Origin of the sequence: Oleiharenicola lentus, assembly GCF_004118375.1 — a bacterium.
Classification (GTDB): Bacteria; Verrucomicrobiota; Verrucomicrobiia; order Opitutales; family Opitutaceae; genus Lacunisphaera; species Lacunisphaera lenta.
Map to the genome: position 1 here is coordinate 541,307 of NZ_SDHX01000002.1, position 230,686 is coordinate 771,992.

Below are 230,686 nucleotides of genomic sequence, written 5' to 3' on the forward strand. Positions count from 1 at the left end.
GGTAGGGCAGGCTGAACTCACCGGCAAGGGAAGACACGTTGACGAGGGCCCCCCGCTGGCGGAGCAGCAGGCCGCGCAACCCGAGATGGGCGAGCCGCGCGGTATTCACCAGCATCACGCGAAACTGCTCCTCCCACGCGTCAAACTCCGTTGGCGCAAAGGCCCCGAAAACGCCAAAGCCGGCGTTGTTGATGACCAGGTCAAATCCGCCCGCCGCCCGTTCCGCCTCACGAAAGGCCGCCTCGGCCCGTTCCCCGTCGGCCAGATCCAGCCGCACGGGATGAAACCCGACGCAGGCCGGCAACCGGCCGGGATCGCGCGCCGTGCCCCACACCTGGACGCCCTCCTGCAGCAGCATGTGGCTGAAAGCCAACCCCAGCCCGGTGCTGGCACCGGTGACAAAGGCGGTGCGGTAGCGGGAGGAAAGCGGACCGGCGCTCATGCGGATCAACCGGCCTTGAACACGAGGCAGACGTTGGCACCGCCGAAGCCGCTGCTGTTGCTGATCACGACATTGGGACGTTGCGGCAGCGTGGCCCGGATGATGTTCAAGCCCGCGCAGGCGGGGTCGAGGTTGCTGATATGCGCGGAACCGGGGATGAACCCCTCCTTCATCGCGAGCGCGCAAAAACCAGCCTCCATCGCACCGGCCAGCGAGAGGCCGTGCCCGGTCAGGGCCTTGGTGCTGCTGATGGCCGGACGCGAGGGGTTGCCCTTGAAGATCGTGCGGAGGGCCTTGGCCTCGGAGATGTCGCCGATCGGGGTCGAGGTGGCGTGAGCGTTGACGTAGTCCACCTCCTCGGGCGCAACCTCGGAAAGTCGCAGGGCGTTTTCGATCGCGGTGCGCAAACCGTCGCCGTCGGGATGGGAGATGGCCACATTGTATCCATCCGAGGCCTGGCCCCAGCCGGCCATCTCGCCATAGACCTTGGCGCCGCGGCGGGCGACCTCGTCTTCGCTTTCCATGACCAGCACCGTGGCTCCGCCGGTGCCAACGAAACCGTCGCGCGCACTGTCGAAAGGGCGGGAGGCGATGGAGGGATCGTTTTGCAGCGACAGGGCGCGCATGCCGGCGAACGGCAGGATGCTCTCCACATTGCCGTCCTCGGCCCCGATCACGAACATGCGTTTCTGCCGGCCCAGCGCGATCTCGTCATGGGCGAAGGCCAGGGCATGGGCCGAGGAAGCGCAGGCCGAGGAGAACCCCGTGGAGGCTCCGCGGATTTTGAAATGCGAAACCAGATTGAAGTTAACCGTGCCCGAAATCGAGGCGACGATCCCCAGCGGCGGACAGCGCATCACGCCCATCTTGCGCATGCGCTCGAGGTGATAGCCGAGCAGGAAGGGCGATCCGGCCGAGGCGGCGTAAAGCCCGGTGTCAGGGTTGGAAACCTCGGCCTCCGTGAGCTTCGCATCCTCAATCGCCTGCTGCATGGCGCAGTAGGCGTAAACCCCGTGCGGGGCCATGCCGCGGAGCAACTCGCGCTTGATGCGGTAGCGGGCGGGAAAGACCCAGTCCTCCTGGTCGATGGAGTCGGTCTGGAAATCCCGGATCGGGGCGGCAACCTTGACCGGCACCTCGGGCTTCTGGAACGGCGGGTATAGCTCCATGCCATGGCGCAATTCGCGCAGGCTTTCCGACACCGAGGCGGCATCGTTGCCGATGCTCGTGATAAATCCCACTCCGGTGATATAGACTTTCGGCATGAAGGAATCAGGCAAACGGGCAGGACTCGGGCCAGACCGCCAAATTTCGACGCATCAAAGTGCTTTTGCGCCGACGGTCAACCACCGCGGCAACGCCACTCAGGCGTTGACCGCAGACTTGGCGGGATTGAGCGCCACCGCCTGCTCCGCCGGCGCAACCTGCGGCGTGGGCGGCTGGGCCACTTCCTCGACGTAGGCAAAGGTCAGCGTGATTTCCTCGGCGATGGCCGCCTTTTCCTGACCAACGCGGATCTGGCCCTCGAAGGTCGCCAGCGGCGACTTCAGCCGCTTGGGCTTGATCGACAGGCTGAGCACATCGCCCGGACGGCACACGCGGTGGCAACGGACACCTTCGCAGGAGGTGAAGAAAATGGTGCGGTGATCAACCGTCTTGCCGGCCTCGCCGACCTGACCTTCGAGCAGGAAAAGGACCGCCAGCTGGCCCAAGGCCTCGAGCATGATGGAAGCCGGCAGCACGGGGTTGTCCTTGAAGTGTCCCTGCAGGAAAAACTCCTGGCCGCTGACCTTGTATTTGGCGTTGGCGCCATGGGCATTGACCGAAGCTTCGCCCAGGAAGAGGAAGGGCGGCTGGATCGGCATGATCGACACAATCTGCTCGATCGGAATGAACTTGGTGGGTTTCGGCAGGGGCAGACCGCGGACCTTGCTCTCGATGAAGGCCTTGACGTTTCCCACGGTGCGCAAGTGGCGCAACTCCTCGTTGTTGATGGACATTTGGAGCACGTCCTCCACGAGGATAACGATTTCCATCATCGTGAGGGAGTCGATGCCCAGATCCTCGATAATGCGGAGATCATCGTCGGCATCCTTCAGCTTCGCCCGCAGATCGGGCTCCACATAGCGCTCAATGATACCCAAGACGATGGCCGGAAGATGTTCCGTGTTGCCCGTTTTGCGAAACTGCGCCGCCGCCTCGTAAGTCGCTGCTGAGCAGCGCTTCAGAGCCTCTCTTAGGTTGGCATCATCCTCGGCGGTGAACGGCTTGAGAGTGACTCCGGACTGGGTGTTAACGGACTGTGCCATTGGCTTCAGGTATGTTACATCCCAAAGACAAGTAAACCCCAAAAACCCTCCGCTGCCCTCGTAGAAATACGCAACGTGAGAGTAAAATTTTAGCTGATTGACTTGGACAAGGTTGCCTTGCGACATGCCGGACCCGACGGCCTCAGGCCCGAGTGCATATCCCATTGAACCCCATGCCGCCCTCGGACTCTGCGCCCACACTGATTCTAGCCACTCACGAGTTCCAACCGCATCGCGGCGGAATCGCGGTTTACTGCGCGGAAATGGCGCGAGCCGCCCAAGAGCTGGGCTATCAGGTGGAAGTCTGGGCTCCCGCGCTGCCCCCGGGAACGGAGGAGCAAGCCTGGCCATTTCTGGTGCGCCGCCTGAACCTGGCCGGCAACCACGGCCTGCTCAGCCAATGGCGCATGGCGCGTGAGCTCTTACGTCAGGGCCAACGCCTGAACCAGGCGACTCTCTACATCCCGGAGCCCGGTCCGCTGCTGGCAATGCTGCTGCTGCAGTATTTCGACACGATCCGCCCTGCCCGGCTGATGCTCACCTTCCACGGTTCGGAAATCCAGCGCCTGGGCTCGCGCCGCCTGCTGCGGTGGAGCACCAACCACCTGCTTTTCCAGACCGACCGCATCAGCGTGGTCAGCGATTACGCCCGCCAGCTGCTGGAACAACACTTCCCCTCCTCCGCCGCGAAGGTCGTCGTCACTCCCGGTGCGTTGCGCCCCGATTTGCGGCTCAAGCAATCCGCCCCCTTGGCCGCCCCCGGGGCTAAAACCGTCATCCTGACCGTTGCCCGGCTCAATCCCCGCAAGGGCCAGCTGGAAGTCCTCCACGCTCTCAAGGCCCTGCCGCCCTCTGCCCGCGCCAACCTCGAATACCGGCTGGTCGGCGCCCACGGTAAGGAGAACTACGACCGCGCGCTCGCGGAGGCCGCCGCCAGTGCCGATTTCCCCGTGAAATTCCTCGGCGACATCCCCGATGAAAAACTGGGCGAGGTCTACGCCCAGGCGGACATCTTTGCCATGACCAGCATGCCCCACCGCCACAGCGTGGAGGGCTTCGGTCTCGTTTATCTGGAAGCCGGGGCCCACGGTCTGCCGATTGTGGCCCATGCCATCGGCGGTGTGCCCGAGGCCGTGGTGCATGAAGAAACCGGCCTGCTTGTGCAACCGGGTGACCGGTCCGCCCTGACTCAGGCCTTCGCCCGCCTGCTCGCCGACCCGGCCCTGCGCCGGAAACTGGGCGAAGCCGGCCGCGCCCGCGCCCTGGCCCGGACCTGGCAGGACTCGGCCGTCGCCTTGTTTGGACAACCGTCGCCCCCGCCTGCAACCTGAAGCCATGATTGAATCCCACACGCTGATCACCGTCCGCTACGCCGAGACCGACATGATGGGCATCGTCTACCACGGCAACTACCTCCCGTGGTTCGAGGTCGGCCGCACCACCCTGCTCAAGGAATGCGGCTTTCCCTACCGCGATCTCGAAGCGCAGGGTTACATGCTGCCGGTGATCGAGGTCGGCGTGAAATACCAGCGCCCCGCCCGCTACGACGACGAACTGACGATCATCACCCGGCTCAAGGAACGCCCCGCTCTCCGGATCCACCTCGAATACGAGGTGCGCCGCGGCGAGGAGCTGCTGGTCACCGGGTTTACCACCCACGCCTTCATCAACAAATCCGGCGAACCGGTCCGCCCGCCCGCAGCCCTCACGGCGCGAATGAAGGAACTCTTCGCGAAGACCTAGTGCGGTTCAGATTGAAGTTTAACCGCGCTGGCGGATGCCCGTTTGTAGGTTCGTCGCTTGCGAAGAACTAGTGTGCGAGGTCGGACCAAGGTCCGGCCCTACAGGTAAACCGCCTCGTTATTGCTTAATCTGTCCTACGCCACGCCCTCGTATTCCGCCAACACCGTCGCGTCGGACTCGTGGCTCCGCGCGGCCTGCAGCAACGTCCCGGCCCCGCCCCCCGCCAGCCGCCGCACGGCCCAGACGGCGTGTGCCCGCACCAAGGGCAATTCGTGCGTGGCCAGGCCGACGAGAGCCGGCAGCAGCGTTCCATCCCCGGAATTGCCAGCCACGACGCAGGCGTTGCGCAAAAGACCGGACAGTTTCAGCCGTTTGACCGCCGTGCCCTTGAAGACCGCCGCGAACCGCACCGGCGTAAGCTCGAGGATTTCCTGGAGCGACAACTCGGCAACCTCCCCGCGCACCGATAGCAGAACGCGCCGCCCCTCCTGCGCAAATCGGTTCCACGGGCAAACCTCCAGGCACACGTCGCACCCGTAGATCCGCGTGCCGATACCCGCGCGCTGTTCGCGCGGGATGAGACCCTTGTTCTCAATCGTCTGGTAGGAGATGCAACGGCGAGCGTCCACCACACCGGGCTCCGGAAAGGCCTGCGTCGGGCACGCGTCGAGACAGCGGGTGCATTTCCCGCACAGCAAGCCCGCCGGCTCCTCGGCGCCCGGCCGCGCGAATTCCGGACGCAGCGGCGTATCGGGCTCGATGGCCAGGCGCGTCAGAATGCACGCGAGGAACAGCCAGTTGCCGTGCTCACGCGAGATCAGCATGGCGTTCTTGCCACGAAACCCAAGCCCGCTGCGTGCCGCCCACCCGCGCTCCAAGACCGGCCCGGTGTCCACGTAATACCGGTAGTCCGCCGCCTCCGCGGCGTATTCCTGCTCCAACAATCGCCCTGCCGCGGCCAGGCCGGCCTTGATCGTGTCGTGGTAGTCCGTGTGCAGGACGTAACGCGCCCACTTCGGACCCTTGGTCTCAATCCCGGACCAATAGTTCACGCCCAGCATGATCACGCTGCGCACGCCCGGCAGCACCAGCTCCGGGTTGCCGCGCTTCTCCGCCCCACGCTCGATCCAGGCCATGTCGGCGTGGTGGCCGGCTTCGAGCCACGAACGCAAAGATTCGCCGCCTGGCCGGGTCGCCGCCGCAAAGCGCACGGCATCAAAACCCAGGGCCCGCAGCTGCTCGCGCAGTTTTTCGCGCTGCGCTCCCGTCACCACCGGGCCTGCCTGCGTGGTCATTTCTTGCCGAACGACGCGGCTTCCTGACGATACACGCGCAGCACATGGGCCGCGATTTCACGCAACGGCCGCTTGTCGGTCAGCACCAGCGTGCCCGACCGGCGGTAAAGAGCCTCGCGCTGGGCGTAGAGGTCGCGCAGGCGCTGCTCGGGATTCTCCACCGCCAGCAAGGGCCGGTGCGTCGCGTGCAGCGTACGCTGGATGATCGTGTCGATCGGGGCATGCATGCAGACCACCACGCCGCGCCCACGCAGCAGCTCCAGCATGCCGGGCGGCACGATCAGGCCGCCGCCGCACGACACCACGCAGCGTTTCGCCGGATGCCCGCGCTCGACAAACCCGCGCTCCATTGCTCGGAACGCCGCTTCGCCCTGCTCCGCGAAGATCTGCGACACGGGTTTGCCCTGCAGCCGCTCGATCTCGTGGTCGCTGTCCACGAAGTCGAAGCCCACCTGCCGCGCCACGAGCCGGCCGACGGTGCTCTTGCCCGTGCCCATGAAACCGACGAGGTAGAGGTTGGTGTCCATCCTTGGCCGCAAGCGAAGGGTCCGCCCCGCCCCGGCGCAAGTCCGCTTCGCAGCGTTGCGCGTCACGGACCGGGCAAAACAAAAACGCCCCCCATGAAGGGAGGCGTTGCGGAAAGCGAAATGCAGAAGGGCGGTTACTTGGCCGCGGGAGCGGGAGGCGCATCCTTGATGCCGACGATTTCGACGTCAAAGACGAGAGTGGCGCCGGGCGGAATGGCGCCGGGGGCGCCGTTGTCGCCATAGGCGAGCGCGGGCGGGATGTGCAGCTTCAGCTTGCTGCCGACCGATCCCTTCTGGAGGCCCTCGAACAGGCCGGGAATGATGCCCTGCGGGCTCTGCGGCGTGGCCGCCTGCAGCAGCAGGTCCGCCGGCTGCGGCGCCTCGACATTCGAATCAAACACCTGGCCGTTCACGAGCGCGCCGGTGTAGCGGATGCTGACAACCTGGCCGGGCTTCGGCGCATTACCTTTGCCGGCCTGCACCACCTCATAAACGAGCCCGCTCGGCAGCACCACGGCGTTCTTGTTCTCCTTCAGCTTGGTGAAATACTCGGTGCCCGCAGCCAGCTGGGCCGCGCGGATCTTGCCAAGGAAAACCTCCTGCTTCTTGCCCATGAATTCCTGCAGCTGCACCTGAACCTGCTGCGGGTCGTAGGGCAGGTCCTTGCCACTGAGCGCGAGGGCGATGCCCCGGAGCATCGATTCGCGGAGGGCCGGGGTGATCTCCAGCGCCTGCAGCTGGGTGGCCATGCGGGTCTCCAGCATGAAAATGTAGCCGTAGGCCTCCATCAGCTGCGCCTCGGTGAACTTCGTCGGCGCGCCGGGGGCGGCAGCCGCCGGAGCCGCGGCGGCGGGAGCCGACGCGGGCGCCGCGGCCTTCGGGGCCGGGGTTGACGCCGCCGGGGCCGGAGCGGGCTTGTTCGGCGAGGTTACGCCGGGAACTTCAAATTTGACCGCGTCCTGAGCGGAAGCGGCGACCAGCAAGCTCAGACCGACGAGGCCTGCAACGATGCGAGAGGTGAATTTCATGTAGGATTGGGGAGCCCGGTTGGGAAACGGCCCGGGTGGATTTGTGCCGTCAAAGAGTCCGAAGTTGCGCAGCCCCCCTGCAAAAATCAACCCCTTAGGCGGCAGCGATTCGCGCGGGAACCGATCCAACCCCGGGCTTGTCTCGCCCCGCCTCCGCTTCCACCCTGCTCAATCCCATGAACGAAAACCAATTCTGGCACAGCACCGACGGCCAGATCCTCACCGTCCGCGCCAAGGGCACCGACCGTCTCACCCTCACCGTCGCCTTCTGGCCGCGCCATCCGGCCGAGATGGAGTTCCTCCGCAGCCACCTTGCCGCCCTCCGTTTCACCGAGCGCAGTTCACTCGCCCGCATCGGCATCGAGATGATCACGAGCGGCGCCCCGACCGTGGATGGCAACCGCCTCCTCCTCACCGCCGAGGCCTTCATTTACGACCACAGTTTCCCCAACGCCCCCTACTGGCAGAAGCTCCTGCGCCCGGGTGCGCCCGTCGGCCGCCTCTTCTACGCGCCCGCCGCCGCCAAGCTCTCCGCCACCGAGATCTGGACCGCCATCCGCGAGAACCACCTCAAGCTGCCCAACACGATCTCGATCGACAGTTCCGGCCGCGTGTTCTTCACGCCGCACCCGGTCAGCTACACGCTCAACCCGCGGCTCATCCGGGTGAACTTCGAGCACATCGTCTCCGGCTACGCGGGCCGCAGCTTCCTCGACAAGGTGCAGGTGCGTCACGACGCCGCGCCGCTCACCATCGCGCCGCACTCGGGCGTGCTCACCAGCTGCTCGATGTATCTGCGCGAACACTTCGTCGTGCTCAGTCCGGGCGAGGGCAACTTCGGCCTGCACACCTCGGCCGTGCTCCTCGACCCGATCAAGACCTCCGGCACCAACATCATGCTGGAGATCTACAACACCGGCGAACAACCCGTCGTTAACCCGATGGTCTCGGTCGAAATCTTCCGCGCGCCGCCCTCCGAGGACGCCGAGGCCAAGACCCTCGCCAAGAAACGCCAGCGTCTCCTGGCCACGACCAAGGGCCTCTACAAGTGCCTCGACTCTGCCCCCGCCATCGAAAGCACGGAGGCCAAGCCGCGCACCAAGATCAGCGTCCGCGGCCAGAGCGCCACGATGGAGAACCGCGCGCTCTTCATCCGCGCCAACGACGAGGACCTCAAGAAGCTCCTCGCCAAGGACGCCTGCCCGATCGGCGCGCGCACCATGATCCAGGCCCTCGACGCCCACGTGCCCGACGCCGACACGCTGATCGTGGACTACTTCCCCGACCTGCTGGAACACACCGAGCTCGTCACCCGCCTCGGCGACTCGCGCCTCAAGCGCGTCATCTTCCGCAAGGCCTCGCGCACCCACGGCTACTTCCTGTCGTCCAACGCGCACGCCCGCCTCGACATGCTCCACTCGCTCGGCATCCCGGTTTACTGGTATGACGAGCAGACGAAGGACCTCTACCTGCACACCTACCGCCGCGACCACGGTTTCTTCGTGCGCGAGGAGATGGCCCGCAAATTCCAGGAGGCGACGATCCTCGCCTTCTACGGCTCGGCCGTTGGCCTCGACCAGGCCGACACCGACCGCATCTCCGCGCTCGTCCACCAGCTCACGACCTTCATGGGCTCCAACCTCGGTGTGCTCACCGGCGGCGGCGGCGGCGTGATGCGCCTCGCCACCGAGCAGGCCCGCGGCAAGGGCGCGCTCACCGGCGCGTGCTTCCTCGAACTCGAGGCTCAGCCGCCCGAGCTCGGTGTCGATTTCTTCAACACCTTCCAGGAAAGCTCGCGCCACTTCCGCCAAAAATGGTTCGAGGCGGCCGACTTTTGCATCTTCAACGTCGGCGGCGTTGGCACGTTGGAGGAGATCGGCATCGAGCTCTGCAACCTCAAGCTCGGCATCCGCCCGCGCGTCCCCTACGTGTTTTTCAACGCCAAGTTCTGGGGCGACCTCCGCCGCCAGGTGAACACGATGATCAAGGACAAGCGCGCCCCCGCCTGGATGAACGACTACATCCTCTTCACCGACGACCCCGCCGAGGTCATCGCCTTCTACCGCCGGACGCTGAAGGTGCTGTGACGCGTCCGCGGCCATGAAACCCCTCCAGCAGGTGATTTTCGCCGCGGGTCTCCTGATCCTCGGCGGCATCACCTGGCTGATCCTCACCCGGCCAAAACCGCAGGCGTTGTGGTTAATGCTGGAGGCACCGTCGCGGATAGCTCCCGGAGAAACCGTAACAATCCGGGCGATGCCCAACGGCATCAGCCGCGACCGGAAGCTGACCCTTGATCTCCACGGCACAACCGCTCGCCACCAGTCGCTGCGCGTGGTCAGCCATGGGCGCTCGCAAGTCATCGGCCCCGCGGGTCAGGTCATCGAGTTCCTCCTGACCGTGCCCGCCCGCCCCGACCTCGCGACGGTGCATGCCATCGTTTACGTCTCGCCCGACGGCGCCTGGGCACATCGCAGCCACGTCGCCAAATCCGAACCGATCCCGGTCGAGGTCGGCCCTGCTACAGACCGGGAACTGCGCCCGCTTCACGTCCATGACCACACGCCCGACCCGGAAGTCCCACGCGTGGAGCTCCCCGCCCTGCGCGGGTTGCTGGTCATGCTTTGGCTCATCGTGGCGGGAGCCCTGGCTGTACGTTTTCTGAATCACTCAGAAAAAAACGGACGCGGACGCTCTCTCGCCCTCATCACCGCCAGCCTGGCCATCGCTGGCTCGGAGATTTTCCGCTTCGAACCCTATGCGAGCGAGCTGGCCCGGCAGTTTGCCCGAAAATACGGCTTCTACGACGGACGCCTCCTGCCCCAGCAGATCGCCATCGTCGTCACCGTCGTCGTCGTGGCCTCGCTCGCCGCGTTCATCCTCTTCAAAGCCCGCAACCGCCGCCTCGTGCTCGGACTCCTCGGCCACGCCGCGATCGCCACCGCCGCCATCCTGTCGTTGCACGAGATGGATGCCCTGCTGTTCGCGACGCTCGGCGGCGCCCCGATAGAGCAGCTCGCCAAGATGTCCACGGTCTCCCTCGCCCTCTGGGGCCTGCGCCCGCTGGTTACTTCGCCGGCGCCCGGTGCTGCCTGATGTAGGCGTCCACGACTTTCTCGGTCAGGACGTATTTCCAGCCCTCGGCGGTCTGTTGATACTCGGTGCCGTCGCGGGGGACGTTGGGCATGCGCAACCGGATGCGACCGACGCTGACTTCCTCGGGTGTCGCGGTGGCCAGGATGTCATGGCGCGGAAAAGGTCGCGACATGACACTCTCGGTGAGCAAGGCCGCCACGGTTTCGTCCACGGACTTCCATTGGGCCCGGACGTTTTCAGGCAAGGCGGCCACGAAGGCCTCGACTTTGGGCCGGGCGGCTTCCTCGACGAACAGCAGGCGCTGCACGGCCTCGATGTCGCCGCGATCGCAGGCCCAGGCGAAGGTCTGCAAGGTGGCCAGCGGCGTGGCGTTGCCCTCGTTGCGGTAATACTCGGCCATCCGCGAAACCGGCGTGGCCGCAGGGGAGGAAGCCGTTCCCGCGGCGACTGAGTCGCTCGAAGTCGGCGGCGGAACGGCCGACTGCCGGGCCATGACGCGCTGATGGGCCTCGAGCAGCATGCGGCTGTTCTGCGAACGCAGATGGCGCGCCTCCCGGGCGCGGCCTTGCTGGAAGTAATGAAGCCCGCCAGCGGTGACCACCGCCGACACCACGGCCACGATCAGGGAGGTTTTCAACGGAGACATGGACGTTATTTTTGAACCAGCTTGGCGAGCGTCTGGCTGTTGAGGTTTTTCGGCATGTGGATGACGCCCACCTCGGGGATGACGTATTTCCAGCCATCAGCAGTCAGCTGATACTCGTGATTGTTGTGGTCGCTGCCCTTGCGGCGCATGGCCACCCGGTCGGGCTTGAGTTCGACTTCCACCATGAACCGCTCGATCAGGTCGGCACCCGGGGGCGGCGCCTCGAGGCAAGTGGCCGCCAGCACCAGACCATAAAAAGCCTCCGGCGTCGGATACTCGGTCCGGATGGCTTCCGGCATCGTGGCCAGAATTTCCAGCGCCTTCGCCCGGGCGGCGGCATCGAAGGTGATAACCTTGGCCAGTTCGTCGGGATCGCAGATGTCGCTGGCCCAGGCAAAAGTGAACGACGCGTCGCGTGCAGTCGCGATGCCGTGATTGCGATGGCCGCGGGGAGTTACGTCGGACGCACCGGCCGAAACGGAACTCGTCCCACCGGCCGTCGCGCCGGCCACCCGAGCGGCGTGGCGTTCCTCCAGCACGCGGGCAATTCCGGTAGCAGTCGTGGCAAATTCCCTGGCCACGGCGTCCACCTTCTCGGCCGGCGCATCGGCTGCCGTGGCCTGCGCGAGGCGCGCGTTCTCGGCGCGGAGCGTGGCCAGCTCCTCGGCGCTGACAGTGGGCACAACGGAGGTCCAGACAAGGGCGGTGACGCCGGCGGCAATCACCGCGCTGAGCGCGGGGGCGGTTATTTTGCTCATAAGAAGGAAAGAAACAACGCCTCCGGTCGCCGGAGCGGCAGCGAGAGCGGCGGAGGTCACGTTCGACGCCAGACCCGCAGGTGCCAGGGCAAACGCCTGGTTGGCTAGTAGTAGACCCAACGCCACCGTGGTCGAAGTGACACCCCGCCGCCCCAAGTGAAACCGAAGCTTTTCCAGCGCCCGATCCGTGCGCATGCGGGCGGCGTTCTCCGACAGGTTCATCCGTGCTCCGACCTCGGCGAAGCTCAGGCCCTCGAAATAGCGCAACAACATGGCCTCGCGGTCCGACTCCTTCAGTTCGTCCAGCGCCTCGTCGAGCACCGGGCGTAAACGCTCCCAATCGATCGAAAAATCCGCGGGGACGGTGTCAGGCATGTTGGCGAAGGCTTGCGCGCTGCGCTGACGGCTTTGCTCCGCGCGCATCACGTCAATCGCCGCATTTCGGGTGCAGCGGTAGAGCCAGCCGACCAGCGCCGGGTGCCGGTCAAGTTGTGTGGCTCTACGCGCCAGTTCGATGAACACTTTTTGCGAGATATCCTCGGCGAGGTGCACACGGCCGCCCGTCCGACGCAAGGCGGCGGCATACACCAGGCCGAGGTGGCGCTGCACAAGTTCAGCAAAGGCCCGTTCGTCGTGTTGCCGGGAATAGCGTCGGAGGAGTTCGGCATCGGGTGACATGCGGTTACACTCCATAAACGGACCTCCAGAAAAAACCGCACAATTTTTCTGCCAAACACCCGCAAAATCCCCCGAATGCCAACAACTCCGAAGTGCGCGCCCCAATGCGTTACAGATCAGCGCTGCGGGGGAGGTTGCGACATTTTTTTGATGTAGTCATCAACGACGTCGCCGATGATCACATATTTCCACCCCTCGGCTGTTTGCCGAAACTGCAGCCCGGAAACGATGGCGCCGGGCAGCTTTAGCGTGACCCTTCCCTTCGTTATCGGCTCGATTTTGGCCAGCGCCAGAACTTCGCTTCCCGGATAAGGCTGTTCGATGCCATTGTGCACGATGATGGCAGCGGCCGCCTCCTCGACGGAACTCCACTCGGCGCGTATCTCGGTCGGCATGGCAGTATAAATTGCGTTGGCCCTGGGTCTGGCCTCATCATCGAAAATGAAAAGTCTCGCCATCGTCCCAACGTCGCCTTGGTCGCAAGCCCAGGCCATGGTTTGCAAGGTGGCTATCGGGGTCGCCTGTCCTGCATTGAAATAGACCCTCACTGGCCAACGTCGGCTCCCACCCGCTGGCGGCGGCCGATCGGTAACGGGTCGGGAGTTCACTTTAGTCGGAGCGCCTGCCTGGTTGCTCGCTGCGCTTTGAACCGCAGGATCAAGTGCCAACGGTCGAGAGGGCTCCCGTTGACTGATGACCCTTCGCATCTGTGCGTTTTCCTTAGTCAAACGCGCTCTCTCGTGGTCGCGTTCCAATCGCGCGTAGTACTGGCTGCAAAGCACGCCGACTAAGGAGACCAAGGTAGAGATCAGGGTTATCTTCAAGAAGGCCATGGCGGTCGTTCAGTTCAGGCCCAGTTTCACCACGATTTCATTATTCAGTAGCTTCATCAGTCCAGCATCACCTCCTGGTCTGATCGAAAACTGTATCTTCCAACCGTCCGCAGTTCGCACCATAGGGGCGCCACTTCCTGTCGAGCCAGCTTTGCGCAACACCACCCGCTCAGGGCTGACGTCCGTCGCGACGTACTTCCTGATCTGCTCGACGCCGGTCGGAGGTTTCAACACAGCGGCAATCAACTGCGCATGAACGAAGAGTTCTTGCGGAGTGTGGTATCGCGCCCGGATCGATTCGGGCGCTCGGGCGTACAGCCCTTCCAACTCCTTCTGCCCTGCTTCGTCGAAGGTGATCAGATTGCCCAAAGCAACGGCGTTGCCCGCATCGAGCGCCCAGGCATAACTCAGCAAGGCATCCTCTGCCGTCGCCTGGCCATGGTCGCTATGCCTTCCTATTACTTCCGCCTGTTTTTCTGTTGTCCGCCCTTCAACCAGGAGCGCGGCGGGCATTGCCGACGCGGCCATCCTGGGTGTTGCCGGGTCAATCACAGGCTGATCTCGCAAAGCCGCCATGGCGACGGAGAGCCGGGAGTTTTCAGCCTGCAGGACAGCCAATTCGCCACGGCTGGCACGTGCTTCCGATAGGGACCAGCCCAAGCTGGTAAATCCTGCCACTAATCCCGCCCCGATCCAAACCGCAGCCACTTTATTCAAAGCCAAAAGGCCCAGTAGCGATGCGAGGGTGCCAGCCGGGGCCGCCGCTATCGCCGCTGCGGTCACGCTGGACGCCAGTCCAGCAGGAGCAGTCGCCAGCGTCTGGTTCGCCAACAACAGGCCCAAGGCCGCCGTCGTGGAGGAGACCCCCCGCTTACCCAACTGCGCGCGAAGTTTGTCGAGAGCCCGCTCTGTGCGCATCCGGGCTGTGTTTTCGGATAGATTCATGCGCTCGCCCACCGCGGCAAAGCTTAGCCCGTCAAAATAGCGCAACAGCATAATCTGACGGTCCGCCTCCTTGAGATCATCCATGGCTTCATCAATCACCGGGCGCAGATTTCCCCAGTCGGCCTGGGGTTCCGCGTCTAAGGAATCATCCGCCATGGCAGTGAACGATTGGGTGAGTTTTTGGTGACGAATCTCGCTTCGGGCGGCATCAATCGCCGCATAGCGGGTGCTGCGATGAAGCCACCCTATCAATGCCGGGTGGTGTTGCAGCGAGGCCGCTTTATGTGCGAGATCAGTGAATACTTTCTGTGCGATTTCCTCCGCCACATGGGTGCGCCCATGGGTCCGTCGCAGGGCCGCGGCATAGACTAGATTGAGATGTCTCCGGACCAATTCGGAAAAGGCCCTTTCATCGTGCGCTTTGACGTAACGGTGGAGGAGTTCGGCATCAGTGGGCATGCGGGCTTAACCCTTATAACCGCGCCCCGCAGAAAAACCGCACAAATATTCCTTTTTTTCCTTTTTTCCGCTCAAACCCATTCCTTTGGTTTCAAGCCCAAGTGCGTATTCCGATGAGTCCCCAGGCCAGGCCAAAACCGGTGATAAAAACAAGACCGAGCGTCACGAGTACGGCATGCCAGTAGGCCACGCGATTCATCGGCGTCTTGCGGTGGCGCCAAAGCCCCGCCACGCAAAAGGTTGCGCTTAGCGGAATCAGTAGGGTGTCGAGCATCAATCCGACCGACCAGATATTCATTGTGCCCACGATGTGGATATGCCCCTCCTGGACTTTGAGGTAGAAGGCGATAAAACCCACGATCCCGACCACACCCACCAAGGGCCATGTCCGCGGTCCAAGCGGGCCGGCATTCTTCAATCGTCCGAACGCCAGACGAAGCCCCCAGACCACCGCGAACAGCACCGAGCTCAGCAAGATACCGAACGAGTAAAGCATTCCGTATTGCACGGACCAAAATCCAAACTTCGAGATGCGCCGGAAGGTGCCCAAATAGCATTGCAGTAGCGTTTCGCCGTTCTCTCCCGTGATCACGGCGAGTTCCGGCTTCGCGCCGTCATGCAGGCGAAAAAGATTACCGGACACCGGCACCCACCTCAATGCCCCCCGCATCATGATCATTTCCTTCTCCTCCACCCGGATTTTTCGAATGCTCCCGAAATACTCCATGAAGTCGCGATATCCTTCATCACGCGGAGCGATATTGGCATAGAGGCCGTTGAAATCCTGATTCACAATTGCCGGCATCGGACCCGCGGGCGGGGACGCCTTCTCCGGGGCATGGCGCATCGCGTACAGCCGCACCAAATTATTTACCCTGGCAAAAGCGCTCACGTTATTTGAGTTGAGCATGACCACCAGGCCGATGCCCAGCTCCGGACAATATTCCATGGTCACGAAGCATGCGTCATGATTGCCATTGTGGCCATGCCACTCGTAACCGCGCGAGAACATCGCGCGGTTATACAAGCCATAGCCAACCGTCACCCCCGCTTGAGCCGACGGTAAAGTGGTCGGCACTTCGAGACGGTCGATCGATGCTTCCCGCAGAATCTGCCGACCATCAAAACTGCCGCGCATCAGATGAAAGCGCACGTAGTTGGCCATGTCTTCGACCGAGGCGTTCACGGCACCCGAGGGACGATAGATGAGGTGGGAATAAGACGCTACTTTGTGGCTTCGGCTCCAATACATCGTGGTCAGGTTCGATTGCACTTCCGGCGTCAGAAAGTAGCTCGCGGTGTGCATCTGGAGTGGGACAAAAAAATTGTCGCGGACATAGTCCTCGAAGCGTTGCCCCGATGCTTTCTCGATCACGGCCGCCACCAAGGCTGGTCCCACGCTACTGTAGGCGTAGCGCGAACCGGGACGCCAGCGGATGACCCGGTATTGCGGGGCAAAATTCAGCGCCTGGGCCAGCGTGACCGGAGTGGAATCATTGTGTGCATACTCGCTGAAACGACAATCGGGGATGCCAGAGGTTTGCTCCAGCAAATGCACGAGGCGCACCGGATCCGTGGATTCCCAAGCGTTCTCCACAGGATATTCCGGCACCCATTGCCGCAACGTATCGGTCAGCTTCAGTTTCCCTTCCTCCTGTAACTTCAGTGCTGCGAGTGCCACAAACTCCTTTGACGTCGAGCCGATGCGAAAAATCGTTTTGGTCGTCACGGGCTGATTAGCCGCCTCGTCCGCCAAGCCCAGTCCGGCCATCCACTCAATCTTGTCTCGGGACACAATCGCGACTGCTGCTCCCGGCGTTTGCCTTTCCTTAAGCACTTTCTCTATCGCCTGCCGCAACTCTTCAACCGTCTGCGGCCCTGTATTTTCGGCAAAGAGGATTGGACCAGCAAGGAACACGAACAGGCTAAGATAGAACTGAGGCTTAAAAAACATGAAGTAATGAGTGGTTCACATTCTAACCGCCCACCGGTTCAAGAATCGCACAAACTTTCCCCTCTCCCCTCTGTATTCCATGTCTTCAGTGCTTAAACCGCTCACCACCTTTGAGACTCAGCTTTACGACTGGCCTCATCCGTGCCCATCTTGGAGTCATCCGTGGTTAAACAACTTCCCTCCACCGTCCTCATCGTCGGTTCCGGCGGGCGCGAGCACGCGCTTGCCCAGGCGCTTGCCCTGTCTCCAGCCAAGCCCCGGCTGCTCTGCGCACCCGGCAACGCCGGTATCGCCGCCGACGCCACCTGTTTTCCTGTCGCCGCCGACAACATCGCCGGCCTCGTCGCCCTTGCACAGCGGGAGAAGGTCGACTTCGTGGTCGTCGGCCCCGAGGTGCCGCTTTCACTTGGCCTCGTGGACGCGCTCACGAAGGCCGGCATTCCCGCCTACGGCCCCAAGGCCGACGGCGCCCGCCTCGAAGCCTCCAAAGTTTTCACCAAGCAGATCCTCCTAAAATACAAGATCCCGACCGCCCCGGCCGGCATCTTCACCGAGATCGAGCCCGCCCTCGCCTACGTCCGCCAGCGCGGCGCGCCGATCGTGATCAAGGCCGACGGTCTCGCGGCCGGCAAAGGTGTGATCGTCGCCCAGACGCTCGTCGAGGCCGAGGCGGCGGTGCGAGACATGCTTGCGGGCAACAAATTCGGTTCCGCTGGCAGCCAGATCCTCGTCGAGGACTGCATGTTCGGTGACGAGACCTCGATCCTCGTCGTCGTGTCGGGCCGCGACTACGTCATTTTGCCCGTCTCGCAGGACCACAAGCGCATCGGCGACGGCGACACCGGTCCCAACACCGGCGGCATGGGCACCTACTCGCCCGCCGAGGTCGTCACGCCCGACCTGCTCGCCCGCATCGACCGCGAGATCGTAAAGCCCTCCGTGGACGCCATCGCGAGCGAGGGCATCGATTTCCGCGGCACGCTGTTCATCGGCATCATGCTGACCAAGGACGGCCCAAGCGTGCTCGAATACAACACGCGCTTCGGCGACCCCGAGACGCAGGTCGTGCTCCCACGCATCAAGAACGACCTGCTCGCGCTCCTGTGGGCCGCCGCCCGCGGTGAACTGCACGGCGCGCAACTCGACGTGCGCCCCGAGGCTGCGATCTGCGTCGTCGTCGCCGCGAAGGGTTATCCCGACGCCTACCCGAAAGGTGATGTCATCACTTTCCCTTCTCCCTCCTCCCTTCCCCCTGCCACCTTCATCTACCACGCCGGCACCGCAAAGAACGCCACCGGCCAGATTGTGATGAACGGCGGCCGCGTGCTCGGCGTCACCGCGCTCGCGCCGACACTGCGTGAAGCCGCCGACCGCGCCTACGCCGCCTGCGAGGCGATCCAGTGTGTCTCGAAATACTACCGCCGCGACATCGGCGCCCGTCAGTTGAACCGCCAATGAGACCGCTGCTGTCCGTCCTGTGTCTCCTGTCCTCCGTGCTCGGCCCGCTGGCCCGCGCCGCCACCCCGGTCGAGCTCGCCGCCGACGTCAGTTACCTGCGCATCCACTCCATCGTCCTGGAGCGCGAGGCCATCGCCAGCGCGTTGCTCAAGTCCCGTGCGCTCGTGCTCGACCTGCGCTACCCGCTCGACGAACGCGATGCCGGCGAAACGCTGCGTCAGGAACTGGCCACCCACCCGGCCAAACCGCGACTCTATGTTCTGGTCAGCCCCGCCACACCCGTGCCGGTCGTCGGCGCGATCGCTTCGAGCCAGACCAAACTCATCACCCTCGGGGTGAAGGGCTCGCGCCCCGAGCCGCAGGTCGTGGTGTTGCAGACCGCCGCGGACGACCGCCGCGCCTTCGATGCACTGACGCAAGGCACGCCTCTCGCCGAACTCATTTCCGGCAAGATGGACAAGGAGCGCTACGACGAGGCGGCGCTCGTGCTGGAGTTCAAGAACGGCCAGACCGAAGTGATTCCGCCCGTGGTCTCGTCCGCCCCGGCCGCCGAAAAACCGGCTCGCCTGACCGACCGCGTGCTCCAGCGCGCCCTGCACCTGCACCGGGCACTGCAGGCCCTGAAGCGGTGATTTGACGTCCCTGCGCGCGCTGGCATGGTCCATTTCCTGCCTTGGCTGTCCTCCGTCCTCAGCCCACTGTCCTCCGCTAAATGCCCACGCCCGGCCACATCCTCGTCGTCTGCACCGGCAACATCTGCCGCAGCCCGATGGGTCAGGGTTTGCTCGCCCACGCGCTCCAAGCCCAGCCCGAGCCGCTCCGCAGCCTGAAGGTCATTTCCGCCGGCGTCGCCGCGCACACCGGCGAACCAATCTCCGAAAACTCCGTGGTGGCGCTCCGCAAGGTGGGCATCGACATCAGCCACCTGCACAGCCAGGGCCTCACCCAGAAGATGCTCGACGATGCCCTCGTGGTCTTCGGCATGACCGAGTCGCACCGCAGCATCATCCGCGCCCGGGCCCGGCCGGTGCCGGAGCATCTTTACCTGTTCCGCGACTTCCTGCCTCCGCCGGCCAGCAAGGAGATCGGCGACCCCTACGGCGGCCCGCTGAAGCTTTACGAATCTGTGCGCGACGAAATGGTCGAGGCTGTGCCGGCCATCGTGGCCTTCCTTAAGACACTCGTGGAGGGCCGGAAGGCCTGATTTTCGATTTTCGATTCTCGATTTTTGATTTCCGGTCCGCTCTGCTTGGACCTTAATCGAAAATCGAGAATCCTAAATCGAAAATCTCTCATGTCCCTGAACGCCGCCCCCCTGTCCCAGCTTGATCCCGAAGTTTACGCCGTCGTCGCCGGCGAGCTCGCCCGCCAGCAGAGCCACATTGAGCTGATCGCCTCGGAGAACTTCACCTACCCGGCCGTGATCGAGGCCATGGGCAGCGTGCTCACCAACAAATACGCCGAAGGCTATCCGGCCAAGCGCTGGTATGGCGGCTGCGAGCAGGTGGACAAGGTCGAGGTCCTCGCCATCGAGCGCGCGAAGAAGCTCTTCAACGCCGAACACGCCAACGTCCAGCCGCACTCCGGCTCGCAGGCCAACTTCGCCGTGTATACCTCCGTCCTCACGCCGGGCGACAAGATCCTCGGCATGAACCTCAGCCACGGCGGACACCTCACCCACGGCAACCCGGCCAACTTCTCCGGCAAACTCTACCAGTTCGTGCAATACGGCGTGCGAGAGGACACCGGCCTGATCGACTACGACGAGCTCGCCGCCGTCGCCCTCCGCGAGAAGCCCAAGATGATCACGGTCGGCGCCTCGGCCTACTCGCGCGTGATCGACTTCGCCCGCATGGGCGAGATCGCCCGCTCGGTCGGCGCCCTGCTCTTCGCCGACATCGCGCACATTGCCGGGCTCGTCGCCACCGGGCACCACCCCTCGCCGTTCCCGCACGCCGACTTCGTCACGACCACCACGCACAAGACCCTGCGCGGCCCCCGCGGCGGCCTCATTCTCTGCAAGGCGGCCCACGCCAAGGCCATCGACTCCGCCGTGTTCCCCGGCGGCCAGGGCGGCCCGCTCATGCACGTCATCGCCGCCAAGGCCGTGTGCTTCGGCGAGTGCCTCAAGCCCGAGTTCAAGACCTACAGCGGCCAGGTTATCGCCAACGCCCGGGCCCTCGCCGCCGCCATGGTGGCCCGCGGCTACAAGATCAACTCCGGCGGCACCGACAACCACCTCATGCTGGTGGACCTCCGCGCCAAGTTCCCCGAACTGACCGGCAAGGTCGCCCAGGAGACGCTCGATAAGGCCAACATCACCTGCAACAAGAACACCGTGCCCTTCGAGACCCGCTCGCCCTTCCAGGCCTCGGGCATCCGCCTCGGCACCCCGGCGATGACCAGCCGCGGCCTGAAGGAGGCCGACATGACCGAGATCGCCGGCCTGATCGACGGCGTGCTCTCCACCATCGGCAAGCCCGAGGAGGCCGCGATCATCGCCGCCACCAAGCAGAAGGTCGTCACCCTGACCTCGCGCTTCCCGCTGCCCTACAAGCTCTGAGCCTGCCGTCCGTCACGGAAACCCGGCCCGGGCCCGGCCAGTTTTCCGTGGCGTAGTTCGCTCCATCCGTTAGCCTCCGCCCCATGGCCCCGTCGAGTTTTCTGACCAAGTATCGCCGCGGCACCGTCGCGCTGGTCCTCTTGCTCGGCGCCTCCCTTTCGGTCCTGATGTGGGACTTGGCCACCCGTCAGGAAAGCGAACGTCTCCGCACCGCGTTCCTGAGCCGGGCCCAGACCCAGGCCGCTGTCGCCCAGCAGCGCCTCAGCGCCTATCAGGAGATGGTTTACAACCTGCGCGACGCCTTCATCGGCCAATCCACGGTCAGCCGCGAGGAATTTGGCCGCGTCAGCCGCTCGCTGTTCGAGCGCCATGCCGGCGTGCAAGCGCTCCAGTGGGTGCAGATCGTGCCTCACGAGCAAAGAACCGCGTTTGAGCAACAGGTTGCCGGCGAGTTGAATCGTCCCTTCCTCATCCGGCAGCGTCAGGCGGATGGCTCGCTCCTGCCCGCGGCTGTCGGAGCGGAATATTTCGTCATCAATTATCTCGAGCCCCTGGCCGGCAACGAGGCCGTGCTCGGCTACGACGTGCTGACCGCGCCGACCGCCCCCATCTTGCAAGCCGCCCGCACGGACCGGCAGTTCAAGGTCACTCCCGTCCTGCGTCTGGCCCAGTCCACCCCCGGCCAGTCCGAGCCCGGAGTGATCTTCATCCTGCCCTACTGGCGCACCAACGGCTCGGACCGCGGCGTGGAGGGCTTCTTGCAGGGGGTCTTCCTCGTGCAGACCATGCTTTCCCAATCCCACCAGCTGACGACGAACGAGGCACTGGACACCTATTATTTCGACGTGAGCGACGGCACCAACCCCCAGGTGCTCTATGCGAACTTCGGCGGCGCAGAGCCCCTGCGCGACAATCCCCGCCTGTCCCTGTCCCTCCCGGCCGATGATCCGGCCGACCTGCAGACGACCTTCATCATGGGCGGACGCACCTGGAAAATGGTCATCCGGCAGAATGCGGAATGGGCCCGGTTGTCCCGGTCAAACCAGCCGCGGATCATCCTCGGCGCCGGCCTGATCATCACAGCGCTGCTCGCGCTGTTCGTGAACAGCCTGCTCCAGCGCACCGCCCAGATCGAGCGCGTCGTGCACGAGCGCACCCGCCAGCTTCGCGCCAGCGAGGCCCGGCTACAGGACATCCTGGACCACAGCCCCGCACTGATCTTCCTGAAGGATCTCGAGGGTCGCTTCCTCCTCTGCAACGAGGCGTTTTGCCGCTACAGCCGCTGCCCACGCGAAAAGATCATCGGCCGGCTCGACGGGGATTTTGTCCCGGGGGAAGATGCCCGCCGGTTTCGCGAGATGGACGCCCAGGTGCTGGCCGCGGGCAAACCGATAGAGTTCGAAATTCGGTCCACCGATCCGGCAGACAAGACCCTCTACCTCACCCACAAGTTCCCGCTGCTGGACGAACGGGGCCGACCCTACGCCCTCTGCGGCATCGCCACCGACATCACCGACCGCCAGGCCGCCGAGGAACACAAGCGCCTGCTGGAGCGCAAGCTGCTCGAGGCCCAGAAATTGGAGAGTCTGGGGGTGCTGGCCGGCGGCGTCGCCCACGACTTCAACAACATCCTCACCTCCATCCTCGGCAACGCCTCGCTCGCCGCGCTCGACCTGCCCGAAAACCACAGGGTCCGCCGCCAGCTCGCGCAGATCGAACGCGCTGCCCAACGCGCCGCCGATCTCTGCTCGCAGATGCTGGCCTACGCAGGCCGCGCCACCGTTCTCACCGCCCCGGTCAACCTCTCCGAACTTATCCGCGACACCGCCGCCCTGCTGGAAATCAGCGTCGGCAAGCGCGTGCGCCTCGACCTGCAGCTCGACGACCAGGCGCCCGCGGTCTTGGGCGACGCCACCCAGCTGCGCCAGATCGTGATGAACCTCGTCATCAACGCCGCCGACGCGATGGATCAGCGCGCCGACGGCGTCGTGATCGTCCGCACCGCCACCCACGACCTTGCCGCCGCGTTCTTCGAGGAGGCCATCCACTCGCCCAAGCGGCCGGCCGGCCGCTACGTCGGCCTGGAGGTGAGCGACAACGGCAGCGGCATGCCCCCGGAGGTGTTGGCCCGCATCTTCGAGCCGTTTTTCACCACCAAATTCTCGGGCCGCGGCCTCGGCCTCGCCGCGGTGCTCGGCATCGTGCAGAGTCACGGCGGAGCGCTGTTCGTCGAGTCGACCCCGGGCAAAGGGACGACTTTCCGACTGTTCCTCCCGGCCACCCAGGTCCAGGCCGCCGGCACCCGCGCCCCCTTTGCGCCCATTCCGGGATCATTGCGCGGAACCGTGCTCGTGGTGGATGATGAGGAATCGGTGCGACTCGTTGGCATGCAGACCCTCACCGTTCTCGGGGTGACCGCCCTCGGAGCCGCCGATGGCGAAGCCGCGATCGAACTGTTGCGCACGCATGCGGGACCGATCGACCTCGTGCTGCTCGATCTGACCATGCCCGGCCTTTCGGGCGACGAGACTCTGCGCCGGTTGCGGGAAATCCGGCCGGACCTGCGGGCCATCATCATGAGCGGCTTCAGCGAAGGGGAGATCATGCAGCGTTGCGCCGATCTCGGCATCGCCGGCTACCTGCCCAAACCCTTCGACGTCGCAACCCTGACCGCCAAGGTCCAGCCGCTGCTCGGCTGAGCCGGAAACAAGCTTTGCGCGCGGGCCGGTTTCGCTCAACTTGGCGGCTTTTGTGACTTCCGCCACGCCAGCTCAACCCGCCAAGCCGCTCTCCCTGGGCGTCATCTTCCTGACACTCTACATCGACCTGATCGGCTTCTCGATCTTCTTCCCGGTCGGCCCGGCCATGCTGGAGTGGTATGTGAACCGCGAGGCTGAGGGCGGCCTGCTGGGCACCCTCATCCGCCATCTGGAGGCGCTGGCCCACGCCGCACACGCCTCCGACCTGGCCACCGGCGCGCTGTTCGCCGGTGCCCTCGGCTCGGTCTATGCGCTGATGCAGTTCGTTTTTTCGCCGGTCTGGGGCGCCCGCTCCGACCGCACCGGACGCCGGCCCGTGCTGCTGATGACCATCGCGGGCAACGCCTTCAGCTACCTGCTGCTGTTCTTCAGCGGCAATTTTCTGCTCTTCTTCGCCGGCCGCATTCTTGGCGGCATCATGGGCGGCAATATCGCCGTGGCCATCGCCGCGGTCTCCGACGTGACCTCGCGCGAGAACCGCGCCAAGGGAATGGGCATTGTCGGCGTGGCCTTCGGCCTCGGTTTCCTGACCGGACCGGCCATCGGCGGCCTCACCGCCGGGTTCAACCTGCTCGACCGCTGGCCGGGCCTCGCGGCGTGGGGCGTCCATCCGTTCAGCGTGCCGGCGGCCATCGCCTTCGCCCTGTGCCTGCTCAACCTCTTCTGGGTTCAGGCCCGTTTCACCGAGACGTTGCCCCCGGAGGCCCGCGGCGGGGCGGCCGCAACCTTGCGCGAGCGCAACCCGCTGCACTCCCTCTTCCAGCAACCCGACGCCGCCATCCGCCGCGTCAACCTCGTGGGCTTCGTGGTGACCTTCGGTTTCAGCTTCTTCGAGTCGGTCATCAGCTTCTTCACGGCCGACGCCCTCCACTACAGCCCGCGCGACCTCACGCTGATTTTCGTCAATATCGGCCTCGTTTCCATCGTCACCCAAGGCGTGCTCGCGCGGCGCTTCGTGCCGAAGCTTGGTGAAAAATTTTCCGCCGTCGCCGGCATGGCGCTCATTGGCGTGGCGTTCGCCGGGCTCGGCTACGCCATTGGCGTCGCGAAATCGGCCCCGCTGATGTATCTGATGCTCACGCTCAGCACCATCGGCTCGGGCTTCGCCAACGTCGCCCTCTCCTCGCTGGTCTCGCTCTATGCCAAGCCCGAGGAACAGGGCAAGGTCCTCGGCATTTACCGGTCGCTCGGCTTCCTTGCCCGGGCGCTCAGCCCGGCCGTTGCCGGCTGGCTTTTCTTCAACTCGGGCGGCACGATCACCTTCGTGATCGCCAGTGTCATCCTGCTCGTCTCCGCCGCCCTTGGCACCGGCCTGCCGCGGCCGCACAAATGACCACGGACCACAGACCACGGACCACCGCCGCGATCCCGGCCGGTCTTCGGCCGGCCAGGCTGTTCTGTCTTCTGACGACCGTCCTCTGTCTTCTGGCCATGACGGGCTGCATCAGCCGTGGCGACCGGTCGCCGGCTGCGACCCGCGTCGTGCCGCAGCCGGTGCGCGTACCGGCCCGCATCCTCTCGAATTTCTTCCTCGTCGAGGCGAAACAGGATGACGGGAAGACCTACCGTTTCATGGTCGATACGGGCTCGTCGGTGATGCTCGTGTCGCCGGCGCTCGGCGACGCCCTCAAGCGCAAGGAACGCAAGGGCACCCCGCCCCGCACGCTCCCGGTGCGCGGCGCCAACGGCCGGGAAGTCACCCTGCCCGCGATCATCCTCCGCCACTTCCAGCTCGGGGACGCCCACTTCGACCGCGTGCCGGCCATCGTCTATGATTTCTCCGACCTCTCGGCGCACCTCGGCGTGACCATTGACGGCGTCGTGGGCTTCCCGCTGTTCCGCGACACGCTGCTCACCCTCGACTACCCGGCCGCCCAGCTCGAGATCGCCCCGCACCCTGTCGTCGCGCCCGCGATCGTGAACAACGCCCGCACCACGGTGCTCGCCTACAATCGCGACCAGACCACCCCGCTCGTGCCGGTGCAGATGGGCAACGAGTCCTTCTTCGCCCTCCTCGACACCGGCAGCGACCTCGGCCTCTCGCTCAATCCCGCCGGTCTGAATCCGCGCTTCGTCCACGGTCCGCGCGTCGGCATGATCGTTTCCTCCCTGCACGGGGACAACCGCCAGCTCGTCGGCCGCCTCCAGCAGAACATCACGCTGGGCAACCTGGTGGTGCACCAGCCGGTGGTGGATCTCACCGACCAGCTCTCCTCGCTCGGCGGGGAACTGCTGCGCAACTTCCGCATCACCTTCGACCAGCAGCGCCACCTGGTGACCTTGGCCCGCGCTGCCGAGGGCCCGGTCGAGATGACGGGCCGCCGGAGCACCGGCCTCTCCTTCCGCCGTTTCCCCAACTATTGGCGCCTGCTCGCGGTGGTGCCGGACACGCCCAACAGCAAACTTCCCGCCCAGCCCGGCGACCTTTGCGTGCGCATCAATGGCGAACTGATCGAGCACTGGACCTTCGAACGCTACGCCGAGCTGGTCCGCACCTCGCCCCGGATCACCTACACTTTCCTTTCCGGTTCGCAGGAATCCGACCACGAGGTGCAGGTCTTCGAGCTGGTGCCGTAGACCGGGTGGAGCCCGCGTTCCGCGCGGGCTGATCGCAACTCACCCGGCAAGCGCACGCGGAGCGCAGGCTGCTGCTTAGCTCACCATCTCGAACAAAAACGCCCCGGCGCCATCATGCCCGTCGGTCCAGGGATAGGCTTGGACGCTGCGCACCAGCTTGGCCCGGCTGCCCACGCGGCTCGCGAGGAAGGCCTTGATGACGCCGTCGTTTTCGTCGGCGTCCACGCTGCAGGTCGAATAAACCAACCGGCCACCGGGACGCACCAGCCGCGCGGCGGCGTGCAGGAGCGAGAGCTGCTGTTGGGCGTGTCGGGCAAAATCGCCGTCCTGCAACCGCCACTTCACGTCGATGCGGTGGCGCATGACCCCGGTGTTGGAGCACGGCGCGTCGAGCAGCACGGCATCGTAGCTCTCGGGGAGACTAAGGTTGCGGTAGAACACGGTGTTCACCTTCGCGAGGTCGGCCTCGACCATCGCCACGTTCACCCCGTGCGGGGCGCGGGACAGATTTTCCTTCAGGCGCTGGAGCCGCGGATCGGGTTTCCCGGGGGCCGCAGGCTCGTCGAGGGCGACGACCTTGCCGGTCTTCATGGTGTCGGCGATGAACAGGCTCTTGCCGCCCGGCGCGGCGCAGGCGTCGAGGATCGATTCGCCGGCCACAGGCGCCAACAAACCGATGCACAGGCGGGTGGAGGGATCCTGCAGGTAGAGCGCCCCTTCGGTCGCGAGCTTGCGGATTTCGTCCCAATGCCCGGCCTTCACTTCATAAAATCCGGCCCACTGGGTCGGGGCCAGAAAGGCGGGCACGGGGGCGTCCGACCGCCAGCGGGCATAAACCGGCGCGGGCTGCTGGTTCCACTCCAGGAGTTTTCGGGTGGTCTCGAGGCCAAACTGCCTCGTCCACCGGTTCACCAGCCATTCTGGATGGGCAAACTCCGTGGCCAGGTCGGCGGGGCTCACGGTCAGCCGGTCGGCCATTTTGCGGGCAACCGCGTTGACCAGGCGGGCCTCCTTGGGGCTGGTGACCGACTTGGCCCGCTCCACGGCGTGATGAATAACCTTGGCCGTGAGGTCCGGCCCGCCTTCCAAAAGTTCGAAACCGGCAATCATCAGCACGGCCTTCACCTTGGTGCGCGGTTGGTGGGCCATCAGGCCGGCCAGGGCGGCCTCCAGCCGGCTGGCCCAGCGGACCACGCCATAAAACAGCTGCTGCGCCCGGGCGCGCTCCTGCGGACTCAGACCCGCCGCAAGTCCTTCCAGCAGCGTATCCACGCGCTCGGACCGCGCCAGCCATCGCTCGACCAGCCCGGCGGCCGCCACCCAGCCGCTCGGCTGGGGCTTGGAGACTTCCGGAGCCGGATTTAAACCCTGTTTGACATCCCTCATCATTGTCGCCTGAACTAATCGGTTCACCGACTCGATACGCAATTATGAATTCTGAAGCCATCTCCGCGATCCTCAGCAAGCAACCCGCCCTCAAGGCGTCCAAAGCCAAGCTGGAGGCGATGGAACCCGGCTCCTACGTTGTCCACCGCAGCTGGGGTTTCGGCCAGATCAAGGACTACGACGACGCCGACCAGAAGCTCGTCATCGACTTCAAGGGCAAGAAAGGCCACCGCATGGATCCGTCCTTCTGCGTCGGCAGCATGGACGTGCTCTCGCCCAAGCACATCCTCGCCCGCAAGGAGACCGAGCCGGCCAAGATCAAGCAGCTCATCGAGGATGACCCGGTCCAGCTCGTGATCGACACCCTCTCCGCCTACCCGAACAATGCCGCCAGCGCGATTGAGCTGGAGATCGTTCTCGCGCAGGTGGTTGGCGACGAGAAATTCAAAAAGTGGTTCACCAGCGTCAAGAAGCAGCTCATCAAGGACCCCCGCGTCGGCGTCCCCGCCAAGAAGACCGAGCTCTACGTGCTCCGGGACGAGCCTGTGACCGCCGAGTCGGAGATCATGGAGGAGTTCTCCAACACCCGCTCCGCGCGCCGCCGCATCTCCCTCGCCGAAGATCTGCTCGCCGCCTCCATCAAGGACGAGGCGAAGCAGTCGCTCGGCACCGTGCTCAACGGCATCACCGAGGCCGTGCGCGACAGCAACCAGCTCGATGCCGCCGAGCGCCTCTACGGCGCCTTTGTGCGCGATGAGCTCGCCAAGATTCTCGGCCACGACGTCGGAGCCAACTCGCCCAACCAGTCCGAGCTGATCAAGGAAGTCCGCGGCCTGCCCGCCATCGCCGAGAAGATCCCCGTACACTTCCAGTCCCGTTTCCTCGATCTCGTGAAGGAAACCCACCCCCTCGAGTGGCGCGAGATCACCTTCGCCCTCCTCAAGACCTCGCAGGGCAAGTTTACCACCGAGTGCATCAACTTCCTCCTGGAGAACGGCCAGGCCGACGAGCTCGCCGCCGTGCTCAAACGCTGGAAGACCGAACAGAATCTCCGCGCCCCGGTCTTGCTCTGGATCATCAAGAACCGCCACTCGAAGAAGTTCGGCAAGCTCCTGCACGACCTCATCAACCCGCGCCTGCTCGGGGCGATCTTCTTCGCCATCGACTACGAAGCCCTGCAGTCCGCCGGCACCCGCCGCATCCCCCTGGCCGAGGCCCTGAGCGACGACGCCGAGCTCATTTCCGACCTGCTCGCCACGGCTGACACCGAGACCGCCCGCGACCTCGGCAACAGCCTGCTGCTCAACCAGGGTTTTGAGGAGCTCACCAAGAAGTCTCTCCTCGCCCGCTTCATCAAGCTGTTCCCCTCCCTCCAGTCGCTCGTCTCCGGCGAGGCCGACTCCAAGGAAGACCAGCTGCTCGTGTCCCGCGACAGCTACGAGAAGAAGCGCGTGGAATACGAGGAGATCGTCTCCAAGCGCATCCCCGACAACTCCAAGGCCATCGCCACGGCCCGCGAGCACGGCGACCTCAAGGAAAACTCCGAGTTCAAGATGGCCAAGCAGGACCAGTCCGTCCTCATGGGCCAGAAGGCCCAGCTCGAGCGTGACCTCGCCCGCGCCCGCATCACCGATTTCGCCGAAGCCACCACCGACCAGGTCTCCGTCGGCACCGTCGTGGACCTCCGCGATGTCGCCAGCGGCAAGGCTGTCCGCTACTCCGTGCTCGGCGCCTGGGACAGCGATCCTGAAACCCACCGCATCGCCTACAAGACCCCGCTCGGACAGGCTCTCCTGGGCCGCAAGGTCGGCGAGCATGTGAAGCTCAAGATCGGTGGCGTGCAGCACGAGTATCAGCTCGCCGGCATCACCCGCTTCGTGGACGCCAAGTCCTGAGCGTTGGCTTAACTTGGAGGCGGGGTGCCCTCACCCCGCTCACCTCACCGGCCGCGCCACATGCGCGGCCTTTTTGTTTTCCGCCGCCGCCGGAACGTCCGGATGTCCTTGTTTTGCCATCCCACCTCACGGGGCCGGACAATCGTAAATCTGAAATCGTAAATCATAAATTGTCATAGGCCTGCTTTCTCCCCATAGGTCTGGGGCCGCATGACCGACTCCTGGGACAGTCTCAAGGTTCTCTCCGACCCCACCCGGCTCCGCCTGCTCGCCCTTCTGCTGAAGGAGGAACTTTCCGTGGCCGAACTTCAGGAAATCCTCGGCATGGGCCAGTCCCGCATCTCCTCCCAGCTCGGCCTGCTCCGTCAGGCTGGCTTTGTCAGCGACCGTCGTGACGGCAAAAAGGCCTTCTATTCCCTGCGCGCCGACCTGAGCCCGAAGCTGCTCACCGTGCTCCGTGCCGCCTGTGACTCCGTGGCCGACCTGCCGGAGTCGGCCGAGGATCGGGGCAGCCTCGAGCGCACGCTGCAGAAACGCCGCCAGCACTCTGAGCAGTATTTCAACCTCATCGCCGGCCGTCTCGGCAAGGGCTACTGCCCCGGGCGTTCGTGGGAAGCCCTTGGCCATCTCGCGCTGCGCCTCGTGCCCGCCATCACCGTGGCCGACCTCGGCGCCGGCGAGGGCCTCGTCTCCCAGCTTCTCGCCCGCCGCGCCGAGAAGGTCTGGTGCATCGACAACTCCCCCAAGATGGTCGAGGTCGGCACCGAACTCGCGAAGAAGAACGGCCTGGCCAACCTCACCTACAAGCTCGGCGACATCGAGCAGGTGCCCCTGCCCGACAAGTCAGTGGACCTCGCCATCCTCTCGCAGGCCCTGCACCACGCCAGCCACCCGCAGACCGCCGTCAACGAAGCCTTCCGCATCCTCAAGCCCGGCGGCCAGCTCCTCGTGCTCGATCTCAAGGAGCACGACTTCGAAAAGGCCCGGGAAGCCTACGGTGATCTCTGGCTCGGCTTCAAGGAGAGCGCCCTGCACGGATTCCTCAAGTCCGCCGGCTTCACCAAGGTCGAGGTCAATATCGTCGCCCGCGAGGAGAACGAGCCGCACTTCGAGACCCTGCTGGCCAGCGGCTTGAAGGGCGGAAAATAACCGCCGCTCGCGCGATTCCGCCGCCCAACCGGTCTGATGCCCCGCCACGGCATCGATCGGGTAAACTGCTCCCCATGTCCGCCGTCTGGGCCTCCCTCGATCGCCTGCACGCCGCCGCCCGGCGCAACCGCTGGCTGGCCCGGCTGGCAATCCTCACGCGCGTCCTGCTGGCCCTCGGTTTTCTGCCGTCGGGCTGGACCAAGCTCGTGGGCCACCGCTTCACCACGCTGCCGCTGGAAAACCCCGTCGGCTTCTTCTTCGAGGGGCTCTACCGCACGGGCTGGTATTGGAACTTCCTCGGCGCGGCCCAGCTGCTGGCCGCCCTCCTTCTCCTGATCCCGCGCACCACCACGCTCGGGGCGGTGCTCTACTTTCCAATCATCGTGAACATCTTCCTCATCACGCTCTCGATGCACTTCAGCGGCACCCCGGTCATCACGGGCCTGATGCTGCTCGGCAGCGGCTTCCTGCTCTGCTGGGACTACGACCGCCTCGCCCCGATCCTGCGTCCGCGGCCCGCGCCTTTGGCGGGCCGATAGGATTGATCATCCGGTCGGGTCCGTGCGCACGGTCCACTGGTTGTCGAGCCGCCGGGTCAGGTCCAGCGGGTCGCCGACTCCGACCGTGCCGCGCGCCACCTGGTAGGCCCAGACCTGGAAGTAGCTCAGTGTCGCTCCGCCAAAAATCGTGGAGAAGGCGCCATCCACGGCGTCCTGCCCGCACGCCACCTTGATCCGGCCGATGCGGGGCGCATGGAAACGCGCATCCGTGGTGAACCACTCGCCGCCGAGATAGACCTCGGCGTAGGCGTGAAAGTCCATGTGCCCCTCCGGGTCGGGCCAGCCGATGTCGGGCAGATGGCCGGTCACGTAGCGTGCCGGGACGTTGAAGCAGCGGTTCAGGGCAATCGCGAGATGGGCGAAATCCCGGCACACGCCGTAACCGCGTTGCAACACATCCCAGGCGGACAGGTCGGGCCGGCCGGACATGTAGCGGTATTCCAGATTGTCGTGGATCCAGCGGCTGATCGCCTGCACGCGCGCCCACCCGTGCTCGACGGTGCCGAATTTCTCCCAGGCGAAATTCGCCAGCTTGTCCGAGTCGCAATACCGGCTCGGCATGGCGTAGCGCAGGACCGCCGGCGGCAGGGCGACCGCGGCCTGCGGCGCCCGGTCCACCAAGTCATGGTTGTCCGGCCGGGAAGAGACCCGCACGATGGCGTCGTGCCGGAAGAAATTGCTCCCCGGCCGCAGCTGCACCCGGCTGACCTGGTTGCCATGGCTGTCGCTGAACTGCTCGGCGGGCAGGTTGTCGCCCAGGGAAAGTGCCTGGAAGACGACCTCATGGTTGCGGTTGCGGCAGGGCTGGAGATTCAGGAGGAGCATGGCCGAGCCGGTCACCTCATAAACCAGGCTGCAGCCCACGCGCACGGTCACATCAAGCACGGGCGATGGGGAGCTGGACGTCGCCATGATGCCCAGCGGGCTGCACAAAGCCGGCCAACGCAACCTCTATCGGTCGGGTGCGGGGAAGACCTGCCTACTCCGCCTTCATCCGTTCGTTGTAGAATGCCTCGACCAGCGCGAAGGTCTTCTTCGCATCGCTCTGCTTGAGCGCCTCGGCGGCAAGCTTCTTTGCGTCGCTCATTTTCATCGCCCGGACCAGGTAGCGCACGGAGGGCACGAGCGTGGGCGTCATGCTCAGCTCGTCCACGCCCAGGCCGAGCAGCAGGGGCGCGTAGAGGGCATCGCCGGCCATCTCGCCGCACACGCTGACCTTCAGGCCGCGGGCATGCCCGGTTTCCACGATCTGCCGGAGCACGCGGATGACCGCGGGGTGCGTGGGATCGTAGAGGTGGGCGATGCGGCTGTTGCCGCGATCGATGGCCAGCAGGTATTGGATGAGATCGTTGGTGCCGATGCTGAAGAATCCGCTGCGCTCGGCCAGCAGGTCGCCCGCGATCGCGGCGCTCGGTATCTCGATCATCGTGCCCACGCTGACGTTGTCGTCGAAGGCGAGATTGCGTTGCCGGAGCTCGGCCTTGGCTTCGGCGAGGAGGCTGTTCGCCCGGTCCAGCTCCTCGACGCCGCTGATCATCGGATACATCACCTCGACCTTGCCGTGGGCACTGGCGCGCAGGATGGCGCGCAGCTGGGTCTTGAACAGCTCGGGATTCTCCAGGCACATGCGGATCGCGCGGAACCCCAGGAAAGGATTGGCTTCGGGCCCGATCAGCGTGGGATCGCCCGGCAACGGCTTGTCGCCTCCGACGTCCAGCGTGCGGATCGTCACCGGCGCCGGAGCCAGGCCGGCCACGATCTCCCGGTAGGCGGCGTATTGCTGGTCCTCGGTCGGCATCCGGTCGGTGCTGAGGAACAGAAACTCTGTGCGGTAAAGTCCCACGCCGGCCGCGCGGTATTGCTTCACGAGCGCGATCTCGTCGGGCTTCTCGATGTTCGCGCGCAGCGAGACCGCCACGCCGTCGAGGGTCTCGGCCGGCAGGTCATTGGCGGCGAGCAGGCGCGACTCGAAGGTCTGCTTGGCTTTCTGGATCTTGCCGTAGCGGAACAGCGTCTGCTCCGACGGATTGATGACCACCACGCCCTCGTAGCCGTCCACGAGCAGCCAATCCGTGTCCTTCAGGCGGGTGGTGAGGCCCTCGGCGCCCACCACCGCGGGAATCTTCATCGAGCGGGCGACAATCACCGCGTGGCTGGTGCGGCTGCCGGCGTCGGTCACGATGCCGAGCGCGGCGCTGCGGTCGATCCCCGCGGCCTCGGAGGGCGAGATGTCGTTCGCCACGATGATCCGCTTGTCCACCAGCTCCGTGAGACTGCCGGCGGTCTGGCCGAGGAGCACATGGAGCACACGCTTGGCCACGTCCTTGATGTCGGCGGCACGTTCGCGGAGATACTCGTCGTCAATCTCGGCAAAGGCCTGGATGTAGCGCTGGGCGACGGCGTTGAAGCAGGTCTCGATGTTCAGGCCGCTCTTCTGGAAATCGCGGATGGTCTCGCCGATCAGCGCCTGGTCCTCCAGCACCATCAGGTGCGCGTCAAAGATCAGCGCCTCCTCCTCGCCGAGGTTCTGGGTGACCTGCTCGCGGATCTTGGCCACCTGCTGGCGCGTGGCGATCAGCGCCTGCTCGAAGCGCGCGATCTCGGCCACCCGCTTGTCGGGGTCCACCGAGTAGCGCGGGATCTCCAGCTCGCTCTGCAGGTAGAGAAACACCTGTCCGTAGGCGATGCCTTTGGAAGCGGCGAGGCCCTGGACGATAATTTCGCTTTTGGCGGGGGTCGGCATGTCGGCGCGCTGCGCAATTAACGAACCGGCGCGCGACCCGGTCAATGCGGAACTAGGCCAGCCGCGCCTCCCGCATGAAAATTTCCGTCCCCCACAACTCGCGGATGCGGGCAATCAGGGCCGATGTAACCTGCCCGTCACGCAACAACGCGTAACAAGTGCTGCCGCTGCCACTCATGGCGGCCGCGACCCCGAACTCCCGACGCAATTTTTCCAGCAGCACCGGCAGCGCGAGGTATTTCTCAAACGCCGCCGGCTCCATGTTGTTGAACAAAAGTTCCTCAGCCGGCGCCGCCCCGCCCAGCCATGCCGCCAGCTTGGTCTCGGCCTCGGGCGCCGGCAGGTAGTCGGTGCCGCGCGCCACCATGCGCCCATAGGCCCACGGCGTGCTGATGCCGAATCCGGGCTTGAACAGCAGCGCGGAACGCCCGCGCAACCGCTCCGTCGCGGCCACCGGCAGCAATTCCACCCGCTCGCCGCGTCCGCGCATCACCACCGGCGCATCACGCAAAAACAGCACGCAGTCCGACCCCAACCCCGCAGCCAGGCGTTCGAGACCGGCGGCCTCAAGCCTGTCGCCGGAGAGCCGGTTCAGTGCCCGCAACGCCGCCACCGCGTTGCTGCTGCCGCCCCCCAGGCCCGCGCCCATCGGGATGCGCTTGGTCAGTTTGAAGCGCACCGTCTCGCGCCACCCCGTGGCATTCGCAAAGGCCTCCGCTGCCTTTAGCACGAGGTTGCTCCCATCCGCCGGCACCTCGGCCTGGTCGCACTCCAACGAAAAAACTCCCCCGGCCTCCGTTCTCCGGCCACCGGTTTCCGCCTTCAGCTCGTCCCCGAAGTCCAGCGGCGCCGCCACCGACACAAGGTCATGGAACCCATCCGCCCGGCGGCCGGTCACGGCCAGGAACAGGTTGATCTTCGCGGGGCTGAAAACGGTCACGTCCATGCGGCGGCACCACTCATGCACGATATTCCCACGCGCTCCTAGCCCAAAAGCCCGACGCATTTCTCTCTTTGATTAGTGTGCATTAGTGTCCATTAGTGGTGCCCCGATGCCCTGCGACCTGATCCTCGCCCTCGATGTCCCCACGCGCGAAGAAGCCGCGCCGATCCTCCGCCAGTTGCGCGGCCAGCTCCGCTGGGTGAAGCTCGGCCTCCAGATGTTCACCGCCTACGGGCCGAACTACGTGCGCGAGGTCGCCGGCATGGGCTTCGACATCTTCCTCGACCTGAAACTGCACGACATCCCCAACACCGTCGGCAAGGCGGTCGAGTCGCTCGGGCCGCTGCCGATCAAGATGCTCACGCTCCACACCTCCGGCGGCGGCGAAATGATGCGTTTCGCCAAGGCCGCCCAGGAAAAAACCAATCCCAACCTCCTGCTCCTCGGCGTGACCGTACTGACCTCGACCGACGCCGCCGGCCTCAACGAAATCGGCGTGGGCGTCTCGCCCGCCGAGCAGGTCGCCCGCCTCGGTAAGCTCGCCACCGTCTCCGGCCTGCGCGGCTTGGTCTGTTCGCCGCTCGAGGTCGAATTGCTCCGCCGTACCCTCCCCGCTTCCACGCAACTGGTCACCCCCGGCATCCGCCCCTCCGGCGAGGCTGGCGGCGACGACCAGAAGCGCGTGATGTCACCTGCCGAGGCCGCCCGCGCCGGCTCCAGTTACATCGTTGTCGGCCGCCCCATCCTCAAGGCCGCCGATCCCGCCGCCGCCGCCCGCGCCATCCTCGCCGAGCTCAACGGCGCCTGATCCCCAAACCCAGATCCTAAACCCCGGACCCCGCACTCCCATGTCCCGCACCGCCGCCATCCTCCTCGCCGCCGGAAGCAGCCGCCGCATGAATGGCGCGGTGGAGGACAAGGTTCTCGCCCCTCTTGGCGGCAAGCCGGTCTTCGCCCATTCTGCCGCCACCTTCGTGCGCAGCGGCGTCGTGGATTTCTTCGTGGTCACCTACCGCGACCAGGCCCAGATGGTCGGCCTCTCCGCCTACGCGCCCACGCCCGCCATCTTCGTGCGCGGCGGAGCGGAACGGCAGGATTCGGTCGCCGCCGCGCTCGCCGAGCTGCCCGACGACATCAGCCATGTCTTCATTCACGACTGCGCCCGCCCGCTGGTGCGCGCCGAGCAGCTGGTCGGCCTCTACAAGATCGTCCGCCGCGAGCACGCCGTCGTCCTCGCCCACCGCGTGACCGACACCATCAAGGACCACCGCGGCGAAGGCCGCCTACGCACCCTCGACCGCAAGCACCTCTGGGCCATGGAAACCCCCCAGGTCTTCGCCCGCGAACTCATCTGCAAGGCCTACGCCAAGGTCGCCGCTCGCAAACTCTCCATCACCGACGACGCCTCCGCCGTGGAACGGCTCAAGCACCCGGTCGCCCTGCTGGAGAACCCGCACCCGAATCCCAAGCTCACCACCCCCGCCGACCTCGCCTATCTGGAGTTCCTGCTCACGCAGAACACCGGCTCACGCCCGCCGTTCGCCGCGCATTGAGTCCGATTTTCTCGTGTGTTTTGTGGGTTTCGGGGTGACCTTCCTCCCATGAATTTTCGCATCGGCCACGGCTACGACATCCACCGCACCATCGCGGGCCGGCCCCTCGTCCTCGGCGGCGTGCAGTTTGACGCCCCTTTCGGCCTCGACGGCCACTCCGACGCCGACGCGCTCACCCACGCCATCTGCGACGCCCTGCTCGGCGCCGCCGGCCTGCCCGACATCGGCCACTTTTTTCCGAACACCGACCCGCAGTGGAAGAATGCCGACTCCCAGGTCCTGCTTCAGCGCGTGGTCGCCGCGTTGCACGAGCGCGGTTGGTCCCCGGTCAACGTGGACGCCACGCTCATCGCCGAGAAACCCAAGATCGCCCCCCGCCTCGCCGAAATGAAGGCCGCCCTCGCCCGCTCCACCGGCCTGCCCGTGGATGCCGTCGGCCTGAAAGCCACGACCAACGAGGGCAGCGACGACATTGGCCGCGGGCTCGCCATCGCCGCCCACGCCGTCGCGCTGATCCGAAAAGCTTAGGGACGGCGCGACGCCGCGATTCGATTCAAGGTGAACTCCCATCCCGTCATCCTGAGCGCAGCGAAGGATCCAGCCGCATGACCGCTAGCGTTTATCATTCTCGATTCCTCGCTTCGCTCAAAATGACCCGCTACGGGATTTTGTGCCTTTCGTGTTTTTTGTGGCCCTTTTTGGCATCCTGCTCGAAGCGTGAGACTGCCGTCGAGCGCGGCCTTCGCGAACAGGTGCTCCACCGCGGCCTCGCCGCCGACCTCTCGGGCCTCGACCCACACCTGATCACCGGGCTGCCCGAGATCAACGTCGCCTCCACGCTCTTCGAAGGGCTCGTCGGCGAACACCCCGAAACCGGCGCACCCGTGCCCGCAGTCGCCGAGCGCTGGGAAATCTCCGCCGACGGCCTGACCTGGACCTTTCACCTCCGCGCCAACGCCAAATGGTCCAACGGCGAGCCCGTCACCGCCCACGATTTCGTGGCTTCCATCCAACGCGTGCTCAACAAATCACTCGGCGCCGACAACGCCGCGATGCTCTTCGTCCTCGCGAACGCCGAGTCCTGGTATCAGGGCGGGGTGACCGACTTCGCCCAAGTGGGCGCCCTCGCCCTCGACGACCGCACCCTCCGCCTCACGCTCGCCCATCCCGCACCCTACCTCCCTTCTCTGCTCTGCCTCCCGGTTTGGTATCCTGTCCCTCTGCGGACCCTCGAACAACACGGCGGCAGCACCGCGCGCGACACCCGCTGGACCGAGCCCGCCAACCTCGTGGGCAACGGTCCCTTCGTGCTCAAGGTCAACCGCCGCAGCGAGGTGATCATCGTCGAGAAATCCCCGACCTATTGGGACGCCGCCACCGTGCGTCTCCGCGCCATCCACTTTCACCCCGCCGCCGATGTGGACGCCGAGGAACGCGCCTTCCGCGCCGGCCAGCTGCACCTCACCGAGGCCCTGCCGGTTGCCAAGGTGGACAGCTACCGGAAGGAAAAATCACCGGCGCTGCGCATCAGCCCTTTTCTCGACACCTACTTCTATCGGCTCAACACCACGCGTCCGGGCCTCGACAACGCCCTCGTGCGCCGCGCCCTCAGTCTCGCGCTCGATCGGGCGGCCATCACCGACAAGATCACCCGTGGCGGCCAGCGTCCCGCCGCGAGCTTCACCCCGCACGGCTTGGATGGCTACACCCCGCCCGCGTCCCTGCGTGAAGACACCGCCGAGGCAAAGCGCCTGCTCGCGGAAGCGGGTTTTCCCGAAGGCCGCGGCCTGCCTCCGCTGGAGATCATGATCAACAGCTCCGGCAATCACCGCGTGATCGCCGAGGCCGTGCAACAGATGTGGCGGCGGCTCGGCGTGACGGTCGAGGTCAACAACATGGAGCAATCCTCCCTCTTCGCGAAACGCCGCGCCCTCGACTATTCCGTGCTCCGCTCGGAGTGGGTGGCGGATTTCGCCGACCCGAAGTCCTTCCTCGATGTCTTCCGCGGCGGCTCGAGCAACAACCACACCGGGTGGAACAACCTCCGCTACGACGCCCTGCTCCACGCCGCTGATCGCACCGCCGAACCGGCGGCACGCCATGAGCTGCTCGCCCAGGCCGAAACCTTGTTGCTGGAGGAACTGCCCATCATTCCGATCTACCATTTCACGACCGTCCGGCTCGTGCATCCCGCCGTGCGCGGCTGGCACCCGCTGCCCCTCGACCGGCACCCTTACAAGCATGTGTGGCTGGAGCAGTAGTCGAAGCAAATGGGCCCTCTACGCCATAGGGACCCTGTTGGGCCTTTGCGGAGGTTGTTCGAAGCGTGAACTGCCGACGCCCACCGAGTCCGTCCTGCGCATCGCCCAGCGCAACGAGCCCGCGACCCTCGACCCGCAGCTCGCCACGCTGCCCGACGAATTCTTCATCCTGCGCGCGGTCAGCGAAGGCCTCGTGACGCCCAATCCCGACGGCGGCACACCCCTGCCCGGCGTGGCCGAGCGCTGGGAATCCTCCGCCGACGGCCTGACCTGGACCTTCCACCTGCGCGCCAACGCGAAGTGGTCCAATGGCGACCCGGTCACGTCGCGGGACTTCGCCTTCACCGTGGCGCGCGCCCACACGCCGGGCTCCCTCTCGCCAAAGACTGCGCTCTTCCAGAATGTGGAGGCGACCGGTTCGCTCGACGCGCACACGTTCATCGTGCGGCTCCGCCGGCCCGATGACGGCTTCCTCGCCCTGGCCGCCAGCGGCCCATGGCTGCCGGTGCATGCGCCGACGGTGACCCGCCACGGTGCACAGTGGACCCGCCCCGGGCACTTCGTGGGCAACGGACCGTTCACCCTCGCCGAGTGGCTGCCCAACCAGCGGATCACCGTGATCAGAAACCCCGCCTACTGGAACGCCGACGCCGTCAAGCTGGAGGCCATGCAATTCCTTGCCTTCGACAGCAGCGATACCGAGGAACGCGCCTTCCGCGCCGGCCAGATCGATGTCAGCATGACCGTCCCCTTCGCCAAGCTGGAGAGTTACCGGCAGAGCAGCCCGACGCTGATGCACACCGTCCCGCTCCATGAGACCCGCTACATCGCCCTCAACGTCACCCGGCCGCCGCTCAACGATGTGCGGGTCCGCCGCGCCCTGAGCCTCGCCCTCGACCGCCGGGTGCTGGTGGAGAAGGTGATGAAGGGCGGGCAGCGGCCCGCCTACGCCTTTGCTTCGCCGGGACTGGGTGGCTACCAACCGGCCGCGCAACTCACCGAGGATGCCACCGAGGCCCGGCGACTCCTCGCCGAGGCAGGGTTCCCCGGCGGCAAGGGGTTTCCCGCCCTCGAACTCACCACCTGGGGCGCCGGTAACCTCGTGCTCGAGGCCATCCAGCAGCGCTGGCGCACCGAGCTTGGGATCACGGTGTCGATCATTCAGCGCGAGGCCCACACGCACCTCGTGAGCCTCGCCAAGGGCGACTACGCCCTCGGCTACGCCACCGCCATTCCCGACTACGACAGCCCGCTCGACGTGCTGCAGCGTCTCGTCTCCGGCGACCCGGGCAACTACCCGCAATGGCGCAACCCGTCCTACGACCGGCTGGTCTCTACCGGCGATCTCACCGGGGCCGAGCAGGTCCTGCTGGATGAACTTCCCCTGATCCCCCTCTACTACAACAACCGCAATTACCTCCTGCGCCCCGGGGTCCGCGGCTGGCGTGAGGACGCCCTTTGGACGCGTTTCTACCAGAACGTCCGCTTCGGGGAAAAATGAGCCGGCCCGGTCTGCGGGCCGCACTTGCGCTGGCGCAGACCGTGCTTTCTGTCGGCGCATGCTAAAACTTCTTCTTTGGCCGACGGCCCTCCTTGCTCTGCTGGCCACCAGTGCCTGCGGACGCAAGGAACCGGCCGCCAATCCCGGCGAAGGTCCGGCCCCCAGGATCCTCCTCTACGGCAACGGCGCCGAGCCGCAGGACCTCGACCCGCAGACCGTGACGGGCGTCCCGGAGAACAAGCTGATCAACGCCTTCTTCGAAGGCCTGGTCTCCTACGGCAACGAGGAGACCGACACCGTGGGCGGCGTCGCCGAGCGCTGGGACATTTCGCCGGACGGGCTGACCTACACGTTCCACCTGCGCGCCAACGCGAAGTGGTCCAATGGTGATCCGGTCACCGCCACGGACTTCGTGCGCTCCTACCAGCGCATCCTCACCCCGGAAATCGCCGCCGAATACGCCTACAAGTTCTACGCCGTCGTCGGCGCCGAGGATTTCCAGAAGGGCACACTGAAGGATTTCAGCCGGGTCGGTTTCCGCGCCATCGACGAGCGCACCCTCGAGGTCCGACTCAAACACCGCGTCCCCTACCTGCTTGAGGCCATGAAGCACTACGCGTGGTTCCCCGTGCACATCCCCACGGTCGGGAAGCACGGCGGCCTCGCCAAGCGCGGCACCGCCTGGACCCGCGAGGAGAACATCGTGGGCAACGGTCCCTTCGTCCTGAAGAGCTGGCGCCCCAACCAGAAGATCGTCGCCACCCGCTCGCCCACCTACTGGGACCGCGCCACCGTCAAGCTCGACGAGATCCATTTCTTTCCGACCGAAAACCTGGAGACGGAGGAGCGCATGTTCCGCACCGGCCAGCTGCACAAAACCTACGAGCTGCCCGCCGCCAAGATCGACGTGTATCAGCGCGACTTTCCGGAATCCTACCGCTCCGACCCCTACTACGGCTCGTATTTCTTCCGCTTCAACGTCACCCGCAAGCCCCTTAACGACGTGCGCGTGCGGCGCGCGCTTTCCCTCGCCATTGACCGCGAGAGCCTCGTGAAGAACGTCGTGCGCGGTGGCATGGTGGCCGCCTATGGTCTCACCCCGCCCTCCACCAAGTTCACCGCTCGCGCCCGGCTGACCGGCGACGTCGCGGAAGCCCGACGCCTGCTCGCCGAGGCCGGTTATCCGGAAGGCCGCGGCTTCCCGCGGATCGAACTGCTCTACAACACCCACGAGAACCACCGCCGCGTCTGCGAGGCCCTGCAGGAAATGTGGCGCCAGAACCTCGGCATCGAGGTCGGCCTGCTGAACCAGGAGTGGAAGGTCTATATCCGCAGCATGGACGTGCTCGACTACGACATGGCCCGGGGCGGCTGGATCGGCGACTACTACGACCCGAACTCCTTCTACGACACCTTCATCACCGGCGGCGGCAACAACCGCACCGGCTGGTCCAACGCGCGCTACGACCAGCTGCTGCGCGACACCGGCACCGCCCCCGACGAAACCGCACGCATGGAGCTCTACCAGCAGATGGAGGAAATCATCGTTCAGGACCTCCCCGTCATGCCGGTTTATTTCTACCGCAAGATATTCGCCCTCTCGCCCAAGGTCTATTGGCCCGCCAATCCAATGGACAACCAGAACTGGAAATTCGTCCGCTTCAAGGAATAGGTTCGCTGATTAAAATTACCTCCCCTCGCCTGTCATCCTGAGTGCAACGAAGGATCCGGCATCATGATCGCCAGCGTCTTTCCCTCTGGATTCTTCTCTTCGTTCCGAATGACCGAATGAGCGTCTGCGCTTTTCCTTCTGGCTTCCACCTTCCGTCCCCTGTCTCCTGAGCCCCGCTTCCCGCACTCATGATCCGCTTTGTTTTCCGTCGCCTCCTCCAGACCCTCCCGGTCCTGTTCGTGATCGTCACGGCGACCTTCTTCATGGTGCGCTTCGTGCCGGGCGGTCCTTTCACCGCCGAGAAGGCCGTCCCGCCCGAGATCATGCGAAACCTCGAGGCGCATTACGGCATGGATAAGCCGCTGTGGCAGCAATACCTCGACTACCTCGGCAAGGTGTTGCGCGGTGACCTCGGACCCTCGTTCAAGTATTCCAACCGCACGGTCAACGAGATCATCGGCGACAAGCTGCCCGTGTCGCTCGAACTCGGCGGTCTGGCCCTCGGCGTCGCGCTCCTGATCGGCCTCCCCTTGGGCGTGCTCGCCGCCGTGCGTCGCAACACCTGGCTCGACTACAGCTGCGGCATGGTGGGCATGGCGGGCATCTGCGTGCCGACCTTCGTGCTCGGCCCGCTGCTCGTGCTGTTCTTCGCCATCCACCTCGGCTGGTTCAACGCCTCGGGCTGGTATGGCCCGGCGGACCGGGTGCTGCCCGCCACGGTGCTGGGGTTTGTCTATGCCGCCTACATCATGCGCCTGACCCGCGGCGGCATGCTCGAGGTGCTCAACCAGGACTTCATCCGCACCGCGCGCGCCAAGGGCGCCTCGGAGGCGCGCATCATTTTCCGCCATGCCTTGCGCGGCGGTCTGCTGCCGGTGGTCGCCTTTCTCGGGCCCGGCATCGCGGGCATCCTCACGGGCTCGTTCGTGATCGAAACCATCTTCCAGATTCCCGGCCTCGGCCGGGAGTTCGTGAACAGCGCCTTCAACCGCGACTACACCCTCGTGCTCGGCACCGTCATCCTCTACGCGAGCCTGATCGTGATCTGCAACCTGATCGTGGACGTCCTCCAGGTCTGGCTCAACCCCCGCCTGAAGTTCGAATGAGCACCCCGGCCGCCAATCCCCCCGCCGCCGAACACGGCTCTTCGCCCTGGCACGACGCCTGGCTCCGCCTGCGCCGCAACCGCCTGGCCGTCACCGGCGGCATCATGCTCATCGTGCTCGCGCTGGCCTGCCTCATCGGCCCCTGGATAAGTCCCTACGACTACGCGGAGCAGGACCTCGACAACACCTTCGCCGCGCCCGGCGCGAAACACTGGCTCGGCACCGACCAGCTCGGCCGCGATCTGCTGGTTCGCATCCTTTACGGCGGGCGCATCTCGCTCGGCGTCGGCCTCTGCGCCACCTTCGTGGCCCTGACGATCGGCGTCATCTACGGCGCCGTCGCCGGCTGGGTCGGCGGCCGCACCGACGCCGTGATGATGCGCATCGTGGACATCATCTACGCCCTGCCCTTCACCATCTTCGTCATCCTGCTGATGGTCTTTTTCGGCCGGAACATCGTGCTGCTCTTCGTGGCCATCGGCGCGGTCGAATGGCTGACGATGGCGCGCATCGTCCGCGGCCAGATCATGTCGCTGAAGAAAATGGAGTTCATCGAGGCCGCCCGCTCCCTGGGCTTCGGCAACCGCCGCATCATCTTCCGCCACCTCCTGCCCAACGCCCTCGGCCCGATCATCGTCTATGCCACGCTCACGATCCCGGCCGTCATGCTGCTCGAGGCCTTCCTCAGCTTCCTCGGCCTCGGCGTGCAGCCGCCGATGAGTTCGTGGGGCACGCTCATCAAGGACGGCGCCGAAAAGATGGAAGAATACTGGTGGCTGCTGGTGTTCCCCGGCGCCCTGTTTTCGCTCACTCTCTTCTCCCTCAATTTCCTCGGCGACGGGTTGCGAGATGCACTGGATGTGAGGGCGGCCAAGGACTGACGGAACCACCGGCGCGGCCGGGTTTCCCAGTATTTCCTTCTGGCTTCTGAATTCCGGATTCTGGATTCTCCGCCCAAGCAATGCTCCGCCGTTTCCGCCCCTATTTTCACTACCTGCGAGAGCACCGTTCCGTCCTGGCGGTCGCCATCCTCTGCGGTGTGATTGCCGGCTTGGCCACCGGCGCCGGGCTGCCGCTGATGGTGAAGTTCGTCTTCCCGGTGATTTTCGGCGAGGATGCCGCGGCCCTGACCACCTGGGAACTCGCCGGCATCGTGATCTGGCTGCCGCTGATCTTCACCATCCGCGGTGTCGCCGGCTACCTGAACGCCTACCTCATCCAGCTCGCCGGCACCCGGGTCTTGGAATCCATCCGCCGCGACTACTTCCGCAAGCTCCAGATCCTCCCGCTGTCCTTCTTCGGCCGCCATTCCTCCGGCGACCTGATTTCCCGCGGCTTGGCCGATACCAACCAGCTGCAGGTCGCGCTGACCACCGTCGCGAATGAGATCATCAAGAGCCCGGCCACCCTCATCGGCAGCGTGGGCGGCATCATCTACCTCGCCTACGACATCGAGGGCCTGACGCTCGTGCTGGTCTGCCTCGCCGCTGTGCCGCTGACCGTGCTGCCCGTCCGCCACATCGGCAAGAAACTTGCCCGCCGCTCCGGTGGCATCCAGAAGGAACTCGGCGCCGTCACCAGCCGCTTCAACGAAAACCTCGCCGCCGCCCGCGAGATCCGCGCCTTCAGCCTGGAGGAGCGCGAAACGGAGCGCTTCAGCCTGGTCACCCGCGCGCTGATCACGGCGCAGATGAAGTTCGTGAAATACGAGAAGGCGCTCGCCCCGCTCATCGAGATCATCTCGGCCGTCGGCATCGCGGGCACCCTGCTCTACGCCTACCGCATCCGGCTCGAGCAGGCCGACTTCGTCGCCCTCGTCACCGCGCTCTACGCCGCCTACGACCCGGTGAAGCGCCTCGGCGCGTTGAACAACGAAACCAAGCGCGGCCTCGGCGCCCTCGAGCGGCTCGAAGCGGTCTTCAACGAACCCGTGAGCATCCAGGATCCGGCGCAACCGGTCGCCGTCGGCCGCCTGCGCGGTGAGATCGCCTTCGAAAACGTCACCTTCGCCTACGGCGACACGCCCGCCCTGCGCGCCATCTCCGCCACGATCTCCGCCGGCACCGTCTGCGCGCTGGTCGGCCCCAGCGGCGCGGGCAAGAGCACCTTCGCCAACCTCGTGCCGCGCTTCTACGAAGTCGGAGCCGGCCGCGTGACGATCGATGGTCTCGACGTGCGCCAGATGAAGCTCGCCGACCTGCGCCGCAACATCGCCCTCGTCTCGCAGGAACCCGTGCTCTTCAACGACACGATCTACCAGAACCTCCTGCTCGGCCGCTCCGACGCCACGCGCGAGGAGGTCTTGGCCGCCGCCCGCGACGCCCACGCCGACGAGTTCATCCAGAAACTCGAGGGCGGACTCGGCTACGACACGGTCGTGGGCGAACGCGGCAACCGCCTCTCGGGCGGACAAAAACAGCGCATCGCCATCGCTCGCGCCTTCCTGCGCAACGCCCCAATCTTGATTCTCGACGAGGCCACCAGCGCGCTCGACTCCGACAGCGAGGCCGCCGTGCAGGATGCGCTGCGCAAGCTCGTGGTCGGCAAAACCGTGCTGATCATCGCCCACCGCTTCAGCACGATCCGCGACGCCTCGCAGATCCTCGTGTTCGACAAGGGGTCGCTTGCCGCCCAGGGCGACCACGCCTCGCTCTACGCCGGCAACGCTCTCTACAAGTCGCTCTACGATCGGCAGGCGGCGGCGCCGTAGCGCCGCTAAGTTTCAAGGGCCAAGGATCAAGTAACAAGGGGCGGACAAGCGGACACACGTCTTGCCACTTGTTACTTGTTACTTGTTACTTCGCGTCGTGCCCCCCGACGAACCCAAGGAGTTTTCAAGAGAGGTGGAGAACCTCATCGCCGGCTTCCGCGGGCTGCCCGTGGACGAAGGCCGCTCCAAGCGCCGCAAGACCCAGGAGCTCGGCCCGCTGATCGACGAGCTGCTCGTCAAATACCGCATCAGCCACGACTCGCTCGAGCACAGCATCCGCGAGAAATGGCCCGAGCTCGTCGGTGTCGCCAATGCCACCTACTCCCATCCGCTCATCGTCGAGCGCAACCTTCTCGTCGTGCTCGTCTCCCACGCCGTGGTGCGCAACGAACTATTCCACCACCGCAGCATGATCCTCGAAAAGCTGCGCAAGCTCCCCGGCTGCGATGGGATCAAGGGGCTGGCGCTGCGATCCAATTGAGATCCATCTATCTTCGCCCCATGCTCCCCAAAACGCTCGCCCGACTTCCCTACTTTCTTCGTTGGTTGTGCCTTCTCTCAGCTGTCGGCCTGATTGCCGCATTGCTTCTTCCTTTTGAAGGTCGAGTTGCCAGCAAAAGCGCCGTCGAACTCAGTCTCGTTCTGCTTCTTGGTGTATGGATGATTTTAAAAATCGGCATGCTGGACATGGCGCGCGCCCGCAACATCGGTTGGTCGCCTTGGATGGCCTTGTTGTGCTTGGTGCCGCTGGTGAGCGGCATCATGCAAATCCTTCTCTTCGTCATGCCGCCCAAGCAAAACGGGGACACCCTGTCTCAGCGGTCCCCTGCAAATTAACGCTTGCGCGGCATGGGGCCGGCTTGGTTAGTTACGGCTTACGTTAGTTGAATCCCGCTGGTCGCGGGGTTCGACCACGGTCAGTCCGGGCAACCGGACACTAACGGTGTCGCCGGCCCTCCACAAGCGGGCGACACGGGGCGAAAGCCCCGCCAAAGACCGCGTCATCAACCACATAAACCATGTCACAACCCGTTAAATCCGAAGTCATCGCCCAGTATAAAACCCACGAGAAGGACACCGGCTCCAGCGACGTCCAGATCGCGCTGCTCACCGCCCGGATCAATCACCTGACCGAGCACCTGCGCACGCATCGCAAGGACTTCCACAGCCGCCGCGGCCTTCTCCAAATGGCGAGCCGCCGTCGCAAGCTCCTTGATTACGTCAAGAGCGAGGACCTCGCCAAATACAACGACCTGCTGCAGAAGCTCAACCTGCGCAAGTAACCCGTTTTCACGAAAGGCGGCCCACCGACGGGCCGCCTTTTGTTCATCCTCCAGAAGCAGAACCACGGGACATTTCCGCTTGCCGCCCCGGCGCCGCCGGGACCGCAATCCGAAATTTCCCGGGAGCTGATTCAGAGGGGAACCGAAACGGCATCATCCGAACCCCGCGCTCCGGCACCGGCAATCCGGCCGGCCGTCGCGCACCCCTGTTAGAGAAATCCGATCATGAATCAGAAACACAATGTTACGGTGCCCGGTCTGGGCATCACGTTCTCCACCGGCACCTACGCCTCCCTCGCCAACGGCGCGGTCAACGTCAATGTCGGCGAGACCAACGTCTTCGTCACCGCCTGCGTCGCGCAGACCATGCGCCCCGGCCAGGACTTCTTCCCGCTCACCGTCGATTACCGCGACAAGTATGCCGCGGCCGGCCGTTTCCCGGGTGGCTACTTCAAGCGCGAGGGCCGTCCCTCCGAGAAGGAAATCCTGACCTCCCGCCTCTGCGACCGCCCCTGCCGCCCGCTCTTCCCCGAGGGCTTCCTCAATGAGGTGCAGATCATCGGCCAGCTCATGTCGGCCGACCAGCTGAACGACTCCGACATCCCGATGGTCAACGGCGCCAGCGCCGCCCTCGCGATCTCCGATATCCCGTGGAACGGGCCGATCGCCGCCGTCCGCGTCGGCCTCATCGACGGCGCCTTCGTCGCCAACCCGAACCTCGACCAGATGCAGTCCTCGTCGCTCGACCTGATCTACGTCGGCAACGAGAAGGACATGCTCATGATCGAGGGTTCCGCCGACCAGCTCCCCGAAGAGGAGTTCATCAAGGCGCTCGAGTTCGGCCACCAGTCCATCCAGCCGATCATCGCCGCGATCAAGGAGCTCGTGAAGCTCGCCGGCAAGCCGAAGGCCACGTTCGCCCTCGTCGGCGCCACCCCCGAGGCCCGCGCCATCATCGAGCGCGTCGTCCCGACCGAGCGCATCGTCACCGCCATCTTCGGCCACGAAAAGGCCGTCCGCTCCGCCAACGTCAAGAAGCTCAAGGAGGAGGCCAAGGCCGCCCTCGTTGCCGAGCTGGGCGCCGACAAGTTCACCGACGTGGACCTGAACGTCGTGTTCGAGGACCTCCAATACAAGGCCTACCGCCAGAACGTCCTCGCCAAGGGCGTGCGCGCCGACGGCCGCGGCGAGAAGGCCCTTCGCCCGCTGAACGCGAGCGTCGGCGTCCTCCCCCGCGTGCACGGCTCCGCCACCTTCCAGCGCGGCGACACCCAGAACATCGCCATCACCACCCTCGGACCGACCAAGGAAGCCCAGGAGATGGACGGCCTCACCGGCGGCGCGACCTCCAAGTCGTTCATCCTCCACTACAACTTCCCCCCGTTCTCCGTGGGCGAGACCGGCCGCTTCACCGGCCCGGGCCGCCGCGAAATCGGCCACGGCGCGCTCGCCGAGCGCTCCCTCGTCCCCGTGCTCCCGCCCGAGGATGTCTTCCCCTACTCGATCCGCGTCGTCTCCGAGATCATGGCCTCCAACGGCTCGACCTCGATGGCCTCGATCTGCGGCGGCTGCCTCGCCCTCATGGACGCCGGCGTGCCGATCATCGCCCCCGTCGCCGGCATCAGCTGCGGTCTCATGACCGAGGCCAACGCCGACGGCTCGATCAAGAAGTGGGTCACGATCACCGACATCCTCGGTGAAGAGGATCACTTCGGCGACATGGACTTCAAGGTCGCCGGCACCACCAAGGGCATCACCGGCTTCCAGCTGGACCTCAAGATCAACGGCCTGCCCTTCGAGATCGCCAAGGCCGCCATCATGCAGTGCCGCGAGGCCCGCATCGAGATCCTCAAGGTCATGCTCGGCTCCCTGCCGGCCCCCCGCAAGGACCTCAGCAAATATGCCCCGCGCATCCAGACGATCCAGATCGATCCCGAGAAGATCGGCCTGCTCATCGGGCCCGGCGGCAAGACCATCCGCCGCATCACCGAGACGACCGGCGCACAGATCGACATCGCCGAGGACGACTCCGGCAAGGTCTTCATCTACTCGAACAACGCCGACGCCATGAACCGCGCCGTGCAGGAAATCGACGCCCTCTGCGGCGGCGGTTCCCAGATCGAGATCGGCAAGATCTACACCGGCCGCGTCACCGGCACCAAGGAGTTCGGCGCCTTCGTCGAGTGCCTCCCGGGCAAGGAAGGCCTCGTGCACATCTCGGAGCTCGCGGACTTCCGCGTGCGCCGCACCGAGGACGTCGTCAAGGTCGGCGACTCCATCACGGTGAAGTGCGTCGGCATCGACGAGCGTTCCGGCAAGGTCCGCCTCAGCCGCAAGGCCGCGATGAAGGAACTCGAGGAGCAGAAGCAGGCCGCCGGCGGTGAAGCCGCCCCGGCCGCCCCCGCCCCCGAGGCCCCCGCCGCCCAATAAGTGGAGCGCGTTGCGCCCCAACGCACATCTCTCCCCTCTTCAAGCCGCGTCTCCGGACGCGGCTTTTTCTTTGCGCGGTGCAGGCGGTCCGGTGCATTTCCGCCCTATTTCTTCGGCCCGGCCTGCGAGGCATCCTGCTCCTTCGCCTCCCCGAGAAACTTCAGGTCGCCGAGCTCCACCGTGCCCTTGCTCTCCTCGCCGCGCTTGAGCCGGCCGCTGTCCTGGCCGAAATACTTCGACGCCCCCTTCAGCATGGCGGCGAAGCTGTCGTCGAAGCGGTTGCCCGGCGCGCGCACGCTGACACGCGTCTGCCAGCGCAGCACCTTCTTCTGGTGGTTCACGAGCTGGTCGAAGTCGTAGGCCGAGACGATGATGTAGTAGCGCGACTCCTCAATATCGGCCATGAGATCGTTGTAACGGTCCCCGCCTCCGGCCCAGCGCCGGATGTCGTCGGAGTCGTTGATGTCGTCGAGATAGCCCAGCAGCCGGGCGTTGGGCAGGTTGATCTGGTCCCGGGCGCGGTTCTCCGCCATCAGCATCAGCATGGCGCTCTCGTCCGTCCCGCCGCCACCACCCGCCCCGTCGGTTGGCACCGCCGACATGTTGCGCTCCATGCTGCCCATCCCCTGCGGTCCGTTGCCCGCCATGGAGGTGGCCACCTGATTCACCGCCTGGCTGTAGTTGCCGCTGTTGAAGGCGATCGTCGTGCCCCAGTGCAGCACGATCATCAGATCCGCCTGCTTGGCACTTTGGGCGTAATGGTAATTTTGCTGCGCGAGCAACCGGGCGGCAATCTGCGCCACCTCCGGGTAGGTTACCCGATCCACCGTGACATCACTGCCCGTGCCGGCGATGCGCCCGCCATTGGCCAGGCCGTAGAACTCCGGCTTGAAGGAGCCGTCCTTCTGCCGCTCGCGCTTATAATCCTTCGCAGCCCGCGCGTAAACCGCCGTGGCCACCGTCTCGTCGGCGGCCAAAACGGTTGATGAAACAACCCCGGCGACCAGCACCGAAAAAATGATCCTGCTGCAAGATATGCGCCTCATTTGCTCTCCTCCTTCTCGGTTGGCTCTGTTTCCTCATCGGCCGGCTCATTCGCGGGCTGCTCTTCTACCTCCTGATTTCTGGCCTCGCCGAGGTACTTCAGCTCGCCCAACTCGACCGTGCCCTTCGTCCCTTCGCCGCGGACGAGCTTGCCGCTGTTCTGTCCGAAATACAGCGAGGCGTTCTTCAACATCGCCAGATAGGTGTCGTTGAAACTGTTGCCCGGCGAACGCACACTCACCCGCGTTTGCCAGAGCAGCTTCTTCTTTTTCTTCTGCTCCAGCTCAGGCAGGTCGTAGGCCGAAACCACAATATAGTAGCGCGACTCCTCGATGTCGCCGATCAGGTCGTTGTAGCGGTCCCCGCCCCCGGCATAGCGGCGGATGTCGTTGGCGTCCGCGAGATCGTCCACATAGCCGAGCACCCGTGCGTTCGCCTCGTTCAACCGGTCGCGCACCCGGTCATCGGACAGCGACTGGACAAAGGAGCTCTCCACCGAGTTGGCGGCGGTAACCACCGCCATCTCCTCATTGGTGGCCCATTGGATGCTGCGGTTTAATCCGTTGGTCGCGTTCTTGGACAGATCCTGGCCTTCGTAAATGGGTCTGGCGGCATACTCATCAAAGGGGGCCGGATTGTTCAGTTTATACTGGTCCATGCCGAGCGAAGCCATCGCGGAACGCAGGGATGCGACATTCTGTTGTTGGTGCATGCCGTTGGGCGCGATTGTGCTGCCCCAGTTCAGGACCAGGAGCAGCTTCGCCTGCTCCTTTGTCTGGGCCAGATGGTAGTTCTGCGTCGTGAGCAACTGCCGGGTGATCCCCGCCACCTCCAGGTAGGTGACCTTTTCCACCGTGATATCGCTCGCGGTGCCCTCGATCCGACCGCCTTCGGTCATGGCATAGAACTCGGGCTTGTAGCTGCCGTCCTTGGCCTTCTCGCGCTTGTAGCCCTTGCTGATGCGCGAATACACGGCCGTGGCGACGGTGTCCGCCGCCGGACAGAGCACCGCTCCAGCCAACACAAACATGATCGCCGTCATTCGGCCTGCCTGGGGGTTCATTTGCTCTCCTTGGTTTGGGATTCTACAGGTTTGTCCTTCACTTCGCCGAGGAACTTCAGATCGCCGAGCTCAACCTTCGCCTTTTCCTGTTCCGTCCGTACGAGCTTGCCGCTGTCGCGGCCAAAGTAGGGCGAAGCGCTCTTCAGCATGGGCACAAAGCTTTGGTCAAAGCTGTTGCCCGGTGAGCGCACGCTCACGCGGGTCTGCCACAACAGCCGCTTCTTGCCGCCCTTCAGCAGCTCGGGAAAATCGTAGGCGGTGATGACAATATAGTAGCGGGGTTCCTCGAGCTCGGCGAGGAGGTCGTTGTAGTTGTCCCCGCCACCCGCCCAGCGCTGGATGCCGTCGGCCTCGTTGATCGCATCGAGATAGCCGAGGATCTTCGCATTGGGCAGGTTGATGTCGTCGCGGACCTTGTTCTCCATCCGCAGCATGAGGAGATACTCGGCCATCGCATCGACTTTGGTCGAGGGCTCGCCCATGGCGATATCCCTCTCAGCTGCCCCCGACTGATTCGCATACATCTTGTCCTTCGCCAACATCTCGGCTGCACGGGACAATTGCTGGACCGCATAGTTGTAGTTCATGCCGTTGAAACTGAGCGTCTCCCCCCAGTTCAGGACGAGCAGCAGCTTCGCCTGCTCCTTGGACTGCGCGTAATGGTAGTTCTGTTGCGCCAGAAAGCGGGCGGTGATTTCCGCGACCTCGGGATAGGTCACCCGGTCGATCGTGTTGTCGCTGGTGGTGCCCGCGATGCGCCCGCCGTTGCTCAGCGCGTAGTATTCCTCTTTGTAGCTACCGTCCTTGGCCTGGGCGCGCTGGTAACCGCTGCCGACACGCGCATAGACCGTCGTGGCCACCGTATCGGCGGCGGCAAGGCCGCTTCCGACGAAAACCAGGGGCGCCAGCACCGCCGCCCGCAGACCAGCCTGGACCCGCTTCATGGCTCCACCTCCTCGTCGGACGCGGCCTCATCTTCCTGGGCCGGCTGCTCCGCGACCGGTTCCTTGGCCTCGCCGAGATACTTCAGCTCGCCCAACTCGACCGTGCCCTTCGTCTCCTCGCCTCGGACAAGCTTGCCGCTGTTCTGTCCGAAATACAGCGAGGCGTTCTTCAACATCGCCAGGTAGGTGTCGTCGAAATTGTTGCCCGGCGAACGCACGCTCACCCGGGTATGCCACAGCAGCTTCCTCTTTTTCTTCTGCTCCAGCTCCTTGAAATCGTAGGCCGAGACCACGATGTAGTAGCGAGACTCCTCGACGTCACCGATGAGGTCGCTGTAACGGTCGCCGCCACCCGCATAGCGGTGGATGCCGTTGGCGGCGGCCAGGTCGTCCACGTAGCCCAGAACGCGCGCATTTGCCTCGTTCAGCCGGTCCCGGACCCGGTCATCCACCAGAGATTGGAGAAAGGAACCCTCGACCGAGCCCGCGGCACTGACCACGGCCATTTCCTCGTTGGTCGCAAACTGCGGGCTCCTGTTGAAACCGGCCGCGGCGTTCTTCGCGACATCCTGGCCGCCATAGGTGGAGGTGACCGTTTGATTCGCGGTGGCCGAGGTTTCGCCGAGCGCCGCCAGCGCGGCCCGGGCGGAGGCGACATTCATCTCCTTGTGCATGCCATTGGGTGCAATCGTGCTGCCCCAATTCAGCACCAAAAGCAGCGTCGCCTGCTCCTTCGTCTCCGCCAGATGATAGCTTTGCGTGGCCAAAACTCGCCGTGCTATCTGCGCCACCTCACCATAACTGACCCGATCCACGGTGATGTCACTCGTTGTGCCATCGATCCGGCCGCCATTGGTCATGGCATAGTATTCCGGCATGAAGCTGCCGTCTTTGGCCTTCTCGCGCTTGTAGCCCTTGCTGACGCGTGAATAAACCGCGGTGGCAACCGTCTCGGCGGCGACAGCAAAGGTGACGGCCAGCAAAAGGCCACCAGCCAGCGCGGCGGTGCGAAAGCGGAGACGCATGGGGATCAGGGGTTCGGCCGGCCGAATTGGCCCCTTCGGCAGCCGGGGGTGTGGGTGTGCAGGGAAACTGTTTCGGTGACTCGTTCAAGCCAAGGCTGTTCCGGGCCATTTGCTCTCCCTATAGAATAGACTAGCCCTACCCATTTCGACCCCGGACGAGGGCGGTCTGGCCCACAGGGGTTACTCCACCTCGACGAGTCTTTGAATGTGATGCTCCGGAATGGCGGCCAAGGATCCATCAGGCCGCGCGATCAGCACCTGACCGCTCGCGTCGATGCCGGCGAAGGCCCCCTCCGTTTCCGGCAGATCGGTCTCTGCCACCGCCTCCAGCCACACGTGGCGTCGCGGCCCCCAGCAGGGGTTCAGCTCCGGCACAAGGCCGGCAAGGCGCGTCGCAGCAAACTCCTCGTGTGCACGGCGGATGCCGTCCAACACGGGCTCGATCAGCTGCCCCGGACCGGTCAGGGCGCGGTCGCAGTGATCGAGCAGTCGCCCGGCGCTGTAACGCAGGGTGTGATCCTCCAGCCAGGGCCGGTTCGTGATGTTGATGCCGATGCCCACCAGCAGCGTGCGCGGGCCGCCCTGTTCCACCAGGATGCCGCCCACCTTGCGCGGGCCGATCATCAGGTCGTTGGGCCACCGCAGCCGCAGGTCCTCCACGCCCAGTTCCGTCAAGGCGAGCAACGCGCCCCGGCCGATCGCGAGCGCAAATCCCCGCCACGCCGCCGCGTTGCCGTCAAAGGGCACGACCGCGGTCAGGTAGAGCCCGCCGACATCGGAGGTGAAGGTCCGCTCGCGCTGTCCGCGTCCCCCGGTCTGATGCGCGGCGACTACGGCCGCCCAGGCCGGCAGATCGGCGGCGATCCGCTGCGTCGAGTCAGCCTGCTCCAGCCGCTGCACCGCCCAGCCGGCTTCCGGGAAGGCGGCAAGGGTGATGGGAGGCGGGGCGATGGCATGAACCGGTTCCACTTCAGATGATGCCGAGACCCTTCAGGATCGAGAGCATGATGGCGGCGGCCATGACCGAACCGATCTGGCCGCCGGTGTTGGCGCCCATGGCGTGCATGAGCAGGTGGTTTTGCTTGTTCCAGCGCTGGCCTTCGTTCTGCACAAGCCGCGCGGCCATCGGGTAGGCCGAGATGCCGGCCGCGCCGACCATGGGGTTCACTTTGCCGCCGGAGAGGTAATACCAGAGCTTGCCCAGCAGCACGCCACCGGCTGTGTCGGTGACAATCGCCAGCAACCCGAGGCCAAATACCATCAACGTCTGGACCTTCAGGAACTCGGGGCCGTTCATCGTGCCGCCGATGGCGAGGCCGAGGAACAGCGTGGAGATGTTGGCGATCTCGTTCTCGCTCGCCTTGGTCAGGCGCGAGACGGCGCCGCTGACCTTCATGAAGTTTCCGAGCATCACCATGCCCATCAGCGGCAGGCCCTTCGGGGCGATGATGCCCGTGATGGCGGTCACGATCAGCGGAAACGCGATGAGCGCGGCCTTGGAAACCTTGCCGCGGCCGCTGGGCATCGGCGTGGCACGCTCCTTCTGCGTCGTGAGCAGGCGCATGATCGGCGGTTGCAGGATCGGCACCAGGGCCATGTAGGAATAGGCCGCCACCGCCAGCGCGCCGACCATCGCGGTCGGGATCTTGTTCAGGCCGGCAAATAGGTTCGAAACGTAGATCACGGTCGGGCCGTCGCAGGCGCCGATGACGGCCACCGACACGGCCTCCTCCTTCGTAAATCCGAGCATCAGCGCCACGATCAGCGTCAGGAAGATGCCGAGCTGCCCGGCCGCGCCGAACAGCAACAGCTTGGGATTCGAGAGCAGCGGCGTGAAATCGGTCATCGAGCCGATCGCGATGAAGATCAGCAGCGGGAACAGCTCGTTGCCGATGCCCATGTTGTAGAGCGAGCGCAGCACCCCCTCGTGGTCCATGACCTCGCTGAGGGGAAGGTTGGCCAGCAGGCAGCCGAAGCCGATGGGCAGCAGCAGCAGCGGTTCCACGTCCTTGGCAATCGCGAGGTAGAACATCGCGAACGCGATGGCGATCATCACGAGGTTGGGCCCGCCGTGCGCGGCGAGGTGGCGGCAGCCCTCGGCGAGGGCCGACAGTCCGGCGAGGATGGCGTCGATCATGTCAGGTGCCCTCCTTGTCGCCGGCGGGCTTTTCGGGACGCACCGGCAGCAGCCGTGTGAGCAGGCCGATCAGCAGGGTGAGCAGGTAGAGGGTCAACATGGTGCCGCCCATGCCGACGAGCAGAAGAGTGAGACCGAAGGTCCAGGTGTCCATGGTGGGAAACGGTTGCGGTTCAGAGGGAGGCGGAGTCCGCGGCGGTCCCCGGCGTGCCCGTTGTCCGGTTGTGCCAGACCGAGAGCACGATCGAGACGGCGAGGATGAGGCCGATCACGAGCAGCGAGACGAAGGTGTGGGCCTTGAACCAGTGCTCCACCGGCGCATACATGCCGGCGATCATCTTGGCTCCGATGAACAGCAGGATGAGGCTCACACCGTGCTTGAGAAACTTGAACATCCCCATGATGCCGCGAATGGCGAAGAACAGGGAGTTCAGGCCGAGCACCGCGAACACGTTGGAAGTGAGCACCACGAACGGGTCCTGGCTGATGCCCATGATCGCGGGAATCGAGTCGAGTGCGAACAGCACGTCGGTGCTGCCGATCACCAGGAACACGAGGAACAGCGGCGTCACGCCCCACTTGCCGTCCTTCACCAGCGCCAGCCGGCGCGAGCCGGGTTCCAGCGGATGCACGGGCAGCAGCTTGGAGGCGAGGCGGTGCAGGAGGTTCTTCTCCGGGTGCACCTGTTCGTCCTCGTCGGCCGTGAGCATCTTCCAGGCGGTCCAGACCAGCAGCGCGCCGAACAGGTAGAGCAGCCAGTGGAACTTCATCACCAGCGCGATGCCGAAAAGGATGAAGAGGATGCGCAACGCGATCGAAAGGAAGATACCGAGCTTGATCAGCTTCGGTTGCGCCTCTTCGCCCACGCCCATCAGCGAAAAGATGAGGATGAACACGAACAGGTTGTCCACCGACAGCGAATATTCCGTCAGGTAACCCGCCAGGTAGAGCATCGCGGTCTCGTGCCCGGTGGGATGAAAGAACCACACCGCCACGCCAAACAGCAGCGCAACCGTGATCCACAACCCCGTCCAGCGCAGGGCCGAGCCGACGCCCACCACCGAGTGGCGGTGGGTCACGACAAACAGATCAATCGCCGAGACGACCACGAAGATCGTCCAAAACGAAATCCAAAGCACGGTTATGGGGTTCATGGGAAAGCACGGCGTCAGCGGATTTGGTGGGACTGAAACACCTCACGGCGGCCCTCACGCGACCAGGCCTGGGCGTGGTCGCTGGGTGGCACGACCGCCACGACCCGGGCGTTCGCACCGAAGAGGCAATGCACCGCGGCCGCGATGACCGCGACCTCGTCGCTTGTGGGTCCTGCCGGAACCGGCAGCGAAGGCGCCGCGACCACCGGTTTCGGCGGGACGGCCAGCGCCTCCTTGAGCGCCGCGACCTCGGTGCGGAGGTTGCTCACCGAGGAGGCCAGCCAGGCCACGGCCACGATCAGCAGGCCGAGGAGAACGGTGCCCGTCTCGAGGCCGCCCGCGGCGGGTGCGGCCACGGCTTCGGCGACAGGCAGGACAAAGAATACAGGCAATGGGTTCACAGGGAGGTTATCTTGTCGGAGCCCGCGCCGCGCCGGTCGTCGATGAGCAGCGCCAGCGCGCCCATGCCGGCGTAGGCCACCAGCTGGCCGAGGGCGTCGAGCGCGGTGCGCTCTAGCGGTGACCAGCCGGGCAGGAAGAAACGCGGGAGATCCAGCCCGAAGAACAGGGCGATGCCCATCAGCACAAGGGCGGCCAGGCGGAGGGTCCGTGGTTTCATCGGGCCGGGTGGATTGGAGTTTCAGGCGAGGGTGAGCAGGGCGGCGCCTTCTTCGACGGCTTCGCCGGGTGAGGTATGCACGGCGGCGACCTTGCCGGCGCGCGGGGCATAGACGAAGGTGTTCATCTTCATGGCCTCGAGGGTCACGAGTTGTGCGCCTTCGGCGACAGCGTCGCCGACCTTGACGTCGATGGAGACGACCTTGCCGGCCAGCGGGCTGGGAATGCCGCCGGTACCGGCGGCGGCGGGCGGCGGAGCGGCGGGGGCGGCGGGGGCGGCGGCGGGAGCCACCGGCACGGGCGCGGCGGCCACGGGTGCGGGCGCGGAAGCCGCCACCGGGGCAACCGGCGCGCGGGTCGGCGCGGAGGCATCGTCGAGCATTTCGACGAGCACGTCATAGACTTTGCCATCCACGGTGACGCGGAGTTTTTTCATGGGAAGGTGCGGTTGGGATTAGAGCGGGATATTTCCGTGCTTCTTGGGCGGACGGGTCTCCCGCTTGGAAAGCGTGTTGCGCAGCGCCATCGCCAGCGTCGCGCGGGTCTGCGCGGGCTCGATCACGTCGGTGATGAAGCCCTTGCGGGCCGCCTCGAACGGGGAGGAGAACTTCTCGCGATACATCGCGACCAGCTCGGCCTCCTTCGCCTTCGGGTCGGTGGCGCCGGCGATGTCCCGCTTGAACAGGATCTTCACCGCGCCCTCGGCGCCCATCACCGCGATTTCGGCCGTGGGCCAGGCATAGACCATGTCCGCGCCCATGTCGGCACTGCACATGGCGAGGTAGGCGCCGCCGTAGGCCTTGCGGAGGATGACCGTGAGCTTCGGTGCCGTGGCCGCCGCGTAGGCGAAAAGCATCTTCGCGCCGTGACGGATGATGCCGCCGCGTTCCTGGGCCAGGCCGGGCATGAAGCCGGGAATGTCCACCAGCGTTACGATCGGGATGCTGTAAACGTTGCAGGTGCGGATGAAGCGCGCACCTTTGTCGGAAGAATCGATGTCGAGGGTGCCGGCCTTCACCAGCGGCTGGTTGGCCACGATGCCGCAGACCACACCCTGGATGCGCCCGAAGCCCACCACGAGGTTCTTGGCCCAGTCCTTCTGCACCTCGAGGAAATCACCGCCGTCCACCAGACGGGCGATGACCTTCAGCACATCAAACGGTGCCTTGGGGTCCGCGGGAATGATCTCGTTGAGCTGCGGGTCCGGCGCAAGGTCGAGCGCGGGCGTCAGCTTGTGCGGGGCGTCGGCGATGTTGTTCGACGGGAGGAACGAGAGCAGCTTGCGCGTGAGTTCGAGCGCCTGCGTGTCGTTCTCTGTCGTGAAGTGGATGTTGCCGCTGATCGAGGCGTGCGCCGTGGCGCTGCCGATCTCGTCCATCGTCACGCTCTGGCCGGTCGCCGCCTTGATGACGTCGGGGCCGCAGATGAACATGTTGGCATTCTGTTTCGTCATGATGACGAAGTCCGTGAGCGCCGGACTGTAGGCGGCGCCGCCGGCACAGGGACCGGCGATGACCGACACCTGCGGCACGAGGCCCGAGGCCTGGACGTTGCGGAAGAACACCTGGCCGTAGCCCGAGAGCGAGTCGTCGCCCTCCTGGATGCGTGCGCCGCCGGAGTCGTTGATGCCGATGATCGGCATGCCAGCCTTCATGGCGTAGTCCATGAGGTCGCTAATCTTCTTCGAGTGGATGCGACCGAGCGAGCCGCCGCAGATCGTGAAGTCCTGGCTGAAGGCCGCCGCGGGCCGGCCGTTGACGTAGCCAACGCCCGTCACGACGCCGTCGCCGGGGAAACTCTTGTCGTCGAGACCGAAGCCGTGGCAGTCGTGGTCGGCGTGCATGCCCCACTCCATGAAGGTGTGCGGGTCAAACAGGGCGACGAGGCGCTCGCGCGCTCCGAGCAGCCCCTTGGCGTGGCGGGCTTCGAGCTTGTCGGCGCCCCCGCCGGTGAGGGCGAGGTGCCGGCGCTCGGCCAGCGTTTCCATCAGCGGTGCGGCGATAGGCATGGGGAAAGTCGGTTAGTGGGCGACGGCCTCGGGCTTCAGGGCGCAGAGCTCGGTGAGCACGCCGCGCGTGGATTTTGGATGCAGGAAGGCGACGAGCTTGCCGGCCGCGCCCTCAAAGGGTTTCTCGTGGATCAGGCGCACGCCGGCATCGGCGGCCTGCTTGAGCTGCGCCCCGATGTCATCGGTGCGGAAAGCGACGTGATGAACGCCTTCGCCCTTTTCCGCGAGGAACTTGGCGATCGGGCTCTCGGGCGCCGTGGGTTCGAGGAGCTCCAGATGCACCCCGCCGGCGTCGAAGAACGCCGTGCGCACTTTCTGCGAGGCAACTTCCTCCCGCCCGAGGCAGGTGAGTCCGAGGGCTTTTTCGTAGAGCGGAATCGCCTCGTCGAGCGAGCGGACCGCGATGCCGAGGTGGTCAATGGCTTGGATCATGGTGTGACGGTTTCGACCGGCAACGTGAGTGTATCCGATGCAAGCCGCGTGCTCTCCGCACATCTTGCCAACTCATGCGCACCGCTACTGGCCGCCCGCCAAATCCCGGGCCATTTGGGAAACTTATCGTGCGTGGGTCCCCTGGAGGGCTCAGCTGGAGCTGAGCCTCCACAAGACGAGTTCGGAGCACCGCCCCGATTTCGCTCCTCACTTCTTCGCGATCTTCGCCAGCAAGCGCCGCGCTCCGGCCGTGGGTGAAAGCGAACCCGCCGCCACCCGGCGCACCACTTCCGCCTGCTCGGCTCGCACCGCCGGATCGGCGAGCATCAGCTCCTTCAGCCCTTCCTCGATCTGTGTCTGCAGCCACGTCAACTGCTGCGTGCCGCGCCGCACCTCAAAGTCTCCCCTCCCCCGCGCCTGCGCAATGAATTGCTCGACCGTGTCCCACACGGCGCCCACGCCCTCTCCGGTTTGCGCAGAACAGGCCAGCACCGGCGGCTGCCATGCCCCCTCCTTGCCCGCAAGGTACTGCAGCGCCCGGGTAAATTCCAGCCGCGCCGCCTCGGCGCGCGCGCGGTTGTCTCCGTCGGCCTTGTTCACCACCAGCAGGTCCGCGAGTTCAATGATGCCCTTCTTCATGCCCTGCAGCTCATCGCCCGCCCCGGCGATCAGGAGCACGAGAAAACAGTCCACCATGTCGCGCACGAGCACCTCGCTCTGCCCCACCCCGACGGTCTCCACCAACACGGTGTCGAAGCCCGCCGCCTCGCACAGCGCAATCGTCTCGCGCGTCCGTCGGGCCACGCCCCCGAGTTCGCAGCCGCTCGGCGAGGGCCGGATGAACGCCGCCGGATGACGCGACAGCCGCTCCATGCGCGTTTTGTCGCCGAGGATGCTGCCGCCTGTCACCGGACTGCTCGGATCCACGCTCAGCACGGCCACCTGCCAGCCGTCTTCACATAGTTGCAGGCCGAGCGCCTCGATGAATGTGCTTTTCCCTGCGCCCGGCACGCCGGTGATGCCGATGCGCAGCGCGGCGCCGGCCCGGTCGTTGACCAACGCGAGCAACTCTTCCGCCGCCTCCCGGTGCGCGGCCGAGCGGCTTTCCACGAGAGTGATGCCACGAGCGAGTGCCACCCGATCCCCGGCCAGAATGCGCTTGGCCAGTTCCGCCAGGCCTATCTCCGGCGCGGCCACCTTCACGCGCGCGACCGAGGCTCCGGCGGGAGTGCCTGGCACGATCCGCGTGGCGAAGCCCTCGCCGCCCTCCGGCGGCACCCAGTCGGGTTGGTAGGAATCAGGTTTCACCGCGAAATTTCCTCGGCGTTACGGTTTTTCCTGTAGCTGCGCTTGAATTCCGGCTGGGCGGGATGAAAGCGTGGCTGAATCCCGACCGCGTGGTCGCGACGCTCCAACGCGGCCACCCCCCGGCCGAGCGGAAGCTTGGCCCTCCAGGACCGGCGGTCCTGTGCGTGGAGAACATCATCGCGACTCAGGTCACCGGGGCCACGCCGAGTCTTTCCAGCACCTGCGCGGCCGATTGGGGAATGGGCGTGCCGGGACCGAAGACGGCCGCGGCGCCGTTATCCTGCAGGAACGCGTAGTCCTGCGCGGGAATGACACCGCCGCACACGACGAGGATGTCGCCGCGGCCCTGTTTCTCCAGCTCGCCCACGAGCTGCGGGAGCAGCGTCTTGTGGCCGGCGGCCAGCGAACTCATGGCGACCACATGCACATCGTTCTCGACCGCCATGCGGGCCGCCTCCTCGGGCGTTTGGAAGAGCGGGCCGATGTCCACGTCGAAACCCATGTCGGCCATGGCGGTGGCGACGACCTTGGCGCCGCGGTCGTGACCGTCCTGACCGAGCTTGGCGATGAGGATGCGCGGGCGCCGGCCCTCGCGTTCGGCAAAGGCATCGGTCTGGGCACGCACCTTGGCGACGTCGTCGCGGCCGGTGTAGGCCGAACGATAGACCCCTGCCACCGAGCGGATCTGCGCCTGATAACGGCCAAAGTGTTTTTCCAGCGCGTCGGAGATTTCGCCGAGCGTGGCGCGGGCCTTGGCGGCCTCGACACTGAGCGCGAGGAGGTTGCCCTCGCCGGTGCGCGCGCTCTCGGCCAGCGCGTCGAGCGTCTGGCGGACCTTGGCGTTGTCGCGGTTGGCCTTGAGCTGCTGCAGCTGCTTGATCTGTGCCTCGCGCACGGCGGTGTTGTCCACTTCCAGGATTTCCATGGGGGCCTCCTTCTCCAGCTGGTATTTGTTCACGCCGACTATCGTCTCGGCGCCGGAATCGATCTGCGCCTGGCGGCGGGCCGCGGCTTCCTCGATGCGGAGCTTGGGCACGCCGGTTTCGATGGCTTTGGCCATGCCGCCGAGTTTCTCGACCTCCTCGATGTGTGCCCAGGCCTTGTGCGCGAGCTCGTGGGTGAGCCGCTCGACGTAGTAGGAACCGCCCCAGGGATCGACCACGGAGCAGATCCCGCTCTCGGCCTGGAGGAAGAGTTGGGTGTTTCGCGCGATGCGGGCGGAGAAATCCGTCGGCAGCGCGATGGCCTCGTCGAGCGAGTTGGTGTGCAGGCTCTGCGTGTGGCCGAGCACGGCGGCCATGGCCTCGACGCAGGTCCGCGCGACGTTGTTGAACGGGTCCTGCTCGGTGAGCGACCAGCCCGAGGTCTGAGAGTGCGTGCGCAGCGCCATGGACTTCGGGTTCTTCGGGTTGAACTGCTTCACAAGCTTCGCCCACAACAGGCGGCCGGCGCGCATCTTGGCGATCTCCATGAACGGGTTCTTGCCTTGCGCCCAGAAGAACGAGAGGCGCGGCGCGAACTCGTCGATCGCCATCCCGGCTTTCAGGCCGGTGCGCAGGTATTCGAGGCCGTCGGCCAGCGTGTAGGCCAGCTCGAGGTCGGCCGTGGCGCCTGCCTCCTGCATGTGATAGCCGGAGATCGAGATTGAATTGAACTTCGGCATGTTCTTCGACGTGAACGCGAAGATGTCTGCGATGATCCGCATCGAGGGCGTGGGCGGATAGATGTAGGTGTTCCGCACCATGTATTCCTTCAGGATGTCGTTCTGGATCGTCCCGGACAGCTGCTCGAGCTTCGCGCCCTGCTCCAGCGCCGCCACGATGTAGAACGCCAGCACCGGCAGCACCGCGCCGTTCATCGTCATCGAGACGCTGATGCGGTCGAGCGGGATGCCGCTGAAGAGCGCCTGCATGTCGAGCACGCTGTCCACGGCCACGCCGGCCTTGCCCACGTCGCCCACCACGCGCGGGTGGTCGCTGTCGTAGCCGCGGTGCGTGGCGAGATCGAAGGCCACCGACAGGCCCATCTGCCCGGCCGCGAGGTTCCGCTTGTAGAAGGCGTTGGACTCGGTCGCGGTCGAGAACCCCGCGTATTGGCGGATCGTCCACGGCTTCTGCACATACATCGTCGCATAGGGCCCGCGCAGGAAAGGCGCGATGCCCGCCGTGTAGTCGAGGTGCGTCGCGTCGGCGAGGTCGGCCGGCCCATAGACGGGCTTCACGCCGATCTGCTCAAGCGTCTGCCACTCGCCGACAGTATCCGGGCCGCCGTGCGCGCTGCGGGCGAGCTTGCGCCAGGCCGAGGCGCTGCCGGGGGCCGGGACGGTTTCGAAGGGAACCTGGGTGTAGTCGGGGAATTTCATGGTGCGTGGGACTCAGAGGCCGAGTTTGTCCTGGAAGCGGCCGAGCAGTTGCGCGCAGTTGGCGCGGAGGTGGATGAACTCGTCCACGCCGGCGGTGCGGAACTGCTCCTGCAACGCGGGCGTCGCGGGCAGACCGGCGAGCACGACGGTCGGCGGGTTGGGACCGGCCTTCAGTTCGCCGGCGAGCGGCGGCACGAGGGCCGGATAGGTGTCGTCGGTCGAGCAGATCACCACGATGGGCGCGCCGGATTCGCGTGCCGCGGCCGCGGCGGCGGCCGGAGTCTCAAAGCCCTTGTTCGACACGACCTCAAAACCGCCGGCGGCGAAGAACCCGGTGGAGAAGTCGGCGCGGCCGGCGTGCTGCTTGCGCGGGCCGAGGTTGGCGAGAAACACCTTGGGCCGGGCGCCCGTGCGCATAAGATGGGCGTCGGCGCGCTGGCGCAGCCGCTCGAAGGGCTCGGCGCGGCGCCGGATGCGCAGACGCGCGACCGGCGGCTCCTCGACGGCCCCGGCGCGGAGGACCTTGCCCACTTCGCCGAGGGTGGCGCCGCAGCCAAAGGCCTCGATCAGACGCTTCATGACGGTCGCGGGGGTGGCGCCAAGCAGATCGGCCAGGCGGCCCATGACCTCGGCGTCGCGCTCCGGCGCGGTCGCCATGCGATAGGCGCAGACCTGCCGGGCGCGGCGCGAGGCCAGTGCGCCGTAGTCGGGCAACTCGGCGGCAGCGGGCTTCTCCTTGAGGTTCGGGTGGAGGTTCGTGCCGATGATGCCATCGCGACGTGACTCGACCGCGGCGAGGCGCTCGGCGGCAACCTGGTCCACGATGCCCTGGGGGAATCCCGTGCGGATGGCCGCGGCCATCCCGCCGCGCTTCTCCACGTCTTGAAACAGCGCCCAGGCCTTGGCGGCGAGCTGACGCGTGAGTGCCTCGACATACCAGGAGCCGCCGGCGGGATCAACCACGCGGCCCAGCCCGCACTCCTCGGCCAGGATCACCTGGATGTTGCGGGCGAGGCGGCGCGAGAAATCGTCGGGCACGCGGAAACACTCGTCGAAGGGCGCCACATGCAGGCTCTCGCAACCGCCGATGACCGCGGCGAATGCCTCGGTGGTCGTGCGGAGAAGGTTCACGTGGGCGTCGAGCACGGTCTTGTTCCAGAGCGAGGTGCGCGCATGGAAGACCAGCCGGCCGGCCTCGGCCGGAGCGCCGGCGGCGGTGACCGCCCGTTCCCAGAGCAGGCGCGCGGCCCGGAACTTGGCGACCTCCATGAAGAAGTTCGAACCGCTCGAGAACGTGAAGAGGAAGGACGGCGCGGCGCGCCCGGGCAGGATGTGCCGGTCGGTCAGCGCGCGCAGGTAATCCACGCCCGTGGCCAGGCCGAAGGCCAGCTCGTGCACGGCGGAACCGCCGGCGTCGGCCCAGTGGTTGGCGGCGACGCCGACCGTGCGCAGCGGCGAACCGGTGCGCGTGGCCCACTCGGTGAGCACGGCCATGTCGTCGTAAGCGGCCTGCAAGCCCGCGGGCAGCGTGCCGCGGCCGAGCCACTCGGAGAACGGGTCGGCGAGCACACCGCCGCGCAGGTCCGTCGGTTTCTTGCCCTGCTCGATCATCGCCGAGGCGAACATCGCCGTGAGCGGGAGTGCAGAAATGCCGGCGGGCACATGGACGGGCACGGCCGAGAGGTCCACGCCACGCAGCGCGCGGGCGAAATCATCGAGCGTCGCGAGCGACAGCCCGCAGCCGCCGACTTCGCCGGCCCGGGCCTCGTCGGGGTCGAGCCCGAGGCGCGTGGCAATGTCGAGGAGCAGGTTGACGGAATTCTGCCCGCGGTTGAGGTCCTGCAACAGTGCGGCGTTGAACTCCGGCGGCGTGCCATAGGGCAGTTCCTGGCAAATCTGCCAGCCGTGCGCCCGGGCGCCGAGGGCGTCGGCCCCGCGACCATAGGGCGGCAGGCCCGGCCATTCGCCGGCGGCGACGCCGGCATCGGCGCGCGTGTAGATCGGCTGAAGGTCGATGCCCTCGGGGGTGCGCGTCACGAGCTTCTTCTCGAACGGCGCGCCCTCCAGCGATTCCTCCGCGACCTTGCGCCAGTCGGTCGGCGCAGGCGGCGGAAACTCGGCAAAGAGATTCGGCGTGGCGGTGGTTTTCATGGGCAAAGCGGTGGTCGGAGGTGGATCTTCGCGCGGGTCGTAGCCGCGGCGGTCACGCCGCTGGCCAGCCGGCTGACCCCGGCTGCGACCGAACGGGACCCCGAGCTGACATGACCCCGGTTCACGACGCGGTCTCCTCCACGAGCACGTCGTGGCGCTGGCCGTTGACGGTGAGCAGGAAGTGATTGGGCGCACCATTGCGCGCGGCCACGGGGGCGGCGGCGCGGACCGTGGTGGGCACGGTGACGGCGGCAGCCGGGACAGGCTCAGCCGGTTTCGCGGCGGCCGGGGCCGGCGCGACGGCGGGCGCGGGCTTGAGCAGCGCCTCGGTCTCGCGCGGGAACATCGCAAAAAGCACGGCGAGGTCGTCGGTGACGGGCAGGCCCTTGTCGGCGAGTTCCTTCTTCAACGCGGGCAGGCGCGGTGACAGCAGATCGGCGGGACGGACGGTAACGGGCTCCTGCCCGGACTTCTTCGCCGCGAGCGCCCGCAGTTCGGCATCAACCGGACCGGGTGTGCGGCCGTAGCGGCCGAGGGCGACGTCGATGGTGTTCTGCGCGAGGTTGGCCCAGCGGCCGAACTTCACGTTGAGCATCGCCTGCGTGCCGACGATCTGCGAGGTGGGCGTGACCAGCGGAATCCAGCCGAGCGCGGCGCGCACGACCGGAACTTCGGCCATGACCTCGGCGAAGCGTGCCTCCATTTTCATTTCCTTCAGCTGATTCCGGAAATTGGAGAGCATGCCGCCGGGCACCTGGTAGCAGAGCGCGTCGCTGTCCACCCGGTCGTTCACCGGGCTCATGAAGGCGGCGAGTTCCTTCGCCACCTGCTCGAAGTGCGTGCGCAGCGCCGCGAGCGGATCAATCGGGAAATGCGGGGCGCGGGGGTTTCCGGCCAGCATCGCGAGCATCCGCACGGTGTCGGGCTGGCCGGTGCCGTTGGCGAAGGGGGCGATGGAAGTCTCGACGGTGTCCACCCCTGCCTCGATGGCGGCGTAGTAGGAGGCGCCGGCGAGGCCGGCGGTGTCGTGGCTGTGCAGCACGACCGGCAGCGCGTGCCGGGCCTTGATGGCCTTCACGAGGTCGTAGGCGATGCGCGGCGGGATCAGGCCGGCCATGTCCTTGATGCAGATCGAATCCACGCCGAGCTCGACGAGTTCGTCGGCGAAGGCCGCGAGGCGCTCCGGCGTGTGGACCGGGCTCGTCGTGTAGCAGATCGCGCCCTGGGCGTGGCGGCCGGCGGCCTTCACGGCGCGGATGGGCGTGCGGAGGTTGCGCGCGTCGTTGAGCGCGTCGAAGATGCGGAACACGTCGAGCCCGTGCGCCGCGGTGCAGCGCACGAAGGCCTCGACCACGTCGTCGGGGAAGCTCGTGTATTGGACGAGGTTCTGGCCGCGCAGGAGCATCATCTGCGGCGTCTTGGGTGCCGCAGCCTTGAGGCGGTCGAGGCGGGTGAAGGGGTTTTCCTTCAGGAAACGCAGGCAGGAGTCGATCGTCGCCCCGCCCCAGGTTTCCAGGGCGCCGAAGCCGAGTGCATCGAGCGTGGGCGCGGCCGGCAGCATCTGCTCGGTGGTCATGCGGGTGGCCGCCAGCGACTGGTGGCCGTCGCGCAGGACCGTGTTGTTGAAAAGGACGGGTTTCATGGGCAGGGGAAATGGATGGCACGCGCGCCCGCCTCTTTTGCCACACAGCCAGACCCGGCCCTTACCCTGGGAACCACGGAACCGGGTCTGCTCTTTTTTACCTGACTAAGCGGACTGACGCGTGCCATGCCGACAGCATACCCGCCCCCGCCTCCGCCAACTCGCCGCATCTTGCCGGGCACTGCGCACGGGTTGTGAGGGGTGGCTTAGCCCGCCCGCACTCGCGCCAAAAATCTGCATCGTTGCCAAGCGCAGGCGCTTGGGCTTGCGTATCGGCAATGGAGACGGTCGAAAAACCCACGAGACCGAATCACAGTGTTGGGCTTAACATTCTAAATGAAGCTTAGCAAGTTGGCCGTCTGTTCGTTTCTCGCTGGTTCGATGCTTAACCAACCGGGATGCACATCTGTCCTCGTCGGAGCCTCGCTGCGCTGGCAAGAGAATCAGAACAGGGCTGCGCGGCCTCATTTCGATGCGATCATCACAAGCAAAGTGAAAATAGGCGATACACTTTCGCATGCCCTGCAAGTGCTCACCGACGCTGGTCTCACATACTCGATCGACCGCTTCGATCACACGCTGGTTTCACTGTTGAGGACAGGCAAAGGCTGCGGCATTCAGTTTCGTGCGAAGCTCGATGATGGCGACCGCATCACGGATATCAAGGTGCAGGAATTACTCACTGGTCTATGATTCAGTAAGATGGAGGCCAAACTCTGAGGGCCTGCTGTGCCGGAGCGCGCAGCGGGTCCCCGGTTGAACAAGCCCTGTGTCGAGTAAGAGCCCCAAAGGAGGCAATACTTTACCTTTTGCCTCAGTAGCCGAGGCAGGCCTCGCGCAAAGTCCGCTGAGGGCGCAAAGTCAGAGCGGAAACCCTGTCGGGCTTGGCCTCCTTGGCGCGAGGCCTTCCGGAGTGCGACAGCGATCAGAGGTGTCAGCCCTTGGTGCCTTCGTCTCTTTGTGGTGAATACGGCCTGAGTCCGGGGTTAGCGACCCCGGCTACAGCGGGGCAAAGCGCGAGCGTCGGTCTGGTCGTCGCAAGCGACGACCCTACAAGATTCATTGAGCCGGGATTACTTCGTCGCGCCTTCCTCGGGCTGCTTCTCCGCCTCGGGCTGGGTCGTCCAGCCGGCGATGCCGAGGAAGCGCAGGTCCTCGAGGTTCACCTTGTATTGCGGGTAGAGCTTCTGTTCGAGGCCGTCGGTGTTCTGCCCGAAGCGGGAGGAGGAATAGGCGATGAGGGACGCGGCCTTCTCGGCAAAACTGTTGCCCGGCGCCCGCATGCTCATGCGTGTGACCCAGCGGAGCTTGCTGGGCTTGCTGGCGCGGACGGTATGCTTGAAGTCGTAGGCCGAGAGAATGATGTAGTAGCGCGCTTCTTCAATGTCGGCAATGAGGTCGTTGAAGCGGTCGCCGCCGCCGGCGTAGCGCTGCGGTCCGTCGGCCTCGTTGATCTCATCCATGTAGCCGAGCAGGTGCGCGGTGCGGGCGTTGGACTGGTTGCGGGAGCGGTTGAGCATGTCCTGGATGATCATGTTGTTTTCCAGGTAGCTCTCGGCGGCCTGGGCCTCCATGTCCTCGACGGAGCCGGTGAGGTTGGCGTTGCCGGTGGGCGTGGCGCTGGCCGCGTTGGTGCGGGCCTGCTCGGCGAGCTGGCCCTTGGTGGACATGGTGTTCATCGAGCCGATCACGTTGTCGAGGCTGTCGCGGTAGGTGGGATCGCCGAAGGGCATCGTGCGGCCCCAGTTCACGACGAGCAGGAAATCCACCTTCTCGGGATCGGTCGCGGGGTAATAGCCCTGCCGCGCGAGGTGTTGGGCGAGGACGGTGGCGATGGCGACGAACTTGATCTTCTCCTGCGAGTTGTCGCGGATGGTGCCGTCGGTGGGGCCGCCGTTGGTCATGGCATAGTATTCGCGCACCCAGCGGCCCTTCTCGTCCTTCACGCGCCGGTAATCCTTGGCGGTGCGGGCAAACACGGAGGTGAGCACGGAGTTCTCGTCGTCCTCGGCGGCAGGACCGGAACCGGTGAGGAGAAACAGGCTGGCGAACAGGCTCGCCGCCAGGGGGCGCAGGGACGTGGGGTGCATGAGACGGCATCTTGTTGAAATTTCATCCCCGGGCAAGCGGGCGGGCGTTCGCCCAATAGAGCGCGGTTTCCCGCTTTCATTCCGGGCGAATCGGGGTTTTCGTGTCCGGAAAGCCATGAAGCTCCTGGTCACCAACGACGACGGCATCAACTCAGTCTTCCTGCACGAGCTGGTCTTCGCGCTCAAAGCCGCGGGGCACGAACTGTTTGTGGTGGCGCCGCTCACCGAGCAGAGCTGGACCGGGGCGTCCAAGACCCGCAACCGCCCCGTGCAATCCGTGCGCGCCGAGCAGGGCTTCGGTTGCCCGACCTGGACGGTGGACGGCACGCCCTCGGACTGCGTGAACATCGCGATCGCCCACCTGCTCCCGGGCAAGGTTGATGCCGTGGTCAGCGGCATGAACGTGGGTTTCAACTGCACGCTGGGCTTCGTGATCGCCAGCGGCACCGTCGCCGGCGCCTGGGAAGGCGCGCTGCACGGCCTGCCCGCGATGGCCGTCTCCCAGGACGTGTCGGAGTCCACCTACTATTACCTGAAGGAACACGGCGGCCAGCCCGACGCCGAGCTGAGCGCCACGCTCAAGTCCTCCGCCGCGCACGCCGCCCGTCTCGCCGGCGAGCTGTTGCCCGCCACCGCGCCCCGCAGCTTCACGGTGCACAACCTGAACATGCCTTTCCCCTGCCGGCCCGACGCCGCGGTGAAGCGCACCGTGCTTTCGCAGTTCTTCGTGCCCGGCCTCTTCTCCCCCCCCGACGCCGACGGCCGCCACAAGCTGATCTGGACGCAGGGCGAGGACGTGTCCCCGCCCGAGCCGCTCACCGACCTGAAGTGCCTCGAGTCCGGCAGCATCAGCCACACGGTGCTGGATTACCGGAAGCTCGGGCGGTGAACCGGCGGTGCCATGTAGGGTCGTCGCTTGCGACGACCTCGTCCCCGACAATCCAAGGTCGGCCCAAGGGCCGACCCAACAGGAACAGGGAGCGCTCCTACATTTCCCGCGCCGCCAGCTGCGTGCGCTCGTGGCGCGTGAGAAACGCGATCTCCAGCGCATGCCGCTGCGCCAGCGCGATCTCGTCCGGCGTGAGGCCGGCGGCGGGCGCGGCGACGGTGAACTCGTGGCGCAGGTCGATGCCGCTGATGACCGGGTCGTCGGTGTTGATCGTCGCGAGCAGGCCGTGGCCGAGGAAGCGTTTCATCGGGTGATCCGCGAAACCGGGCACGGTGTTGGTCTGGACGTTGCTCGTGAGGTTGACCTCGAGGCCGATGCGCCGCTCGCGCAGGTGGTCGAGCAGGCGCGGGTCGTCGATGGCCCGGATGCCATGGCCGATGCGTGTCGCGCCGAGTTTTTCCAGCGCCGCCCACACGCTCGGCGCGCCACCGGCCTCGCCGGCGTGGACCGTGATCGCCCAGCCGGCATCGCGCCCGCGCTTGAAATGCTCCACGAAGAGCTCCGCCGGCCAGTTCTTCTCGTCGCCGGCGAGGTCGAGCGCCACCAGATGCGCCCGCTGTGAGAGCAAAGCCTCCAGCTCGATGCGGCAGGCCTCGGGACCGAAGGTGCGGCTGAGGATGCCGATGAGTTTCACCGGCAGCCCGGTGCGGGCGCGGCCTTCCTCAACGCCGGCCACGACGGCCTCGACCACGCGCACGGGATCGAGCTTGTTCGGGCCGGCCATGAAATACGGGCTGAAGCGCAGCTCGACGTAATCGAGCCCCTCGGCGTGGGCGTCCTCGACGTTCTCGCGCGCTATCCGGCGGCAGGCGTCGTAGTCGCCGAGCACGGCGATCATCCAGTTGAGCTTGGCCAGCCAGGTGACGAGATCGGGCATGACCTCCGTGACCTGCACGTGTGGGCGCAACGTCTCAAGCGTGTCGCCGGGCAGGCGGATGTTGTGCTGGCGTCCGAGGTCGAGGATGGTCTGCAGGCGGACGTTGCCGTCCAGGTGCCGGTGCAGGTCGATGAAGGGCAGGCGAGGGTCCATGGTCAGGCGACTTCGTCTTCAGCCCGGGGCACCGTGATGAACTTGGCCAGCAGAAAAACCAGCGCGGCCAGTGCGTAGCCCAGCGCGGCGCCGCCGGCGGGCAGGAGGTTACGCCCGGGCGTGAGCGTGCCGGTCGCCCAGGCGAGCAACGGCAGGTCAATCACGGTGTCGCGTCCGGTCAGCGCGTAAGCATGCATCAGGCCCGTGAGCGCAAGCAGCGCGCCCAAGGCACACCAGCCCGCCGCGCGCAGCCAGGCGCGGTCAATGATACAGACAATGGTCGCCGACCAGATCATGGCCGAATAGAGAAACCCCTGCTCCAGCGCGAAGCCGCCGCCGAGGTAGGCGCCGGCCGCGTGGGCGGCCGACAGGAGACTGGCGTCGAGCGACGCCCCACCCGCCCCCACGGCCGTCTTCACCACAAGCATCACCCACGCCGCCAGCGCGGGGAACAGGCCGACGATGACGGCCGGATAGTATTTCTTTTCCGTCACTTCAAAGGCCTGCGCCGCGATGATGGAGCCGATCCACAGGATGATCGCGATGCCCGCTTCAGCCGGGATGAGCCAGGTGAGCGCCGCCATCGTGCCCGTCACGCAGACGAGGGTGATGAACACGCCGTTCAGGGCGGAGTAGCCGGCGCGCGCGCCGAGTTTCTTCCACGCCGGGTGCCCGATGTAGATCGAGGTCGGGAACGGCGAGCCGAACGCCGCCGCCGCGAGTGTGCCGAGTCCGCTGACCACGAGGCTCGGCGTCGCCGGGTAACGGTCGCCGGCCGCCGCGGCCGACTCAATGTTCTGCAACGAAGCGAGCACGCCGAGCAGGCCGATGGGGATCACCACCGACAGATAGGCGAGGATGTGCCCGCCGGAAAAGGCCGCCCACAACTCGCCCACCACCGGCCACGGAAAATAGAACCTCACGTGCTCGAGCGGCTGCACCGCCGGCCCGCCGACCGGCGCGAGTCCCGTCGCCCACGCGATGGCCGTGCCCACGGCCAGCAGCACCAACGTCGCGGGCAGCCCGCCGCGAAATTTCACGCGCCCGAAGAACACGACGAACACGAGCACGAGCATCACGATGCCGATGACCGGTTGCGCGTAGGCCTGGAAGAAGAACGCCAGCCCGAGAAACCCAAGCCCCACGCCGCCGAGCGTCGCAAGCATCGCCGCGACCGGCGTGTGGCGCCGGACTTTTTCCGCCACGAACGAGCCGCCGAATTCCAGCAGTCCGCCGAGGAAGCAGGCCACGAGCCCCGCATGCCACGCGAAGCGCTCCGGATCGGACAGGCCCTGCGCAATCGCCAGTTGTTTCGCAGGGAGCATCACCAGGAAGACATGTGCAAACAGTCCCGGTGTGCTGATGCCGTAGGGCAGCGCGGTCACGTCGGTGCGACCCTCGCGTTTTGCCAGCAGCCTCGCCTGCCAGGCATAGAACAGGTTGCCCACGAGAAACGAAATCGCGACGCCCGGCAGAATGCGCCCGTAGATCAGTCCCGGCGAAAACCCCAACACCCCCGTGCAAAGCGGCGCAAGGATGAGCAGCTGCACCAGGTTGTTCACGAACGCCACCACGAACCCCTCCCCGTCGCCACGCGAAAACCACTTCATGGCCCATCCCTCCCAATTGCCACCACCCACCCGACCGCCGGACCAATGTTCGTAATACGAACATTGGCCGCGAGGGCGCCCGCCTGCTCCCGAGGTGATTCGCCGGAGGGGCGAAAGCCCAATGTTCGTATTACGAACATTGGGGGCAGAGGAGCGGGACGGGGATATGGCGCATCAGGCTTGGGCGAGGTGGCCGGTGAAGTGGATGGTCCAGCGGGCGGCGGCCCAGGCGGCTTTCTGGCCGAGGAGGCGGTAGTCGTTGCCGGGGTTGGCCTGGGTGCGGTTGCTGCCGGCGCGGAAGACGATGTGCGGCACGCCGAGCTGCGTGCAGACCTGCGCGATGGCGGCGCTTTCCATCTCCATGATGTCGGGATTCAGCTTCGCGCGCAGGTCGGCGATCTTGGCATCGGAGACGCCGAACAGGTCGCTGGCCGTGACAACGCCGGTGAGCACGCGCGGCACGTAGGTTGCGCCGTTGGCGGTGACGGGCTCGGCCACGTAGCTGGCGACGGCGGCCTTCGCGAGCTTCAGCAGACGAAGATCGGGCCGGTAGAACCAGTGGGTCATCTGCCCGGGCAGCGGGCCGCGGACCTTGCGATAGACCATGCCCTGGTCCGTCAGGCTGCCGGCGGCGTGATGGATGGTCTTGGTCGAAATGACGGTATCGGCGGTGCGAACGCGCGGGTTGAAGCGCGAGCCCGTGCCTGAAACGAGCACCTCGGCCGGATGAAATTTCTCGATGAACAACGCGGTGACCATGGCGGCGTTGGTGACGCCCACGCCGGTGACGGTCGTCACGACCGGCCGCCCGCGCAGCAGGCCCGCGACGTAGGGGAAGCAGGCGAGCCGCCCGGACTTGGCCCGCTTGATCTCCGCCTGGATGAGACGGATCTCCGAGGGCATGGCGCTGAGGATTAGAGTCGGACCGGTCTTGGGCATGCCCGGACCAAGCAAGAGCCTTACCAAACGGGTGGATTTCGCTGCGCCGGAGGCGGCGTCAAACAGCCCCGGAACGAATCCCGCGTCCAAGCGGAGTGGCACACCGAGTCGGCGATTTTCCGTCGAGTCCGTGAACCTGGAGGCGGCTCAATCGCGCCTGGTCGTCTCCACCGCGCGCATCAGGTCGGGGATGTCGTAGGGCTTTGGCAGGCTGGCGCGGAAACCGTAGGCTCGGGGATTGGCCATGATGGGATCGCTGGAGTAACCGCTGGAGGCGACCGCCCGCACTCCGGGATCGATGCGGAGCAGCTCCTGCAAGGCATCCCGCCCGCCCATGCCGCCGGGCACCGTGAGATCGAAGATCACGAGGTCAAAGGGCCGGCCGGATTGCCGGGCGGCAACATAGGCGCGCACAGCCTCAGCCCCATCCACCGCAAACACCGTTTCGTGACCGGCCAGCGCCAGCATGCGACCGACGACCCGGCGGATGACGTCCTCGTCATCCATCACAAGGATGCGGGCGGGCAAATGCGCCGAGGAATCCGGGCCCGACTCCAGTGTCGGCGCCGACCCGGCCCGGGCCGCCGGCAGCCAGAGGCGGAAGGTCGTGCCCTGTCCGACCTTCGACTCCACCGCGATGTGACCGTTGTGTTTGCGGACAATGGAACGGACGGTGGCGAGCCCGAGACCGCTGCTGCCGGTCCCGCTTTTGGTGGAGAAGTAGGGATCGAAAATGCGGGGCAAAACCTCGGGCGGAATCCCCTTGCCCGAGTCGGCCACCGTGAGCCGCAGGTAGGAGCCCGCCGGCAGGGCGTCCACTTCGCCCGCCGGCAGCTCCGCGGCGGCCAAGCCTAGTTTAACCACGCCGCCGCCCGGCATGGCCTGCACGGCGTTGATGACAAGATTGTGGACGACGCGGGAAATTTGTCCTGCGTCCACGTCGCCCGGAGGCAGGTTGGGCGGAAGGTCGAACTCGAACCGCACGTTGGAGCCGTGGCGCGCGAAGTTGGCGGCCTCGGTCACGATGTCGGGCAGCGCCACCGCGGTGCGCACCGGATCACCGCCCTTGGCGAAGGTGAGCAACTGCTGCGTGATGTCCCGGGCGCGGCGTGCGCCGCGCTCGGCCTCGGCGAGGCAGTCGCCGGCGGCCTCCATCACGCGTTTGTCCATGGAGGCCAGACCGAGATTGCCGAGGATGGCCGTAAGCAGGTTGTTGAAATCGTGGGCGATGCCGCCGGCCAGCACGCCGAGCGACTCGAGGCGGGACGAACGCTCCAATTCGGTTTGCAGGCTCGCCTCCTTCTCCAGCTGGAGGCGGATCTGCTCGGTCTGTTCCCGCACCCGCCGTCGCAACGCGACGACCCAGGCCGCCGCCAGCAGCGTCATCACCACCAGTGCGGCGGCGGCGTAGGCGATCCGGCGGATGGTCCACCAGGAGGGTGATTCGCGCAAAACGAGATCCGCCGGCGAACGCAGCTCCAGGCGGAACGAGCGGGGGCGGCGGTATTCATCGAACTCCAACACATAAACCCCGGTGGCCTCCAGCCGGCTCCCCGGCTCCGGCAAAGGCCGGCTGTCCGTGGTGTGCAGCGTGCCGTCGAAGATGACCCCAGCGCCCTGAAACAGCAGACGGGCCGTGTGGCCCTCGGTGATCACCTGGCGCAACATGGCCTCCAGCCGGACCAAACGGGCATCCGCCTCCGGCTGCATCCGTTTGATGTCCGTGAGCACGAGCGGCACCACCTCCGGCTGTCCAGCCACAGTGCGCCAGCGGGCCTCGCGCAACACCGGTCGTCCGCCGAGCCGGCCGATCAAACCGACCACCTCGACGGTAGTGCCGGGCGCAAGACGACCGCTCTCCCGCGAAAGCACGAAGAGTCCGCCGGTGGCATCCTGCAGGTAAAGATAGCGCCCCGGCTCGTGCATCAGCACCGTGCCCTGCAACTTCATGCGCCGGGCGGAGACCTGGGCGGCATGCAGTTGCCGGACCGCGGCGATGTTTTCCAGCGCGAGGCCGAACGGATCGGCCGGACTCGGTTCATCAACCAGCACGCCGCTTTGATCCTGAACCCAGACCCGGATTTCGGCGCCATCCTGGCCGGGATTGGACTGGGCTTCGCAGACGCCCTGCACCCGGACCATGGCGCCGGGTAATTTTTGCAGCCCCTCGGCGGGCGGAACGAAGGCGGAAAACTCGCCCGTCGCCGCCGTGAGCTCCAACCGGATCCAGGGTCCGGAGGGCACCACCTGGCGAACGAATCCGCGCAACTCCACCCAACGCGCCTCCTCCGCCCCGCTCAGTGCCTGTTCGAGACTGATGCGCCGCGGCGGCGGCAGCGTCTGGGCGCCAAGCTGCTCGAGTGAACGGGCCTCGACCTCAGGCAGATGGCGGCCGCGCGTAGTCACGCCGATCACGGACACGGAAGTGCCGAACTCCGGGGCCGGTCCGGCGAGCCGGCGAACCGCCACGCCCCCGCTGATATCCTGCAGATAAAACCGGTCGGAGTGTTCGCTGGACCACGTGACAACACCGCGGAGGGCGACCGGATGGCGGTGGTCGGCTTCTGTCGGCTCAAGTTGGAGGACCTGTTCCGCCAACCGCAGCCGCACCGGCAGGGCGCGGCCGGCAGAGCGGGCCGCCGCGGAATCGTCAGCGGAGACAAACGGACGGAGCAGCGGCTCGCGAAGCGTCCAGCCGAGATCGGCCGCAGCCGCCCGGCCGACCACCTCGACCGTCGTGCCGGGTTGCGGCGCGCCGGGTTGCACCGCCGCCAGTTCGACCTGACCGGTGTCATCCCGCACGGTGAAGCCCGAGCCGTTTTCGGCCCGGCGCAATTCGCCCACGATGCGCACCCACGGCTGGGCCGCGGCGGACTCCAATCTTTCGATGGGAGTGCGGGCGAGCCGGAAGCGCTCGTCGTCAACCAGCCAGTCGAGAACTTCCACCTGCTGGCGGTCCGAGCTCCACAGCTGGATGTTTTGGATTCCCCCGGTGGAATCGGTCGCGACATCGTAAACGCCGCGCACCCGCACGCGGGCCCCGACGAGCTGGGGCACGGGTTCGGTGCCGGTGATCTGCACGGTCAGGTTGATCAGGCGCCCTTCGGACCACAACCGGGCCTCGATGTGCATGGGGTCGGGTTCGTTCTGACCGAGCACATAGCCCTCGAGCGAAACCAGATGCCCGTTGAGCACGCCCAGTTCGCTCAGCCGCCCCGCCGCGGGCACCGGCGCCGGCAGCTGCTCATCGGCGAGGAAGGTCGTCACCACCCGGCTGCCATCAATGCCATAGGCCGGAACCACGGTGCCCTCAATTCGCACGCGCTGGCCGGCCTTGAGCGGCAGCGCCTTGCCGCTGACGGGCAGGTAGGAAGACAACGCGCCGGTCTGGCCGTAAAGCAGCTTCCAGGCGGGGTCGTAGTAATAGACGACGATTTCCATCTGCAAGCGGTGTGGCCGTTGCCGATCCGCCTCGGGCACGGTCCAGAAATCGCCGGCCGTGGTGATCACCTTCTCCGGCTCGATCGGTTCCTGCGCAGATATCCTGCCGCCCGTCAGTCCCATCAAGACCAGCGACAGCACCGCAAAAAAACGGCGCAACCGCACAAGGTTGGCCGGAAATTCTGGGATGGATGCCACGGCAATGGAGGAAGATCGCAGGATGATGCGTCACCCTAGGACCGTTCTCCCCTAACGGTCAGCTGAAATTTTCCCGAGGACCAACCTCACTGCCCGCCGCCGGCTCAGTCGCGGCGCACTTCCTCCACCGCCCGCAGGAGATCGGGAATATCATAGGGCTTGGGCAGGCTGATGCGGAAGCCAAAGGCGCGCGGATTGCCCATGACCGGGTCGCTCGAATAACCGCTGGAAGCGATGGCCCGGACATCGGGATCGAGGGCGATGATTTCCTGCAGAGCATCTTTGCCTCCCATGCCGCCCGGCACGGTAAGGTCGAAGATCACCAAATCAAAGCCCCGGCCGGTTTCCTGCGCGGTCCGGTAAGCGCGGACCGCTTCCGCCCCGTCGGCGGCAAACGTGGCTTCGTGGCCGGCCAGCGAGAGCATGCGGCCGGCGACGCGGCGGATGACATCCTCGTCATCCATGACCAGAACGCGGGCCGGCTGGTTGGTGGCCGAGCGGCTGACGGGACTGCCCCGGGGCACGGGCGCCTTCTGGGCCGCGGCGGGCAGCCAGATGCGGAACGTGGTGCCTTGGCCGACTTGCGACTCCACCTCGATATGGCCGTTATGCTTCCGGATGATCGAGCGCACGGTCGCGAGCCCGAGCCCGCTGTTGCCCGCCTTGGACTTGGTCGAGAAATAGGGATCGAAGATGCGGGGCAAAACCTCGGGCGGAATCCCCTTGCCCGAGTCGGTCACCGTCAGTCGCAGGTAGGAGCCCGCCGGCAGCGCGTCCACCTCATCCGCGCGCAACGTCGCAGCCGCCAGGGCGAGCCGCACCACGCCGCCGCCCGGCATGGCCTGCACGGCGTTGATCACGAGATTGTGGACGACGCGGGAAATCTGCCCCGCGTCCACATCGCCGGGCGGCAGGTTGGGCGGAAAATCGAACTCGAACCGCACGTTGGAGCCATGGCGCGCGAAGTTGGCGGCCTCGGTCACGATGTCGGGCAGCGCCACCGCGGTGCGCACGGGATCGCCGCCCTTGGCAAAGGTGAGCAGCTGCTGCGTAATGTCGCGGGCCCGGCGCGCCCCGCGCTCGGCTTCGCCAATGCATTCGCCGGCAGCCTCCATGACGCGCTTGTCCATCGCGGCGAGCCCGAGGTTGCCCAGGATGGCGGTGAGCAGGTTGTTGAAATCATGCGCGATGCCGCCGGCCAGCACGCCGAGCGACTCGAGGCGGGACGAACGTTCCAGTTCGGTCTGCAGGCGCGCCTCCTTTTCCAGCTGATGGCGGATCTGCTCGGTCTGTTCGTGCACACGGCGACGCAACACGCCCACCCAGATGACCACGGTCAGGATCACCAGCAGCAGCACACCAATGATCGCGAGCGTGCGGCCCGGCGTCCACCACGGCGGAGTGGACAAAACCTTCACGTCCGCCGGGGCCCGCAGTTCCAGCCGAAAACCGTGCGGGCGCCGGTATTCATCGTATTCGAGCACATAGACGCCGGTCACTTCCACGCGACTGCCGACATCCGGCAGCTCCCAGGTTGGGGCATTTTGCAGCGTCGCCTCGACGATGCTGTCACCAGACTGGAGGACCAGGTTCACATTCTGGCCTTCCGGAGCGGCCTGACGCAGCACGCCCTGGATGCGCACCAGCCGGGCGTCCGCCTCGGGCGACGGGCGCGCGGGATTCCCCAAGACAAGTGGCACCACGGCCGGACCGGCCGGGCCCGGCCTCCAGCTCCCCTCGCGCAGGACCAGACGGTTGCCCACCCGACCGGGGAAGCCCACGGCCTCGATCCGGTCGCCAACCGTCAGTCTACCGGTGGCCCGCGAGAGGATGAACAGGCCGCTGTCGCCTTCCTGCAGGTAAAGGTAGCGACCGGGCACATGCTGTAGCACGGTGCCGGTCACCTTCAGGCGGTGGTTGACCAGTTGGGAGACATTGAGCTCGCGCAAGCCGGCGATCGTCTCGCTCGCGACATCAAAGGGGTCGGCGGGACTGGCCTCGTCCACCAGCACACTGTCGCGATCCTGCACCCACAGGCGAATGTCGGTGATCTCGCGATTGGCATTGGTGACGGCAGAACACACCCCGCGCACCCGCACCAGGGCTCCGCGCAAAACCAGCAGGGAATCGTCGGGCGGCAGATAAGCTGAAAATTCACCCGTGAAGGTGGTCAGGTCCAGGCGCGTCCAGCCGTTTTCCCGGGTGACCTGACGGATAAAACCGCGCATCTCCACCCGCTGCCCATCCTCGGCGCCGGACAAAGCTTGTTCCAATGTGACGCCGCGCACCGGCGGGATCGCCTGCGTGCCGAGGTAGACCACCTCCAGCGTCTCCACCTCGGGCAGGTAGTCTCCGCGGGTCGTCACCCCGATCAGGCTCAGCTGGGTCCCGGGGCCAATGCCGCCCACCCGGCGGGGAGGATGACGGACACGCACACCGCCGCTCGCATCCTGCAGATAGAAGAAATCCGCCCGGTCATCCAGCCAGGTGACCACACCACGGAGCGCGACCGGATAGCGTTTCTCCGCGAGGTCCGGGGGCAACTCAAGCACCTGCTCGGCAAGGCGCAACCGCAGGGGGACCTGCCCCGGACCCTGGAGCGCGAGCAACGGACGCGCCAGAGAACCGGTGCGACGGAAAAGCGGATCCTGCAGGGTCCAACCGAAATCCGCCGGCGCCGCGCGGCCAATCACCTCCACGGCCGAACCTTGCTCCAGCATCTGGGGTTGCGCCGTCGCGATCACCACCTGGCCGCTCTCATCGCGCACCGTGATGGATTTGCCCGGCTCCTGCGCCCGCAACTCACCCGCAATCCGCACCCACGGCTGTTTGGTCACCTGATCCAGCCGGTCGATCGTCGTGCGGGGCAGGCTGAACCGCTCGTCATCCGCCAGCCAGCTCACGATCTTGATGTCGTCCTGGCGGGAGGTCCACCCGGCAATATCCTGCAAATTGCCGGAGGGATCGCGGGTGGAGACATAGACGCACCGGAACCGGATGCGTGCACCGACGAGCTGGGGCACGGGATCGGTGCCGTTGTTTTGCAGCCGGAGGTTCACGAGGTGATTTTCGCAAAGCACCAGGAAAAGCACGTGCGTGAAGTCGGCATCATTTTGGGCAAACACATGGCCCTCCATCTCCACCCACTGGGCATCAAGGGCCGCATAATCGCCGACCCGGCCGGCCGTCGGCAAGGGCTCGGGCATGGCGTTGGCCTCCAGCACCGTTGCTTTGAGTCTGCTGCCGTCCAACCCCTCGGCCGGGATTATTTGTCCTTCGAGACGAACGCGCTGCCCGCTGCGAATCGGGAGCGTTTCGCCCCGCATGGGCAGATAGGCCGTCCCCCCGGCACCCTGCCCCCAGATGAGTTTCCAGGCGGGATCATAGTAATAGACCGTCAGCTCCATGTCCAAGGCGTGGAGCCGGTCCCGCTCCGCGGCGGGCACGCTCCAAAATTCTCCGGCAGTCCGGATAACCGGTTCTGGCTGCGCGAACAGCGGCCCGGCGAGCAGCAAGCCGAGCAAGCAGAAACGCGCAGGCAGAAGCCGCGGCATCCGTAAGGAGAGAGCCGGAATCTGAACTAAAAGGGGCAAGAGGTGATGTCGGACGGTGTCCTGACTCCAACTAATCGACTGGCCGGGAGTGACACTTAAATCTACAGCCATGAAATCCTCTTCCACGCAAAATTCAACGGAACAGCACCGGCCATTCTAGGGAATTGCGGCCCTAGAACGGACCTAAAAATGCCCTCGCCGGCGGGTGTGCGGGAAGCGGTCTTCCGGGGTTGAAACCGATAATCCAGCCGAACTTGCCCCGCACACGGACCCGGGACCGTGAATCTGCCGGGGCAGACCACGATTGCCATAACCCGCAAAGCATGCTCAGTCGGCGACCTCCATGATCGAAGTCGAGAACCTCACGCGCGTCTTCCGCACCTACAAGAAACAGCCGGGCTTCTGGGGCGGCGTGAAGGGCCTGTTCAAGCGGGAATTTGAGGAAACCCGCGCCGCCGACGGTGTCAGCTTCTCGATCAAGGAGGGCGAGTTTGTCGGCTTCCTCGGCCCCAACGGCGCGGGCAAGACCACCACGCTGAAAATGCTTTCCGGGCTGATTTACCCGACCAGCGGCACGGCGCGTGTGGCGGGCTTCGACCCCTCCAGGCGCGAGAACGCCTACCGCCGGCTCTTCGCGCTCGTGCTCGGCCAGAAGAACCAGCTGTGGTGGGACCTCCCCGCGCAGGAATCGTTCACCCTGCTTCGCGCGATCTACGGCCTGCCGCCCGACCAGTTCAAGGCCACGCTCGACGAGCTCGTCACCCTGCTCAATGTCGGCCACAAGCTCAACGTGCAGGTCCGCGAGCTGTCGCTCGGCGAGCGCATGAAGATGGAGCTCATCGCCGCCCTGCTCCACCGCCCGCGCGTGCTCTTCCTCGACGAGCCCACCATCGGCCTCGACGTCGTGTCGCAGAAGGCCGTGCGCGAGTTCCTGCGCGACTACAACCGCAAGCACCGCACGACCATCCTGCTCACGAGCCACTACATGGCCGACATCTCCTCGCTGTGCGAGCGCGTGATCGTGATCGACCACGGCAAGAAGATCTACGACGGCGACCTCGACCGCATCGCCGGCGCCGGCAGCGGCAAACGCATCGTGAAGTTCAAGCCCCGCGACGGCGCCTTCCCCGCCGACTGGAAACCCCTCCACGGCGAGGCCAAGGTCTGCGAGGACGGCGAGATCCTGCTCCACGTGCCCAGCGACAAGGTCACCGCCGTGTGCTCGCAGATCCTCGGCGGCGGCGCCGTGGACGACATCACCATCCAGGACGTGCCGCTCGAGGACATCATCAGCGAGCTGTTTACCCGGCAGCAGGGCGCCGCCCGCTGAACGCGGCGGCCAAATCCGGGCCGAATCCGGCACAGACCAAGCTTCGGATTGCCAAACGCGCGGGCACTGTCCAGCCTGCGTGACGCCCATGTCCGACACCGCTTCGCCTGTCCTGCCCGCCCCTGCCAAGGTTCGCCCCAAGGTGCTGGTCGTCGATGACGAGCTCGGCCCGCGCGAGAGCATCAGTTACCTCCTCCAGGAGGAGTTCGAGGTCGTGGCCGTGGACCGCGTGGACCACGGCCTGGAGCAGATCAAGCAGGGCAACTTCGCCTGTGTGATCATGGACATCCGCATGCCGCAGAAAAACGGCATCCAGGGCCTCGAGGCCATGCGCAAGATCGATCCCGAGGTCTCGATCATCATGATGACCGGTTACGGCGCCCTCGCGACGGCGCAAGCCGCCATCAGCCTCGGCGCAAACGAGTATCTCAAGAAACCCTTCGACGTGGACGTGCTGCAACAGGCGGTGCGCCGGCATGTCGCCGAGGGCATCGAGCGCAAGAAGCGCACCGGCATGCTCAGCCAGCTCGAGAGCATGTATGAGTCGGTGATGACCGAGCAGAAAAAGCAGCAGCTTTCCTCCGGTTTCAGCCAGGCCGCCGCCGCCATGGTGCACGACATCTGCAACCCGCTCGTCGTATCCATCGGCTACACCAACATGCTCCTCGACGAGGTGCGCCAGCTGCCGCCCGCCGGCCGCGCCGGCGAACGCATTCTGCAATACGCCGAGACCCTCGAGAAGTGCGCCTCGTTCTGCCTGCACCTGGCCGAGTCCTGGCGCCAGACCACCCGCCACGCCAACGAAGTGGACACGGTGGACCTTTACGAAACGGCGGTTGAAACCAAGGGCGTGCTGTTTTTCGGCACCAACCGCATCGAGGTCACCGGCAGCCGCGGCGGCATCATCAACGGCATCCGCTTCGAACTGGTCCGCCTGCTCCAAAACCTGATCAAGAACGCGCTGGAAGCCGGCGCGTCGCAGGTCACCGTCTCCGTCGAGCGCCGCGACCGCTCGGTCATACTCGCCATCGCCGACAATGGCAGCGGCCTACCTCCGGCGGTGATGGAGAGCATCCTCAAGAAGCCGATCGAGTCGACCAAGGCCCATGGCACCGGCCTGGGCATGACGATTTGCCGCCATATCGTGTCCGTGCACCGCGGCGAAATGAAGGTTGGTCCGCGTCCCGGCGGCGGCACGGTCTTCACCGTGACCTTCCCCGAGGCGACGACGACCGCCTAGGCCGCCAGCGGCGCCAGTCCGGCGCGCAACCACGCGGCGATCGCCGCGTGATCCGGCACCGCAAAGCCGCGGGTCCGGGCCACCGCCGGTGCGACCTCCTCGAAAAGATCCAGCTCGGCGAGCAGCGCGCGGGCCAGAGCCCGCCGGTCCGGCGCCACGGCGAAGTGCGTTTGGGCCAGGCGCCGCGGCTCCAGCCACTGTTCCGCCTTGCGCGCCTCCGGCCGGGCCTTCTTGAGCGCCAGTCATACTGGCCTCTTCCAGCTGCACCTGCTTGAGCAAGCACGTCACGCCTGATACAGAGCTTGCTTCCGCTTTCGCCGGTGAAAGCGCACAATCTGCCACCTACCTTCCGCCGGAACGCATTGAACTCACGTCTACTTTTCAGACCGATTGAAAAATTTGTGCGCGAGGGCGTCCAGCAGACTTGTGGGCAACCAACGCTTCAAGGTAAGCTGCACCCGCGCACTGGAGCCCACCACGTAACGTGATTTCGCGTGCGGATCGGCGATGGCCGAGTGGATGGCTCGCACGACCTGGGCGGGATCCACCCCGTTTTGCGCCGCTTTCTCGGTGATAAGTTGCGCGCTTCCCCAGGCTTTTTGGTAATTTTCAGGAGCGTTGGTGATCTGAGAGATCTGGGCCGCGGCTTTTTGCCAGATGGGCGTTTTCACGGCTCCGGGCACAATCAGGCTCACCTGCACACCGCTGCCTCGAAGCTCCATGCGAAGTGCATCACTCAGACCTTCGAGCGCAAACTTACTGGCCGCATACGCCGATGCAAAGGGCAGGGCGATGTGCGCCGACGTGGAGCTCACGTTCACGATGCGCCCCCGTGTTTTGCGGAGCTGGGGCAGAAATTTTTGAATGAGCGCGACCGGGGCCAGATAATTGACCTCCATCGAGCCGCGGAAAGCCTCCAGCTCACTGGTTTCCACGGGACCAATTTTGAGCATGGCGGCATTGTTCACGAGGGCAAAAAGCCCCTCCGGCTCCGCCGCGTTGATGCGTTCAAAGGCCGCGTGGATCTGTTCTGGCCGGGTAACATCCAGGGCCAATGTCGTCAGGGAACCTCTGGCCTCCCTGCGCAGGGCTTCACCGTCGGAAGGCTTTCTCACGCCCGCGTAAACGCGAAAGCCCTTTTCACTGAGGGCAAGGGCGCAGGCTTTGCCGATGCCGGTGGAAGCACCGGTGACGAGAACCGCCTTCAAGGGCTGACCCCCATCCGGTTTTGGCGCGGGCGGAGCAGCCTTTCCCGAACGCGCCTGGGCAACCTTGCCAAAATAAACGTGAGATACCGGATACCCCGGGGAATCACCACGAGTTCCTTTTTGTCCTCAATGGCCTGAAAGGCCAAACGCGCAGCTTCGACGGGAGCAAGGAGGAAGGGAATACCATCAAGGCCCGGCTGGGTGGCGCGCGCCAGCGGCGTGTCGATGTAACCTGGCGCGATACAGCTCACCGTGATGCCGTCTTTTTTAAGATCCATAGCAAGGGACTCGCAGTAGCGCACGAGTGCCATCTTCGAGGCGCTGTATGCTCCCACTTTCGACAATGGTAAGTAAGCCGCGGCCGAGGCGATCGCCACGATCTGCCCTTTCTTCTCCGGAAGCATCACATCCAGCGCCGCTTCTGCGGTGTGAAGAAAGCCTTTGAGGTTCACATCGAAAATGAGATGCTCGCGATCAAAGTCGACCGAAGCAATTTGCTCTCTGGGACGCCCGTTGTTCACGCCTGCGGAGGCGATGACACAGTCCAGCGTTTGCCCTGCCGAAAAAGCCTTGAGCACCCGCCGGGTGGCGTCCCGGTCCCGCACGTCGAGCTCATAAAACTCAGGCTTCGGCGCGGTCGCCCGCGGGAAAGCTGCCTCGAAATTTTCCAACGTTCCACCGCACACGCCCACCCGTGCACCCTTGGAAAGATAGAGCTCGGCAAGGGCTGCGCCCAAACCGCTAGTGCCCCCGGTGATAAAAATGTTCATGTGTTGCCCTCCCGAAAGAGGATTGGAATGGCGGAATCTTCGGCTCCATACCCGGCTTTGTCCGCTTAGGGCCTGGCCAGGATTTTGTCCAGCTCGGCCCGCAACCAGGCCGCGACCGCAGAGTGATCGGTCTGGGCGAACCCGCCCGACTGCGCAACGCTGCAACTCACTTCCTCGCACAGTTCGATTTCCGCCAGCAGCGCCCGCGCGAGGGCCTTTGCATCCAGACAGGTGGCGATATCCGTCTGTCGCAGCCGCCGGGCATCGAGCCATTGCTCGGCCTTGCGCGCCTCGGGCCGCGCCGGCCGACCGGCCAACCGCGCCTCTTCCGCCAGAAGGGCCAGCAGGTGATCCATGAGCTCCACGTGGTTCCATCGGGCCGCCGCGCGCAGTTCGCCGCGCGCAATTTTCTTCTGCACCCAGACAGAATGACGCCAGAAACCCCGGACATGAAACTCGAAATCCGCGGCGGAGAACGCCTCCTCCGGCCAAGGGTTCGCGGCCGCCGCCAGCCGCTTTTCCCAAGCGGCTCCGCCGAGCATCACCCGGTGGCCCGGACGAACCACGACCCGGGTATTCGCGATCGCACGCCGCAATGTGGCCGGGTAGAGTCCGCGCCACGCCGGCCGGGCCATGGCCCAATAAACCAATTTCATCAACCGGCTGGGCATCAAGACGAGATCCACCTCACACCCACCGGCAAAAACCACGCTGAGCTTGTCTACGCCGCGCTCGGTCCTTTCGAGATGCGTGCTCCAACAGGGCGCGATGGCGGCCAGCCAGCCGGCATCGCGGTAGCGCGCGGGATTCGTGCTAAACAGCTGAAAATCCAAATCGGACCAGGCATCCACCTGCCCGCCGGGCTGGACCCGTGACCCGATCTGGACGAGGGCCGAGACATCGGGCCGTCGCCGCGCCCACTCCACAATACGGTTCTCAATTTCCTCGGCGGTCATGCGGTCGGATATGGGCGACACGCGGCGCATGGCGCAAATCTCTTTTCATCGGCGGGCTTGCCGAATCCATCTTTGTCCGCCTACCTTGCCAGCGTGGTATGGCAACGCGATAGCCTGTCCCTGCTTCAGCTTAGCGCCAAACTCCTTCCCTTTGTGACTTCCAATCTTGTGACCGCCCCCAGCCATGCGCCGACGCGTTAAGATCACCGGCATCGGCCCGGTCACGCCGGCGGGCATCGGGCGCGACGCTTTTTTCCGGGGCATCAACGAACCCGTCAGCCGCATCCGCGCGATCAAGCGCTTTGATCCCGGTGCGGGCCCCTTCGTCGGCGCCGAGGTGCACGACTTCGACCTCGGCGAGTTTGCGCCCGACGAGAATCCGCGCCGGCTCTCCCGGCACACGCAGTTCAGCCTGGTCGCCGCCATGCTCGCCATGCGCGACGCGGGCCTCGCTCCGGCCGACGTCCGCGGTCTCACCCCGCTGGTTGTCACGGGCACCTCGATCATGGATTTCGAGAAGATCGGTCGCGGGATGGAGACGGTGATGAAGAAGGGTGTTCGTTACGCCGCCAGCCAGGGCAGCATCATGTATGAGGCGTCGGTGGCGAATGTCGCCGGCAAGATCGCCCAGTGGCTCGACACGCCCGCACGGATGCTGACAATGCAGACCTCGTGCTGCTCGGGACTCGACGCCGTCGGCCAGGCCTTCGAGCAGATCGCGGCGGGACAAGCCGAGTTCGCCATCGCCGGCGGCAGCGAATGCCCTCTCTCCTATTACCCCTTGCTCGGCTTCAATGCCGCCGAACTCAGCCCCGCCACGGACGAGAACCCGGAGCGGCTCTGCCGGCCCTTCGACCTCTGGCGCACCACCGGCGTGCTCGGTGAGGGCGCGGCCATGTTCGTGCTGGAGCCCGCGAGCAGCCCCCGGCCCGCGCTCGCGTGGATCACCGGTTACGGTTTCGCCAACGACCCCGACAGCCAGACGGCGCTCGGCCTGACGGATGCGCTGCGCATCGCCCTGGCCAACGCGCAGCGACGCATCGAGGAAGTGCAGTTCATCAACGCCTGGGGCACCGGCCACCGCTTCATCGACGCGAACGAGACTTATGCGCTCACGCGCCTCTTCGGGGCCCGCCTCAACGAAATCCCCGTGAGTTCGATCAAGGGAGCCATCGGCACCGCCCTCGGCGCGTCGGGTCCGATCCAGGCCGCAAGCACCGCACTGAGCCTGCACCACGGGATCCTGCCGCCGACGGTGAACTGGGAAACCCCTGACCCGGGCTGCCCGCTCAACCTTTCGCCCCAGCCCCGTCGGATCCAGGCGGAGATCGCCGTGATCAACGCCCACGGCCTGTCGGGCAGCAACTCGGCCCTGGTGTTGGAACGAGCATGACCCCGCTCCTGTTTGCCGTTGCCGTGCTCACCCTGGCCACCGGCGCAGGGATCCTGTGGAACAATCCGGTCCGTTTCACCAACCGGATGTTCGCCCTCGCCTCCGCGGCCGCGGCCGCGTGGCTCTTCTTTGTCTTCCAGTCCTTCCGCATCGGCGCACTGTATCCCGAAGTCCCGGACGCAAACCCCGTGCCGTGGCTGCAGGGCGCCGGCGCGGTCGCCGCTTTTTTCCCCTGGATCATCTGGTTACTGCTGAATTCAGTCACGACGGCGGAAGGGCAGGTCCTGCAGACCCTCCGGCGCTCCTGGCCCTGGTTCGTGATTGGACTCGCCCTGGTTGGGCTGAGCTACTCCAACCTGTTCATCCCGCCCGACTCGACACCCGACGAGCCCAAGCGCGGCGTGGGCTACCTGATCTACGGAGTCGTGTGCGTCGGCCTGTATTCTTTCCTGCTGGTCAGAACCTACCGGCAGATCAAGCAGACAACCGGTGTCCGCAAGATTGAGCTCCAGTTCATCACGTTCAACAGCTCCTTGGCGTGCCTGCTAGCCATCGGCCTCAACCTGGTGGGCGGCTATCTCGACATCCGCTGGATTTCCCGCCTCAGCCCGCTGGTGGTGCTCGGATTCTACGTGCTGACTGTCTGGGCCGTGACCATTCATCGTGTGTTCGACTCGCGGCAGGTCTTCCTCAACGTCGCCCAGCGACTGCTCACGATCAGCACACTCGCCGGTGGCATTCTTTTCGGAACCCAGCTGCTGGGCTTGGTGCTCACCCCGCCGACGGACCTGATTTGCGCAGTCACCCTTTTCAGCACGTTGGCATTCTGGATCGATCGCCGGTCGCGCGGGTGGTTCAATCTCAACACGTGGCAAAACACGATCGTCATCCGCCAGGCCGTGCACGATCTCACGCGGCGCGAGCCCGATCCCAACAAGCTCGTCGCCGAGTTGGAAGCGCTGCTCCGCTCCTGGTGCCAGACGAACTATGCCGCCCTGCTCTTCGACAGCGGCGAGGTCTATGTGTCGGGCAACATCGAGCTGGCCAAAGATCGCTCCGGCTTCCGCGCGCTGTGCAAGCAGGGTTGGAGCACACCCGAAAGCTTGCAGCGCCTGCGGCCCGAGCCCGGGCTGGTCGATCTCCGGCAGTTCCTTACCGAGTTCAACCTCGGCGTCATTGTCACCGCACCCCGCGGCAGCTCCACGCCGTCCTCGATGCTGGCGCTCGGGGTGAAGACCAACGCCCGACCGTTCACCTACCCCGAGGTCCAGCAGTTGCAGGAGCTGGCGGAGTTCATGGACAATATCCTCGCGCGCTCGCGGCTTTCCCAACAGGCGCGCCAGTCCGAACAACTCGCCACCATCGGCCTCATCGGGGCCAGCCTGGCGCACGAGATCCGCAACCCGCTGGTCTCGATCAAGACGTTCTCGCATCTGCTCTCGACGCGGTTTGATGACCCCGAATTCCGCCGCCGTTTCAGCATGCTCATCCCGGCCGAAGTCGAGCGCATCGACAGCCTCACCCAGCAGCTGCTCGATCTTTCCAATCCCCGTCGCCACCAGATGGAACGGATCTCGCTGCACACGATCATGCAGGAAACCACCGACCTCATGCTCGCCCGGGCCCAGGAGGCCAAGGTGTCCCTCACCATGCAACTGGGCGCGGAAAAGGACACCATCCACGCCGATGGCAGCGCGATCCGGCAGGTTCTCATCAATCTCATCATTAATGCCTTCCAAGCCCTCGAAGCCCAGGAAACCGAACGCAGGGTCCAACTTCGCTCGCGTAACTCGCCGAATGGCAGCGTGATAATCGAGGTTTCCGACAATGGCCCGGGCATCGCCCCCGAACAACGCGCCCGACTTTTCCATCCCTTCGTATCCACAAAGACTAAGGGCATGGGCCTGGGCTTGGCCGTTTGCGCAGATATCTTGCATGAACACCGGGCAACCATCATTGTGCCCGACATCGGGAGACCCGGAGCCACCTTCCGCATTACCTTTCCATGCCCGCAACCCTCATCCTGACGACCCCCGATCCCGGCTTGGAGGCTGCATGGAAGAAGCTGCTCCTACCCCGCGAACCCGCTTTCTTTGCGCGCCCGAACGATTTGCAACGCGAGCTCCTGCGTCCCGGGGCGCGTGTGTGGATCTCGGATGTGAATGATCCGCGCGCCCGTCTTTCCGCCAGTGCCGGCACGATGATCATCATCGTCGGTGAGCCGCACAGCCATCCGTTCGAAAACGCCCGGCAGAACCGTTCCGGCCGGCTCTACCTGAGCTATGAGGAAAGCCGCGTGCGGCTCGGGGAATGCGTGAACCTCCTCGAGGAGATCGCCGAGAAAAACTCCCAGCTGCAGTCGGCGCTCGAGCGCACCCGTCGCAGTGAGGCGCCTTTCCCGCGTGAGACCACCTCGCCGTTTCCCGCCCCCGCACCGGAGGCCGCCGAATCGTGGGATTTCCTGGAGAGCGCGCTCGCCCATCTGGACGACCAACCGCGGCTGCTCGACGAGTTCCGGCGCGCCGCGCGCTACATCCTGAAGTCGGGGCGCGTGCATTATTTTTTCCGGCAGGGCGACGCCTTCGTTTCCAACGAGGGCGACCACCGCTGCGACTCGAGCCACCCGCTCGTGCTTTGGCTGGAGGAACATCCCGCCGCACTGGATCTCAACCAATGGGGCGGCATCGACGACCCCTCCCTCGACGCCCCGATCCGCCAGCAGCTCGTGAGCTGGGGCGCGCGTCTGCTGATACCCTTGCACGCCAACGGCCAGCTCTTCGGCTGGATGGCCCTGGGGCCGCGGGCCGATGGTTCGCCCTACCGCGAGTCCGACAAGTTCCGTGCCGTGATGCAGGGCCGTCTGCTCGAGCGCTGCCTGGAGCGGTCGGCCATGCTGCGCGACTACCAGCAGCTGCAGGCGCAGTCCGCGCTGCGGGCCAAATATCTCTCCGGCTCCCGCCTGCTCACGCGGGCGGAGCTTGCCACCGCCGAGCTGCCGGTCGAGGTGCGCGCCGTCGCGAGCGAGGCGCTGCACACCCAGAAGACCGTCACGCAGCCCGCCCGCGTCCCCTACCGTTTCCGCGTGCAGGCCGGCCCGGTCCCGGAAATCGACGGCGTGTGGACCGTGTGGGAGGAGTCGGCCCCCGAGATCGAGCGCATCACCGCCCTGCTCGAGCAGCACCGCCGCGAACTTTTCCGCAACCTCGGCCTCACGCTCAGCCACGAGCTCTCGAACCCGCTGGTGTCGCTCGTGACTTTTGCCCAGCTGCTCGCACGCAGCAGCACACCCCCGATCGGCGGGGTGCCGGCCGAGGGAAGCAACCCGCCCATCAGCGGCGTGGCGCTCGCCCGCGAGGTCGCCCTCACCAACGAGGTCGCCAAGCTCAAGCTGCTCAACGAGCACGCCACGCTCCTGGGCGACATCGCCCAGCCGGCCGCCAAGAGCGTCAATCTCAACCAGCTGCTGGCCGAACTCACCACCGAGCGCGGCATCACCACCCGCCTGGTTGAGGAACCGGTCGTGCTCCAGCTCGACCCGAATCTGGTGAAGTTCGCCTTTGGGGCCCTGCTCGAGGCGATCGCCGCCAACCGGCCCGATGAAGGCCTGCAGCATCTCATCCTGACCATGCGTGCCGTTGGCGCCGGGCCGACCCGCACCGCGGTCATCACCATCGAGGGCAAGCGCCTCGAGCTCGACGGCACGCTCCCGCCCCCCGGCGGCGACGCCACGCCCAACCAGGGCCGCCTCTCCGTTTTCCTCGCCCGCGAGATCCTCCGCCTCCACGGCGGCACCCTCCAGGCCGGCCCCGGTCTCAAGGGCACCGACATCCAGATCTCCCTCGGCTCGCTCCGCGCCTGAGCCACCCCCGCGGGACCAAGCTTGCTCGCGACTGATTCCGGGGCCTAGCCTCGTCGCCCGATGGTCTTCCTCTATCTCCTCCTCGGCCTGGTGATCGGTGCCGCCCTTGGCTGGTTTATCGCCCGTTCGCAGTCCGCGATCCTGGCGGAACGCGCCCGCCTCGGGGGCGAACAGCTCGCGACGGCCCAGTCCGAACTCGCCACCCTGCGCGCGCAACTCGCCGCGCTTCAATCCGACAAATCCCGCCTCGACACGTTGCTCACGGCCGAACGCGAAGCCCTCGCCAGGACGCAGACGCAGTTCACCGACACCTTCAAGGCACTCGCGGCCGATGCCCTGCGCGAGAATCGCACCGAATTCATCAAGCACGCCGGTGACTCGCTCGTGAAGCCGATCAAGGAATCGCTCGAGAAGGTGGACACCAAAATCCTCGCCCTGGAAAAAGCCCGTCAGGAAGCCTACGGCTCGCTCAGCGAACAGCTGAAGGGCCTGGCCAACACCAGTGCCACGCTCCAATCCGAGACCACCAAGCTCTCCCGCTCGCTGCGCTCCACCTCGACCGCCGGCCGCTGGGGCGAAATCCAGCTCCAGCGCGTCGTCGAACTCGCGGGCATGGTCGAAAACGTGGACTTCATCCAGCAGGCCGCCGCCGGCGACATCCGGCCCGACATGATCATCCGTCTGCCCGGCGGAAAATCCATCGCCGTGGATGCCAAGGCCCCGATGCAGGCCTACCTCGAGGCGCTCGAGGCCGCCGACGAAAATGTGCGCAAGGCGAAGTTCACCGAGCACGCCCGCGCGGTGCGCGGCCACATCGACGCCCTCGGCAACAAGGCCTACTGGCGCGCCATCCAGCCGGCCCCGGAATTCGTCGTGCTCTTCATCCCCGGCGAGGCTTTCTACAGCGCCGCCCTCCGTTATGAGCCCGATCTCTTCGAGCGCGGCACCAGCGTGAACGTCATCCTCGCCTCGCCCGCCACGCTCATCGCGCTGCTCAAGGCCGCCGCCTACGGCTGGAAGCAGGAAGCGCTCTCGAAAAATGCCGACGAAATCCGCCGCCTTGGCTTGGAATTGCACGAGCGCGTCGCCTCGGTCGGGGACAATCTCGACACATTGGGCCAGCGCCTGACCCAGGCTGTCATGGCCTACAACAGCACGGTCTCCTCCGTCGAAGGCCGGGTGTTGGTCACGGGGCGCAAGCTCGAAAAACTCGGCGGCGGCTCCGACAAGAAAATCGTCGAACCGCGCCAGATCGAGGAAACACCGAAGGCGCTCACCGCCCCTGAGTTCAAGGGCCCGTCCGTATGAGCGCCGCCCTCCCCGGCCGTTGGGAGATGATCAAGGCCGAGCTCGCGGGCGAAAACGCCCCCGACATGCTCGCCCTGCGCGTCGTGTTGGAGCTGACATCCGTAACGTATGCCGTCAGCTTTGCCGGCCAGGTCGCCGACCGCGGTACCTACGTGCTCGCGGGCGAGACGCTCACCCTCACCGGCACCGCGGGCCCGAACCAGGGCCGCACGATCCCGTGCATCCTGCAACACCGCGGCGATCTCCTCCGGGTTTGCTACGGCCTCGACGGCACGGCGCCGACCGAATTCGCCACGAAACCCGGCACCCAGCACTACCTCGCCACCTACCGCCGGAAGTCTTAGGCCCATTTCGTTTAGGTTCGTTGTTTTCGGCCTCTGTACTCTGTCTTCTGTCCTCCGTCATCAGCATGCACGTCGCCGGCCTCTTCATCTACCCCGTGAAATCCCTGCGCGGCTGCGCGGTGTCTTCCGTTGAACTGGACGCCCTCGGCTTCGCCGGGGACCGCCGGTTCCTCGTCATCGGCGCAGATGGCCAGATGCTGACACAACGCGGCGTCACGCGCATGGCCCTGGTCGGCACCGCGCTGGCCGGGGGCACCCTCACGCTTACTGCCGACGGCGCCGGTCGCGTCTCGGTTCCCACCGTGTCCGATCCGACGGCTCCGCTGCACACTGTGGCGGTGTGGAAACACGCGGGCCTCCAAGCCGAGGACTGCGGCGACGCCGCAGCCGCCTGGCTCGGAGACGTTCTGGGCCTCACCTGCCGCCTCGTGCGCATCGGCGAAAAATTTCTTCGCCCGGTCACCAAGAAGGCAGGTCGCCCCGGCGATGTTTTCTCCTTCGCCGACGGCTCACCCGTGCTCGTCACCAGCGAGGCCTCGCTCGCCGACCTCAACGACCGCATCCAGGAAAACCAGGGCGAGCCCGTGCCGATGGACCGCTTCCGCCCCAACCTCGTGCTCGCCGACTGCGCCGCCTTCGCCGAGGACACGTTTCCTCATCTCCGGATCGGTGACGTGACGCTGCGCGCCGCCGGCAAGAGCGACCGGTGCATCATGACAACGACCGACCAGCGCACCGGCCTCCGCGGCAAGGAGCCGCTCCGCACCCTCGCCACTTTTCGCCGCGATCCGGCGCTCGATCCCACGGCCGTCTGGTTCGGCGCCAACTTCATCAACGAGTCCAAGTCCGGCAAAATTCATGTCGGCGATCGCGTCAGCACGGCTTGAGCGTTGCCGGTGGGTCAGCGCACTTGCGCCCGCCAGCCAATCCGACTCAGCCTGCCTCACTCGTCCCCGCTCACCCGACCGCGGGCGGCCTTGTGGCCGGCGCGGTGGCGTTTGGCGGCGATCATCCGCGCCTTCTGTCCGCGCGATTTTTGGCGTTTCTGCCGCTTCGCCAGCTCGCGCGCGGCCTGGGCGGCGTTGGCGGATTCCTGTTTCCGCCATTCCAGCTTGTTGGCCAGCTCCGTCCACGCCAGCAGGCGGTTGACCGACTGGTTGCGTTCTCGCTGGCATCGCGCCTCAACCCCGGTCGGCAGGTGGCGCAAGCGCACCGTGGAGGAAGTCTTGTTGATTTTCTGGCCGCCGGCCCCGGCACCGCGGATGAAAACCTCCTCCACGTCGTCCGCGGCCACGCCCAAGGAGACAAATCGCGCCCGCAGCGACGCTTCCACGATGTCGGGAAAATCGGCCATTTGCTTGTGTCCGGACGAAACCACTGTCCTTTCACGGAGTCAAACGTCCGCCCACCCCGCCCTGTTGCCGGGACAGGATCAGCTCTTGTCTCCGGCCCACGCCCCCTTTCACTTTCCCTCTCAATTCTTTCCCTCCCCCGCCCATGATCAACGGTCCCACCTGGTCCCAGAAACTCCGCGCAGAAATCGGTCAGGCCGTCATCGGCCAGGATGCCGTCATCGAGCGCCTGCTCGTCGCCCTGCTGGCCAACGGCCACGTCCTCCTCGAGGGCATGCCCGGCCTCGCCAAGACCCTGCTCATCAAGTCCCTCGGCACCGCCCTCGGCGTCCAGTTCGAACGCATCCAGTTCACGCCCGACCTGCTGCCGAGCGACGTGGTCGGCACGATGATTTTCTCGCCCAAGGACGGCGGGTTCACGACCCATCGCGGCCCGATCTTCGCCAACCTCGTGCTGGCCGACGAAATCAACCGCGCGCCCGCCAAGGTCCAGTCCGCCCTCCTCGAGGCCATGCAGGAGCGCCAGGTCACCATCGGCGGCGGCACCCACGCCCTGCCCAGACCCTTCTTCGTGATGGCCACGCAAAACCCGGTGGAACAGGAAGGCACCTACCCGCTTCCCGAGGCGCAGACCGACCGCTTTCTGTTCAAGCTGCTCGTGGACTACCCGACCGCCGACGAGGAGGCGCTGATGATGGAACGTTGGGGCCAGGTCACCAGATCTCCTGAACTGAAACCCGTTTCCAGCGGCGAGGAACTCCTCTCGCTCCGCGCCCAGGTGGACCAGATCCACGTCTCGCCCGCCGTGCAGGCCTACATCCTCGCGCTCGTCCGCAGCTCGCGCGACCTCGCCGCGCAGGCCGAGGGCACCGGCGGTGGCGCCAAGCGCCTGCTCAACTTCGGCGCCTCGCCCCGCGCCTCGCTCGCCCTCTTCCAGGCCGGCCGCGCCCTCGCCTGGCTCCGCGGTGCCGACTACCTCTCGCCCGCCCTCGTGCAGGAAATTTTCCACGACGCCCTGCGCCACCGTGTCGGCCTCACCTACGAAGCCGAGGCCGAGGGCCTGTCCACCGACAAGGTCCTCGACCAGGTCCTCATCCGCACGCCGGTGCCGGCGAAAGCCTGACATTTTCTGTAGCGGCGCTCTATGAGCGCCGTCCGGCGGTCTCAGACCGCCGCTACCAAATGGCCTCCGTCTCAGAGCACACCTCCCTCGTCACCTCCCAGCTTGCGCTGCTCAAGCAGCTCGAGTGGCGCGTGCGCCATGCGGTGGAGAACGTGCTCAGCGGCGAATACCGCTCCGCCTTCCGCGGACGCGGCATGGAGTTCGACCAGGTCGTCAAATACACCTTCGGCGACGACATCCGCGACATCGACTGGAACGTCACGGCCCGGCTCGGCGAGCCCTACCGCAAGAAGTTCATCGAGGAGCGCGAGGTCTCGCTGCTGCTCCTGTTCGAGGACAGCGTGAGCCTGCAGTTCGGCTCCGGTGCCCAGTCCAAGCGGGAAGCCCTGCTCGAGCTCGCCGGCCTCTTGATGATGCTCGGCGCCGTCAACCGCGACCGCGTCGGCTTCCTCCACGCCTCGCCCGCCGGCTACACGCTCAAGGAACCCGTCCGCGGCCGCGGCCAGATCATGCACGCCGCGGCCCAGCTCCTCGGGCAACCGGCGCCGGCAATGGATGATCGAGAATCAAAAATCGAAAATTCCTTCATCCCCTGGCGCCTCCTCGCCAAGGCCGCCCCGCGCCACAGCATCCTGATTTGGCTGGGCGATTTTCCCCCGCGCCTCGAGCCCGAGGGCTGGAGCGTGCTCTCGCGCCGCTACCAGACCATGGGCTTTCGTGTCGAAGACCCGTGGGACCGCGAACTGCCCGCCGCCAGCCGGCTCACCACCTATGACCCCGTCGCGGGCCGGATTGTAAACCTCAACGGCACCTCGTCCGCCCAGCGTGCCGCCCACGCCGAGTGGGTCGCGCAGCGCGAGGCCGCCTTCCGCACGCTCTTCCCCGACCCGCTCGCGCGCCTCTCCGTCCGCACCGATCAGGAACGGCTGGAGGCCCTCGTCCGCTTCTTCCACGCCCGCATGTTCGCCGGTCACCGCCGGTGACCGGCGAAAAGTAACAAGTCACAAGGATCAAGTAACAAGACCCATGCTCATCGCTGCCTTCAGTTCCTGGCACTTGGCACCTGTTACTGGTTACTTCGCCTCCTGATGCCCCTCACCAATTACACGCTCCATTCCCCCTGGTGGCTGCTCGCCCTGCTGGCGCTGCCGTTGCTGGTGTGGGTACGCGGCCGGCGGGGGGCGCCGGTGTTGGTGGTGCCGTTCGCCGCGGCGTGGCATCGGCCGTCGATGATCCCTACTTCTCGCTGGCCGGCCTATTTCGCCACCGTCGGCCTCGTGCTCCTCATCGTCGCGCTGGCCCGTCCGCAGATCGTCGAGGACAAGCGCGAGGTGAAGCAGCAGGGCTACGACCTCATGCTCGCGATCGACCTCTCCGGTTCGATGCTGGCAGAGGACTATGAACGCGGCGGCGAGCGCATCAACCGCCTGCAGGCCGTCAAGCCCATCATCCAGGCCTTCATCAACCAGCGCACCTCCGACCGTATCGGCATGGTCGTTTTCTCCGGCCGCGCCTACACGCTCGCCCCGCTCACCTTCGATCACGAGTGGCTGGAACGCCAGGTGGAGCGACTCAAACTGGGCATGATCGAGGACGGCACCGCCATCGGCGACGGCCTCGGCGTCGCCCTCACCCGCCTTGAGCAGGCCAAGCGTGAGAGCAGCGGCCAGCGCAAGGGCGCCTTCGTCGTCCTCATGACCGACGGCGCCAACAACCGCGGCGTGCTCACTCCGGTCCAGGCCACCGACATCGCCAAGGCCCGCGGCGTGCCCGTTTACACCATCGGTGCCGGCAAGGACGGTCTCGTGCCGATGCCCGTCTTCGACGACAACGGCAACAAGATCGGCTACCGCCGCGCCATCTCCGACCTCGACGAAAGCCAGCTCCGCGCCATGGCTGACGCCACCGGCGGCAAGTTCTTCCGTGCCTTCGACCTCGACACGACCGAAAAGGCCTTCGCCGCCATCGACGCCGCCCAGAAGATCGAGTTCCAAGCCAAGTCCTACCTGCTCACGACCGAGCTGTTCCACTGGCTGGCCATCCCGGGCGCCGCGCTGCTGTTCCTCGGCGCGCTCGCCGCCTTGCCGCCACAGTTGCCTCTTCGTCGCAAACGCGCCGCGGTGACACCATGAGCTTCCACTCCCCCCATCTTCTCTGGCTGCTTGTGCCGCTCGTGCTGCTGTTCTCGTGGGAACTGGCGCGGCACGCCACGCGCGCGGTCACGAACTGGCCCAAGATCGCCCGCGCGTGGGCCGGGGCCTTCGAGGTGTCGCTCGGGGCCAAGCACACGACCGCCGAGAACCGCCCGCGCCTCTGGCTCTGGTTCGGCCTCGCCTGTTGCCTGGTCGCGCTGGCGCGTCCGCAGTGGGGCGTCATCGAGGATCAGGTCTTTGATCAGTCGCGCGAGGTGATCATCGCGGTGGACCTTTCGCGTTCCATGCTCGCGCAGGACGTAAAGCCGTCGCGCCTCGACCGCAGCAAGCTTCTCATCCAGTCGCTGCTCGACGACCTCAAGGGCGAGCGCGTGGGCCTTGTGCTCTTCGCCGGCACCGCATTCCTCCAGAGCCCCCTCAGCTCCGACTATGAAGTCATGCGCGAATTCCTGCCCGCCCTCGATCCCGATTACCTCCCGGAGGGCGGTTCCAACTACCAGGCCATGTTGGATACCTCCATGCAGGCCTTCGGCACCTCCACTGCCGACCGCTATCTCATCGTCCTGAGCGACGGCGAAAGCACGGTGGACGACTGGCGGAAGCACACCGAGGCCCTCAAGAACAAGGGCATCCGGGTCATCGGTCTGGGCGTGGGCACCACGCAGGGCTCGTTCATCCCCGATGCCGCCGGCGGCTTCGTGAAGGACGAACGCGGCGCGGTCGTCATGTCGCGCCTCAACAGCGCCACGCTGCAGGAACTCGCCCAGGTCACGGGCGGCGCCTACACTGACGCCAGCGCCTGGGTGGACCTGCCCGGCCTGCTCCGCACCACCGTCGAGGCCGGCAAGAAGGGCGAATTCTCCGAGAAGAACACCGCCCGCCTCATCGAGCGCTTCCAATGGTTCCTCGCCCCCGGCCTCGTGCTCCTGCTTATCAGCTTCTGGGCCGAGTTCCCCGTCCGCCCGCGGGAGCGGGCGCTGCCGCTGGCGGGCCGGAAAAGGGAGAACGGAGTAAGGAGAAGGGAAACCACGGCAATCGCAGTCATGATCGGATTGTTCCTGCTCCTTTCACCCTGCTCCATTCCTCCCGCCTCGGCTGCCGAGCAGCCGGGCGACACCCTCGCCAAGCCTCTCAGCACCCTCATCGGACGCCTCGCCGATAAACCCGCCCTTGAGGCCAAGGACTGCAGTGAGCTGGCCCAAGCCACCCTCACCTACGCCGAGCGCCTCAAGTCCGCCCAGCAGCAACCGCAGGAACCCGTCGTGCGCGACGCCCTGCAGGCCGTGGATCTCGGAGAGAAGCTCGACCCCAAGGCCGCCGACTGGCCCAAGCTGCGCGCGGATCTCGAAGCCCTGCTCAAGCGCGACGACCAGCAAAAACAGGACGAGCAGAAACAGGATCAGAAGAACGAGGACCAACAAAAGCAGGAGCAACAACCGCAGCAGAAGCAGGATCAGCAACAGCAGGACCAGGATCAGAAAAACAACGACCAGCAGAAGCAGGATGAAAAGCAGCAATCCGAGCAACAGAACCAACCGCAAAACCAGGACGCCTTCGGCGACATGAAGGACCAGCAGGAGCAGAAGGCCGAAGACCAGAAGCCCGCCCAGCCGCCTCCGCCGAAACCCGGCACGCAAAAGGTCGGCGGTCAGAAAGAGGAAAAGTCCCCCGAACGGGCCGACCCCGAGCTCGCCATGCCTCTCCAGAAACTTGAACAGGTCCGCAACCAGGACTCCCCCGCCAAGCTCCAGCAACTCATGCAAGGCCAGCAGCAGAAGCCCAAAGGCACGGGCAAGAATTGGTGATTCTCATGCGACGCAATCCGCCCACGTTCTCTTTCTTTGCAGGAGCCTGCTTGCAGGCGCTCATCCGGTTCATCGCCGGCAAGCCGGCTCCCGCCTGGGGGCTGGTCTTCTTCGCCACCGCCCTCCCTGCGCTCGCCCAATCCATCCGCTGGGACCCGCCCGGCGGCCAGCTCGGCTTCAACCAGGTGAGCCAGCTTTCATTGGTGTTCGAGGATTGCGAACCGGACAACGACCCCAAGCTGCCCACGGTGGACGGTCTCCAGTTCGGCACGCCCGGGCAGAGCAGCCAGACCAGCATCATCAACTTCAAGATGACGCGGACCTTCGCCCTCGTGTTTCCGGTCCGCCCCACCAAGCGCGCCGCGATCATCATCCCGCCATTCGAAGTCCAGACCGACAAGGGAACGCTGAAGGTGGCCGCCGCCCGCTACACCGTCGGAGACGCCCCGGTCGGCAACTCCGGCCTCACGATCAACGACGTCGCCTCGGCCTCTCTCGAGATCCCGAAAAAATCCGTCTGGGCCGGCGAGGTTTTCCCGGTCGCCTACAACCTCGACGTGATCCGCCGCTACTTCCATTCCCTTGGCAGCAGTGTGGCCTGGGAAAGCGCACCGGCCATTGCCGACGACTGGACCAAGCCCGAGCCGAGCGAGGCGCTCATCCGCGGGGAACGGCACGTCATCGCGGCGCAAACCACGCGCGCCTCCATCAAGCAGCCGGGCATCTACACGCTGAAACCCGCCGGCCAGCTGATCAACCTGATGGTCGGAAGTTCCGGCTTCGGTTTGTTCACCCAACCCAACGTCGAGCAGCGCCAGCTCGAATCCAATTCGCTCGAACTCACCGTCAAGGCCCTGCCGGCCGCGCCGCCGGAGTTCACGGGCGCGGTCGGGCAGTTCACTTTTGTTTCCAAAGTCGTTCCGCTCACCGCCGCCGTCGGCGAACCGGTCACCTGGACCCTCGAACTGGCCGGCACGGGCAACTGGCCCGACCTCACCGGGCTGCCGCAGCGCGAGGTCTCCAACGACTTCCAGGTCGTGCAACCGAAGTCGAAGCGCACGATGAAGGACGGCACCCTCTTCGAGGGCACGCTCACCGAGGATGTCGTGCTCGTGCCCACCAAGCCAGGCACCTACCGCCTGCCGCCGGTGCGTTTCAGCTATTTCGATTCCGACAGCGGCACCTACAAGACCGTCGCCAGCGAGCCCGCCACGGTGACCATCACCGCCGGCTCCGCTCCCGTTGTGCCGCCGGCATCCTCCGGTGCGCCGGTGCAATTCTCGCTCGCCCCGCCCACGCCCGCCCCCGCGACCCCGGCCCTGCCCACGGCCGTGGCCCCCGTTCCACCCGAAAACCTGCCGCGGGAACAGCTGGAGCAATCCGCCCGCGGCCATGCGCCCGTGGAACTGTCCAAACTCGTCCGGCTCTGTCTCCTGTCCGCTGTCCTCGGGCCCCTGCTCCTCTGGCTGACCCTCGCCGCCCTGCGCTCCCGCGAACGCGATCCCCAGCGCACCCGCCGCGAAGCCCGCGCCGCCCTGCGCCTGGCACTGGCGGAGCTGCGCAACTCCGGCGCTCAGCCCTCCGCGTTCAGCGCTCCGCTCCGGCGGTGGCAGCAGCACACCGCCACGCTCTGGCAAATCCCCCACGCGGCCCCCGGCGCAAGGCTCGTCCACGCCAGCATCCAGCGCCACTCGCTGAATGCCACCGCCTGGACCAAACTCTGGGAAGAGGCCGACCGCGCCCTCCACGGTCGCGACGCCGCCCTGCCGCAGGACTGGCTCAATCGCGCCGAGGGCGCGCTCCAAGCCGTGAAAATCCCCGGCTGGAACCCGTTCTCACTCTTCGCTGGCCGCAACCTGCTGCCGTTCTTGTCCGGCCTATTCATCCTTTCCGCGCTGTTGGCCCCCTCGGAATCTCGCGCCGACACGGCCAGCGAGGCCTATCGGCGCGGAGACTTCGCCGCCGCCACCACCGCCTGGCAACAATCGGTCAAGACCACGCCCACCGACTGGGCCGCCCGCCACAACCTCGGCCTTGCCCTCGCCCAGCAGGACCGCTGGGCCGAGGCCGCCGCGCACTGGACCGGCGCCTTCCTGCTCAACGCCCGCGCCGATGTCACGCGCTACGATCTGAACCTGGGTATCCAGCGTTCGGGCCTCGCCAACCCGCAGCTCGTCGAGCTCTCCCGTGGCGAGGGACGCTACCAAATCGCCCGCCTCGCCTCACCCGGCGAATGGCAGCTCGCCTTGGTCCTCGCCGCCCTGCTGCTCGCCGCTGCCCTCGTGCTCCTGCTGTTGCAGGGTTACCGCCGGATCGGCGGCTGGGGCAAGCCCACCGCCCTCTCCGCCACGCTGCTCGCCATCATCCTCGCCGGCGCCGCCACCTTCAGCCTCCACGTCTACGGCCAACTCGCGCACCCCGACGCGGTTTTCGTTTGGCGCGCCACCACGCTTCGCAGCATTCCCACCGAGGCCGACACCACGCAAAAGACCTCGCCTTTGTCCGCCGGCTCCGTCGCCGTTGTCGAGAAGACCTTCCTCGGCTGGACCAAGCTGACTTTCCCCGGCGGCCAGTCCGGCTGGGTCCGCAACGAGGAGCTGATCGGATTGTATCGGTAACCAATCCACCACACCCCGGCGCTGCGCGCCCCCCTCGCCAGAGGGGATTTTCTGCCCGCAGGGTTTTTATCCACCTGGAGAGGGGTGCCCGTCAGGGCGGGGTGTGGCGCTCCGTCTTCCGCACCAGCCGCGCCAATGACTCCTCCGGATTCAACCGCGCCACATCCTCCAGCCGCACCCACGCGAGATCCTTGGACTCGCTGCTGATTTGCAGCGGCTCCGCCGGGTCGGCCTCGATCAGGAAGCGCACGTCAAAGTGCCAGTGCTCCGGCTCGGCCCCGCGCGCCGGGATCCGATGACGGTCCACATCAAACACCTCCGGCGATGCCAAGCGCAGCCGCGCAAGCCCGGACTCCTCCTGCGCCTCCCGCATCGCCGCCAATGCCAGGTCAGCCTCGCCGTCCACATGCCCGCCGAGCTGGAGCCAGCGGTCGAGTTTGCGGTGGTGCGTCAACAAAGTGCGGGTGCGCGCCGCGTCCACGATCCAGGCCGACGCCGTGAGATGCCCGTCGAGACAGGTGCGCCCCAGGCAGTCCGGGTGCGCTGCCATGAACGGAAAATATTCCGCCAGCATCGCGGCCTCGTGTCCGGCCTCGGCGCGGATCTCGTACCGGCGCAGCAGCGCGATGGTGTCGGCCAACGTCATTTCGTGTCGAACCACTTTGCCTCCGCCTTCGCCCCGCGCGCGAGTTCGATCTGCGAGAAGATGTCGGGAATGGAGTCCGCCACGCGGAAAAGGTCCATGTTCGATGGCTTGAAGAATTTCTCGGCCAGCATCCGGTCAAATAGCCGGATCAGGTCGTCGTAAAAACCCTCCTGATTGTAGAACACGCAGGGCTTCTTCACGACATCAAGCTGCCGCAGCGTGAGGATCTCCATGATCTCCTCGAGCGTGCCCCACCCGCCGGGCAGCGTCACGAAGGCGTCGGCCCGCGTCTCCATCAGCAGCTTGCGCTCGCGCATGGTGATGACGGTCACCAGTTCGTCGGCCTCGTCGAAGGCCAGCTCGCGAGCTTTCATGAACTCAGGAATCACGCCGACCACGCGGCCGCCCGCAGACTTGGTGCCGCGTGCCACCGCCCCCATCAGGCCGGTCTTGCCGCCGCCATAAACGAGCCCCCAGCCGCGCGCCACGAGCTCGCGGCCCAGCTCCTCGGCGGCCGCCGCATACTTCGGATCAATCCGGTCGCTGGAAGAGCAATAGACACAGAGCAGTTTCTGCATGACCGGAGTCTGAAACCACTCCTCCGCACTAATCAGCACAAATTTGCGGACCGTGATTGTCTGCCCGGAATTAGTGACCCATTAGTGTGGATGAGTGGTTAACTCCTCTTACATCGGCCGGCTGGCTCCTTCACCCACGGGGTTGCTGCACCTCGGTCACGCCCGAACTTTCTGGATCGCCCAGCAGCGCGCCCGGGCCGCCGAGGGCAGGCTCTTCCTGCGCAACGACGACCTCGACCGCGCCCGCTGCCGGCCGGAGTTTGTCACCGCCATGATCGAGGACCTGCGCTGGTTCGGCTTCGCTTGGGAAGAGCCCATGATCACCCAAAGCGAACGCATTCCGCTCTTCCGCGCCGCACTCGCCCGGCTGCACGCCGGCGGCTTCATCTATCCCTGCGCTTGCAGCCGCAAGGACGTCCAGCAGGCCATCGCCGCCCCGCATGAAGGGGCTTTCAACGACGAGCCGCTCTACCCCGGCACGTGTCGCCCGGAAAACCTGCCTCCCGACTCCCGTCTCCGGTCGCCTGCCGCACCCGCACCAGGCGATGGATTCAACTGGCGCTTCCGCGTGCCCGACGGCGAAACGCTCACCTTCCAAGACGGCCACGGTGGCGAACAGCGCGCGACCGCCGGCCACGACTTCGGCGACTTCCTCGTTTGGCGCAAAGACGACGTGCCCAGTTACCAGCTGGCCAGCGTGGTGGACGACGCGGATCTCGGGATCACCGAGGTCGTGCGCGGTGCCGATCTCATCAAATCCACCTTCCGCCAGCTGCTGCTGTTCCGCGCGCTCGGGTTCGCGATCCCGGCCTTTTGCCACTGCCCGCTCGTCACCGACGAATTCGGTGTCCGCCTTGCCAAGCGTCACGACGCCCTCGCGCTCCGCACGCTGCGCGAACACGGGCGCAAACCGGCGGAAATTCGTTCGGCATGGTGAGGCGGAGCCCGATATCCGGTCAAAAGACCGGCGGGCCAGCTTTCCCGCGAGCCTCACCGGAAGCGCTTGCCCCTCACCCGACCGAAGTCAGATTGCGCGGGGTGTGCGCAAGCCGTGAAACCGCAAACCGGGTGAGGATCGCCTCCAGGCGGCATCTGTGCCGGCTTGGATCAGCGAGCTGACAAACGCCCTTCGCCCCACCTCTTAAACCCCTGACCAAACGCTTCCCGAAATGCAGTTCCTGCCCCGATTCCCCCTCGTGTTGAGCGAAAGCAAAAAACTGCGCCTGATCAGCATGACGGCGTTTTATTTCGCGCAAGGCCTGCCGATCGGCCTCTATTTGACCGCGGTCGCGGCCTGGGTTTCCAAAAACGGGGCCTCGGCCTCCGATGTCGCCTTTCTGGTCACCACCACCTATCTGCCGTGGAGTTTCAAGTTTTTCGGCGCGGCCTTGATGGACCGTTACACTTATCTCGCGATGGGACGCCGCCGGATCTGGCTGATCGCCTCCCAATTCCTGATGTTCATCGGCCTGCTGGTGGCTGCGCTGGCCAGCCCGGGCCCCGGGGACATCTCCGTGCTGGCCTATGTGGGCTTTGCGATCTTTGTCGGCAGCGCGATGCAGGATGTCGCGGTGGACGGTCTGGCCGTGGATTTGCTGCCCGATGAAGAACAAGGCACCGCCAGCGCCTTCATGTTTGCCGGGCAGGCCTTCGGCATCGCGATTGGCGCGGCCTTGGGCGGCACCCTGCTGGCGAGATATGGCTCCACGGTCACGTTCCTGGGTTTTGTTCCGCTCGTCGGTCTCACCTGCCTGCTGGCGATAATCTTGCGCGAGCGGACGGGCGAAAAGATCCTGCCGTGGACCACGGGCCAAGCCTCCCCGGCCACGCGCATGGTTGGCTCGATCAACTGGCTGGCGATCCTCAAGATCACCCTGGTTTCGATGGTCAAGCGCGACAGTCTGTTCTTCCTCGCCGCCACGACGGTGGTCCGCACGACGAGCGGCATTTTCGTGGCTTTTTGGCCGGCCTACGCGACCACCAAAGCGAACTGGTCAACCCAGGATTACTCGGCGATGGTCGCGGTTGTCGGCCTGGTCGTTGCCACCAGCGGGATGGGGTTGGGGACCTTGCTCAATGCCAAGCTCGGCCCCCGCCGGGCGTGCATTTTCTCTGCCGGGCTTTACATCGTCCTCGGAGGTCTGCTTATCGCCCTGCCGCAGTTGGGCCTGCTGTGGGCCGGATTGATCGCGCTGTATGCCTTTTCTGACTCGACCAGCCTGCTCTTTACGATTTCCGGCAATCCGCTCCGGATGCGGCTGTCCGACAAGCGGGTGGCGGCCACTCAATTCACGATTTATAATTCGCTCGGCAATTTGCCGGTTCCGGCTGGCGCCTACCTCCTGGCCTGGACGACAGCTCAAGGCGGACAGACCATGACCATGACCACGGTGATCGGCCTGGCGATCATCGGGATGATTTTGATGTCCCTGCTCAGGATTGGCAACGTGGTCGACAACGTCCCCGAGAGCGGCCGGCCCCCACGGATGGACTGAACCCGTCCGGCCGGAGCATACGCGCCGGCCGTCGGGATCAGCCCAAGTAACGCTCCCGCAGATGAGCGATGTGCCACTTGGCGTCCGCCGGCCGGCCCGTCGCCAGCTGCATGATCCTTGCCGGGGTCAGCGCGGCACCGTGCGCATGCACATTTTTGCGCAACCACTGCAAAAGGGGCGCGTAATCGCACCGCTCCAGAGCGGCCGCGACCTGCTTCCGCCGCCGCGCGGCCGCAAATAGCTGCGCGGCGTTGATGTTTCCCAGGGTGTAGGTCGCGAAATAGCCCAGCCCGCCCATGCTCCAATGAATATCCTGCAGGCAGCCGCGACGGTCATCCGGTGGCGTCAGTCCGAAGAGATCGTGATATTCCTCCTTCCACAGCCCCGGCACATCCTTCACCGCCAGTTCACCCCGCACCAGACGGCGCTCGAGACCAAAACGCAGCAGGATGTGCAGATCATACGTCGCCTCGTCGGCCTCCACCCGAATGAAGCTGAACTCCGAACGCAGGATCTCCCGCATGAATTCATCCAGCTTCACCTTCCTCAGGTGCGGGAACAATTCCTGCGCCCGCGGCAGCCACTTTGTCCAAAACAGACGACTGCGGCCCACATGGTTCTCCCACAGCCTGCTCTGCGACTCATGGAGACCCAGCGACGCCGCTGAGCCGCCCGGAAGACCGAATTCGTGGCCGGGCAACCCCTGCTCATACAACCCGTGGCCCGCCTCGTGCATCACCCCGAAGAGCGACGACAGAAATCGAGTCTCGTCATACCGTGTCGTCAGCCGCACATCGGCGGGACCGAGTGTGGTGCAAAAGGGATGGGCCGTGGTGTCGATGCGGCCCGCCCCGAAATCAAAGCCCAGGCTCTCCGCAATCTCACGGTTCAGGATCTGCTGCTGTTTGCAGGGATAATGCCCCTTGAGCACGCCCGGCCTCTGTTGCTTGGATTTCGCCACCGCCGCCCGGGCTAGTTCGGCCAATTGCGGCCTCATTTCCGCAAACAGCGCGGCCACTTCACGTGTCGTCGTGTCGCGCTCATACAAGTCCAGCAACGCGTCATACGGCTCGTCCTTATAACCGAATAATTCCGCTTTGCGCCGCGCAAGGCCGAGGATTTTTTCCAGATGCGGCGCAAACATCGCGAAATCGGACTGCCGCCGCGCCTCGACCCACACGGCCTTCGCCCGGGTTGTGACCTGCTTTTCTTCCTCCACAAACCGCCGCGGCAACTTTGTCGCCCGGTCGATGATGCGCCGCAATCCCTGCACGTTCGCCGCCTGTCTCTCATCTTCCGGCTTCTCCGCCTCCGCCCGCTCCAGCAGCTTCCGCGTCTTGCTTGAGGTTAGCAGTTCATGCGCCTTCCCGGTGAGATAGGACAGCTGCCGCGCGCGGTGCCCCAGCGCCTTCTCCGGCATGTAGGTCTCCTGATCCCAGCCCAGGACAGACTCCGCGGAGGTCAGCAATGCGACTTCAGCAGCAACCTCGCAGAGGGATTGGTAGGTGCTCATGGTAGTGTTCCGTTGCTCCACGCCGCCGGCAAAATCGCCTCCGTGCCGTGGATGTAATTACGATAGTAGAGCCAAAATATCAGTCCGCCGAGGCCAAACAGGAACATGATTTCGCCCAGGCTGCCGGCCGTGGAACGGCTCGTGCGCCGCAGCGACTGCACGGTCCAGATGAGGCCCGGGGCGACGGCAAAGGCCACGAGCGAAGCGCCGAAGAGCACCATGCCCATGATGAAGAGCGTGCGCAGGAAATCGTCGCCGATGAGCTTCGCCTTGTAGGCGATAACCTCGTTGCAGAGGTTGAGCAGCAGCAGGCAGCACGGGAGCACGTAATGGCGTTCGAGGGCGGCGCGGACTTTCATCGGAATCGGTTAGTGACAGTCCCCGGGGGTGCTGGCAAACTCGACCTCGAAAAGGAGGCCGTCATGCCCTACCTGAAAATCCAGACCAACCTGCCCCTGTCCAAGAAAGCTGAGCGCACCGTGCTGCGCACCGCCTCGACCCTCGTGGCCGAGGAACTCGACAAGCCCGAGGACTACGTGATGGTGGCCCTCCAGGCCAACACCCCCATGCTGTTCGCCGGCAGTGACGAACCGGTGGCTTTTCTCGAGCTCAAGGCCATCGGCCTGCCCGCCCGCAAAACCAAACGCCTCAGCGAGGCACTCTGCACCCTGATCGAGAGCCATCTCGGCATCTCGCCCAGCCGCGTCTATGTGAAGTTCATCACCGTGCCCCGCGGCATGTGGGGTTGGAAGGGCGACACGTTCTAGATTTTTGATTTTTGATTCTCGATTTTGGATTGGCCGCGCGTTCGGCCAGTGACGCCTCGTCGCTTGCCTAAATCTAAAATCGAGATTCTAAAATCGAAAATTCCATGGCCACCTACCTCTACGAAACCGTCCCGCAGCGCCCGGATGCGCAGCCACGTCGCTTCGAGGTCGTCCAGAGCATGAAGGATGCCCCGCTGACCAAGCACCCCGACACCGGCGAACCCGTGCGGCGGGTGATCAGCGGCGGCTTCGGCTACATGGAGAAGGCCGGCCCGAAGGCCTCGCCCGCGCTCTCGGCTTCCGCGCCCTGCATGCCGGGTTGCGCCTGTCACAGCGGTCCGCGCCTGCCCGCGCCCTGAATCCTGCCGCCCCATGGTCAACTACCACACCCCGAACCTCACGCAGCACCCGCCGCGCAGCCCGCGCGTGCGCCTCGGCGGCTTTGCCCACCTGCCGCGCCTGATCGACAAGGCCCGCGCCACCATCGCCGGCACCCAGGGAGAATACATCTATGACTGCGCGATGGACGCCCGCTTCTGGGCATTCACCGGCCTCAAGGCCGACGCCTTTCTCGCCGAGGTGAAAACCGGCAAGTGCGATTACGACCTGCTGAACCATGTGCTCGCCGCCATGCAGCCCAAGCGCACGCCCAGTGAGATTGCCGCCTGGTCGGCGTGGCTGGAACAGCTGCCGCCCACCCTGCCTGCCGGCCGCGAATTCTTCAACCAGACCCACACCGCCATCGGCCCGCGTCGCGAGGACATTGCCTCCTGGTGCGACCTGCTCGACCTGGAGGATTTCGTGTCCTTCGGCGGGAAGTCGTGAGGATATTTTCGAGTTTCGATTCTGGATTTTCGATTGCCCCGGCCCGTTTGCAGAAGCCGTTGCCCCTGGGCTTGATCCCGCCGTCATTCAGCACGCTACCGGGAGTCCGGTTCGATCCGTGGGCACGGGGATCGAACCAGCCAATCGAAAATCGAGAATCAAAAATCGAAAATCCTACAGCTCGGTATATTTCTTCGCGCTGCCGCGCGCCTTCTCGACCGGATACTTGGCCGCGTTCTTGGCCAGCTTGGCCTCGATGGCCTTCGCGAGGTCGATACCCCCGATGTTCGCAAACTCCAGCGCGTAGATCACCACGTCGGCGATCTCGTCCTCGATCTGCTCGCGCTTCTTCGCGTCCGCCAGCGGCGCGGCCGAGTCCTTCGCCTCGGTCCACAGGAAATGCTCCATCAATTCGCCGGCCTCGGCGGCGAGCGCCATGCTGAGGTTTTTCGGCGAGTGAAACTGCTCCCAGTCGCGCTCCCGGGCAAAGGCCAGCACCCGCGCCCGGATCTCCCCCACCGTGGTCTGTGCATCGCTCATTGGCTTCATGGTTCGACCCTGCCGCCGAAACTGTTCCGGTGCAAGATTCGCCGCGATGACACGGTTGGCATGCTTCCGGCTTAAGATGTCACTTGAGGAACCGATGCTCCTGTGCATCCTCTTCATCACTCAACCCATGGCACCCGCCACTCCAGTCAAAGCCAACGCCGGCGCTTCGTTCACGAAGGCCGCCATGGGCTTTGACCTGCGCCGACAGGCGCAGCAGCAGTGTGCCCACGTGTCCATTTGGGTTAATAAACACACCGCTGCGGGCTGCCTGGCCTGACGCGATACCCCACCAAGGTAATCGCCCCCATCCAGGAGACCCGCCGGTGAAAACCGACGAGCCCGCCCGCGCGCGCCCATCCCTTTCCCCTCCCCTACCACCCGATTTTCCGTCCCATGCATACGATCATCCACCGCAACCAGCACCTGAGTTTTCCCGGCACCAAGCCTGTGGCCGAGTTCCGCTCGCCGCACTACGAGTGCCTGGATCTGCCGCAGTCCCTCAAGCTCGCCATCTACGTCCCCGGCGTGGACGCGCACGGCGTCGAGGTGACCACGCAGGGCTCGGACCTGATCATCACCGCCCGCAAGGCGCAGCACGTGCGCGCCAACTGGCAGGCCTTGCACCTCGAGAGCGTGCAGCGCGACTACCAGCTCAAGCTGCGCCTGGGCGCGGGTTACGACTTTGATTCGCTGCGTGCCTTTATCGCCAAGGGCGTGCTCACCATCGCGCTGCCGAAGCGCCGGCCGGCTCTGGCCAGCCTTCCCGCCCGGCAGCGCCAGGTGGCATAGTCCCGAGCGACTCCCGCCCGTGCGCCGCGCTCCGGCGCACGGGCTTATTTTCCCCGAAGTTTCCGGAACTATTTCCGCGCTTCCGGGTTCTTAAGTTAAGAACCCCGGCCCTGACCCGGCCGCCCCAAGAAACCATGAACTACTTCCCGCACCCCTCCCCCAAGCGTCCCGCCGCCACGGCCGGCCTGCTTGCGTCCGTGCGGCAGACGCTCACCCGCGACATCAGTTGGGACCGCCCCGTCTTCAAGGCGCCGGCCCTGCCGAATCCGCGCGTCGTGTTCGATCCCCTGCCGTTCACGGCCACCCGGCCCGCCCCGATCCGCGTGCACCGCGGCTGAACCCCGGCGCGGCCCGACCCGCGTTCACTTCTCCGGCACCAGCCACGCGCAGGTCGCGACCGCCCCCGCATCCACGCGCAGGCGTTCGAGCAATGCCGGCAGCACGCTGCGGAACTCCTGTTCGATCTGCCACGGCGGATTGAGCACGAGCAGCCCGCTGCCTTTCATCCGCAGCTGCGAGCCGTCGCCCGCGATGTTGAGTTCCGCAAAGAGCGCCGGCACGGCCAGCGATTTGAGTGCTCCCTGAAAAGCATCCGTCCTGGCCCGCTCGGTAATCGGATACCAGATCGCAATGACCGCGCCCGGCAGGCGGCGCACCGCCTCGGCCACGCCGCGCTCGATGTCGCTGAACTCCCCTTTGCTTTCGAACGGCGGGTCGATGAGCACCAGCGCGCGCTTCTCCGGTGGCGGCAGCTGGGCCTTGAGCCCCGTGTAGCCGTCGAGCGCCAGCACCTTCACGCCCTTCTCCCGGGCAAACTCGAAGTCCAGGGCCTCGGCCTCCTCCGCGCGCAGCTCGCACAGGACCATGCGATCCTGCGGGCGCATCAGCAGGCGCGCCAGCCACGGCGATCCCGGATAAAACTGCAGCGCGTCTGCCGGCCCGCCTTTGCGCTCATTGAACCGATTCACCAGAGCAAGGTAGTCGTTGACCGCCGCCGGCAGTCCGGACGCCCCCCACAGCCGCCCGATGCCGGCCGGATGCTCGGGTTCGCGCTCGCGTCCATCGGGCAGCACCGAGGGCAGCATCAGGTCGTAGCCGCCCCGCCCCGCGTGGGTGTCGAGGTAGAGAAATCCCTTCTCCTTGCGCTGCATCGCCCGGATCAGCTGGAGCAGGAGCACGTGCTTGAACACGTCGGCGTAGTTGCCGGCGTGATAGTGGTGGCGGTAGTTCATCCGACCGGCACCTTCACGACCGTTTTGCGCACGAGTCCGGCCTCGCGCCAGCGCAGTGACGGCATGTGCCCGTCTTCCGGGAAAAACACGGCGAGATCGCCCGCGCGCATCCGCAGCACCGATGCCACGGCGGTATCCGCGTATTTGACCAGATCGCGCTCCGCCTGAAAAGGCTGGCTCACGACCAGGCGGGAAACGTCCTCAACCTCCATCAATTCCTCGCCCGCCACGATCACCTGCACGTCGGCGTATTTGCGGTGCGACTCGAAGAATCCGTCGGGCCGCAATCGGGGCTCGTACACCTGTTCCAAGGCAAAGGCGCCGCCGCTCAATTCCACGCGCTCGGTCACCCCCGCCGCGATCCGGCCGATCCGCGCGTGCGCCTCCGAGCCCGCCTGCAAGACATCCGCCACATAGGTCAGCGCCGCCGCAAAGCGCGCATCGCCCGCCAGTTGGTTTTGCACCGCCGCCAAGGGTCCGAAGATAGCCATGGGGCCTAGCAGATTGCTCCCGCCCGGGGCTGGCAAGTCTTCACCCCGGGCCACCCGCCGGGCGGCACCCGCCCCGAATCCTGTCTTCGTGGGCATACGCTTGCCGGTGTGACGATGGTCGGATTTGGCTGGCGTCGGCGCGCCTCCCGACGCGACGCGCAAGCACTGAGCCGGCGGCAGGGCCGAAAGACCCGGTCCGGCCCTGCGCACGCCGCCTCCAGAGCGGAATGCGCCTTGCTCAGGCAAGTGGGACCAATTATGCTCTATATCGCCATGAGACCACGCCTCCTGCGTATTCTGCTCGTCGCAGGGCTTTGCCTTGCTGTTGGTGATCTGCTGCAAGGCCAGACGATCGTCTGGTCCGGCGCCGGCAACCGCTTTGTCACGGGCTCCAACTGGGTTGGCGGCGTCGCCCCGGGCTCCACCAACACGGCGCAATTCGGCAACCACGCCGGTGCGACCACCATCATGGTCAACTCTGCCACGATCAATCATCTCGAGTTCACCGCCACCCGCCCGGCCACCCACAATTTCTCCTACGACGATGGCACCGCTATCCTTACGCTGAACGGCAATTTCACGGCCCAGGGCACGGGCTCGGCTTCCGCCATTAATTTCTACCTCAACAGCTTCAACCAAGTGGATCTCGCCCTGCCGAATGGCGAACACCTATTCGACATCGGAGCGCTGACAACCGTGACGATCGCCAGCGTCGTCAGCGGCACCGGCCACCTGTCCAAGGTCGGAGCGGGCACTCTCGTGCTCACCGGTACAAACACGCTCAATTACAACGGCGTGGGCGGCTTCAATAACGGTGTGGCCGTGGACGGTGGCACCCTCGAACTCAACGGCGGCTCGATCACCCAGTCCAGCCAGGACATCATCGTGGGTTCCGTGCCCGGTGGCACTGGCACCCTGCTCGTCTCCAACGGTGGCGATGTCACGGCCAATTATGGCGTGGCCGGCAACGACAGCAGCACCAACGGCACCATCACCGTCACCGGCGCCGGCAGCACGTGGACCAACTCCCAGGGCATGGCGCTCGGTTATCTCGGTTCCGGTACCTTGAACGTCCTCGCTGGCGGCACGGTCAACACCACCGGCTCCGGCTCCGACCACAGCTACCTCGGCCTGCAGTCCGGCACCACGGGCACGGCCACCGTGTCCGGCACCGGCAGCGCTTGGACCACGCCGAATGATCAGCTGATCATCGGTGGCGGCGGCACCGGCAACCTGACCGTCAGCGCCGGCGGCCTCGTCACCAACACGTCCGGCTCCGTTGGTTTGAATGCCGGTGGCAACGGTACCGTCACCGTGAACAACGGAACCTGGACCAACTCCGCCGAGCTGCTTGTCGGCAATTCCGGCACCGGCTCGCTGGCCATTTCCAATGGCGGCGACGTCACCAACACTTACAGCTACATCGCCACGCAATCCGGCAGCAACGGCTCCGTCACCGTGGACGGCGCCGGCAGCACCTGGGTCAACTCCGGCCTGCTCGCCGTGGGCCAGGGCGGCACGGGCGGCCTTTCCATCACCAACGGCGGCGTGGTGAGCAACACCTTTGGCGAGATCGGTTACAGCACCGGCAGCACCGGCACGGTCCTCGTGTCCGGCACGGGCAGCATCTGGACCAACTCGAACACGGTGAACGTGGGCAACGCCGGGACCGGCACCCTAACCTTGGCCAGTGGTGGCGTCATCAACGTCAATGCCGGCGCCGGTAACATCAATCTCGGCGCCTCCGGCGGCTCAGGAACGCTTAACCTCGGTGCGCCCGCCGCGAGCGCCGCCGCCGCGGGCGGCATCGCCAATGCGGCCTCCATCACCGGTGGCACCGCCGGCACCCTGCAGTTCAAGACCACCGCCACGAGCGGGACTCCTTACTACCTGACCAAGGACGGGACTTCCGGTGGCACGGCAGTCACCGTTGCAGGTTCAACTTCCGTCGTGAACACCGCCGGCTACACGGTCCTCGGCAGCGCCAACACCTACACCGGAGCCACGACCGTCAATGGCGGCACCCTCGTGGTCACTGCGCTGGCCAACGGCGGCAGCTCGAGCAGCATCGGCTCCTCCTCCAGCGCCGCGGCCAACCTTGTCCTCAACGGCGGCACCCTGCGCTACACCGGCGGCAACGGCAGCACCGACCGCCTGTTCACGCTTGGCGTGAATGGCGGCACGCTGGACATCTCCAACGCCACTGCGGCCGGCGGCTTCACCTTCGGCAATACCGGCAGCGTCGCCCTCACCGGCACCAACACGGCCCGCACCCTCAGCCTCGCCGGCACCCCGGGCTACAGCTCCACAGTCTATTTCAATTCCCAGCTCGGCGACAACGGCACGGGCGCCACCTCGGTTGTCGCCCTCGACGGTTCCTTCTGGCGGTTCTCCGCCGCCAACACCTACTCGGGCGGCACCACCGTCAATAGCGGCGGCTTCCTGATCGCAATCAACACCGCCGGCTCGGCCACCGGCTCGGGGAACATCACGGTCAACAGCGGCGGCCGCCTCGGCCTCGGCTCCAACAGCCCCGATGGCGCCATCAGCGGCAACATCGCGGTTACGGGCACCGGCACGGTCGAATTCAACCGCTCCACCGCCTACACCTATGCCGGGGTCATCTCCGGCACCGGCTCGGTCCTCCACACCGGCACCGCCGGCAACATCACGCTCACCGGCGCCAACACCTACACCGGCGGCACCACCATCAACGGCACCATGCGGATCGGCTCCGGTGGCACCACCGGGTCCATCGTGGGCAATGTCACCAACAACGGCACCCTGATCTTTGACCGCAGCGACGCCAGCGCCTTTAGCGGCAACATTTCCGGCACGGGCAGCCTGTTCAAGCAGAGCGCGGGAGCCATCACTCTCTCCGGCACCCACACCTATGCCGGCGGCACGACAATCACCAACGGCTCCATGAATCTGACCGGTTCAATCAGTCACGGAACCACAGATTTTCTGATCAATGGCAACGGCACCGCTCCCGCTCTAAACATCTCGGGCGGTGGCGATCTGACGGCCGACCGCCTGCGGCTCGGCATCACCAGCAGCAGCTTCACCGGCCTGGCCACGGTGGACGGCGCCGGCAGCACCTTGACCGCCAACACCTACCTCTACGTCGGCGAAGCCGGGCAGGGTTCGCTCTATGCCATCAACGGTGGCAGCATTGGCAGCGCCAACACCTCCATCGGCAACAACACCGGCGGCGATGGTGGAGTTTTCGTCAGCGGCGCAGGCAGCACCCTCAGCAATACCAGCACCCTCTACGTCGGCAGCGCTGGCACGGGTTTTGTCGAAATCTCGGGCGGCGGCCTCGTCAGCAACAACTCCGCCTCCATCGGCAACAACCCCGGCGGCGACGGTTCGGTTTACATGGACACCGGCGGCACCTGGACGACCATCGGCAACATTGTCATTGGCAATGCCGGGACCGGCGACCTGTCGATTTACGGCGGAGCTTCTGCCTCCGCCGCCACCGCCACGATCGCTTCCTTGAACGGTGTGGTCGGCATCCTCAGCGTCAACGATGCTGGCTCCACTTTTACCACCAGCGGCAATCTGGTCGTCGGCGGTTCCGGTGACGGCATCCTCGAGATCGCCAACGGGGCCGATGTCGTCACCGGCGGCAGCAATGCGGTGCTCGCCAACACCACCGGCAGCACCGGCACGCTGGATCTCCGCGGCGCCGGCAGCACCTGGTCCATCGCCGGCAGCAGCCTCTACCTCGGCAACAATGCGGTCGGCGAGGCCTACCTCACCGCCTCGGGCCTTCTGTCCGTGGGCGCCGGCAGCGGCACCGTTTACCTGGCCAACAACCCCGGGAGCAGCGGCTCGCTTTACTTCGGCATCTACAGCGGTGAGGGCGGTGATCTCGCGGGCATCCTCAACGCCGCCGCCATCACGACGCCCGGCGGCACCGGCAAGGTGTATTTCCAATCCTACGGCTCGACCAGCAGCGCTCCCTTTTATCTGACCAAGGACGGTACCGTCGCCGGCGCGGCGGTCACCATCGGCGGTTCCACCTCGGTCGAGCATGACATCGGCTATACGGTGCTCAGCGGCGCCAATACCTACACCGGCGGCACCACGATCTCCGGCGGCACCCTTGTGATGGGCAGCAATTCCGCCCTCGGCACCGGCAGCGTTACGCTGAATGGCGGCACCCTCAGCGTGGCCTCCGGCATCACCTTCGGCAACGCGCTGAACATTGGTGTGAGCGGCGGCCGGATCGGCGGCACGGGCACCTTCTCCAGCCCGCTCACCCTGGGCAACGGCGTGAAGATCGCCCCCGGCAACTCGCCCGGCACCATCAACTTTACCTCCGGCCTCACGCTCAACGACGGCGGCATCCTCGAGATCGAGATCCGCGCCCCCTCCGGCACGCCGGGCACCGACTGGGATTTCGTCAACGTCACCGGCACGCTCAACCTCTCCGGGCTCACCACCGGCGGCTACACCCTCAAGGCGATCTCCCTCGATCTTCTGGACAACCAGGGTCAGCCCGTCAGCGGGCTGGTCGGCCCGACCTCCTGGACGATTGCCACCGCCTCAACCGGCATCACCGGCTTCGAGGCCGCCGACTTTGTGTTCGATCTTTCCCAGTTTCATGGCGGCGGTTTCTTCAACCTCTCCCAGTCCGGCAACAACCTGCTGCTGAACTTCACGCCCGTGCCCGAACCCTCGACCTACGCGCTGATGCTCGGCGGCCTCGCCCTCGCCGGCCTCCAATGGCGCCGCCGGCGCGCGGCCGGGCGGGATCGCTGATCCCGCCCTCCACGTCACTCCAAGGCCTGCGCCTTGCCCACGAGGCCGAGGAACTCGCTCCGGTATCCGCCGGCATCGCCGCCCAGTCCTTCGCGGCCCCAGGCCGAGACCTCCGCCAGCGTGAGCGTGCCCTTGTGCGGCGAATCGCGCAGGGCCATGCCGAAGGCCGCGACCGCGGCGGCGAACTTGAAGTCCTGGCTCGCGTCCGCAAAGCGCGTGCCGGCGTCGCGCAGCGGAAACTCCAGCTTGCTGCTCGTGTCGCCGGCGGGCTCCTTGTAGCGCACCTTCACCGTCAGCAGCTCGCCGCTGACCGCCGTCTTCCGCCCGCTGTCCTCTGTCTTCTGATACTTTAGCTCGTCCACCGCGGGGGTCGCTCCTGCGCCCGGCAGCTCCGCGCCGGCCGGGACCACCTCGTAGAGGGCCGTCACCGTGTGCCCGGCGCCAATCTCGCCTGCATCCACCTGGTCGTTGTTGAAATCCTCCTTGGCCAGCAGGCGGTTCTCGTAGCCGATGAGCCGGTAGGCGGCCACCTGCGCCGGGTTGAACTCCACCTGGATCTTCACGTCCTTGGCGATGGTCACCAGCGTGCCGCCGGCCTGCTCGACCAGCGTCTTCTTCGCCTCGGCCAGCGAATCGATGTAGGCGTAGTTTCCGTTCCCCTTGTCCGCGATCTGCTCGAGCGTGCCGTCCTTCAGGTTGCCCATGCCGAAACCGAGCACGCTCAGGAACACGCCGCTCTTCGCCTTTTCGCCGATGAGCCGCACCAGCTCACCCTCGCTGGTCGTGCCGACGTTGAAGTCGCCGTCCGTGGCGAGGATCACCCGGTTGACGCCGCCGGCGATGAAGTTGGCCTTCGCGATGTCGTAGGCGAGATGAATGCCCAGCGCGCCGTTGGTTGACCCACCGGCGTCGAGCCGGTCGATGGCCTCCAGGATGTCGGCCTTGCGGCTGACCGGTGTGGACGGCAGCACGAGGCCGGAAGAACCGGCATAGACTGCGATGGCCACGCGGTCATCGGCGCGCAGTTTCTCCACCAGCAGCCGCAGGGACTGCTTCACGAGCGGCAGCCTGTTGGGCGACTGCATCGAGCCCGACACATCGAGCAGGAAAACGAGATTCGCCGGCGGGCGTGCCGCATCGCTGACTTCGCGCCCCTTGAGGCCGACGCGCACCAGCCGGTGCTCGGGCGCCCACGGCGCCGAGGCGACCTCCAAACTCGCGGCAAAGGGCACGTTGCCGATCGGCTGCGGATAGTGGTAGGGGAAATAGTTCACCAGCTCCTCGATGCGCACGGCATCCGCCGGCGGACGCTGTCCCTGCGTGAGAAAGCGCCGCACGTTCGCGTAGGACGCCGTGTCCACGTCGATGGAGAAGGTGGAAAGCGGGTGATCCGCCACCCGCTGGTAGTCGTTGTCCTTGCGGTAGCCGTAGGCCTCGGTGCCGAAGTTTTCCAGCGCCGGCGCCGAAGCCGGCATCGCCGCCCAGACCGTATTCCGCGCGGCCCCGACAACGGCAATGTTGCCCCGATTGACCCCAAGGGTGACTCCGTCCGGGCCCGCCTCGCGCTTTTTGTCGGAGAAGGTCATCAACTCCATCCGGCTCTCCTCTTGGCCAATCCTCTCGCGGGGCACATCGTTGGGCGCTTCACTTTGCACCATGGCGGAATGTCGCTGCAAGGTGCCCGATCCCGGGGCCGGCGCCGTTACCCCGGCCTCATCCGCCCCTCTCAGCTTGGTCAGGTCAAACTCCTGGTATTGCCGCTTCTCCACCACCGGCTGCGTGCGCTGCCAATAGACAAAGAAGACCGCAAAACACGCCGCGGCCATGCCGCTGACCAGGTAATAGAACTGCGGAAAGCGGATGATCTTCGACTGCCTGAGGCCGCCGCCATCGAGCTTCCGCAGGTCGCCGCCAGGAAGAATCGCGGCGGGCCGCACGGCGGCAACCTCCACGGGAGCCGGCTCGCCCTCCAAGGCGCCGGTCACCAGAGCACTGGTCGCGCGGATCTCCTCCACGGCCTGCCGGGCGGCGGCGTCCTGCTGCAACAGCTTCTCAAATTCTGCGCTCTCCGCCGGCTCCATCTCGTTCAGGGCATAGGCGGTCAATCGCGGGTCATCGGGTGAAATCGGGTTTGGATGCATTCTGGATTCCTCTGGGTCGGTTGTCTGTGGTCCGTGGTCGGCGGTCTTTTACTCCGGCTGCGCGCTCATCTGGTGGCGCAGGCTCTTGATGGCGGTGTGGAGGATGAAGCCGACATTCGTCACCGACAGCGACGTGATGCGGCTGATCTCCTGGTAGCTGAAGCCGTTCTGGAATTTCAACCGGACGACTTCCTGCTGGTTGGGCGGCAGCTTTTCGATCAGCTGCAGCACGGCGGCGTGTTGCTCGGCCCGTTCCATTTTGGATCCGGGCCGGGGCTCCGCGGCGGTCAGGCGTTCGGCCTGGCCTTCGGCGAAAAGGCTCATGCGTCCCTCCTTCCGCAGCACGTCGGTGACGCGATTGCGGCAAACAGTGAACAGCCATTCCGCCACATGCCCGTCCACCTGTTCGGGTGGCTGGGCCATGAGGCGGACAAACGTGTCCTGCACCACGTCCTGCGCCCGGTCGGCATCGCCGTGGAGCAGGCGGGTGGCGTAGCGGAGCAGCGGCGCCTGATGGCGCGCGACGGCGTCGGATACGAAGGAGCTGGCAGCGGCACTGGCATGGGACTGGCGGGGTTCGTTGTTCACGCGACCTGTGCTCCTTCCACGGATGGTTGCCGGGTTTATTAGGCCCGTCGGCAAAAATATTACGCGGCGGGGGCCGCCGGTTCACCGCCCCGGCCTGTGACCTTCGTCTGCGATGGAGCGGACACAAACAGGACCTCCACCACGTTGCGCACAAATTGCTCGTCGGAAATACCTTCCTCCAGCTCCGGAGGGAGATGCGCGACGCGCCGGAAGTGTCCGGCCAGATCCCGGAAGAGCGCCAATCTGGCCTCGGGCTCGAATTCCTCCCGTCGGAGCAGCGCCTGCCTGGCCGCGTTGGCCAAGGCCGGCGGGGTGACCGTTCGCAACCTCGCGGCCACATGCTGCTGCCCCCGCAGGGAATTGTATTTCGAAACCTCCAGCCCGGCGAGTCCGGCCGTCTGCACCGGCGCCTCATGCACCACGATCGTGGCGGCGGCCACATCGCCCAGCCGCTGGGACTTCCGGCCGAGCAGAGCGGCCACGCCTCCAACCAGATAGGCCACCGGCAGTGCGTCCACGGCGCGCAGGCAGTTGCGGACCACCACCTGCGAAAAACGCAGCGGCAAACCGCGTTCATCCATCACCCGCAGGTGCATGACCCGCTTGCCGAGCGTTTGTCCCTCCCATCTCCATTCCAACGCGATGCCGTAGCCGGTCGAGACCACAAAGAAGCCCACCAACATGATGCCACGGGCCAGATCCTCGCTGAAAATGCCCAGCAGCGCGATAAGCGACGACACCACCGACCACGCCGCCATGACCGTCGCCTTGTCGATCGCCCAGGCGGCCAGGCGGGTGACCGGCGTGGCCAGATGAAACGAGAAACTCACCCCCTCCGGAGTGCGCACCCACAGCGTATCCCGGGAGCCGCTCCTCATATCCGTCCTCCCGACGCCGTCCGCTTGCGTCCGGCCAGACCGAGGTAGCACACCAGCAGCGCACCCTCGAGGCAGCCGAACAGGATTTTCGCCCAATACGGAATGGCCGGCTCATGGTATTGGGAAAGGTAGGATTCGACGAAGCCCGCCCACACCAGCATGAGTGCCGCGGCGCCGGCCAGGGTCGCCACATCGTCCACCACCGCCCGCAGGCGCACGCCCAGCGCGCGGCCGTCCGCCCGGCTCACCACCGCGCGCGCCAGCACCAGTCCGGCCTGCGCGCCGACAAAAATGGCCGGAATCTCGATCACGCCGTGCGGCAGCAGCCACCCGAAGAGAAAGGTCGTTTCGCCGGCCAGCATGTAATCCACCGCCACCGCGCCGAGGATCACGCCGTTGTAGAAGAGCAGGATGATCGTGCCCACGCCCCAGGTCATGCCCAGCGCGAGCGCAAACAGCGTGACCTTCGTGTTGTGCGTCATGAGTTGTCCGGCAAAACCCGCCTTGTGCCCCTGCAAACGGTCGCTCATCGCGGCCTCCTCCTCCGCCACCCGCTCGCTCGGGTCGCCGAGCAGGTGCGGGAACGGCATGATGGCGTGCTTCGCCTCGGGGTCCACCGCCACGGCGAAGCCGCCGAAGATCATGCCCAGGATGGTCACGATCACCGTCAGCGCCGCCGCCCGCCACTGCCGGCGGAAAGTCTGTGGCAGCACGGTGGTCAGCCAATGCCAGGGATGGAACCGCACCGTGCCCGCGCCGCGCGTGCCGTGAATCTCCGCATAGGCCCGGGCCACGAGCCGTTCCAGCCGCTGCCGCAGCTCCGGCTCGGCCGCGCTGGCGGTCACCCGCGCCAGGTCGGCCGCCACGCGCCGGTAGAGATAGTCGAGCTCCCGGGCCTGCTCCAGCGTGAGCACCGCCCAGGGGTCCCGCTGACGCTTCTGCAGAATCTCCTCCATGCGTCGCCAGTGCGGTTCCTCGGCGGCGGCAAATTTCTCCAGGTTGATGATCACAGCAGCTGCCTCCCTTTCACCTGCAGATACTGGCCGACGACTTCCGCCGCCAGCCGCTCGCTCGCCGACATCGCGGCCGCCACGCCCAGCGGGCGCAACCGGTCGGCCACGTCGTGGGCGTCGCGCCATTGGAAATGCCCTGCGAGGCGGGCATGGATCTCCTCCTCGGCAGCCACCTCGTGGCCGAAGAGCGGTTCCACGCCCGGCGTGCGCACCTGGTTCACCAGCACCAGGTGATGGCGCGAGATCACGCGCACGTTGCGCACGAAGTCTTCCGCCAGCACCGGGTCGCCAAGGTCGGTCAGAAACACCAGCAGCGCGCGCCGCGGGAGCCGGGAGCGGAGCTGCGCGAAGAGCTCGCCGAAATCCGGCGAATCCTCGCCGGGCTCCAGCGCATGCACCGCCTCGCGGCAGGCTCCGTAGTGCATCGTGCCGCTGCGCGCCCGCAGGAACGTGCGCAGCCGGGAATCATGCGTGACGAGCCCGAAACGGTCACCCTGCCGGCCCGCCGCCAGCAACAGCACCAGCGCCGCCGTGATGTGCCGTTCCAGCGTGGTGACCGTGCGCCCGTCGTGCGTCACCGGCCGCGCGCTCAACCGCGAGGAGTCGATGATCACATAGATCTCCTGCGTGCGCTCGACCTGGAAAACCTTGGTGATCGGCCGGCCGCGCTTGGCCGTGCCCTTCCAGTGCATCTCATCAAAGCTGTCGCCGGGCTGGTATTCCCGCAACCGCTCGAAATCACGGCCGCGCCCCACCATCCGCCGCTGCTGCACGCCCGCCGCCCCGCGGTTCAGGAAGAGCGCGGCCAGCTGCTTGCGCTCGGTGAAAAGGTTGGGATAAACCCGCAGTTCCGTCGCCAGCGGCTGCCGGCTGCGCAGTGTCCAGAAACCCCAGTGCGAGGCGGATTCGAGACAGGCCTGGATGGCGGCGAATCGTCCGCGCCGCCGGGCCGTGCAACGCCACTTCAGCGGCACGCGCCCGGCCTCCGCCGGGAGTGCCGGCCGCAGGTCCGGCTGGTCGGAAACGAAGGGCTCGGGCAGCGCGAGCGCCAGCCTGACCGCCCGCGGACCGTCCTTGGCGCCCACGAGCACAAGCGCCAGGTCGGCCGGCCGGTCCTTGGTCAGTCGGTTGATCGCCGGCACCTCGACCCGCGGATGCCGGCCGGTGCGCAGCGTGAGCAGCAGATCCAGTGCGGCCAACACGGCCACGGCCGCCCCCAGCAGCACCAGCGGGCCCTGCGCCGACAACGGCGCCGCCACCACCGCGAGCGGGATGAGCGCGGCGACGCACCAGAGCAGACGCGGGGCGGGGACGGGAGCCATGGCCTCAGCGCGGCACCGCGACCTGCTCGAGCAATCGGTTCAGGACCTCGGCGATCGAGAGGCCCTCAATTTCGAACTCGGGCCGCAGCATGATGCGGTGCGCCAGCACCGGAACCGCCAGCCGCCGGATGTCGTCGGGCGTCACGTAGTCGCGGCCGTCGAGCGCCGCCCGCACGCGGCCACCGGCCAGCAGCGCCTGCGTCGCACGCGGCCCGGCACCGGTGAACACACTCTCGTCCGTGCGCGTGGCCCGCACCAGGTCCACGATGTAGGCCGTGAGTTCTTCGCGGACCAGCACGGTGTCGAGCGCGGCCCGCAACTCCGCCAACCGGCCCCTGGTCAGGACCGGCTGCACGGCGCCGCGCGCGAGCGCCGCCTCCGGCGCGTCCCCCCCGAGCAGGCGCCGCGCGAGGGTGATCTCGTGGTCACGCTCCGGACAGGTCATCTGGATGCGGAACATGAAGCGGTCCTTCTGCGCTTCGGGCAGCGGGTAGGTGCCTTCCGACTCGGCAGGATTCTGCGTGGCGAACACCGTGAAATCCGGATCCAGCGGATGCGTCTCGCGGTCGATGGTCACCAGGCGCTCCTGCATCGCCTGGAGCAGGGCCGCCTGCGTCTTGGCCGGGGCGCGGTTGATTTCGTCGGCCAGGAGGAAGGTGGTGAAGACCGGGCCGCGCACGAGCGTGAACTGGTTGCTCTGGAGGTTGAAGATGTTCGTGCCCGTGATGTCGGCGGGCATGAGGTCGGGCGTGAACTGGATGCGGCCCGTGTCGGCGCCGAGCACGTGCGCGAGCGTGCGCACCAGCAGGGTCTTCGCCACGCCGGGCACGCCCTCGATCAGGGCATGCTGGCGGGCCAGGATGGTGATGAGGGCGAGTTCGACGGCCTGATCCTGGCCGATGATGACCTTGGCGACCTCGGCGCGGGCCGCGGCCAGCACGTCGAGGGTGGTTTTGAGGCTTTCGTTCATAAAGGGTCAGCGCGGTTTGAGCGCCCGCACGAGCGCGTTGTAGGTGGTGGCAAGGGGCTCCCGGGGATCGCGTTGCTTCCAGACGGCCTCCAGCCGGGCGGCCGCGGCGGGCGTGATGCCGACGCGCCGGCCGCGGCGCCACTCGGCCACGCAGGCGGCGAGCAGCGCGGCACGATCCACGGAACGCCGCAACAAGGCCGTGAAACCCGCGGTCGGTTCGTAGGCCAGGGCAACTTCACCGCCCCGCTCGAGGATTTCCACCGGCGGAATGAAGGCCACCGCCTGTCGCCAGGCGTAAAGCAGGCCGAGCAACACGCAGAGCGCAAGGGCCCCGTGCAGTCCGTAACGCCTGGCCAAGTGCCCCACCCCGGTTTCCTCCAACACCCCCAGCGGCCCCTCCAGGAAAACCACCTGCCGCTGGTTCCCGACCAACCAGGCGAGCAGATCGGTGGCACGGCTCAGATGCACGCCCTCGTTGCTCAGGCAGAAAGCATCGCTCAGGAGCACCAGGCTGCCCCGCCCCACCGCCTTTTCCATGAGCACGGGTTCGCCGGCGCGGCGGTAAAGCACCCGCCACCCGGCGGCGTCGGCCGGGGTAAAATACAGGTCGCTCTTCCACGCCACCTCGGCCGGCAGGGTCGTCTCCGCTTCCGGGGTCCGCTGCGCGCCGGGCTGGCGGCTCAGCAGCCAGCGCTGCTGCATCGTCACGCCCCAGGCCTCGGCGAGGGTGGTTCGCTGCCGCGGTTTGACGCCCGGGCGCCGGCGCTGCGCGCGCGCCTCGTCCCGTTTCTCCTGCTTGCGGCGCTCGGCGCGCTCCTCCTCGGTTTCGTCGGGGTCCACCATCCGGCCGCGGTCATCGCGATCTTCCCTCAGCAAGTCGGCGCGAAACGCCAGCACCACGCGCGCGCCGGAAGCCGCCGCGGCGTTCAGCGCGGCCAGCTCCCCGGCGGGAAGCTGCCGCCACGTCTGCCACTCGAGCCCCGCCAGCACCACCAGCCGCGGCCGCGCGGCCAGCCGCTCCAACGGCCGGTGATCGCGCGCGACCTGCAGACCGGGCATCTGCTCCAGCGCCTCGTAGAGCGCCCGGGTGCCGAGCGCGTCGGCCCGCATGGAGGAATACGGCGGATACAGATCCCCTCCCCCCAGCCGAAGACGGAACAGCCAGCCGCAGGCCGCCACCACCAGACCGGCGGCGAGCAACAGCGGGAACCAGCGGCGCAGGAGGTTCACGGGCGGCCCTCCAGCGTCCGCAGCCATTCGCCCACCGCCGTATCGCTCGCCGCGCCCGAGCCATACCAGACTTCCTCAAACTGCCGGCGACGACGGCCGAAGTCCTCGACCACGGCCTGACGGCTGCGCGCCCGGCGCCGCAGCTCGCTTTCATAGTCCAGGTTGGTCTTGAACTTGGCCAGCGAGAGCAATCCCTCCTGCGCATGCCGGGCCAGCGTGGCGAGAAACAGGGCGCGCAGGGCCAGCCGCCACTCACCGGCCGCCGCCTGCTGGCGGGCCAGATCCAACCAGCCCTCGGCGGGCAGCCGCGAGGCTTCCACGGTTTCATCACGCAGGTCGGGCGCGGCGGGCGCGGCCGGCACCGGTGCGCTCCGCAACGGCGCCGTGCGGTTGTGCGAAATCACCTTCCAAATCGTGAAGAGCAGCAGGCCGGCCACGCCGACGATCAGCACATAGGCCGTCCACTGCAGGACGCTCATCCAGTTCGTGGTGGAGCGCACACGCTCCCCCGGCGCCGCGGCATCACCGCCGTCGCCCTCACCCGGCAACAAGCCGCTCACCCAGCGGTGCAACGCCTCGAACCACCGGATCACCGTCTTCACCATCTGGACAATGACATCGAACGTGGAGCGCACGAAACCCTTGATGATGCCCTCTTTCTCGCGATCGGGCGGGATGGGCGCCGGGCGCAGCCGCCAGCGAAACGCCGGCTGTTCCAACACGCGGTCCAGCGCCGGATTCAACAGGCGCGCGGGCGCGGTCTGGGTCGGAACCGGCGCAACCGGGGTCGCCCCGGTTTCGTTGGCCGGCAGCCGGGGTGCGGCCAGGAACACCGCGCCCATGAGAATCAAGGCAGCCAGCGGCGCCACCACCCGCCCTCGCGTGCCCTCCTGCCGGAGCACCAGGCGCAGGTCGTCCCCCGTCTGCCGGGACCGGCCGTAATAAACCCGCAGCACGAAATACGTCTTGATGAGCGGATCGACCAGCAGGTGCGTCAGCACCGCCACCAGCGCGAGAAAGGTCGAGTTGAGCGTGTTCCAGCCCGACAGCGCGAAACCGGTGCGCAGGCCCAGCCAGTTCGTGACCAGCGACGGCACCAGGTAGAAGGCCACGGCCAGATTGAGAAAGACCATAAGCCACAGCCCCGAGAGAATGAGCAGCGCCCAGTGGTTCGGCACCGGCCAGAGCTGGGCCAGCGCCCACGCCTGCTTGGAGCGGGAGGCGCCGGCCTCCTCGTCGCCCCGCGGCAACACGGTCGCGGTCTGGTAGTGGCCGTAGATCCACGCGAAGGGCACGCCGAACAGCGCCGCCAGCGGAACCAGCACGATCCCCGGGGCCTGCGTGCGCAGTTGCGCGGCCGTCTCGGCCAACCAGTCGCGGGTACGCCAAGCCGGCGCCTCCTCGCCCGAGCGCAAAGCCAGCAGGCGTCCCGCAAAACGGTTCTGCCCGGCTTTGCTGAACCCGAACAGCAGCGCGAGCAGCAGGGCCCCCGCCGCCACCTCGCCGTCGGGCGGCGCGAACCACGTCACATAGGCCCAGAAATACACCAGCCCGACCGCGAAGGGTCCGCTGCTGGCATAGTAGCCGGCCAGGCGTTCGGGATGCCGGCGCAACAGGTGGACCGACTCCTCGATCAGATCGACGGCCCGCGGGGCGAGGTCCTTGGAACGCACGGTGGCCATGGGGTTCAGTCGCCCAGCCGCCACACCGTGCCCTCGTGCACCTTGGACGGGATGGTTTTTAAAAACTGCCCGAAGCCATAGAAAACCACCCAAAGCCACACCACCGCCGCCACCAGCCGGGCCGCGCGGCCGGCGCGCCGCCACCGGGCGCGGTCGGCGTTTTTCGGCGTCGCGGTCTGCTTCGCCAGACAGGCCGCGCACAGCAGCTGGCCGGCATGCTCCACCACGCATTCCCGACAGAAATGGCCGTCACAGGAAGGGCAGCGTGCGACCGCCTCGCGCGACGGATGCCGTTCGCATTTTCTCGCGGCCAGCACGCTCATGACGTCGGCAGGGGCGGAGGCAACGGGGGCGGGATCGAAGGAGTCGTGCCCGTGTCCGCAGCCGGTGCAGCCCCCGCCGCAGGCGAATCCACGGCGAGATCCGCTTGCGCGGCCTCGATCAGGGTGCGGACCTCGCCCAGCACCCGGCGGGTCTTGGGCAGGCGGCAAAGCGAAGCGACGTTTTCCTGCTGCACCGCCGTGACCACCACCACCCGGCACCCCGGCCCGAGCAGGTGGTTCCACAGGAAGAGGGGCGCGAAGATGGCGGCAAGGATGCCAAACCCGACCACCCCGGCGCCCATCTGGCTCATGAAGGCCACGATGATCAGCGCAATCGCCGCCAGCGTGATCGCCAGGTAGGTGCGCCGCCCGGTGTGCACCACCAGCATGCACTGGATGTCGCGCAGATAAAAACGGCGGTAGGATTCCGTGTAACCCGTGGACTGCACATGGAGCAGGTGGTCCGAACCGAGCCAGAGCTGCGACATCGCGCCCAGCGTGCGGTGCATGCGGGTGAGCTTGCGATAGGCCGGGGCGGGAGCTGCTACGGGTGCGGCCATGGTCAGAAGCGCAGGAACATGCGGGTGAAGATCAGGAGCCAGCCCACGATCTGGGCCGTGGCCAGCAGGCCCGCCAGGATGAACCGCCAGCGCCGCCGCTTGCCCACCAGGCTGCCGGGCTTGTTCCAGCCCCAGAAGCAAACCCCCAGCGCCGCCGGCGCCGTGATCAGCGTGAAGGGCCACAGGAGCAACGGCAGGAACGCGAGCAGCAGCGCAATATGCTCGTAAAGCACGCGGTGGTTTTCCGGGAGCTTGCGCCGGTCGGTGCGGGCCTCGAGGCAGGACGGACAGAAATGCTGGCCGGACACCGGCACGCGACAGACCGCGCAGACATAGCGGCCGCAGCCGTCACAGGCCGCCTCCGCCCGGTTTTGCGCATGGAAATAGCAGTTGGCCTCGCCCGATCCGGTGGCCGCGGCGCGATCCACGCGGCGCGCCGCCCCGAGCGCCGGAAACCGGAGCTGTTCAAACTCGCTGGAGCAGGTCGGACAACGAACCACATCCACTCCCTGCCAGAAAACCTCCGGCACGGTGCGGCGGCACTTGGGGCAGGCGAGCTTGGCGGCGGTCATCGAATCTTGATCACCCGCGTGTCGCAGATGCGGTCATGCAGGGTGCGCCGCTCCTCGTCGAAGCCGGCCATGATGTAGCCGATGAGCAGGATCAGGCCGCTGAGCATCTCCGCGAAATGCCGCCCGATGATGCGGCCGTTCGTCAGCGCGGAACCGTCGCTGCGCACGACCCTGAGCCCGAAGGCCAGCTTGCCCGGGGTGGCGGCATATTTTTTCAGAAAATACCAGGTGTAGGCCAGGCCGATCGCCGTGCCCACCAGCAGGGATGCGCCTTGGTAGGCGAGAAAACTGGCGGCGATTTCCGGCGTGTTGGGCTTCGGCCGGAAAATGAAATCCCCGAAGAACAGCGCCGACAACCCGAGGTCCGCGCCCAGGCCCACCAGACCCGTGATCAATCCATCCACGATCTTCGCGATCAGGCGCCGGCCAAAGTTTCCATAGACCATCTGGTTGGGCAGTTGCACCCCTTCGCGCAGGCGCTGGAAATACTGCTCCTTGTGCTCGGCGCTGATGAACTTGCCCTCAAACGGCACCATGTCCTTCTGCCAGTGCCGGCCTCCCGAGGCGGCGCATACGGCGGTCTCGGCGGCCACCTGCGCGTAGGGCCGCCACTCGGCCATGCTCTTGCTCCACACCAGCGTCTCTCCCGTTATCGTGCCGCCATTGATCAAAGCCTCGAAGGCCTCTGGGTTCACCGGTCCGACGCGATTCCCGCCATTTGCGTAAAACCATTCCATCCCACTTAGTTGCCGGTCTGACTTTCGCGTCGCAACCGAAAACCGGGTGATAAGACCTTTTTATTCAGGTGATTTTCGCGCTTGATCTGATCCGCGCGCGGCCGCTTCCCGCGCGATGCGCAAGGTCTCCTGCAGCTCCCGGCGATACCCGCCCGCGTCGTCGGGCAGGTGCGCGACGACCCAGCGTTCCAACTGATCCAACGCGGGCGGCGCCTGGGCCGGCTCCGCCTGCAGAATGCGCCCAAGCTCGACCATGGCCACGGCAAAACGGAAACCCGGTGAAGCCTGCGCCCAGTCGCGCGACGGCGCGGCCAGTGTTTGCTGCATCAGCGCCGGACGCCTCTCACCCGCCGGGAGAAAATCCACGCGCACCCTGCCCAGGGTCGCGACGGCCGCTTCGGCCTCCGCCCGCAGGTTCAGTTCGTAAACCGCGGCGAGCCTGCGGCCGGGCAGCAGCTCGCTCGCGACTTCTCCGTCCTGTCCGCCCAGCCGTTGCGCCTCGGCGACCCGCTCCGGGTTGAAACTCACCCGCCAGTCCACCTCGCGCGCCACCGGTTCAAGCAGGCCCGCGACCTGCCCCGCCAGCAACCGCTCGGCCTCCTCCTCGGTGTTCACATAGCAGCTCTGGCCGCCGCCTGCCCGTGCGAGCAGCTCCAGGCGCAGGTCGTTGCGGTCACTGCGCCCAAAACCAAACACGCTGAGCTTGATGCCCTCGGCGGCGAACCGGTTGGCCAGCGCGGCCAGGGCCTGCTCGTCGGTCTCACCGAGGTTGAAATTGCCGTCGGTGCAGAGAATCACGGCGTTGATGCCGGATGCACGGCGCGCCGCGCGCGCCGTGTCGTAAGCCAGCATCAGCCCCTCGTAACCGTTCGTGCGCCCCCCGGCCGACAAACCGGCCAGCGCGGCGCGCAACTCGCGGCCGCCCACCCCGATGGGTTCGCTGCCGCGCACCTCTTGCGCCGCAGCCGCGTAGGTCACCACCGCCACCCGGTCATCCGGCCGCAACCGCTCCGCCAGCAGCCGCACTCCGGCCTGCACCAACGGCAACCGGTTCGGCGCGTTCATCGAGTCGGAAACGTCGATGGCGAACACGATGTTGGCCGGCGGACGCACCGGCGGCGCCGCCGGCTTCGCCTGCACCACCACGCGCATCACCTGCCGCCCCGGCGTGAACGGCGAAGGCGCCATCTCCATCTGCACCGCCAACGGCACCGGTTGCGCGCCGGGCGCCGGCCACTCCGGCGGCACCTGCCGAAGCAGCGCGGCCGGGCTCACCCGCTGCGCAGCCGACCACTCGCCCCGGGCCAGGGCGTGCTGCAGGTCCTTCAAACCCGGTTCCGGCGGACGCGCCGTTCCCTTCGAGGTCGGCAAGTTTACGGACGCCGGCTTCCCGGAAAATACCACGCGTGACTCCGCGTTCGGCGTGCCGGTCGCAGCGCCGGACCCCGCCGCCGGTGCCTTGTCGGGCAAGGCCCCCGAGACCGCGCCCGCCCCACCCGCTCCGCCCGGCAACAACACGGCCGCCGGCTCTTCGCGATCCCGCGCTCCCCGCTCCGGCTCGGGCTCGCCGGGCGAATCGATGCTCGCTTGAGACCCCGTTCCCCCGCCGCTGCTTTCGCGCGGACTCGAATCACCCGCAGACTCCGCCGCTCCGCCTCCGCCGCCCGCGAGCCCTGCGGCCTGTCCGGAGCCGCGTCCAAAGGCCTTGCGCTCCCACTCGGCCTCGCCCGGACGCAGCTCCCGCTTCCGTGTCCGCAGGCTGCCAGCCACGCCGTCGGCCTCCGGCGCGTGCTCCTCCTGCGCTTCACCACCTTCTTGCGCAGCGACGGACGGTGCCGGCTTTGAGTCTTGGACAGGTTCACCGCGTCCCTTCGCCCACCACCAGACGGCACCGGCCACCGCGAGCAGCGCGGCCACGCCGAGGATCACCCGGGTGACCGGGACTCCACCGCTCCGCTTCCGCCGCGGCGGCGGTGCGCCGTTTTGCAAAATCTCGGTGAGCGTGCGCACGGCGCGCCGGATCGTGTCGGCCGTTTCCAGCAGGTCCTTTCCGCCGGAGGCGGCTTCGACAAAAGCTTTCTTCTCCGCCGCGCCCATCTCGTCCAGCGCGTAGCCGATGATCCGCGGGTCCGTGATTCGCACGGCCGCCTTGCCTTGCGTCGCAGGCATCGCCTGCACAATCCGGCTGAGCGCATGCTCCATCAGGCCTTCCGCGCCGCCCAGCGACAAGCCGGTGATCCGCGCCATTTCCTCCGGGTTGAAGCCAAACTGAAACCGCAGGCGTACCGCCTCCTGCTGCTTGGCAGTGAGGCGCGCAAAGGCCCGGTGCACCGCCACGCGGGCATCCTGCCCTTCGTTGCTTTCCTCCTCGTCTGCCGCCCCGGCCGCTTCGCCCAGCAGCACGTCGCCGCGCTGACCTGCCCCGAGCATCTGCCGGCGCACGTGCGCGAACAGCCACACCGCCGGATCGTCATCCAGCTCACCCGCTTTTTCCAATTCGCGCGGCAAGGCCAGCAGCACGGCCTCCGCACGCGCCGCTTCCGCCCCGGGCAGCGTGCCCAGATAGGTGCGCAGCGCCGCGCCGTGCCGCTCCAGCATGGCCGAGGCGGCCGGCGGGGCATTCCGACCGGCGGAAGGTGATGACAATCTGCTCACTAAGCCCCCGTATATCGGCGCAAACCGGCGAAACTTGCCCGCTTCGTCACTTGCGCCGGTCGCGGCAAAGCCCAACGTATCCATCGTGTTACGCCGTCTGACCCTGATTCTTCCGTACCTCGTGCTGCTCGGCGGTTGCGCCAAGCGTGAAACCCCCGCCGAGGCCGGCCTCCGCACCGGCACGCTGCTGGTGGGCAACCTCGCCGAGCCGCAGGAACTCGATCCGCAGCTCATCGCCGCCTACACCGACCAGAATATCGCTGTCGCGCTCTTCGAGGGCCTGTGCGCACTGGACGAACGCTCCTCCCAACCCGTGCCGGGCGTGGCCGAGCGCTGGGTGGCCTCGCCCGACGGCCTGACCTGGACCTTCCACCTGCGCGCCACGGCAAAATGGTCCAACGGCGAATCGCTCACCGCCCATGACTTCGTCGCCTCCTGGCGACGGGTGCTCAACCCCGCCCTCGCCGCCGAATACGCCTACCTCCTCTACCCGCTCAAGAACGCCGCCGCCCTTAACGCCGGCCAAATGACCGACTTTTCCGCGCTCGGTGCCGAAGCCCTCGACGACCGCACGCTGCGCATCACGCTCGAACGTCCCACGCCCTTCCTGCCCGCGCTGACGGCCCAGCCCGTCTGGTTTCCCGTCAACCCCCGCGCCTTGGCGAAATTCGGCGACGCCAACCGCCGCCAGTCCGCGTGGACGCGTCCGGAGAATCTCGTCGGCAACGGCCCCTTCACGCTGGCCGAGTGGACGCCCAGCGCCCGCCTCGTCGTTGCCAAGAACCCGGCCTACTGGGACGCCGCAAGTGTGCGCCTCAGCCAGATCATCTTCTTCCCCACCGAGAGCCCCGACGTCGAGGAACGCAACTTCCGCGCCGGCCAGGTGCATCTTACCTACGGCCTGCCCACCTCGAAGCTCGCAACCTACCAAAGGGAAAACCCCGCCGCGCTGCGCCTCGATCCGTTCCTGCAGGCGATTTTCCTGCGCTTCAACACCACGCGTCCGCCCTTCACCGACGCCCGCGTCCGCCGCGCGCTCTCGCTCGCCGTGGACCGCGACGCCATCGCCGCGAGTGTGCTGCGCGGCGCCGGCACCCCCGCCCGCAGTTTCACTCCTCCCGACTGCGCCGGCTACACCGCACGCGCCTCGGTGCCGACCGACTTCGAGGCCGCCCGCCGCCTGCTTGCTGAGGCCGGTTTTCCCGGCGGCCGCGGCCTGCCCGTGCTCGAACTGCAGGTCCGCAACGACGAACACCAGCCGCGCGTGGCCGAGGTCTTGCAGGCCCAGTGGGCCAAGGAACTCGGCGTCTCGCTCACCCTCGCGCCGCTCGAGCAAAAGACCTGGGTGCAGAACCAGCAGACGCTCAACTACACGCTCTCCGGTGCGGGCTGGATCGGCGACTTCGTGGACCCGGTCACCTTCCTCGACCTCTTCGTCTCCACCGGCGGCAACAACTGGACCGGCTGGGCCTCCGCCGACTACGACCGCTTCATCGCCCAAGCCGCCGCCACACCCGATCCTGCTGCCCGCCGCGAGATCTTCCAGCAGGCCGAGATCCTGCTCCTCGAACAGGCCCCCGTCGCGCCGGTGTTCTTCGGCACCCGTGCCTACCTGATCCACTCTTCCGTGAAAGGTTGGGAACCTTCCCTGCTCGGCCTGCACCAATACAAAAGGGTTTACCTTCAAAAACCCTGAACGCATCTTTCATCCGTGCTTATCCGTGTCATCCGTGGCGGTCTCCTCTTCCTCTTGCTGGGGCTCTGCACCGCGTCCGCAACCGACCTCACCATCGTCCGCGTTTTCACCGGCTGGCGCGACGCCGCGTCCTTCAAGCGCATCTCCGAATACTTCGACGGCAAGGAGAACACCGGCGGCGAAGCCGTGCTCCGCACGCACCCCGAACAGCGCGGCGGCTACTACTTCCTCGTGCGCGTGACCAACCCGGCCGCCGCCCGCCCCGTGACCGCCCGGCTGCAGGTCATCACCCACACCGCCGCCCAGCCGCAGACCTTCACTTTCGCCCCCGCGCTCAAAGCCGGTGCGACCGTCTTCCACCTCGGTCTCACGGGTCCCGACTGGCCGGACGCCAAAGCCGACCCCGTCGCCTGGAAACTCGAGCTGACCGACGCCGACGGCAAAGTCCTCGCCACCGAGAAGAGCTACTTGTGGGAGAAGCCAACGGGCAGGTAACCCTGTCCTGTCATTCTGAGCGGAGCGAAGAATCCAGAGGCAACCGCCCATCGCATCCGCATACGCTGGATTCTTCGCTCCGCTCAGAATGACCCGCTCCGGAAGTTCAAAGGGATTCTCCGACTGGCAGCCGCTGCCCGGCTGGGCTCCGTCACCTGACGTCCTCCGCGAGACCCTCGACGGCGGCCAAGCCTTTCGCTGGAACGAGGCGAACAACATTTGGACCGGCACCTGGTCCACGCATTGCGTCCAACTCCGGCTCGGCGACACCGGGCTGCAATGGCGCGGCACCCCCGGCACCACCGCCGCCGATCTCCGCCGCTACCTTGCCCACGAACTGGATTGGACCGCGCTCACCAACTCCCTCCCGTGGCGGAGCGACACCCATCTCGCCCATTGCATCACCGCCTTCCCGGATCTCCGTATCCTCCGCCAACCTTTCGGCGAAACCCTTCTCGGCTTCCTCTGCAGCGCCACCAAGCAGATCGTCCAGATCAAGCAGATGGTCGCCCTGCTGGCCGAGCGGCACGGCCAATCATTGCCCCCTTGGAGGGCCCAGCTCCCGCTGGGCCGCGGCTCAGCAGGAGCTGAGCCCTCCACCTGCCACCGTCTCCCCACCTGGTCCGAAATCGCCACGATCCCCGAGAAAGATCTCCGCGCCTGCCTGCTGGGCTTCCGGGCCCGCTACATTTCCGAGACGGCGACATTCCTCTCCAAGCATCCCGGCTGGCTCGATGAGACCGAGGCCCTGCCCTACCCCGCCGCCAAGGCCCGGCTGATGGAATTGCCCGGCGTCGGTGAGAAGGTCGCCGACTGCGTGCTGCTCTTCGGCGCCGGCAAACTCGAAGCCTTTCCCGTGGACACGTGGGTGCTGAAGTCCCTCGCCCGCCGCTACGGCCTCGACGGCTGGAAGCCGGCGCAGGTCGCGCATTTTGGCCGCACCCACTTCGGTCCCCTCGCCGGACTGGCCCAGCAATACTTGTTCTCGTGGGAGCGAAAGTTCGGCGGCCGTTAGCCTGACGCGGCCGGTTTCGCGCCGGCCAGCAGACGCCACGGAAAGAAATACACGGCATAAACGACCGCGTAGACGAGGAAGCTGTCCAGCTTCAGGAAATGCGCGCCCGCGAAGAAGAAGATCAGCAGGTGCAGCCGGACCACGTTCTTGTAGGGTCCGGCCACTGAGCTGGCCGGGGAGGAAAGCGCGTTCCGCGCCTTCCGCGCCTCGATGTCGGCCGCCTTCACCGAGGTCGGCGGGGGCGCGGGCGGCAGGGGTGCGAACCGGAAAGCCTGCCGTTCCGCCAGCAGCGCCATCGGCAGGAAATACCAGTAGCGCTGCACCACCTCGGCATACAGCTCGAGGTTGAACAGTCCCGCCACCTTGGGTCCGACCGGGAAGAACATGTTCAGGAACACCGAGTGCACCAAGTGAAACATGCCGAAATGGACGGTGAAGAAGGCGAGCATGAACACCCCACCGATCAGGGCGGCGACCGCGGCTCCGGCACTGCCTTCGCGCTGCAACCGCAGGGCCGGACTGAATACCGACCACACAATCACCGCGTAACCAATGCCCAGGCTCGACAGCCACAAGCTCCAGACCAGATCCGTGGTCTGCCACCCGGCATACCAGGCCAGCGCCAGCCCGCCGACGAAAGCGAGAGCATCGGGCCAGGCCGAAACCCAGCCCGGACGCTCAGCGGCTTCAGCGGCGGCCACGCTCACTTCGCCTTCTGGATCAGCTCCACCTCGTAGCCCTCGGGTGCGTCAATGAAGGCGATCACCGAGCCGCTGCCGGTCTTGGTCGGACCGTCGCTCAGTGCGTAACCTTTCTTCGCGGCCGCGGCGGCAAAGGCTTCAAGGTTTTCCACTTCGAACGCGAGATGCATGAGGTCGGGCTGCACCTTCACCGGCTCGGCGCCCGGCGGCATCTGGCAGAGTTCGATCTCCTCGTCGCTGTTGGGTGTGGCGAGGAACACCAGCTGGGCACCGCGCGGCGAGGTGTGCCGGCGCGAGGCGGTCAGGCCAAGGGCCTCGGTGTAGAACTTCACGGAACGCTCGATGTCGTTCACGCGCATGCGGGTGTGGAGCAGCTTTTTGACGGTCATGTGCGCAGGCTAGAAGGCCGGTCCAGAAATGCAAACATCGTAACCTGTCATCCTGAACGAAGTGAAGGATCCAGCATAACGGCCGTAGCGAATATCGTGCTGGATTCTTCGCTCCGCTCAGAATGACATGCCGGTGATGTCTGAAACACTGACCTTCGCCGACATTCGCGACGCCCACGAACGCATCCGCCCGTTCATCAAGCGCACGCCCGTGCTGACGAGCGAACGGCTCGACGCGGCCGTCGGCGCGTCACTGTTTTTCAAGTGCGAGAACTTCCAGGAGGCCGGTGCGTTCAAATCCCGCGGCGCCTGCAACGCCGTCTTTTCGTTGACCGACGAGGAAGCCGCCACCGGCGTCGTCACCCACTCCTCCGGCAACCACGCCGCCGCCCTCGCCCGCGCCGCCCAGCTGCGCGGCATCACCGCCCACATCGTCATGCCCGCCGGCGCGGCCCAGTCCAAGGTGCAGAACGTCGGCCACTACGGCGGCTGGATCACCTTCTGTGAGCCCAACCTCACCGCCCGCGAGGCCGCCTGCGCGCGCGTGTCGAAGCAAACGGGCGCCACCATCGTTCACCCCTTCGATGATCTGCGCGTCGCCGCCGGTCAGGGCACCGCAACGATCGAGCTGCTCGAAGACATGCCCGACCTCGACCTCATTCTGTGTCCCGTCGGCGGCGGCGGGCTGCTCAGCGGCACCGCCGTGGCCGCCAAGGCCATCCATCCCGGCATCCGCGTGATCGGCGTCGAGCCCGAGCTGGCCAACGACGTCCAACAGTCCTTCCGCGCCGGACGCCGCATCTCAATTCCGACCCCCGCCACGATCGCCGACGGCCTGCGCACCAACTGCACGGGCGAAAAGAATTTCCCGCTGATCCAGCAGCATGTGGACGACATCGTCACTGTCTCCGAGGAAGCCATCGTCGCCGCCATGCGCGCCGTGTGGGACGCGCTGCACATGGTGATCGAGCCGTCCGCCGCCGTGCCCTACGCGGCATTGTTGGAGAAACGCGTGCCGCTCACCGGCCAGCGCATCGGCCTCATCGTGACAGGCGGCAACGCCGACCTCGACAAGCTGCCGTGGCTGAAGGCGTGAATTCGTAGCTGCGCTTGAGGCCCTGGGCCGAAAGCGTGGCCACGTTGTCGCTGCGCTCCAACGCAGCTACTAAATACTCACGCACCGTCGTCGCCGATGGAGCCCGTGGCGCAGTTCATCGCCGCCTGCTGCACCAGCGCAACATCGTCGGCCGTGTCCGGCTGCCGTTTCAGGAAGGACGTGCCCGTGTCCGCATCGCGTTCGAAGAAATCGGGCGCCTCGGTGCGGCATTGGTCGCAATCGATGCAGGACGAATCGACGTAGAAACGTCCGGCGACATTGAGGGGAAGACGATCGGCAAGCGTGGCCATGGTGGGATGGGGTTGGAGGATATGGTTGGCAGCCTCATCCTGCCACATCCGGCACGCGAGCGCTCGGCACGCGTTGACCGGAGCTGCGCATGTTTTGGCGACCGCATCGCCGGCGATTCCTACGCTGGTCTCGGGGCTCATGCCGCGCGACCACAAGAGATGAGCAGCTTCTGGCAAACGGCGGAGCTGCTTCGCCATTGAACCCCGCCGCACTTTTTCAATGCTCGGGGCTCTTCCATGAGCGAGCATCCCCACGCGTTCCTGGCTCTCTTCCTCGGCGTCGCCCTCGCCTTCCCTCTCCTGCTGCTCGCAGTGGCCTGGCTCTGGGTGAAGTTTTTCCAACCGCGCCGCCCCGGTCCGGTCAAGAACGCCACCTACGAATGCGGCCTCCCGGCGACCGGCGACTCGTGGATCCAGTTCAAGGCGCACTATTATCTGTATGCGATTCTCTTTCTCATCTTCGACGTCGAGGTGCTGTTCCTCCTGCCCTTCGCCGTCGCCATGACCGGCCTCCCATCAGGCGCGCTGATTGCGATGCTGGTATTCATCCTCCTTCTCGCCGAGGGCCTCGTCTGGGCCTGGGCGCGCGGCCACCTGGAGTGGAAATGACCATGAGCGACGCCTCCTCACTTCCGTCCTCGGGCGCCGCCCGCCCTGAGCCTGTAGCAGGGTTTCCCGCTGCGGGAAACCTGTCCGATGCCGAACGCGAGGACCTGCGCCGCCACGGCATTCTGCTCACCAGCCTTGAGGAACTTTACAACTGGGGCCGCAGCAATTCCATCTGGCCGCTCCAGTTCGGCCTCGCCTGCTGCGCCATCGAGATGATCGCCGCCGCGACGGCGCGGTTCGACATCGCCCGCTTCGGCGCCGAGATCTTCCGCCCTTCGCCCCGTCAGGCCGACCTCATGATCGTCTCCGGCACCGTCACCAAGAAGATGGCCCCGCTCGTCGTCCGCCTCTGGAACCAGATGCCCGAACCGAAATACTGCATCGCGATGGGCGCCTGCGCCATCTCGGGCGGCCCCTTCAAGCAGGGCTACAACGTCCTGAAGGGCATCGACCGTTTTATCCCGGTGGACATCTACATCCCCGGGTGCCCGCCGCGCCCCGAGGCGCTGCTGCACGGGCTCACCCAACTGCAGGAGAAGATCAAGGCCGAGCGCCTCGCCGGCCCCGACACCGCCCGCCACCTCCGCCCGGAAAACCCCGGCGAATTCCCCATTCCGGACTACGGCGCGCACGACCTCCAGCCGCCGAACAACCCCGCCCTCTTCTCGCCGCCCTCCCTGCCGCGGAAACCCTGACATGGAATCCCTCGAGCAACTCCGCGACCGCCTCCTGACCCGCTTCCCCGCGGCCAAGGTCGAGCTTGTGCTCAATCCCGGCGCTTCGCCCGAGCATTCGCTGCTGCTCGAAGCCGCGTCCGCGCGGGAGATCGCGCTCTTCCTGCGGGACGACCCGTTCGTGAAGCTCGACTACTGCTCCAACGTCACTGGCCTCGACTGGCCCGACAAGGAGATCATCGAGACGAAGAAGGTCTCCGTGCCCGACCCGGCCGGCGGCCCGGCCAAGGTCGTCGAGGAAAAGACCAAGCGCCTTCAGCCCGGCTATCTCGAGGCCGTCTATCACCTCTACTCGATGGCGCTGAAGAGCACCGCGCCCGTCATCCTGCGCCTGCGCACCGTTAACCGCTCCGACCAGGTCACGCTGCCGTCGCTCACGCCGGTGTGGCGTTCCGCCGATTTCCAGGAACGCGAGATCTACGACCTCTACGGCATCATTTTCGAGGGCCACCCCGACCTGCGCCGCCTGCTCATGTGGGACGGTTTCAAAGACCACCCGATGCGCAAGGACTACGTCGCCCCCGACGACTTCGAGTGGGAGCCCACCCCGCACGGTGTCGTGCACGAGCGGGCGAAGGCCCATTATCCTTTGCCGGGCGACCGGCTCGGACAAACACCGGCCGGCCAGCAGCCCGGAACGGTGTCGCCGGCCAATCCGACCACTCAACCGGAGGCGAAGCCATGAACCCTCCTCAGGTTTCAGGTTCCCAGTCTCAGGGTTCCTCCGGGCCGCTCGGCGGCCCGGCCGGCCCCACCGTCCGCGCCGTGCACGACGAGTTCCACGGCGACCTCCTCGAGGTCTCGATGGGCCCGCAACACCCGTCCACCCACGGTGTGTTTCGCATGATCGTGACGCTCGACGGCGAGCGCATCGTGAAGCTCAAGCCCGTCTTCGGCTACCTCCACCGCAACCACGAGAAGATCGCCGAGTCCACGAGCTACCTGGCGTCGATGCCCTACACCGACCGGCTCGACTACCTCTGCTCGATGACGAACAACTGGGCCTACGCGCTCGCGGTCGAGAAGCTCGGTGGTCTCACCGTCCCCGACCGCGCCCAATACCTGCGCGTCATCATGGCCGAGCTCACGCGCCTGGTGAACCACAGCTGCCTCGTCGGCTTCCTCTTCAACGACCTCGGCACCTCGTTCACTCCGCTCCTCTACGCCTTCCGTGAGCGCGAGAAGATCCTCGACCTCTTCGAGGCCCTCAGCGGCTCGCGCATGATGTGCAACTACCAGCGCTTCGGCGGCTGCCGCGTGGACCCCTCGCCCGAGTGGCTCGCGGCGGCCAAGGCGCTCGTGGACAACTTCCCGCGCTTCCTCGACGAATACGAGACGATGCTCACGGGCAACGAGATCATGCTCGCCCGCACCCAGGGCGTCGGCCGCCTGAGCGCCGCCGACGCGATCAACGCCGGCATCACCGGCCCCATTCTCCGCGCCAGTGGCGTGGACTACGACCTGCGCAAGGTGGACGGCACCGGTTTCTACCCGCGCTTCGACTTCCGCGTCCCGCTCGGCGCGCACGGCGACACCTACGACCGCTACATGATGCGCATCCTCGAAATGCGCGAATCGGTGAAAATCCTCCAGCAGGCCTTCCGCGACCTGCCCGCCGGCCCGATCATGGACCCCAAGGCCAAGCTCCGCGGTTTCCGCCCCAAGGCCGGCGAAGCCTACGGCCGCCTCGAAGGCCCGAAGGGCGAACTCGGCTTCTACCTCGTCAGCGACGGCAGCCCGAATCCCTACCGCTACCGCGTCCGCCCGCCCTCCCTCATCAACCTCACCCTCCTTGAGGACATGTGCCTTGGCCACACCATCGCTGACTCCGTCGTCATCCTCGGCTCCATCGACATCGTCCTGGGAGAAGTAGACCGATGAACCTGTTTTCGATTTTTGATTCTCGATTTTCGATTGCCGGCCCGACGCCGGCGAATCGCCCAGCCGTATTCTCGCTTCGCGCCGGCTGACCGTCTCCATCAATCGAAAATCGAGAATCCAAAATCAAAAATCCCACCATGCTCGGCTCCGGCATCCTCAAAGGCCTCGCAGTCACCGCGAAAAATTTCGTGGGGAGCTATCATGACCCGGCCCGGATGGTGACGCAGGAATACCCCGACGTCCCCGCCAAGCTTCCGGCGGCCTACCGCAATTTCCCGTTCCTCGTCACGGAGAACGCCACCGACCCGATGGGCACGCTGCGCTGTGTCGCCTGCCAGATCTGCGAGAAGGAATGCCCGCCGCAGTGCATCTACATCGAGAAGAGCAAGGACAAGAAACCCGACGCCACCGGCAAGCCCCAGATCTACCCCGCCGTCTTCGCCATCGACACCGCCGTGTGCATGAGCTGCCAGCTCTGCGTCGAGGTCTGCCCGTTCGACGCGATCAAGATGGACCAGGTGTTCGAGATTGCCGCGACCGACCGTTTCACCGGCCTGCTCCTCAACCGCGAGCAGCTCGCCAAGCCCAACACCTACTTCCACCAGATCCACCCCGAGGAAGCCGCCGAGGTGGACGCCCGGCTCAACGCCGAACGCAAGGCCGCCGAGGAAAAGGCCAAGGCCGCCGCGGCTGCGGCGGCTGCGAAAGCGGCGGCGCCGAAACCGGCCGCGGGAGCAGCGCCCACCCTGCCGCCCACCACCGGAGGCCCTTCAGCATGACCTCCACACCCCGCCCTGTCGGGCACCCCTCTCCAGAGGGGATTTCCGACCAGCTTTCCATCAGCCTGAGATCCCCTCTTGAGAGGGGTGGCGCGAAGCGCCGGGGTGTGGTTCCGGAGGATTCCCGGCCATGAGCGATTTCCTCGAAGTCATTCCGCTCGTCGTGCGCGACTGGATCGTGGAGCTATTCCCGACCCCGCTCCAGTGGCTCGTCCACCATCTGCTCACGATCGCCGTCATCCTGACGTTTTTTGGCCTGTTCTTCGCCTTCACGACCATCGCCGAGCGCAAGCTCCTCGGCCGCCTCCAGAATCGCCTCGGCCCCAACCGCGCGGGCGTGCCGAAACTCTCGATCCTGCCCTTCCATCTGAAACACAAGCTCTGGGGCCTCACCCAGCCCTTCGCCGACGCCGTGAAGGCGCTGACCAAGGAGGACGTCATTCCCGACGCCGCCGACAAGGTCCTGCACTTCCTCGCCCCCGTCTGCATCGTGGCGTTCTCGCTGCTCGGCTTCGCCGTGCTGCCCTTCGGCCGCGCACTCATCCCGGTCGAACTCGACGCCGCGCTACTCTACTTCTTCGCCGCCGGCACGGCCACCGAGCTGGCCATCTTCATGGCCGGCTGGGGCAGCCGGAACAAATACTCCCTGCTCGCCGCCATGCGCGCCCTCGCCCAGCTCATCAGCTACGAGTTGCCGCTGATTCTCTCCGTCGTCCCCGCCGTGCTCGTCGTCGGCACGCTCTCCCTCCGCGAGATCGCCGAAGCCCAGGGCGGCTGGATCTTCGGTTTTCTCCCGCACTGGCACGTGTTCACGCCGTGGGGCTTCGCGGGCTTCATCATCTTCCTCATCGCGGCGCTCGCCGAGAGCAACCGCTCGCCCTTCGACCTGCCCGAGGCCGAGAGCGAGCTCATCGCCGGCCACCTTACGGAATACTCCGGCTTCAAATACGCGCTCTTCTTCATGGCCGAGTATTTCGGTCTCACCGCCCTCAGTGGGCTCGGCGTCACGATCTTCCTCGGCGGCTGGCAGGCGCCGTTCGCCTTTCTGGAGTTCATCCCGTCCTACCTCTGGTTCATGCTCAAGCTGGCCGGCATGATTGTGTTCTTCATCTGGGTGCGCGGCACGCTGCTCCGCCTGCGCATCGACCAGCTGACGCGCCTTTCCTGGCAGTTCCTCGTGCCGCTGGCCCTGATCAATCTCGTGAATGGCGCCTTCTGGGCCCTCACCCCCGGCTGGTCCGGACCGATGCTCGCGGTCCGCTGGGCCGTTTCCGCGGCCCTCATCGTGATCCCCTTCCTCCTGCTGGCCCGCCGCCTCAACCCCGGCCGTGGTCCGCGGACCTACCGGTATGCATAATTACGATTTACGAGTTACGAATTACGATTGCCGGATCTCCGTCGGCGACAGGCCCATGCTTGGGCATGCCCAAATCGTAACTCGTAAATCGTAAATCTGAAATCCCCGTGATCGCCCTCGCCATCATCGCCCTCCTGACCTTCGCCGCTGCGATCTCAGCTTTCGTCCTCCGAAATCTGATCCACAGCGTGCTGCTGCTTGTCGGCGCCTGGGCGGGCATCGCGGCCTTCTACCTCTGGGCCGGGGCCGAGTTCGTGGCCTTCGCCCAGGTGCTGGTTTATGTTGGCGCGGTCTCGATGGTCGTGCTCTTCGCCGTGCTGCTGACGCGTCAGGGTGCGACGACCGCGCCGGTGGAGTTCGATTCCCTCAAGCGCGGCGTCTTCGGCTTCGTCGTGGCCGGTGGCGTCGGCGGACTCCTGGTCGGCGCGATCTTGGGCAGCCCGCTTGATGTGCACACCGCCGCGACGAATCCCGCGGTCTCCGTGAAGGAACTGGGCCACCTGCTCATGGGCCCACACGCCGCGGCCCTGCTCATTGTCGGCGTGCTGCTGACCGTCGCCCTGCTCGGGGCGATGGTCATCGCCGCCAGCGACAAACCGGAGGATACCCCGTGAGCCCGCTGCAACTCTGCCTCCTGTTCTCCAGCCTGCTCTTCTGCGTCGGGCTCGCCGGTGCGCTGTCGCGCAGCAACACCATCCTCGTGCTCCTCGGCATCGAGCTGATGCTGAACGCCGCCAACCTCAACTTCATCGCCTTCTGGCGCTACGGCCCGCACCCCGAGGCCGGCACCGGTCTGATCTTCGTTTTGTTCGCCATCGCCGTCGCCGCCGCCGAGGCCGCCGTTGGCCTGGCGCTCGTCATCGCCATCCACCGCCACCGGAAGTCCATCCGCCTGCAGGAGGCGAACTCGCTCAAAGGCTGAACTACCGCGGATTACACGGATGAACACGGATAAATTCATAATTCCCGGAACCTGTCATTCTGAGCGCAGCGAAGAATCCAGCGGCACGACCGCCTGCGCACGTCATTCTGGATTCTTCGCTCCGCTCAGAATGACACGCAGAAGCGAATCGGTTCGTCCGCGTCCATTCGCGACATCCGCGGAAAATCTTTCATGACCTTGGCCGCGCAACACCTCTGGCTCATCCCCGCTCTGCCGCTCGCCGCGGCGGCGGTCGGCGCGTTGACGCCTCGCAGCGGACGCTCCCTCGCCGCCGGCGCCGCGATCGGAGCGATGGGCGCTTCTCTCCTGCTTTCGTGCCTTGCCCTCGCCGGGGCCTTGGCCGATCACGCCGCGCATCAGGTGTTCAACTTCGCCTGGTTCGATCTCGGGGCCACGTCACTCCGCCTTGGCTTCCTGCTCGACCCGCTCACGGCCTTCATGTGCGTGATGGTCACCTTCGTCGGCCTGTTGATCTTCATCTTCAGCACCGGCTACATGCACGAGGACCGCAACGCCAAACAGTTCTTCTGCTTCCTCAGCCTCTTTGCCGCCGCGATGCTCGGACTGCTCGTCGCCAACAGCCTGCTCCTGCTCTTCGTCTGCTGGGAACTCGTCGGCCTCGCCTCCTACCTGCTCATCGGTTTCTGGTTCCACAAACCCGCCGCGGCGGCTGCCGCCAAGAAGGCCTTCATCACGACGCGCATCGGCGACCTCGGTTTCCTCCTCGGCCTGCTCTGGCTGCAGGACGCCCAGGGCACGCTGCTCTTCTACGACGGCGGCGCGGGCATCCTCGAACCCGCCGCGCTGGCCAATCTCTCTATCCTGCTTCCGTGCGGTCTCGCCGCCTCCACCGCCATCGGCCTGCTGCTCTTCTGCGGCGCCGTCGGCAAGTCCGGCCAGTTCCCGCTGCACGTTTGGTTGCCCGATGCGATGGAAGGCCCGACGCCCGTCTCCGCCCTCATCCACGCCGCCACGATGGTCGCCGCCGGCGTGTTCCTCATCGCACGCATCTTCCCGCTGATGTCCGCCGACCAAGGGCTGGCCGGAGTCCCGGTCCATGCACTGAGCGTCGTTGCCTTCATCGGCGCCATCACGGCCCTGCTCGGCGCCCTGATCGCTGTCGCGCAAAATGACATCAAGCGCATCCTCGCTTTCTCCACCGTCTCCCAGCTCGGCTACATGATGCTGGCCCTCGGCGTCGGTTCGTGGGTCGCAGCCATCTTCCACCTGCTCACCCACGCCTTCTTCAAGGCCCTGCTCTTCCTCGGCGCCGGCTCCGTCATCCATGCCGCCCACCACGAGCAGGACATCCGCCAACTCGGCGGGCTGTCGGGCAAGATGAAGGTCACCTTCATTACCTTCACGATCGGCACGATGGCCTTGGTCGGCGTGCCGCTGCTCTTCTCCGGTTTTTGGTCCAAGGAAGCCATCCTCCACGCCGCCCACGGCTGGGAGGTTTCCCATCTGCCCTTCTACGTCGCCCTGTTCGGCGTGGTGCTCACCGCCTTCTACAACACGCGCCTGATGGCCGAAACTTTCTTCGGGAAACCCCGCTCGCACGCCGCCGAACACGCCCACGAGAACAAACCGGCGATGACCCTCCCTCTCGTCATCCTCGCCGTCTGCGCCATCGGTCTGGGCTTCCTCAACACGCCCGCCTGGCCCTGGCTTGACGCCAAACTGCTCGGTCGCACCGAGGTCCATGGCCACTCCCTCTTCGAAGGCGCCGGCCTGATGGGCCTTTCGGTGGTCCTCGTCGCCATCGGCATCGGCGCCGGCTGGGCGCTGTATGGCCGCCGCCCGCGCGCCACCGCCACCTCGCCCGATCCGCTCGCCACCCAGGCCCCCGGGGTCATCGCCGCTTTGGCCGCCCGCCTCGGCTTCGACGAACTCTACGGCGCCACGGTGATCCGACTCACCGACGCCTTCGCCTCGCTCAGCGCCTTCCTTGAAAAATGGGTCTGGGACGGCGCCGTCCGCTTCCTTGCCGCGCTCGGTGAGTTCACCGGCTCGACTGGACGTGACACCGACGAGCAGGTGCTCAACGGCGGCTTCGACGCTACCAGCGAAAAGCTCCGCGGCACCGGCACCGCCTACTCCAAGGCCCAGACCGGTGACGCCCACGGCTACCTTCGCACGCTCGCCCTCGGCGTGGTGTTCCTGCTCATCCTCGTGATTTTGGGAGGTGCGCGATGAATCAGGGTTCGCGCCTTCTCGTAGCCGCGCTTGAATCCCGCACCGGCGGGATGAAAGCGTGGTGGATTGATTCAACCACGTTGTCGCTTCGTTCCAACGCGGCTACAGTCAAACGCCTCGGAGGTGCGCGATGAGCCTCCTCTCCTGGATTGTCTTCACCCCTTGGATCGGCGCACTGCTCGTCTTCCTGCTGCGCTGCAAACTTTCGCCCCGGCTCGGGCGCCTGCTGCCCATCGTCTTCAGCCTCTCCACCCTCGCCCTCGGCCTCCTCGCGCTCACCCGCTTCGACCCGGCGGTCACCGGTCTGCAGTTCGTGGAGAAACAACCGTGGATTCGGGCGCTGAACGTCCGTTACCACCTAGGCCTCGACGGCCTGAGCCTCGTGCTCGTGCTGCTCACCGGCCTGCTGGCCCCGCTCGCGCTCCTCGGCACCACGCGCACCGCTCGCTGCCCGGCCATCCACGGTGCGCTCTTCCTCCTCCTGCAGGGCAGCGCCCTCGGCGTGTTCCTCGCCTTGGATTTCTTCCCCTGGTTCATCTTCTGGGAACTGAGCCTCGTGCCGGCCTTCTTCCTGATCAAATTCTGGGGTGGCCCCGGCTCTTCCCGCGCCGCCTACCAGTTCGTGATCTACACCATCGGCGGCAGCGCCTTCATGCTGCTGGGCTTCGCCGCCCTCTACGCCGCCACCGGCACCTTTGATTTCACCGAACTCGCCGCGCTCGCCCGGGCCGGGATGATTGCCGAACGCCTCGCCACTTTCGGCGGCTTATGGCCGCAGGCCGTCTTCCTCGGCGTCCTCCTCGGCCTCGCGGTCAAGGTTCCGCTCTTCCCCTTCCATGCCTGGCTGCCCCCGGCCTACGCCGAGGCCCCGACCGGCACCTCGATGTTCCTCACCGGCGTGATGTCCAAGATGGGCGTCTATGGTTTCCTGCGCATCCTCTGGCCGATCTTCCCGCAACCGCTGCAGGCCGCCGCGACGCCCCTGCTCTGGCTCGCCCTCGCCGGGGTGGTGCTCGGCGCCTTCGCCGCGATGCGGCAGACCGACCTCAAGCGGCTCGTCGCCTACTCCTCCATCAACCACCTGAGCTACTGCCTGCTGGCGCTCTTCGCGGTCGCGGCCGGCGGCGCCAGCAACCCGGCAGCCACGACCGCCGCCCTGAGCGGCGCGGTCCTCCAGATGTTCAACCACGGCCTCTCCGCCGCGGCGCTGTTCTTCTGCGTGGGCGTGCTGGAAGACCGTTCCGGCGGCCAACGCGGCCTCCACGACTTCGGCGGCGTGCGCTCCGCCGCGCCGGTCTTCGCCGGTTTCTGCGGCATCGCGCTGTTCTCCTCGCTCGGCCTGCCAGGCCTCAACGGCTTCGTGGGCGAGTTCCTCATCTTCCGCGGCGTCTTCGGCCTGACCCCCTGGATCGCCGCCATCGCTACGCTCGGCCTGCTCGCCACCGCGCTCTTCCTCCTGACCTTCTGGCAACGCGTCTTTCACGGCCCAGCGGCGGGGGCCGGCGTGGGCTTCCGCGACCTCGATTTTACCGAGAAGGCCACGTTGCTTCCGCTCCTCGTGCTCATGTTCGCGCTCGGCATCTGGCCCCAGCTTCTCGCCGGCCTCATCAATCCGCTCGTCACCGCCTGGGCGACCTCCCTGCCATGAATGCCGCTGCCACATTCGCCACCTGTCATCCTGAGCGCAGCGAAGGATCCAGAAGAATTTTCGAAACTGGCTGCGCGGACGAAGCTCCTGCTGGACTCTTCGCTTCGCTCAGAGTGACAGGTATCGAAGGTTGTTACGATATCCCGAACACAGGCGCTCAGCACTCCGCGCTCAGCACTCCACCTTCCGCCTCATGAACGCCCTGCCCTGCACCATCTACGTTTCCTTCCTCGGCGCGGCCCTTGCGCTGGCGGCCGGGACGCGCTCGGCGGCGGCGGCGCGGATCGTGGCTCTCCTCACCGCCCTGACCGCCTGGGGCATCACCCTCGCCGCCGCCCGCAGCTTCGTGCCGACCGCCGGCCTGCAGGAACTCGTCAACGCCGCGTGGATTCCCGAGCTCGGCATCCGCTACCACCTCGCGGCCGACGGCATCAGCCTGACCTTGCTCGTGCTCACCGGCCTCGCGGCCACGGCGGGCGTGCTCTTCTCCTGGAACATCGAGCACCGCACCGGCGAGTTCTTCGCGCTTTACCTCGCGCTCATCGGCGGCGTTTACGGCGTGTTCCTCAGCGCCGACGCCTTCGTCCTCTTTGTCTTCTACGAGATCGCCATCGTCCCGAAGTATTTCCTCATCGCGAACTGGGGCTCCACCAACCGCGAATACGGCGCAATGAAACTCGTGCTCTACTCCTTTGCGGGTAGCGCGCTCGTCCTCGCCGGCCTGCTCTGGGCCTACGGCGCTGGCCACGCCACGGGCTTCGGTTTTCCCGAACTCATCGCCGCCACCGGCCGCCTCGGCCTCCCCTCGCAGGTCGGTGTGGTCGCGCTGGTCTTCACCGGCTTCGCCACGCTCGCGGGCATGTTCCCGCTGCACACCTGGGCCCCGACCGGCCATGTCGCCGCACCAACCGCCGCCTCGATGCTGCTGGCCGGCGTGGTCATGAAACTCGGCGCCTACGGCTGCCTGCGCGTGGCCCTGCCGCTCTCCCCCGAGGCCTTTGCCCTGCTCCAGCCTTATATCGCGTGGCTGGCCATCGCCGGAATCCTCTATGCCGGCTGCGTGGCGCTGGTGCAGGAGGACTTCAAGTTCGTCATCGGCTACTCGAGCGTGAGCCACATGGGTTTCGTGCTCCTCGGCCTCGCCGCCGCCAACCCGGCCGCCGTGAGCGGCGCGGTCTTCCAGATGTTCTCGCACGGCGTCGTCGCCGGCCTGCTCTTCGCCGTCGTCGGCCGCATGGTCTATGAGCGCACCCACACGCGCCGCCTCGCCGACCTGCGCGCGATGCCGCTGCACAAGCTGATGCCCTTCGCCGCCGTCGTGTTCGTGCTCGCCGGCCTCGCCTCCATGGGCATCCCCGGCTTCAGCGGCTTCCCGGCCGAGCTGACCATCCTCATCGGCTCCTGGCAGGCCAACCCGGTCTGGGCTCTGGCCGCGGCCACCGGCGTCCTCATCGCCGCCGCCTTCACGCTGCGCGCCATCCAAGTGTCGTTCTTCGGCAAGGTGGAGCGCGGCGTCCCCCACGCGCTTGAGCGCGTTGAGAGCAACGCCCACCACCACGATTTCCCGCCCATCACCTGGCCCGAAAAGCTTGGGGCCCTGCTTCTGCTCGGCGCGACGATCTACCTCGGCCTCAGCCCCGATACCCTGTTCAACTGGATCCGCCCCGCGCTCCAGTCGCCCGTCTTCCAGTCCATCCTGACCGGAGGTGCCTCATGACCGCCGACTACGCCGGACTCTTCCACGCCCTGCGCCCCGAAATCCATCTCGTGGCCGGCGCCCTGCTCGTGCTGGGTTTCGACCTCGCCTGGGCCCGCCACCGCCCGGCCAACCGCCATCATGTGGCCCTCCTGCTCGGCACCATCGCGCTGCTCATGGCCGGCTACGAAGCCGCCACCCTGGGTGCCACGGGACGCGTCTTTGGCGGCGCCTTCTTCTACGACCAGCTGGCCAACCTCACGCGGACCGGCGTGATCGGCCTCGCCGTGCTTGCGCTGGCGCTGTTGCCGCACTCCGCGAAACTCCGTCATCCCGCCGAGTTCACCGCCATCCTGCTCTTTGCCACCACCGGCTTCAGCCTGATGGCCGCAGCCAACAACCTGCTCGTTGCCTTCGTCGCGCTCGAACTGGCCAGCCTCTCGCTCTACGCGCTGGCCGGCTTCGACAAGACCAGCCCGGCTTCCGCCGAGGCGGCGCTCAAGTATTTCCTGTTTGGCGGCATGTCTGCAGCCTTCCTGCTCTTCGGTTTCAGCCTGCTCTACGGTCTGACCGGCTCGATCAACCTGAACTACATCGCCGCCCACCTCGCCCAGGCCCAGTCGCCGCTGCTGATCGTGGCGCTGGTGATGATCCTCGCCGCCTTCGGCTTCAAGGCTGCCGCCGCGCCCTTCCATCTCTGGGCGCCCGATGTCTATCAGGGCGCGCCCGCCCCTGCCGCCGCGCTCATTGCCTCGGCCTCGAAACTCGCCGGCCTCGTGCTCTTCACCCGCCTGCTCTGGCCCGGACTCGGCGCTGCCGCCGGCACGGTGGCCCACACGCCGATCACCGTCGGCTGGGCCCCGGTGGTCGCGCTGATCGCCGGCGCCTCGCTGCTGCTGGGCAATATCGGCGCCCTCGCGCAGTCGAACGTTCGCCGCCTGCTCGCCTACTCCGCCATCGCCCACGCCGGCGCGCTCCTGCTCGGCGTGCTCGCCGCCGGCCGCGTCGGCCCTGGCTCGCTGTTCTACTACGCCGCCACCTACGGCCTTGCCACGGTCGGCGCCTTCGGCGTCATCGCCGCGCTGGAATCCTCAGGACGCGTTCAATCGCTCACCGATCTGGCCGGCTTGTCTAAGCGCTCGCCCTTCCTCGCCGGCTGTCTCGCGATTTTCATCCTCTCGCTCGCCGGCATCCCGCCGCTCGCCGGTTTCTTCGGCAAGTTCGCGGTCTTCGCCTCCGTGCTCAAGGTCGGCGGCCTCGCCGGTCCCGCCGGCTGGCTCGTGATCCTCGCCATCGCGCTGAGCGCCGTGGCGCTTTACTACTACCTGCTGATCCTGAAGCAGGCGCTCGTCGCAGGAGTAGCGGCAGACGCCGCCCCGGTGCGCGTGCCCCTGCCCGCACGCCTGTCGCTGCTGATCGCCGCCGCACTCATCGTGCTCTTCGGTGTGTGGCCCTCGCTGCTGCTGGGGTTGTTCTAAGATTTACGCCCCCGGCTGCGCAGCCGGGCCTGCGTCATCCGCTCTCGCATGCCGCCTTCCTTGAGAAAATCCGCCTCCAGCCGCATCAAAAGGCGGTCCAGCAGGAAGTTTGTTTGGTGGATCAGGCAAATCATGATGTTCGCCACGATCTCCGGCGGTCGGGTTTCAAAATAGGCCCTATAGGACTCATAGGACGCATCTTTGGCACCGAGCTTGCGCACGTAGAGTGCTTCGCGGCAGTCCTTTGACCACAGCTTAAAATCATGCGTGCGCAGGTGGTCCAGGTAGTCTTCGAGCAATTCCTCGAAACTGGCCCGGGCCACTCCCACCAGCTTGATCTCCATCTCTTTGGAGGTGCCCGAAGCCTGGCTGCCTTCGAGGATGTTCTGCTTTCCAGACCGCGCCGCCTGCACCATCTGATCAATCGTGCGGTCGCGCTTATCCATAAAACGCCGGCAGAAGCACACCGTGCCATCATAGACGATGCGCGCCTTCTGAAAGGCCTTGAGACTTTCGTAGCCACCGTGAGCCGGGATGAATCCTTCGTCTGCCATAATTGCAGACCCATCGGCCCTATAGGTCGTATAGGACCCATATTCTCCGCCATCCCCCAGGCAACCCCCGATTAAATGGCCCGGCTCTGCAGCACCTTGATGTAATTCGCCCGCTCGTGCGCCTCGGGATTCGTGCAACGCTTGAGGTTCAGCGCGCCGCGCAGGTCGTTGAGGTCCTCGTAGCCGCGCTGGGTCATCCAGTTTCGCATGCCGCCAAGCAGCTGCGTGAGCACGCGGGGCCCCTCCTTCAGCAGCACCGAGACCACCTGCACGGTGCTGGCTCCGGCAAGCAAGGCCTTGATGATGTCCTCGGCGCGATGCACGCCACCGGTGCAGCTGAGCGACCCCTTCACGTGCGGCGAGATCACCGCCAGCCAGCGCAGGCGCAGCAGCAGTTCTGACGAATCCGACAGCTTGAGCTGCGGATGCACCTCGAGTTCCTGCAGGTCAAAATCCGGCTGGTAGAACCGGTTGAACAGCACCACGCCCTTCGCGCCGGCCTTTTCCAACTCGAGGGCAAACTGCGCGGGCGCCGCGTGAAAGGGCGAAAGCTTGGCCGCCACGGGAATCTTCACGGTGCCGCTGATGTCGCGGACGGTCTCGAGCATCTCGTCCTCCACCTGTCGGCCGCTCATGCGCGGGTCAGTGATGAGGTGGTAGAGGTTCAGCTCGATGGCATCGGCGCCAGCCTGCTCCAGCTTGCGCGCGTAGTCGATCCAGGCCCCGGGCCGGTGCCCGCAGAGCGAGGCGATGACCGGGATCTTGAGCGTGTTCTTCAGGTGGCTGAGCTGCTCCAGGTAGGTGTTGGGCGAAAGCGGGTAGTCCGCGTAGGACGGAAAAAACTCTCGCACGCCAGAGGCGATTTCCCCCGGGCTGGTGTCGAGCAGGTACGACAACGTGCGCTGCTGGTGGTCGATCTGCTCCTCGAAAAGCGAGCGCATGACGATGGCCGCCGCGCCGGCGTCCTGGAGGCGCTGGGCCCCGTCCACCTCGTCGCAGAACGGTGACGCACCGACGATGAGCGGATTCCTGAGGGAGAGACCGAGGTAGTTGGTCGCGAGGTTCATGGGGCGTGGCTCCGGGGGTTGGCACGCCGGCAGGCTCCGCCCGAGAGGAGTCGGAAAGCCTGAAGCGTGGAGGACATGGGACTCGGGGTTTGTCCGTATCATCGCACAATCCCGTCCCTTCGACAGCGCAGATTTTGCTCAAGAGTCGGCCCAGCCTAACGTCTAAAACCCTGGTTTTAGTCAGCCCGCCTAGGTTTAGATGGGAAAAATCGGCTGTATTGCCTTATCCATCGAGGAGCCTTGGCTCTTTTGTCGCTTGGCCCGAACAATAGTCCAGTTCCCATCAAACTGAACATACCATCCGTTACTCCTATTTCATAACGGCCCGCCAAGAATGGGTAAGCCGTAACTGTCCACCTAAAGTCGCGATGATTATTAACGACCAATTGGAAGAAGTAGGTGGAAATCATCGCCTGGAACTCAGACTTAGTCACACCTATCCGCCTAAATCTACGCCCACTTAGCAGGGTGTTATACCACACCTCAAGACGCTCTAAACTCTCGGGAGAATAGTCAGGGACGAAGTCTCTCGATGATGCGGCCAATTCACGGAGACGAGCCAAATGAACTTTGCGAGCTGACATGAGCTCTTTGCGAGCAGTGCGCAGGTTTGGATATTTCGAAAGAAGATATCCATATTCGACTGCCAACCCGTTCCTTGAATTTTTCATTGGGCAAATGACAAATCCATACCTCAAGCACACGGAGGTTCTCAGCAAATATTTCTTGGTGCTCGGGACAGGACTCGAACCTGCACGCCTTACGGCAAGGGCTTCTAAGACCCTCATGTCTGCCATTCCATCACCCGAGCGAAGGGAATTACGATTTCAGAATGACAATTGACGATTTCCCGAGGCAAGCGCCGTTTCGGTCAGCCGCCTCGTAATTCGTAAATCGTCCCTAGTAAATCACCTGATCGTCGGCAGGAATTGCGGCTCGCGGCGGGCCTTGGCGGCCGCCTCGAACTCCGCGGCATAGGCCAGCAGTTTCGCCTCGGTCCACGCGGCACCGGTGAAGGAGATCCCCACGGGCAGGCCGCGCCAGTCGCCGGCGGGGACGGTCACGCTCGGGTAGCCGGCTACGGCGGCCAACGAGGAACTGCCGCCGGTGTAGGCGTCGCCGTTGACAGGATCGATCAGCCAGGCCGGGCCGTTAGTAAGGGTCACGAGCGCGTCCAACTTGTGCTGGGCCAACAAGGCATCGATGCCCTCCGTGCGCATGACGCGCAGGCAGGTCGCGCGGGCGTCGAGATAGGCCTGCTCAGTCAGCGGGCCCTTGGCCTGAGCCTTCTCCATCAGCTCCTGGCCGAAGTGCGCGAGTTCCTTGTCGGCATGGGCGCGGTTGAAGGCGATGACGTCGGCCAGGGTCTTGATCGGCGAATCCGGCCCAAGCGTGGCGAAGTATTTGTTCAGGCCATCCTTGAATTCGTAGAGCAACACCTCCATCTCCGCCTCGCCCGCAGCATTGAACTGCGGGAGGTCGCCAAGGTCCACGATCTCGGCGCCGGCGGCTTTCAGCTTATCGATCGCCCCGTCCAGAATTGGGTTCAGCCGCGCATCCATCCCGAAGGGTCCGCGGATCACGCCGAGTCGCGCTCCTTTTATCAGCCTCTTCCTCATCTTCACCGCCACGGAGAAAACCGTATCCACCGTGTGCGGGCGGGACAGCGTTGCCTGATCACCTGGATCTTTTTGGGCCATGATATCGAGCAAAAGGGCGGCGTCTTGCACGGTCCGGGCCATCGGCCCGGCGGTGTCCTGCGAGGCGGAAATCGGAATGATACCGCTGCGGCCAACCAACCCGATCGTGGGCTTCACGCCCACGAGCCCGCATACCGAAGCTGGCGATACGATCGATCCGTCGGTCTCCGTGCCCACGGCCGCAACGCACAGATTGGCCGCCACCGCCGCAGCCGAGCCGGAACTGGAGCCCGATGGGCTGCGATCAAGCGCATAGGGGTTGCGCGTCTGTCCTCCGCGAGCGCTCCATCCACTGATGGATCTCTCCCCGCGGAAGTTGGCCCACTCGCTGAGGTTGGTCTTTCCGAGGATGACAACCCCGGCCTGTCGGAGCCGTCCGACCACCCAAGCGCCATTAACGGGCCTGGTCCCGACTAGGGCGAGGGAGCCGGCCGTCGTCTGCATCTTGTCCGACGTGACAATGTTGTCCTTGATGAGAATCGGAATGCCATGCAGGGGACCACGCACAAAGCCGGCTGAGCGCTCGGCATCGAGCTGCGCCGCGATGGTCAGGGCATCGGGGTTGATCTCGATGACCGCATTCAGCCTCGGGCCGGCCTTATCCACCTCGGCGATGCGATCGAGGTAGGCCTGGGTCAATTGCACGGCGGTCAAGCGTCCGCTCTTCATCTGCGCGTGCAGGTCCTCGATGGTGGCCTCGGCGAAGGCGAACTCCGCCCGGACGCTTACAAGCATCAGACAGAACAGAAGCAGCAGTCGGGTTTGCATGGACCGAGCCTAGCCACGGATTCCACTGATCGGCACGGATAAAACCGTGGAAACCAGTCGCGCTTTCGCGAAATCGTAATTCGTATACCGTCCCTCGTAAATCAACCCGCCTCGCCCAGCCGCTCGCCCATGCGCGCATAAACCTCGAGTCCAGCGGCGGTCTGCTCGACCAGGTCGGCGTCGAGCCTGATGCGGCCGGGCTGGAAGATCGTCACCACGCAGGAGCCGCCGAACTTGAACAGGCCCTTCTCCTCGCCCTTGGCCACGGCCCGGCCGGGCACATGCGTCTGGACAATGCTCCCGACCATGGTCGCGCCGATTTCGCACACGGCGACGGTGCCGAACACCGGCGACTCGACAAGCGTGACCATGCGCTTGTTTTCCCAGAGATAGGCAAGGTTCCGCTGCAGCGCGATGGGTGAGACCGAATAGAGGTATCCGTTGATCAGCCGCGGTTCGCCGGGCTGACCGGCCACGGGAAAATGAAAGCGGTGGTAGTCCACCGGGCACAGCCGCGAGATGAGCAGCGACCCGCCGGCGAATTTCGCCGCGAGCGCCTCGTCACCGAGGAACGCCTTGAGGTCGAATTTCTGCCCCTTGGCGTAGAACCCGGCTGCCGCCTCCACGTTCTGAAACGCCAGATGCCGGCCGTCCGCGGGCAAGACGGCGACTCGGTCGCCGTCTTGGCCTGAGCTTGTCGAATGGCCAGCAATGGGCCGCGCGCCAGGCTTGAGCGCGCGGTAGAAGAACTCGTTGAAGGTCCTGAACGAATACGGCTTCTTCGCGAATTCGTCCACATCGAGGCCGTAGTCCACGACGAACGGCAGCACGCGGTTGGCGCTCGCGCGCAGGCTCATCCGCCAGCCGTAATAGCGCGAAAGCAGCGCGCGCTTCACGAGCGCGTGGAGCGACAGCCGGCCAAGCGACGACCCGTAGGTCCAGCGCAGCCAGGCCTCGCCATAGACCTGCTCGGTCTCGACGGTCTTCTTTGCACGGTGGAAGTAGCGGATGGGCTCGGCGGGCATGCTGGACCCAACACATCACACAAAGCAGCGAAGCCGCAAAGTCAGAACTTCGCTCCCTGGCGGCTTCGTGTTTTCACGCCCGGGCCACGTGATCCGCGACGATGCGGCCGATGCTCTCGTAGGAGAGCGGCTTGTGCAGCGTGGCGGATACCTGCAACCGGCGGGCCTCGGCCAGGTCGCTTTCCGGCCAGTAACCGCTGACCAGCACGAGCGGACTCCGCGGACGCCGCGCCCGCACGCGGGCGGCCAGCTGGAGGCCGTTGACGCCGGGCATCGTGAGGTCGCTCAGCACGAGGGCGAAGCGGTCCGGCGCGGCCTCGAATTCCGCCAGTGCATCCTCCGCCCGCAGGTGTGCACTGACCGTGTAACCCAGCCGCTGCAGCACCTTGCGCACCGTTTCGACGATCGAGGCGTCATCATCCACCAACAGGATTGATTGCCCCTGGCCAAGCTGCACGGCGGCCGGCCGGGTCTCGGTGGCGGCCGGCGCCGGCCGGGCCGTCGCCAACGGGAAATAGAGCTGAAACAGCGTGCCGCGCCCCAGCTCGCTGGTGACCGTGACGGCACCGTCGTGCTGCTGCATGATGCCATGTACGACCGACAGGCCGAGGCCGGTGCCCTCGCCCATCGGCTTGGTGGTGAAAAAGGGCTCGAAGATGCGGTCCACCACCTCCCGGCTCATGCCGGGACCGGTGTCGGCCACGCCAATCCGCAGGTAGCGGCCCGGCTTCAGGTCGGGCTGCAAGGGTGTGCCCGCCTCGAGCACGACCTCTTCCTCGGTGAACAGCAGACGCCCCTGCGTGCCGCGCATCGCCTGCAGGGCGTTGGTGCCGATGTTCATCAGCACCTGGTGGACCTGCGCCGGGTCGGCGAGGATTTCTGTGTCGACCGGGCCGGTGCGGTGGGCGAACTCCACGGTGCCCCGGGCCACGGCGCGCAGGAAGCCCATGACCTCCTCGATCAGCGGGCTGATTTTCACCGCCTGCCGGCTGGCCTCGGAACGGCGCGAAAAGGTGAGGATCTGCTTCACCAGCTGCTGGGCCCGGCGCCCGGCCTTGAGCACCTGCTCCAGCGACGCCACCTCGGGGTGGTCGGGCGGCAGGTTCATCAGGCTCAGCTGCGTGTTGCCGATGATCGCGGTCAGCAGGTTGTTGAAATCGTGCGCAATGCCCCCCGCCAGCGTGCCGATCGCCTCGATCTTCTGCGAATGCCGCATGCGTTCTTCCTGCCGCTGCAAACGGAGCCGCGCCTGCGTCTGCTCGCTGATGTCGCGCAGGGAAACGAGAAACCGCGATCCAAGCGGGCTCACGGACACACGCCACCAGCCGGCGGCGCCCGGCTTCTCATGCTCAAACTCCGTGGCCTCGCCCTGCCGCGAGGCGGCGGTGAGGCGGTCGGCCAGCGTCGCATCCGCGGACAGCACATGGTGCAACCGCGCCCCGGGGGCGGGACCGCTGCCGGTCTGGAGCAGCCGGCGCGCGGATGGATTGGCCTGCACCACGACCACGGCGCCGGAGGTCGCGGCGGTTTCCAGGACCAGCAGGCCGTCAGGTGTGCCCTCGAAGAGGCTCCGGTAGCGCTCCTCGCCGGCCCGCAGCTCCGCCGCCTGCCGGGCGATCTGCCGGCGCAGCCGGCGTTGCCTCGCGGCCGCCCACAACACCACCAGCAAGGCCAGCGCCAGGCCCACGGCCACGGCCATGAGCACTTGTTCGAGCGTGTAACGCGACGGCTCCACGTGCGAAAACCACTTCCGGTAGTATTCATCGAAACGCCCCGTGCGCACCAGAATGGCCAGGCCCTCGTTGACCTGGGCCAGCAACCGGTGGTCGCCCTCGCGCACCGCCACGCAATAGCGCACATCATAGCCCGGCACCTCGATCTGCAGCGCCTTGATGTTCTTCCAGCCTTCGCGGCGCGCCAGTGAGAGCCCGGTCAGCCGGCTCGCCAGCGTGGCGTCAATCTGGCCGTTGTTCACCTGCTCCAGGGCCGCCTGCACGGATTCAACATACACGATCGAGTCGCCCAGTCCGGACTGTCGCAGCAACATCTCGCCCAGGCTGCTGCGATGGACCCCCACCCGCCGCCCGCGCAAGTCCTCCACCCGCAACACGCGCTGGTCGTCCTTGTGCACGAAAATGGTGCCGACCATGTTCAGGTAAGGGACGGAAAAATCGGCCACGGCTTCCCGCTCCGGCATTTGCGCCAGGCTTTGCAGGATATCCAGCTCGCCGCGCTCAAACCGAGCGTAGATTTGCTGGGTGTTGCCCTCGATGCGCTCAACCTTCAGTCCCATCACCTCCACCACGCCGTCCACCACATCGTAGGCGAAGCCCTTCACCTTGCCGTCCGAGTCGCGAAAAGAATAGGGATAGTTGTCGGTCAGCACGCCCACCCGCAGCACGCGCGATTCCCCGGGCGGCTCCGCCCCGCCCATGGCCCCCGCCCCCGCCAGCAACAGGCAGGCGAACAGCACCCGGTAATACGGCTGCTTGGGGTAGATCATGAAGTCATCTTCCCCAAAGCCGCCGCCGGCGCAAGCCCGGGACGCCCCTGGGTGATGAGGCTACTTCGTCACGCCTTCGCCGTCCTTGACCCCAAATGTCTGTCAGGCTGCCCCCGGCGGACCAAACGGAGGCGGCCGGCATCGCTGTAAAAACCGATCGGCGGGTTGCTCCGAGGCGGTGCGTCCTTCGCCGGATCAAAAATCCGTTTCCGGCTCGGCCAGATCCAGCTCCTGAATCCAGAGGTTGCGGTAACGGACATCATGGCCCTCGCCCTGTAGCTTCAGCGGACCGGGCCCATCGGTGATACCCTTACCGCCATCGTTGCCGCCATCGAGGCCGGAGTTGGGCCCACCCCACACCTGGTTGATCGGCTGGTTCACGTGCACCTTCACCCCGTTGAAATACAGCGTCACCAGCGCGGGCTGCACGCGGCGACCCGCCTCGAACCGGGCGGCACGGAACAACAGGTCGTAGGAATTCCAGCGGCCGAGTCCGCGGTAGTGAGCGTAGGGTGACTCCGTCTCGTTGATCACCGCGCCCATGCCGTGGCGGGTGCGATCGCCGTCGCAGATCTGGATCTCATAGCGATTCTGCAGATAGACTCCGCTGTTGCCGCCGGGATGGTTGACCAGAAACTCCACGTGCAGGCGGAAGTCCCGGTAGGTTTTCTTCGTGATGATGTCCGCGGCGCCATACTTGCCGCCCGCCGCCGCCGGATCATGGGTCTGCAGCACCTGCCCGGCGTCCACCGGATCGTCCACCAGGCGCCACTTGATGGGCAGCGCCGAGGCGAAACGCGGCCCCTCCCAATAGGTCCATTTTTCATCAAGCATGCGGCGCGTGCCATCGAACAGGATCTCGGCGCCGGACGGTGCCGGCGTTCCCAGGCCCGCTCCCGCGGGCGGCGCGGCGCACAACAGGGGGCCAACGAGCAACAAACTGATAACGATTTCTGGGATCGGGATGTTTGATTTCATGGGGTGCACCCATGAAGTCACACCCTGGCCCGGCGGAAAACCGGAAGCGAAGGCGTTAAGCAACGAAGCAAGCATTCTCATTTTCACTTCGGGGATATCCTGCTAGCCTCACCAGCGAGAACGGCCTTGGCCCCCCGCAAGGATTCTCCACCACTCCTACCCCGCCTGTGATCGCCCCTGTTGCCCCCAAGAATCGGCCGTCCCCGGTCGGACTCCAGCGCTGCGTGCTGGTGGTCGCCCACCCCGTCTGGGAAGAATCCGCCCCCCGCCTGCTCCACGGCATCGCGCTCTACCAGCGCGAGCACACCCCGTGGGAGGTGCACTGGGACAACCTCGGCCAGTCGCTCTCCGATGCCAACTGGTTCAAGCGCCAGCCATGGGACGGCGTGATCAGCCGCCACACCAACGCCCTCCAGGTCGAGGCCTGCCGCCGGCTCGGCATCCCGCTCGTGGACGTCAACAATGCCGATGCCCTGGCCGGCGTGCCCAATATCGTGCTCGACAACTTCGCCGTCGGCCAGCTCGGCGGCGAGCACTTCATCGACCGCGGCTTCCGCGACTTCGCCTTCTGCGGCTTCGGCAACGAGGCCTGGTCCTGCGAGCGCCGCGACGGTTTCCGCGACGCCATCAGCACCTTCGGCCGCTCTTCCACCGTCTTCGACCGCGACTATCCCGGCACCTACACCGGCGGCTGCACGCCCCAGTGGCAGGCCGAGGAGATTGACCACATCGCCCGCTGGCTGCTGACCCTGCCCAAGCCGGTCGGCATCATGTGCTGCAATGATTTTCGCGCCCTGCAGGTGCTGCACGCCGCGCGGCACGCGAGCCTCCGCGTCCCGGAGGACATCGCCGTGCTCGGGGCCAACGACGACGAGGCCCGCTGCGAGCTCGCCAATCCGCCGCTCTCCAGCGTGGCCACCAACCACCTGCGCTCCGGCTACCTGGCGGCCGAGGCCCTCGACCGCCTCATGCAACAGCGCCCGCTCGACGGCCTCAGCCTCGTGGTCGAGCCCATCGAGGTCATCGCGCGCCAATCCACCGACCTGCTGGCCGTCGCCGACCGCAAGGTGGCCACGGCCGCGCGCTTCATCCGCCAGAAAGCCTGCGAAGGCCTGACGGTGGACGAGGTCTGCCGCCACGCCGGCATCGCCCGGACCCAGCTGGAGGAGAAGTTCCGCAAGTATTTCGGCCGGTCCCCCAACAGCGAAATCCGCCGCGTGCAGCTGATGCGCATCCGGCAGCTGCTCCAGGAGACCGACCTGCCGCTTGACGCCATCTCCGAGCTCACCGGCTTCAAGCATCCCGAATACCTCATCGTCTTCTTCAAGCGGGCCACCGGCGAATCCCCGGGGCGCTTCCGCCGCAAGATGCGCTTCCAGGCCCGCCTCGCCGAACCCGTCTCATGTACGCCCCGCTCTTCCGCCCCTTCCGCTATCTCATCGCCGGCCTCCTCCTCAGCCTCGCGGTCGGCCCCGGCCTCCTCGGCGAGACCATGAGCCGCGCCGATGAATTCGTGCGCGTCGACGGCACCCGTTTTCTCCGCGCCGGCCGCCCCTACGCCTTCGCCGGGGTGAACTTCTGGTTTGCCGCCTGGCTGGGCCGGAGCGGCGACGGCGGCGACCCGGCCCGCCTGGGGCGCGAACTCGACCAGCTGCGCAGTCTCGGCGTCACCAACCTCCGCGTGCTCGCGGCCGCCGAGCCCACTCGCTATGCGCCGCTGACGCCGGCCTTTCAGCCCGCCCCCGGCCGCTACAACGAGGATCTGCTCCGCGGCCTCGACCGGGCCCTCGACGAGATCGGCCGTCGCGGCCTGACGGCCGTGCTCTACCTCAACAACCAGTGGGAGTGGTCCGGCGGCATGGCCACCTACGTCGAATGGGCGACCGGCGAAAAACGTCCGCCCGCCGACCGCTGGCCGGACACGCTCCGCTTCGACACGCGCTTCTACTCCCTGCCCGCCGCGCGCACCCTCTACTTGGATTACGTCCGCCACCTCGTCACGCGCGTCAACTCCGTGAATGGCCGCCGTTATGCCGACGACCCGACCATCATGGCCTGGCAACTCTGCAACGAGCCGCGAACCGGCGACGGCGAGGATCTCGCCCGGGTGGGCGACTCCCTGCTGGCGTGGGCCGACGAAAACTCCCGGCTGATCCGCCGCCTCGCCCCGCGTCAGCTGATCAGCACCGGCTCCGAGGGCGTCATCGGTTGTGGCTGGGATGCCGACTTCTACCGCCGGCTGCACGCCCTGCCCGCCATCGACTACCTCACCGCGCACATCTGGCCCCTCAACTGGGGCTGGTATAAGCCCGCGGACCGCGCGGGCACGCTGCCGGTTTCGATCCAACGCACCCGCGAATACCTGTCGCAGCACATCGCGGTGGCGCGCGCCCTGGGCAAGCCTCTTGTGCTCGAGGAATTCGGACTGGGCCGCGACGATGCCCGGTACCTGCCGGGCACGCCGGTGACCGCCCGCGACGCCTATTTCTCGGCGGTCTTCGAGACGTTTCGCGCCGAACTGGTCACCGGCAGTCCGCTCACGGGCCTGAACCTTTGGTCGTGGGCCGGCGAGGGCGTGCCCGTCGACCCAGCCGGAGCCTTCTGGCGACCGGGCACGCCGTTCACCGGCGACAACGGCATCGAGCCGCAGGGCCTCAATTCCCTGTTCGCGACCGATCACTCCACCCTCGCCCTCCTGCGCGACCTCAACCGTCACCTTTCGGCGAACGCCGCCCCCGTCCTTTCCCGATGACACTCCGCCCCCTGCTGGCCGGCTTCGGCCTGCTGCTATTCCCGCTTTGTCTCAACGCGGCCGATGCCTGGCCCCTCATCACGCGCCGCGGCGATGCGCTCTACGAGGGCGACCGGCCGTTCCGCTTCCTCGGCCTCGCCGCGCCCAACCTCCAGGCGCACGAGTCGCAGATTCACGCGGACTTCGGCAACCGTTTCCCCGACGACTACGAGACCCGCGACATGCTCGACAGCATGCAGCGGCTCGGTGGTCGCGCCACCCGCATCTTTGCCCTCAGCGTCGCCAGCCCGGCCGACCGCGGCATGCCGGCCTACATCACCGGCCGCCGCCAATACAACGAGCAGGCCTTCCGCTGCCTCGACCTGATCCTCGCGCGCTGCCACGAATACGACATCCGGCTCATCATCCCGTTCATCGCCTCGCAGTCGTTTCCGTTCGTGCGCGGCGTGGACGAGTTCAGCGCGTTGTCCGGCAAGCCGCCCGGCTCCTTCTGGATCGACGAGGAGGTAAAGGCCGACTTCCGCCACTTCCTGGATTTCGTGCTCAACCGCCGCAACACGGTGAACGGCCGGCTCTACAAGGACGACCCCGCCATCCTCGCGTGGCAGCTCGGCAACGAGTTCATGAGCTACCCCGGCGATCGCAAGCTGGACGCGGCCGTCTGGGTGCCGCGCCTCACGGCGTGGTCGCTGGAAATGGCCGCCTATATCAAGCAGGTTGACCCGAACCACCTCGTCATGGAGGCCGGCGGCGACCGTGAGGCCTTTCTCGCCAGCCCGCACATCGACGTGATGAGCGCACACCTCTACGAATATTGGAGCCGCCAGAAGGGCGAACCCTCGGACCTCGCCGTGCTGGCCCGCGCCGAGTGGGAAAATTGCCGCGGGCGGAAGCCGCTCATGGTGGATGAATTCGGCCTGGCGACGATCGACAACAACCGCGCGCTGATCGCCACCATCCGGGAAACCGGCATCGTGGGCGGCCTGCTCTGGAGCCTGCGCTCCCACCGGCGTGACGGCGGCTTCATGCTCCACAACGAGGAGGGCACGCCCATCAACTCCTACCACTATCCCGGCTTCGGCGCCGGACAGGGCAACCAGGAGACCCAGTTGTTCGACCTGCTGCGCCACGCCGCCTTCGCCCTCCGCGGCCTGCCGCTCCCGCCCCTGCGCCCGCCGGCGCCCGCCCCGGTGCTCTTCGCGACACGCGGCGGCTTCACCTGGCGCGGGTCCACCGGCGCCAACCATTACGCCATCGAGCGCGCCGCTGCCCCCGCCGGCCCCTGGGAAGTGCGCGCCGTCGGGCTGCACGATTCCGTGGTGGCGCACCCCGAGCAGGTCCTCGCCCTCGAGGGCAAGCGCGGCCCCGCGGGCGGCCCGGCCGGCGATCCGCGGCCGGTGGCGCTGTGGTTCGACGAATCCGCCGCCCCCGGCTCGACCTGGCACTACCGCATCCGCGGCTTCAATGCGGCCGGCGCCACCGATTACTCGCCGGTCTTCACGATCACCAAACCCTGAACGGCGGCCCGCCGCGACCTCCCGCCCATGAAATCCCGGATCCTTCACCCCGGCCTCCTGCTCGCGTTGCTGCCGACCGCCTTCGCGGCGTTGCCCGCGGACTACACCGGCCGGCCCTTTTCCGACGCCTATCACCAGACCGGGCCCGCCCGCATCCCCGGCGTGGTGCAATGCGCGCGCTTCGACCTCGGCGGCGAGGGCGTGGCCTATCACGACACGACGCCCGCCAATGAAGGCAGCGGCGTGCTCAACCGCCAGACCGCCCCCTACAACCACCAGCGGGCCCACGCCGGGGAATACGTCTGGCATTTCCGCGCCGACGAGGGCGTGGATGTTTCCTACGTGAAGGACTGGGCCGACCTGAACCACGACCGCAACGCCGTCGTCCCGCCCATCAACCAGTTCTACCTCGGTTGGACCGATGACGGCGAGTGGGTGAACTACACCGTGGAGGTGCGCGAGCCCGGCACCTACGCCGTCCACGCGCTCTACAGCCAGTCCGCCGCCCACGTCACGCGCGACGCCGCGGGTCGCCCCGCCGCGGCGCTGCGTTTCGAGCTCAACGGACGCCCCGCCGGCGACATTGGGCCGCCCCGGGACACCGCCGACTGGCACGCGTGGGATTTCGGCCGGATTGCCACCGTGACTTTCCCCGAGGCCGGACTGCAGCTGCTGACCTTCCGCTACCGGCGCGGAAACAACTGGGCCTTCTTCGTCTTCGAAAAGATCACGCCACCCTGATTTCATCATGCCCGGTTACCCTCCTCCCCACGTGGTTGAATCCGCCCCGACCGTTCCCGTCCCGTCTCCTCTCGTCGCCGAACCGCCCGGCGCACGGCTGCTCGCCGAGATCGCCCGGCTGATGCCGCGTTTTCTGCGTCACCCGGTTGACCGCCGTCAATCGGGCGGCAACGCCGCCGCGCTCGTCATCGCGCCGACGGGCGAGGTGCATGGCCGCATCTTCGGCCGCGACGCCGCGCGTGGCCAGTGGTGCTGGGGCATCGCGCACCGCAAGGTGACACAGGTCTGGCGCACCGGCTACGCCACCGGCCGCTTCGAGGAGCTCGTCTACGCGGGCAAGCTCGACGAGGGCACCTTCGGCGTGAACCGGCCCGACTTCATCGGCTGGGAGGGCGGCGTGCCCTTGGAGGATACAGCCGGCCGGCTCTACGCCGCCGCGTTCTCCGGCTTTCGCGGCGTGAAGGATGTGGAAATCATCACCCGCGCCGCCCCGGTCGCCGGACTGCGAGTCCGGCAGACCGACTGAGACCGGTCGCCAATTTCTGAAGATGCCTTGCTTGCGCGTCGCCGCGCCGCGCGCCGAGGTCCACGCTCGGCGGAACTTACCCCCGTTTTCCGATGCGCGCTGTCCTGCTTTTGTCCGCCCTGCTCGCCACCCCCGGGTTCGTCCCGCTCACCCATGCTGCCGCCAGCGCCTGGTCGCCCACCGCCCCGCTCGAGGTCGCCGCGACGGACGCAACGACCCGCGCGTCGCGCGATCTCTATCAGGGACGCCTGACTCCGACCGCAGCCGCCGCCGCGACGGAGCCCGGCTACCGGGTGATCATCGCCGTTGACTACGACGAAACCGGCACGCCGCGGGATGCGCGCGTGCACGCCTCGGACGACATCACGCACGGCCGGGTGCTGGAGCAGGTCTCCCTGCAGCTGGCCCGCGGCGCCAAGCGTGAGCCGCGCATCAAGGACGGCCGGCCAGTCGGTTTCACGGCGCACGTGCCGTTTCATTTCCCCGTGCGGGACGACGAAGGTCCGGCCACCAGCGCCGCGCCCCGCCCGCGCCTGCAGCGCAGCCAGCCGCCGGCCTTTCCCGACCTGCTCGTCCAACGCGGCGAAAGCGGCGGCGCGATCCTCGAAATCACGATCGACAAGACGGGCGAGGTCAGCCGCGCCCGTGTGCTGGAGACCTCGCACGAGGTCTGCGGTGACGCCGCCCGGGCTGCGGTGAAGAACTGGGTGTTCACTCCGGTGGAGGAAAACGGCCGGCCGGTGCGCTCGCGCTGGCGGATCGCCTTTGCCTTCGAATCGACCGGCCGGCCCGCCGAGTTGAAGTGGCGCCTCGCCCCGCGGCCCAATCTCGGCGCCTACACCGTGATCGCGGCGCCCTGAGGCGACCCGCTCAGGGCGCGGGCCCGAAGCGCGCGACCACCGCGTCGCGCAGGCGCCGCGTGGCAGTCGCGGCCGGGGCCACGCGCTCCACGCGCGCGAGCAAATCCCGTGCGGTCGTGGCATCCCCGCGCGCCACGGCGTCGAGCACGAGATAACCGAGCGTTTCTTCATGGTCGGGGAATCGGCGCAGGTTTTCCTGCAACCCGGCGCGCGCCCCGGCTTCGTCGCCGCTGCGAAAAGCCGCCCGGGCCGCGGCCAGGGCGGTCTCCGGCCGGTCCGGGCGCAACGTCTGGAGTCTCCGATAAGCGTCCACGGCCTGCGCCCACTCCCCGGTGCGCTCGCGGGCCGTGGCCAGACGGGCGAAGAGCTCCGCCTCGGCGGGATTTTTCTCCGTGGCGCGCTCCAGCAGGACGCGGCTCTCGGCCGTCCGCCCCTGCCTTTCCAGCAGGTTGGCATAACGCAGCGCCAATGTCGCGGAGCCCGGCTCCAACTCCAGCCCACGCCGATAAGCCCGCTCGGCGGCGGCCTCATCGCCGGCGACGCCATGGAGCGTGGCGAGCAGCTGGAAGTTGAGCGCTCCGCCGGGCTCGAGCGCGATGGCGCGCTCGATGCGCGCGAAGGCGCCGCGCAGGTCCGCGTCCGCCCGCAGACGGTCGGCGTCCACGCGCAGACGGTAGGGATCAAAACAGTCGGCGGGATCCACCTCGACCCAAGGATCGGGAATGTCCCGGAAGCGACCGAGCCGCTTAACCTCGCGATCCGCGGCCGCCGCCCCGGCGCTGTCGCCGGTTTCGCGCGCGACCGTCGCGGCCAGGGCGTGCAGCCCGTAAAACTCCGGCGCCCGCGGAAGCGCCTCCCGGAGCAGGGTCCGCGCCTCCGCCCAACGGCGCTGCCGCACCTCGAGCCGCACGAGACCGTGCCAGGCATGCGGCTGGTCCGGCTCGGTCCGCAGCACCGCGCGATATTCCGCCGCGGCCTCCGCGTCGCGGTTCAGCTTCACCAGCGCGTCCGCCAGCTTCACGCGCACGGGCGCGGGTGCGACGCCGCGATCCACCAGGCCACGCCAGAGGACGACCGCCTCATCCAACCGCCCGCCGTCCGCCGCGAGCACCGCCTGGCGATGAACCCACTCGGGCGCGTCCGGCCGGCGCGCGCTGATGCCGGGGAGGAGCGCCGCGGCTTCGGCGTTGAAACCATTGGCCAGGTAAAGTCGCGCCAGTCGTTCCACCGCCTCGCGCCGCACCGGCCAGCGCCTCGCCTCGGCATGGGCCGCGCGCAGCGTCTCCGCGCCGGGCCACTCGCGCCCCGCCGCCGCCGGCCAGGGCACCGTGTCGGCCCAGCGCCGGGCCGACCACGCCGCCACCAGCCCGAAAATCGCCACGGTCACGGCGAGCAGGACCCATATCAGGCGGGGCCGCGTCATGGTGCGGGGACCGGCCGCCAGCGCGAGATCCGGCTCATCCGGTCGTAGGGCGGATAGGCGTGGAATCCGCCGGTCACCAGACCCGGCCGGCCGTCGCCGTCGAAATCCCCGGCGGCGAGCGTCACCAGGTGCGTGGGCGCCAGCGCGAGCGGTTCCGCGGTGAAGTTCATGCGCCCGTCATTGCGGAACAACACGAGGCTCGCCCGCGGCGACCGCACCCAGTCCTGAAAACAGCTCACGATCAGCACATCGCGGTCGCCATCCCCGTCGTAGTCCACGGCCACCGGACTGTAGGCGCCGGGCCAGTCGCCGAGGCGGTGCAGCCGGAACTGGCCGCTGCCCAGGTTTTCAATCCACTGCACGCCGTGGCTCGGCCGCGACCCGGGCTCCGCGTAATCGAAGCCGTCGCCGTTAGTGAACAACAGGTCGGGTCGGCCGTCGCGGTTGAGATCGGTGGCAATGAGCCCGCTGCTGCCGAAGTCCTCGTTCGTCGAGCCGAAGAGCGTCACCGGCGTGAACCGGCCGCGCCCGTCGTTCTGCCAGAGGATCACCTCCTCCGTGTTCTGCGAGATCAGCGCGGCGAGGTCCGGATCGCGGTCGCCGTCAAAATCCTCGATCACGATGTTGATGGCGCCCGGCAGGCTGAGCAGCCCGTGTGGCTGGAAGCTGCCGTCCGGCCGCTGCTCGAACCACTGCACCTCGCCGTCGTCGTAGCCGAACTGGGCCACCGCGAGGTCGGCCCGGCCGTCGGCGTTCAGGTCGCCGACGCGTACGTCCGTCACGCGGGCCAGCCTGTCTGCCAGCACGCGTTTGGTGTAACCGCCGTTGCCGTCGGCGATGAGCACCACGATGCTGCCGATCCGGTCGTTGTTGGGGTAAACCACGCCCATGCACGCCACCAGGATCTCGCGGCGACCGTCGCCGTCGAGGTCGGCGACCTCGGTCCGCACCGGTGCCCCGAGCCCTTCAGCCAGCACGGTTTCCTCAAACCGGCCGCGCTCAACCTGGCGCAGCCACACCACCCGGCCGGCGCGAACGTCGCAGGCGATGACATCGAGCCGTCCGTCTGCATCGAGGTCGATCGCGTTCACGTGCGCCACCAGCGGCCTGTCCACCGCCGGTTCCCCGATGGCCTCGGCCACCAGCACCGGGGCAGGCGGAAGGGCGGCAGCGGGCGGCGCGGGGCGGGACGCCGGCGCGCACCCCGCCAGCAGTACGGCGCCCAGCAGGGGCAGGAGCAGACTCATGCGCATGGCGACGGCGGAAAACCCACGTTTTCCCTCCCTAACCGCCCGCGCGATGCGAAACCAACCGGACGAAGGAATGAAGCAAGGAATCTCTGTTTACGTCCGGCTCAGGTTGAGAGCCCGGTCCAAAAAACCGAGAGCGTTTGCTTCCCGATGGCCGTTGCGGGCCCGGTTCCGACACTGGACGACCGCGCTCCATGCCGCCCCCCACCCCGCCGTTTCTCCTGCCCCTTTTGCCCGCCCGGGTGCGGCGCAACTACCGGGGTGGCCGCCAGCTCGACCTGCTGGCCGGAGCCGCCCGGCCCGCGGACGGCTCCGAGCCGGAATCGTGGCTCGGCTCGACCACCGTCGCGCTCAATCCCGGCCTGCCGCCGCAACCGGGCGAAGGCCTCACCCGCGTTGGATCAGGCGCCGGCACCCCCACGCTCGCCGCGGAGCTGCAAGCCGCCCCAGATTTTTATCTCGGCCGGGAACACGCCGCCCAACTGGGCCCACAGCTCGGGTTTCTGGCCAAGCTGCTCGACGCCGCCATCCGTCTCCACATCCAGGTCCATCCCACGGCGGAATTCGCCCGGGCCCGGCTCCAGTCGCCCCACGGCAAGCTGGAGGTCTATCATATTCTCGCGGTGCGACCGGACGCCGCGGGCGAAATCTGGCTCGGTTTCCAGCATCCGCCCACCCGCGCCGAGTGGCGGCGCATCATCGAGGAGCAGGACATCGCGGCGATGGCGGCCTGTTTCGAGCCGATCCGTGTCCAACCGGGTGAAACCTGGATCGTGCCCGGCGGCCTGCCCCATGCGATCGGTCCCGGCGTGCTGATGGTGGAAGTCATGGAGCCGAGCGACTGGGTCGTGCGCTGCGAGTTCGAGCGCGAAGGCGTGGTCGTGCCGCCGGCGGGGCGCTTCATGGGCCGAGACCTCGACTTCTGCCTCGACGTGTTCGACTACCTGCCGCGCTCGGTCGAACTCGTCCGCACCCTTTGCCGCCTGCAGCCGCGCTGGCTCGCGGGCGATGCTTCCTGGGAATTGCAGGAGCTAGCTGGGGCCGGGCGCACGCGCTGCTTCTCCCTGCGCCGGCTGTCCGCCCGCGGGACCGCGACGCTCCCCGGTGACGGCCGCGCCACGCTGGTCATCCCGACGCGCGGCCGCGGCACGGTGTCCGTCGAGGACGAGACCATCGCCGTTGCGCCCGGCACCGCGGCCTTCGCGGCAGCGGCGGCACCCGGCCTGGAATTTTTCCCGGACCACCGGCAGACCGGGCCGACCGAGTGGCTCCTCGTCTCGCCGGCCGGTCCCGGCTGATTTTTCCCATGCGTTCCCCCATGCTCACCCTCCTCGCGTTCATGACCGCCGGTTCCGCCGGTTTCTCCACGGTGCCGGACGACCGCCCTTTCATCACCCGGCAGGGCGACCAGTTGATGGAAGGCGAAACGCCGTTCCGATTTTTCGGGCTCTGCGCCTCGACGCTGAACATGAACAAGGAACAGATCCTGCCCGACTGGAGCAACCGCTGGCCCGACGAGTTTGAGATGCGCTCCACCCTCGACCACCTCCGCCGGCTCGGCGCCCGCGCGACGCGGGTCGGCATCGGGCTCTCCATCGCCAGCCCGAAGGACCCGGGCGCCCAGGTGCATGTAACCGCGCGGCGCACCTACAACGAGGAAGCGTTCCGCGCGCTCGACCGGCTGCTCGCCCTCGCGCGGGAATACGACATCCGGATCATCTTTCCCTTCATCGCCTCGCAATCCTTCAAAAACACGCGCGGGGTTGACGAGTTTGCCGCGCTGGCCGGCCAGCCGCCGGGCGCGTTCTGGACCGATTCCGGGGTGAAGGAAGATTTCAAGCACCTGCTCTCTTTCGTACTGAACCGGCGCAACACGGTCAACGGCCGGCTCTACAAGGACGACTCCACGATCCTCGCCTGGCAGCTCGGCAACGAGTTCGACAGCTACGCGCCCGACCGCGGGTTTAAGCCGGCGGACTGGACGGGCGCCATCCGGGACTGGAGCCTCGAGATGGCCGCGCACCTCAAGGCCGAGGCCCCGCGGCACCTGGTGATGGAAGCGGGCGGCGTGGATCATGCCGCGCTGATTGCGGACCCGCACATCGACATCCTGAGCGCGCACCTCTACGAATACTGGGCGCGGTTCAAGGGCGAGCCCTGGGATCTCGCCCCGGTGGCGCGCGAGCGGCGCGAGGCCCTGCGCGGGATCAAGCCGCTCGTCGTGGACGAGCTCGGCCTCGCGTCCTACGCCAACCTGCGCGCGCTGCTGGAGACCATCCGTGAAACCGGAATCTCCGGCGGCCTGCTGTGGGGCCTCCGCGGCCACCGGCGCGATGGCGGCTGGTATTATCACAACGAGGGCGGCACCCCGGTGAACTCCTATCATCCGCCCGGCTTCCCGGCCGGCCATGCTTATGAAGAGCGGCGCACGCTCGACCTTCTCCGGAAAGAGGCGTGGGCAATCCGCGGCCGGCCCGTTCCGCCCATTGACCAGCCCACGGGCACGCCGGAATTGCTCCCGCTCGCCGATGGCTTCACCTGGCGCGGCTGCGCGGGTGCCAGCGCCTATCGGATCGAGCGCGCCCCGACCGCGGACGGCCCCTGGCAGGTCCTGGCCACCGGCCTTCACGACTCCGTGATCGCCGACGTGAAGGCCCACGAGGCCGCCGGCGCGAGCGCAACCCCCGTGCTCTGGCATGACGAACTGGCCGCACCGGGCGAGACCTGGTTCTACCGCCTGCAGGCCTACAACGAGACTGGCGCCACGCCTTGGTCCCCCGTCATCCCGCGCACCGCCCAACCGCCGCTCCCGCCCCGCTGAGCGCCCCTGCCGCATGCACCCGAATCCGTCCGATCCCTCCGCCCCGCCGCCGCGCCCCTGGCACGACGGCTCCATCCTGCTCGGCACCGTCTACAACGTGTTCCACAGCGAATACGCGACCGACGAGGAATTCTTCGCGCGGGTCGACACCGACCTCGCGGCCATCCGGGCGGCCAACATCCGCCACCTGCTCGTCTTTCCCCTCAGCCAGTGGGACCACGCGACCCGCCGCCTGAAGTGGGAGCGGACCGACTATCTCGTGCGGAAGATCGAGGAGGCGGGCCTCAAGTTTGTGCCGCTGCTGCTCAAGGAGGAACAATGCGGCCACTATTTCCCGCCCTGGCAGTTCGAGACCCTGCCCGAGATCCGGCAGCAGCACCACGTGCCCGGCCCCAACCGCAACAACCGCGAGCACGTTGACTTCATCCACCCGGAGGTTTTCCCGCTGCTCGAGGACTATTTCCGCGCCGTGATCGGCCGCTACGGCCGCAGCCCCGCCCTCGCCTTCTACAATATCTGGAACGAGCCGCACTACAGCCACCAGTCGCCCCACGTGGTGGCGCGCTTCGGCGACTGGCTGCAAAAAAAATACGGCACGCTGGCGGAGCTCAACCGCGCCTGGGGCGACGACTTCACCGCCTGGGAACAAGTCACGCCGTTCCTCGCCGACGACTGGGACTCGAGCATGCCGTCGATCGACTGGGGCCTTTTTCGCAACGAGCTCAACGGCGTCATCCTCGGCGAACTGCGCGCGATGCTGCACCGTTACGACCGCAGCCGCGCGATCAATGCGAACCCCGTGGGCACACCGTGGAGCAACTTCGGCGACTTCGGCGGTTACAACACCGACAACTGGCAGTTCACCGCGCACGAGGAATTCGCCGGGCTGTCCTACTACCCCGATGCGCTCGACCGGCCGCACCGCGAACAGCCCTTTCCGCTCTGGTGGCACAATCTGACCTTTGCGGTCACCCGCTCGGCCGCCGGGCCGAAACCCTATATCCTCACGGAACTCTACACGAACGGTAAGTCCGGCCTTACGCTCGGCGGCTGGCTGGACCGGGCCACGGTGTGGCAGCTGGCCTGGACCGCGCTGGCGAACGACTGCAAGGGGCTGTTCTATTGGAAATGGCAGCCCTTCGCGCGCGGGCGGCAGGCGCTCGGCCGCGGCCTCACGACCATGGACGGCACCCTCGCCCCCCGCGGCGAAGCCGTGCGCGAACTCGGGGCGGTGCTCGCGCAGTGGGGCGACACCCTCATGGCCGCCCGTCTGGAAACCCGGCCGGTCGGCGTCCTGCTCGACATGAACGGGCTGCTGAAATGCCTTGAGCAAAACCCGCAGCGCGGCCTCCGCCACTTCCTCTACCAGAGCAACGCCGGACTTTTCCGCGCACTCGACGAGGACAACCACGGGGTGGATTTTCTCCGGACGGACCGGCCGCTCGATCTCGCGCAACTGCGCGCCTACCGCGTGCTCTTCCTGCCGTTCCAGATCGTCCTGCGCCGCTCGCTCGCCCCGCTCCTGCGGGAATACGTGGCCGCTGGCGGCTGCCTTGTCGCCGACTGCATGACGGCGAGTCTCGACGAGCTCGACTTCGCCTATGCCACGCAGCCGGGCGCGGGCCTCGACGAGGTGTTCGGCGCCCGCCGGCTCGACTGGGTCGCGGAGGAAAAATCGCACCGCGTGATCTGGTCGCGCGAGTCCGGTCCGACGCACTTCACGGCCGCGGTTTACCGGGAAATCCTCCAGCCGGCCCCCGGCGCGGAAGTGCTCGCAACTTTCGCCGACACCGGCACGCCGGCGGCGGTCCGCCACCGCCACGGTCTCGGCCAGACCCTGCTCCTGGGCTTTGCCCTCGGCGGCACCCTGCACACGGATCCGGGCAGCCCGCTCCGCTCCCTGCTGCACGGTTGGCTGCGCCCGCTCCTCGGGCCCGCCGCGTTCACCTGGGCCGGCGCCGGCGCTCCCCCGATGATCCGCCGGCATGAACGCGGACGGGATCAGGTGTTCTATCTCATCAACCCTGCCGCCACCACCGTGGAGGGCACGCTTTCAGTGCCGGTGACCGGAGCGGTGACTGTGGAAACTCTGGTCGGGCCGAAGGCCTGCTCCGTGCAACCGGCCGACGGCACTTCGTCCCTGCGCCTGCACGTGCGGCTCGAACCGGCCGGCGTCCTCGTCTTGCTGCTCCACCCTGCCTGAAGCCGTTTTCTCCGTTCGTTCCCCCTCGGGCCCGGACAATCTCCCCACCCCAACCCACCTCGCCGTGACCGCTCCCTCGCCCTCTCCTTCCGCCGGCCCCACCATCCCGTCGGGCCCGGCTCTGCGCTTGCCGGAAAAAATCGGCTACGCCTGCGGTGATGTCGCCTCCGTGCTCTACTACCGCACGGTCGCGCTCTTCCTGCCGATCTTTTATACCGATGTCTTCGGGATCACCCCCGCCGCCTTCGCGCTGATGCTGCTGGTCACGCGGGCCTGGGACGTGGCGAACGACCCGATGATGGGCATGATCGCCGACCGCACCCAAACGCCACACGGCAAGTTCCGGCCCTGGCTCCGCTGGATGGCCCTGCCTTGGGTCGTCTGCGGCGTGGCCATGTTCACGGTGCCGGATCTTGGCCCGACTGGAAAACTCATCTACGCCTACGTCACCTTCACTCTCTACCAGATGGTTTATACGGCCGTGAACATCCCTTACGGCGCGATGCTGGGCGTGATCTCCCCCAACCCGGCCGACCGCACCGTGCTCGCGTCCTTCCGCTTCTACGGGGCCTACACCGGCGACCTCGTCGTCAAAGGCTCCATGCTCTTCCTCATCGCCTATCTCGGGGCGGGGGACGAGGCCGCCGGCTACCAGCGGACCGTGCTGCTTTACGGCCTGCTGTCCGCGGGCCTTTTCCTGGTGACCTTCCATACCACCCGCGAACGCGTCCTGCCGCCTCCGGGCCAGCAGATGAACATCCGCCAGGACCTCGCGGAACTCGTGCGCAACGGCCCCTGGCTCGTGGTCTGCGGACTGGGCGTGTTCAAGCTGCTGTGGATCTCGATCCGCGACGGCGCCACCCTCTACTTCTTCAAATATTTTGTCACGGATTGGCAGGTCTGGACCACACCCTTCCTTATCCTGACCACGGTCGCCACGCTCGCGGGCGTGGCCTGCACCCGGCCGATCACCGATTTGCTCGGCGGGAAACGCCGGGCCTTTATCATGGTCAACTTTGCCGTGGCGCTGGTTTCGCTCGGCTACTTCTTCGTCGGTCCGGCCGACATCGGCCTGATCATCGGCATCGGCGTGTTGTCCTCATTCCTCGGCGGCCCGCTCCTACCGCTGTTCTGGTCGATGATCGCCGACACCGCCGACTACGGCGAATGGAAAAACGGCCGGCGCATCACCGGCCTGACGTTCTCCGCGGGCACCTTCTCGCACAAGGCCGGTGCGGCGCTCGGCGGGGCCGCCGCCGCCTTCGTGCTCGGGCTCTCCGGCTACGAGGCGAATGTCGCCCAGTCCGAGGAGGCCCTCGGCGGCATCCGCCTGCTCATGGGCGTCGTGCCCGCCGCCATGGGCGCGCTGACCGCGCTGTTCGGTCTCTTCTATCCGATCGACGGCCGGATGGAAAAACAGATGGAAGCCGAGTTGGCGGCCCGTCGCCGTGAACAGACGGCGACCTGATTCAGCTCATGGCACCGTCTCGCCGAAGGCGCTCGTGAGCCCCGCCGCGACCAACGGAATCTCCGCGCGGCCGCCGGCCACCGCCACCGTCACCTCGGGCTGAAGTCCCGTGGCCGTCGCCGTCGCAACCACGCGCAACACCTTGACCCCGTCCGGCAGGCCGGAAACCAGGGCGGTGCGCGCGGCGCCGGTGTTGACCAGGTGCAGCGCGTAGCGGCCGTTGGCCCGGTCCCCGAAGGCGGCCACCGTCACGTCGCGCCGGTCCTTGGTCACCGGCAGCGCAAAGGCTCCGGGCGGGGTCGCGCCGAGCTGCTGAAACGCGTGAAAGCGCGGCGTGTGCGCCAACGGCCCGGCGTGGCCGTAGGCGCCGCCACCCTTGAGCAACGTGTAGTCCGCCGTCAGCTGCCAGTGCATCAGCGACGCGGGTTGCGCGAGGGCAGCGATGCGCACGTAGAGCTCGATCTCGTCGAGCGCATAAGCGGGCTCGAGAAAAAGGTCGGGATGGCGGTGCGCCTCGGCGTCCGGCCCGCCTTCGCTGAGCAGGAGCGGCACACCGAGCTGCCGCGCTGCGGCGCCCCATTGCACGAGGTTCTCATCGTCGCACCCGCCCCAGCTGTGGAAACCGACGGCACCGATGAAAGGACGCGTCTCGATGTCGTTGATCACGGCCTGAGCGAAGCCGAGCGACTTCGCCGTGGCGTTCGAGGTGTCGGCCACCAGGTGCTTCGTCGCGAGGCCGCGCGCGAGGCAGGCCCGGCCGAGGATCTTGATGAAGGCGGCGTGATCCGCGGGCGCGGGCATCAGACCGAGGTCGGGTTCGTTGAAGGAGAACATCACCGCCTCCACACCGTAGCCTTCCTTCAGGAACTGCAGATAGGCCGCGATGGACTCGGCCATCCGCGCCCATTTCGCGGGATTGACCGGGTCGTTGTAGGTGTGCGGCGGCCGCGGGCCGGTCAGCTGCGCCCACGCGGGCGGATCCCACACGCTGACGATGACCGGAATCCCGCGCTGGGCGAGCCGGCGGGCCATTTCCATCTGGGCGTGCTGCCGCGGCGTCACGCGGCCCGCGCGCGCCGCAGCGAGCGGATCGGCGGCCTCGTCGGCGTCCCAGTCCCGCCACCACAGCGCGATGCGGCCCCAACTCACCCGCAGATTCGCCAGCTTGTAGTCGATGATGGCCGGGTCGCTCTCCGGGAATTGCAGGCGGAAATTTCCGCCGATGCCGTCAAAGCGCGCGCCCGGCCGCGCCGGCTCCACGGCGATCGCCACCGGCCGGCGATCCGGCTCGCCTCCCACCTGGAGCTGGAAGGTCCGGCTCGCCTGCGCGGTGCCGGCGGGTCGGACCGGCACGCTCACGCGCACGACGTTCTCGGAGTCGGCCGGCATCCGCGTGACCCGCAGCGGCACATCCCCGCGGCCGCGGATTTCCCACGTGCGCCCGACGCCCGTCAGCCGCACCCCGGCGGCGGAGCGCTCCTGAATCCCGGCGGTGTCCGCCACGGCCTCCTCGCCCACCACGCCGCCAATCGCATCGAGCCAGGTCAGGCGTCCGCCGAGGAAATCCGCGCGCGGCAGGTCTACCGTGAGCACGCCCTGATCCGATCCGTTTTCCGGCGCCGCGGTCATGGCCACGTCGAGGCGCGCGGCGCACGGCCCGGTCTCCTCGACGGCGATCACGGCCTTCTCGCCGCGCAGCTCCACCTCCACGCGCTGCCCCGCGCCCTCGCGCCGGTAGCGCGAGGCGTTCGCGTAATGGGCGGTGCGAGCGGCCACGGTGCCGTCCGGACGCACGACTTCCATCCGCGCCGCAAAGGCGTGGAGGTGCCCTTCGATCCGCAGGCCGCGCAGGCTGCCCCATTGGGCGAGCTCAGGCTGCGCGAAGCCGGAATTAAAGGCGACCGCGAGCGACGCGGCGATCAACCAACGGGGAGCATGCATCATAAAACAAGGGGCGTGGCCGGACGACGCGGTTCAGGGCCGGCCGGTCAGACTGAGGTAGGCGCCCGCCGGCGCGATGAACCGCGCGACCCCGTGCTCGGGCACCACCGGGGCCATCCGCTCCGCGCCGTGCACCGCATCGGTCTGCCGCACCTCGAGCGTGCGCACGCCGGAAGGCAACCCCCGCAGCTCAATCTCGCGGGCGGCCCCGTCATTCACGAGGTGCAGGCCGGTCTCGCCGGTCCCGGGCACGGTCCACGCGGCCGCGGTGAGGGCCGGGCCCGCCACTTTCAACGGAATCCAGTGCGCGCCGACCGGCGTATCCCCGAGTTGCTTCAGGTTCCAGAAGCGCTGCGTGGGCCGCAGCGGACCTTGGTCGCCATAAAGGCCGCCGCCCGTCAGCACGGAATAATCCGCGGTGAGCTGCCAGGGCATGATGGTCTCCGGCTGGCAGGCCGCCGCGATGCGGAGATAAAGCTCGATCTCGTGCAGGGCGAACCACGGTTCCAGAAAAACCTGCGGGTAACGGTGCGCCGCGGAGTCGGGCCCGCCTTCGGTCACCATCAGCGGCAGGCCGAGCTCGCGGCTCGCCTCCGTCCAGGCCGACAAGTCCTCGGGCGTGCACCCGTGGTAGGTGTGAAACGCGACCGCCCCGCCGTGGGCCCGCGCCGCCGGATCGCGCCGCACGACCCCGAGGATCCGGCTGGCCACCGCGGTGCCGTGTCCGGTGTCGCCGAGCAGCATCTTCGTCCGCAACCCGCGCGCCGCGAAAGCCGCGCCCAGCACCCGGGCGTGCCGGGCGTGCATCTCCGGGGTTTCCCGCACCTCGACGCCGACGTCGGTCTCGTTGAAGGAAAACAGGTCGGCCTCGACGCCGTAGTGGTCGCGCAGGTGCACGAGATAGTCGGCGATCGACCGGGCGATGGCGTCGAGCTTCTCCGGCCGGAGCGCCTCGCCGCGCTCGCCGCCCGGCCACGGTTCCGCGGCCCACCGCGGCGGATCCCACACGCTCACGATCACGGGCAGGCCGCGCCGCGCAAAGGACCGGGCGAGTTCCAGCTGGCGCTGCAACAGCGGGGACAACTGTCCCGCCTGCGCCCGCGCCAGCGGGTCCATCGCCTCCTCCGGATGCCACTCGCGCCAATACATCGCGATGCGGGTCCAGGTCACCCGCAGGTTTTCCAGACAGTAGGCGATCACCGCCGGATCCTGCTCGGGAAACTGCAGCCGGAAATTGCCGCCGATCCCCGTGAAGGGCCGGCCCGGCTTGGCGGGATCCAGCGTGAGCGTGACCGGACGCTGATCCACCGGCGCGGCCACCTGAATCTGAAACACGCGCTCCACCACCTGGTCGCGGCGCACCGGGCCGGTCACCAGCGGGAAATAGCACTGCAAATCCACGGGCCGCCCCTGCGGATCACGTTGGGCGAAATCCTGTGCCGGGCGCGGATCGTTGAGGTAGGCGGGATGGGTGGTGGCGTCCTGCCGGAGCAGCCAGCGCCCGGGCTCGTCGGCCCGGCACTGGATTTCCTGTTCACCGATGCGAAAGCGCAGCCCTTGTCCGTTCCCCGGCAGGGAGTGGGGCAGGCTGAGCGCCGCCAGCGGCTGGGCGTGGACGCCTCCGGCCGGATCCACGCGCTCCAGCGTGCCGCGCGCGAATTCCGGCGGAAGTGAAAGGCAAAAGTAGAGGCCGGCCAGATCGGCGTCCGCCGTCGCGCGCAGGCGCACATGAAGTTCCACTGTGCCGGCACCGCGATCGTGCACCCGCACGGTGTAGTTGACCGGCAAGCCGGCGAGCGCGTGCTCCGCAGTCTGGGCGTCGCCCTCGCGCGTGTAGGTCTGGTGACCTTCCCAATTGTATTTGGAGGACTGCGTGTAGCCGGACCAGTCGGCGCGGACGGCGCGCACCGAGGTCTCGAAGGGGAACCGCTGGCCCTCGATCCGCAGGCCCGTCAGATTGCCCCAAGGCATGAATTCGGGCTGGGCGGCGAGTTCGACAAGGGCGGGCATGACAAAAATCAGGGCAAGCAGGAGACGGGGTTTCATGACGGGCTCCGGGGATGGAGCACCGCATCAGCGTATCCGGAGCGCAGCGCCAAGACCATGAGAACGCCCTCCCGTTTTCTGCGAACCGTTCCGTGGATTCAGGGTGCGGGGGACTCAAACAATCCCGCCAGCACCGGCGTCGGCGCGCCGCCGGCATCACGCACCGCCATGCCGCCGTTGTAGCTCCAGACGCACCAGCCCCAGCCCCGCCGCTCCGCCGCGGCACGCACGGCGCGCACATAGCGCGTGCGCGCGGCGGCGGGCGCGGCTTCGTTGACGCCAAAACCGCCCAGCCGCACCTCGCACGCAGGCGCGTGCTGCCGAAACCAGGCCTCCACCCGCGCAAAGTCCGCCTCGATGCCCGCGGCCCCGATCTCGGTCAGCGAGGCCTCGTAGGCAAAATGACCCGGCTGGAACAGCGGGCGCAGATCCGGCACGCGGCCGGGAAAGTCCACCGGTGGCATGTCGGGCGGACACTGCTTCCACGCCGCGCGCTGGTGCGTGAACACGAGCGGTTCGTCGTAGTGCAGCGTGATGCCGATCCGCGGGTCGGCCGGCAGACTCAGCTCCGCCAGCGTGGTGAAACGGCTCGCGTGGTTGGTGGTCAGGTAAACCAAACGCCGGGCATCTACCGCCCGCACCGCCGCGAGCAAAACGCGATTGAGCGCGTTGAGAGCGTCGCCCGTCGGTGCCTCGGGCTCGTTGATGAGCTCGAACCGGAGATAGTCGCCTTCGGCAACAAAGCGTTCGGCGAGCCGCCCCCAGCATGCGGCCGCCTCGGCGCGAGCGCGCGGATCGGTGAAGATGTCGGGGTCCTGCGCATCTTTCTCGAAACGTCCGCCCGGCAGAAAATGCAGGTCGAGCACCGCGCCGAGTCCGGCGTCGCGCGTCGCATGGAGCGCGCGCAGCAGCGGGGCCAGCGCAGCCTCGTCAAGCGTGCCGTCAGCCCGCCAGACCAACCGGCCGTCGAGCGGATAGCGGATGTGGTCAAAACCCTGGCGCGCGATCCACGCGATGTCGGCTGCACCGAACCACGGCGCCCCCGGACCGGCCGGATCGTAAACCTTGGCCATCCAGTGCGCGATGCTCACCCCCCGCCGAAAACCGGGCTCGGCCTTCAGGCCGGCCGCGGCGGCGAGCAGCAGCACGAGGCCGAGGGCCAGCTGCCGGAAAAGAAACATTCTATTCATCGCGCAGGATTGTCTCGATCGCGTTGAGTTCAGCACCGGTGAGGCCGGCCTGCCCGATGGCCTGGAGATTTTCCTCCAACTGCTCCACGCGACTGGCCCCGATGATGGCCGAGGTCACGGCCGGATTACGCCGCACCCAGGTGAGCGCCAGCTGGGCCAGCGTCTGGCCCCGGTCCGCGGCCAGCGCCGCCAGCGCCGTGAGCTGCCGGCGCCGGGCCGGCGTCAGGTCCCCGGCGAGATGCGGCGAACGCGCGGCGCGCGCATCGGCGGGCACGCCCTGCAGGTAGCGGCCGGTCAATAGCCCCTGCGCCAGCGGACTGAACGGAATGCACCCGACGCCTTCGCGCCCGAGCAAATCCAGCAAGCCCGCCTCGGGTGTCCGTTCAAACAGGTTGTATTTGGGCTGGTGGATCAGCAGCGGCGTGCCGAGTTCGCGCAGCAGCGCCACCGCGCGGGTGGTCTGCTCGGCATTGTAGTTCGAAAGCCCCACGTAGAGCGCCTTGCCGGCGCAAACGGCGTGGGCCAGCGCCCCCATCGTTTCCTCCAACGGCGTGTGCGGGTCCCAGCGGTGGTGGTAGAAGATGTCCACGTAATCGAGGCCAAGCCGCCGCAGACTCTGGTCCAGGCTGGCCAGCAGGTATTTTCTCGAGCCGCCGTCGCCGTAGGGACCGGGCCACATGTCGTAACCGGCCTTGGTGGCGATGATCAGTTCGTCCCGGTGCGCACCAAGTCCGTCCGCCAGCAGGCGGCCGAAGGTCCGCTCGGCCTCGCCGGGGGGAGGGCCGTAGTTGTTGGCCAGATCGAAATGGGTGATGCCCCGGTCAAAGGCGCGCCACACGATCGCCCGGGCCGCCTCAAGCGGCCGGGCGTCGCCAAAATTCTGCCACAGCCCGAGCGACAGCGAGGGCAGCTGCAGGCCGCTGCGGCCGCAGCGGCGATAGAGCGCGGGTGAATCGTAACGGGAGGCGGCGGGCATCATGGGACCGGACGGCGGGCGGGGAAAAAGTGAACCGCTCGGAACCGTGGTTCCGGGCGGCGGTGGGGCGCTCGGGCCCGGTCGCTGCTGCGAACACAGAATTTGGTTACCCCTAACCATGGACCGGGGCCCGAGCGCTGGCGGCGAGCATAGCGAACCGGGCGCGGCGCAACCATGAGAGCCCGCCCTGCAAATATGAGTGCGCTTGCTTTGCGCTCAGGGCTCCGGCTGGCCGTCTGTCGCGCGCCACCGCAGCGTGCTGCCGGACGGCGCCGGGGACACGGCGTGCCGGGTCGTGCGACCGTCCGGCCAACGCGCCTCCAGCCGAACCACCGGGTTGCGCGGATCGCTGGCCACGAACGCGAACGGCGCACTCTGGGAGTTGCGCGCGGTCACGGGCTGGAACTCCACCGTGTAGCGCCCGCCATCGCGATGCACCACCGTGAGGCGGGCGCCCCAGGCGGGCCCGCCCGCGTCCGGTCCGGCCCACAGGCCGATCCGCCAGCGGGGCAAGGCCGCCGCCCGCTGCTGCAGGAAAAGGGCGGAGGGACGATTGTTGCGGGTCACATAAAAATCGGGCCAGCCGTTGCGGTCGAAATCCGTCGCGACCAGCCCGCGGGCGTCCCCGGGCAGGCTCCAGCCGCTCTCGCTCCAGGGCACGAAGGTGAATCCGCCGCGACCGTCGCCGCGCAGGACCACGCCGAGCCCGGCATCGGCCCGGCCGTGCTCGGGGATCGCGTCGAAGGCGTTCTGCGCCGCCACGAGGTCGAGCGCGCCGTCCCCGTCTACATCGAGCGCGAGCATGCCCTGCAAGGGCGCCAGCTGCGCCGGCCAGGGCAGCGGGCTGAAACGGAAGCGACCGTCCGGCCCGCCCCACAGCAGGCCGCTGCGTTTCTCGCGCAGCTCGCGTCGCTCGGCGAGCGCGAGTTCGGCGGCCGGGAAGATTCCCGCCAGTCCGGCCGCGGCAAAACGATCGTTGCTCGGAAAGCGCCGCGGCAGGTGGCGAAAGGTGGAGCCCAGCGTCGCCAGCCCGCGGCGCGGCCACTCCCGGCCGCCGTGCTGCACGGCTTCGATTACCTGCGGCCCGGTCGCACCGGAAAAGCTCCCTGTGTAGAGCACCGCGGTTTCCCCGGGCATCGCCGCCAGCGGCGTGTTCGTGCCGACGTTGCCCACGGCATAATCCATGAAACCGTCGCCATTGAAATCCCCGGCGGCCAGCGAATGCCACAGCCCGACGCCCACTTCGCCGAGGCCCGCGACCGCACTGGCGTTGGTGAAACCCCGACCCGACTCGTTGTGCCACAACTGCAGCGTGTCCCATTCGCGCGCGACCAGCAGGTCCGTCCAGCCGTCACCGTCCACGTCCGACGCGAGCAGGGCCGTGACGAGCCCGAGGGCCGGGCCCAGCCCGGCCGCGCCGGGTTCGTCCCGAAATCCCGCGGGACTGCCGCGCCACAGCGCCACCGGGGCCGCGGCGGGGAAAGCTCCGGGCACGACCCGCCCGCCCAGAACAACATCCAGCCAGCCATCGCGATCAAAGTCGGCCACCGCCACGGCGCCAACCGGTCCGGGGAACGGCGGCAGACTCGCCGCCTTGGGTTCGAGCCGCTGGGCCGCGCCCAACTGCCAGAGCTGCGCGCCATAGTCCGTGTCGCCGGCCGGCGCCGGGTTGCCGCCGCTGGTCACCAACACTTCCGGGCGTCCGTCGCGGTCAAAGTCGGCCACCAACAGCGGTCCCCGGTTGACCGGGGCGCCGGCATCAAAATCCGAGCGTGTAAATCCGCCGCGGCCGTTGCTCAGCAGCACGCTGCCTGCATCCACTGTGGTTGCTCCGGTGACAAAGTCCTCGAGGCCATCGCCATTGAGGTCGGCAGCCGCTAGGGCGGGACCGGCGCGGTTGAAGGCGGCGGGAGCGAGCGGCTGGCGGATGAGCTCGGGACCGGGGGCTTCGCGCGCCAGCGTGGCGAGGCCGGCGGACGCGGCCACCTCCCGCCACCAGCCCGGGGACGGACGCGGCGCGGCGGCCGGGGGCAGCGATTCGTCCTCGACGACCGTGACGCGGCTTCCGGCCGCGACTCCCGCGACCCGCTGGATGCGGCCGGAGGGCCAGCGCACCTCGATCTCGGCCACGGTGTCGCCCGGGGGCAGGCCGAAATGCACCATCGGCTCGGAGGTGGAGAGATAACCCCGCGCCTGTTGCAGGTCGCGCACCTGCCGGCCCGACGACGTGGTGAGCGTGACCTTCGCGCCCACGCCGAAACGGTTCGGCCCCGGGCTGCGCAGGTCGACGATCACGCTGCGGCCGCGCGCGTAGTCGTTGCGGTAAACGGCGGGCGGTTTGCGAAACTGCACATAGACGAGGTCAAGGTCACCGTCGCCATCAAGATCGCCCGTGGCGGCGCCGAAACTGACGCCGTCGTCCGCCAGACCCGCCGCCGTGGCGCATTCCTCAAACTTCAGTCCCGGGCGCGACACATAGAACAGGTTCGGTTCCCGGTAAACCGGACAGGTCCGGATGATGGCCAGTTGCTCAGCGACCGAGACCGCCTCGGCGGAGCGCGCCGCGAGGTCGATGTTGTGCAGCTCGCGGAACACGCCGTTAGTGACATGCAGGTCGGGACGACCGTCCTGGTCGAAGTCACCGAACAGCACCGACCAGGTCCAGTCGGTGCGCGCGAGACCCGCGTGGTGCGCCGCCTCGACGAAGCGGCCGGTGCCGGTGTTCAGGAGCAGCGAGTTCGCGGGATACTGGCGGAGCGCATCGGGCCGGTCGAGCGGCTCCACCCCGCCCAGCCGGCGCTTCACCATGCCGCGCAGGTCCTTTTCGGGCGTCGTCGCGGCCATGTCGGCGACGAAGAAATCGAACCGGCCGTCCCCGTCCACGTCGGCGGTGTCGAGGCCCATGGAGGAATTGGCGATGCTGGGCATCACCTCGGCGATCACGTCGCGAAACGTGCCGTTGCCCTGGTTGCGGTAGAGCCGGTCCGGCTCCTCGAAGTCATTGGCCACATAGACATCAGGCCAGCCGTCGTCGTCGTAATCGCACCAGACCACTCCATGCCCCTGGGTCACCCCGTGCAGGCCGGAGGTGGCGGTCGTCTCGACAAAATAACCGCGGCCGGTGTTGCGAAAAAGGCGGTCGGGCTCGCCGTCACGGTGGTCCGCGCGATGGATGTTCGTCTGCAGGTAGAAATCCAGCCAGCCGTCGCGATCGTAGTCCGCGAACGCGGCCATGTTGCTGCCGTCGATCACGGCCACGCCGCGGGCGGCGGCCTCGTCGGTGAAGCGGGCGCGGCCGTCGTTGATGAAAAGCTGGTTCGGGGCGCCAATGCGGCAGACATGCAGGTCGAGGTCGCCGTCTCCGTCCACGTCCACGGCGCTGACGCCCTGATACCATCCGGGCTTGGCCCCCGCCGCGCGGGCCGGGGCGGCCAATCCCGCCGCCTCGGTGATGTCCTCGAACCGCCAGTCGCCCTGGTTGCGGAAACAGCGCAGGCCCTCGCTCTTGCCGGTCACGACAAGATCGGGCCGACCGTCGCCGTCGAGGTCGGCGATCGCCAAGCCGCTGCCGAGGGCGCCGCGCATGATCTCCTCGAAGCGACCGTGGAGATCCGGATAGGCGTTGGCCGCCGTCACGCCGGTCGCCTCGGGTGGCAGCAGGACAAAACGGCCGGCGTCCGCCGCGATCGCCGGGGCGGCGGCCGAAAAAGCAAGCAAAGCGGTCAGCAGCTGCAGGCGCATGAAAGAAAAAGCACCGGGCGGAGAAAATCCGCCCGGTGCGCGTAGTTCAAGCCGGTCGTGCCGGCGGGGGATCAGAAGCGGAAGCCCGTGGTGATCTCCCAACCCATGCCCTCGGCGATGCGCGCCTCGCGGATCGAGCCGTTGGGCTGGGCCGAGGTCGAGACGAGCCGGTCCTGCTGGCCGACGTTGTAGAGGTTGAGCTGGACGTTCCAGTCATACTTCTCGCGCAGCTTCTTGCGGTAGGCGAACCAGAGGTCCACCGAGGTGTTCGCATCCACGTAGTAGGGATGGTCGAGGTCGGAGACCCAGACGTCGAGGTCGCGGAGGTATTTCGGACCGTAGCCGATGATGCCCTTGTCCTCATACCGCACCGCGCCGCCCACCGTGAAGCCCTTGAGGCGGCCGCGGGTGAAGTCGTACGTGGAGATGACATTCCAGCGCCACTTGCGGATCTGGTCGAGGGACTTGCCCTCGGCGGCCTTGGCGGTCTCGAGGCGCGAGATCGTCTCGGCGTTCATATACTGGCCGAAATCCTCCGTGTTCTTGTTGCCCCAGGTGCTCGAGTCGGCCCAGCCGTCGAAGTCCCAGTAGCTGATGAACAGGCTGGCATCGGCGGAGTTCCAGCCGGAACGCCAGACATCCATGTATTTTTGGATGAACTCGTTGAAGTCGCCGGCGATGTTCGTCGCCTGCGCCACGGTCTCGGCGGCGTTGAGCGTGACGCGCCAGTTCGGCGTGGGGTTGAGGGTGACCTCATACTCCATGCCCTCGGAGGTGCGGTCGGAGACGGTGGCGAAGGAGCGCTTGTCGTAGTTCCAGAAGCCCCACTTGTTCTGCACGCTGTAGTTGCGGGTGAGGCCGAGGCCCTGCGCCACTTCCTGGCCGAGCGGGCCGAACCAGCGGGAATCGGGCTGGTTGGTGAACCACCAGATGCGGTAGTTCAGCTCGTCCACGGTGAGCGGAGGTGCCCAGGCGGCCGCCGGGGCGTTGTTCTGGACGGCACTGGAGCGCCAGTCCGAACCGTAGGCGCGGAAGGCCGCCAGATAGGAGGGATCCAGCGCCGAGGCGCGGATGCGCAGCGGCTCGTTGATCAGGGTGGCCTTGTTGGCTTCCCAGCCCGGACCGATCGGCGTGTTGGCCACGGGATCGGACTTCCAGTTCTTGGCGTTGCCAAAGAACCACGCGTTGACCGCCCACTCGGGGGTCAGCTGGTTGCGCTGGCCGAGCGCGCTGGTGATTTTGCCGGACTGGTAGTTCTGCACGTCCCAGGTGGCGCCGTCGTAATAGACCTCCTTCATCATGCCGTTGAGGAAGCGTTGCACGCCCTCGAACACGCGCTCGCCGCCGTTGGGCAGGTCGTAGCGCACGTTCTGTTGCTCGGTCTTATACTTGGTCACCCGGACGTTCAGCTTCCCGTCGAGGGTGTCGAGCATCAGCGTGTAGTCCTTGGTGTTGCCCGAGGTCGGCGGCACCTGCCGGCCGTAGACGTCGGTGGAGGCGGACGTCGGGTTGAAGTTCGACGACTTGTTGTAACCAAGGCGGATGTCGGTGTTGTAGGGCAGCCGCTCGCGCAGGCGCTCCGGCAGAGCGACGACGAGACCGTAGGTCTTGTTCTTGGCATCCACCACCCGGTGGCTGGCCGAGTTGTGGCCGGTGACCTTGGCCTGGTAGTCGAAGGTCCAGTCGGGATCGTACGGATCGACGATGCCGGCGAAGGCCGGGTTGGTGAAGACGCCGCCGTTGCCACCGATCGCCGGCTTCTTGTCGGCGCGGAACGAGTCCTTGCGCCAGCCGAAGAGCGGATAGACCGTGCCCCAGAGCATCTTGCCCTGCCAGACAAAGGAGCGGTTCTTGGTCTGCTCGCGCGAGGCGTCGGCCCCGGTGTAGAGCCAGTTGATGCCGTCGTTGATGTCCTGCACCTCGTTGACGAAGTAGCGGGAGGTCGCGCCGGCGGGGGGCTGCGCGAAGAAGCTCAGGCGGTCGAGCGAGCTCCGCTGCGCCTGGACGCCGGTGAGATTCAGCCCGGAGGGATTGGCGGCCCCGCGCACGTCGCCGCCGATGTAGGCGAGTTCCCAGAGGTCGGTGGTGGCGGTGTAGCCGCCCGCGGTGCTGGGCGCGAGGCGGTGCTTGGCGTAGCTGCGGCTGAGTTCCTGGCGGCGCTGGTTGGCGGCCACGAGGGTGACGGTGTGCTCGCCCATCAGGTTGGAGAGGAAACGGCCGTCGCCGAAGAAGCGCGCGGTGTCGAGGCGGCCGAACGCGGTGGCGCGGAAGGCCTCGCGATCGCGCTCGCTGACCTGGGCGCGGGACTTGCCGATCGTGTAGGGGCGGCCGACGTTCGGGTTGCGGGTGCCGTCGCGGAGGAAGTCATTCACGTCGATGTCGACGCCGGCGGTGTTGTCGAACATGGACTGCCAGTTGACGCGCGAGTCTTCCTTGCCGTAGGCGACTTCCCAGCCGAGCTGGTTGGTCAGGTAGGTCTGGCGCACCGTGGCGTTGATGGCGTCGAAGCGCTCCTGCTGGCCCGCGTTGGGGCCCTCGAGGTCGCTGCCGTAGAAATCAAAGATCCCGGGGTCCATGATGCGGTAGGCGCCAAAGCCGCCGAAGCCCGAGAAGTTCTTGCCGGCGTCGGTGTAGCTCTTGATCACGGCGGAAAGATAGGGGTCGTTCGCATAGGTCGCGGCCTGGCCGAGCGGGTTGCCGCTGTCGACATTCTCGCCGTTGAACTTGAGCGAATTCCAGTCACCCCAGGTGAGCGCGCCGCCGTCCACCTGCGCGAGGTTGCCGCGGTTGCGCATGCCCTGGACCGTGTTGTTGACGCCGATGGCGTTGGAGTTGGGGTCGCCGTAGATGACGCCGACATTGTCCCACCAATTCGAGCCCAGGCCCGGGTAGTTCTGGTGATAGGTGTCCCACCACTGCCGGTTCACGTCGGGATTGGTCGCCTTGTTGGTCGTCCAGAAAGGCGTGACCGCATCGCGCGGGGCGATGGGCTGCGGCCGGTTGGCGTCGGTCTTGCCCGACTCGTAGTTGGCCGTGACCTGCGTGAAGACGCCGGCGCCCAGCTTCGGCTCCCAGCGGGCGGCCGCATAGTAGCGGCGCTGGTCCTCGAACTTGTGGCGCTGGTCGAACTTGCGGCCCTGCTCCATGCCGATGACGCGGAGGCCGAGTTCGCCCTTGATCAGGGTGACGTCGGCGTCCAGCACCTCGCGGTGCTTGCTGTTTTTGCCGGCGCGGAACTCGAGGGCATACTTGTTGTGGTCGAGATTCGGGACCTTGAGGTTGGAATTGATGATACCCGCGGGCGAACCCAGGCCGAAGAGGATGGAGTTCGGTCCGCGCTGGATATCGACGTTGTCGATGTTGTAGGAGTCGAGCCCGATGTCCGTGAGGAAGAAATCGCGGGTCAGGTCGGCCTCCGCGAGGCCGCGGACGCGGGTGGCGCGCTGCGGCTGGCTGAGCGCCCGGTTGATGTCGTCCGCGCTGGAGCCGGCGAGGTAGTTGCCGCCGAGGCCGCTGGCCTCGGTGTTCGTGGTGTAGACGAGCAGCTCGGCGATGTTGGTCACGCCGGTGTCGGCCAGGAACTGCGGCGTCACCACCTGGATGGCCGAGGCCACTTCCTTGAGGCTGGTGTTGAGGCGCGTGCCGGCGAGCGAGGAGGTCGCGGCGTAGCCCTCGTTCTTGGAGGTGTTGACCACGAAGGGCGAGAGGGTGATCACCTCGTCGCTCGCGGTCTGGTCCTCCGGCTTGGTGGGGTTGGCCGTCTGCTGGGCAAACAGCCCGCCTGCGCTGAGCAGGCAGAGCGCACTGACGGCCGTGGTGGCCCTCAGGCGCGAGTATCTGGAGTGGGTGCTAGGATGCATTGTGTCTGGGGTTGGCGCGATTCCCGCAAGATCACGGGCCGCGACGGAAACCCGGGGAGGGTGGCCGATGGGCGGGGCGAAGCGGGCGGGGCGGACGCAGGCGGAGACTACCGGGTGTCACGGGCCCCGACCATGAGATGGCCCCCATAAAAACTATGGGCGCTTGCTTCCGGGCATTGAGCGCGTGCCCCGGGACGCCGGCGGCGCCGCCGGCCACGATGACAGCTTTCAAGCAACGGTTCTCATGTTCCCCGCCTGTGGTCTGCGCTAGCGTGACGGATGCCGCTCCGCCGCCCTTCCCTGTCCTGGCCAACCCTGCTCGCCGGTCTCTTCGCGGCCGTGACCGCGGCGGCCGGGGTGGAGATCGGGAGCGTCACCCGCGTCACGCAGCGTGCCGTCCAGCATGAGCGCGTGGACTTCACCGTCGTGCTGACCGCGCCCTGGACCGATCCGCATGATTCCGCGCAGGTGCGGCTGGATCTTGAGTTCATGGGCCCCGACGGCCGCCCGCACCTGCTGCCGGCCTTTCACGAGAGCGGAACCGGGGGCACGCCCTCCGTGTGGCGAGCGCGCTGGGCGCCCCGGGATGCCGGGGAGAACCGGGTGCGTTTCCGGCTGACGACTCCCGTCGGCGCAACGGAGTCGGCGCCGCTCACGGTGCCGGTGGAGCCGGGCCGCGGCCGGGGTTTCCTGCACGCCGCGGGTCCGTGGGTGCTGCGCTTCGACAACGGCGAGCCGTTCCGCGGGCTCGGCGAGAACCTCGGGTGGGAATCCCGCTCGCCCGATGACTCGCGTCACTTCCGCGCGCTGCACGAGCACCCGCGCTTCCACTACGAATACCTCGTGGGCCGGCTGGCGGCGAACGGCGGCAACTTCTTCCGCACCTGGATGTGCGCGTGGAACCTCCCGCTCGAGTGGAACCGCGTCATGGACACCCGGCGCTACGCCGATGAAACCGGTCGGTTCCACTCCGGCGCCGCCGCGCGGCTCGACGAGCTGGTGGCGGTCGCCGCGGCCAGCGGCACCTATTTCATGCTCACCCTCGACCCGCATGTTTCCTACATGGGCCGCGGGTGGGAGCTCAACCCCTACAACCGGGCCAACGGCGGACCCGCCGCCACGCCGGAGGAGTTCTTCACCTCCGAGGCGGCGCGGGCCCGCTACCGCGACCGCCTGCGCTACCTCGTGGCCCGCTGGGGTTACAGCCCGCACCTCGGCGTCTGGGAATTCTTCAACGAGATCGACCATGTCGTCCATCTCGACCCCGCCGCGCCCATGCCCGCGGAGGTCATCACCCGCTGGCATGCCGAAATGGCCGCCCACCTCCGGGCCCTCGATCCCTATGGCCGGCCCGTGACGACGAGCGTGTCGCACCGCGACATCGCCGGGTTGAACCAACTGCCGGGACTCGATTTCAACCAGCGACACCTCTACCGCGACACCGCGGCCCTACCCGCCACCCTGCGCCAGCGCTGGGCCGACGAGGGGAAGCCCTACGTCATCGGCGAATACGGCTACGAGTGGGACTGGACGAAAAACTTCGATGAGTTCGCCGGCGCGATGGACGCGGACTTCCGGCGCGGCCTGTGGCTGGGACTGTTTTCGCCCACCCCGATCCTCCCGTTGTCCTGGTGGTGGGAATACTTCGACGAGCGCGGCACGACCGCCGGTTTTGCCGGGGTGCGGACCATCCACGAACGCATGCTGGCCGCCGGCGGAGGCGACTTTGCCGAGGTGACGGCGGAGGCGGACGGCAGCCCCGTGCTGGCGGTGCGGTGCGGGCGCACGGTCTTTGTGCTGTTGGAAAACCCCGGCACGACGGAACGGCGGCTCACCGTTCGGCTGCCCGCCAGGGCGGCCGACTTCGTCCCGGCCGAGTTGTTCGATCCCGCCACGGGCGAGTGGACCCGGTTGCCCGACGCTCAGGCACAGCCGGGCCCGGTGGTGTTCTCCAATCTGGCACTGCCCGCCGGGGCGATCCGGGTGCTGCAACTCGGCCACTCGCGCGGATAATAACTATTAATTTTTGCGTTTGCCCGATGACGGGACGGAGTCAGCCTGCCGTATCCGCCCGTCCGCATGCCCCCGCTCCACTGGCTCGATTACGCCATCATTGCCGGCTACCTGCTCCTGTCGCTGGTGATCGGCCTGCTCGCCGGGCGGCGCACCGGGGCGGGCAGCGAGGGTTACTTCCTGGGGGGCCGCCGGCTGCCATGGTGGCTCAACGGAATCTCGCTGGCGGCGACCAGCTTCGCCTCCGACACGCCGCTGGTGATCACCGAGATGGTGCGTGGCCGCGGCCTGCAACGGCTGTGGTGGCTGTTCGCCGGGGTGCTGGCGCTGGTCGTCGCGATTTATGTCTTCTCCCGACTGTGGCGGCGGCTCGAGGCCGTCACCGACGCGGAGTTCTGCGAGCTGCGCTATGACGGCCCGGCCGCCGGGGTGCTGCGGGCCGTGCGGGCTTTCCTCAGCGGCATCGTGGCCAACCTCATCACCATCGCGTGGGTGACGCTCGGCATGGGGGCGGTCCTCTCCGTGGTGCTGCCGGTCGACCAGTGGGTCGCGATCCAGGTCGCCATGATTGTGACGGTCGCCTACACCGTCTTCGGGGGATTCCGCAGCGCGGTGCTGACCGACCTCCTGCAGTTCGTCATCGCGCTCGGCGCGATGCTCCTCTTTGCCGTGATCGCGGTCCACGAATACGGCGGCCTGTCCGCGGTGCTGACCGCCGTGCGGGAGGCCCCGGGCTACGGGGAGCGCACGCTGAGTCTCCTGCCCCGCTTCGACCACGCCAACCTGGACCTGGCCTGCTTCCTCATCCTGCTCACGCTCTGGTGGACCGACACGGGCGGCCATGTGATGCAGCGCATGAGCGCGTGCCGCACCGAACGCGACGCCGCCCGGGCGATGCTCTTCTTCGCCATCTGGCAGGCCGTGCGGCCGTGGATGTGGGCGGCCGTGGCCCTGGTCTCCATCGCGGTGTTTCCCGTGATGATGGCGCCGCACACCGACATGCACGCCTACCCGCTCGTGCTGGACCGCTACCTCGGCGTGGGGCTGCGCGGCCTGCTGGTGGCGGCCTTCGCCGCGGCGTTCATGTCCACCATCACGACCCACCTGAACTGGGGCGCCTCCTACCTGGTGCGCGACGGCTACTGCCGCTTTTTCCGGCCGGCGGCCCCCGAGCGCGAACAGCTGCTGGTCTCGCGTCTCATGACGGTGCTGCTGGCCGGGGCCGGCCTGCTGCTGACGCCGCTGTTCGGCTCACTGACCGCCGCGTGGGAATTCCTTGCGCTGCTGCCCGCCGGATTCGGGATCATCAGCGTGCTCCGCTGGTTCTGGTGGCGGGTGAACGCCTGGACGGAACTGAGTGTGCTGGCCGTGGGGTTGGTTTTTGCCGGGTTTGACCTGGCCCTGCGCGTCTGGGCACCGGGGGCCGAAATCCTGGGCCTGCCGTGGAGCGAATGGCGCTACGAGCTCAAGCTGCTCCTGTTCACCAGCGTCGCGGTCACGGTGGCGTTGGCCGTAACCCTGCGGACGCCCCCGGTCTCGCGTGAGCAGCTCCGACGCTTCAACCGCAAGGTGCGTCCTGGCGGCTGGTGGGGACCGGTGGAGGCGGGCGAAGACCTGCGCGAACTGCCGGAGCCGGTGCTGACCCGCCGGACCGCGCTGGACTGTCTCGGCGGGCTGGCACTCTGCCTCGGCCTCACCACCGGAATCGGGTATGGTCTGCTCCTCCAGCCCGGGCCCGCCGTGCTGGCCTTCGGTCTGGCCGCCATCGGGGGCGTGCAGGTTTACCGCTGGCTGAAAAACGGCCGCTGGGCCTGACAGGCGCGTCATTCAGGATCTGCCCCCTCGGGTGGGCAGAGGCGCAAGTTCATCGTGCTGCACGGTGAAGGTTAGAGTGGAGTCTTCCGCCACCTCGCCGGCGATCAGGGCCCGGGCGAGGCGGGTTTCCAGATGCCGCTGGAGGAAACGCTTGAGCGGGCGGGCACCGAAGACCGGGTCGTAACCCTTCTCCGCCACCCATTCCCGGGCCTTGGCGTCGAGCTTCACCGTGACGCGCCGCTCGGCGAGCCGCTTGTTCAGGTCGGCGAGCAGGAGGTCCACGATGCTCGTGATTTCCTCCAGGCTCAGCGGCTTGAAGAGGATCGTCTCGTCAATGCGGTTCAGGAACTCCGGCCGGAACGACGACCGCAGGTCGGCCATGACCGCCTCGCGCGTGCTCTCGGGGATTTCGTCACCCTTCACGCCTTCGAGCAGGTGCCGGGAGCCGAGGTTCGAGGTCATGATGATGACCGTGTTCTTGAAATCCACCGTGCGGCCCTGCGAATCGGTGATGCGGCCGTCGTCGAGCACCTGGAGCAGGACGTTGAACACGTCCGGATGCGCCTTCTCGATCTCGTCGAAGAGCACCACCGCATACGGCTTGCGCCGCACGGCCTCCGTGAGCTGGCCGCCCTCGTCGTAGCCGACGTAGCCCGGGGGGGCGCCAATCATGCGCGCGACGCTGTGCTTCTCCATGTATTCCGACATGTCGAGGCGGATGAGGTTGGCCTCGGAGTCGAAGAGCTGCTCGGCGAGCGTTTTGGCCAGCTCGGTCTTGCCCACGCCGGTCGGGCCGAGAAACAGGAAACTGCCGATCGGGCGGCGCGGGTCCTTGATGCCGGCGCGGGCGCGCAGGATGGCCTCGCTGACGAGACGCACGCCCTCGTGCTGGCCGATGACGCGCTTGTGCAGTACGTCCTCCAGGCGCAGAAGCTTTTCTTTCTCACCCTCGAGCAGGCGGTTCAGCGGGATGTGCGTCCACTTCGAGATGATCTCGGCGATTTCCTCGGCGGACACCTCCTCCTTGACCAGTGTGGTCGCGGCGGGGCCGGCCTTCTCCACCTTGGCCAGTTCCTTCTCCAGCTGCGGGATGCGCCCGTGTTTGAGCTCGGCAATTTTGTTGAGATCGTAGGCGCGCTCGGCCTTGGCCATTTCCAAGCGGGCGGCTTCGAGCTCTTCGCGCACTTTCTGCACGCGGCCGAGGGATTCCTTCTCCTTTGACCAGACGGCGCGCAGGGCGGTCGCCTTCTCCTTGGCATCGGCCAGGTCCTTGCGCAGCTCGGCGAGCCGGCGCTTGGAGGCGTCGTCCTTCTCCTTCTGCAGCGCGGTCTCCTCGATCTCGAGCTGCATGACGCGGCGCTGGAGCTCGTCCAATTCGGTCGGCAGCGAATCAATCTCGGTGCGGATCATGGCGCAGGCCTCGTCCACGAGGTCGATGGCCTTGTCGGGCAGGAAACGGTCGGAAATGTAGCGGTGCGAGAGCGTGGCGGCGGAAACGAGCGCGTTGTCCTGGATGCGCACGCCGTGATGCAGCTCGAAACGCTCGCGCAGGCCGCGGAGGATCGAGATGGCGTCCTCCACCGTGGGCTCTTCGACGAGAATGGGCTGGAAGCGGCGCTCCAGCGCGGCGTCCTTCTCGATGTATTGGCGGTATTCGTCGAGCGTGGTGGCGCCGATGCAATGGAGCTCACCGCGCGCGAGCATCGGCTTGAGCAGGTTGCCGGCGTCCATGGCGCCGTCGGTCTTGCCGGCGCCCACGATGGTGTGGAGCTCGTCGATGAAGAGAATGATGCGGCCTTCGGCCTGTTTGATCTCGTTGAGCACGGCCTTGAGGCGCTCCTCGAACTCGCCGCGGTATTTCGCGCCGGCCACCAGCGCGCCGAGGTCGAGCGAGAACACGGTCTTGTCCTTCAGCCCCTCGGGCACGTCGCCGCGCACAATGCGCTGGGCCAGGCCCTCGACGATGGCGGTCTTGCCGACGCCGGGCTCGCCGATGAGCACGGGGTTGTTCTTGGTCTTGCGCGAAAGGATGCGAATGGCGCGGCGGATCTCGGCGTCGCGCCCGATGACGGGGTCGATCTTGCCCTTCTTGGCCTGCTGCACGAGGTCGATGCCGTATTTCTCAAGGGCGTTGTAGGTGCCCTCGGGCGTCTCGCTGGTCACACGCTGGTTGCCGCGCATCTTCTGGAGCTCGGCCAGCACCTTCTTCCGGTCGAGGCCGAAGCTGGCAAAGAACTTCTTCAGCGCCTCGGGCTTGCCGGTGTGAAGGAGCGCAAGGAAGAGGTGCTCCACGCTCATGAACTCGTCCTTGAGGGCCTCGGCCTCCTGCTCGGCGCGCGTCAGCACCTCGTTGAGCGCCTGGGTCACGTAGATCTTGGACACATCGACGCTGCCCGTGACCTTGGGCAGACGGCCCAGCTCGCGCTCGGCGGCGAGCTGAAGCGCGCTGACGGTCAGGCCGAGCTTCTCGACGAGCGACGGCACGATGCCGCCCTCCTGGGCGAGCAGCGCGACGAGCAGGTGCCACGTCTCCACCTCGTTGTGCGAGCGGCGGCGGGCCTCGTTCTGCGCCTCCTGCACGGCCTGGCGCGACATGATGGTCATTTTCTCGGGATTCATGGAAGTAATATACACCCTTGCAGGCGGCGGGCCAGCGGGTGAAGGCCTGCTTCACTCGGGAATTTGGAACCGCCGCGAATCGGCTGCGCCAATGTGCGCAGGCGGTGTCGCACCGCCGTGACATGATGGCCGTTTCCGTTCCCTGTAGGGTCGCCGCTTGCGGCGACCTAACCCACGAGGTCGGCGCAACCGCCGACCCTACGCATACAGGCGAAGTCCTACTTCCGCTTCGGCCGGTTCTTCTTGTCCAGCAACACGACCACCGGCTCGTGTTGCTGCGCCTCGTCCGGATCGAAGTCCGCATACGCCGCGATGATGACCTCATCGCCCGGCTGCACGAGCCGCGCGGCGGCGCCGTTGACCATGATCTCGCCCCGCTTGCGGCCGCCAATGACGTAGGTCGCGAAGCGCTGGCCGTTGTTCACGTTGTAGATCTCCACGCGCTCGTGCAGCAGGAGGCCGGCGGCGCGGCGCAGCTCGGGCGCGATGGCGATCGAGCCCTCGTAGTCGAGGTCGGCGGCGGTGACCGTCGCGCGGTGCAGCTTGGACTTGAGCAGGGTCAGGCGCATGGGGGTGTCATTTGGCGGGCTCGCGGTTGAGCAGTTCGGCGTGCTTCAGGCCGAAGAGCACCAGTTCGGGCACGATCTCATCGAAGAGCCCCTCGGTCTCGAACATGCGGGCGAACCCACCCGTGCCGATCACGTGCGGGCGCACGCCGTTGAAGGCCTCGATGGTCAGCACGGAGAGCAGGTTGCGGATCGCGCCGACGTGGCCGTGATACAGCCCCGCCTGGATGCTCTCGACCGTGCTGCGCCCGAGCGCGCCGTCGGGCCGGGCAATTTCCACGGCTGGCAGGCGGGCGGTGCGGCTCGACAGCATCTCGGCCGAGATGCCAAGCCCGGGCAGGATCGCGCCGCCGAGGTAATCGCCGCCACCCGTCACCACGTCGAAGGTCGTGGCGGTGCCGCAGTCCACGACGAGGCAGTTGGCCCCGGGGCGGCGTTGCGTCGCCGCGATGGCGTTGGCCACGCGGTCGGCCCCGACCTCGGCGGGGTTGCGGTATTTGATCTTAAGCCCGGTCTTCACGCCGGCCTGGAGCAGGAAGGGCTCGCAGTTGAAATACTTCACGCAGGCCGCCCGCAGCGGATAGGCCACCGGCGGCACGACCGAGCAGATCGCCACGCGCTTCACCGCGGCGGGGTCGATCTGGTTCTCGCGGAGCACGCTGCGCAGGAATACGCCGGTTTCGTCCGACGACCCGATGGGGTGCGTGGTTTTCCGGAACTGCACGCGGAGGGTGTCGCCGTCGAACACGCCGCCGTGGATCTGGGAATTGCCGACATCAAGGGTCAAGAGCATGGCTGGATTTTCGGTTTTCGATTCTGGATTCTGGACTGGGTCGCGCCGCGAGCAGGCGCTCGAGTTCGGCCGCCAGGGTCGTGCGGTCGGGACAATGCGCCGCGACGCTGCCGTCGGGCCGCAGGATGTCGGCCGGGAAGGTGCCATCGGCGCGCTTGGCGGAAAGATCGTTGTGCACGACGTAGTCGGCACCGGCGTGCGCGAAAAGCCTGCTCACGGCCGCGTCGGCTTCCGCCGCCTCGGCCCCGTGGGTGAGCTTGAATGCCACCAACGTGAACGGGGCGCGGCTCCAACCGCGCACCTGGTCCACTAGCCGCGGGTTGGGTCGCAGCTTCAGCAGGGGCGCACCACCCGAGGGCAGTTTGCCGCCGGCGGCGGTCTCCGCACCGTCGGCCATCACGACCATGTCCACGCGGTAATCGCTGACCGCCGCCGCGTGGATCACGGCATCGAACGGATGCGCCGCGAGCAACCGACGCAGGCCGGCCTCCAGTTGCGCGAAGGTGACAAAGGTTTCCTCCCGGCAGGGGCCGTCCGCCGCGATCGCGTTTTGCGCCCGCAGCAGGGTCACGTCATGGCCCGCGCGCGACAGGTGCGTGGCGATGAGCGCGCCGGTCGCACCCGTGCTCGTGTTGGTGAGCACGCGCACGCCGTCCACCGGCTCGGCGGTGCCACCGGCGGTGACGAGCACCCGCAGTTGGCGCGCCGGTCGCGCCAGCGCCGCTTCGACCGCGGCGACGATCGTCCCGGGCTCGGCCAGCCGCCCCTCCCCCGTTTCGCCGCAGGCGGTGCGCCCGGACGTGGGGGCGATGCAGCGCACGCCCCAGTCGCGCAATTTTGCCAAGCTCGCAACGGTTGCCGGATGCGACCACATCGCGGGATTCATCGCGGGCGCCACGAGCCAGGGCTTGGTGCGGTCATGGGCGAGGAAGAGCGCGCCGGCGAAATCGTCGCCGAGCCCGGCCGCGAACCGGTTGAGCGTGTTCGCCGTGGCCGGGCACACGAGCACGGCGTCGGCCCAGCGCGTCAGGTTGATGTGCTCGAGGGCCGCGCCCGGAGCGAAGGCGTCGCTGAGCAGGGCGGAACCGGTCAGACCTTCCAGCGTGGCCGGGCCGATGAACTTCAACGCCGACGGCGTCGCCACACAGCGCACGCGGTGGCCCCGTTGCACAAGCCGTGACACCACCTCGCAGCCCTTGTAGGCGGCGATGGAGCCGGTGAAGATGACGAGGAGGTTAGAGCCGGACATTGTCGATGAGCCTCACGTTTTCGATGCGCACTGCGCCGAGCCGCACGCCCTCGCGGTCCTCCACGTAATCCACTTCAAAGCCGGCGGCGTTGAGCGCCAGGGCCGCCACGGCCGGGCTCGCCGCGGAACGCAGGATCGCCGGGAACTGCGCGGCCCGCACACGCGCGCCGGGCGAGAGGCGGCGGTTGCGCGAACTGAGCGCGAGGCCGTCGATCTCCCGCTCCGTCGGGCACGGTACGATCTCCACCGGCAGGAGCAGCGCGCGCACCAGGCCCTCGACCAAACGGAGCTGCTGCCAGTCCTTCTCCCCGAAATAGGCGCGCTGCGGGGAGACCAGATTCAGCAGCTTGAGCACCACCGTCAGCACGCCGTCGAAATGACCGGGGCGATGCGCGCCCTCCAGTTCCCGGCTGAGTTTTTCCTCGGTGACGCGGTAGGCGTAGCCGTCGGGGTATAGCTCGGCGGCCGTCGGCACGATGACGTCGTCCGCCAGCCCCGCCGCCAACCGCAGGTCCGCCTCCAGCGTGCGCGGGTATTTCTCGAGGTCGGTCGGGTCGTTGAACTGGGTCGGGTTGACGAAAATGCTCAGCACCACGCGGTCGTTTTCCGCGCGGGCGCGGGCGAGGAGCGCGCGGTGCCCGAGATGCAGCGCGCCCATGGTCGGCACGAAGCCCACCGATTGGCCGGCGTAATCCGTCCCGGTGCGCACCGTGCGCCACGCGGCCAGGGTCTCATGGACTCTCATGCGAGCACCTCCTCGCGCGCCGGAAAGCGCGCCCCGCGCACGTCGCGGGCGTAGGCGTTGAGTGCGGCCAGAATCTCGCCGTGGCCGTCCAAGTAGCGGCGCGCAAACCGCGGGCGAAATTCCGCATCGAGCCCGAGCAGGTCGTTCAGCACCAGCACCTGTCCGGAGGTGCCGCTGCCCGCACCGATGCCGATGGTGGCGATGGACAAATTCGCCGTGATCTCCGCCGCCAGCGCGGCGGGCACGCATTCGAGCACCAGGGCGAACGCCCCCAGTTCCTCGAGGCGACGGGCCTCGGCGAGCAGGCGGGCCGCGTCGGCCTCCGAGCGGCCCTGCAGGCGGTAGCCGCCGAGTTGGTTGACCGATTGCGGCGTGAGCCCGAGGTGTCCCATCACGGGGATGCCGCTGCCCACGAGGTGGGCAACCACGTCCTCGTGACCGGCCACCCCCTCCAGTTTCACGGCCGTCGCTCCCGCCTGCAGGAGCGTGCCGGCGGCGCGCACGGCCGTCTCGCGGCCTTGGCGAAAGCTGAGAAACGGCAGATCCGCCACGATCACCTGCTCCGGCGCGCCGCGTCGCACCGCCGCCGTGTGCAGCACCATCATGTCGAGCGTGGCATGGACCGTGGACGGCAGTCCGTGGACGACCATGGCGGCGCTGTCGCCCACGAGGATGACGTCGGCCTCGGATTCAGTTACGATCCGCGCCATCGGCGCGTCGTAAGCCGTGACCATCACGATGGGCCGCCCTTCCTGGCGCGCCCGGTTGAAATCGAGGATGCTTTTCATTCCGCCCCGGCAGTTGTCCGTATGCGGAGAACCTGCGGGCGGCGGAGGTGGCTGGACTGGAGTGCTTGTCGCATGGCGATCAGGCCTGAGTTGTCCGGAGACGGAGGTTGAACTGTGCTGTCCGGTCGCGCACGAGTTCGCGCCAGACAGGGGCAACTTGAGCACCTCCCATCGACGGGCAAATCAAAAGTGCGTCAGCAACATCTGTAACGGCGGTCAATGACCGCCGTTCTTCTCTTCAAACCCGGCGGTCATAGACCGCCGCTACAGCAAAGCCCGCACACCCCGGTTGACTCCCCTGCCCGCCCGCAGTTGAATGACCCTTCATGGCTGATTTCCTCACCGACCAGAAAGTAGTTTCCCGCGCCTATCTCGTGGGCGTGCAGACCTTTGACATGGAGACCGGCGAAGGCGCCGAACTGCTGGGCGAACTGAAGGAGCTGGTCGAAAACCTCCGGCTCGAGGTCGTGAAGACCAACCTCGTCGTCATCCGCACCGGCGAACAGCCCAAATACCTGATCGGCTCCGGCAAGACCGCCGAGATCATCGCCGAGGCCAAAGAGCTCGGTGCCGATCTGATCGTATTCGACAAGGAACTCTCGCCCGCCCAGCAGCGCAACTGGGAGGAGGACTCCGGCCTCGCCGTGATCGACCGGCAGGAGGTCATTCTCGAAATCTTCGCCGACCGTGCCCAGACCCGCGAGGCCGTGCTGCAGGTGGCGCTGGCCCGCATGGAGTACTCGCTGCCGCGTCTCACGCGCGCCTGGACCCACCTTTCGCGCCAGCGCGGCAAGGGCGCCATGGGCGGCGAAGGCGAAACCCAGCTCGAACAGGACCGTCGCATCGTGCGCGACCGCATCGCCCGCCTGAAGGAGGAACTGGAACTCGTCATTTCCCAACGCGCGACCCAGCGCCGCAAGCGCATGCGCAAGCCCGTGCCCGGCGTCGCCATAGTCGGCTACACCAACGCCGGCAAATCCTCGCTCCTCAACAAGCTCACCGGCGCTCACGTGCTCGCCGCCGACAAGCTCTTCGCCACGCTCGACCCGACCACGCGCCAGCTGCACCTGCCCGACGGCCGCACGCTGCTCGCCACCGACACCGTCGGCTTCATCCGCCGCCTGCCCCATCGCCTCGTTGAGGCCTTCAAGGCCACGCTCGAGGAGGTCGTCGTCGCCGACTTCGTCATCCACGTGCTCGACGTCGCCAACCCCAACGTCGCCCACCACTTCGCCACCACCATGGAGGTGCTCGGCGAGCTCGGTGCCGCCGACAAACCCATCATCACCGTCTTCAACAAGGTGGACGCCGCCGATAAGCAGACGCTTGCTGTCGTTCGCGCCCAGCACCCCGAGGCGCTCTTCATCAGCGTCCACACCGGCGAAGGCCTCGACCGCCTGCTCGCCCGCTGCGAGGAACTGGCGGTGGACGACAGCGAGGCCGTCGAGCTCCTAATCCCCCATCACCGTTACGACGTGGTCGCCAAGCTGCACCAAGGCGGCCAGGTCCGGACGCAGGAGACGCGCGACGACGGCGTCTTCCTCACCGGCCGTTTCCCGCAGAAGCTGAAGGCCGTTTACGACCCATTCCGCCACATCGCCCCGCCGCCCCAGCGCAAGCCCGCCACCAAGCGCCCGAAGAAGTCCTGATTCCTCGTGGAGGGCCGGTCTCCGCACCGGCCGTGCATTGCAGATCTTTCCTCTCTAGCGTCGGGCCTTGGCCCGACCTCGCGCACGAGGTCGTCGCCAGCGACGACCCTACAAACTCCCCGTCGCTTGTCGTCGCCGACGCGACCAATTTCCCCCATTTGCCGCTTTGACCGCGCGCGAGTGTTGGTTATGACTACGTCACTCCCTCTCCCCCATGCCCACTTATACTCTGAAAGTAAACGGGCAGGCCCATACGATCAACGTCGCGGCGGACACGCCGCTGCTGTGGGCGCTGCGTGACACCCTCGGTCTCGTCGGCACGAAATACGGCTGTGGCATGGGCCTCTGCGGCGCCTGCACCGTCCACCTCAACGGCGTGCCGGTGCGCTCCTGCCAGACGCCCGTCTCAGCGGTGGGCAACACGCCTGTCACCACCATCGAGGGCCTCGACCCCGCGGGCAAACACCCGCTGCAACAAGCCTGGTGCGACCACGACGTGCCGCAATGTGGCTATTGCCAGTCGGGCCAGATCATGAGCGCCGCCGCTCTGCTTAAGCAGACGCCCACGCCCACTGACGCCGACATCGACGCCGCCATGGCCGGCAACCTCTGCCGCTGCGGCACCTACGTCCGCATCCGCGCCGCCATCAAGGACGCCGCCGCCCTCGCGACCAAGGGAGGTGCGCAATGAAAACCTCAACTCCCGCCGTCTCCCGTCGCAACTTCCTCCAGATCTCCGCCCTCGCCGGCGGCGGATTTGCCCTCAGCTACGCGCTCCCTGGCACCGCCTTCGCCCAGGCCCCCGGCCTCGACAACACCGCGCGCGCCTTCACGCCGAACCCGTTTATCAAGATCACCCCCGACGGCATCGTGATCCTCGTGGCGAAGAACCCCGACGCCGGCCAGGGCGTGAAGACCGCCCTGCCCATGATCCTCGCGGAGGAACTGGGCGCCGACTTCAAGAAGGTGACCATCGAATACGGCGGCCTCGACCCGCAGCTCGGCGCGCAATTCGCCGGTGGCAGCCTCTCGGTGCCGATGAATTACCAGACGCTCCGCCGCGCCGGCGCCGTCGCACGCACCGTGCTCGTGCAGGCCGCCGCCGACACCTGGGGCGTGCCCGCCGCCGAGTGCGAGGCGGAGAACAGCACCGTCATCCACCGCCCCACCGGCCGCGTGCTCGGCTTCGGCGACCTCGCCACCAAGGCCGCCTCAATGCCGCTGCCCGACGAGAAATCCGTCGTCCTCAAGCGCCCGAAGGAAAACAAGCTCATCGGCAACCGCGTCGGCGGCGTGGACAACCCCGCCATCGTCACCGGCCAGTCCCTCTTCGGGCTCGACCAGAAAGTTCCCGGCATGGTCCACGCGGTTTACGTGAAGTGCCCCGTCTTCGGCGGCAAGCCCGTCTCCGCCAACCTCGACCGCCTCAAGAAGCTCCCCGGCGTGCTCGACGCCTTTCTCGTCGAGGGCACCAACGACTACTACGGCCTGTTGCCGGGTGTCGCCATCGTGGGCGACTCGACCTGGGCGACCTTCAAGGCCCGCAGCCTGCTCGACGTGACCTGGGATGAGGGTCCCGGAGCCGCGCAGAGCTCCGCCGCCTACGAGGAAGCCGCCGCCAAGGCCGCCGCCGGGGCCGGCAAGGAAATGCGCAACGACGGCAACGTCGCCGCGAAATTCGCCAGCGCCGCGAAGGTCGTCGAGGCCGCCTACCATTATCCCTACCTGCACCACGCGACGCTCGAACCGATGAACGCGCTCGCCATCCCCACCGCCGACGGCGGCCTGGAGGTGCTCGCTCCCACGCAGACACCCGACGACGCCAAGAACGTCGCCATGAAGGTCTCGGGGTTGCCCGCGGAAAAGGTGAAGCTGCGCTTCACCCGCATCGGCGGCGGTTTCGGCCGCCGCCTGGTCAACGACTTCGTTGCCGAGGCCGTGGCCGTGGCGATGAAGGTCGGCAAGCCCGTTAAACTCACCTGGACCCGCGAGGACGACACCCGCCACGGCCAGTATCGCCCGCCCGCGTGGCATTACCTCAAGGGCGCGGTGGACGCTTCCGGCAAGCTCAGCGCTTGGCAAAACCACTTCGTCACCGTCGGTCTCAACAGCACGGCCGAGCCCGCGCGCGCGGCCGAGCTCAGCAACAACGAGCTGCCCGCGCGCTTCCTCGCCGATTACCGCCTCGAACGTTCCATCACCAGCACCAACGTCCCCACGAGCTGGCTCCGCGCCCCCGGCAGCAACGGCCTGGCGTTTGTCTTCCAGAGTTTCATCGACGAACTCGCCCACGCCGGCGGCCGCGACCCGCTTGAGTTCCGTCTCGAGTTGCTGGGCGAAGACCGGGTGCTCCCGGGCAACGGCCAGTGGGAACCGCCTTACAACACCGGCCGCATGAAGGGCGTGCTCCGTCTCGCCGCCGAGAAATCCGGCTGGGGCAAAAAGCTCCCGAAAGGCTCCGGCCAGGGCATCGCGTTTCACTTCAGCCACTCGGGCTACGTCGCCGAGGTGGCCGATGTCACCGTCACACCCGACGGCGCGCTCACCGTGGACAAGGTTGTCGTCGCCGTGGACGTCGGGCCGATCATCAACCCGAGCGGCGCCGAGAACCAGATTCAAGGCTCCATCATCGACGGCCTGAGCGGCGCCTGGCTGCAGGAACTCACCATCGAAAACGGCGCGGTCGTGCAGGGCAATTTCCACGACTACCCGCTCCTGCGCATCAACGACGCGCCCAAGATCGAGATCCACTTCATCGAGAGCGACAACCCGCCCACCGGCCTCGGCGAGCCCGCCATGCCCCCGCTGCCCCCGGCGGTCTGCAACGCGATCTTCGCCGCCACGGGCAAACGCGTCCGCCGCCTGCCGCTCGTCCGCACCGACCTCGCATGGAGCTGACGCCGGTCCCCGCCGCCCTCCGCGAAGTTCTCTCCCGCGCTCCGCAACTCCCCGCGGAGCGCGTGCCACTCGCGCAAGCGCTCGACCGCGTGCTGCGTGAGCCTGCGCGCGCCGACCTCGACTCGCCACCCTTCGACGCCTCCGCGATGGACGGCTACGCCCTGCGCGCCGCCGACGCCCCGCAACCGCTTCGTCTCATCGGCGAATCCGCCGCCGGCGCCGCCTTTCCCGGCACCGTCGGCCCGGGCGAATGCGTCCGCATATTCACCGGCGCCCCCGTCCCCGCCGGCGCCGACTGCGTCGTGAAACAGGAGGATACCACCCGCGCCGGACCCAATGTTCGTATTACGAACATTGGGCCGTCAGGTGCCTTCATCCGCCGCCGCGGTGAAAACCGCCGCACGGGCGACATCCTCGTCCCGGCCGGCACGCGCCTCGGGCCGCCCGAACTCGCGGCGCTGGCCTCGGCCGGCGTAACTCAGCCGTCCGTCACGCTCCGCCCACGCGTGGCGCACGTCGTCACGGGCAACGAACTCGTCGCGCCCGACCGCACGCCCGCCGGCGCGCAGATCCGCGACAGCAACTCCGCCCTCATAGCCGCCCTCGTCGCCCACCACGGCGGCGAACTAACCGCCCATGCCCACCTGCCTGACGACCTCGCCCCCGCGCAGGCTGCGCTCGCGGCGCTGCCCGAACATGATGTGCTGCTCATTTCCGGCGGCGCCAGCCTCGGCGACCACGACTTCGCGCGGCCGGCCCTAACGGCCCTCGGTTACACGCTGCACTTCCAACAGGTCAACCTCCGCCCCGGTAAGCCGCTCGTCTTTGCTAGCCGCGGCGACCGCCTCGCCTTCGCCCTGCCCGGCAACCCGGTCTCGCACTGGGTCACGTTTAATCTCTTCGTCGCCCCGCTCCTGCAAAAGCTCGCCACGGGACTCGACGCCGGCCCGACGCGCCTGCGCGGACGCCTCGCTCCCGGTGGCCCGCTGCCGCCGCCCGACGCCCGCCAGACCATCTGGCCCGCCCGCGTCGCTCTCGTGGACGGTGAACCCCACGTCACCCTGCTCACCCTCGCCAGCTCCGGCGACAGCAGCGGCCTCGTCGGCGCCAATGCGCTCGTGCCGCTGCCGGCAAACGGTCTCGACCCGGCACAACCGATAGAATTCATCGACTGCTCGTAGGCTGGTTTTTGCGCTTTTTGTGCTTCTTGTGGCCAATCCTTCCGTCTCTGATTTCCCCATGCCCGACTTCTCCCACCTCGATCCCGCCGGCGGCGCCCGCATGGTGGATGTCGGCGCCAAGCCCGACCAGCAGCGCACCGCCGTGGCCGAGGGCCGCCTGACCTGCTCACCGAAGACCATCGAGCTGCTGCGCGCCAAGGCCCTGCCGAAAGGCGACGTGCTCACCGTTGCCAAGATCGCCGGCATCCAGGCCGCCAAGAACACCGCCCAACTCATCCCGCTCTGCCACCCCCTCGCGCTCAGCCATGTGGACGTCGATTTCACCGTCGCTGACGATGGCATCGGCATCCGCGCCACCGCGCGCCTCACCGGCAAGACCGGCGTCGAAATGGAAGCGCTCACCGCCGTCTCCGTCGCCGCCCTCACCCTCTACGACATGTGCAAGGCCGTGGACAAAGCCATGTCCATCGGCGGTATCCGGGTGGTGGAGAAGACCAAGGCCTAAGGATTTTACCACGAATGGACACGAATGGACACGAATCAGGTGGAGGGCCCGTCTCCCGACGGGCCGCGGCCCAGCTGGAGCTGGACCCTCCAGCAATCTCCCGCCCTTCTGTGTGTTCCGTGTATTCCGTGGTTAACCAATAGCTCCCATGAAAGTCGCCCGCATCACCCTAAGCGACCGCGCCGCCAACGGCGTCTATGCCGACGAGAGCGGCCCGGAGATCGAGCGCGTCACCGCGAGCCATTTCACCGAGCCGCTCGATTGGGTCCGCGTGCTCCTGCGCGACGACCGCGCGCAGCTCGAAGCCGCGCTCATCCGGCTGGCCGACGTCGAGCAGTGCCCGCTCATCATCACCACTGGCGGCACCGGGCCCTCCGCGCGCGACGTCACGCCCGAGGCCACGCGCGCCGTGCTCGAGAAGGAATTGCCCGGCTTCGGCGAGGTGATGCGGATGCACAGCTACGAAAAGGTGAAGACCGCCATCCTCTCCCGCGCCACCGCCGGCGTGCGCGGACGCTCCCTCATCATCAACCTCCCCGGCCGCCCGCGCGCCATCGGCGAGTGCCTGCCGCTCATCGTCCCCGCCATCGCCGAGGCCATCGACCATATCGCCGGCTTCCGACCCGGCTTGGTCAACGAGGTCTTCAAAGCGCCATGCCGGCCCTGAAAAGGCTGCGCTTCGACCGGCATGAATTCGCCGGAGCATTCGGCGACATCGGCACCGACCTGCCGTTGATCGCCGGCATCCTGCTCGCGACCGGACTCGATCCGGCAGGCGTGTTCATCGCCTTCGGCCTCGCGCAAATCGCCTCGGGCCTGCTCTACGGACTGCCCATGCCGGTGCAGCCGCTCAAGGCCATGGCCGTCGTCGTGATCGCGGGCCAGGCCTCCGGCGCGCAACTGCAGCTTGCGGGGCTGATGATCGGTGCGCTCATGCTGGCGCTCGCTCACTCCGGTCTGCTCGACCGGTTGCAACGGCTCATCCCCGTGCTCGTCGTGCGCGGCATCCAAGCCGGCCTCGGCATCGCACTCGCCCGCACGGCCCTGGGCTTGACCGGACGCGAAGGCAACCTGGGCTGGATCGCAGCCGGGGCCGCGGTGGCGGTGCTGGTGTGGCTTCGCAGCCACCAACACTTCCCCGGGGCGCTCGTAGTTGTCGGCGCGGGCGCGCTCTGGGCGGCGTTCGCCCGGATTGACTGGAACGTGATCAGTCACGGCTTCGGTCTGGTGCTGCCCACGCCCGCCGCCCTGCCCTGGGACCAATGGGCCGCCGCCCTCACGTTGCTCGTGCTTCCCCAGGTACCCTTGTCGCTGTCGAACTCCGTCATCGCCACCCAGCGCACGGTGGCCGACCTTTTCCCGGATCGGCCGGTGACCCTGCGCGGCATAGGGGGCACCTACGGCGTCATCAACCTGCTGTCCCCCTGGCTTGGCGGCATTCCCATGTGCCACGGCTGCGGCGGGCTCGCCGGCTACTACGCGCTGGGGGCTCGTACAGGCGGTTCAGTCGTCATCTACGGTGCGCTTTACCTGGTGGTGGGTGCGCTGTTCAGCGGAGCCTTCCAGGAGGTGTTGCGTGCCTTTCCCGCCCCGGTGCTCGGTGCGATCCTCTTGGTCGAGGCGGGCGTGCTGCTCTTGCTCCTGCGCGAGGTGCCTCGCACGCCGCTGGCCCTGGGCATCGCCGCGGTGGTCGCGCTCGTTTGCGTTTTCGCTCCGCAAGGCTACCTCACGGGCATGATCGTGGGTTGCATCCTCTTCTATTCCCTGCGTCGCTGGCTCCCCGCCCCAGCGCGCCCCGCCGGCTGAGCCATGCCCCTCGACCAATACAACCGCGACATCGACTACCTGCGCATCTCGCTGACGGATGCCTGCAACCTGCGGTGCGTGTATTGCATGCCGGAGGACATGACTTTCCGGCCGCGGCATGAACTCCTGAGCGACGACGAGCTGCGCCGCCTGATCACGCTCTTCGGTTCGCTGGGTTTCCGGAAGATCCGCTTCACCGGCGGCGAGCCCACCCTGCGCTCCGGTCTGGTGGACCTCGTGCGCCACGCGACCAGCACCCCGGGCATCACCACCGTCGGCCTCACCACCAACGGCGTGCTCCTCGACAAGCTCGCCCAGCCGCTCCGTGACGCCGGCCTGCAGACGGTCAACATCTCCATCGACAGCCTCGACGAGGACAAATTCCGGAAACTAACCCGCTGGGGCAACCTGCGCGACGTCCGCGCCGGCCTCGACGCCGCCGCCCGCGCCGGCCTGCGCGTGAAGCTCAACGCCGTCGTCTGCCGCGGCGTGAACGACGGCCCCGACGTGATCGAACTGGCCCGCCTAACCCTGGCCAATCCGTGGCAGGTGCGATTCATCGAACAGATGCCCTTTGGCAACAATTCGGACTTCCAGACCAAGGGTATGGTCAGCGAGGCTGAGTTGGTGGCGCTTCTCGAAAAGACCTTCGGTAAACTCGAGCTCGTCAACGACGGCAAACTCGACGGCGAGGCGCGCCTCTACCGCCTGCCCGGCGCGCAGGGCGCACTCGGTTTTATCAGCCCCGTCTCCGCGCCCTTCTGTGCCGCGTGCAACCGCATGCGCCTGACCGCCGACGGCGTGCTGCGCCTCTGCCTCCTGCGCGACAACGAGATCAACCTGCTCAACCACCTCCGCGGCGGCGCGAGCGACCAGGTCATCGCCGACTGCATCCGCGGCGCCGTGCACGAGAAGCCCTGGGGCCACGGCCTCGCCCAGCACCTCATCCCCGCCGCCCGCGGCATGTCCCAAATCGGCGGATGATTTTAACCACTAATCTCCACTAATATTTCACTAATCCGATCCAATTAGTGCCTCATTAGTGGCTATGAGTGGTTTCAAGATGTCTCAGCCTTTTCGACAGATTCACGTCCGTTTCTTTGCCATCCTGCGCGAGCAGGCGGGCGTGCCCACGCTCACGGTCGAGAGTGCCGCGCCGGATGCCTCCGCGCTCTACGCAGAACTGCAGCAGCGGCATCCCGGCCTGAGCTTCCCGGCCCATTTGCTGAAAGTCTCTATCAACGAGCGCTACGTCGAGCTCACCACGCCGCTCGCCGCCGGTGATCGAGTGGTCTTCATCCCGCCCGTGGCCGGCGGCTGAGCACCGGCCAGTTGGAAGTTGAAGATGAAAGTTGAAGTCAGCCTGCCTACTTTCGTTTAAGGCCGATTGAGCTGCCTGGTGCTTCAACTTAAACTTACCACTTAAACTTTCCCAATGTTCGAACTGACCGCCCAGCCCATCGACTCCGCCGCCCTGCAGGCGCGGCTCACCGCCCCCGAGGCCGGGGCACTGACGATCTTCGAGGGCCGCGTGCGCAACCACCACCTGGGCAAACCGGTTACGAAGCTCGAATACGAGGCCTTCGACGACATGGCCCGACTCGAGGGCGAGGCCATCACCACCGAAACGGAGCGGATTTATCCCGGAACCAAGGTTCTCTGCGTCCATCGCACGGGCTCTCTCACTATCGGCGAAGCCGCGGTGTGGATCGGCATTGCCTCGGCGCACCGTCAGGCCGGCTTCGCCGCGTGCCGCCACGTGATCGAGGAAATCAAGCTCCGCCTGCCCGTCTGGAAGAAGGAGCATCACCCCGACGGCGCCGCCGAATGGGTGAACTGCACCGTCGAGGCTGCCACCCTGCCGGCTAACGACGAACTCACCGCCCGCCAAGCCGCCCTGCCCGAGGTCGGCGCCGCCGGCCAGGCCAAGCTCGCCGCTGCTCGGGTCTTGATCATCGGCGTCGGTGGACTCGGCTGCCCGGCCTCCGTTTATCTTGCCGGGGCCGGCATCGGCCACCTCACGCTCGTGGACGGCGGCAAGATCGAGCGCTCCAACCTGCAGCGGCAGATCCTTTTCACCACCGCCGAACTCGGCGCACCCAAGGCCCTCGCGGCCGCCGCGCGCCTGCGCCTGCACAATCCCTCCGTGCGCGTAACCAGCCACGAGGGCGAACTCACGCCGCACAACGCCCGCGCGCTCGTTGCGGGCCAGAGCGTGGTGCTCGACTGCACCGACAACTTCGCCACGCGCTTCCTATTGCACGACACCTGCCTCGCGCTCGGCGTGCCGCTCGTTTCCGCCGCCGTGCACCGCTTCGAAGGCACGCTCGATGTCTTTCGTCAGGGCCACGGCGGCTGCTTGCACTGCCACGGCCAAGGCCGCCGTGCCGCCGACCTCGACACCGCCGGCAACTGTGCGGGTGGACCGGTCTTCGGCCCGGCCGTCGGCGTGCTGGGCGTGATGCAGGCCGCCGAGGCCCTCAAGCTCCTGCTCGGTCGCGAGCGCGAAAGCCCCCGCCAGAGCCGATTGATCAACCTGCTCGACGGTTCGCAACTCACCATCGCCCGCGAGGCCCGCCCCGACTGTCCCATCTGCTCGCGCCTCGACCAGCTCCAGGCCGCAAAGCCGGTCGCCGTCAGCGACACGTCGCTCTTTCTCGCTGCCACCGGAGTCGCCGCCCTGGGCCCGACTGCCCAATCGCTCTACCTCACCGAGCCCGGCGAATCCGCCCCGGCCGGCGTTACGAGCGCGTCAGCGCTCGATCTCGCCCGCCTGCGCGAAGTCGCCGCCGCCGGCCCGCTCGTGCTCACCTGCCGCTATGGCGTCCGCAGCGCCGCCCTCGCCCGCCTCCTCCGCGCCGAAGGCAACGCCCATGTCTTCGCCCTGACCCAAAGCTGAAATGCACGGCAAAGGCAGAGAAGTTGAACCACTAATCGGTTCCGGCAAGGGCCGAAACCTTGTTCCAGCAGCTCTGCCTTATCGGCTCCGCGGTGAGGAATTTGGGCCAGCTTATCGCAGGCCTTTCAGTGCCGCGATTAGCGGCACCCCTAAATCAAATCCGGAGGCGATTAGCCGAAGGGGACTCTGAAGGATTCCTCTTTGAGGAATCCCATTAGTGGTTCCAAACATGTTCCGTCTCATGTCCGAAATTAACCGCATCCTCGCCGCCCTCGACTCCGCCACCGGGCAGCCCGCGGCGCTGGCGACCTTGTTGAAGGTCGAAGGCTCATCCTACCGTCGCCCCGGCGCTCGCCTGCTCCTGCTGCCCGACGACACGCGGCTGGGTTCCATCAGCGGCGGCTGCCTGGAGGAGGATGTCATGGAACGCGCCCGCCGCGTGCTCGCCTCGGGTAAACCGGAACTCGCGGTTTACGACACCACCGCGGAGAACGATCTCGTCTGGGGCGTCGGCCTCGGGTGCCAAGGCGTCGTGCGCGTCCTCATCGAGCGGATTCCCATCGAACGCCCAGCGTGGATCGCCGCGCTCCGCGCCAACCTGCACGAACGGCGCGACACTTCCCTGATCGTGAACCAAGCCGGCACCCGTCTGGCCGAGGGTGAGGCCGTCGCGGATTGTGATTTCATCGAAACCATTCCCGCCCCACCGGCGCTGATTCTCTGCGGTGCGGGCGATGACGCGCGTCCGCTCGCGCAGATGGCCAAGGCCACCGGCTGGCACGTGACCGTGGCCGACGCCCGCGCCGCCTACGCCACCGCGGAACGTTTTCCTGACGCGGACCGCCTGATCGTCGCACCCGTCCCGCAACTCGCGGAGCAATTAGCCTTCGATGCCCGCACCTTCGCCGTGGTGATGACGCACCGCTATGCCGACGACCGGGAATTCCTGCGCGCGCTGCTGCCGCGCGACTTCGCCTACCTCGGCCAACTCGGCCCGCGCGTGCGCACCGACCGGATCCTGGACGAACTGAAAGCCGACGGCCTCGCGTTGGACGCGGGCGCCCTGGCCAAGCTCCACGCCCCCGTCGGCCTCGACCTCGGCGGCAGCACGCCGGAGACGGTGGCCCTCGCCATCCTCGCCGAGTTGGAAACCCGCCTGAACGGCCGAGCGCCCGGCCACCTCCGCGACCGCCCCGGCCCGATCCATGGCTGACCCATTCCAGTGCGGGCTTGTCCTCCTCGCGGCCGGGGCCTCGAAGCGCATGGGACGGCCGAAACAGCTGCTGCCGGTCCAAGGTCTGACCCTCGTGCGCCACGTGGCTGAGCTCGTGCTGCGTGCCCCGGTCTCCCCGGTTGTCGTAGTCGTCGGCGCCGATGCGCAGAAAATCGAACCCGCGCTGGCCGGGCTGCCGGTGCAAATCACCCTCAACCCCAACTGGAGCGAGGGGCTGGGCTCGTCGCTGCGTGTGGGCGTGGATGCCGCCTTGGAACTCGCACCAAAACTCCAGGGTCTGATCGTCGCCCTCGCCGACCAACCGGGCCTGCCGCCGAATCATCTCGAAAAGCTGATCGGCCGTTTCCGGCAGGGCGGCTGCTCGCTCGTGGCCTCGCAGACCGGGCTGAACCTCGTGCCACCCGTGCTGTTCGGCGCGGAATGGTTCCCCCGGCTGCGCATTCTCACCGGCGACAGCGGCGCGCGCGACATCCTCCGCGAAAACCGCCCCGACTTCGGCCGCGTGATCCTGCCGGACAACACCGACCTCGACACCCACGAGGATTACGAACGCTACCTCAAGGAGCACTCATCGTGAACGTCGGCGTGGCAACTTGAGCACGAGCGTGCCGGCGATGAGGGACTCCTTCTGCGGGCGCGTGAGCTGCTTGAGCTGGAATTCGCGCCGCAGGGCGCGGCTGACGGTCATCGGGCCTTCCGACCAGAGGAGTTTCACCGGGCCGCGGGAGCGGGTGTATTTGGCGCCGGTGCCGGCATCGTGCTGCGCGAGGCGCTTGGCGATGTCGCGCGCGGTGCCGATGTAGAGCGTGCCGTCACGGCAGCGGACGATGTAAACGTAGGCCCGGGGTGACATGACCGGAGTGAACCGCTAATCTTCGCTGATCCGCGCTAATTCCAAACCGTCTGGATCGGGAATCATTAGCGGAGATTAGCGTCCATTAGCGGTTAACCGACAGGCCGAGGAGGATGTCGCCGGGGGGAAGCTCGTCGTATTCGATCTGGTGCATCAGGTTCCGGCAGATGAGGTCGGCGGTCTTGGTGTCTACGCCGGCCAGCAGCGCCAGCACCTCGGCGGAGGGCGTTTCTCCCGAAGCGGGCACTCGGACGGCGATGCCGGGAGGCAATTTGGCCGGAGTTGCCATGAATCCACCTGAAGTCGGGTCAAAGCAATAGTCCACGATGCTCTGTAGAACTTGCGGCTTGTCTACTATGTCCAATTGCTCGAGTGCACCGGCAAAGAAAATTGTCCCGAGCCAATCCGCGGCAGTGAGTGGGGCGTCGGAATTCGCAGCATGTGCAGATGCTTCGTGATGTGGGGACAAGAGCATGACTGTTGGAAGCGCTATTCTTGGCTGCTTTTTCGACAAAAGAACCGTGAGACGAACCTCACCACTGCGGCGCATTGCAAGCGTCAGCGAGGCAATCGATGCGGTGCTTGCCGACCCGACCTTCACAAATTTCGGCCGTTTGGTAGGAGCAGGATTCTCCTCCAGCGTGCCGTCGAGGGCGGCGGCGAAGGTGCCGTCGGGGTTGCGGAGTTCCTTGAGGACGAAATCCAAGGCGGCGATGCCGGCGGCGCGGAGCTTGTCGTCCTTGGCCGCGTCGGCGGCGTCGAAGAGCGCGAGGGCGATGCGGGCTTGGTCGGCGAGCGTTTTCTGGAAATACGGCTCCTTCCACGCCTCGTCGATGCAGCGGCGGTAGAAGCCACCGTCCACGGGATCGCGCAGCGCGCCGTTCACGAGGGCGCGGGCAGCCTTGATCGCGGTTTCGCGGGCTTCGCCGTCTCGCGTGAGCAGGAAACGGATCAGTTCCGGTTCGGGGAGTTTGGGCGCGGTGCCGAAGCCGCCGTTAACCGGATCGGCGGCGGCGGTCCAGGCCTTGGCGGCGGCGGCGAGCTTGGCCTCAATGTCGAGCGGGGCGGTGGTGTCCACGGGCGGCAGACGCATCATGTCGAGCGCCTCGGTCGCGAGCGCGCGGGCGCGGGCGGGATCAATCGTCCAGGTGTCGAGGGCGGCGCGGGCGGCCTTGAGGAAACCGGGCTTTCCCCACTCCTCCGAGGGCGGCAGGTAGTTGGCGCCGTCGTAGGGCTGGAGCGTGTCGGGCGTGAGCCAGAGGTGCACGGGCTGGCCGCGGAGCTGTTTCACCGAGCTGATGAAATGCTGGCCGAGCGCGGCGACATCGGGCTGGGCATCGGCGTCCACGAAGAGGCAGAAGAAATTCTCGTTCATCCACGCGACGGTCTTCTCGCTCGTGAAAGTCTGGTTGATCGTCGCGCGCGTGAGCTCGCTCAGCGGCGAGCCGATGAAGACATAGACGCTCTTCCCCGACGCCTTGGCCTGCGCGAGCGAGGCCTCGTTCCACAGGTGCCACTTCACCCCGCTCGTCGCCTGCGCCCGGACAAATTCCGAGGGCGACGACGCCAGCGGCGAATTCTCAGCACGCGCCGCGAGGGGAGACACAGCCAGCGCAACCAGGGCAAGAGCACGGGAAAGCATGCGTGGATTCAGAGAAGAACCGCCCGGCAAGGCGAGCCAAAGCAGGGTTTAACCACGGATGTACACGGATAAATACAGATCCAGTCGAACCATCGAGCTTTCGTGTATTTGGTGTATTTCGTGGTGACCCAATTCATTCTCACTTCCGCTCGAAAAGCAGGAGTGGGCCTTGGTTGCAGGCTACGACGATGCGCGGGCCTTTGTCACCGGGCAGGGCCACGGCAGCGCGGGCTTCGCCGGGGACGATGATACCGGCGGCGGCGGGGAGGAGCGCGGTGAAGGCGCCCTTGCCGTCGCCCTTGAGCACGAGGCCGAGGCTGCCATCGAAGCGACCGGTCGTGGGCTCGGGGCCGAAGTGGTTGCCGACCAGCAGCAGGTCGAGCTGGGCGTCGCCATCGAGGTCGCGGGCGACGATGGCGTTGACGGGCGCGAGCTGGGCTTCGCGGGGCAAGGCGGCAAACTTGAACGAGCCGTCGGCCTGCTGCACGAAGACGCCGCTGGCGAGCTCGGTGGCGGCGAGGCGCTTCACGCCAGCCAGCCGGTCGGCACCGAAGATGTCAGCGAGCGAGGCGGCGGCGAAGGCCTTGTAGGTCGGGTATTTTCTCGGCAGCCACGCAAAGGCGTAGCCGAGCTTGCTGCGGCCGCGCACGGGCACGAGTTTGCCGTCCTCGTATTGCGCCTCCACGAGGTGCGTGCGCCCTGAACCGTCGAAATCGCCGGCGTAGAGCTCGGTCGGCTGCGCCGCGCTGGCGTGATACTTGGTGTTGAGGCCGTTGTTGCCGGCGATGATGTCGGCACGCCCGTCGCCGTTGATGTCGGCCACGGCGAGCGCGCTCCACCAGCCGGTGGCGGCGGTGAGCGGTGCGGCGGTAAGCGTCTTGCCGTTGTTCTTGAAGAGCGTGACCACGCCCCATTCCGCGGCGACGAGCAGGTCAGGGCGTTTGTCGCCGTCCACGTCGGCCCAGAGGGCGGCGGTGACGAGGCCTAGGTCGCGCAGGCCGGGGGCGACAGAATCAGTCACGTCGGTGAATTTGCCGCCCTCGTTGCGATAAAGGAAGCTGCGCGGCGTTTCGGGATACTTGCCGGGCACGGAACGTCCGCCGACGAAGAGGTCGGTCCGGCCGTCGCCGTCGAAGTCTGCGGCGGCGACCGCCTGCGTGCTCTCGCCGTCGGCGGGCAGCGCGCCGGCCGGGGCGGCGGTGAACTTGCCCTTACCGTCATTGAAGTAGAGGCGGTCGTTGAGCTGGGCGTCGCCGCGCGGTTTCTGCACACCGCCGGACGCAAGGAACAGGTCGGGGGCGCCGTCGCCGTTGGCGTCGAGGAAGACCGCGCCGGTGTCGTCGGCCTCGGCGGCGTCGGCCCAGGGCTGGTCGGCGGCGGGGGCGAAGGAGCCGTCGGCCGACGCGAGGAAGAGGCGGCCGGCCTGGCCGGCGCCGCCGCTCACGAAGAGGTCGGCGCGACCGTCGGCGTTGACGTCGGCGCTGGCGAGGGCCGGGCCCTGGCCGTTCAGGCGACGCGGCAGCAGGCGCTGGCCGATGAACTCGTCGTAGGGCCGGAGCTGCACGGTGTGCTTGAGACCGCGGGAGGCGGCGGACTCGGCGAAGAGCGCGTCAGCGCGGGGCGGGGTGCGGAAGACCGCCGGCCCAATGTTCGTATTACGAACATTGGCCGGGGTGGACGTGGTCGGGAGTTCGGGCTCAGCGATCGTGATCAGATTTCCAGCGGGGAGGTTTTCGAGAACCTGCACCTGGCCGCGGGGCCAGCGGACGGTGAGCTTTTTGATGACGGTCTCCGCGCCGAGGCCGAAGTGCACCAGCGCCGGCTCGCTCGAGGCGATGCCACGCTCGTTGAAGAGCTGGCGCACCTGCACGCCGGCGGCGGTCTCGACGGTGAGCTCGGCGCCGATGCCCTCGCGGTTGGGCGCGCGGCCGGCGAGCTTGATGACGGCGGCGTGGCCGCCGGTGGTGTCGTTGCGGACGACGGTCGGCGGGGCCTCGTAGTTGGCATATACGAGGTCGAGGTCGCCGTCGCCATCGAGGTCGGCGAGCGCGCAGCCGAAGCTGACGGTGTGCTCGTCGAGGCCCCAGTCGGCGGAGGCGTCGGTGAAGGCGAGCGCGCCGAGGTTGCGGTAGGCGAGCGTGGTCTCCTTGCGCGGGGCGGAGTTCTTCCAAACGGCGGCGCGGGCGGCGAGCGTCGGCGCGACGTTCTGTTTGTCCACGAGATCGGCATCAATGAAGTTGCGGATCATGCCGGCGGTGACGAAGGCGTCGAGGCGGCCGTCGTTGTCGAGGTCGCCGAAGCGGGCGGACCAGGTCCAGCCGGTGGCGGCCATGCCGGTGAGGCGCGCGGCCTCGGTGTAGCGGTCGGTGCCGGTGTTCAGGTAAACGGCGTTCCACATGTATTGCGGGATGAGATCGGAGACGCGCTCCATCTCCCACAGGCCGCGGCCGATCTCCTCCATGCCGGTCATGAACTCGGCGTGGTTGCGGTCGCGCATGTCGGTGATGAAGAAGTCCACGAGGCCGTCGTTGTTGAGGTCGCCGGCGTCGGCGCCCATCGAGAAGTAGGTGACGTGCGGCAGGCGCTCGTCCACAACGTCGGCGAAGGTGCCGTCGCCCTTGTTGAGGTAGAAGCGGTCGGGCGTCTCGAAATCGTTCGCCACGTAGAGGTCGGGCCAGCCGTCGTGATTGGCGTCGAGCCAGATGGCGGTGTGGCCCTGGGTGAGGCCCCAGATGCCGCTCTTCGCGGTGACGTCGCTGAAGGTGCCGTTGCCGTTGTTGTGGTAGAGAAAATCCCGGCGACCCTGCGGGCTCTTGGTGAAATCGAGGATGTTGGTGACGAGGTAGCAGTCGAGGTGGCCGTCGCGGTCGTAGTCGGCGAAGGTCGCGTGCACAGAGGCATCCTTCACATCCAGGCCGTATTCCTTGGCGCGCTCGGTGAAGGTGCCGTCGCCGTTGTTGATGAAGAGAAGATTCGGCAGATCGTAACGGCAGACATAGAGGTCGGGCCGGCCGTCCTGATTGATATCCACCGCGGTGGCGCCGGTGTTGCTGGAAACGCCACCCTCGGGCGCGGGGATCGTGACGCCGGCGCGGGCGGCGACATCCTCGAACTGGAACGGCGCGACCTGCCGGTAGAGCGCGCAGGGGCCGTTCTTGGAAATGGCAAAGATGTCAGGCCGACCGTCCCCATCAAAGTCAGCCACCGCCACACCGGTCTCGACCGCGCCGAGCGTGAGTTCCCGGAACAGGCGGCCCCACATGCGCGGGTCGTCAAAGACGTTGGGCACGGTCAGGCCGGCCGCGGCGGGATCGAGCCGCGTGAAGGGCTTCGCCCCGGGGGCGGGCGTGGAGCGCGGGGCGAGCGGCGAGGCGGTGAAGTCGGCGGCAACGGCGAAGGCCGCCACGCCGAGCAGCGCGACGGCGGAGAGCGTGGATTTGAGCATGGGGTGGAAAGGGAGGGATTTAACCACGAAACAAACGAAACACACAAAATTTCAGATCCTTCGGTCTTTTCGCGGGAGTACGCGAAGGGGAAAGGCCAGAAGGCCAGTCAGAGAAGGCCCTATGTTGATAGCGTTGTTTTGCGCAGCAATCCCCACCTTTTCGTGTCTTTCGTGTGTTTCGTGGTGACTCGATTCACTTCTGCACCGGCTGGAGCGCGTTGGCGAAGACGTAGTCGGCAACCTTGATGCCGGCCTTCTGGCCCTCGACGTTGTCGGCCATCACGTGGATGCCGCCCCAGAGGCGGCTCATGCCGATCTCGTCACGGCACTCGGAGAGTTTCTTAAAGGTGCGCACGGCGCCGGGCAGGCCGTCGGAGGTGGTGGTGAACTCGATGTCGTCGGTGCCGAACCAGCGCTCGATCAGACGCGAGCCCGCCGCCGAGAAAGTGCTGTGGCCGGAAATGTAGCTCGGGAACGCGGGCGAAGCCATGAGCGGGATGAAGTCCGGGTGCGCGATGGCGTGCGGGTTGATATCCTTCGTGACCTCGCGGATGGAAGTCTCCGGGCGCCAGGTGCGGTAATGAAACTTTGTTTCCCAAATGGTGATGCCGGCGTCGGCCAGCGCGAGGTTGAGCAGGGCGAAGAAGCGGGCGGTGTCTGCGGTGGACAGTTTGTTGCGGCGCGTGAGATCCTGCGCGATGACGTTCCAGTGACCGGGCGGCGTGGCCGAGCCGAGGTCGTCGGCCCAGAAAGGGGCGGCGAGCGTCTGGTATTCGGTGCGGTCGGCGTTGTCACGGGCACCGATGCGGACGATCTGTTCCATCTCGTCGGCGGCCTGTTTGGAATTGACGGCCGGGGGCGGCGGCGCGCGGAACTGGTCGGGTGACTTCATCACGAAGGGCACGACCTTGGCCCAGTGCGGGAGCACCGGCGGACGGAAGCCCGGGGGCGTCTCGCGCCAGAGGCCGGGCTCGGTGCTGCTGAAGGTGCCCTCGATGGGCTTGTTCCAGCCGCTCTGGGCGCGGATGGCCAGCACGGCCTCAGCGACCTGCTTACCGAAGGCGAGGCCGTCGGCCTTGGCCGGACCCTCGGGGATGGCGGCGAGGGCCTGCGCGTAGGCGCGACGGTAATTTTCCGGATTGGCCGCCTGGCCCCACAGGGCGTTGATGACGGTGAAAGCGGAGCTTGCGATCGCGGCATCGAGACTGGCACCTGCCCGGGCGATGGCCTGGCCCTGCCAGGGACGATGCGTGCGGGTGATGCCGGCCACGGAGTCATGGATGGCCGCGTGCACGGTCGCGAGGTGATGCGACGCGATCGGCGGCGGCGTGCGCGCGAGACGGATGGCGTTCAACGCCTGGTCGTTCCAGAAGAGGACGGCGTTGTCGGCGGCACGGGTGAAGGGCGCGACGGCCAGGGAGAGCAGGGCCAGCAGCGCAAGGAGCGGACGGAGGGATTTCATCGGGGTGGAATCGAGCAACGATACGTTGGGGTGAAGCCCGCGTGGAGGCGAAATTCGGCCGCGAGTGAGGGGTATTTTACACGGCAGGGGAACCACTCTGGGGCGAAACGCCGAAATTCAGGGGCGAAAAACAAGCGACCCCGGCAGCGTTGTCGCAACCGGGGTCCGTTACCCAAATAAACCTGTATGAACAGGGCAGAACTTCACCGCGCGGGAGAAAAAAGGAAAGCCGGGCGGGATGAACCGCCGCCAATTGGGGACGAAGCGCGCGCGGGCGCCGGCGTGGGGCGATCCCAGCAGACCGTGGGTGATCCAGACCGGCAATTCGCCCCGCGGCGACGGCGTTCAGTCCCAGAGAACTTTTATCAGAGCAAGAAATGCACAGGGTCCTGCGCATCGGTTGTCATGGGACCACCGATCACCCCAAAACCACGACCATGCAAACCACGCACCCCACCCTGTCCCGCCGGCTGGCCTTCCTGTCCGGCCTGCTCGCCCTCCTGGCCCTGCCCGCCGTTTCCTTCGGCCAGGGCTGCCTGATCGCCCGCGGCGGCGGCAACGCCATGATCACCGACAGTTCCGCCTACATGGAGCCCGGCACCTGGCAGATCAGCACCGCCTACCGCTATTTCAAATCGCACCGCCACTTCGCCGGCAATGACGAGCAGACGCACCGCTCCGACGCCGGTACCGAGGTCTATAACTGGTCGAGCTTCTACGATTTCACCGCCACCTACGCGTGGTCCCGCCGCCTGAGCCTCAACCTCACGGTGCCTTATGTGCACCACAACCGCTCGTCGCTCTACGAGCATCTGGGCAACAACTCGGGCCAGCGCTTCACCACGTCCGCCTCCGGTCTCGCCGACATGCGGGGCAGCGCCACCTGGTGGATCTTCCATCCCAACGCCGACCACCTCCGCGGCAACCTCGCGGTGAGCATCGGCCTGAAGGCCCCGACCGGCGACTACAAGGCCCGCGACATCTTCACGCGCCCGGCCGGCCCGACCGAGCGCTACGTGGATTCCTCCATCCAGCCCGGCGACGGCGGCTGGGGCTACTCGGTCGAGCTGCAGGGTTTCCGGATGATCGCCCACGGCCTCTCGGTCTATGGCAACGCCTTCTACCTGTTCAACCCCGAGGAGCGCGTCGAGGAGTCGGGCTTCTCCATTCCCGACGCCTACATGGCGCGCGGGGGCTTCGACATCGTGGTGCCGGCGGTGTCGGGACTCTCCGTGAGCCTCGGCGGCCGCATCGAGGGCGTGCCCGGCAACGACGCCTTCGGCGGCAGTCGCGGCAGCCGCCGTCCCGGATTCGCCGTCGCGGTCGAGCCCGGCGCCACCTTCAGCAAGGGCCGCTACGCCGGCACCATCACCGTGCCGCTCGCCGTCTATCGTGCCCGCACCACGACCTTCGGCTCGATTAAAGCGGGCGACGCCGCCTTCGCCGACTGGACGCTCAACCTGAGCTTCTCGGTCCGGCTCTGAGCCGCGAATCTTCCCTTCGATCTCCGACGGCGGCGAGCACTCGCCGCCGTTTTGTTGGGCGGCACCAAGTCTTTCAGAACGCGGTCGCGAACCTCAGCGTCGTCAGCTGGTTCCGATAGCCGGGACCGGCGTGCAGCGTGTGGCGCAACTCGTGACGCAGCGTAATGCCGGTCCGACCGAAGGCGCGTTGCACCTCCACGGCGCCGCTCCGGGTCCGGGCGCGAAAGTAATAGGCAATCCACGGCACGCCCTGCTCAAAGGTGTCCACCAGCGTGATCGGCTTGCCGATGGCTTCCAAATCCGGCCGTGGTGGCCGCGAATAGGAAACCACGTCCCCCACCCGCTCGCGCCCCTCCGCCACGAACACCCAAACCGGTGACGCGCTCCATTCCACCCGGCCAAACCATTCGCGCCCGGTCCGGTCGAAGGCGCGGCCGCGCGCGTCGAAGCGGCGCCACTCGTGTCCGGCCAGCAGCAGCCAATCGGTGCGCACCCGCTGACGGATTTGCAGCCGGCCGGCGCCGCTCCCACCGCTGCGGTCACGTTCGTGCGCCCGCACTTCGCCGGCCTCAAGCTCCGCGGTCAACCGGGGCCGATGCGGGCCCAAGCCCGGTTTGAAGTCCCAGCCCAGCGTCACGCCTGGTGCGACCTGGTTGAGTCCCTCCAACCGCGGCCAGAGCTCCGTCCTCAGGTGCACCGCCGCCCGCAGCCGGTGCCCGTCCGCGAGGTTGCGCGAGTGCCCGGCCTCCAGTTCGCCGGTCCATTGCCAGGCGGGCAACCGATCCTCCGGTCGCTCGGCATTGGTCACGTTGTCATGCCAGACCGCCTCGGTGACGAGGTGCCCAGGCGCTGCCGCCAGATGCACGGCTACGGCCAGCGCGAATCCTGCCGCAATAAATGACGGGGTGCGGGACATGCAACCAGTGGGAGCGCGCGGCGGACAAACTATTCCCTCCTGCCGCAGGGATTAATTCTGACCCCGATCCGACGGCCCAGGGGGGCAGGTTGCCGGACAGACTCCGCACTTCCCGCGCCGCAGCCAACCCTTCGGCAGCCAAAGATGTTAGCACATGCGACCCACCCATCGGCCGGTGCCTTTCCACCCGGCACCAGAATGTGCGGACCCACCACCAACCGCGCGAACGAGGAATGTTTTGGTTTTCCAACGACGACGAACCATGGCCGTCGTTTGCCGATCAGGCTCAGGCGCCGACCGGCGCCTAGGCCTGGCGTTGCAAGGCTTGGCCAACCTGGGCCAGCAGGGATTCCTTGGTGTAGGGCTTGGCCAGGATGCCTGCGAACCCGACCCCGCGGATCACATTCTCGTCCAGATTGCCGGAAAAGCCGGTGGCGAGAATGACCGGAAATCCTGGTCGCAGTTTCCAAATCTCGGCCGCCAGGGCCGTGCCCTTGATCGACGGCATGAGCTGGTCGGTGACCACCAACCGCCAATGATCCGGCCGCTCGCTGAAGGCGGCCAAGGCCCGCAGCGGATCATGGTAGGCCACCGGGTGGTAGCCGTTTCGCTGCAGAACACTCACGGCAACCCGGAGAACCTGCTCTTCGTCGTCGATCACCAGGACCGGCTCGCCTGCCCCGGCGAATTGCAACGCAGCCGAGGGCGCCGCCGCCAACGGAGTCCCGCTCGCCGACGGGCAATAGACCCGGAAAGTCGTGCCCTCTCCCAGCACGCTGCTGACTGAGATCATGCCCCCATGCTGCTGGACAATACCGTGCACCACAGCGAGTCCCAGGCCGGTTCCCTTGCCCTTGTCCTTGGTGGTGAAAAAGGGATCGAAAATTTTCTCGAGCACAGCGGCGCTCATGCCGATGCCGTTGTCCGTCACGGACAGCCGCACGTAGTGACCTGGTTTGAGCTCCGGTTGCAGCCTGCACATCTCCAGGTTCACCTCGACCTGCTCCAACACCAATTCGAGCAGCCCGCCCTTGTCCTCCATCGCATGGGCGGCGTTGGTGGCCAGGTTGACGACCACCTGCTGCAGCTGGGTCGCGTCGCCGCTGACGGGTGGCAAACCCGGGGGCAGCTTGGCCTCGATGCGGATGGTCGAGGCGATCACCGGCCGGAGCAGCTTGAGGGATTCGCTCACGACCTTGTCGAGAGAGACCGGGGCCAGGACCTGCTCCTGGCGGCGACTGAAGGCGAGGATCTGCTGCACCAGCTCCTTGGCCCGGTGGGAGGCGATCAGGACCTGCATCAGGTATTCACGCACGGGGTCGGCCTGGCGCAGGTCCAACTCCGCCAGCTGGGCGTTGCCGATGATCGCGGTCAGGAGGTTGTTGAAGTCATGGGCGATGCCCCCGGCCATCGTGCCGATCGCCTCCATTTTCTGGGAATGGCGCAACTGCTCCTCCAGGCGCGACCGGGTTTCGGCGGCCTGCTTGCGCTCGGTGACATCGCGGCCGATCCCGAGCAAGCCCACCACCTTGCCGCCTTCCCGCTGCGGGGAGACCACGAACTCCAGCGTCGCGAGCCCGCCCTGCCGGGTGCGGATGCGGAGCTCGAAGGACGGCGGCACGCCCCCCTTGACGACCTCGGCGAAGCGTTGTTCGGCGAGGGCCACGTCCTCCGGCAGCAGCACCCGCTGGAACCGGTGTCCGATCCAGGTGTTCAGTTCCCACCCCGTGATGCGGCGCGCGGCGTCGTTCACCGACTGGATGCGACCGTCGAGCGTCAGCGTGAAGATGGCGTCCTGCGCCTGGCTGATGAAATCGCGGAACCGCGTATCGCTTTCCCGGCGGGCCGCCTCGGCCAGCATGCTTTCGCGTCGTTCCAACAGGTGGGTAACCCGCTCGGCGCAGACCTCCGAAAGCGTAATCTCATCGGAGTGCCACTCGCGCACCCCGCCCACATGTTCGTGACACAGGACCCCGATCACCTGACCGCGCCAGCGGATCGGCGAGTCCAGCATCGCCCCGATGCCCAAAGGACGGAGGTAATTCCCGGCAAATTCCCGGGTCTCCGGGTGGTGGACCGCATCGGCGGCGGCAATGGTCCGGTCCGACTCGATGGCTTGGAAGTAATGCGGGAACTCCGCGCGGGTGAGGCGCTGGCCGTGTTCATGGTGATGCGCAGACTGGACAAACAGATCCCCGCACACCAAGGCGCTGCGCGCGTCTTCGAAAAGCCACACCCCGACCCGATCGACTTGCTGGCTCTCGGCCACCAGCTCGGTGACTTCCTTCAACACCGTGCCGTAATGGGTGACATCGTCCAGATCCAGGTGCGCGAGGCGCGCGAGGCCGGCGTTGTGCCGCACCAGCCGGGTATCCCGCTCGGACATGAGTCGATCACGCTGATTGATCGTGTCCAGCAGCGCATTGAAGGACCGGCCCAGATCGCCTACCTCGCCGCGATCGTTTTCGGGAACGCGCAGGCCCAGGTCACGGCTGCTGCCGATTCGGCGCACCGTCTCCGCCAGCGTCTGGAGCGGACCCGTGATCTGCCGGCGCGCGGTGACCGCGATGAAGACCGAGAGGCCAACCACCACCAGAGCCACCACCGTCAGGAGCAGCGCGTAGGGCTGGAACCGGGCCTTCCAACCCGGCGTATCCGCCTGCAGCCAGACCTGACCAATGGTCAGTCCCTCGGATTTGACCTGGACTGAGACGATCGCCTTGTTGCCCACCAACCGATCGCCAAGATCGACCGGCCCGGCGGGGGGAACCACCTGGGTCTGCGGTCGTTGGTAGCGGGCCAGCAGCGTTCCATCCGCCTGATAAATGGCGGCCGCCTCGACCATGGATTCGTGCCGAAGCACCGAGAGGAGTTTTTCCGCGGTTGCCGGATCGCTGAACTCGAGGGCCGGCACGATGATTTCGGTAATAAGGTCGGCCTGGGTCTTGGCGTTTTCCAGCACGCGGGGACGGAAGGTCGTCACCTCGAACAACACCAGAGTCCCAACGGTGACCACCATCGCCAACAACACGGCAATCAGGATCAGGCGGGCCAGCCGGGCCTGCACAGAATCCAGGACGGCACGGTTCATGACGGCTCCTTTTTGCCCGCCGGTTCGCGGATGATGTGCCGCGCGGAAGGCAGCATCGCCGCGCTGAGCTGCACGCCGGCGGCCCGGGCCGCCGGCAGGCTGGCCCCAAAAACCACGCGCGCGCCGCCGGAGCGTTCCTCCATGTAGAGGGAAAGCACGGCACCGCGCGCGAGGCCCTCGAACGAATCAGCCACCGTCACCACGGGCAGGCGGCTCAATTCACGAAACCAAGCGGCCTCCTCGCGCTCGTGCCCTCGGCCGACAAGTACGAGATGACAGGCCTTGGCCTCGGCGAGATCGCCCAGCGGCCTGAACTCGACGGGGCGGCCCTGGCTGGTGACCCCTTGCACGGTCCGGGTGAGCGCCTGGTCGATCGGACTGCGACCCAACACGCCGATGATGATCGGCGACGATGGCGTGGCAAAGGCCCCGGCCGGCCATTCGATGTGGCGGGTAAAGCGCAGCAGATAGGCCGCCTTGACCTCGTATTCGGTAATTTCGCGCGAGGGCAGCGCCGCGACCGGCAGGGCCGCGGCCGATGCCTCCGCCAATCCCAACCGCAGGCAGGCAACCAACCCCAGCACCACCCAGATCCGAAGCAGCCTCCGGCGCCACGCGGCGGTGAATGGGGTCGGAGGGCGTCGGGCTGACATCGGCGAGAGCTGGGTCAGCGACGACGTTCGACGCGGAGATAAAACCCGCGGGCAACCGCCGCGCGGACCGTGAAAAAACGAAATTCGGGATGGGATGGCTCCAGCAGATTCTGTCCGACCACCGAAACCTCCCAACCACGACCGAACTGCCTGCCGATGCGCAGATCCAGCGTTTCATACGCCGGAATGACGCGGCCGGTCTGGTTCAGTTTCCCCACCGCGCGAAACCACGCGTCGATTTCCCAGCTGGCGTCCAGGTTCCAGGAAGAACGAACTGAAAACTGCTGGCGCGGGCTGAGGTTCGCGATATCCCCCAGGCTCGAATCGGAGCTGGTAGCGGAAACCTCCAGGTCCAGATCCAAGTAGGTATACGCCGCCTGCCACTGCCACCAGGGGAAGATCCGCCACACCGCCTGGATCTCCGCGCCGCGGGAAGTGCCGAAACCCCCATTCTCCAGATCTTGCTCGATGGAAGTCGGGCCGACCGCCGTCGAACGGGTGGTAACCAGACGAGAGTATCGATGATGGAAAACCGTGGCATCCAAATAAAAACCGCGCTGAGCCTGCCAGCGCCAGCCAAGCTCCATGGCGGACAAGACCTCCGCCTCCAGCGCCGGGCTGGGCAGCGTCCGGCTTTGGAAGCCCGGCACGCTCACCACCAATACCTGGTCATTCTCAAACCGCGAGGGAATGCGGGCGGCCCGGGACCAGGCGGACCAAAAAGTGATATCCGACCGCGGCTTCCACGTTGCGCGCACTGACGGCAAAAACTCCCACTGCGTAAACTCATTGTATTCGGCCTTGGTCCCGACCGAAAAGTCAAACTTCCCCGCGGGTGGCCGACGCGCGGCCTCGAAGAAGAGTCCTCCTTGGGTGAACCATCGTTTCTCCGGAGTGAACTGCGACACGACTCCCGTGGTGGGGTTGACCGAGTCCGTGAGCCGGCTCCGTCGGTAGTTCAAGCCCGCCGACCATTCGTAGCCGGGCCCAAACGAACCGGAAACCAGACTTTCCAGCTCGAGCACATCGGCTTCGCTCAGGTTTCCTCCGGAATCGCGCCGGATTACATCCACATAGCCCTGTAGCTGTAGATTCAGTTCCCCGATCTGCTGGCGCCGCCGGGCCAAAAAATGACCTCCGGAAGAATGGGCCTGATCCGCCAGACCTGCCACCAACTGGTCCGCGGCGCTGTAAAAGACATCACCGGTCATCATGGTCACAGCCTGGCCGCCTTCCCCCCGGTCGTACCGGAAACCGGCCCGCACCTGCGACCAGGCGTCGTTGTTGTCGGCAATGTTCAGGGGTTCGGAATCATCGCGCGAAAATGCTTTCACGTAAACGCGGGCCCAGGCGTCGGACCCGACGCTGAAGCCGCGCCGGGCGTAAACCTGTCCCGATTCAAAGGTGCCGGCCACCGCGGCCAGCCGGTCGCCCTGGGTGTCGCGGGCCGACTTTGTGATGATGTTGATGACCCCGTTCACGGCATTGGCCCCCCAAGCCGTGCCCCCGGGCCCGCCGATCACTTCGATCTGCTCCACCTCTTCCAGCGGCAGGTCCCGGATGTCCCAGATGGTCGAAGCGAAGCGTTGCGAGTAGAGTGAACGGCCGTCGATGAGCGGCAGCAACTTGTTCGAGGCGGTGCCGTTGAAACCGCGCATTGCCACAGCGTAAGACCGGCTGTTGATCGCACCCACTTCGACTCCGGGGGCCAACCGCAGCGCATCCGGAAGCATCAATGCGCCCGAGCGGCGAATATCCTCCCCTGTGATGACATGCACCGCCGCCGCCGCATTGAAATAGCGCTCCTCCCGCTTCGATACCGTCGTCACCGTGATGCCAGCCAGCTCCTCGAAGGACAGTTCCTGCAAGCCACCCACCGCACTGGGTGGCGTTGTCTGCGCGGTCATGCCACCGGTCAGCAACACGCCCAGAATGATGGCAGACCAGACTGATAGGCGGGCGACGGCCGGCGTTCTCTTCCGTGGCGTCATGTTTGTTTCACGGTAATGTGCCTTGGAGACCGGACAACCGTCAAATACCCTTTTCCCCTGCGGCAGAATGGATGCGGCACGATGTGATCCTTGCGGCGCCGTCATGACTGCCCACGGATCAACGCTGCCAAGAAATCCTGAGCGCGATCCGGCGCTCAATCTGGGAGATCGGCTGACCCGTGCGACTGTCGATCTCGGGACGCTGGGGATCGGCCAGATTGTCCTCGCTCAGCAACAGCACGAGGCCCGGCTTGGGTTCCCAGGAAACCCTCAGTTCGGGCGAAAGAACCGCCGGGATCGGCAAGGCGCCGCTTCCGCTGAAATACCGGAGCGCAGCCCCGATCGCCCACAAGCGCCCCAGCCCGACCCGGGCATCGAGAAAGGCCGTGTGCCGCGGGGTCGAGACCTCGACGGCATTGCTATTGACGCCGCCTGCAGGTCCGTCCGCCTCAATGCGCACGAACGAGTAGCCGCCTGAAATCCGCGTCCGGGCAGTCGGCTCATACTGGAAGCTGAACTCCCCGCCATAGGCCGTGGTCGGCCTCCGGTTGATCAGGTCCCAGCGCCAGACGAGGTAGTCCGTCCCTTGAAAGGTCTCGGGCAGAAAGGTTGCCCCCGCCACCGCTTCGAGACCATCCCCGTAATCCTGGAGGAATGCCGCCGCGTCGATTGTCAGTCCCGGCCGCGGCTGCATCCGCCAGCCAGCTTCACCCGCGACCGCCGTTTCTGCCCTGAATCCCTCGGAACCTTGCCACCGGATCAGCGTGGCTGGAAAGCCCGGGCCCAGTGCGCCGGCGGGCAAGGCGGCGGCATCCAGTCGCAGCCCGCGGTCGAACCGGGTCGGGTTGCGCACCGCCCGCGACACCGCGGTCCAGACCACCTGGCGATCGGAAACCTTCCAAAGCAATCTCGCCCCTGGCTGAAGTTCCCAGTCGGAATAGGTGTGATTTTCCAACCGCGCACCCAAGGTCAGCCGAAACGCCTCGCCGATTGTTACCTCGTCCTGCACGAAAGCCGAAAAAAGATTCAGCGTCGCGTCCTCCGGATCGAAAGCCGGCCGGAGAAAGCCCTCCGTCCGATCACGGCTGGTGCGCAACCCTCCCCCTAATGTCCATTGGTGGATGCCGTGGGCCAGGTTGCGCTGCATTTCGAGGTCCCAGGTGGTCCGGGTTTCACAAATCAAAGTCTCCTCGCGGCGCGCATGGTCGGCCCAAAACTGGACAAACCATCCATCCCCTGCGTTGTCGCTGGCTTGAACCCGTCCCCGCAGGTTAAAACCGCGCACATGCAGGCCGGTCGCGGTGTCGATCCGCCCCAGGCCCGGCGCCGACATGTCGACGACGGGCTGCGTCAGTCCACCTTCACCTTGGAACAAATCCCCCTGCAGGGTCAGCTCGGTCTTGCCCGCGAGTTTGCGGTCGGCCCTGAAGCCCGCCTGGGTCTTGCGCCAGTCATCCCGCACCTCACTCCCATTGAGCGCGCGTGTCGATTCCAGCTCCCGATGCTCGACATAGTAACGTGACGCCCAGCCGTCCTTCAAGCCATACGCCTGCCGGGCGAATCCCCGCCAGCCCTCGGTGCCAGCCGTGGCACTGACCCGGGACCCGGGCTTGTCCTGGGCCGATGCCGTGACGACGTTGATCACCCCGTTGACGGCATTGGCGCCCCAGACCGTGGCGCCGGGTCCGCGGACCACCTCGATCTGCGCCACTTCTTCCATCGGCTGGCTCTGCATGCTCCAGTAGGTGCCGCCAAAAAGCGGGGTATAGATGGAGCGGCCGTCGATGAGCACCAACAATTTGTTGGCATACTGGGCGTTGAAGCCTCGCACGCTCACCCCCCACTCCCGCGAATTCACCCGAGCCACCGCCGTTCCCGCCGCCAGGCGGAGCGCCTCGGGTATGGTTTCAATCCCGCTCTCATCGATCTGCATCCCTGTCACGACGCTGACCGCCGCCGGGACCAAAAACAGCCTTTCCTCCCTCTTCGAGACGGTCGTAACCGTGACGTTCGCCAACTCCTCGAAAGACATCTCCTCCAGCCCGGTCGGTGCCGGCGCGGCCTGTTGCGCCCATCCGCACGCGACCCATGAAATCCAGCACACAAATGTCCGCCGGAATCCTCTGCGGGCCGTTCGTGGGGCACGACGGTTCATGGTGTGGGTACGAACCTGCCCAATCACTTCACCCGAGGCAAGCGTTCAGAAACGGGTCCTGCCCCGCCTGTCCGCGGCGATCTGATGATCCCGGCCCTGGCCACGTTCGACCAACCCGGGGAGCGCCTCTGCCTTGGAAGCTTGGGCCGAAGGCTTTCAATCCGGTTTTTCCTTCAGCAAGGGTCGCACCTTCAGCGGCGGCACCGTCCGCTCGCCGAATGGACGCTCAGCCCGAAATTCTCCGTGCGGCTCAGAGTTGCGGCCAACTCACACCTTTCGACGGCGGCGAGCCATCGCCGCCGTATTTGTTTTGGGCGCACTCTCGCTTTTAAAACGAGGTCACGAACCTCAGCATCGTGAGCTGGTTCCGGTAACCGGGTCCGGCGTGCAGGGTGTGCCGCAGCTCGTGCCACTGCGCGACACCACTCCGACCGAAGGTGCGTTGCACCTCCACGGCACCGCTGCGGGTCCGGACGCCAAAGTAATACGCGATCTATGGGCCCCACTGCTCAAAGGTGTCCAACAGCGTGATCTGCTTGCCGATGGTCCCCAGGTTGGGACGGGGCGGACGCAAACACGAAACCACGTCCCCCTCCCGCCCGCACGCCTCCACCGCGAAAACCCAGTTTGGAGAAGCGGTCCACTCCAACCGACCAAAATCGCCCCTCCCGCTCCGGTTGCGTTCCTGCGCCGCGACTCCGATGCCCACGGCCTCGGTGGCAAACACGGGGCGATGCGGCCCCACACCCGTTTTGTATTCCCAGGCCAGCGCGATCCCGGAAGCCACCTGATTGAGTCCTTCGAAACGCGGCCAGATCTCCGTGCGCATCCGCAAACCGGCCCGCAGGCGGTGCCCGCCTTCGACCAACCACCCGCGACCCGTCTCGAGTTCGGCATTCAGCTGCCAGACGGACAACAGATCCTCCGGGCGTTCGGCATTGGACACGTTGTCGTGCCAGACCACTTCGGTGCCAGGGCGCCAAGGTGCCAGGGCGCCGCGCTGGCGCTCAATGCGGCAAGCAGGTCGAACCTGGCCGCAACAATGGACGGTATGCGAGGCATGCGCCAGTGATAGCGCTCTGCGGCCAAACTATTCCCGTTACGCCGCAAGCTCCCCCCCTGACCTGCGGCTGTCAGCGAAACGCGGCAGGATGTCGCCGTGAATCCAACCACCCTTGCCTGGCTCCAAATTCTTCAGCATCTGGTTACCGCGCTCATTGCCCGCGAACCCGGTGCGACAGGGCCGCTGGAGCAGTTCAAACAGAACTGACGCCGCGGTGGATCGCAGCGCCAACGTGTTCGCGACCTGACCATGGCTCAGCACGCTTGCGCGGTGTGGGAAAGCACCCGCCGGGCTGCTCACGAATCACCCTGATGGCGCCCAACCCAATCCTTCCGACCAAGGTCCGCTCAACTTCCACCCGCAAACCGGTCCAGCTTGCCGCGCAGGCTGCGGCTGAGCGGCAACACCGTGCCGTCACGCAGCACCACCTGGTAGTCGCCATGCTGGGCCGGCTGGATCTCGCGCACCTGGTCGAGGTTCACGATCGC

The 230,686-nt window shown here is 66.7% G+C and carries 189 protein-coding genes and 1 tRNA gene (2 of these 190 cut by a window edge); 91 read left to right on the plus strand and 99 right to left on the minus strand.

What is annotated here, in order from left to right:
* The 3 genes from ESB00_RS16115 to ESB00_RS16125 form a co-directional block, all read right to left on the minus strand.
* Window positions 1-442, minus strand: partial view of an SDR family NAD(P)-dependent oxidoreductase gene (locus ESB00_RS16115; protein ID WP_129048812.1) — the 5' portion only. The gene continues 392 nt to the left of window position 1, outside the view; only the first 442 of its 834 coding nucleotides appear in the window; its start codon is at window positions 440-442; its stop codon lies beyond the left edge, outside the window.
* Window positions 443-447: 5 nt separating this feature from the next.
* Entirely contained in the window at window positions 448-1,707 is a 1,260-nt protein-coding gene (locus ESB00_RS16120; protein WP_129048813.1) for a beta-ketoacyl-[acyl-carrier-protein] synthase family protein, read from the minus strand.
* Between the two features lie 99 nt (window positions 1,708-1,806).
* Window positions 1,807-2,751 (minus strand): ApeI family dehydratase, encoded by a 945-nt coding sequence (locus ESB00_RS16125; RefSeq protein ID WP_129048814.1) that lies wholly within the window; start codon window positions 2,749-2,751, stop codon window positions 1,807-1,809.
* 173 nt (window positions 2,752-2,924) lie between these two features.
* Between ESB00_RS16125 and ESB00_RS16130 the strand changes: the two genes are divergently transcribed.
* Window positions 2,925-4,082 (plus strand): glycosyltransferase family 4 protein, encoded by a 1,158-nt coding sequence (locus ESB00_RS16130; RefSeq protein ID WP_129048815.1) that lies wholly within the window; start codon window positions 2,925-2,927, stop codon window positions 4,080-4,082.
* Between the two features lie 4 nt (window positions 4,083-4,086).
* Window positions 4,087-4,494, plus strand: a complete 408-nt coding sequence (locus tag ESB00_RS16135) for an acyl-CoA thioesterase (RefSeq protein ID WP_129048816.1) — start codon at window positions 4,087-4,089, stop codon at window positions 4,492-4,494.
* Between the two features lie 134 nt (window positions 4,495-4,628).
* Here ESB00_RS16135 and queG read toward each other — a convergent pair whose 3' ends face one another.
* From queG to ESB00_RS16150, 3 genes are all read right to left on the minus strand, one after another.
* The gene (queG, locus tag ESB00_RS16140; protein ID WP_129048817.1) at window positions 4,629-5,789 is read right to left on the minus strand and encodes a tRNA epoxyqueuosine(34) reductase QueG; all 1,161 of its coding nucleotides are present in this window, start codon (window positions 5,787-5,789) and stop codon (window positions 4,629-4,631) included.
* On the minus strand, window positions 5,786-6,316 hold the full coding sequence (locus ESB00_RS16145) for a shikimate kinase (RefSeq protein ID WP_129048818.1): 531 nt from the start codon (window positions 6,314-6,316) through the stop codon (window positions 5,786-5,788). Before ESB00_RS16145 ends, queG begins: the two co-directional genes overlap by 4 nt.
* A gap of 134 nt (window positions 6,317-6,450) precedes the next feature.
* On the minus strand, window positions 6,451-7,344 hold the full coding sequence (locus ESB00_RS16150; RefSeq protein WP_129048819.1) for an FKBP-type peptidyl-prolyl cis-trans isomerase: 894 nt from the start codon (window positions 7,342-7,344) through the stop codon (window positions 6,451-6,453).
* A gap of 176 nt (window positions 7,345-7,520) precedes the next feature.
* On the opposite strand from ESB00_RS16150, the gene ESB00_RS16155 reads away from it, so the two are divergent.
* A complete protein-coding gene (locus ESB00_RS16155; protein WP_129048820.1) occupies window positions 7,521-9,431 on the plus strand; it encodes an LOG family protein in 1,911 nt (636 codons plus the stop codon).
* A 13-nt stretch (window positions 9,432-9,444) separates the two neighbouring features.
* Entirely contained in the window at window positions 9,445-10,440 is a 996-nt protein-coding gene (locus ESB00_RS16160; RefSeq protein ID WP_129048821.1) for a hypothetical protein, read from the plus strand.
* On the opposite strand, the gene ESB00_RS16165 is transcribed toward ESB00_RS16160, so the two are convergent.
* The 5 genes from ESB00_RS16165 to ESB00_RS16185 form a co-directional block, all read right to left on the minus strand.
* Window positions 10,412-11,086: a hypothetical protein gene (locus ESB00_RS16165; protein WP_129048822.1), complete on the minus strand. Its 675-nt coding sequence runs from the start codon at window positions 11,084-11,086 to the stop codon at window positions 10,412-10,414. The genes ESB00_RS16160 and ESB00_RS16165 overlap by 29 nt on opposite strands.
* 5 nt (window positions 11,087-11,091) lie before the next feature.
* The gene (locus ESB00_RS16170; protein ID WP_164976257.1) at window positions 11,092-12,522 is read right to left on the minus strand and encodes an RNA polymerase sigma factor; all 1,431 of its coding nucleotides are present in this window, start codon (window positions 12,520-12,522) and stop codon (window positions 11,092-11,094) included.
* Window positions 12,523-12,638: 116 nt separating this feature from the next.
* Entirely contained in the window at window positions 12,639-12,917 is a 279-nt protein-coding gene (locus ESB00_RS16175; protein ID WP_129048824.1) for a hypothetical protein, read from the minus strand.
* 447 nt (window positions 12,918-13,364) lie between these two features.
* A complete protein-coding gene (locus ESB00_RS16180) occupies window positions 13,365-14,759 on the minus strand; it encodes an RNA polymerase sigma factor (RefSeq protein ID WP_129048825.1) in 1,395 nt (464 codons plus the stop codon).
* Between the two features lie 91 nt (window positions 14,760-14,850).
* Window positions 14,851-16,713 (minus strand): serine hydrolase domain-containing protein, encoded by a 1,863-nt coding sequence (locus ESB00_RS16185; RefSeq protein ID WP_129048826.1) that lies wholly within the window; start codon window positions 16,711-16,713, stop codon window positions 14,851-14,853.
* 162 nt (window positions 16,714-16,875) lie between these two features.
* Between ESB00_RS16185 and purD the strand changes: the two genes are divergently transcribed.
* The 7 genes from purD to ESB00_RS16220 all read left to right on the plus strand — a co-directional run bounded on the left by purD (window position 16,876) and on the right by ESB00_RS16220 (window position 26,070).
* The gene (gene purD / locus ESB00_RS16190) at window positions 16,876-18,171 is read left to right on the plus strand and encodes a phosphoribosylamine--glycine ligase (protein WP_129048827.1); all 1,296 of its coding nucleotides are present in this window, start codon (window positions 16,876-16,878) and stop codon (window positions 18,169-18,171) included.
* Window positions 18,168-18,803 carry a hypothetical protein gene (locus ESB00_RS16195; RefSeq protein ID WP_129048828.1) on the plus strand — a complete coding sequence of 212 codons (636 nt, stop codon included), beginning with the start codon at window positions 18,168-18,170 and terminating at the stop codon, window positions 18,801-18,803. The genes purD and ESB00_RS16195 overlap by 4 nt, the downstream gene beginning before the upstream one ends.
* 80 nt (window positions 18,804-18,883) lie before the next feature.
* On the plus strand, window positions 18,884-19,375 hold the full coding sequence (locus tag ESB00_RS16200; protein WP_129048829.1) for an arsenate reductase/protein-tyrosine-phosphatase family protein: 492 nt from the start codon (window positions 18,884-18,886) through the stop codon (window positions 19,373-19,375).
* A 90-nt stretch (window positions 19,376-19,465) separates the two neighbouring features.
* Window positions 19,466-20,734, plus strand: a complete 1,269-nt coding sequence (locus ESB00_RS16205; RefSeq protein WP_129048830.1) for a serine hydroxymethyltransferase — start codon at window positions 19,466-19,468, stop codon at window positions 20,732-20,734.
* 83 nt (window positions 20,735-20,817) lie between these two features.
* On the plus strand, window positions 20,818-23,433 hold the full coding sequence (locus ESB00_RS16210) for a CHASE domain-containing protein (RefSeq protein ID WP_129048831.1): 2,616 nt from the start codon (window positions 20,818-20,820) through the stop codon (window positions 23,431-23,433).
* Window positions 23,434-23,485: 52 nt separating this feature from the next.
* Entirely contained in the window at window positions 23,486-24,826 is a 1,341-nt protein-coding gene (locus tag ESB00_RS16215) for an MFS transporter (protein ID WP_164976258.1), read from the plus strand.
* A 98-nt stretch (window positions 24,827-24,924) separates the two neighbouring features.
* Window positions 24,925-26,070 carry an aspartyl protease family protein gene (locus tag ESB00_RS16220; protein ID WP_164976259.1) on the plus strand — a complete coding sequence of 382 codons (1,146 nt, stop codon included), beginning with the start codon at window positions 24,925-24,927 and terminating at the stop codon, window positions 26,068-26,070.
* A gap of 75 nt (window positions 26,071-26,145) precedes the next feature.
* Here ESB00_RS16220 and ESB00_RS16225 read toward each other — a convergent pair whose 3' ends face one another.
* The gene (locus ESB00_RS16225) at window positions 26,146-27,456 is read right to left on the minus strand and encodes an RsmB/NOP family class I SAM-dependent RNA methyltransferase (RefSeq protein WP_129048834.1); all 1,311 of its coding nucleotides are present in this window, start codon (window positions 27,454-27,456) and stop codon (window positions 26,146-26,148) included.
* A 44-nt stretch (window positions 27,457-27,500) separates the two neighbouring features.
* Between ESB00_RS16225 and ESB00_RS16230 the strand changes: the two genes are divergently transcribed.
* The 3 genes from ESB00_RS16230 to ESB00_RS16240 all read left to right on the plus strand — a co-directional run bounded on the left by ESB00_RS16230 (window position 27,501) and on the right by ESB00_RS16240 (window position 31,039).
* Complete coding sequence (locus tag ESB00_RS16230; RefSeq protein ID WP_129048835.1) at window positions 27,501-29,351, plus strand: GreA/GreB family elongation factor; 1,851 nt, start codon at window positions 27,501-27,503, stop codon at window positions 29,349-29,351.
* Between the two features lie 210 nt (window positions 29,352-29,561).
* Complete coding sequence (locus ESB00_RS16235; protein WP_129048836.1) at window positions 29,562-30,500, plus strand: ArsR/SmtB family transcription factor; 939 nt, start codon at window positions 29,562-29,564, stop codon at window positions 30,498-30,500.
* 74 nt (window positions 30,501-30,574) lie between these two features.
* Window positions 30,575-31,039, plus strand: coding sequence for a DoxX family membrane protein (locus ESB00_RS16240; RefSeq protein ID WP_129048837.1), 465 nt, complete (start codon window positions 30,575-30,577; stop codon window positions 31,037-31,039).
* Between the two features lie 6 nt (window positions 31,040-31,045).
* On the opposite strand, the gene ESB00_RS16245 is transcribed toward ESB00_RS16240, so the two are convergent.
* From ESB00_RS16245 to ispE, 3 genes are all read right to left on the minus strand, one after another.
* Entirely contained in the window at window positions 31,046-31,972 is a 927-nt protein-coding gene (locus ESB00_RS16245; protein ID WP_129048838.1) for a transglutaminase-like domain-containing protein, read from the minus strand.
* A 67-nt stretch (window positions 31,973-32,039) separates the two neighbouring features.
* Complete coding sequence (ptsP, locus tag ESB00_RS16250) at window positions 32,040-33,803, minus strand: phosphoenolpyruvate--protein phosphotransferase (protein ID WP_129048839.1); 1,764 nt, start codon at window positions 33,801-33,803, stop codon at window positions 32,040-32,042.
* 52 nt (window positions 33,804-33,855) lie between these two features.
* Complete coding sequence (ispE, locus tag ESB00_RS16255) at window positions 33,856-34,749, minus strand: 4-(cytidine 5'-diphospho)-2-C-methyl-D-erythritol kinase (RefSeq protein ID WP_129048840.1); 894 nt, start codon at window positions 34,747-34,749, stop codon at window positions 33,856-33,858.
* Between the two features lie 106 nt (window positions 34,750-34,855).
* Here ispE and pyrF point away from each other — a divergent pair, with 106 nt between their 5' ends.
* From pyrF to pnp, 13 genes are all read left to right on the plus strand, one after another.
* A complete protein-coding gene (gene pyrF / locus ESB00_RS16260; RefSeq protein ID WP_129048841.1) occupies window positions 34,856-35,554 on the plus strand; it encodes an orotidine-5'-phosphate decarboxylase in 699 nt (232 codons plus the stop codon).
* Between the two features lie 40 nt (window positions 35,555-35,594).
* Complete coding sequence (gene ispD, locus ESB00_RS16265; protein ID WP_129048842.1) at window positions 35,595-36,299, plus strand: 2-C-methyl-D-erythritol 4-phosphate cytidylyltransferase; 705 nt, start codon at window positions 35,595-35,597, stop codon at window positions 36,297-36,299.
* Between the two features lie 48 nt (window positions 36,300-36,347).
* Window positions 36,348-36,827 (plus strand): 2-C-methyl-D-erythritol 2,4-cyclodiphosphate synthase, encoded by a 480-nt coding sequence (ispF, locus tag ESB00_RS16270; protein ID WP_129048843.1) that lies wholly within the window; start codon window positions 36,348-36,350, stop codon window positions 36,825-36,827.
* Window positions 36,828-36,997: 170 nt separating this feature from the next.
* A complete protein-coding gene (locus ESB00_RS16275; protein ID WP_246026506.1) occupies window positions 36,998-38,560 on the plus strand; it encodes a peptide ABC transporter substrate-binding protein in 1,563 nt (520 codons plus the stop codon).
* Window positions 38,561-38,597: 37 nt separating this feature from the next.
* Window positions 38,598-40,061 (plus strand): peptide ABC transporter substrate-binding protein, encoded by a 1,464-nt coding sequence (locus tag ESB00_RS16280; RefSeq protein ID WP_164976260.1) that lies wholly within the window; start codon window positions 38,598-38,600, stop codon window positions 40,059-40,061.
* Between the two features lie 58 nt (window positions 40,062-40,119).
* Window positions 40,120-41,733, plus strand: coding sequence for a peptide ABC transporter substrate-binding protein (locus ESB00_RS16285; RefSeq protein ID WP_129048846.1), 1,614 nt, complete (start codon window positions 40,120-40,122; stop codon window positions 41,731-41,733).
* Between the two features lie 188 nt (window positions 41,734-41,921).
* The gene (locus ESB00_RS16290) at window positions 41,922-42,839 is read left to right on the plus strand and encodes an ABC transporter permease (RefSeq protein ID WP_129048847.1); all 918 of its coding nucleotides are present in this window, start codon (window positions 41,922-41,924) and stop codon (window positions 42,837-42,839) included.
* Complete coding sequence (locus ESB00_RS16295; RefSeq protein WP_129048848.1) at window positions 42,836-43,720, plus strand: ABC transporter permease; 885 nt, start codon at window positions 42,836-42,838, stop codon at window positions 43,718-43,720. Before ESB00_RS16290 ends, ESB00_RS16295 begins: the two co-directional genes overlap by 4 nt.
* A gap of 80 nt (window positions 43,721-43,800) precedes the next feature.
* Window positions 43,801-45,549: an ABC transporter ATP-binding protein gene (locus ESB00_RS16300; RefSeq protein WP_129048849.1), complete on the plus strand. Its 1,749-nt coding sequence runs from the start codon at window positions 43,801-43,803 to the stop codon at window positions 45,547-45,549.
* 97 nt (window positions 45,550-45,646) lie between these two features.
* A complete protein-coding gene (locus ESB00_RS16305) occupies window positions 45,647-46,030 on the plus strand; it encodes a DciA family protein (RefSeq protein WP_246026507.1) in 384 nt (127 codons plus the stop codon).
* Between the two features lie 20 nt (window positions 46,031-46,050).
* A complete protein-coding gene (locus ESB00_RS16310; RefSeq protein WP_129048851.1) occupies window positions 46,051-46,386 on the plus strand; it encodes a DUF805 domain-containing protein in 336 nt (111 codons plus the stop codon).
* A gap of 182 nt (window positions 46,387-46,568) precedes the next feature.
* Window positions 46,569-46,832: a 30S ribosomal protein S15 gene (gene rpsO / locus ESB00_RS16315; RefSeq protein WP_129048852.1), complete on the plus strand. Its 264-nt coding sequence runs from the start codon at window positions 46,569-46,571 to the stop codon at window positions 46,830-46,832.
* 225 nt (window positions 46,833-47,057) lie between these two features.
* On the plus strand, window positions 47,058-49,262 hold the full coding sequence (gene pnp / locus ESB00_RS16320; RefSeq protein ID WP_129048853.1) for a polyribonucleotide nucleotidyltransferase: 2,205 nt from the start codon (window positions 47,058-47,060) through the stop codon (window positions 49,260-49,262).
* Between the two features lie 104 nt (window positions 49,263-49,366).
* Here pnp and ESB00_RS16325 read toward each other — a convergent pair whose 3' ends face one another.
* The 17 genes from ESB00_RS16325 to ESB00_RS16400 all read right to left on the minus strand — a co-directional run bounded on the left by ESB00_RS16325 (window position 49,367) and on the right by ESB00_RS16400 (window position 67,150).
* A complete protein-coding gene (locus ESB00_RS16325; protein WP_129048854.1) occupies window positions 49,367-50,239 on the minus strand; it encodes a hypothetical protein in 873 nt (290 codons plus the stop codon).
* A 65-nt stretch (window positions 50,240-50,304) separates the two neighbouring features.
* On the minus strand, window positions 50,305-51,369 hold the full coding sequence (locus ESB00_RS16330) for a hypothetical protein (RefSeq protein WP_129048855.1): 1,065 nt from the start codon (window positions 51,367-51,369) through the stop codon (window positions 50,305-50,307).
* Window positions 51,366-52,313 carry a hypothetical protein gene (locus ESB00_RS16335; RefSeq protein ID WP_129048856.1) on the minus strand — a complete coding sequence of 316 codons (948 nt, stop codon included), beginning with the start codon at window positions 52,311-52,313 and terminating at the stop codon, window positions 51,366-51,368. The genes ESB00_RS16330 and ESB00_RS16335 overlap by 4 nt, the downstream gene beginning before the upstream one ends.
* On the minus strand, window positions 52,310-53,338 hold the full coding sequence (locus tag ESB00_RS16340; RefSeq protein WP_129048857.1) for a hypothetical protein: 1,029 nt from the start codon (window positions 53,336-53,338) through the stop codon (window positions 52,310-52,312). Before ESB00_RS16340 ends, ESB00_RS16335 begins: the two co-directional genes overlap by 4 nt.
* 180 nt (window positions 53,339-53,518) lie before the next feature.
* Window positions 53,519-54,307, minus strand: coding sequence for a biotin--[acetyl-CoA-carboxylase] ligase (locus ESB00_RS16345; protein WP_129048858.1), 789 nt, complete (start codon window positions 54,305-54,307; stop codon window positions 53,519-53,521).
* A 1-nt stretch (window position 54,308) separates the two neighbouring features.
* On the minus strand, window positions 54,309-55,475 hold the full coding sequence (locus ESB00_RS16350) for a sodium ion-translocating decarboxylase subunit beta (protein ID WP_129048859.1): 1,167 nt from the start codon (window positions 55,473-55,475) through the stop codon (window positions 54,309-54,311).
* Window position 55,476: 1 nt separating this feature from the next.
* Window positions 55,477-55,629, minus strand: coding sequence for an OadG-related small transporter subunit (locus ESB00_RS19745; protein WP_164976261.1), 153 nt, complete (start codon window positions 55,627-55,629; stop codon window positions 55,477-55,479).
* A gap of 19 nt (window positions 55,630-55,648) precedes the next feature.
* Window positions 55,649-56,629, minus strand: coding sequence for a TerC/Alx family metal homeostasis membrane protein (locus tag ESB00_RS16355; protein WP_129048860.1), 981 nt, complete (start codon window positions 56,627-56,629; stop codon window positions 55,649-55,651).
* Window positions 56,630-56,643: 14 nt separating this feature from the next.
* Window positions 56,644-57,030 (minus strand): OadG family protein, encoded by a 387-nt coding sequence (locus ESB00_RS16360; RefSeq protein WP_129048861.1) that lies wholly within the window; start codon window positions 57,028-57,030, stop codon window positions 56,644-56,646.
* Complete coding sequence (locus ESB00_RS16365) at window positions 57,027-57,248, minus strand: hypothetical protein (protein WP_129048862.1); 222 nt, start codon at window positions 57,246-57,248, stop codon at window positions 57,027-57,029. The genes ESB00_RS16360 and ESB00_RS16365 overlap by 4 nt, the downstream gene beginning before the upstream one ends.
* A 21-nt stretch (window positions 57,249-57,269) precedes the next feature.
* Window positions 57,270-57,683, minus strand: coding sequence for a biotin/lipoyl-containing protein (locus ESB00_RS16370; RefSeq protein ID WP_129048863.1), 414 nt, complete (start codon window positions 57,681-57,683; stop codon window positions 57,270-57,272).
* Between the two features lie 18 nt (window positions 57,684-57,701).
* Complete coding sequence (locus tag ESB00_RS16375) at window positions 57,702-59,255, minus strand: acyl-CoA carboxylase subunit beta (RefSeq protein WP_129048864.1); 1,554 nt, start codon at window positions 59,253-59,255, stop codon at window positions 57,702-57,704.
* A 12-nt stretch (window positions 59,256-59,267) separates the two neighbouring features.
* Window positions 59,268-59,687 carry a methylmalonyl-CoA epimerase gene (mce, locus tag ESB00_RS16380; RefSeq protein ID WP_129048865.1) on the minus strand — a complete coding sequence of 140 codons (420 nt, stop codon included), beginning with the start codon at window positions 59,685-59,687 and terminating at the stop codon, window positions 59,268-59,270.
* A gap of 207 nt (window positions 59,688-59,894) precedes the next feature.
* Window positions 59,895-60,995, minus strand: a complete 1,101-nt coding sequence (gene meaB / locus ESB00_RS16385) for a methylmalonyl Co-A mutase-associated GTPase MeaB (protein ID WP_129048866.1) — start codon at window positions 60,993-60,995, stop codon at window positions 59,895-59,897.
* Window positions 60,996-61,179: 184 nt separating this feature from the next.
* Window positions 61,180-63,357: a methylmalonyl-CoA mutase gene (scpA, locus tag ESB00_RS16390; RefSeq protein ID WP_129048867.1), complete on the minus strand. Its 2,178-nt coding sequence runs from the start codon at window positions 63,355-63,357 to the stop codon at window positions 61,180-61,182.
* Between the two features lie 12 nt (window positions 63,358-63,369).
* The gene (locus tag ESB00_RS16395; protein ID WP_164976262.1) at window positions 63,370-65,508 is read right to left on the minus strand and encodes a methylmalonyl-CoA mutase family protein; all 2,139 of its coding nucleotides are present in this window, start codon (window positions 65,506-65,508) and stop codon (window positions 63,370-63,372) included.
* 121 nt (window positions 65,509-65,629) lie between these two features.
* Window positions 65,630-67,150: a pyruvate carboxylase subunit B gene (locus tag ESB00_RS16400; RefSeq protein ID WP_179954392.1), complete on the minus strand. Its 1,521-nt coding sequence runs from the start codon at window positions 67,148-67,150 to the stop codon at window positions 65,630-65,632.
* 336 nt (window positions 67,151-67,486) lie between these two features.
* Between ESB00_RS16400 and ESB00_RS19750 the strand changes: the two genes are divergently transcribed.
* A complete protein-coding gene (locus tag ESB00_RS19750) occupies window positions 67,487-67,843 on the plus strand; it encodes a hypothetical protein (protein WP_164976263.1) in 357 nt (118 codons plus the stop codon).
* 380 nt (window positions 67,844-68,223) lie between these two features.
* On the opposite strand, the gene ESB00_RS16410 is transcribed toward ESB00_RS19750, so the two are convergent.
* Window positions 68,224-69,240: a hypothetical protein gene (locus ESB00_RS16410; protein WP_129048870.1), complete on the minus strand. Its 1,017-nt coding sequence runs from the start codon at window positions 69,238-69,240 to the stop codon at window positions 68,224-68,226.
* Between the two features lie 115 nt (window positions 69,241-69,355).
* Between ESB00_RS16410 and surE the strand changes: the two genes are divergently transcribed.
* Window positions 69,356-70,129, plus strand: a complete 774-nt coding sequence (gene surE, locus ESB00_RS16415; RefSeq protein ID WP_129048871.1) for a 5'/3'-nucleotidase SurE — start codon at window positions 69,356-69,358, stop codon at window positions 70,127-70,129.
* Window positions 70,130-70,226: 97 nt separating this feature from the next.
* Here the strand turns inward: surE and add are convergent, their stop codons facing one another.
* The 5 genes from add to ESB00_RS16440 all read right to left on the minus strand — a co-directional run bounded on the left by add (window position 70,227) and on the right by ESB00_RS16440 (window position 80,853).
* Window positions 70,227-71,219, minus strand: a complete 993-nt coding sequence (gene add, locus ESB00_RS16420; protein WP_129048872.1) for an adenosine deaminase — start codon at window positions 71,217-71,219, stop codon at window positions 70,227-70,229.
* Window positions 71,220-71,221: 2 nt separating this feature from the next.
* Window positions 71,222-72,829 carry an NCS2 family permease gene (locus ESB00_RS16425; RefSeq protein WP_129048873.1) on the minus strand — a complete coding sequence of 536 codons (1,608 nt, stop codon included), beginning with the start codon at window positions 72,827-72,829 and terminating at the stop codon, window positions 71,222-71,224.
* A 174-nt stretch (window positions 72,830-73,003) separates the two neighbouring features.
* A complete protein-coding gene (gene mtnN / locus ESB00_RS16430) occupies window positions 73,004-73,768 on the minus strand; it encodes a 5'-methylthioadenosine/S-adenosylhomocysteine nucleosidase (protein ID WP_129048874.1) in 765 nt (254 codons plus the stop codon).
* Between the two features lie 147 nt (window positions 73,769-73,915).
* Window positions 73,916-77,407: an ATP-binding protein gene (locus ESB00_RS16435; protein WP_129048875.1), complete on the minus strand. Its 3,492-nt coding sequence runs from the start codon at window positions 77,405-77,407 to the stop codon at window positions 73,916-73,918.
* A gap of 104 nt (window positions 77,408-77,511) precedes the next feature.
* A complete protein-coding gene (locus ESB00_RS16440) occupies window positions 77,512-80,853 on the minus strand; it encodes an ATP-binding protein (protein WP_129048876.1) in 3,342 nt (1,113 codons plus the stop codon).
* A gap of 451 nt (window positions 80,854-81,304) precedes the next feature.
* Here ESB00_RS16440 and ESB00_RS16445 point away from each other — a divergent pair, with 451 nt between their 5' ends.
* Both ESB00_RS16445 and ESB00_RS16450 read left to right on the plus strand, forming a co-directional pair.
* The gene (locus ESB00_RS16445; protein WP_129048877.1) at window positions 81,305-82,291 is read left to right on the plus strand and encodes an ABC transporter ATP-binding protein; all 987 of its coding nucleotides are present in this window, start codon (window positions 81,305-81,307) and stop codon (window positions 82,289-82,291) included.
* A gap of 88 nt (window positions 82,292-82,379) precedes the next feature.
* The gene (locus tag ESB00_RS16450; protein WP_129048878.1) at window positions 82,380-83,531 is read left to right on the plus strand and encodes an ATP-binding response regulator; all 1,152 of its coding nucleotides are present in this window, start codon (window positions 82,380-82,382) and stop codon (window positions 83,529-83,531) included.
* Here the strand turns inward: ESB00_RS16450 and ESB00_RS19755 are convergent.
* From ESB00_RS19755 to ESB00_RS16465, 4 genes are all read right to left on the minus strand, one after another.
* Window positions 83,528-83,689: a hypothetical protein gene (locus tag ESB00_RS19755; RefSeq protein WP_164976265.1), complete on the minus strand. Its 162-nt coding sequence runs from the start codon at window positions 83,687-83,689 to the stop codon at window positions 83,528-83,530. The genes ESB00_RS16450 and ESB00_RS19755 overlap by 4 nt on opposite strands.
* Window positions 83,690-83,905: 216 nt before the next feature.
* Window positions 83,906-84,739: an SDR family oxidoreductase gene (locus ESB00_RS16455; protein WP_129048879.1), complete on the minus strand. Its 834-nt coding sequence runs from the start codon at window positions 84,737-84,739 to the stop codon at window positions 83,906-83,908.
* Entirely contained in the window at window positions 84,736-85,509 is a 774-nt protein-coding gene (locus ESB00_RS16460) for an SDR family NAD(P)-dependent oxidoreductase (protein ID WP_164976266.1), read from the minus strand. Before ESB00_RS16460 ends, ESB00_RS16455 begins: the two co-directional genes overlap by 4 nt.
* A gap of 65 nt (window positions 85,510-85,574) precedes the next feature.
* Complete coding sequence (locus ESB00_RS16465; RefSeq protein ID WP_164976267.1) at window positions 85,575-86,465, minus strand: aminoglycoside 6-adenylyltransferase; 891 nt, start codon at window positions 86,463-86,465, stop codon at window positions 85,575-85,577.
* Between the two features lie 184 nt (window positions 86,466-86,649).
* Between ESB00_RS16465 and ESB00_RS16470 the strand changes: the two genes are divergently transcribed.
* The 6 genes from ESB00_RS16470 to ESB00_RS16495 all read left to right on the plus strand — a co-directional run bounded on the left by ESB00_RS16470 (window position 86,650) and on the right by ESB00_RS16495 (window position 94,256).
* Window positions 86,650-87,858 carry a beta-ketoacyl-[acyl-carrier-protein] synthase family protein gene (locus ESB00_RS16470; RefSeq protein WP_129048882.1) on the plus strand — a complete coding sequence of 403 codons (1,209 nt, stop codon included), beginning with the start codon at window positions 86,650-86,652 and terminating at the stop codon, window positions 87,856-87,858.
* Entirely contained in the window at window positions 87,855-89,885 is a 2,031-nt protein-coding gene (locus ESB00_RS16475) for an ATP-binding protein (protein WP_129048883.1), read from the plus strand. Before ESB00_RS16470 ends, ESB00_RS16475 begins: the two co-directional genes overlap by 4 nt.
* Entirely contained in the window at window positions 89,864-91,717 is a 1,854-nt protein-coding gene (locus ESB00_RS16480) for an ATP-binding protein (RefSeq protein ID WP_129048884.1), read from the plus strand. Before ESB00_RS16475 ends, ESB00_RS16480 begins: the two co-directional genes overlap by 22 nt.
* Before the next feature lie 60 nt (window positions 91,718-91,777).
* Window positions 91,778-93,025 (plus strand): DNA recombination protein RmuC, encoded by a 1,248-nt coding sequence (gene rmuC / locus ESB00_RS16485; RefSeq protein ID WP_129048885.1) that lies wholly within the window; start codon window positions 91,778-91,780, stop codon window positions 93,023-93,025.
* Window positions 93,022-93,369, plus strand: a complete 348-nt coding sequence (locus ESB00_RS16490; protein WP_129048886.1) for a hypothetical protein — start codon at window positions 93,022-93,024, stop codon at window positions 93,367-93,369. The genes rmuC and ESB00_RS16490 overlap by 4 nt, the downstream gene beginning before the upstream one ends.
* Window positions 93,370-93,434: 65 nt before the next feature.
* Window positions 93,435-94,256: an MOSC domain-containing protein gene (locus ESB00_RS16495; protein ID WP_129048887.1), complete on the plus strand. Its 822-nt coding sequence runs from the start codon at window positions 93,435-93,437 to the stop codon at window positions 94,254-94,256.
* A gap of 56 nt (window positions 94,257-94,312) precedes the next feature.
* On the opposite strand, the gene ESB00_RS16500 is transcribed toward ESB00_RS16495, so the two are convergent.
* On the minus strand, window positions 94,313-94,723 hold the full coding sequence (locus tag ESB00_RS16500) for a peptide chain release factor family protein (protein ID WP_129048888.1): 411 nt from the start codon (window positions 94,721-94,723) through the stop codon (window positions 94,313-94,315).
* A gap of 143 nt (window positions 94,724-94,866) precedes the next feature.
* Here ESB00_RS16500 and ESB00_RS16505 point away from each other — a divergent pair, with 143 nt between their 5' ends.
* The 5 genes from ESB00_RS16505 (at window position 94,867) to ESB00_RS16525 (ending at window position 102,420) form a co-directional block, all read left to right on the plus strand.
* Window positions 94,867-95,844, plus strand: a complete 978-nt coding sequence (locus tag ESB00_RS16505) for an AAA family ATPase (RefSeq protein ID WP_129048889.1) — start codon at window positions 94,867-94,869, stop codon at window positions 95,842-95,844.
* A 59-nt stretch (window positions 95,845-95,903) separates the two neighbouring features.
* Window positions 95,904-96,827 carry a DUF58 domain-containing protein gene (locus tag ESB00_RS16510; RefSeq protein ID WP_129048890.1) on the plus strand — a complete coding sequence of 308 codons (924 nt, stop codon included), beginning with the start codon at window positions 95,904-95,906 and terminating at the stop codon, window positions 96,825-96,827.
* Between the two features lie 105 nt (window positions 96,828-96,932).
* Entirely contained in the window at window positions 96,933-97,976 is a 1,044-nt protein-coding gene (locus ESB00_RS16515; protein WP_129048891.1) for a VWA domain-containing protein, read from the plus strand.
* Window positions 97,973-99,802 carry a VWA domain-containing protein gene (locus ESB00_RS16520; RefSeq protein WP_129048892.1) on the plus strand — a complete coding sequence of 610 codons (1,830 nt, stop codon included), beginning with the start codon at window positions 97,973-97,975 and terminating at the stop codon, window positions 99,800-99,802. The genes ESB00_RS16515 and ESB00_RS16520 overlap by 4 nt, the downstream gene beginning before the upstream one ends.
* A gap of 5 nt (window positions 99,803-99,807) precedes the next feature.
* Entirely contained in the window at window positions 99,808-102,420 is a 2,613-nt protein-coding gene (locus ESB00_RS16525; RefSeq protein ID WP_129048893.1) for a BatD family protein, read from the plus strand.
* A 91-nt stretch (window positions 102,421-102,511) separates the two neighbouring features.
* Here ESB00_RS16525 and ESB00_RS16530 read toward each other — a convergent pair whose 3' ends face one another.
* On the minus strand, window positions 102,512-103,066 hold the full coding sequence (locus tag ESB00_RS16530; RefSeq protein WP_129048894.1) for an NUDIX hydrolase: 555 nt from the start codon (window positions 103,064-103,066) through the stop codon (window positions 102,512-102,514).
* Window positions 103,063-103,644, minus strand: a complete 582-nt coding sequence (locus tag ESB00_RS16535; protein WP_129048895.1) for an LOG family protein — start codon at window positions 103,642-103,644, stop codon at window positions 103,063-103,065. The genes ESB00_RS16530 and ESB00_RS16535 overlap by 4 nt, the downstream gene beginning before the upstream one ends.
* 94 nt (window positions 103,645-103,738) lie before the next feature.
* On the opposite strand from ESB00_RS16535, the gene gluQRS reads away from it, so the two are divergent.
* On the plus strand, window positions 103,739-104,581 hold the full coding sequence (gene gluQRS, locus ESB00_RS16540) for a tRNA glutamyl-Q(34) synthetase GluQRS (protein ID WP_129048896.1): 843 nt from the start codon (window positions 103,739-103,741) through the stop codon (window positions 104,579-104,581).
* A gap of 232 nt (window positions 104,582-104,813) precedes the next feature.
* The gene (locus ESB00_RS16545) at window positions 104,814-106,139 is read left to right on the plus strand and encodes an MFS transporter (protein WP_129048897.1); all 1,326 of its coding nucleotides are present in this window, start codon (window positions 104,814-104,816) and stop codon (window positions 106,137-106,139) included.
* Between the two features lie 37 nt (window positions 106,140-106,176).
* Here the strand turns inward: ESB00_RS16545 and ESB00_RS16550 are convergent, their stop codons facing one another.
* Complete coding sequence (locus ESB00_RS16550) at window positions 106,177-107,652, minus strand: carboxypeptidase M32 (RefSeq protein ID WP_129048898.1); 1,476 nt, start codon at window positions 107,650-107,652, stop codon at window positions 106,177-106,179.
* Window positions 107,649-108,011, minus strand: a complete 363-nt coding sequence (locus ESB00_RS16555) for a hypothetical protein (protein ID WP_129048899.1) — start codon at window positions 108,009-108,011, stop codon at window positions 107,649-107,651. The genes ESB00_RS16550 and ESB00_RS16555 overlap by 4 nt, the downstream gene beginning before the upstream one ends.
* A 12-nt stretch (window positions 108,012-108,023) precedes the next feature.
* Here ESB00_RS16555 and ESB00_RS16560 point away from each other — a divergent pair, with 12 nt between their 5' ends.
* From ESB00_RS16560 to ESB00_RS16570, 3 genes are all read left to right on the plus strand, one after another.
* Entirely contained in the window at window positions 108,024-108,419 is a 396-nt protein-coding gene (locus ESB00_RS16560) for a phenylpyruvate tautomerase MIF-related protein (protein ID WP_218938772.1), read from the plus strand.
* A 104-nt stretch (window positions 108,420-108,523) separates the two neighbouring features.
* A complete protein-coding gene (locus tag ESB00_RS16565) occupies window positions 108,524-108,778 on the plus strand; it encodes an FmdB family zinc ribbon protein (protein ID WP_129048900.1) in 255 nt (84 codons plus the stop codon).
* Window positions 108,779-108,791: 13 nt separating this feature from the next.
* Window positions 108,792-109,244: a DUF5069 domain-containing protein gene (locus tag ESB00_RS16570; protein ID WP_129048901.1), complete on the plus strand. Its 453-nt coding sequence runs from the start codon at window positions 108,792-108,794 to the stop codon at window positions 109,242-109,244.
* Window positions 109,245-109,418: 174 nt separating this feature from the next.
* Here ESB00_RS16570 and ESB00_RS16575 read toward each other — a convergent pair whose 3' ends face one another.
* Both ESB00_RS16575 and ESB00_RS19910 read right to left on the minus strand, forming a co-directional pair.
* A complete protein-coding gene (locus ESB00_RS16575) occupies window positions 109,419-109,793 on the minus strand; it encodes a nucleotide pyrophosphohydrolase (protein WP_129048902.1) in 375 nt (124 codons plus the stop codon).
* Window positions 109,794-109,872: 79 nt separating this feature from the next.
* On the minus strand, window positions 109,873-110,022 hold the full coding sequence (locus ESB00_RS19910; protein WP_218938773.1) for a hypothetical protein: 150 nt from the start codon (window positions 110,020-110,022) through the stop codon (window positions 109,873-109,875).
* 164 nt (window positions 110,023-110,186) lie between these two features.
* Here ESB00_RS19910 and ESB00_RS16585 point away from each other — a divergent pair, with 164 nt between their 5' ends.
* The gene (locus tag ESB00_RS16585) at window positions 110,187-110,582 is read left to right on the plus strand and encodes an Hsp20/alpha crystallin family protein (RefSeq protein ID WP_129048904.1); all 396 of its coding nucleotides are present in this window, start codon (window positions 110,187-110,189) and stop codon (window positions 110,580-110,582) included.
* A gap of 134 nt (window positions 110,583-110,716) precedes the next feature.
* The gene (locus ESB00_RS16590; protein ID WP_129048905.1) at window positions 110,717-110,920 is read left to right on the plus strand and encodes a hypothetical protein; all 204 of its coding nucleotides are present in this window, start codon (window positions 110,717-110,719) and stop codon (window positions 110,918-110,920) included.
* Between the two features lie 24 nt (window positions 110,921-110,944).
* On the opposite strand, the gene ESB00_RS16595 is transcribed toward ESB00_RS16590, so the two are convergent.
* Both ESB00_RS16595 and ESB00_RS19760 read right to left on the minus strand, forming a co-directional pair.
* On the minus strand, window positions 110,945-111,814 hold the full coding sequence (locus tag ESB00_RS16595; protein WP_129048906.1) for a 23S rRNA (adenine(2030)-N(6))-methyltransferase RlmJ: 870 nt from the start codon (window positions 111,812-111,814) through the stop codon (window positions 110,945-110,947).
* A complete protein-coding gene (locus ESB00_RS19760) occupies window positions 111,811-112,305 on the minus strand; it encodes a NanQ anomerase/TabA/YiaL family protein (RefSeq protein WP_164976268.1) in 495 nt (164 codons plus the stop codon). The genes ESB00_RS16595 and ESB00_RS19760 overlap by 4 nt, the downstream gene beginning before the upstream one ends.
* A 273-nt stretch (window positions 112,306-112,578) precedes the next feature.
* On the opposite strand from ESB00_RS19760, the gene ESB00_RS20140 reads away from it, so the two are divergent.
* Complete coding sequence (locus ESB00_RS20140) at window positions 112,579-117,078, plus strand: beta strand repeat-containing protein (protein ID WP_164976269.1); 4,500 nt, start codon at window positions 112,579-112,581, stop codon at window positions 117,076-117,078.
* A gap of 14 nt (window positions 117,079-117,092) precedes the next feature.
* Here the strand turns inward: ESB00_RS20140 and ESB00_RS16610 are convergent, their stop codons facing one another.
* Genes ESB00_RS16610 through ESB00_RS16670 form a run of 13 tightly spaced genes read right to left on the minus strand, consistent with a single transcriptional unit; the run spans window position 117,093 to window position 131,692 of the window.
* Window positions 117,093-119,219 (minus strand): VWA domain-containing protein, encoded by a 2,127-nt coding sequence (locus ESB00_RS16610; RefSeq protein ID WP_129048908.1) that lies wholly within the window; start codon window positions 119,217-119,219, stop codon window positions 117,093-117,095.
* Between the two features lie 48 nt (window positions 119,220-119,267).
* Window positions 119,268-119,807 (minus strand): RNA polymerase sigma factor, encoded by a 540-nt coding sequence (locus tag ESB00_RS16615; protein WP_129048909.1) that lies wholly within the window; start codon window positions 119,805-119,807, stop codon window positions 119,268-119,270.
* A 59-nt stretch (window positions 119,808-119,866) separates the two neighbouring features.
* Window positions 119,867-120,637 carry an RDD family protein gene (locus tag ESB00_RS16620; RefSeq protein WP_246026509.1) on the minus strand — a complete coding sequence of 257 codons (771 nt, stop codon included), beginning with the start codon at window positions 120,635-120,637 and terminating at the stop codon, window positions 119,867-119,869.
* Window positions 120,638-120,681: 44 nt separating this feature from the next.
* Window positions 120,682-121,695, minus strand: a complete 1,014-nt coding sequence (locus ESB00_RS16625; RefSeq protein WP_129048911.1) for a stage II sporulation protein M — start codon at window positions 121,693-121,695, stop codon at window positions 120,682-120,684.
* Window positions 121,692-123,020 carry a DUF58 domain-containing protein gene (locus ESB00_RS16630; protein WP_129048912.1) on the minus strand — a complete coding sequence of 443 codons (1,329 nt, stop codon included), beginning with the start codon at window positions 123,018-123,020 and terminating at the stop codon, window positions 121,692-121,694. Before ESB00_RS16630 ends, ESB00_RS16625 begins: the two co-directional genes overlap by 4 nt.
* A 4-nt stretch (window positions 123,021-123,024) precedes the next feature.
* The gene (locus tag ESB00_RS16635; protein WP_129048913.1) at window positions 123,025-123,990 is read right to left on the minus strand and encodes an AAA family ATPase; all 966 of its coding nucleotides are present in this window, start codon (window positions 123,988-123,990) and stop codon (window positions 123,025-123,027) included.
* Window positions 123,991-123,996: 6 nt separating this feature from the next.
* Complete coding sequence (locus ESB00_RS16640; RefSeq protein WP_129048914.1) at window positions 123,997-125,220, minus strand: DUF4350 domain-containing protein; 1,224 nt, start codon at window positions 125,218-125,220, stop codon at window positions 123,997-123,999.
* Window positions 125,217-126,902, minus strand: coding sequence for a hypothetical protein (locus ESB00_RS16645; protein ID WP_164976270.1), 1,686 nt, complete (start codon window positions 126,900-126,902; stop codon window positions 125,217-125,219). The genes ESB00_RS16640 and ESB00_RS16645 overlap by 4 nt, the downstream gene beginning before the upstream one ends.
* Before the next feature lie 5 nt (window positions 126,903-126,907).
* The gene (locus ESB00_RS16650; RefSeq protein WP_129048916.1) at window positions 126,908-127,225 is read right to left on the minus strand and encodes a rhomboid family protein; all 318 of its coding nucleotides are present in this window, start codon (window positions 127,223-127,225) and stop codon (window positions 126,908-126,910) included.
* The gene (locus ESB00_RS16655; RefSeq protein ID WP_129048917.1) at window positions 127,222-127,785 is read right to left on the minus strand and encodes a hypothetical protein; all 564 of its coding nucleotides are present in this window, start codon (window positions 127,783-127,785) and stop codon (window positions 127,222-127,224) included. Before ESB00_RS16655 ends, ESB00_RS16650 begins: the two co-directional genes overlap by 4 nt.
* Window positions 127,786-127,787: 2 nt before the next feature.
* Complete coding sequence (locus ESB00_RS16660; RefSeq protein ID WP_129048918.1) at window positions 127,788-128,357, minus strand: hypothetical protein; 570 nt, start codon at window positions 128,355-128,357, stop codon at window positions 127,788-127,790.
* Window positions 128,354-129,094 carry an RDD family protein gene (locus tag ESB00_RS16665; protein WP_129048919.1) on the minus strand — a complete coding sequence of 247 codons (741 nt, stop codon included), beginning with the start codon at window positions 129,092-129,094 and terminating at the stop codon, window positions 128,354-128,356. Before ESB00_RS16665 ends, ESB00_RS16660 begins: the two co-directional genes overlap by 4 nt.
* Before the next feature lie 60 nt (window positions 129,095-129,154).
* Entirely contained in the window at window positions 129,155-131,692 is a 2,538-nt protein-coding gene (locus ESB00_RS16670; protein WP_129048920.1) for a VWA domain-containing protein, read from the minus strand.
* Window positions 131,693-131,834: 142 nt separating this feature from the next.
* Between ESB00_RS16670 and ESB00_RS16675 the strand changes: the two genes are divergently transcribed.
* The 3 genes from ESB00_RS16675 to ESB00_RS16685 all read left to right on the plus strand — a co-directional run bounded on the left by ESB00_RS16675 (window position 131,835) and on the right by ESB00_RS16685 (window position 134,955).
* Window positions 131,835-133,445: a peptide ABC transporter substrate-binding protein gene (locus ESB00_RS16675; protein WP_246026510.1), complete on the plus strand. Its 1,611-nt coding sequence runs from the start codon at window positions 131,835-131,837 to the stop codon at window positions 133,443-133,445.
* Between the two features lie 15 nt (window positions 133,446-133,460).
* Window positions 133,461-133,940 carry a hypothetical protein gene (locus ESB00_RS16680; RefSeq protein ID WP_129048922.1) on the plus strand — a complete coding sequence of 160 codons (480 nt, stop codon included), beginning with the start codon at window positions 133,461-133,463 and terminating at the stop codon, window positions 133,938-133,940.
* A gap of 88 nt (window positions 133,941-134,028) precedes the next feature.
* On the plus strand, window positions 134,029-134,955 hold the full coding sequence (locus ESB00_RS16685) for a DNA-3-methyladenine glycosylase family protein (RefSeq protein WP_129048923.1): 927 nt from the start codon (window positions 134,029-134,031) through the stop codon (window positions 134,953-134,955).
* On the opposite strand, the gene ESB00_RS16690 is transcribed toward ESB00_RS16685, so the two are convergent.
* Together ESB00_RS16690 and ESB00_RS16695 are read right to left on the minus strand one after the other, a co-directional pair.
* A complete protein-coding gene (locus ESB00_RS16690) occupies window positions 134,952-135,662 on the minus strand; it encodes a DUF6498-containing protein (RefSeq protein ID WP_129048924.1) in 711 nt (236 codons plus the stop codon). The genes ESB00_RS16685 and ESB00_RS16690 overlap by 4 nt on opposite strands.
* Window positions 135,659-136,045: a VOC family protein gene (locus ESB00_RS16695; RefSeq protein WP_129048925.1), complete on the minus strand. Its 387-nt coding sequence runs from the start codon at window positions 136,043-136,045 to the stop codon at window positions 135,659-135,661. The genes ESB00_RS16690 and ESB00_RS16695 overlap by 4 nt, the downstream gene beginning before the upstream one ends.
* A gap of 136 nt (window positions 136,046-136,181) precedes the next feature.
* Here ESB00_RS16695 and ESB00_RS16700 point away from each other — a divergent pair, with 136 nt between their 5' ends.
* On the plus strand, window positions 136,182-137,141 hold the full coding sequence (locus ESB00_RS16700) for a pyridoxal-phosphate dependent enzyme (RefSeq protein ID WP_129048926.1): 960 nt from the start codon (window positions 136,182-136,184) through the stop codon (window positions 137,139-137,141).
* Between the two features lie 77 nt (window positions 137,142-137,218).
* Here the strand turns inward: ESB00_RS16700 and ESB00_RS20045 are convergent, their stop codons facing one another.
* Complete coding sequence (locus ESB00_RS20045; RefSeq protein ID WP_246026511.1) at window positions 137,219-137,593, minus strand: ferredoxin; 375 nt, start codon at window positions 137,591-137,593, stop codon at window positions 137,219-137,221.
* A gap of 96 nt (window positions 137,594-137,689) precedes the next feature.
* Between ESB00_RS20045 and ESB00_RS16710 the strand changes: the two genes are divergently transcribed.
* From ESB00_RS16710 to ESB00_RS16765, 12 genes are all read left to right on the plus strand, one after another.
* Entirely contained in the window at window positions 137,690-138,061 is a 372-nt protein-coding gene (locus ESB00_RS16710) for an NADH-quinone oxidoreductase subunit A (protein ID WP_129048927.1), read from the plus strand.
* Between the two features lie 80 nt (window positions 138,062-138,141).
* The gene (locus ESB00_RS16715; RefSeq protein WP_246026528.1) at window positions 138,142-138,756 is read left to right on the plus strand and encodes an NADH-quinone oxidoreductase subunit B; all 615 of its coding nucleotides are present in this window, start codon (window positions 138,142-138,144) and stop codon (window positions 138,754-138,756) included.
* Between the two features lies 1 nt (window position 138,757).
* Window positions 138,758-139,480 carry an NADH-quinone oxidoreductase subunit C gene (locus ESB00_RS16720; RefSeq protein ID WP_129048929.1) on the plus strand — a complete coding sequence of 241 codons (723 nt, stop codon included), beginning with the start codon at window positions 138,758-138,760 and terminating at the stop codon, window positions 139,478-139,480.
* 119 nt (window positions 139,481-139,599) lie between these two features.
* Window positions 139,600-140,676 (plus strand): NADH-quinone oxidoreductase subunit D, encoded by a 1,077-nt coding sequence (locus ESB00_RS16725; RefSeq protein ID WP_342791797.1) that lies wholly within the window; start codon window positions 139,600-139,602, stop codon window positions 140,674-140,676.
* A 137-nt stretch (window positions 140,677-140,813) separates the two neighbouring features.
* On the plus strand, window positions 140,814-141,455 hold the full coding sequence (locus ESB00_RS16730; RefSeq protein ID WP_129048931.1) for a 4Fe-4S dicluster domain-containing protein: 642 nt from the start codon (window positions 140,814-140,816) through the stop codon (window positions 141,453-141,455).
* 130 nt (window positions 141,456-141,585) lie between these two features.
* On the plus strand, window positions 141,586-142,812 hold the full coding sequence (locus ESB00_RS16735) for a complex I subunit 1/NuoH family protein (protein ID WP_129048932.1): 1,227 nt from the start codon (window positions 141,586-141,588) through the stop codon (window positions 142,810-142,812).
* A gap of 107 nt (window positions 142,813-142,919) precedes the next feature.
* Window positions 142,920-143,426, plus strand: a complete 507-nt coding sequence (locus ESB00_RS16740; RefSeq protein WP_129048933.1) for an NADH-quinone oxidoreductase subunit J family protein — start codon at window positions 142,920-142,922, stop codon at window positions 143,424-143,426.
* Window positions 143,423-143,734 (plus strand): NADH-quinone oxidoreductase subunit NuoK, encoded by a 312-nt coding sequence (nuoK, locus tag ESB00_RS16745; protein WP_129048934.1) that lies wholly within the window; start codon window positions 143,423-143,425, stop codon window positions 143,732-143,734. The genes ESB00_RS16740 and nuoK overlap by 4 nt, the downstream gene beginning before the upstream one ends.
* Window positions 143,735-143,926: 192 nt before the next feature.
* Window positions 143,927-145,951 (plus strand): NADH-quinone oxidoreductase subunit L, encoded by a 2,025-nt coding sequence (nuoL, locus tag ESB00_RS16750; protein WP_129048935.1) that lies wholly within the window; start codon window positions 143,927-143,929, stop codon window positions 145,949-145,951.
* 130 nt (window positions 145,952-146,081) lie between these two features.
* Window positions 146,082-147,599, plus strand: coding sequence for a complex I subunit 4 family protein (locus tag ESB00_RS16755; RefSeq protein ID WP_129048936.1), 1,518 nt, complete (start codon window positions 146,082-146,084; stop codon window positions 147,597-147,599).
* 193 nt (window positions 147,600-147,792) lie between these two features.
* The gene (locus tag ESB00_RS16760; RefSeq protein WP_129048937.1) at window positions 147,793-149,316 is read left to right on the plus strand and encodes a complex I subunit 4 family protein; all 1,524 of its coding nucleotides are present in this window, start codon (window positions 147,793-147,795) and stop codon (window positions 149,314-149,316) included.
* A complete protein-coding gene (locus ESB00_RS16765) occupies window positions 149,313-150,773 on the plus strand; it encodes an NADH-quinone oxidoreductase subunit N (RefSeq protein WP_129048938.1) in 1,461 nt (486 codons plus the stop codon). Before ESB00_RS16760 ends, ESB00_RS16765 begins: the two co-directional genes overlap by 4 nt.
* Here the strand turns inward: ESB00_RS16765 and ESB00_RS16770 are convergent.
* The 7 genes from ESB00_RS16770 to ESB00_RS16800 all read right to left on the minus strand — a co-directional run bounded on the left by ESB00_RS16770 (window position 150,770) and on the right by ESB00_RS16800 (window position 159,368).
* Window positions 150,770-151,327: a four helix bundle suffix domain-containing protein gene (locus ESB00_RS16770; protein WP_129048939.1), complete on the minus strand. Its 558-nt coding sequence runs from the start codon at window positions 151,325-151,327 to the stop codon at window positions 150,770-150,772. The genes ESB00_RS16765 and ESB00_RS16770 overlap by 4 nt on opposite strands.
* A gap of 71 nt (window positions 151,328-151,398) precedes the next feature.
* Window positions 151,399-152,394: a dihydroorotate dehydrogenase-like protein gene (locus ESB00_RS16775; protein WP_129048940.1), complete on the minus strand. Its 996-nt coding sequence runs from the start codon at window positions 152,392-152,394 to the stop codon at window positions 151,399-151,401.
* A 727-nt stretch (window positions 152,395-153,121) separates the two neighbouring features.
* A tRNA-Leu gene (locus tag ESB00_RS16780) sits at window positions 153,122-153,205 on the minus strand.
* Window positions 153,206-153,302: 97 nt separating this feature from the next.
* Window positions 153,303-154,862 carry an amidase gene (locus tag ESB00_RS16785; protein WP_218938774.1) on the minus strand — a complete coding sequence of 520 codons (1,560 nt, stop codon included), beginning with the start codon at window positions 154,860-154,862 and terminating at the stop codon, window positions 153,303-153,305.
* Window positions 154,863-154,963: 101 nt separating this feature from the next.
* Window positions 154,964-155,887, minus strand: coding sequence for a phosphatidylserine decarboxylase (locus ESB00_RS16790; protein ID WP_129048941.1), 924 nt, complete (start codon window positions 155,885-155,887; stop codon window positions 154,964-154,966).
* 73 nt (window positions 155,888-155,960) lie between these two features.
* On the minus strand, window positions 155,961-158,390 hold the full coding sequence (locus tag ESB00_RS16795; protein WP_129048942.1) for a transporter substrate-binding domain-containing protein: 2,430 nt from the start codon (window positions 158,388-158,390) through the stop codon (window positions 155,961-155,963).
* Between the two features lie 195 nt (window positions 158,391-158,585).
* Window positions 158,586-159,368 carry a 3-keto-disaccharide hydrolase gene (locus tag ESB00_RS16800; protein WP_129048943.1) on the minus strand — a complete coding sequence of 261 codons (783 nt, stop codon included), beginning with the start codon at window positions 159,366-159,368 and terminating at the stop codon, window positions 158,586-158,588.
* Between the two features lie 167 nt (window positions 159,369-159,535).
* Here ESB00_RS16800 and ESB00_RS16805 point away from each other — a divergent pair, with 167 nt between their 5' ends.
* The 6 genes from ESB00_RS16805 (at window position 159,536) to ESB00_RS16830 (ending at window position 165,764) form a co-directional block, all read left to right on the plus strand.
* On the plus strand, window positions 159,536-160,864 hold the full coding sequence (locus ESB00_RS16805; protein ID WP_246026512.1) for a XylR family transcriptional regulator: 1,329 nt from the start codon (window positions 159,536-159,538) through the stop codon (window positions 160,862-160,864).
* Complete coding sequence (locus ESB00_RS16810) at window positions 160,771-162,120, plus strand: glycoside hydrolase 5 family protein (RefSeq protein WP_129048944.1); 1,350 nt, start codon at window positions 160,771-160,773, stop codon at window positions 162,118-162,120. Before ESB00_RS16805 ends, ESB00_RS16810 begins: the two co-directional genes overlap by 94 nt.
* Window positions 162,117-163,637, plus strand: coding sequence for a glycoside hydrolase 5 family protein (locus ESB00_RS16815; RefSeq protein WP_129048945.1), 1,521 nt, complete (start codon window positions 162,117-162,119; stop codon window positions 163,635-163,637). Before ESB00_RS16810 ends, ESB00_RS16815 begins: the two co-directional genes overlap by 4 nt.
* 27 nt (window positions 163,638-163,664) lie before the next feature.
* Entirely contained in the window at window positions 163,665-164,378 is a 714-nt protein-coding gene (locus tag ESB00_RS16820; RefSeq protein ID WP_129048946.1) for a carbohydrate-binding protein, read from the plus strand.
* Between the two features lie 7 nt (window positions 164,379-164,385).
* Complete coding sequence (locus ESB00_RS16825; RefSeq protein ID WP_129048947.1) at window positions 164,386-164,904, plus strand: hypothetical protein; 519 nt, start codon at window positions 164,386-164,388, stop codon at window positions 164,902-164,904.
* Window positions 164,905-164,996: 92 nt separating this feature from the next.
* Window positions 164,997-165,764, plus strand: coding sequence for an energy transducer TonB (locus ESB00_RS16830; protein ID WP_129048948.1), 768 nt, complete (start codon window positions 164,997-164,999; stop codon window positions 165,762-165,764).
* A 10-nt stretch (window positions 165,765-165,774) separates the two neighbouring features.
* Here the strand turns inward: ESB00_RS16830 and ESB00_RS16835 are convergent, their stop codons facing one another.
* Complete coding sequence (locus tag ESB00_RS16835; protein ID WP_129048949.1) at window positions 165,775-167,187, minus strand: tetratricopeptide repeat protein; 1,413 nt, start codon at window positions 167,185-167,187, stop codon at window positions 165,775-165,777.
* Window positions 167,184-168,440 (minus strand): FG-GAP repeat domain-containing protein, encoded by a 1,257-nt coding sequence (locus ESB00_RS16840; RefSeq protein WP_129048950.1) that lies wholly within the window; start codon window positions 168,438-168,440, stop codon window positions 167,184-167,186. The genes ESB00_RS16835 and ESB00_RS16840 overlap by 4 nt, the downstream gene beginning before the upstream one ends.
* Before the next feature lie 191 nt (window positions 168,441-168,631).
* On the opposite strand from ESB00_RS16840, the gene ESB00_RS16845 reads away from it, so the two are divergent.
* The 4 genes from ESB00_RS16845 (at window position 168,632) to ESB00_RS16855 (ending at window position 174,929) form a co-directional block, all read left to right on the plus strand.
* Window positions 168,632-169,735, plus strand: coding sequence for a class I mannose-6-phosphate isomerase (locus ESB00_RS16845; RefSeq protein ID WP_129048951.1), 1,104 nt, complete (start codon window positions 168,632-168,634; stop codon window positions 169,733-169,735).
* Window positions 169,736-169,743: 8 nt separating this feature from the next.
* On the plus strand, window positions 169,744-171,258 hold the full coding sequence (locus ESB00_RS19765; protein WP_218938775.1) for a glycoside hydrolase 5 family protein: 1,515 nt from the start codon (window positions 169,744-169,746) through the stop codon (window positions 171,256-171,258).
* Window positions 171,259-171,271: 13 nt separating this feature from the next.
* On the plus strand, window positions 171,272-173,461 hold the full coding sequence (locus tag ESB00_RS16850; RefSeq protein WP_164976273.1) for a beta-galactosidase: 2,190 nt from the start codon (window positions 171,272-171,274) through the stop codon (window positions 173,459-173,461).
* 64 nt (window positions 173,462-173,525) lie between these two features.
* Window positions 173,526-174,929, plus strand: a complete 1,404-nt coding sequence (locus ESB00_RS16855; RefSeq protein WP_164976274.1) for an MFS transporter — start codon at window positions 173,526-173,528, stop codon at window positions 174,927-174,929.
* 6 nt (window positions 174,930-174,935) lie between these two features.
* Here the strand turns inward: ESB00_RS16855 and ESB00_RS16860 are convergent, their stop codons facing one another.
* The 6 genes from ESB00_RS16860 to ESB00_RS16885 all read right to left on the minus strand — a co-directional run bounded on the left by ESB00_RS16860 (window position 174,936) and on the right by ESB00_RS16885 (window position 188,683).
* A complete protein-coding gene (locus tag ESB00_RS16860; RefSeq protein ID WP_129048954.1) occupies window positions 174,936-176,870 on the minus strand; it encodes a glycoside hydrolase in 1,935 nt (644 codons plus the stop codon).
* Between the two features lie 33 nt (window positions 176,871-176,903).
* Window positions 176,904-178,916, minus strand: coding sequence for a glycoside hydrolase (locus ESB00_RS16865; protein ID WP_129048955.1), 2,013 nt, complete (start codon window positions 178,914-178,916; stop codon window positions 176,904-176,906).
* 98 nt (window positions 178,917-179,014) lie between these two features.
* Complete coding sequence (locus ESB00_RS16870; protein WP_129048956.1) at window positions 179,015-180,106, minus strand: glycoside hydrolase family 5 protein; 1,092 nt, start codon at window positions 180,104-180,106, stop codon at window positions 179,015-179,017.
* A complete protein-coding gene (locus ESB00_RS16875) occupies window positions 180,099-181,085 on the minus strand; it encodes an aldo/keto reductase (RefSeq protein ID WP_129048957.1) in 987 nt (328 codons plus the stop codon). The genes ESB00_RS16870 and ESB00_RS16875 overlap by 8 nt, the downstream gene beginning before the upstream one ends.
* A 213-nt stretch (window positions 181,086-181,298) precedes the next feature.
* Window positions 181,299-184,823, minus strand: coding sequence for a VCBS repeat-containing protein (locus tag ESB00_RS16880; protein WP_129048958.1), 3,525 nt, complete (start codon window positions 184,821-184,823; stop codon window positions 181,299-181,301).
* A 71-nt stretch (window positions 184,824-184,894) separates the two neighbouring features.
* A complete protein-coding gene (locus ESB00_RS16885; RefSeq protein ID WP_129048959.1) occupies window positions 184,895-188,683 on the minus strand; it encodes a TonB-dependent receptor plug domain-containing protein in 3,789 nt (1,262 codons plus the stop codon).
* Window positions 188,684-188,962: 279 nt separating this feature from the next.
* On the opposite strand from ESB00_RS16885, the gene ESB00_RS16890 reads away from it, so the two are divergent.
* Both ESB00_RS16890 and ESB00_RS16895 read left to right on the plus strand, forming a co-directional pair.
* A complete protein-coding gene (locus ESB00_RS16890) occupies window positions 188,963-190,696 on the plus strand; it encodes a glycoside hydrolase 5 family protein (protein ID WP_129048960.1) in 1,734 nt (577 codons plus the stop codon).
* A 66-nt stretch (window positions 190,697-190,762) separates the two neighbouring features.
* Entirely contained in the window at window positions 190,763-192,511 is a 1,749-nt protein-coding gene (locus ESB00_RS16895; RefSeq protein WP_129048961.1) for a sodium:solute symporter family protein, read from the plus strand.
* A gap of 12 nt (window positions 192,512-192,523) precedes the next feature.
* On the opposite strand, the gene clpB is transcribed toward ESB00_RS16895, so the two are convergent.
* The 6 genes from clpB to panB form a co-directional block, all read right to left on the minus strand.
* Entirely contained in the window at window positions 192,524-195,130 is a 2,607-nt protein-coding gene (clpB, locus tag ESB00_RS16900) for an ATP-dependent chaperone ClpB (RefSeq protein WP_129048962.1), read from the minus strand.
* A 218-nt stretch (window positions 195,131-195,348) separates the two neighbouring features.
* Entirely contained in the window at window positions 195,349-195,699 is a 351-nt protein-coding gene (panD, locus tag ESB00_RS16905; protein ID WP_129048963.1) for an aspartate 1-decarboxylase, read from the minus strand.
* 7 nt (window positions 195,700-195,706) lie between these two features.
* Window positions 195,707-196,489: a type III pantothenate kinase gene (locus ESB00_RS16910; protein WP_129048964.1), complete on the minus strand. Its 783-nt coding sequence runs from the start codon at window positions 196,487-196,489 to the stop codon at window positions 195,707-195,709.
* On the minus strand, window positions 196,473-197,738 hold the full coding sequence (gene coaBC, locus ESB00_RS16915; RefSeq protein ID WP_129048965.1) for a bifunctional phosphopantothenoylcysteine decarboxylase/phosphopantothenate--cysteine ligase CoaBC: 1,266 nt from the start codon (window positions 197,736-197,738) through the stop codon (window positions 196,473-196,475). The genes ESB00_RS16910 and coaBC overlap by 17 nt, the downstream gene beginning before the upstream one ends.
* The gene (gene panC / locus ESB00_RS16920) at window positions 197,725-198,483 is read right to left on the minus strand and encodes a pantoate--beta-alanine ligase (protein WP_129048966.1); all 759 of its coding nucleotides are present in this window, start codon (window positions 198,481-198,483) and stop codon (window positions 197,725-197,727) included. The genes coaBC and panC overlap by 14 nt, the downstream gene beginning before the upstream one ends.
* Complete coding sequence (panB, locus tag ESB00_RS16925; protein ID WP_129048967.1) at window positions 198,480-199,271, minus strand: 3-methyl-2-oxobutanoate hydroxymethyltransferase; 792 nt, start codon at window positions 199,269-199,271, stop codon at window positions 198,480-198,482. Before panB ends, panC begins: the two co-directional genes overlap by 4 nt.
* 326 nt (window positions 199,272-199,597) lie before the next feature.
* On the opposite strand from panB, the gene hflX reads away from it, so the two are divergent.
* From hflX to ESB00_RS16985, 12 genes are all read left to right on the plus strand, one after another.
* Complete coding sequence (gene hflX / locus ESB00_RS16930; protein WP_129048968.1) at window positions 199,598-200,920, plus strand: GTPase HflX; 1,323 nt, start codon at window positions 199,598-199,600, stop codon at window positions 200,918-200,920.
* A 214-nt stretch (window positions 200,921-201,134) separates the two neighbouring features.
* A complete protein-coding gene (locus tag ESB00_RS16935; RefSeq protein WP_129048969.1) occupies window positions 201,135-201,611 on the plus strand; it encodes a (2Fe-2S)-binding protein in 477 nt (158 codons plus the stop codon).
* Window positions 201,608-203,818: a xanthine dehydrogenase family protein molybdopterin-binding subunit gene (locus tag ESB00_RS16940; RefSeq protein WP_129048970.1), complete on the plus strand. Its 2,211-nt coding sequence runs from the start codon at window positions 201,608-201,610 to the stop codon at window positions 203,816-203,818. The genes ESB00_RS16935 and ESB00_RS16940 overlap by 4 nt, the downstream gene beginning before the upstream one ends.
* Complete coding sequence (locus ESB00_RS16945) at window positions 203,809-204,999, plus strand: molybdopterin molybdotransferase MoeA (RefSeq protein ID WP_129048971.1); 1,191 nt, start codon at window positions 203,809-203,811, stop codon at window positions 204,997-204,999. Before ESB00_RS16940 ends, ESB00_RS16945 begins: the two co-directional genes overlap by 10 nt.
* Window positions 205,000-205,057: 58 nt before the next feature.
* A complete protein-coding gene (gene moaC / locus ESB00_RS16950) occupies window positions 205,058-205,504 on the plus strand; it encodes a cyclic pyranopterin monophosphate synthase MoaC (RefSeq protein ID WP_129048972.1) in 447 nt (148 codons plus the stop codon).
* A gap of 148 nt (window positions 205,505-205,652) precedes the next feature.
* The gene (mog, locus tag ESB00_RS16955) at window positions 205,653-206,171 is read left to right on the plus strand and encodes a molybdopterin adenylyltransferase (RefSeq protein ID WP_129048973.1); all 519 of its coding nucleotides are present in this window, start codon (window positions 205,653-205,655) and stop codon (window positions 206,169-206,171) included.
* Complete coding sequence (locus ESB00_RS16960; RefSeq protein WP_129048974.1) at window positions 206,159-207,310, plus strand: putative sulfate/molybdate transporter; 1,152 nt, start codon at window positions 206,159-206,161, stop codon at window positions 207,308-207,310. The genes mog and ESB00_RS16960 overlap by 13 nt, the downstream gene beginning before the upstream one ends.
* 3 nt (window positions 207,311-207,313) lie before the next feature.
* Window positions 207,314-208,294 (plus strand): GTP 3',8-cyclase MoaA, encoded by a 981-nt coding sequence (gene moaA / locus ESB00_RS16965; protein ID WP_129048975.1) that lies wholly within the window; start codon window positions 207,314-207,316, stop codon window positions 208,292-208,294.
* A 79-nt stretch (window positions 208,295-208,373) separates the two neighbouring features.
* Window positions 208,374-208,631 (plus strand): MoaD/ThiS family protein, encoded by a 258-nt coding sequence (locus tag ESB00_RS16970; RefSeq protein WP_129048976.1) that lies wholly within the window; start codon window positions 208,374-208,376, stop codon window positions 208,629-208,631.
* A 114-nt stretch (window positions 208,632-208,745) separates the two neighbouring features.
* Window positions 208,746-210,209 (plus strand): ThiF family adenylyltransferase, encoded by a 1,464-nt coding sequence (locus ESB00_RS16975; RefSeq protein ID WP_129048977.1) that lies wholly within the window; start codon window positions 208,746-208,748, stop codon window positions 210,207-210,209.
* Window positions 210,210-210,450: 241 nt separating this feature from the next.
* Complete coding sequence (locus ESB00_RS16980; protein WP_129048978.1) at window positions 210,451-211,422, plus strand: XdhC family protein; 972 nt, start codon at window positions 210,451-210,453, stop codon at window positions 211,420-211,422.
* Window positions 211,415-212,020: a nucleotidyltransferase family protein gene (locus tag ESB00_RS16985; protein ID WP_129048979.1), complete on the plus strand. Its 606-nt coding sequence runs from the start codon at window positions 211,415-211,417 to the stop codon at window positions 212,018-212,020. The genes ESB00_RS16980 and ESB00_RS16985 overlap by 8 nt, the downstream gene beginning before the upstream one ends.
* Here ESB00_RS16985 and ESB00_RS16990 read toward each other — a convergent pair.
* From ESB00_RS16990 to ESB00_RS17005, 4 genes are all read right to left on the minus strand, one after another.
* A complete protein-coding gene (locus tag ESB00_RS16990) occupies window positions 212,012-212,296 on the minus strand; it encodes a GIY-YIG nuclease family protein (RefSeq protein WP_129048980.1) in 285 nt (94 codons plus the stop codon). The genes ESB00_RS16985 and ESB00_RS16990 overlap by 9 nt on opposite strands.
* An 85-nt stretch (window positions 212,297-212,381) precedes the next feature.
* A complete protein-coding gene (locus ESB00_RS16995; protein ID WP_129048981.1) occupies window positions 212,382-213,938 on the minus strand; it encodes a DUF255 domain-containing protein in 1,557 nt (518 codons plus the stop codon).
* 139 nt (window positions 213,939-214,077) lie between these two features.
* The gene (locus ESB00_RS17000) at window positions 214,078-217,383 is read right to left on the minus strand and encodes a VCBS repeat-containing protein (RefSeq protein WP_129048982.1); all 3,306 of its coding nucleotides are present in this window, start codon (window positions 217,381-217,383) and stop codon (window positions 214,078-214,080) included.
* 193 nt (window positions 217,384-217,576) lie between these two features.
* Window positions 217,577-218,845 carry a vanadium-dependent haloperoxidase gene (locus tag ESB00_RS17005; protein ID WP_129048983.1) on the minus strand — a complete coding sequence of 423 codons (1,269 nt, stop codon included), beginning with the start codon at window positions 218,843-218,845 and terminating at the stop codon, window positions 217,577-217,579.
* 437 nt (window positions 218,846-219,282) lie between these two features.
* On the opposite strand from ESB00_RS17005, the gene ESB00_RS17010 reads away from it, so the two are divergent.
* Entirely contained in the window at window positions 219,283-220,329 is a 1,047-nt protein-coding gene (locus ESB00_RS17010; protein WP_129048984.1) for a hypothetical protein, read from the plus strand.
* Between the two features lie 73 nt (window positions 220,330-220,402).
* On the opposite strand, the gene ESB00_RS17015 is transcribed toward ESB00_RS17010, so the two are convergent.
* The 7 genes from ESB00_RS17015 to ESB00_RS17045 all read right to left on the minus strand — a co-directional run.
* Window positions 220,403-221,245, minus strand: coding sequence for a hypothetical protein (locus tag ESB00_RS17015; RefSeq protein WP_129048985.1), 843 nt, complete (start codon window positions 221,243-221,245; stop codon window positions 220,403-220,405).
* Window positions 221,246-221,549: 304 nt separating this feature from the next.
* Complete coding sequence (locus ESB00_RS17020; RefSeq protein ID WP_164976276.1) at window positions 221,550-224,312, minus strand: ATP-binding protein; 2,763 nt, start codon at window positions 224,310-224,312, stop codon at window positions 221,550-221,552.
* A 20-nt stretch (window positions 224,313-224,332) separates the two neighbouring features.
* Window positions 224,333-224,989, minus strand: a complete 657-nt coding sequence (locus tag ESB00_RS17025) for a YfiR family protein (RefSeq protein ID WP_129048987.1) — start codon at window positions 224,987-224,989, stop codon at window positions 224,333-224,335.
* 14 nt (window positions 224,990-225,003) lie between these two features.
* Entirely contained in the window at window positions 225,004-227,139 is a 2,136-nt protein-coding gene (locus ESB00_RS17030; protein ID WP_129048988.1) for a TonB-dependent receptor plug domain-containing protein, read from the minus strand.
* Window positions 227,099-229,135: a TonB-dependent receptor plug domain-containing protein gene (locus tag ESB00_RS17035; protein WP_129048989.1), complete on the minus strand. Its 2,037-nt coding sequence runs from the start codon at window positions 229,133-229,135 to the stop codon at window positions 227,099-227,101. The genes ESB00_RS17030 and ESB00_RS17035 overlap by 41 nt, the downstream gene beginning before the upstream one ends.
* A 493-nt stretch (window positions 229,136-229,628) precedes the next feature.
* Window positions 229,629-230,081 carry a hypothetical protein gene (locus ESB00_RS17040; RefSeq protein ID WP_164976277.1) on the minus strand — a complete coding sequence of 151 codons (453 nt, stop codon included), beginning with the start codon at window positions 230,079-230,081 and terminating at the stop codon, window positions 229,629-229,631.
* 464 nt (window positions 230,082-230,545) lie between these two features.
* A protein-coding gene (locus tag ESB00_RS17045) for a LytR/AlgR family response regulator transcription factor (protein ID WP_129048991.1) crosses the window boundary here: on the minus strand, window positions 230,546-230,686 show its final stretch. Its footprint extends 594 nt past the window's final position; 141 of the gene's 735 nt are visible here — the last part of the coding sequence; the start codon falls outside the window, past its right edge — the gene reads right to left on this strand; the stop codon is at window positions 230,546-230,548.

Coding starts and splice junctions, on each gene's coding strand:
- ESB00_RS16120 (WP_129048813.1), bottom strand. CDS start 1,707: ATGCCGAAAGTCTATATCACCGGAGTGGGATTTATCACGAGCATCGGC.
- ESB00_RS16125 (WP_129048814.1), bottom strand. CDS start 2,751: ATGGCACAGTCCGTTAACACCCAGTCCGGAGTCACTCTCAAGCCGTTC.
- ESB00_RS16130 (WP_129048815.1), top strand. CDS start 2,925: ATGCCGCCCTCGGACTCTGCGCCCACACTGATTCTAGCCACTCACGAG.
- ESB00_RS16135 (WP_129048816.1), top strand. CDS start 4,087: ATGATTGAATCCCACACGCTGATCACCGTCCGCTACGCCGAGACCGAC.
- queG (WP_129048817.1), bottom strand. CDS start 5,789: ATGACCACGCAGGCAGGCCCGGTGGTGACGGGAGCGCAGCGCGAAAAA.
- ESB00_RS16145 (WP_129048818.1), bottom strand. CDS start 6,316: ATGGACACCAACCTCTACCTCGTCGGTTTCATGGGCACGGGCAAGAGC.
- ESB00_RS16150 (WP_129048819.1), bottom strand. CDS start 7,344: ATGAAATTCACCTCTCGCATCGTTGCAGGCCTCGTCGGTCTGAGCTTG.
- ESB00_RS16155 (WP_129048820.1), top strand. CDS start 7,521: ATGAACGAAAACCAATTCTGGCACAGCACCGACGGCCAGATCCTCACC.
- ESB00_RS16160 (WP_129048821.1), top strand. CDS start 9,445: ATGAAACCCCTCCAGCAGGTGATTTTCGCCGCGGGTCTCCTGATCCTC.
- ESB00_RS16165 (WP_129048822.1), bottom strand. CDS start 11,086: ATGTCTCCGTTGAAAACCTCCCTGATCGTGGCCGTGGTGTCGGCGGTG.
- ESB00_RS16170 (WP_164976257.1), bottom strand. CDS start 12,522: ATGTCACCCGATGCCGAACTCCTCCGACGCTATTCCCGGCAACACGAC.
- ESB00_RS16175 (WP_129048824.1), bottom strand. CDS start 12,917: ATGCCGACCGAGATACGCGCCGAGTGGAGTTCCGTCGAGGAGGCGGCC.
- ESB00_RS16180 (WP_129048825.1), bottom strand. CDS start 14,759: ATGCCCACTGATGCCGAACTCCTCCACCGTTACGTCAAAGCGCACGAT.
- ESB00_RS16185 (WP_129048826.1), bottom strand. CDS start 16,713: ATGTTTTTTAAGCCTCAGTTCTATCTTAGCCTGTTCGTGTTCCTTGCT.
- ESB00_RS16195 (WP_129048828.1), top strand. CDS start 18,168: ATGAGACCGCTGCTGTCCGTCCTGTGTCTCCTGTCCTCCGTGCTCGGC.
- ESB00_RS16200 (WP_129048829.1), top strand. CDS start 18,884: ATGCCCACGCCCGGCCACATCCTCGTCGTCTGCACCGGCAACATCTGC.
- ESB00_RS16205 (WP_129048830.1), top strand. CDS start 19,466: ATGTCCCTGAACGCCGCCCCCCTGTCCCAGCTTGATCCCGAAGTTTAC.
- ESB00_RS16210 (WP_129048831.1), top strand. CDS start 20,818: ATGGCCCCGTCGAGTTTTCTGACCAAGTATCGCCGCGGCACCGTCGCG.
- ESB00_RS16220 (WP_164976259.1), top strand. CDS start 24,925: ATGACGGGCTGCATCAGCCGTGGCGACCGGTCGCCGGCTGCGACCCGC.
- ESB00_RS16225 (WP_129048834.1), bottom strand. CDS start 27,456: ATGAGGGATGTCAAACAGGGTTTAAATCCGGCTCCGGAAGTCTCCAAG.
- ESB00_RS16230 (WP_129048835.1), top strand. CDS start 27,501: ATGAATTCTGAAGCCATCTCCGCGATCCTCAGCAAGCAACCCGCCCTC.
- ESB00_RS16235 (WP_129048836.1), top strand. CDS start 29,562: ATGACCGACTCCTGGGACAGTCTCAAGGTTCTCTCCGACCCCACCCGG.
- ESB00_RS16240 (WP_129048837.1), top strand. CDS start 30,575: ATGTCCGCCGTCTGGGCCTCCCTCGATCGCCTGCACGCCGCCGCCCGG.
- ESB00_RS16245 (WP_129048838.1), bottom strand. CDS start 31,972: ATGGCGACGTCCAGCTCCCCATCGCCCGTGCTTGATGTGACCGTGCGC.
- ptsP (WP_129048839.1), bottom strand. CDS start 33,803: ATGCCGACCCCCGCCAAAAGCGAAATTATCGTCCAGGGCCTCGCCGCT.
- ispE (WP_129048840.1), bottom strand. CDS start 34,749: ATGGACGTGACCGTTTTCAGCCCCGCGAAGATCAACCTGTTCCTGGCC.
- pyrF (WP_129048841.1), top strand. CDS start 34,856: ATGCCCTGCGACCTGATCCTCGCCCTCGATGTCCCCACGCGCGAAGAA.
- ispD (WP_129048842.1), top strand. CDS start 35,595: ATGTCCCGCACCGCCGCCATCCTCCTCGCCGCCGGAAGCAGCCGCCGC.
- ispF (WP_129048843.1), top strand. CDS start 36,348: ATGAATTTTCGCATCGGCCACGGCTACGACATCCACCGCACCATCGCG.
- ESB00_RS16285 (WP_129048846.1), top strand. CDS start 40,120: ATGCTAAAACTTCTTCTTTGGCCGACGGCCCTCCTTGCTCTGCTGGCC.
- ESB00_RS16290 (WP_129048847.1), top strand. CDS start 41,922: ATGATCCGCTTTGTTTTCCGTCGCCTCCTCCAGACCCTCCCGGTCCTG.
- ESB00_RS16295 (WP_129048848.1), top strand. CDS start 42,836: ATGAGCACCCCGGCCGCCAATCCCCCCGCCGCCGAACACGGCTCTTCG.
- ESB00_RS16300 (WP_129048849.1), top strand. CDS start 43,801: ATGCTCCGCCGTTTCCGCCCCTATTTTCACTACCTGCGAGAGCACCGT.
- ESB00_RS16310 (WP_129048851.1), top strand. CDS start 46,051: ATGCTCCCCAAAACGCTCGCCCGACTTCCCTACTTTCTTCGTTGGTTG.
- rpsO (WP_129048852.1), top strand. CDS start 46,569: ATGTCACAACCCGTTAAATCCGAAGTCATCGCCCAGTATAAAACCCAC.
- pnp (WP_129048853.1), top strand. CDS start 47,058: ATGAATCAGAAACACAATGTTACGGTGCCCGGTCTGGGCATCACGTTC.
- ESB00_RS16330 (WP_129048855.1), bottom strand. CDS start 51,369: ATGAACCCCCAGGCAGGCCGAATGACGGCGATCATGTTTGTGTTGGCT.
- ESB00_RS16335 (WP_129048856.1), bottom strand. CDS start 52,313: ATGAAGCGGGTCCAGGCTGGTCTGCGGGCGGCGGTGCTGGCGCCCCTG.
- ESB00_RS16340 (WP_129048857.1), bottom strand. CDS start 53,338: ATGCGTCTCCGCTTTCGCACCGCCGCGCTGGCTGGTGGCCTTTTGCTG.
- ESB00_RS16350 (WP_129048859.1), bottom strand. CDS start 55,475: ATGATCGACGCCATCCTCGCCGGACTGTCGGCCCTCGCCGAGGGCTGC.
- ESB00_RS19745 (WP_164976261.1), bottom strand. CDS start 55,629: ATGGACACCTGGACCTTCGGTCTCACTCTTCTGCTCGTCGGCATGGGC.
- ESB00_RS16355 (WP_129048860.1), bottom strand. CDS start 56,629: ATGAACCCCATAACCGTGCTTTGGATTTCGTTTTGGACGATCTTCGTG.
- ESB00_RS16365 (WP_129048862.1), bottom strand. CDS start 57,248: ATGAAACCACGGACCCTCCGCCTGGCCGCCCTTGTGCTGATGGGCATC.
- ESB00_RS16370 (WP_129048863.1), bottom strand. CDS start 57,683: ATGAAAAAACTCCGCGTCACCGTGGATGGCAAAGTCTATGACGTGCTC.
- ESB00_RS16375 (WP_129048864.1), bottom strand. CDS start 59,255: ATGCCTATCGCCGCACCGCTGATGGAAACGCTGGCCGAGCGCCGGCAC.
- mce (WP_129048865.1), bottom strand. CDS start 59,687: ATGATCCAAGCCATTGACCACCTCGGCATCGCGGTCCGCTCGCTCGAC.
- scpA (WP_129048867.1), bottom strand. CDS start 63,357: ATGAAATTCCCCGACTACACCCAGGTTCCCTTCGAAACCGTCCCGGCC.
- ESB00_RS16395 (WP_164976262.1), bottom strand. CDS start 65,508: ATGAAAACCACCGCCACGCCGAATCTCTTTGCCGAGTTTCCGCCGCCT.
- ESB00_RS16400 (WP_179954392.1), bottom strand. CDS start 67,150: ATGAAACCCGTCCTTTTCAACAACACGGTCCTGCGCGACGGCCACCAG.
- ESB00_RS19750 (WP_164976263.1), top strand. CDS start 67,487: ATGAAGCTTAGCAAGTTGGCCGTCTGTTCGTTTCTCGCTGGTTCGATG.
- ESB00_RS16410 (WP_129048870.1), bottom strand. CDS start 69,240: ATGCACCCCACGTCCCTGCGCCCCCTGGCGGCGAGCCTGTTCGCCAGC.
- surE (WP_129048871.1), top strand. CDS start 69,356: ATGAAGCTCCTGGTCACCAACGACGACGGCATCAACTCAGTCTTCCTG.
- add (WP_129048872.1), bottom strand. CDS start 71,219: ATGGACCCTCGCCTGCCCTTCATCGACCTGCACCGGCACCTGGACGGC.
- ESB00_RS16425 (WP_129048873.1), bottom strand. CDS start 72,829: ATGAAGTGGTTTTCGCGTGGCGACGGGGAGGGGTTCGTGGTGGCGTTC.
- mtnN (WP_129048874.1), bottom strand. CDS start 73,768: ATGCCCAAGACCGGTCCGACTCTAATCCTCAGCGCCATGCCCTCGGAG.
- ESB00_RS16445 (WP_129048877.1), top strand. CDS start 81,305: ATGATCGAAGTCGAGAACCTCACGCGCGTCTTCCGCACCTACAAGAAA.
- ESB00_RS16450 (WP_129048878.1), top strand. CDS start 82,380: ATGTCCGACACCGCTTCGCCTGTCCTGCCCGCCCCTGCCAAGGTTCGC.
- ESB00_RS16460 (WP_164976266.1), bottom strand. CDS start 85,509: ATGAACATTTTTATCACCGGGGGCACTAGCGGTTTGGGCGCAGCCCTT.
- ESB00_RS16465 (WP_164976267.1), bottom strand. CDS start 86,465: ATGACCGCCGAGGAAATTGAGAACCGTATTGTGGAGTGGGCGCGGCGA.
- ESB00_RS16470 (WP_129048882.1), top strand. CDS start 86,650: ATGCGCCGACGCGTTAAGATCACCGGCATCGGCCCGGTCACGCCGGCG.
- ESB00_RS16475 (WP_129048883.1), top strand. CDS start 87,855: ATGACCCCGCTCCTGTTTGCCGTTGCCGTGCTCACCCTGGCCACCGGC.
- ESB00_RS16480 (WP_129048884.1), top strand. CDS start 89,864: ATGCCCGCAACCCTCATCCTGACGACCCCCGATCCCGGCTTGGAGGCT.
- rmuC (WP_129048885.1), top strand. CDS start 91,778: ATGGTCTTCCTCTATCTCCTCCTCGGCCTGGTGATCGGTGCCGCCCTT.
- ESB00_RS16490 (WP_129048886.1), top strand. CDS start 93,022: ATGAGCGCCGCCCTCCCCGGCCGTTGGGAGATGATCAAGGCCGAGCTC.
- ESB00_RS16495 (WP_129048887.1), top strand. CDS start 93,435: ATGCACGTCGCCGGCCTCTTCATCTACCCCGTGAAATCCCTGCGCGGC.
- ESB00_RS16500 (WP_129048888.1), bottom strand. CDS start 94,723: ATGGCCGATTTTCCCGACATCGTGGAAGCGTCGCTGCGGGCGCGATTT.
- ESB00_RS16505 (WP_129048889.1), top strand. CDS start 94,867: ATGATCAACGGTCCCACCTGGTCCCAGAAACTCCGCGCAGAAATCGGT.
- ESB00_RS16510 (WP_129048890.1), top strand. CDS start 95,904: ATGGCCTCCGTCTCAGAGCACACCTCCCTCGTCACCTCCCAGCTTGCG.
- ESB00_RS16515 (WP_129048891.1), top strand. CDS start 96,933: ATGCCCCTCACCAATTACACGCTCCATTCCCCCTGGTGGCTGCTCGCC.
- ESB00_RS16520 (WP_129048892.1), top strand. CDS start 97,973: ATGAGCTTCCACTCCCCCCATCTTCTCTGGCTGCTTGTGCCGCTCGTG.
- ESB00_RS16525 (WP_129048893.1), top strand. CDS start 99,808: ATGCGACGCAATCCGCCCACGTTCTCTTTCTTTGCAGGAGCCTGCTTG.
- ESB00_RS16530 (WP_129048894.1), bottom strand. CDS start 103,066: ATGACGTTGGCCGACACCATCGCGCTGCTGCGCCGGTACGAGATCCGC.
- ESB00_RS16535 (WP_129048895.1), bottom strand. CDS start 103,644: ATGCAGAAACTGCTCTGTGTCTATTGCTCTTCCAGCGACCGGATTGAT.
- ESB00_RS16545 (WP_129048897.1), top strand. CDS start 104,814: ATGCAGTTCCTGCCCCGATTCCCCCTCGTGTTGAGCGAAAGCAAAAAA.
- ESB00_RS16550 (WP_129048898.1), bottom strand. CDS start 107,652: ATGAGCACCTACCAATCCCTCTGCGAGGTTGCTGCTGAAGTCGCATTG.
- ESB00_RS16555 (WP_129048899.1), bottom strand. CDS start 108,011: ATGAAAGTCCGCGCCGCCCTCGAACGCCATTACGTGCTCCCGTGCTGC.
- ESB00_RS16565 (WP_129048900.1), top strand. CDS start 108,524: ATGGCCACCTACCTCTACGAAACCGTCCCGCAGCGCCCGGATGCGCAG.
- ESB00_RS16570 (WP_129048901.1), top strand. CDS start 108,792: ATGGTCAACTACCACACCCCGAACCTCACGCAGCACCCGCCGCGCAGC.
- ESB00_RS16575 (WP_129048902.1), bottom strand. CDS start 109,793: ATGAAGCCAATGAGCGATGCACAGACCACGGTGGGGGAGATCCGGGCG.
- ESB00_RS16585 (WP_129048904.1), top strand. CDS start 110,187: ATGCATACGATCATCCACCGCAACCAGCACCTGAGTTTTCCCGGCACC.
- ESB00_RS16590 (WP_129048905.1), top strand. CDS start 110,717: ATGAACTACTTCCCGCACCCCTCCCCCAAGCGTCCCGCCGCCACGGCC.
- ESB00_RS16595 (WP_129048906.1), bottom strand. CDS start 111,814: ATGAACTACCGCCACCACTATCACGCCGGCAACTACGCCGACGTGTTC.
- ESB00_RS19760 (WP_164976268.1), bottom strand. CDS start 112,305: ATGGCTATCTTCGGACCCTTGGCGGCGGTGCAAAACCAACTGGCGGGC.
- ESB00_RS20140 (WP_164976269.1), top strand. CDS start 112,579: ATGAGACCACGCCTCCTGCGTATTCTGCTCGTCGCAGGGCTTTGCCTT.
- ESB00_RS16610 (WP_129048908.1), bottom strand. CDS start 119,219: ATGCATCCAAACCCGATTTCACCCGATGACCCGCGATTGACCGCCTAT.
- ESB00_RS16630 (WP_129048912.1), bottom strand. CDS start 123,020: ATGGCTCCCGTCCCCGCCCCGCGTCTGCTCTGGTGCGTCGCCGCGCTC.
- ESB00_RS16635 (WP_129048913.1), bottom strand. CDS start 123,990: ATGAACGAAAGCCTCAAAACCACCCTCGACGTGCTGGCCGCGGCCCGC.
- ESB00_RS16645 (WP_164976270.1), bottom strand. CDS start 126,902: ATGGCCACCGTGCGTTCCAAGGACCTCGCCCCGCGGGCCGTCGATCTG.
- ESB00_RS16650 (WP_129048916.1), bottom strand. CDS start 127,225: ATGAGCGTGCTGGCCGCGAGAAAATGCGAACGGCATCCGTCGCGCGAG.
- ESB00_RS16655 (WP_129048917.1), bottom strand. CDS start 127,785: ATGGCCGCACCCGTAGCAGCTCCCGCCCCGGCCTATCGCAAGCTCACC.
- ESB00_RS16660 (WP_129048918.1), bottom strand. CDS start 128,357: ATGACCGCCGCCAAGCTCGCCTGCCCCAAGTGCCGCCGCACCGTGCCG.
- ESB00_RS16665 (WP_129048919.1), bottom strand. CDS start 129,094: ATGGAATGGTTTTACGCAAATGGCGGGAATCGCGTCGGACCGGTGAAC.
- ESB00_RS16670 (WP_129048920.1), bottom strand. CDS start 131,692: ATGCTGGAGCGGCACGGCGCGGCGCTGCGCACCTATCTGGGCACGCTG.
- ESB00_RS16685 (WP_129048923.1), top strand. CDS start 134,029: ATGACCCGCTCCGGAAGTTCAAAGGGATTCTCCGACTGGCAGCCGCTG.
- ESB00_RS16695 (WP_129048925.1), bottom strand. CDS start 136,045: ATGACCGTCAAAAAGCTGCTCCACACCCGCATGCGCGTGAACGACATC.
- ESB00_RS16700 (WP_129048926.1), top strand. CDS start 136,182: ATGTCTGAAACACTGACCTTCGCCGACATTCGCGACGCCCACGAACGC.
- ESB00_RS20045 (WP_246026511.1), bottom strand. CDS start 137,593: ATGAGCCCCGAGACCAGCGTAGGAATCGCCGGCGATGCGGTCGCCAAA.
- ESB00_RS16710 (WP_129048927.1), top strand. CDS start 137,690: ATGAGCGAGCATCCCCACGCGTTCCTGGCTCTCTTCCTCGGCGTCGCC.
- ESB00_RS16720 (WP_129048929.1), top strand. CDS start 138,758: ATGGAATCCCTCGAGCAACTCCGCGACCGCCTCCTGACCCGCTTCCCC.
- ESB00_RS16725 (WP_342791797.1), top strand. CDS start 139,600: ATGGGCCCGCAACACCCGTCCACCCACGGTGTGTTTCGCATGATCGTG.
- ESB00_RS16730 (WP_129048931.1), top strand. CDS start 140,814: ATGCTCGGCTCCGGCATCCTCAAAGGCCTCGCAGTCACCGCGAAAAAT.
- ESB00_RS16735 (WP_129048932.1), top strand. CDS start 141,586: ATGAGCGATTTCCTCGAAGTCATTCCGCTCGTCGTGCGCGACTGGATC.
- nuoL (WP_129048935.1), top strand. CDS start 143,927: ATGACCTTGGCCGCGCAACACCTCTGGCTCATCCCCGCTCTGCCGCTC.
- ESB00_RS16755 (WP_129048936.1), top strand. CDS start 146,082: ATGAGCCTCCTCTCCTGGATTGTCTTCACCCCTTGGATCGGCGCACTG.
- ESB00_RS16760 (WP_129048937.1), top strand. CDS start 147,793: ATGAACGCCCTGCCCTGCACCATCTACGTTTCCTTCCTCGGCGCGGCC.
- ESB00_RS16765 (WP_129048938.1), top strand. CDS start 149,313: ATGACCGCCGACTACGCCGGACTCTTCCACGCCCTGCGCCCCGAAATC.
- ESB00_RS16770 (WP_129048939.1), bottom strand. CDS start 151,327: ATGGCAGACGAAGGATTCATCCCGGCTCACGGTGGCTACGAAAGTCTC.
- ESB00_RS16775 (WP_129048940.1), bottom strand. CDS start 152,394: ATGAACCTCGCGACCAACTACCTCGGTCTCTCCCTCAGGAATCCGCTC.
- ESB00_RS16785 (WP_218938774.1), bottom strand. CDS start 154,862: ATGCAAACCCGACTGCTGCTTCTGTTCTGTCTGATGCTTGTAAGCGTC.
- ESB00_RS16790 (WP_129048941.1), bottom strand. CDS start 155,887: ATGCCCGCCGAGCCCATCCGCTACTTCCACCGTGCAAAGAAGACCGTC.
- ESB00_RS16795 (WP_129048942.1), bottom strand. CDS start 158,390: ATGATCTACCCCAAGCAGCCGTATTACCGGGTGCTGTTCGCCTGCCTG.
- ESB00_RS16800 (WP_129048943.1), bottom strand. CDS start 159,368: ATGAAATCAAACATCCCGATCCCAGAAATCGTTATCAGTTTGTTGCTC.
- ESB00_RS16810 (WP_129048944.1), top strand. CDS start 160,771: ATGTACGCCCCGCTCTTCCGCCCCTTCCGCTATCTCATCGCCGGCCTC.
- ESB00_RS16815 (WP_129048945.1), top strand. CDS start 162,117: ATGACACTCCGCCCCCTGCTGGCCGGCTTCGGCCTGCTGCTATTCCCG.
- ESB00_RS16820 (WP_129048946.1), top strand. CDS start 163,665: ATGAAATCCCGGATCCTTCACCCCGGCCTCCTGCTCGCGTTGCTGCCG.
- ESB00_RS16825 (WP_129048947.1), top strand. CDS start 164,386: ATGCCCGGTTACCCTCCTCCCCACGTGGTTGAATCCGCCCCGACCGTT.
- ESB00_RS16830 (WP_129048948.1), top strand. CDS start 164,997: ATGCGCGCTGTCCTGCTTTTGTCCGCCCTGCTCGCCACCCCCGGGTTC.
- ESB00_RS16835 (WP_129048949.1), bottom strand. CDS start 167,187: ATGACGCGGCCCCGCCTGATATGGGTCCTGCTCGCCGTGACCGTGGCG.
- ESB00_RS16840 (WP_129048950.1), bottom strand. CDS start 168,440: ATGCGCATGAGTCTGCTCCTGCCCCTGCTGGGCGCCGTACTGCTGGCG.
- ESB00_RS16845 (WP_129048951.1), top strand. CDS start 168,632: ATGCCGCCCCCCACCCCGCCGTTTCTCCTGCCCCTTTTGCCCGCCCGG.
- ESB00_RS19765 (WP_218938775.1), top strand. CDS start 169,744: ATGCGTTCCCCCATGCTCACCCTCCTCGCGTTCATGACCGCCGGTTCC.
- ESB00_RS16850 (WP_164976273.1), top strand. CDS start 171,272: ATGCACCCGAATCCGTCCGATCCCTCCGCCCCGCCGCCGCGCCCCTGG.
- ESB00_RS16860 (WP_129048954.1), bottom strand. CDS start 176,870: ATGCATGCTCCCCGTTGGTTGATCGCCGCGTCGCTCGCGGTCGCCTTT.
- ESB00_RS16865 (WP_129048955.1), bottom strand. CDS start 178,916: ATGAAACCCCGTCTCCTGCTTGCCCTGATTTTTGTCATGCCCGCCCTT.
- ESB00_RS16870 (WP_129048956.1), bottom strand. CDS start 180,106: ATGAATAGAATGTTTCTTTTCCGGCAGCTGGCCCTCGGCCTCGTGCTG.
- ESB00_RS16875 (WP_129048957.1), bottom strand. CDS start 181,085: ATGATGCCCGCCGCCTCCCGTTACGATTCACCCGCGCTCTATCGCCGC.
- ESB00_RS16880 (WP_129048958.1), bottom strand. CDS start 184,823: ATGCGCCTGCAGCTGCTGACCGCTTTGCTTGCTTTTTCGGCCGCCGCC.
- ESB00_RS16885 (WP_129048959.1), bottom strand. CDS start 188,683: ATGCATCCTAGCACCCACTCCAGATACTCGCGCCTGAGGGCCACCACG.
- ESB00_RS16890 (WP_129048960.1), top strand. CDS start 188,963: ATGCCGCTCCGCCGCCCTTCCCTGTCCTGGCCAACCCTGCTCGCCGGT.
- ESB00_RS16895 (WP_129048961.1), top strand. CDS start 190,763: ATGCCCCCGCTCCACTGGCTCGATTACGCCATCATTGCCGGCTACCTG.
- clpB (WP_129048962.1), bottom strand. CDS start 195,130: ATGAATCCCGAGAAAATGACCATCATGTCGCGCCAGGCCGTGCAGGAG.
- panD (WP_129048963.1), bottom strand. CDS start 195,699: ATGCGCCTGACCCTGCTCAAGTCCAAGCTGCACCGCGCGACGGTCACC.
- ESB00_RS16910 (WP_129048964.1), bottom strand. CDS start 196,489: ATGCTCTTGACCCTTGATGTCGGCAATTCCCAGATCCACGGCGGCGTG.
- coaBC (WP_129048965.1), bottom strand. CDS start 197,738: ATGTCCGGCTCTAACCTCCTCGTCATCTTCACCGGCTCCATCGCCGCC.
- panC (WP_129048966.1), bottom strand. CDS start 198,483: ATGAGAGTCCATGAGACCCTGGCCGCGTGGCGCACGGTGCGCACCGGG.
- panB (WP_129048967.1), bottom strand. CDS start 199,271: ATGAAAAGCATCCTCGATTTCAACCGGGCGCGCCAGGAAGGGCGGCCC.
- hflX (WP_129048968.1), top strand. CDS start 199,598: ATGGCTGATTTCCTCACCGACCAGAAAGTAGTTTCCCGCGCCTATCTC.
- ESB00_RS16935 (WP_129048969.1), top strand. CDS start 201,135: ATGCCCACTTATACTCTGAAAGTAAACGGGCAGGCCCATACGATCAAC.
- ESB00_RS16940 (WP_129048970.1), top strand. CDS start 201,608: ATGAAAACCTCAACTCCCGCCGTCTCCCGTCGCAACTTCCTCCAGATC.
- ESB00_RS16945 (WP_129048971.1), top strand. CDS start 203,809: ATGGAGCTGACGCCGGTCCCCGCCGCCCTCCGCGAAGTTCTCTCCCGC.
- moaC (WP_129048972.1), top strand. CDS start 205,058: ATGCCCGACTTCTCCCACCTCGATCCCGCCGGCGGCGCCCGCATGGTG.
- mog (WP_129048973.1), top strand. CDS start 205,653: ATGAAAGTCGCCCGCATCACCCTAAGCGACCGCGCCGCCAACGGCGTC.
- ESB00_RS16960 (WP_129048974.1), top strand. CDS start 206,159: ATGCCGGCCCTGAAAAGGCTGCGCTTCGACCGGCATGAATTCGCCGGA.
- moaA (WP_129048975.1), top strand. CDS start 207,314: ATGCCCCTCGACCAATACAACCGCGACATCGACTACCTGCGCATCTCG.
- ESB00_RS16970 (WP_129048976.1), top strand. CDS start 208,374: ATGTCTCAGCCTTTTCGACAGATTCACGTCCGTTTCTTTGCCATCCTG.
- ESB00_RS16975 (WP_129048977.1), top strand. CDS start 208,746: ATGTTCGAACTGACCGCCCAGCCCATCGACTCCGCCGCCCTGCAGGCG.
- ESB00_RS16980 (WP_129048978.1), top strand. CDS start 210,451: ATGTCCGAAATTAACCGCATCCTCGCCGCCCTCGACTCCGCCACCGGG.
- ESB00_RS16985 (WP_129048979.1), top strand. CDS start 211,415: ATGGCTGACCCATTCCAGTGCGGGCTTGTCCTCCTCGCGGCCGGGGCC.
- ESB00_RS16990 (WP_129048980.1), bottom strand. CDS start 212,296: ATGTCACCCCGGGCCTACGTTTACATCGTCCGCTGCCGTGACGGCACG.
- ESB00_RS16995 (WP_129048981.1), bottom strand. CDS start 213,938: ATGCTTTCCCGTGCTCTTGCCCTGGTTGCGCTGGCTGTGTCTCCCCTC.
- ESB00_RS17000 (WP_129048982.1), bottom strand. CDS start 217,383: ATGCTCAAATCCACGCTCTCCGCCGTCGCGCTGCTCGGCGTGGCGGCC.
- ESB00_RS17005 (WP_129048983.1), bottom strand. CDS start 218,845: ATGAAATCCCTCCGTCCGCTCCTTGCGCTGCTGGCCCTGCTCTCCCTG.
- ESB00_RS17010 (WP_129048984.1), top strand. CDS start 219,283: ATGCAAACCACGCACCCCACCCTGTCCCGCCGGCTGGCCTTCCTGTCC.
- ESB00_RS17015 (WP_129048985.1), bottom strand. CDS start 221,245: ATGTCCCGCACCCCGTCATTTATTGCGGCAGGATTCGCGCTGGCCGTA.
- ESB00_RS17025 (WP_129048987.1), bottom strand. CDS start 224,989: ATGTCAGCCCGACGCCCTCCGACCCCATTCACCGCCGCGTGGCGCCGG.
- ESB00_RS17035 (WP_129048989.1), bottom strand. CDS start 229,135: ATGAACCGTCGTGCCCCACGAACGGCCCGCAGAGGATTCCGGCGGACA.